Raw genomic sequence first — 230686 nt, forward strand, 5'->3', positions numbered from 1 at the left:
TCGAAAGCATTATTAGCACGTTATCTTCATCAACGGATTTTGTTTTACATTACCCGGGATTCAAAACACCAGGCTGAGGTCAATTATCAAGACTAATTAACTAGAAAATACCCTGTGGGCCGAGTTGCTGATGCCCGTGAGCCAACACTGTGATTCGATCTTCGCCCTGGTTGTTTCGGGCCTGAATGATGTTTTGAACTCTGCCGGCTACACGCAGCCTCGAGGTAGGATTATTCAAGTTAAACCATTGAATTTATACAAGCTAGAAAGCCGATTGCTCCCCGCACAGCCCCCCTCAGGTCATGCTAAACAGTAAAAAGAGCGCCATCAGGCGCCCTAAGTTTGGCTATTTTGTTGCTATGCTCACTCTTTCAGGCGGACAACTGCACCATTCACTGTTTTTTCAACATCAATGTGCTCAAGTGAACTGAGGACTAAATCGACTTGATCCAGTTTAGGTGTGTCCGCTGGTGCATTTACAGCAATGACCTGACAACCCGCAGCCAGCCCTGACAGAATCCCCGCAGGAGCATCTTCCACCACGATACAATCCGCTGGTGCCAGCCCCAAACGTTCGGCACCAAGCAAGTACGCGTCAGGCATAGGTTTGCCATGTTTCACTTGTTCTGCCGTCACAAAGACTTCTGGCTCCGGCAAGTGGCCCGCAGCACGGCGAGCAGAAGCAACCGGCACCGAGCCGGAAGTGACGATAGCCCACGGAATCGATAGGCTATTAAGCCGCTCCAGCAGCGACACCGCTCCCGGTAGCGCGGTCACACCATCGGTGTCCTGGGCTTCAACCTGTTCTAATGCCAGAAACTCGGCTTTAAGTTCAGCATCACTTGCACCTGGCATAAAATGACGAAGAGAGGTAATTGCTTGTTTACCATGGATAAAACCTAGCACTTCCACAGGGTCAATACCGCGACTTTGCGCCCAGCCAATCCAGGCTCTTTCAACAGCAGGCAATGAATCAACCAGAGTCCCGTCTAAATCAAAAAGAAAACCTTTACACTCCACAAGCACATCCTCGGCAGTAAACCTATGTCGCGATCATTGCGCGCTATCAGTCATTAATAATTTTAGGCATTAATAATTTGCGAAATCTCAACGGCACTCAAATGATATTGGCGCGGGCATGATTGCCAAATAGCCAGCATACGTTGGTATTTGTCCCACATTGGCGTTTGGGAATTAAAACCATGTGTTCCTGAATCAAAATGGGTATAGCGGCCTTCGGTATTAACCATAAAGCGCACATAACTCAGGTAACGGGATTCGGTAGCAGCATCAAAACCAAGGAACGCAATGCGGCGTTCATCTAAATCTTGTTGGCCTTTCAGGTTACCCCAAGAGACTTGCAGGGCGTGATGCATCTCCATGATATTAATGATAGTACGGCAAGTCTCTTCGCTCATCTCACCAAAGTCGCGGTCCAGTTCACGCATCTGCAAACCAAAGCCACGTTCGACAATCGTTTGCTGACGGCGATAGCGTTCAGCGTTTTCTGGGTCCAGCATGGTCATCATTTTGTACTGATTCGACAGAATCAGCCGTTGGGCATTTGTCATATCCATCACTAAACTCCTAAGACATAAATAATGAGGAAATCATCGCATACAGAGTTAGGTCATACTTTGATTTGACAAGGGATTTTGCGTTGCTGTTGATCCGAGGCATAAAAAAAAACCCGGCAGCCAATAAAGCCCCAGTCTCTATTTTTCCTGATAATGTCAGTTCCCTGACAATGCCGCGCGACACATCATAAAAGACAATAACCCGTCATTCGTTTTACAAATCATCAAGAAACGTTTTATCCAACTGCTTAAAAGCGCGTTTAAGCACGTCCGCCAGAGATTGATAAGTCGGCGTTTGTTCAATCGGCGCAACGGCTTGCCCAGCTTCAGCCAGCTTGTTCCGCACTTCGTGGAACCACTGCAATAATGTTGGCGGTAACGGCGTAATAGCACGTTTACCTAACCACCATAATCCTTGCAGAGGCAAACCGCAGGCGAATAATGCCGTGGCGATGGCTGGCCCTAATTGCCCGCCCAGCGCTATCTGCCAGGTTAGCGTAAAAATAGCCAGCGGCGGCATAAAACGGATACCAAAACGGGTCGCCGTCGACACGCGATTCTCCGGAAATACCGGTGCCAGACGTTTGTCAGCCGGCCAGGTCTTCATATAGTGCTGACCGCGTTGGAGTACCTGAAACCAACTTACGGAATCAGAAGGTTTTGTTGTCATGGCTCACCTCAACTTCACAAGCAAAGATTAAAATTTTTTTGTAATCCACAAACTAAAAATTAGTCTGTTAAATATATTTTGTTTTTAGGCGGCGCTATCGGTATCCTAGCTCGGCCTTTTGGCCGCTAGAAGATGACGCAAAATATGTCAACCTTTTACAGCGTTTAAATCAATTTTGTTAAACCGCGCAAGTTTTTACCACCAGGCGTTAACATTTAAAGCGCGATTTTTCCATCATCATGCCTTTTTCACTATCGCATGATGTTAATCATTAATGTCGACGCCAATATGCGCTACGCTTTTGGACAGATTGACGTTTTATTAACCATGTGTTTTTCGCTGTTTTTGTACTCTTGATACAATATTTGTATCGGTCATGTAAAAACAAGCGCCGGACACGACTATAAATAGGTACTTCCATGTCGAGTAAGCTAGTACTGGTTCTTAACTGCGGTAGCTCTTCCCTGAAGTTTGCTATCATCGACGCGACCAACGGTGAAGAACACCTCTCTGGTTTAGCCGAATGCTTCCATCTGCCGGAAGCCCGCATCAAATGGAAACTTGATGGTGGCAAACAGGAAGCAGCATTGGGTGCTGGTGCAGCACACAGCGAAGCACTGAATTTCATTGTTAATACTATTCTGGCACAAAAACCAGAGCTTTCTGCTCAGTTGACTGCTATCGGTCACCGAATTGTACATGGTGGCGAGAAATTCACTGCATCAGCTATCGTTACCGAAGAAGTTATTCAGGGTATCAAAGATTCCATCCCGTTTGCACCTCTGCATAACCCAGCGCACCTGATCGGTATTGCTGAAGCATTGAAATCCTTCCCAAATCTGGCTGATAAAAATGTTGCAGTCTTTGACACTGCCTTCCACCAGACTATGCCGGAAGAGTCTTATCTCTACGCCCTGCCGTACAGCTTATACAAAGAAAACGGTATCCGTCGCTATGGCGCACACGGCACTAGCCACTTCTACGTGAGCCAGGAAGCAGCAAAAACCCTGAACAAACCACTGGAAGAACTGAACGTCATCACTTGCCATTTGGGCAACGGCGGCTCCGTCACTGCGGTTCGTAACGGTAAATGTGTTGATACTTCTATGGGCCTGACGCCACTAGAAGGTCTGGTCATGGGTACCCGCAGTGGTGATATCGATCCAGCAATCATTTTCCATCTATATGATGCCATGGGCATGAGCATGGAACAGATCAGCAAATTGTTGACCAAAGAATCTGGCCTGTTGGGTCTGACTGAAGTCACCAGTGACTGCCGTTATGTTGAAGACAACTATGACACCAAAGCAGATGCCAAACGTGCAATGGATGTATTCTGCCACCGCCTGGCAAAATATATCGGTGCTTACACTGCGCTGATGGATGGTCGTTTGGATGCCGTTGTATTCACTGGCGGTATCGGTGAAAACGCAGCTATGGTGCGCGAATTGACTTTGGACAAACTGGGCCTGCTGGGCTTTGAAATTGACCACGAACGCAACCTGGCAGCACGCTTTGGCAAGTCCGGCACCATCACCAAAGATGGCAGCCGCCTGGCTCTGGTTATCCCGACCAACGAAGAGCTGGTCATCGCACAAGACGCTGCCCGTCTGACCGCATAAGAATTTTTGACATATACCCAAAGTCATTGGAGTTGCAGGTAGGCGGCAAGCGAATAAATCCCGATGAGCTAATTCAGGTCAGTGATTCGGGTGCATGAGTGTAGCCAACAACCCTGCGGCTTCAAGGACGAAGGATGTCCCCAAAGTCATTGGAGTTGCAGGTAGGCGGCAAGCGAATAAATCCCGATGAGCTGACTCAGGTCAGTGATTCGGGTGCATGAGCGTAGCCAACAACCCTGCGGCTTCAAGGACGAAGGGCATAACCGTAAAGAGGTTTAGCCGTGTCCCGTACAATAATGTTGATCCCTACCGGCACCAGCGTTGGTTTAACCAGCGTCAGCTTGGGCGTCATCCGCTCCATGGAGCAAAAAGGTGTGCGCCTGAGCGTATTCAAGCCAATCGCGCAGCCACGTGCTGGTAACGATGCACCTGACCAAACCACCACTATTATTCGTGCGAACTCCAGCATTACTGCTGCTGAGCCGCTGAATATGAACCATGTGGAAACCTTGCTGAGTTCTAACCAGCAAGACGTGTTGATGGAAGAGATTGTTGCCCGTTACCACGAAAACACTAAAGATGCCGAAGTGGTTCTGGTGGAAGGTTTAGTACCAACGCGTAAACATCAGTTTGCTAATGCGCTAAACTATGAAATCGCCAAAACGCTGAACGCGGAAATCGTGTTTGTGATTGCGCTGGGTAATGATTCACCAGACCAATTGAAAGAGCGTATCGAACTGGCTCGCTCCAGTTTTGGTGGCAGCAAAAACAAAAACATCACCGGCGTTATCATCAACAAACTGAATGCGCCAGTTGATGAGCAAGGCCGTACCCGCCCTGATCTGTCAGAAATTTTTGATGACTCTACCAAGGCCAGTGTCGCCAATATCGATCCAAAACAGCTGTTTGCCAACAGCCCACTGCCGGTTCTGGGTTGCGTGCCATGGAGCTTCGAGCTGATTGCGACCCGTGCAATTGATATGTGTAAACACTTGAATGCACGTATTATTAACGAAGGTGACATCAGAACTCGCCGCGTTAAATCGGTGACATTCTGTGCCCGTAGCATCCCGCACATGCTGGAACATTTCCGTCCAGGCTCTCTGTTGGTGACTTCCGCAGATCGCCCAGATGTGTTGGTTTCTGCTTGTCTGGCTGCCATGAATGGCGTTGAAATCGGTGCCATCCTGTTGACCGGTGGTTATGCTATTGATGAGCGCATCAATAGCCTGTGTGAACGTGCCTTCCAAACTGGCTTGCCAGTATTTATGGTTGATACCAACACCTGGCAGACTTCCCTGAGCTTGCAAAGCTTCAATCTGGAAGTTCCGGCAGATGACCATGAGCGTGTTGAGAAACTGCAAAACTACGTCGCCAGCCATATCAGCAGCGAGTGGATTGATTCTCTGAGCGCCACGTCTGAGCGTTCACGTCGCCTGTCTCCACCAGCATTCCGTTATGAACTGACCGAGTTGGCTCGTAAAGCGGGCAAACGTATCGTGCTGCCAGAAGGTGATGAGCCACGCACGGTGAAAGCCGCATCTATTTGTGCTGAACGCGGTATCGCAACTTGTGTGCTGCTGGGTAATCCAGAAGAGATTCAACGCGTTGCGGCGGCTCAAGGTGTTGAGCTGGGTAAAGGCGTTGAAATCATCGATCCGGTTGCTGTACGTGAGCAGTATGTTCCCCGCCTGGTGGAACTGCGTAAGAGCAAGGGCATGACCGAAGTGGTCGCTCGCGAACAACTGGAAGACAATGTGGTTCTCGGCACCTTGATGCTGGAGAAAGGCGAAGTTGATGGTCTGGTGTCTGGTGCTGTTCATACCACTGCGAACACTATCCGCCCACCATTACAGTTGATCAAAACCGCACCGGGCAGCTCATTAGTGTCTTCTGTGTTCTTCATGCTGCTGCCTGACCAGGTTCTGGTTTACGGTGACTGCGCGATTAACCCAGATCCAACAGCTGAGCAATTGTCAGAAATTGCTATCCAGTCTGCTGATTCCGCAGCAGCATTCGGTATCGAACCGCGTGTGGCGATGATCTCTTACTCCACCGGTAACTCTGGTGCAGGTAGCGATGTAGAAAAAGTTCGCGAAGCAACCCGTCTGGCACAGGAAAAACGCCCAGATCTGATCATCGATGGCCCGTTGCAGTATGACGCGGCAATCATGGCTGATGTGGCTAAATCCAAAGCGCCGAACTCACCAGTTGCAGGTAAAGCGACAGTGTTCATCTTCCCAGACCTGAACACCGGTAACACCACCTATAAAGCGGTACAACGTTCTGCCGACCTGATTTCTATCGGGCCGATGCTGCAAGGCATGCGTAAGCCAGTTAACGACTTGTCTCGTGGTGCGCTGGTAGACGATATTGTCTATACCGTGGCTCTGACGGCTATTCAATCAGCTCAGGCTGACGCGAGCGCGTCTTAATCTTCGGGTTAAGTTGCTCAAAGTAAACGCCAGCCTTGTGCTGGCGTTTTTGTTGGGTGCTAAAATGTTAGGTTAGCTTTTTAGGTACTTTGCCGCGGTTCAAATTTATAGCTAAAACTTTGACTTACAGGCTCTTGTGCCTCACCATTTTCGTCATTATCCAGCATATCAATCAACATCTTACCGGCATCTTTCCCCATTTTCTTGTAATCAATACGCATTGAAGTCAGAGTCGGATAAGTTTGATCACAGCTGTCAGAGCCATCCAAACACGCCACCGCAATACCACTTGGTATTTTCAAAAGCCGCCGCTGGCATTCAAATAATACGCCGAGCGCAATATCTTCATGGCTGCATATCACCGCATCCAGTTCTGGCTGACGTTGGAGTATTTCGGTCAAAGCATAGCGGCCAAACTGCAAACTGGCCGTTTCTGGCGTAGTGACCGTCTGATCTGCATTTTTATAATGCTCCAACATCGCCCTGTGCCAACCATTCAATTGCTGGCGTTGCAGACGGTTATCCATATGAGCGCCGATAAAACCAATATTATGGTAGCCACGCCCCAATAAATGCTGGCTTAATTCATAGGCCGACTCAAAAAAAGCCGCTTCAAGAGTAATTTTGGCCCCTTTAAAATAGGAACCAACGACGTTAACGGTGGGGATATGTGCGCGCTCAAGTAATTGATAGGTTTTATCTGCCAGCTGTGAGCCAAATATCACCACCGCCGCTGGGTTACTTTGCAGCAAGGTCATCAGAATTTCAGCTTCTTTGCGCTGGTTATATTCGTGACAACCCAACAATAGTTGGAACTCATTTTTATTCAGAATCTGTTGCAGCGCCTGCATAAATCGGGAACTGGCTTTGTCCGTTAATGACGGAATTAAAACGGCGACAGTATCACTGTGACCGGATGCCAATGCCCCAGCAGTACGGTTAGGGATATAGCCAAGAGTTTCAACCGCTTGTTCTATTTTTTCACGTAATTTATCTGAAACCTGCTCCGGCGTTCGCAGCGCTCTGGAAACAGTCATCGACCCTACCCCGGCGTAATTCGCCACATCCGATAGAGTGACCCGCCCGGTATTACGGCGCTTGCGCGTTTTTTCCATGCTGATTTCCTGCCTGATTAAAATTCTTGCCTGAGTAAAACCGTCCCACACTGGCCCTCGACAATACATTGCATTGTATATGGCTTATTTGGAGATAGCCAAAGCCCTTGGTGTGACAAATGATAGCGCTATCACAAATTTTGATAGCGCTATCAGGTAGCGCTATCAAATGAGATATTCATCACATTAATGACGATGATAAATATCTACTCTCACGTTAACAGTCATCGGGAGTCATAAATATCATGTTAAAAACACTGTTAACGCCAGACGTCATTCAGGTGATCAGCCAGGCAAAAGATTGGCGCGATGCCATCGCAATTTCATGCCAACCTTTGATTGATAATGGATCCATTGAAGCCCGTTATGTCGAGGCAATTTATCGCTCCCATGAGGCCATTGGCCCTTATTACGTGGTCGGGCCAGGAATTGCCATGCCACATGCCCGCCCAGAGGAAGGTGTGAATAAACTTTCTTTGGCCTTAACCGTCATCACCGAGGGCGTCACTTTCAATGCTGAAGGTAACGATCCGGTAAAACTGCTCATAGTGTTAGCGGCGACAGACAGCACTAGCCACATTGAGGCTATTTCTCAACTCGCTCAGTTGTTCGATAACGATAACGATGTACAAGCCTTACTTAATGCCAAAACGCAGCAGGATATTTTGTCCGTTATTGCACGTTATTAATTTCAGCATTGAGTTCGGATAATAATTTTAAGGGGAAATAAAATGAAAATTACAGTGGTTTGCGGTAACGGTTTAGGCACTAGCCTGATGATGGAAATCAGCATCAAAAATATTCTGAAAGAATTGGCGGTCACGGCAGAAGTTGATCATGTCGATTTGGGTTCCGCCAAAGGGACACCCAGTGACATTTTCATCGGTACCAAAGATATTGCCGAACAATTAGTGGCTCAAGCCGTGGGCGGCAAAATCGTAGCGCTGGATAATATGATCGACAAAAAAGCCATGAAAGAGCGTTTGTCTGTGGCATTAACCGAATTAGGCGCTTTGTAAGCGGGGGCTGGCATGGATTTCTTTCGTTTCTTAATGAGTGATGTGCTTTCCGAACCGGCCATATTGGTCGGTTTGATTGCCTTAATCGGCCTAATTGCACAGAAAAAACCGGTAACGGAGTGCATTAAAGGCACCGTAAAAACCATTATGGGTTTTGTGATTTTAGGTGCGGGTGCGGGCTTGGTGGTTTCATCTCTGGGTGATTTCGCCAACATATTCCAACATGCATTCGGTATTCAGGGCGTGGTGCCGAATAATGAAGCCATTGTGTCTGTGGCGCAAAAGAGTTTCGGTAAAGAAATGGCGATGATTATGTTCTTCGCTATGGTTATCAATATTCTGATTGCCCGCTTTACGCCGTGGAAATTTATCTTCCTGACCGGTCACCACACGTTGTTTATGTCGATGATGGTGGCAGTGATTCTGGCGACTGCTGGCATTAGTGGTGTGACTCTGATTGTGATCGGCTCCCTGGTCGTTGGGGTTGCGATGGTGTTCTTCCCAGCTATTGCCCACCCTTACATGAAAAAAGTCACCGGTTCAGATGATGTGGCAATTGGCCACTTCTCTACCCTGTCTTATGTATTAGCGGGTTTTATCGGCAGTAAGTTTGGTAATAAAGAACATTCGACTGAAGACATGAATGTGCCGAAAAGTCTGCTGTTCTTGCGCGATACTCCGGTCGCTATCTCCTTTACCATGTGTATCATTTTCATCGTAACCTGTCTGTTCGCTGGGCCGGAAGTGGTGAAAAGCCTGAGTGGCGGTAAAAACTGGTTCATGTTCTCACTGATGCAATCCATTACTTTCGCCGCAGGTGTATATATCATCTTGCAAGGTGTGCGTATGGTTATTGCTGAAATCGTACCGGCCTTCAAAGGGATTTCCGACAAATTAGTGCCTAATGCTAAACCAGCACTGGATTGCCCGGTAGTGTTCCCTTACGCGCCAAATGCGGTATTGGTTGGCTTCCTGAGCAGCTTTGCCGCTGGCCTTATCGGTATGTTCGCCCTGTATTTGATGAACATGACCGTGATTATTCCCGGTGTTGTACCTCACTTCTTCGTCGGCGCTGCCGCAGGGGTGTTTGGTAATGCTACAGGCGGGCGTCGTGGTGCTATTCTCGGTGCCTTTGCTCAAGGCTTGTTAATTACCTTCCTGCCAGTATTCCTGCTGCCAGTATTAGGTGATATCGGGTTCGCCAACACCACGTTCAGTGATGCAGACTTTGGTGCGCTGGGTATCTTGTTGGGTATTATTGTTCGCTAATAGTTGCTCGATAATCAGTGAGATAAACGTAAAAAGCCCCTGAAAAGGGGCTTTTTTATGGCTGATAGGAATTAATCTTCGCGCGGTGTTATTTTACCGTAATCTTGTTCATTATTACGGGTTAGCCACAGAGATAAGGCTTTCAGAGAGTCCGGTGTGAATTCGTCGCAGCGTGCAGTGATTTCTTCTGGCTGCATCCAACGGACTTCATCTATTTCTTCAGCCTGCAATGCAAATGGGCCATGAGAAACACAGCTAAACAAGGCCCCCCATACGCGGCAGTGCTCTTCTTCAAAGTAGAACTGGCCATGCTCAGCGAAAGGCACTCCTGCAATACCTAACTCTTCTTCCGCCTCGCGCCGAGCAGATTCAAGGTAGTTTTCACCACTTTGCACCACGCCACCGGCCGTCGCGTCCAGTTTTCCGGGATAAAAATCTTTGCTCTCAGTACGGCGTTGTACCAGTATTTTTCCCATTCCGTCGTGCACCACAATATAGGTAGCACGATGGCGTAGTCGTTGAGCTCTCATTTGTTGACGACTGGATTGAGCAATAACTTCATTTTGCTCATCAACAATATCAACCCACTCGATGACTGCTGCTGGATTTTGCTCCACCATCCTCTGAAACCTTCTATCTGGGCGCGATTATACGCGCGCAATTGTTAACAAAGAGTTTTCAACTCATTATATTATATGGTTTTTAGTGCCAACTGGATGACTGGCTCATCATTTTGTAGGGTCAGAACCTGTAAAACCCCCTCATCAAGCATGCCATAACTCGCCGGATATCCCCCTTTCGGGATACTAACTGAGCCGGGATTAAAGCATATGACGTCATCTTGCCATTCCGCCTGTGGTAGATGAGTATGACCATAGACTAAGACATCCCCTTTACGCAACGGAGGAAGCGCGCCCGGATGATAAAGGTGGCCATGAGTCAAAAATAAACGTGTTTCTGGCATTATAATCTGCTGCCAGCTGGCCATAATAGGGAATTGCAATAACATTTGATCGACTTCACTGTCGCAATTACCGCGTACAGCAATAATCTTGTTTTTATAGGGATTAAGACATTCTGCGACCGCAGCGGGTTGATAACCCGTCGGTAACGCATTCCGTGGCCCATGGTTGAGTAAATCACCCAATAACACCAGCCATTGCGCGCCACTGCGGTCAAATATCTCCAGAACTTTTTCAGTGGCCGATAGCGACCCATGCAGATCAGAAGCAAACATTAACTTCATGATATCGTCTTCTCTTAGGTCTACTCTCAGTAAATCAAGTGGCACCGGCCACCGAGATACATAATGAGAACTCAATAAGACTTCATTCTATCATCCAATCAGTCAGATTAATCCGAGAAAAGCCACTATCCACCATAAGAAAATTTTATCGTAAAAAACTTTTATCGTAAAAAGCAGTTATTGTAAAAAACAATGCCGACATGAAAAAATACTGTCAGCGTTGTACGGGATTAAATGGGGGGAAATCGTTATAGAGAAGGCTGCGATACCAACTCATCCAGCGTCAACTGATTGAATAAGTACCCTTGCATTGCATCAATATTACTGCCTTTGAGTTGCTCCGACTCATCCTCATTTTCTACGCCAACCACAATCACCCCGAGACAATATTTCTTAATATTATTGATCAATATCGGGAAAGTGTGCTTATTGTGCTGCCAGAAGAAATGCTTATCAATTTTCACATATTCGAAAATATTAGCAGTCACTGCATTTAAGGTACACCCTCCGCTACCTAGGTCATCTAGCCATAGTGGATATCGCTCAGCCAAATCGCGTAACAGTGGGTTATTCATTCCATCGGATAAATTGGAGAATGTCTCCATAATTTCCAGTCGTAGGAAAGGCAGTTCATCAAGCATTCGGCGAGTTGGCTCATCAGTAACAATAACACTCGCTAAGTCAAAATCGATATTAATTGAAAGCAGGACATTATGCGTGATAAACCACTCGCTATAGGCTCTCACAGCACATAATTGATCCTGGAATAAGTCGGTCTTTCCATTGATATCTAATTTATTAATAAAATTTTCAACATCAATGGGCAAATCTACCGATTTGGCTGAAAATCGGCTTAATAGCTCGACGGCTAATAAGCTACCGTCTTGTTTATATATAGGTTCACATACATAAGAACAATTAACTTCAATGTTTAGCTTCATGCGCACCTGAAAAGTGTAGGGACAATAATAAGGCAGCAGCCTGACCTCAGCCGGAGGATTTATAAGCCACTGTCAATTTTTATGAAATACTCAAATTTTATTTATAAAACTATCCAACATGACAAAACGACAGAGGCTAATGGCCTCTTTTTCATTCCGATGAGTATATTGACTCTAGCAGAAAATCGCGAATTCAGCCTTAAAGTCACCGAAATGCCTTATAACCATTGTTAGCGGTCAGAAACCATAAGGCACATAACGCCGATGGCTCGACAACTAACTGGGTAATAACTATATTAATCGGTTCGATTGGGGAATTTATTTAGTTATTTTTTTATTTTGTTAAAAATTTCACTCAGGGTGTGCTCAGTGTCGTAGGAGAAGAGTGCGAGATAACCTATGCTGAAAAGAAACCAGACTGCCGCTATCCCCAAAGAATTTGGAATTGCAGGTAGGTATCAAGTAAGAAGGGTATAAAACGGAGATTGGCTATGCGTATTTTAATCACTGGAGCTACAGGGCTCATCGGGCGCAGTCTGACCACATTCCTTTTGTCGCAAGCTCATCAAATAACAGCACTAACCCGTGATCCTCAACGAGCAAATAAAGTGCTTGGCTCACAAGCCACCTGTTGGTCAACGTTAAATGACCAACATGACCTTAATGATTTTGATGCCGTCATTAATCTCGCGGGCGAGCCTATTGCTGAAAAACGTTGGACACCACAACAGAAAGAGGTTTTGTGTCAAAGCCGTTGGCAGATAACCGAAAAACTGACGACATTAATTAAGGCTAGCAGTCAGCCGCCAGCCGTGTTTATTTCAGGATCTGCGGTCGGATTTTATGGCGATCAGGGGCAAGCGGTGGTCACCGAAGATGAAACACCGCAGAATGAATTTACCCATATGTTATGTGAACGTTGGGAAAACCTTGCTCGGGCAGCTGAAAGCAGTCACACAAGGGTTTGCCTGCTGCGTACCGGTATTGTGTTGGCCCCCCATGGCGGCGCGTTAGCAAAAATGGTGCCGCTATTACGCCTTGGTCTAGGAGGCCCGATCGGTGATGGTCGTCAATATCTGCCATGGATACATATTGATGACATGGTTCATGGTATTTATTATTTACTGACGACCAATGGACTTAACGGCCCATTCAATATGGTTTCCCCTTATCCGGTACATAATGAACAATTTATTGCCACTTTGGCTGAAGTGCTAGACCGCCCAGCGGTTATTCGCACCCCTGCGGCAGCTATTCGCTTGTTACTAGGAGAATCTGCAGCTTTGGTATTAGGTGGGCAGCGGGCGATACCTAAGCGCTTAGAAGAAGCCGGTTTTGCTTTCCGCTATTTTGAGTTAGAAGAAGCCCTGCGTAATGTCCTGAATAAACCAATCGCCTAATTGAATTAACGCGGGATAGATAAAATAACTATCCCGCCCAACCCTTATTTACTTCAATGCACCAGAAAGGAATTGCTGCAAACGAGGGCTTTTAGGGTTACCAAAAAGCTCGGCTGGCGGGCCTTCTTCTTCAATGACACCTTTGTGCAGGAAGATAACATGGCTGGAAACGTGACGGGCAAACTCCATTTCATGGGTCACCACCACCATGGTTTTCCCCTCTTCTGCCAGTTTTTGCATAATTCGCAAAACCTCACCAACCAATTCAGGATCTAATGCGGAGGTTGGCTCATCAAATAAGAGTACATCAGGCTCCATCGCCAATGCCCGGGCAATGGAAACACGTTGCTGCTGGCCTCCAGAAAGATGTACCGGATATTTAGCACGCGCACGCTCATCAATCCCGACTTTATCCAAATAGCGAATCGCTCGCTCTTTAGCCACTGATTTACTTAACCCTAATACTTGAACAGGGGCTTCCATCACATTTTCCAACACCGTCATATGGCTCCATAAATTGAAATGCTGGAATACCATCGTCAGACGCGTGCGAAGTAATTGTAGCTCTTTCTTATCAAAAACTTTTAGTTGTCCGTCTTTATCGCGCACCAGTCGAATATCTTGATTATTGACACTGATCGACCCTTCGCTGGGTTTTTCCAGGAAGTTGATACAACGTAAAAAGGTACTTTTCCCCGATCCGGACGAACCAATAATAGAAATAACGTCCCCCGCTTTGGCTGAGAGTGAAACGCCTTTTAACACCTCATGTTCCCCATAATGCTTATGCAATTCGGTCACAGACAGTTTAGTTTCAGCTATTTTAGGTTTTAGTGTGTCAGTCATAGTTTTTAATGTGTCAGTCATAAGTTTCTCCGTACTTAATGCGATGCCTGAGGTTTTATATGTGCCAGCCAACGTTTCTCTGCTTGGCGGAACAGGCTAATTAGCGTAAAGGAGATAATCAGATAAAGTACGGCAGCAATACCAAAAGCATAAAACGGCTGATATGTCGCAGCGTTAATATCACGCGCTATTTTCAGTATATCTGGCACCGTGGCGGTAAAAGCCAACGCGGTAGAATGCAGCATTAAAATAACTTCATTACTGTAGGCTGGTAAAGCAATACGCAGTGCGGAAGGTAAAATAATACAGCGATACATTTTAAAGCGTGAGAAACCATAGGCTCTGGCAGCCTCTATTTCGCCATGTGGCACCGAACGAATCGCGCCCGCGAAGATCTCCGTGGTATAAGCACAGGTATTGAGTGTTAGTGCCAAAATAGTGCAATTCAGCCCGCTGCGAAAAAAGGCATTAAGTAGATCGTTACCTCGGACTATCTCTAAGCTGTACATTCCAGAATAAAATATCAGTAATTGCACATATAATGGCGTACCACGAAAAATATAAGTAAAGATCCATACCGGTAAGCGAATCCAGCGCCGCTCGGCTACCCGAGCTACTGCCAACGGAATTGCCAGTAACCCACCCATCACGACAGAGCTAATTAATAGCCACAGGGTAACGGCCATGCCGGTAAATCGATAGCCATCACTCCAAAGCAGGGCTTGCCAATATTGATGTAGGATTTCTATCATAGTTCGGCCCTCTTCACTCCGTGGGAATAGCGCCGTTCCAACCACAGTAAAACACCATTCGAGATGGTGGTAAAAATCAGATAAACCACACCAGCCACCAATGCGAAGAAGAACGGCTGATAAGTACCTTTTCCTGCTAACTGTGTAGCTTTGACCACATCATTCAGCCCTAAAATAGAGACCAATGCCGTCGCCTTAAGGATCACTTGCCAGTTATTACCGATACCTGGTAGTGCGTAGCGCATCATGGCAGGGAACATAATTCTGCGGAAAATCTGGCTAGAGGATAAACCAAATGCTCTTGCTGCTTCAATTTGACCAGCCGGAACCGCCATATAAGCGCCACGGAAAGTTTCAGTGAAATAAGCTCCGTAGATAAAACCAAGGGTGATAATCCCAGCTGAAAGAGGGTCAATATTAATTTGTTCGAAACCGAGAGATTCAGTAATGCTATTTAGGAGTATCTGCAATCCGTAGAAAATCAGCAGCATTAAAACTAAATCAGGTACACCGCGGATCAGCGTGGTGTAACACTCAAATAAGCCTGATAAAAGGCGATTTGACGATAATTTCCCACCGGCACCTATTAAGCCGATAATCACTGACAGCAGCACTGAACACAGTGCCAACTCCAGCGTCACCAGCGCACCTTCAAATATCAGTTTGGAATATCCATCCAGCATCTGGGTTATCCTATTTTACTGAGTAAGGAGTCTGGTTAATGACTTTGAGTTCATAGCCCAATAACAACCCCTGCCCAAATTAGGGCAAGGGTTATTTCATCCAGCGGAATTAACCACCGTAAACATCAAAATCGAAATATTTTTTCGCGAGTTTATCGTAGGTGCCATCTTTGCGCATTTCTGCAAAGGCTTTATCCAATGCCGCTTTCAGTTCCACATCATCTTTACGCAATCCCATACCGGTACCGATGCCAAAGAATTGATCATTTTTGACTGACGGGCCAGCGAAAGCATAATCTTTACCTGCTTCTTGTTTGAGGAAACCTTCATTACCTGCGACTTCATCCTGGAAAGCGGCATCAATGCGGCCAGAACTCAAGTCTGAATAGATTAGATCCTGATTTTGATAGGCAACAACATCAATACCTTTTGGCTGCCACTCAGCATTGGCAAATGCTTCTTGAGTAGAACCTTGTAATACCCCAACACGCTTACCTTTCAAAGCAACCAAAGTGGGTTCAACTTTACTGCCTTTCGGGGCGATTAAACGGGCATTAGCCGCGAAAAGTTTGTCGGTGAAGGCAATCTCTTTTTGGCGTTTTTCAGTAATAGAGAGTGAAGAAATAATCGCATCAATTTTTTTAGCTTTCAGCGAGGGAATCAGTGCATCAAAATCACTTTCAACAAAAGTACATTTGGTATCAATACGGTTGCATAGCTCTTTTGCTATATCAATATCAAAACCTACCAATTCACCACTGGCATTTTTCGATTCAAAAGGAGCATACGTTGGGTCTGTACCAATTTTGATATCTTTAGGAATAGCAGCAAAAGCACTGCTGGCAGCAGCCAATGCTAATATTAAAGGCAGAACCAAAATCTTCTTATTCATACATAATCCTCAAATTGATTTTTGATGCCCAAAGTACGTTAGTTTTATCTACAACCCTTAGCGTCCCTAACAATAAGTTTCCATAAATCGATGTGCAGTAATCGTGCCAGTAATTATCAGGAGAGAAAGCTGATTCCATCACTGCTTTATTGGCATAAAAACCACTCAGTATGGGCATAGGGTCGTAGACAAAAACTGAATACGCAATCTATGCAACTGTGCACATTCTGAAACAGCATTATTGTGGTGCATAATGCGCCCCATTTCAGTGCGATGTTGCACAAATGTATCAATTTAGGGAGAAATGTTAATTGGCACCTTGCCAGCGAATGAATAGATCTTTAGGTAGCTCGATATCAAATTGATCAATAACCCGGTTAACGGTCTGATCAATAATATCTTCGATGGTTTCCGGACGGTGATAAAACGCAGGCATCGGCGGCATAATGACCGCGCCCAATTCAGCAGCCTGTACCATCAGCCGCAGATGGCCTAAATGCAGGGGGGTTTCACGCACACACAACACCAGTGGGCGGCGCTCTTTCAATATAACATCAGCTGCGCGAGTCAATAAGCCATCGGTATAACTATGGGCAATACCAGATAACGTTTTGATTGAACAAGGTAAAATAACCATGCCACTGGTCTTGAATGACCCCGATGAGATACATGCGGCGATATCACGAGAATCGTGTACTACATCCGCAAACGCCTGCACATCCTTAACACTAAGCTCCGTTTCAAGCGCTAGCGTCTGGCGCGCCGCATTGCTGAGAATCAAGTGAGTTTCCACGCCCTCGACCTGTTGCAACACCTGTAACAGGCGAACACCATAAATGGCGCCGCTGGCACCACTGATGCCAATAATAAGTCGTTTCATGGAAAACCACCTCACACTAAAGCCGCTTAATAATTATGTGCAGCATAACCGAATAAGGCCAAACTTTGCCGCATCAGGTACTGATTAGCAAGTTATGGCACTAAGCTATCTTACATAAAAAAAGGTGCACCGCGCTTGAACGCTGGTTGCACCTTTTTGATTCACACTCTGTTTTTCAGCTACGGCAACATATTCTCTGCCATAAACTGGCGTAACTTAGGGTGTTAACCCTCGTTATGCATTTCCAGGTTTTCCGCTTCGTTATGATTACGCAATGCTTGCGCATCATCGTTGCGTAACGACTCCAGATATTCCAGATAGCTTTGATCCACATCTTTAGTGACGTAAACGCCATTAAAGACTGAGCACTCAAACTGAGTGATATCTGGGTTATCTTCGCGTACAGCCTCGATAAGGTCAGTAAGATCTTGGAAAATCAGTGCATCTGCGCCAATTAGCTGGCGAATCTCGTCGACTTCACGACCATGTGCGATTAACTCATTGGCACTTGGCATATCGATACCATACACATTCGGGAAACGAATCTCCGGGGCGGCAGAGGCGAAATACACTTTATTTGCCCCAGCTTCACGCGCCATTTCGACAATTTGTTCCGATGTGGTACCGCGCACAATCGAGTCATCCACCAATAATACATTCTTACCACGAAATTCTGCGCGGTTAGCATTCAGTTTACGGCGCACTGATTTACGGCGTTCCTGTTGGCCCGGCATGATAAAGGTACGGCCAACATAACGGTTTTTCACAAACCCCTGGCGGTACGGTTTATCCAGAATTCGGGCGATTTCCAGCGCGATATCACAGGAAGTTTCCGGGATAGGAATGACAACATCGATATCCAGGTCTTCCCACTGTTTGGCAATTTTTGCACCTAATTTCTGACCCATGCGCACGCGCGCACTGTAAACAGAAATTTTATCCATAAAGGAGTCTGGGCGGGCAAAATAAACATACTCAAACAAGCACGGATTGTATTTTGGATTTTCCGCACACTGGCGGGTGAACAACTGGCCTTTTTCGGTGATATACACTGCTTCGCCCGGTGCCACATCACGCAAAAACTCGAAACCAAGGGTATCCAGCGCCACACTTTCAGAAGCGACCATATATTCATTACGGCCATCAGCAAGAGTCCGTCTGCCAATAACCAGTGGACGAATACCGTTAGGATCACGGAAAGCAACCATGCCGTGGCCGATAATCATCGCGACACAAGCATAGGCACCACGAATCAACTGATGCGTAGCAGCAACAGCGGCAAAAATGTTGTCAGACTCCAACGGATAGTGCTGGAAACGGTCCAATTCACTGGCAAAAATATTCAGCAGAATTTCTGAGTCAGAAGTGGTATTCACATGACGGCGAGAAACTTCGAATAATTTTTTTCTCAACTGGTGAGCGTTAGTCAGATTACCGTTATGAGCCAAAGTGATGCCAAACGGTGAGTTAACATAGAAAGGCTGAGCCTCGGAAGCACTGGAACTGCCTGCCGTTGGGTAACGAACATGACCAATCCCCATGTTCCCCTGTAAGCGCAGCATATGCCGGGTTTCAAATACATCCTTCACCAAGCCGTTCGCTTTACGCAGCCGGAACCCATTATGGGCATCAATGGTAACGATGCCCGCAGCATCCTGGCCTCGGTGCTGAAGCACCGTCAGCGCATCATAAATCGACTGGTTTACCGGTGCAAAACCGGCGATACCGACAATACCGCACATGTTGTCTTTTCCTCATAAGCCGCTCCGAATCGGTAATTGATTCGGTAAGAAACTCGACGTGCTCTGCAGATAGTCAAAAAACCACCTGATGATATAACTGAACTGCGGGATTAATTGCGACTGCTTCCAGTCAACACTCTGTGAGAAACCGGTAAACGTATCCAGAAAGAACAACATGGCAGAGACAATCAGAACGCCTCTCAGCGCCCCAAAACAGATCCCCAGCACTCTGTCAGTTCCTGATAATCCCGTACGTTCAACCAGCGAACTAATCACATAGTTAACAATAGCCCCGACGATCAATGTCGCGATGAACAAAATGCCGATAGCAATTCCGTTGCGAACCACTTCGTCCTCAAAACGAGTGAAGTAGACAGCAAGGTAAGTGTAAAAATGACTGGCAACAAAAAACGCACATCCCCATGTAACAAGTGACAATGCTTCACGGACAAAACCCCGGATTAAGCTGACTAAAGCAGAAAATCCGATAATCCCTATAATGACGTAATCAATCCAGACCATGACTATTCCAATGACGAAATCGCCGCTGCATCCTGTTCGCGGCGAATTCTAACAGAAAAAGAAAACGTTTGCGTAGAGGAATTATGACCGGCGACAAATTAAAGTGCGGCGATTTTAAAAACAACAATCACCGCACAAACTTAGCGTTAAAAACCCTGAACACCCTGATGTTTTTAACCTTTATTCAAACTTTAGCGCCCCGTGCCATAAGGCTTAACCTGCCCATTCAGACCACTTAATGAATTAAGTTCTGGCAAGGCCGATTGTAGCTTTTGCTTTGACGCATCCGGCCCCACGAAGACGCGGGTAATCTGGCCCTGAACCGGCGTTGCTGGCACTGTAAATGCCCGATGGCCTGACAAGCGCAGTGTCGCAACAATTTCATTCACTTTGGCCGCATTTTTCAATGCCCCCAGTTGGACAACATAAGCCTGCCCTACGGGTGCTTTTTCTTCCGTGACCGGTTTGCTTTCCGGCTGAGTTTCCGGTTTAACCTCAGATTTTGGCTTAACTTCCTGCGGTTTTTTCTCGACTGGAACTGGCTTAACCTCAACTGGCTTACTTTCTACTGGTTTAACCTCAGCCGGTTTTTTCTCGACCGGTTTCACTTCAACCGGCTTACTTTGTAGCGGTGGCGGTGCCACGATAGTCGGTTCAGATGGCAAATTACCGGCATCATTAGCGGCCTGAGAGGCGAAATCATCTTTAGGGACTTCCACAGCTTGCGCTGCGCCTTCCGGCGGCGCAATAGGTAGAGGCTGATTGATCGGCGGAACCGCATCAATCTCCTGGCTATCACCGGGTTTTGGCACTAATGGAATGGCAGCAAACTCATCCTCATAATGCTTCTTTTTACCATCCAGCAACCCCGGCAGCACAATCACGCCCAAAGCCACCAAAATTATGGTCCCAACTAAACGGTTCTGGAACTTACTTGCCACTCACTCGCCCCTCAATGCTTTATCAATTCAAGCTGTTACAAATTCAACGCTGCCATGACGTGAGCAACTGTATGGAAAGAGCCACAGACAATGACCACATCCTGTGGTTCTGCATCCTGCACAGCTTGTCGCCAGGCAGTTTCGACATCACTAAACTGGCGTGATTGTGCCAAATACTCGGCTAATTGCTCCGCACTGGCTCCACGCGGCCCTTCCAGCGGCGCGCAGTACCATTCATCAACTTGCTCAGATAAGCATGCCAACGTACCACCAATATCTTTATCCGATAACATCCCGACTACCGCGCGCACTTTGCCCTGTTTGGGCAATTTAGCCAGTTTATCAGTCAAATAACGTGCTGCGTGCGGATTATGAGCCACATCCAAAATCAACAGTGGCTGCTCACTGACTATCTGAAAACGCCCAGGTAAACTGGCGGCCTGCAACCCCTGGCGAATCACCTCTTCGCTCAATGACAATCCGGAATAATGCAATACTGCCAACGCAGTCGCAGCATTGGCTAGCGGCACATTCGGCAACGGTAACTCGCTCCATTGGTGACCATCGCAGTGCCATTTCCAGCTTTTTTCTTGCTGACTGAATTGCCAGGCGATATCCCGCTGATACAAGTGCGCACCGAGTTTTGCAGCAACATCTGCAATAGACTGTGGCATATCAGGTTCGCCTACCACCGCGGGTTTACCCGCACGGAATACACCGGCTTTTTCCCGGCCAATGCTGTCACGATCAAACCCCAGCCAGTCAGTATGGTCTATTGCAATGCTGGTGATGGCGGCAACATCCGAATCAACAATATTAGTTGCATCCAAACGCCCACCTAAGCCCACTTCGAGAATGACCACATCAAGCTTAGCCTGCTTAAACAGTTGCAATGCAGATAAGGTACCGAACTCGAAGTAAGTCAATGATATATCTTGGCGTCCGGCTTCAATTTTGGCAAAAGAATGGCTATGTTCGGCCTCAGATAGCTCTTGCCCCTGAATACGAACGCGCTCGGTATAACGCAGAAGATGGGGTGAGCTATATACCCCGACCCGCAGGCCCGCTGCCAGTAAAATGGATTCCAAGGTACAGCAGGTGGTGCCTTTGCCATTAGTACCGGCAACGGTAAATACTTTAGGGGCAGGTTTAAGCAAATCCAGACGCTCAGCAACCTGTTTAACACGCTCCAGCCCCAGCTCGATTGGCTGAGAATGCAAACGTTCAAGATAGTAAAGCCACGCGACCAAAGGCGACGTGGCTTGGGGAATTTGATTGTTGTCCATGAGTCCCACCACTGACCTTTATAGCCATCCTACTTCAAGCTGCATGTGCGTTGGCTGCTTTCATTCACCCGAATCATTGACTGGTGTCAATTCATCGAGATTCTGAGCCTCTCATGAGACTCACCCTGCGAGCCGGCGTAAGCGATATTCAGCATGGTTTACAACCAAGTTATCACTCAATTGCCGCCATCCTGCAACTCGAATTATTTTGGGTAAATATTTTCTTTTTTAAAGCGATAAAGCTCAAGCAACGATAATGCACAATAATCGGGCACCACCTTATCAGGGTGATGCCCGTTCAGTTAATCAGGCATCAGCCTGATTATTAGTCACCGCTGCATCAGCCTTGGCTTCAACCACGCTTGGCTGCGGCTGATGAGTCAATTTCGACAAGATGCTGGCTAGCGTCTGACGCATAACCGGACGGCGAACTATCATGTCGATAGCGCCTTTTTCAATTAAGAATTCACTGCGTTGGAAACCCGGTGGCAGTTTTTCACGAACAGTTTGTTCGATAACCCGAGGGCCAGCAAAACCGATCAATGCTTTCGGTTCAGCAATATTGATATCACCCAACATCGCCAGACTAGCGGAAACACCGCCCATGGTCGGGTCAGTCAGCACTGATATATATGGCAAACCGCGCTCTTGCATTTTCGCCAGAGCAGCACTGGTTTTTGCCATCTGCATCAGAGACATCAATGCTTCCTGCATACGGGCACCGCCACTGGAAGAGAAACACACCAGTGGACAATTATCTTCCAGCGCTTTTTCTACTGCGCGAACAAAGCGAGCACCTACCACTGACGCCATTGAACCGCCCATGAAGGCAAATTCAAATGAAACCGCCACAATAGGCATCCCTTGCAAGGTTCCTTTCATAGCAACCAAAGCATCTTTCTCGCCTGTCTCTTTTTGTGCAGCAGAGAGGCGATCTTTATACTTTTTGGAATCCCTGAATTTCAGGATATCCTTCGGCTCCAGTTCGCTACCCAATTCGACTTCACTGCCAGCATCCAACAGCATATGTAACCGCGCGCGGGCGGACATTCGCATGTGGTGATCACACTTAGGACACACTTCCAGATTGCGCTCTAACTCGGCACGATAAAGTACCTGACCGCAACTGTCGCATTTTGTCCACACCCCTTCAGGAATACTCGCTTTACGGGTTTGTGTGATATTGCTTTTGTTAAGAATTCGTTCAATCCAGCTCATCGATGACCTTTCTGTTTGAACCTGGCTATTGCCAGTCCGCTGTGCGTGCTTTAACCATCTTCCTGAAAAAAACCAATAAAAATACCCATGTTATAGGCCGGTACAATGTAGCTGTAACCAAGGCACTAAACTGGCACTAAACTCGGATTATCTACAGGAACAGACCATAAATGTTACTCATTAAACCATATTGGCTCGACAGTGTAGATAAAAAACTGGTCGAACCCACGGCTCAGGTAACGTTTTTACTGATTTTTCTGCCGAGAACTCGCACGCCGATGGCGCCAGACCTCAAATACGCCGGGTAAAATTGACACCACAATAATGGCGACAATCAGTAATTTCAGATTTTCCTGAACAAACGGCATGTTACCAAACCAATAGCCAGCATAGGTGAATAACAGCACCCATACTAATGCCCCAATCACGTTATAAGCGGCAAAGTGACGATAGGACATTTTCCCCATACCCGCGACAAACGGCGCAAAAGTACGAATAATCGGGACAAATCGCGCCAGAATAATCGCTTTGCCACCATGTTTTTCATAAAACTGATGCGTTTTATCCAGATAACTGCGACGGAAAATTTTGGAGTCCGGGTTACTGAATAGTTTTTCACCGAATACCCGGCCAATGGCGTAGTTGACGGCATCGCCCAGAATGGCAGCCGTGACCATCAAAGCAACCATAACATGGACATTGATATCATTGGAGGGCAAGGAAGCCAAAGCTCCGGCCACAAATAACAGAGAGTCACCCGGTAAAAATGGCGTCACTACCAGGCCAGTTTCACAGAATAAAATCAGGAATAAAATGGCATAAACCCAGATTCCATACTGCGCCACCAGCTCCGCTAGATGAACATCAATATGCAAAATAAAATCAATAACGAAACGTATAAATTCCATAAATATTCTCGAGAGGTAAACGAGCTTAATCTTTGATTGAGCGAGTTTAGCTGAACTTCCTTAGGGATTCCTTAAGCCCCGCTCACCAGACAGTCAAACTCGCCTTATTATCTAAAATAAAGTGACATAAAATAAGGCTACGATTCAGTCATCAGCTAAAAAAAGTGGCCCCATCGGCGCTTTCGGTAATGCAAAGTGTTCAGGATAGTCGACGGCGACTAAATATAATCCTTCCGCTTTGGCGGTTGCCGCTGCACGTGCTCGGTCTTTCAGTGCGAGCAACTCTGCTATCCAAGTGACATCTTGATTGCCGCAACCCACCTCTATCAAGCTGCCGACAATATTACGCACCATATGATGAACAAAGGCGTTGGCTTTGATATCTACCACGATATACGCACCATGTCGGGTAACTTTGACATGTTTTACATTTCGCCACGGGCTACGGGACTGGCATTGTACGGCACGGAACGAGGTAAAATCGTGCTCGCCGAGCAAACTTTGCGCAGCCTGTTGCATTTTTTCGGCATCGAGCGGCAGATAACAATGGGTTACCCCTTGCGCCAATACCGCAGGGCGGTAGCGATGATTAAAAATAATGTAACGGTAGCGACGAGCCGTAGCACTGAAGCGGGCGTGAAAATCATCATCAACCGTTTTTACCCAACGAACTGCAATATCGGGGGGTAAATGACTGTTGACACCCATCGTCCAGGCGGCTTCTTTGCGCTCAGCCGTGGTAACAAAATGGACCACCTGCCCGGTCGCGTGCACACCAGCATCCGTTCGCCCAGCACAAAGTACGCCAATAGGCTCATTGGCGACTTTCGAGAGCGCGGCCTCCAGGCAAGCTTGGACGCTGGTCACTTCTTGCTGGCGTTGCCAACCAAAATAGCGGCTACCGTTGTATTCAATACCCAGCGCAATTTTAATGCCCGCAGCTTTAGCCTCGGCACTTTCTGGCTGGGTCAACTCAAGTTCGGACATCAGTATAGTTGCTCCTGCAACAGGCGCTCCGCCGTTTCAATCGCCATCAATGCACCACCAAAACGAATGTTGTCGGCCACCGACCAGAACTGCAACACTTCGGGAATACCATAGTCATTGCGGATACAACCAATACTTAAGACATCACTGCCAGAAGCGTCACTGACTTGAGTCGGATAATCATCTTCTTCAGATAATTGAATATCTTCGCAACTTTCCAGTTCACTGCGAGCTTCATCTGAGGAGATCGGACGTAACGCTTCCAGATGAACCACCTGTGCCTGGCCATAAAATACCGGCGACTGGATGCAAGTCACGGAGATAGGCAAGCCGTCATCTTGTAAGACTTTACGCACCTGATCCACCAAGCGGCGCTCTTCGCGCACACTGCCCTCTTCATCCGCCAGTAGCGGTAAAACGTTAAATGCCAATTGCTTGGCGAAAATGCCCGGCTCGGCGGGGATACCATTGAGTAATTTAGCACTTTGCCCTGCAAGGTCATCCACTGCAGCTTTGCCATGGGCAGAAGCCGAAAGCAGCGCGGTAACATGCAGGCGGGATAAACCGGCCTGTTCAGTCAGCGGTTTAATCGCGGTCAACAGTTGGCTGGTCAGGCTATCGGCGACCGCCACAATATTGCGATTACGATAATCGGCCAAAACTTGAGGATTCACACTCGGCACCACCAACGGCACATCCGGCTCCATTGCGAATAAGCCGCTGCTGTCGATGACCAGACAGCCAGCATTCCCCGCTTCTTCCGCATATTGTGCAGAAGCTTCACGGCCAGCGACAAAGAAAGCCAACTGCGCCTGCGACCAGTCAAATTCTGCAACATTTTCCACTAGTACACTTTTACCATTAAAGCGCACTGTCGCACCGGCACTGCGCTCGCTGGCCAGCGGATACAATTCACCAACCGGGAACTGGCGCTCACTTAACAGCTCCAGCAAAGCTTCACCTACTGCGCCCGTTGCTCCTAACAGAGCAATATTCCAGCCGTCAGACATGTTGGTTTTCTCCACTAACGTTCATTAAATTACAAAGAGTTATGCAAATAACAGAATGGTCATTTACTGATGAATTAATTCGACATCTCCAAAGTCATTGGAGTTGCAGGTAGGCAGCAAACGAACGAATCCCGATGAGCTTACATAAGTAAGTGATTCGGGTTCGTGAGCGTAGCTAACATCCCTGTGGCTTCAAGGACGAAGGGTATTGGTGCTAAACCCTAACTTCTGTAGCAACTCGGCACTGGCAGCGTCATCGCACTGCACGCAAAGTGATGACCATTCGCGCCGCTCCTGATAATGCTTGCGCAAGCGGTCAAACTCGCCCGGCAGACCAGCGACACGGCGCAGCGGCGCATCATCGCGGCGCACATCATACACCAAGTGCATCAATCGTTTTAATTTGCCTTCGTCCAGCTCACCATTTAATCGTAACTGGCTGAACTCTGGTGGCGGCAGCAAGCTGGCAAGTTCGACAGATTGCGGCTGACCCAGATATTGGCTAAATGCTTCAAACACTTGGGTGGTACCGCGCGCTTTGCCTTCTAAGGTGTATCCGGCAATATGCGGGGTGCCAATATCAACGCGGGCCAATAGCGGCAAAGATAACTCTGGCTCCGGCTCCCACACATCCAACACCACACTGAGCTTTTTACCTTTCTCCAGCGCACGGAGCAATGCGGCATTATCGACCACCGCGCCACGGCAAGCATTAATCAGAATGCGGCCGTCCGGTAACGCCGCCAACAGCTCATCATCCGCCATGTGCAAGCTTTGATAAGGGCCAGTTTTATTCAGCGGCGTATGGAAAGTGAGAACGTCAGCTTCGCGCACCAGTTTTTCCAGTGGCCAGAACGCCTCTTTATCGCCTCGATCCGCGCGTGGAGGATCACACAGCAGCGTTTTTACGCCAAGAGCTTGCAGGCGAGCATTCAGTCGCGATCCCACATTACCGACACCAATGATACCGACAGTTTTATCACGCAACTGGAAGCCATCGCGTTCAGCCATCATCATCAGCGCAGAAAAAACATATTCAACCACGGCGATAGCATTACAACCAGGCGCTGCGGAGAAGCCAATGCCCTGTTGCTGTAGCCAGTTTTCATCAACATGGTCAGTACCGGCGGTCGCCGTGCCGACAAAGCGAATGGACGTGCCTTGCAATAGCGCCTCATTTACTTTGGTGACCGAGCGCACCATCAGCGCATCTGCACCAGCGAGTGCATCAAGGGGAATTGGCCGCCCCGGCACCGCCTGTACATCACCTAATCGCTGGAAGAGCGCATCGGCATACGGCATATTCTCATCAACCAGAATTTTCACTTTGTTCTCCGGCAGCTTACTGCCCTAAAAACAGGAAGGGGGGACATTATAGGCCACTATTGTCTCTGCGGAAACGCTCCGGTGTGGTCCCTGATATTTGTTGGAACATGGCAATAAACGCAGAGGATGAGCTATAGCCAACATCCAGTGCCACACTTTGCACTGTTCGCCCTTGTTCCAGTAGCGAAATGGCATGTAAAAAGCGTAATCGTTGCCGCCACTCGCTAAACGCCATGCCCAACTCCTGCTGGCAACGGCGCGATAAAGTGCGTTCAGTGGTATAGACCCGTTTAGCCCAGAGTGCTAGCGAGGTATTGTCAGATGGGCAGCGCTCCAGTGCTGTTAGAATGGGCGACAACAACTTATCTTGTGAGGTTGGCAAATAAGTACACTGCACCGGCGAGACTTTGAGCTGGTCAATCAGCACCGATCCTAAGCGCATATCGGGTTCACTTTCCGGCATTAACAAACCCCGCGAGAAGCAATTTTCCACGATAGCATTAAAGATCGGGCTGATATTGATAAGGCAAGCTGACGTGGGTAGTCCATCACAGAGTTCCAGCGCGATATCAATAGCACGAAAATGCATCGGTTTGCGGTTATAGCTGGAATGCTCGACCCCGGCGGGAACCCAAACACTGAATTCAGGCGGGGCCAGAAAACGCTGGCCGCCAATACTCATTGCCAGCACACCCGACTTAACACATATCAATTGCCCGTAAGTATGGGTATGTGGCAGGAATTCAGTATCAGCATTGTATATTTCACAGCGAAAAGACAGATTCTGCGGCGCGATAGCCGCCACCACTGGGAAATTGGCTTTTGTCATTGTTATTTATCCCCTGCGGCTTGAAGTATGGCGGGTAAATTGTCCTAATCACAGCAACGATTGTCTGATTATCAGTATATAGAATAAATCAGACAAGGATACACTACACTTAATATGAGTTAGATGAGAATTATAAGTATGAATGTGCTATTTCCCCTCTTCGCGGTGATTATCTGGTCAATCAATGCCGTGGTCAGCAAGATGTCCGCCACCGCTATCGATCCAGCCGCCATTTCCTTCTATCGCTGGGTACTGGCATTGCTGACTCTCACGCCATTTTTGTTGCTGGGTGTTATCCGCAACTGGCAGGCCATCCGCGTCTATTGGTGGAAACTGATGATTTTGGGGCTGCTGGGTATGGTGCTATACCAAAGCCTGGCTTATTACGCCGCCCATAGTGTCAGCGCCCTGTTTATGGGCATTCTTAGCTCGCTTATCCCCTTACTCACCGTGCTTATTAGTATTGTGGTGCTGCGAGTCGCGCCTACCATCGGGATTGCACTGGGTAGCGTATTGTCATTAGGGGGATTGGTGTGGTTAGTCAGCGCGGGTAACCCGGCGCAATTACTGCAACAAGGTATTGGCAAAGGCGAGTTGATGATGTTCGCCGCATCGGCTTCCTATGCTCTCTACGGAGTATTAACCAAGCGCTGGGCGATTCAGTTACCCAACTGGCAATCACTTTATATGCAAATTGTCTTTGGCGTGGTGCTGTTAATACCCAATTTCCTGCTAGCACCGGATGTTCAATTAACCACACAAAATATCCCGTTGGTATTATTTGCGGGTATCCCGGCCTCTATTATTGCGCCTTATTTATGGATCCACGGCGTCATGCGGCTGGGCGCAAACACCGCGTCAATATTTATGAACCTGACACCGGTGTTTACCGCCATTATCGCCGTGACTTTCTTGCATGAGCAACTGCACAGTTACCACCTGATTGGCGGCGGTATTACTCTCGCAGGGGTGATATTGGCTCAACGTCTGCGCACACCATTACGCCGAAAAACGGCGCAATAAATTATCAAGGTGAGATAGCGGCATTATTCTGCGCCACTATCTCATTAGTCACATTCTCTTTTCTGTGTAGCATTAATACGCCCAATAAGACCAATGTGCTGCCGAGTAATTGCGCCGCCGATAAGGTTTCCCCCAACAGAAAATAAGCAATCACCGCAGTGAAAATTAACTCCAAAGTTAATATCAAACTGGCAACCGCCAGTGGCAGCGTTTTCAAACTCAAATTAAACAGGCCAAAGCCCAGTAAGGTCGGCCCTGCCGCCAAAATCAATAATAGCCACCAGCCAGACCATTGAATACCCTCCGCCCCTCTGGACAAGAAAAACAGATTGCCAACCATCTGCTGTAACCCCTGTATCGGAAACCATAAAAGCAGTTGGTTAAATATCAATTGATAGATAGCTGAGAAACCAAATACATACAAAATGGTATTCCACACCGGATAACGGCGATCAGTGGCAATTCGTCCGGCCAGAGTATAAAAGCTGTAACCAACTCCCGACGCCAGCCCAATGAATAAACCAATAAAATTAAAATTTGCCGCCGTGATATTCAGCCCATCACTGACCAGAAAACAACCCACCAGGCTGATCACGATAACTATTAACTCACGCCACCCCATATATTCGTTATAAAAAATCCAACCAAGAAAAACAGTAAAACCCACCGAGCAATACACCAGAATAGTGGATATCGATGCCCCATTTAACGCGACGGATTCTGTCCATAAGCCATTAAATACCGCGAGCAACAGACCATAAGCCAAATAGAATTTGGCCTGATCGTGGCGTAATTTAGCCCATTCAGGCCTGACCACCAATAAAATAGGTAACAGCACTGCCGCGACCAATCCTGCCCGCCAGAAAGCTAAAACTGAAGTCGGCAAATGATAATGTACGGTGAGAATGCGGATAATAATCCCAGTAAAACCCAATAACATGGCACTGATAATAGCCAGCACATACCCTTGCCGCTTACCGGTAAAAAAACCGCTTCTCACCGTCGAGGAACGGGCCACTGATGGGGATAATCCCGCCGGCATTGCCATAACAGCCTCATTAGATTGACAACATTGCTTGATGTAAGGTGATTTTACTCCGCCGTTTTTTTGCCACCAGAGCCACTTTCCTGCTGATTGATACAGGCCACTTTTTCTTGCTTGAAGCCTTGCAGGCATTGAGTATAGTGAAAGTATTATTTCTCACGCGAGCCACTTTTGGCGCTATCACATGCATATTCCTTTAGATCGCCAACATGACATTCCGCTGTATCTGCAAATTGAAGAAGCGCTACGCCGAGCTATCCTCAGTGGGGTCTTTGCTGATGGAGATAAATTGCCGTCAACCCGTGCTTTGGCAGCAGAATTATCCGTCAGCCGCCTGACGGCGGATAATGCTTACGCCGAGTTGGCAGCGAAAGGCTTTTTGCAGCAACGACGCGGCAGTGGTGCTTATGTTCGCTATCTACCGCCACCGCCGAGCCAGCCGCTACCGCTGTTACAAGGGGAATTCCCACTCGACCGTTTTACTACCGTCACCTCGCGGCTAGACGGTTATGCCGATATTCCCCTGCCCCCAGACACCATCAATTTCGCAGCGGGTATTGGCAGCCCGAAGATTTTTCCACTGGATGAATTCCGCCAGATTCTGCAATCCATATTGCGGCGTCATGCTGAAGAAGCATTCAGTTATGGCGATTACTGCGGCTATTACCTCTTGCGCGATACCCTCAGCCGCATTCTTTCTGCTCAAGGCATCCCGACGCGGCCAGAACAATTACTGATAACTAATGGTTCACAACACGCCATTAGTCTGGTGAGCCAATCACTATTAGCCCCTGGTGATACCGTGTTGGTGGAGGAACCCACCTATGCCGAAGCGCTGGCCCTGTTTCGCCTGCATAAAGTCAATGTTGTTGCTCTGCCCAGTGACCAACAGGGCATGCAGTTGGATACCCTGCCCGCGCTGTTAGCTCGACATCAACCCAAACTTATCTATTGCATCCCTAATTTTAATAACCCCACAGGCCGCTGTATGAGTGAAGACCGTCGCCATCAGCTATTGCGCATAGCCCGTGCCGCCAGAGTCACCATCCTTGAGGATGATTATGTCGGTGACTTGCGTTACAGCGGCAAAAAACTGCCTTCACTGCGCTCACTGGCGGCACCGGGCGAGGTTATCTATGTCAGTACATTTTCCAAAATGCTGCTGCCCAGCATGCGCATTGGTTATTTGGTTGCCGACCAACCCCACTACACGCAGTTAGCGTGCTTAAAGCATGTTGATAGTTTTACCAGTTCGAATCTCATCCAGCGGGCGCTGGATGCTTTTGTGACTGTCGGGCGCTATGACAAACAGTTGCGCCGCGCCTGCCGTTTATACCGCCAGCATCGCGATGCCATGGCCGAGGCACTGACACAAACATTGCCGCTGGGTTGCCAGTTTGAAATACCGGATGGCGGGTTATTTATCTGGCTGCAACTTCCTGAAAATGCGCCTATTTCACAATTAATGCCATTGGCCTGGCAAGCGGGCGTGACTTTCGCAAAAGGCGGAGGATTTTATACCCAAGAAGCAAGCGGAGAATTTAGCCTACGTTTGAATTTTGCCGCCAACTCCCCGGAGCTGATCATCCAAGGAATCACCCGACTGAGTGCGGCCATTCGGCAGTGTCAGACAGAAAAAAGCCCGGCATAATCACACCGGGCGAGTCGAGTAATGAGGAAAATATTATATTAGAAAGAGGCCAACCATAGGCGCAGTTTCATTCCCCAATAGCTGGTCCAGCCGCTCGTGTGTTGCACCATTTTCCCTTGATAGAGGATAACCACTGTCGGCGTGACATTAATTTGCCACTGGGCTGATAATTGGCCTTGTGGGTCATTTATCACCGGCAGTTGATAGCCTTTTTTGCGTAACCAAGTCTCAACTTGCGCGGGATCTCCTGACCTTAGCGCCACCGTCAGGACATTTTCACCCTCTTGCACCAACTGATTGACGCTGGGTGTGGTGAATTTGCATACACCGCACCATGTCGCCCAGAAATAGATAAGCAGCGGTTTTTCCTGACTCATCTCCTGCAAGGACACCGGCTTTCCCGCCAGAGTTTGCCATCGCGTATCCGGCCAGCCAGCCGGTGCTTGTGGGCTACGCAGCCAATCCATGGCGAATGAAACCACCGCCGCCAGCAGCAATAAAACCAGCAGCTCTTTGCCCCAGCGCTTTAAGCGTTTCATTTACCCGCCTGCGCCAATTGTTGTTTCACTATCTCCTCCAGTTCTTGATAAGAAATAGCTCCCGGAATCATTTGATCGCCAATCAAGGTGGCCGGTGTGCCCTGAATACCCAGTTGCTCAGCCAGCTTCAGGTTGGAACGCAGCACATTTAAGCTTTGCTCACTCACCTCCACGGCCATCACCCCGGTTTTTTTCTGAGCGGCGGCAATACTACTGGCATCATGAAAGCCCTTTTTCGCCATCAAACGCTGATGAAAAGCCATCCATTGGTCAGGATGTTGTTGCCACAGAGTTAATGCCAATCGCGCACTGGTCACTGAGCTTTCCCCTTTGAATGGCAATAGTTTTATCACCACCGCCACCTGTGGGTAGTCTTTGACTAGCTTCTCCAGCAAGGGGTCAAATGTCTTGCAGAATGGGCAATTATAGTCGGTGAAAGAAACCAAAGTCAGTTGCGGTGTGGTCGCGCCAAAACGCGGGCTACCGGGGTCTTGATACAGGGCTTGTTTATTCGCGGCGATAAACTGGCTCAGTTGTTGCCCCTGTGCTTCATTGGCTTGCTGCTGCCAGGCGTTGACCGATTGCTCCAGGATATCTGGATTAGATATTAATGTTTCGCGGATCAGCTCTTTAACGCGGACTTCCTGTTCTGGGGTGAAGGGGGTCGCCGCCCAGAGAGGCGTCGAAAACAGCACCAACAGTAATACAGTCAATTTTCTCATTACAATCAACAGACTCATTTTTCATTTCCTTTAGCATCGGCCAACACTTTCAATAGAACGTCACGATCCAGCAGTGGAGAAAGCACGACTCCCTGCGGCTGTTGTGGCCCATAAATTTGATTGAACGGGATGGCAACACTGCCGCGTTCGCGTAAAAATGCGGTGATATCCGCAGAAGGACGAGTCCAGTCTCCGCGTAACGCCACCACGTCCGGCGCTTGCAAAGCTTGCTGCACATCATCGCGCATCAGCACGTGTATTTTGTTGACTTTGCAAGTCACACACCAATCTGCGGTGACATCAACAAACACGCTTTTATCTTCGGCAAGTGCCTTTTTAATGGCGGATTCGGTTAACGGCTGCCACGGAATATTGTCATGCAGCGGCTTGCGCCATAAATCAGCGGTTAGCGACCCAACCAGTAGCAATCCTCCGACAATCAGCACCGCGATTAAACTGACTATCGCGGCGATGCGGGTGCCGTAACGCCAGCCAATCGCCAGCAGCAGCGCCAACAAGACTATTCCGGCGATGATAATGACGGCTTGGAGGCCAATATGGCTGACCATCAAGTTCAGTAGCCATAAACTGGACACCAGCATCAGCACTCCCATGGCGATGCGCAAGTGGCTCATCCAACGGCCGGGGCGCGGTAAGCACAATGCCAGTTTGGGCCACGCGGCCACCGCCAACCACGGCAAGCTCATCCCGACACCGAGCGCAGTAAATATCCCCCATAGCGCGGGTAACGGGGCCGCCAGTGCAAAAGCCACTGCGGTGCCGAGGAAGGGAGCAGAGCACGGTGTTGCCAGTAAAGTCGCCAAAGCGCCTTGCCCAAAGTGGCCCACCATGCCGCGTACGCCCGGCTTCTCGACGCGCGGGGCGGCGATGCGGGAATTCAACGAGGAAGAGAGCTGAATCTCGAATAACCCGAACAGATTGGCGGTAAAAAGTGCGGTGACTAAAACCATAAAACCGATAAACCACGGATTTTGGAACTGAATCCCCCAGCCAAGCGCATGGTTGCCCAGACGCAAAGCAGTCATCAGCAAAGCCAGTAACCAAAATGAGGTGATTATTCCGGCAGATGAGGCCAAAAACTGCCACCGCACCTGACGGCGAGTTTGATGCTCGGTTTGCAGAATCGAACTGAGCTTCATTGCCAATACCGGCAGTACACATGGCATCAGGTTAAGGATTAATCCCCCCGCCAGCGCCATCAGAACCCAAGACCAAAATGAGGCGTTGGATTGCGGTAACGTCAGCGCTTGCCCGATAGTCACCGTGGCCTCTTGCGCCAGCCCGCCATCGGTTATCACCAAGGTCAATAGCTTACCGCGCAAATCGCCGGTTCCCTCCCCCCAGCCGTCGGTGGCGGGCACCCGCACCGACAATTGATGGCCCTGCACAGTGACCACGGGCTTGCCGAGATCCACATCGTCAAGGGTATCGAAGAACAATTCCGGCTTCTGCCAACCCTCATCACGCTGAGTAAGGATTTGCACTTCTCCTTGACTAAAGCCCGCTTGAATTTGCTGAGTCAATGCATTGGCAATCGGCACTTGCCCCATCGCTTGGGCAAAATCATGTTCAAATTGCTGCTGATTTTCGGCACTGACGGCAGAGGATAAATCGAGGCTAAAGGAATAGTCCGTCAAAATGCAGACATTACTGCATGTCGATAGCGTCAGTATTCCGCTTAACCTGTCGGGAACCTTGCCGGAAATCACCATCGGCAGAGTGACCTGCTCATGATATCCCTGAGTAGAAATCCCAGAGACATCAAATCGTTGTGGTACCGGCCAGTACCATTTCACCGCGTTGAGAGGTGGCGACCAGGCAATAGTGGGTGCTATGCCCCCTTCCCCCGGCGAACGCCAATAGGTTTTCCAACCTTTTTCCAACTGGACGCTAAGTAACATGCGAGTTTCATTGCCAGCAGAAGGCTCGGCACGAATGCGAACCTTGGCATGGTCATTTTGTGCACTGACCAGCCAGCCGCTATCTGCCGCCCAAAGGGTTGGCATCCATAGCAGCAACAGACAGAACAAAGCTGTCTTGCTTAAATTGAGCATTGTTTTTCTCCAAAAATAGATTAATTACAACAACATAGAAAGTTGCTGTTCTATTCCCGGAAAATGCATAGTTGCAAATGCACTCTCAAACCACTGGGTGATATGACTCTGGGCGGAGGGAACCGCATACTGGCGGGTATGATGGGGATCAACAGCAGGAGCAATAAGCCCAGAGAGAAAATGGCTAACTCGAACAGAACCGGGGGGGATGCTAGCAAGGATTTGGCACTTAACTCACAAGAGGTTGGGCCGTCATTTGCATCGGCAACAACTTGTGATGATGACGTCAAAAGAAGACTTTTTTCCAGCGCGTGCAAGCTGGCGATGCGTTGCGTCATACAAACCAGTATGACCAGGCAAGCCAGAGAGAGAAACCATTTTGCGGCGCGTTGTCTTTTAAACATTATCTGTATTTAAACATTATCCATATTTGACCATTATCCATGCTTAACTATTATCAGCCACGAGCTGAATGAGTTACCCCTTGAATAGTTAAATCAATTCCATTTAAGGTTGAGCGCCCATCTTAGCCACATAATTAAGATTATCAATCTTTGAACCTAAACAATCAGTCAAAGTGACATTTAATTACAAAAGCATTTAGCCAAAAACATAATCTGGAGGTATGGGTCGCCCACATTTACAGGTATTATATCTGTAACCTGCATCAACCCGCGGGTCACTGATAAATCTTCCACACTGTCGCCCCACTGCGAAGGACGGGTTATATGCAACCTTTGAACGGCCCAAGTGTTCCTATTGCGAGTGGCAGCAATGTCGCGCCGACTAAATTACCCTCTCCGAGCCAAGTGGAAGATAGGGCACTCACCCCGGCACAGCGCACCACGCTGGAAAAACTGATTGTGCGGATCATCGCGCTCAGCCCAATAAAATCTGCTGAGATTTGGGCGGGCTTGCGCCACGATTTATCTCTTAGCAGCACCAGCGATTTACTGGCTCGCCACTTCCAACCGGCAGAGCAATTGCTGCAAACCCGCTTGTCGCAAGCTCAGGAAAACCATGCCAATCACCAACTACGCCAGCAACTTACCGAGTTACTCCCCCAAGGTAATAACCGCCAGGCTGTGAGTGACTTTATCCGTCAGCAATTTGGTCACACGGTATTGAGTCAGTTAAGTCATGCAGAGCTGCAACAGGTATTGGTATTGCTGCAATCCGGCACGCTGAATATTCCACAACCCCAGTTAACAACCATAACTGGCAGACCATTGTTACCTGCGGAACATCAACATATTCAATCGTTGGTGGCGAAACTCAGTGCGGCAACGGGCGAGCAACCCGCTAAAATTTGGCAAGCACTGTTTGATATGGTGGGAGTGAAAAGTCATGACCCGCTGCCTGTTCGTCATTTTCAGATACTCAGCCAGTTTTTACAGGCCAAAGTGGCCCTCAGCCAGCAAACGGCCCCGACATTAATTAATCTGCAAACTGCACTCAAACAGCCCGCCGATGCGCAGGAACAGCAACTATTGATTGATTATAGTCTGAATCGCTTCCAGGCCAGCCCAACCACACCGCTGACACAGGCGCAGTTAAACGACATTATTAATGTCCTGTTTGCCGCCCGATTAGACCGCGCGAATGCAGCGCAGCGCTTGGCTGAAGATCAAAAAACCCTTCAACCGTTGATTAACCCGCTGATTGCCGCACTGCCGCAGTCATTACAACCTTTGTTGCAAAAGCCATCACTGGCTTTTGTCGCGCTCATTATTGTCATGGCCATTTTATTGGCTATTTTTCTTTAAGCACGTTGAGTCACGACTTATTGGCTTAGGTTGTTTATCCCTGAGCCAATAAAGTGACCACCATCCTCTCAGAGCACTAATAATAGCCAGCCGACCAACCCACTCCAGAATAAGAATGGCAGCGAATAAGCATGGAACTTTAGCCAAATAGCCGGTTCACCCGCCATTCTAAGTGCAATCAAGTTGGCCATAGAACCTAAAGCGAAGCCAAAGCCACCAGTATTAACCGCGTAGGCCACCAGCGCACTGGAGGGCAGGTAATTAAGTAATAAAATGGTCGCGGGAACATTACTGATAACTTGGGATAAACCGATGCCTAATATATAAGCTGCATCCGCAGATAATGTTTTGATTTCACCGAAGAGTGATTGTAAGCCGGGTAATTCAGTCAGCAGGCGCACATCAATAAACATCGCCATAAAGACCAGGATCAAGCTCCAGTCGATGGCCAGTAAAACGCGCCGTGCCAATAATAATAACCCTGCAAAAACAACCAATAGCCCGTAACCTGCCCAACCAAAATCCACACAGATAATAAAAATCACATATAGCGCCAAACAACTCAATAACAGACGAGATTGGTAAGGGTAAACCGGGCTGGAAGCTTGTTTGTTAATTTTTCGCGCAGGGAAACGCCACCAAGTTACTGCCAGCAACGTTGACAAAATAATTGCTGCCAGCGGGGCCATCTGAAGTGTAAAGCCAATAAACGACAGCTCGGAACGGCTCCATAACAGAATATTTTGTGGGTTTCCAATCGGAGTTAACAACGAACCCGCATTCACAGCCAATGCAGAAAAAATAATCAGGCGGGAAACCGGTAAAGAAGATATCTTTTTTAGCGTTAAAATCAGTGGGACAATGATAAACAGTGCCACATCATTTGTCAGAAATGAGGACAACACAGCCGCTGATAAGACTAAAAACAGCGCCAGATGCCGCTCCGTCTGTAATGTATTAATAATCTTCCGACCGATAAAATCGAAGTAACCACTGACTTCGACCCCTTTCGTCAGCAGCATTAATCCCAATAAAGTGACAATAGTTGTCCAGTCGATAAACTGTGGAAAAGCCGAAATTTTTGTTGGCATCAATGCAGTCAGGCCGATACCTAAAATCAATAGAATATGCAGCAGGCGGTCTTTCAAAAAAGGCCTAAAAACAGTTTTTACTGCATAATGAGCGGTCGTGAATAGTGTCATCAGAAAATCTACAAATAGCAGGGGCTGACAAAGAAGGCCACGTTAGCGCAGCCTGCCATTTAATGCCAGCCCCTATTTCCTACTGCTGACCAAACTTATCAGCGGTGGACTCAAGCTAGATTTGGGTATTTTGTTTTATCGCTTTTCTAAAGTCATCCATTGAACAGAATCCTTTAGCATCAATCGGGCAACCTTCAATTTCCAATGTGACTCGTTTGGGCGGAGCTTGAAGTGACAACGGTGTTTTATTACGGATTTGTTCGGTCGACAAATATATATACTCAATCTTCATCAATTCTTTGTTTTGTTTAATGTCATTCCAGCGTTCAAATACCACCTTGCCGCTGATGGGGGTTTTCTCATACTGATCTGGCAGTTGATATTCTTTGGTCTTGAGCGCGGCCAATAATGACGCAATATTGGAGTCATGCCCAACCAATACCGCCAGTTTGGCTTTTTGTGCCGCTAATTCATTCGGCGTTTTCTCACCAATGGGATCAAGGGCTGAACTGATAAAACCAACCAACTTCTCGGCAGCATTATCTGCTATAGCGGGTGAGCCGAATAAAGTTTCATGGTAGAGGTTTTTAATATCGATTAATTTGCGCCACTCTTCAGAAGACTGAATGCGCCCCCAAGCGACATCTTTGGCCGGGAAACCCTCATAATATTGCAGCATGAAAGCATCCGATGCCCCGGTACCCAATCGCAGTGGGCCGGTAATGCCCGGTTCTTTATTTTGCACTAATACAATATCTGTCGGCTGTGTGCTCCAATCACATTTTTTATCTACTAAGCACGCAGGTGAGTTTTTATAATCCAAAACTTGGGACAACAAATCATAGTTAGGTTGTAAGCGCTTATTTAAGCCCTCAACTCCGCCTGGCCCGGCATGTTGATTAATAGAAGCCAGCGCTTTTTGTTTAAACTCTGGGGTAATGTCCAAAGTAATAATTGGATTAAATACCGGGTCCATTTTACCGATTTCTTTTTGGTGAGTAACAGGAACATTACAACCGGGGAAAGCACCAAATAAGAAATGTTGCGCAGTGCCAATCGTTCTTGGCAAACTGTTGGCGTAGGTAAATACCGTGGTGGGTGCTGGGCATCCGCTTGATTTTAATAACTTGGTATCTGCCAGCCACTCGCGGAAATACCCGCCCATCATCGCCTCAAGTTCTGCGCCTTTTGGCGTCAGGTAGCCGCCGGGTGTTGTCCATTGCGGCCATTTATCCGGTGTTGCACTGGAAAGCATATCACCATAATTCACTAGAGGTGCGCGTATACCATGACGGCTCATGACCAAAATCTGTTCAAGCTTATAATTATCGCTTTTATCTTGAGCCATAATAGGGGTTGAAGCAGGTAGGAGTATTGCCAATAAGGTCAAGGTATACGCAGTCTTTACTTTTATCATCTCAAGCTCCGTCATCCAGTTGATGTATATCCCCTTTTCGCTTGGCATTGCGGGGGGAATTGCAAAACCAAGCGAAAAGGGGATATAAGAATCTGTAGACTTTCAATTGCTACAGATTTGTTACAACAGACATGATAGACACAGAGGAGGGGTAAAAGCGGAGCCTCATCACAGTTCCACTCATTTTTTATCCCTGCTTAGCGCTGAGATTGACACAGCGCTGTTTTAAACAGAAATCATTTCCTGGCGGGCATATCTGGAATAATTAAATCCCCACGTAATGCATAGGAACCCAGCACACTTTTGGTTTTCTCATTAAGCCATGCCACTATTTTCGCCGCCATTGCGTCCATAGAATATTCAATTGCAGGAATGGTTGGAACCCCCGGATAATGTAACGACCCGGCCAAGCTAAATACCATGATGTCATCAGGAACGGATTTATTAAACGCCTGAAGCTGTGGAATAACACTTTGTGCTTCTCGCTCATCAGCAACCAACAAAGCATTAAAATTGAGTGTCGCACTGCTATTAAGCAGCACTTGCAACGCAACCGATGAAGAGGACGAATCCATAAAAATCAGGTCACGATTGAAAGGCAAAAAGTTATTTTCCAGTGCTCGTTTATAACCTAATAACACCTCATCTACATACCCGCAGGTATCAGGATTTATTAAGGCAATTTTTCTTCTGCCCTGTTTTATTAAATAATTACAGGCGGTTTCTGCGGCAAAAGCATGATCGAAATGGATACTATTAGTAGCATCGACATCCATACAATCGACCAGAATAATACTTTCATCCGCGAGATTAAGTGGGAAACGGGCACCAATGATCAACACGTCATCACACAAACCGCAGGTCAACTCATCCAGTGCCTGCATAACTTCAGCTTTGTTATTGGCAAAACGCAGCAGCAAATGCTTTTGATGTTGGCTCAGATGTTTTTCAAGCGCATACAGATAACCAGTTGTTTGGTTTATGTTTTCCTGCGCGCAGATAACACCAATACAGCCTGTTGACTGACTTAATAATGATTGCGCGATAACATTTGGTCGATAATTGAGTTCATCGACCGCTTTTAATACGGCCAGGCGGCTAGCTTCCTTAACGCCACGTGAACCACTCAACACTCGTGACACTGTGGCTTTAGAAACCCCAGCTAAACGTGATACATCGTTGATTGTAGACATGATTCTCTCCTCGGCAGGCTTTAGTCCTTGCCTGTCATTCCTAAATACAGCTCCGGCCCAACAATTGCAGTTTCCTGAGTATAATCGTTTCCATTTGCCATGGAAACCGAATTTCCATCACTATCCAAAATAGTTATCAAAACCTAAAACCTGTGATGTTCATCAAATAAATAATTCCTTTATATACTGGACTTTGATGGCTATCACAGTTCTATTCTCTTTGGATGGAAAACGGTTTCCGTATGATATCCAATCATTGCCGAAACAACCGCATTACCCAATTGGAAAACGGTTTCCGCATTGTGTCAGAAACGTTTTCCACACTGTTTTTTATATTTTGAGGATGGTTGTAGATGTTCAAGATTATGTTGTGTTGTTCCGCCGGTATGTCCACCAGCATGCTGGTGAGGAAGATGCGGACAGTTGCCGAGGAGAGAGGAATAGCTGTCGATATTGATGCTTTTGGCGTATCTGAATTTGATACTCAGTTTCCACGCTATCAGGTCGTTCTGCTCGGGCCGCAAGTGAAATACATGTTAGGTATGCTCTCAGAAAAGGCTGCTGTTCACGGTATTCCCGTCCAGTCCATCGATATGATGGATTACGGAATGCAGCGTGGCGATAAAGTCCTGGACTATGCACTGTCGCTCATTAACGCGACCCACTAAGAAGGTGTTCAAATGAGTTCTCTCTATCAATCGATGGTTGCTGTTATTGAACAATCTATTACTCCGTTAGCCGGACGTCTCGGACAGCAAAAATATGTTATTGCTATCCGTGATGGCTTTACCGCAGCACTGCCTTTCATGATCATCGGCTCATTTATGCTGGTGTTTATTTTCCCTCCATTTTCGGCTGATACCACCATAGGATTCGCCCGGTCGTGGCTGGATTTTTCTCAGACCTATCGTGAACAGCTCATGCTGCCATTCAATCTGAGCATGGGGGTCATGACATTTTTCATTTCTGTGGGGGTAGGTGCAAGTCTGGGGCGACAGTTTAATCTCGACCCGGTAATGACTGGCTTGCTGGCATTTATGGCATTTTTGCTTGTTGCAGCCCCCTTTGCCGACGGCAAAATCTCGACTCAGTATCTTTCTGGTCAAGGGATCTTCACGGCATTGATTACGGCTATTTATTCCACCCGTGTTTATGCCGCATTGAAGCAACACAATATTACTATTCGCTTACCGAAAGAGGTGCCAACAGGTGTCGCGCGCTCTTTTGAAATATTGATCCCGGTATTGGTTATTATTGCCACACTGCACCCACTCAATTTATTCATTGAATCGCAGACCGGTATGATCATTCCAGAAGCTATCATGCATTTACTGGCTCCATTGGTTTCTGCATCAGACTCTTTACCGGCGATGTTACTGTCAGTCTTGTTGTGCCAAATTTTCTGGTTCTCCGGCATTCACGGCTCACTGATTGTCACGGGCATCATGAGTCCATTCTGGATGACCAATCTGGCGGCAAACCAGGCCGCACTGGCCGTCGGCGCAACCTTACCGCACATCTATCTGCAAGGTTTTTGGGATCACTATTTACTGATTGGTGGCGTCGGCTCCACATTACCACTGGCTTTCTTACTGTTGCGTAGCAAAGTCACTCATTTACGCACCATTGGTAAGTTAGGTGTGGTACCAAGCTTCTTCAATATTAATGAACCTATCTTGTTCGGTGCTCCAATTATTATGAACCCGATAATGTTCATACCTTTTATCTGCGTACCAATGATCAATGCCATTCTGGCTTATTCCGCAACCAAACTGGGATGGTTGGCTCAAGTGGTCTCTCTGACTCCGTGGACAACTCCGGCGCCGATTGGTGCATCCTGGGCGGCGAACTGGGCCTTTAGTCCTGTAGTGATGTGCTTGATATGTATGATGGTTTCCGCCCTGATCTATCTGCCATTCCTGCGTGCTTATGAACGTTCATTGCTGAAAACCGAAGTGGAGAAATCTCTGAACAACGCCCCATCACTGTCAGATACCGTCCGTAGCAACTGATAACCATGCATAAAGAGACCAGATTAATGAAATACCAATTTCCGGATAACTTCTGGTGGGGCAGTGCCAGCTCAGCACTGCAAACTGAAGGAGAAAGTCTTCACGCTGGCAAAAGCCCAACAACTTGGGATGCCTGGTACGCTAGCCAACCGTCGCGCTTTCACCAGCAGATTGGCCCGAATGATACCTCAACATTCTATCGCAACTGGCGGCAAGACATTGCGTTGCTTAAGCAATTGAATCACAACAGCTTTCGGACATCATTAAGTTGGGCGCGCCTGATTCCAAATGGCGTTGGTGAAGTCAATCCCGAAGCTGTCGCCTTTTATAACAATGTGATAGACGAACTTCTGGCCCAAGATATTACGCCCTTTATTACTCTGTTCCACTTTGACATGCCGATGGCGATGCAAGAGATAGGCGGCTGGGAAAACCGTGAAGTGATTGATGCCTGGAAGCACTATGCTGAAGTGTGTTTTGAGCTGTTCGGCGACCGGGTTAAGCATTGGTTTACTTTCAATGAGCCGATTGTTCCTGTTGAAGGTGGCTATCTGTATGACTTCCACTATCCCAATGTGGTGGATTTTAGACGAGCAGCGACGGTGGCATATCACACGGTGTTGGCACATGCGACGGCGGTTAAAGTTTATCGCACTGGTCAGTATGAGGGGGAAATCGGTATCGTGCTGAACCTAACACCTTCATACCCACGATCGCAAAACCCTGCTGACCTGAAAGCGGCCGAATATGCAGACCTATTGTTTAACCGCAGTTTTCTTGACCCGGCATTACGCGGTGAATATCCACAGGAACTGATTGATTTACTGTGTGATTACGACCAGATGCCGGTACGGCTGCAAGGAGATAAAGCCCTCATTGCTGAAGGCAGAATCGATCTACTGGGCATTAATTACTATCAGCCACGGCGTGTAAAATGCCGTGACAGTGCAGTAAATCCACAAGCTCCTTTTATGCCGGAATGGCTGTTTGATGCCTATGAAATGCCTGGCCGTAAAATGAATCCTTATCGGGGATGGGAAATTTATGAGCCTGGAATTTACGATATCTTGACCAATTTACGACTTAATTACGGTAACCCTCGCTGCTTTATTTCCGAAAATGGCATGGGTGTTGAAAATGAAGAGCGTTTTTTACAAGATGGAAAAATAAACGATCAATATCGAATAGATTTTGTATCCGACCACCTTAAATGGCTGCATAAAGGAATAAGTGAAGGCTGTAATTGTCTTGGTTACCACATGTGGACATTTATTGATAACTGGTCTTGGTGCAATGGTTATAAAAATCGTTATGGCTTTATTCAATTAGATTTATCTAGCCAAAAACGTACTGTCAAAAAAAGCGGGGAATGGTTTGCCACTACCGCGGTTAATAATGGTTTTGATTAAAGTAGGAATAAATAATGGTCGAATTAGAAGAAGCAGTAATGGAAATTATTGTTAATGCCGGGCAATCACGTAGCTTGTGCTTTGAAGCACTACAAGCCGCGCGAAAAGGCGACATTGATAAAGCCAAAAGTTTGCTACAAGAAGCTGATGGCTTTGCCCGCCAGGCACACCATATGCAAACCAAGCTGATTGAACAGGATGCGGGAGAGGCCAGACAACCAATGACGCTTATTATGGTTCATGCTCAGGACCATTTAATGACCTCATTGCTGGCCCGAGAGTTATCAGAAGAAATCATTCATCTTTATCAGCGTTAATTTTTTAAATATAAACATTATTATATTATCCATCTTAAACGGAGAGATTATTACGCCTAAAATTTAAATAACCCTTATTATAATGACATTATTAAAAACAACCTTACCTTGGTGATAGCACTATTATCCTGTCAAATTCAGGCGGGATAGTATCGTCTAATATAATAAATTATTAAATGAGACAGTGATGAAAATATATAAACAACTTCCTTTAGCAATAGCGGTTATCGCCGCGCTTTGCCCTATTTCTGTACTGGCACAAGAAACAGTGACAACCATTACAACCGAACAACTTAATAAAATAGTTGCCGATGCGGTAGAAAAAGCACTAGCGGAACGTAAGGAAAAAATAGAAGCCGCTACTATTCAAAAACCCAGTGTAGATGTGGTTGAGAAATCATCTACCCCACCAACTCCAGATATGGCCATCCCCTATGGTCTAAAATTTAATGCATATGCGCGTTATGGCGCACACTTCCAGGCGGGTGACCAAAAATACGTGGGTGTTGATGGTTCTTATAATGGTTCCTCAGCTATTGGCCGCTTGGGAAATGAGGGCAACGGCGGGGAGTTCCAGCTTTCTAAAGCCTTCAAAGGCGATAATGGCGCTATTTGGGATGTGGTGGTCATGCTCGACCACTGGGGTGACGAAGTTAACCTGAAAAAAGCTTATGCCGGGGTGACTAACTTATTTGAATCTCAACCCAATGCCTATTTATGGGCCGGTCGCGATTTCCATCAGCGCCCACAACAAGGTATTAACGACTATTTCTGGATGACCCATGATGGACAAGGCACTGGGATAAAAAACTTGGATCTCGGTGGTGTTCAACTTGATGCCGCCGCTGTCGGCTCGGTGCAATCCTGTAATCCAGAAGTTGTCGCAAACCCATCAAATCCATCACGCATCACCTGTACCGGAGGGTCGGGAACCGGTGATAACGGCCATTATGCTCTGACATCCAAAATACATGGCGTGCAGTTGGGGCCGATCGACTTTGAGCTATTTACCAACTATGGTTTTGATTCTAAAGCTATTGAGAGTGAAGAGAAGCTGAAAGCCTGGCAAACTGCGGTGGTACTCAGTCATAAGGGCGACAATATTGAGAACAAGTGGGTTACCCGCTATTCCGATAATTCAGATAACAGTGTTTATAACAAAACTGACGATCTTCGCACTGTTTATACCAGCCTTGAGGGCACCTATAAGTTCACACAGCAAACCTCTGTAACTTACCTCGCAGCATTCCATGATTACGACAGAAGTCACCATAATGAGGACAATCGCCGCAACTATGGTGTCATTATTCGCCCAATGCATTTCTGGAACGATATCCATTCAACCTGGCTTGAAGCGGGTTATCAGCGCGTAGATTATGATACCGGCGGTGATAACAAAGGCTGGAAGCTGACACTTTCTCAGAATGTCTCTATAGCGATGGGTGCAGACTTCAGACCAATGCTGCGCTTCTATGTCACCGGGGGTGAAGTCGATAACAAGCATACTGCGACCACCACTGACACCGAAGATACACGCCTTGACTCTTTCAACATCGGGGCAATGTGGGAAGCCTGGTTCTAGTCCATATTCAGGATAGCCGCTCCGGCGGTTATCCTGAGTAATATAGCGTTAATAAAATTCTCATCTGATCATCATTACCTCATATTGTCTTACAGCATATCTGGCTGTTATCTTGGTGTTTATATGACGTCATACTTTCGCCTGCCACCGACAAAAGATAGGAATAATAATGATGAAAATTTTGGGACTTATTGGCGGTATGAGTTGGGAATCGACTATTCCCTATTACCGGCTAATCAACCAGCAAGTTAAAGAACAATTAGGCGGATTGCACAGCGCCAAGATTATTCTCTACAGTGTTGATTTTCATGATATTGAGCAGTTGCAGGCCAAGGGGGATTGGCAAACTGCGGGCCAGGTGCTGTCTGATGCTGCGGTTTCATTAAAACGTGCTGGGGCAGATGTTATTGTTGTGTGTACCAATACCATGCACAAAGTGGCAGATGAAATTGAAGCCGTCAGTGGATTACCTTTATTACATATTACCGACGCCACTGCCGCACAAATCAAACAGCAAGGGATCAGTAAAATCGGTTTACTCGGCACCCGTTATACTATGGAGCAAGATTTCTATCGTGGTCGTTTAACCCAAAAGCACAATATTGAGGTCATTACGCCGGATAGTGAAGACCGCGAAATTATTAACCGTATTATTTATGAAGAACTTTGTCTGGGTATTATCAATGAAACATCGCGTCAGGAATATCGCCGTATCATCGGCCATTTAGAAGCACTAGGTGCGCAAGGGATTATCTTTGGTTGCACTGAGATTACCCTGTTGGTTAATGCGCAAGATGCCAGTGTGCCCGTGTTTGATACCACGGCAATACACGCCAAAGCAGCGGCACATTATGCGCTCCAGCTCTAGCAATACCTGCAGATATTAATATCGCGGGCCAAGGACATCAGCCACTGATCCTATTCTTGCCCGCAGCTTTTGAGTTATAGAGCATTTTATCCGCCCGAATTAATAACTGTTCCTGCGATTCTTTTTGTTCCAACTCAACCACGCCTAAACTCATTGTGATATGAATATCGCCATCTACGGGCATTATCTCAATCAGATGCCTAATTTTCTCCGCGATGCATTTAGCCTCATTTAATTGGGTATTAGGTAAAACAATCATAAATTCATCACCTCCCCAACGACCTAACAGGTCAACTTCCCTAATATTGTTGCTAATAACATCAACAATATGTGTCAATGTTAAATCTCCAACCGAATGGCCATATTTGTCATTAATTGGTTTAAAATTATCTAAATCCAGCGAAAGTAATGATAGCGGCTGGCAAAAACGCTTAGCACGGTTATATTCATGCTTCAGTACTTTTTCCAGCAAATAACGATTCGCAGTGGACGTTAATACATCCGTTTCCGAAAGTATCTTTTCGATATCTAATTGCTGCTGAAGCTGAAAATTACTTTCACGTAACTCGGCGGTTCGTTCTTCAACTAAAGCTTCCAATGCTTTATTTTTTAGTTCCAATTTTTCAAGGCGCTGTTTTCTATCATGAATATTCCGGTGTGCGCCTATCATTCTTGACACTGTACCGTCAATGTTACGTTCAATCACCTTACCGCGATCTTCAATCCAGATATAGTCACCGTCATGAGTTAGGCAACGATATTCTATCTGGTATTTTTCGGCCTGCTGGTTAATATACGCATCAAACTGAAACATAACTCTTTCAAAATCTTCTGGGTGAATAATTTTTTCCCAAGTATGCACTATATTTTCAAAAGCATGGGCAGGATACCCCAGCATTTCATACCAACCGGTATTACGGTAAACGAACCCATTGTTTGCATTCCAATCCCAGATACCATCACTTATCACTTCGAGAATTTCATGAACAACTCGCTCGTTTAAATCAGCAATCTTAAGATTATGAGCACTTTGATTATAGTTCATTAAACTACCCTGCTGTGTTGATAAATTAAAAGACACAAATAAGCTTGTTTAATTATTGTTCTAACATTGTGAATTAACGGTTTTGGGCAGGCAAGGATTTTTTAACTCTAAATTTGACCTTAAAAGAATATAAACTTATTAAGAACCAGTAAGATTTGTCTTAATACGTTACTATTCAATCACCTACTTTATGTAGTGTTATACATATGGGATATTTAGTATAAGATATTTTTATGAATAACTTGTGATCGGCCCACTTTCTTTTGCACAAAAAGATAAAGTTAACAAAAAATAGGTTTATCTGATAATGAGAATTATTTTCTAGAGGTACTTTTATTTTATAGCAAATAAAAAAGCCTGCGATCTCTCGCAGGCTTTTTTATAAAGAATAAACTAGCAGAAATATCTGCGTTTAGTCTTATTTCTGGTATTTACGCATAACCAATGTGGCGTTAGTTCCGCCGAAACCGAAGCTGTTAGACATCACAGTGGTCAATCCGCGTTGAGTTGGCTCAGTGATGATATTCATCCCTACGGCTTTCTCATCCAGATTTTCAATATTAATACTTGGTGCAATAAAGCCGTGTTCAACCATTAACAGGCTGAAGATTGCTTCATGTACACCGGCCGCACCCAGAGAGTGACCGGTCATCGCTTTGGTTGAGGAGATAGCCGGGGTGTTATCACCAAAGACTTCACGGATCGCGCCCAGCTCTTTCACATCACCTACCGGTGTAGAAGTGCCGTGTACGTTCATGTAATCAATTGGTGTATCAACACCTTCCATTGCCATCTTCATACAACGCACAGCGCCTTCACCTGATGGTGCAACCATATCTGCGCCATCTGAAGTTGCACCGTAGCCAACAATCTCAGCATAGATATGTGCGCCACGGGCCAGAGCATGCTCCAACTCTTCAACGACAACCATGCCACCGCCACCTGCAATAACAAAACCATCGCGGTCTTGATCATAAGTACGGGAAGCTTTGGCCGGAGTTTCATTGTATTTGGTAGACAATGCACCCATTGCGTCGAACTCGCAGGACATCTCCCAGCACAGTTCTTCACCGCCACCGGCAAACACCACATCCTGTTTGCCCAACTGGATCAATTCCAGCGCATGGCCAATACAGTGAGCGGAGGTCGCACAAGCGGAACTGATAGAGTAATTTACGCCTTTGATTTTAAAAGGTGTTGCCAGACACGCGGACACGCCGGATGCCATAGCTTTCGTCACCATATAAGGGCCTACGCCACGCAGACCTTTTGCGCGCATGCCATCAGAACCAGCAACCTGGTTGCGAGGTGAACCGCCACCTGAGCCGACCACTAGCCCACTACGGAAATTAGAAACTTGTTCTTCCGTCAGCCCAGAATCTTCAATGGCCTGTTTCATAGACAGATAAGCATAAACAGAGGCGTCGCTCATAAAGCGCAGCACTTTACGGTCGATATTTTCTGTAATAGTCTCAGGTGCGAGCTTTACATCGCCCCATACATGGCTGCGCATACTTGCGTCTTTAAATTCCTGAGAGAAAGTAATGCCAGAGCGGCCTTCCTGTAAAGATGCCAGAACTTCCTGCTGGTTATTACCAATGCTGGATACAATACCCAAGCCAGTAATGACTGCACGCTTCATTCAATACCTCTTCCACTTATTTTACATTCGGGATTTTGCAACGCACTTTAGCGTACAGTTGTACGCCGAACAAGTCCGATCAGCGTAATATACCCAGATAATTTTACGATTTGCACGCGGCGGGTCACATAGTTAGAATCGCCCTACCCCTTGAGATACGAGTCTTTAAACGTGAGCCACTCCCCAATCCAAACGGCAACATTAAGCTGGAATGAACAGGGTACACCTGTATCGGAACAGTTTGGTGACATCTATTTTTCCAATGAAGATGGACTGGAGGAAACTCACCACGTTTTTCTTAAGGGAAATGGCTTCCCCGAGCGCTTTGTACAGCACCCGCGAAATAACTGTATTTTTGCTGAGACAGGTTTTGGTACCGGGTTAAATTTCCTAACATTATGGCGCGATTTCGCCCAATTTCGCCAGCTTCACCCCTCGGCTAAACTCCAGCGTTTGCACTACATTAGCGTCGAGAAATACCCGCTTCAGATCGCCGATTTAGCCGCAGCCCATGACCATTGGCCGGAGCTAAGCTCTTTTGCCGAGCAACTGCGCGCCCAATGGCCATTGCCCCTTGCCGGGTGTCACCGCATTTTGCTGGCAGACGGAACTATCACGCTGGATCTATGGTTTGGTGATGTGAATACTTTGCTGCCACAGTTGGATTCCAGCTTGAATAATCAGGTAGATGCATGGTTCCTTGATGGGTTTGCGCCGGCTAAAAACCCTGATATGTGGAATGATACGCTGTTTAGTGCCATGGCTCGCATGGCAAGGCCGGGGGGCACATTTGCCACATTTACTGCTGCCGGATTTGTGCGCCGCGGGTTGCAACAAGCAGGATTCGACGTCGCGAAAGTCAAAGGTTTTGGCCAGAAACGCGAAATGCTGACCGGCACGTTGCCACACAACCTGCTTACTGACCAATACGCACCTTGGTATCATCGGCCCTCTGCTACCCATTGTGATGATATCGCGATTATCGGCGGAGGAATTGTCAGCGCATTAACCGCATTGGCCTTGCTGCGCCGTGGTGCCAAAGTCACACTTTACTGTGCTGATACGCAATCCGCCCAAGGTGCCTCAGGTAACCGGCAAGGTGCACTCTACCCACTGCTGAATGGCAAAAGTGATGCGCTGGAAACCTTCTTCACCCGCGCTTTTACCTTTGCCCGTCGTCAATATGACCAATTGCTTGAGCAAGGTATTCACTTTGACCATCAATGGTGTGGTGTCAGCCAATTGGCCTTTGACGAAAAAAGTCGTGGCAAGATTGATAAAATGCTGCAAACCGACTGGCCGGTATTACTTGCCGAAGCGATGAGCCGTGAACAACTGAGTGCGTTGGCCGGGTTAGATTGCGCTCACGACGGTATCCACTACCCCGCCGGTGGTTGGCTTTGCCCATCAGACCTCACTACAGCGCTCATGACGCTAGCGCAACAAAAGGGTATGACCTGCCACTATGGGCATGAACTGCATCAACTAGACCGGGTTGACGGGTTATGGCAACTCACATTCAAGCAATCGCTAGCAAACAAACAACCGCAGGCAAGCAGACAACATGCCACTGTGGTGCTGGCCACAGGTCACCGCTTACCTGAATGGGAACAAACTCGGCACCTGCCGCTGTCGGCTGTGCGCGGGCAAGTTTCGCACATTCCTACCACGCCGATACTCAGCCAATTGCGGCAAGTGCTGTGCTACGACGGGTATCTGACGCCGGTAAACCCGGCGAATGAGCATCACTGTATTGGTGCCAGTTACCAGCGCGGTGATGTGGCGACTGATTTTCGTGCCGACGAACAGCAAGAAAACCGGGATCGCCTGTTACGTTGCCTGCCAAATGTCAGTTGGCCGCAGCAAGTGGATGTCAGTGATAATCAGGCGCGCTGCGGTGTGCGCTGTGCTATTCGTGATCATTTACCGATGGTGGGCGCAGTGCCTGATTACGCCGCAACACTGGCGCAATATCAGGATTTACAGCGAAAAGTCCAACGTGGTGAGGAAATTCCTCTCGCGCCGGTGTGGCCGGAGTTATTTATGGTGGGAGCTTTGGGATCACGCGGTTTGTGCAGTGCGCCATTGGTGGCAGAAATCCTAGCCGCACAAATGTTTGGCGAACCACAGCCATTAGATGCAACCACGCTAGCGGCACTGAATCCTAACCGATTTTGGATTCGAAAATTACTGAAAGGCCGGCCGGTGCAACCTCGCGATCCGATATTATCTTAGCCGGAGAATCGCGTAGTTAACTCCTGCGACTTCAAGGGCATATGAATCCCCAAAGTCATTGACGTCGCAGGTAGGCAGCAAGTGAACAAACCCCGATGAGCTTACACCGGTAAGTGATTCGGGTGCATGAGCGTAGCTAACACCCCTGCGACTTCAAGGGCATATGAATCCCCAAAGTCATTGACGTCGCAGGTAGGCAGCAAGTGAACAAACCCCGATGAGCTTACACCGGTAAGTGATTCGGGTGCATGAGCGTAGCTAACACCCCTGCGGCTTCAAGGACGTATGAATCCACAAAGTCATTGACGTCGCAGGTAGGCAGCAAGTGAACAAACCCCGATGAGCTTACACCGGTAAGTGATTCGGGTGCGTGAGCGTAGCTAACACCCCTGCGGCTTCAAGGACGAAGGGGATTTTGGGCTTGTTCCAACAAACGATCCCACAACCCCAAAACCAAAGCCTGATCCGGTGGAGAAAGCTCACCGGCTTTGATGGCCTTATCCAGACTGGTCTGCACCCGTGCATGTAGCTGCTCGGCAGTGTGCTCACCAAACTCTTCAGATTCAGCAACGGCCAATGTTAGATGCCCGCGCAGGTAGCCGCCCGCAAATAAATCATCATCGCTGGCGTACTCTACCATGTCATCTATCTGCGCCAAGATGCGCGTTTCGAACTCTGCGATCATCACTTCCCCTAAATTTTTCTTTTATATCAATGCAATATATAACGCTATACGAAATCTTCCGGGTAAGGGAAAAGCGCTGGCACCAACGGTGGCGTATTGTAAAACGATTGTAGCGCCTGAATAAAGCCCGCTGGTCGTGGGGATATGCCATTTTCCAAGTGCCATAGCACCTGTTCGCGTACTTTGCGCTGAAATGTAATGCGGTCTGGCTCGCAATCACCTTCCAGATTATCGCAACTGACATTGAACGGGAAACCCGCGGCCACACAAAACATCCACTCCAGCGCCTGCGGCTTGATTTCTACTGCTTCAAACTGGCTTTGCGTTAATGCATCACGCCCATCGGGACAGTACCAATAGCCAAAATCCACCAATTTACGGCGTTCTTCCCCGGCAATACACCAATGGGAGATTTCATGCATCCCGCTGGCATAATAGCCATGGGCGAAAATCACTCGATGATAAGAAAACTGCTCATCGGCGGGCAGATAGATAGGTTCATCATCGCCTTTCACCAACCGCGTATTATATTTCTCGCTAAAACAGGCATTAAAAATATCAATTAATTGCTGATAATCATGAGTCATGCTTGGGTCCGTAAGAGCACTATACTCGTCATACTTCAAGCTGCATGTGCGTTGGCTGCTCTCGTTACTCGGCCCGTCCATGGGCCTCACCTCTACGAGGCCGCTGCAAGCAGCGTTCAAATCGGCTCCCTGCAGATTTGTCACCCGAATCACTTACCTGAATAAGCTCATCGGGATTTACTCAATTGCCGCCTTCCTGCAACTCGAATGATTTAGAGTATAAAATATGAATTAAATTAGGCGAAAACGTGTAATCCTAGCCATGTGGAGATCTCGGCACCGTGGCTGTCGTACAGCAGCTTGCAGCTCATAACTAATGACACCACGACAATCATTGGGCGAATCAATTTCTGCCCCTTGGTCAAGACCATGTGAGCGCCAAGACGTGCGCCAAGAACTTGCCCCACCAGTATCACCAACCCAATACTCCACACCACTTTGCCGCCGACAATAAAGAAAATCAGGCTACCCAAATTGGAGGTGAAATTGAGCACTTTGGCATGTGCCGTGGATTTTGCCAGATTAAAACCGCACAGGGTCACAAAAGCCAAGGCATAGAAAGAACCGGCACCGGGGCCAAAGAAACCATCATAAAAACCCACACCACCACCGGCAATCAGAGCAAATGGCACCGCCGACAAACGGCGTTGCTGGTCAACCTCGCCAAGCTTGGGGGTCACCAGAAAATAGACACCAATGCCAATCACCAATAGCGGCAAGATTTGCCGCAGAATATCGGCCCGCATATGCTGGACTAAAATAGCCCCCAGCATTGACCCCACCACAGTGAGAGCAATGGTAAGCTTTTGCTCTTTCAGATTAACCGCCCCGCGGCGGATAAAATAAAGGCTGGCAGAAAATGACCCGCCGACCGATTGCAGCTTGTTGGTCGCCAAAACCTGTGCCGGAGGTAACCCCACCGCCAGCAGTGCTGGGACGGTCAGTAGCCCGCCGCCGCCAGCAATGGAATCAATAAATCCGGCCAATATAGCGACTAAAAACAATATCCCCAAAACCGCAGGACCCAGGGTAAACCAATCCATGATTTATTCCGCAGCGAAATGGTTGTTAATTATAGTAACCAATTGATTTTAAATAATTTAAGTTTAAACACAATTTGGTTTTATCCTGTTGGTTATCCGGTTAATCTTTTGCTAGCAAGGCCGAAGTATACCGCTATGCACTACTATAACCCAATGGCCCGCCACCTTTAATTCTTTTGCAGGATGCTCCGCGCATAATCTTGCAAATACCTTAGTTTTGCCTGGTCGCTGATAATACCGGATCTGATATCGAGAATGTTTCGTCCAGCAGCTTGAGAGAGTTCGATGGTGGTACCATCGCCCACGCCGCCGGTGGTTGAGTCTCCGCTTTTTGTGAGCTGACAGGTTGCAAGATTGGCGGTTGCAATGCGCACCCGGCGAGTACCGGCAATGACATCATCACGCATACGATTGTTTTCGGCTTGAGCATTAGCCAGATCCTCCGAGTGTTGTTTATCCAGTTCAGCCAGGCGTTTTTGAAATGCTTTCATTGTAGTGATATGAGTTTCAGTATCCGCTAGCGCCTTGTCGCTAACGGCTTTCAGTGCTTCACCCTGCCTGAGTTTCAAATCTGCTACATCAGTATCCCAGCGCATGTCCTGAACCCACCACGCAGCGCCCGCCCCGACAGATAAAGATATTAATGCCGCAATGAGTGTCTTATTCATCCAGCCCCCAGCAGGTTAATTCGCTTTCTTGATCCCGCCGTTCTATCTGCCCGTAGCAGTTATTAGAACGAATGCGGCAATCTTTGCCGCCGTCGTGAATCCAGCGTTTGATCTCAGCACATGCGCCCTTGCGGTCACCGGAATTGAGTTTGTAATAAAACGTAGATGGGAGGCATTTAGCGGGGCCAATGTTGTACGGGCAGAATGATGCTATACCGGCTTTCTGCGGCTCAGTGAGCGGAACATGAACATTACGTTCTACCCATGCAATAGCGGCGGCAGCTTCTTTCTGGTTGAGTTTGTCGCATTGAGCGGCGGTAAGTCTCATCCCCATCAGCACGGGTTTACCGTCGATGTAAGTAATACCACGGCAAATAGTCGGCTTGCCCTGTCCATCCCGATAAGCAGAAAGGCGATTCCCCTCTTTTTCATCCAGAAAACCGCCAAGAATTACCGTACCGCTGGCCCCCGCAATTATCAAAGCCAGCACGGTCTTACTCAGTTTGCTTTTATTCAACGGCATGAGCAGCCGCCTTTTTAGTTGCTTCAACTACCACACCGACAGCCGCTGAACGATCTTTGATTGGCTTCTTATCCGCGTTACTAAGAAAAGTTTCGATAATATTGGTACGCCGCGTTTCCTCAAGTAAACGGGCTTTCTCTTCCTGCCGCTTGGCGTAATAGGTTTTGATGGTAAAGAACGCAGAAATGACCGCCCCGAGAATAAAAACATAATCTTGCAGCGATAGCAGGGAGAAAACACCGAGTAAAGCGGACCACCAGTATGTCAGGGAATTAGAGGTATCCATTTTCATAAGCACCCCCAGACGGGGCCAGTTGCTAAAGGTGCTTATAGTTTAATTAGAGGGGGTGGTCGGAATCCCGACTTTAAGGGGGAGGGGGTTGTCATTAACCTGACGCAATGAGATGATCCATATATCTTATTAAGGATGAAATATGAACAATAAACTTGGATCAGTAGAAGGGATTCGCGGAATAGCGTGCCTCATGGTTTTTCTATCACACCTTTCGTCTACTTTTTCCCCATCAATGCATACGGGTAACATATCAAATGCACGTACACCAATCGATATTTGGTTGCATAGCTCCCCTTTTGCATTCATCTATTCGGGGGCTGCTGCTGTTGGTATTTTCTTTGTCTTAAGCGGCTTTATTTTAAGCCACGTCATTCTAGAAAAAAATAATATCGCACAGAATTCCACAGGAATGGTTATTAAACGATATTTCCGATTAATGCCTCCAGCTCTTTTGTCCTGTATTTTAGCCTTTATGATTTTCAAGTTTATTCCTGTAGACAATTCTGCACTAGGGGATTGGGCGAGGAATTATGGAATTAAAACCCCATCAATTATTGATGCAATATATAGCGGTACGATAGGGGCTTTTTTCTCTGGGAGAGCTGGATATAATTGGTCATTATGGACAATGAAAATAGAGTTTTTCGGTTCTATGGTAGTATTTTTATTATGTTTTATTTTGCCCAATGTGAAATACAAAAAATCCCTAGTAATTATAACCATGGCAATTCCTTTTTTTATGGAAATAAAAAAAGTGATGATATATATTACGCCTCATTTTTATCTGGGGTTATCATTTACCTTTTGAATATAAAACTAGATAGAAAAACAGCACTAACCTTACTATTTATTGGATTATTCCTGTGCGGTTACCATTCAAATGGCCTTTTTTACCAATGGATTGACAGAAATGTTAGTCTATCGGTTTATAATCGCCCCATAGATAATTATATTTTATTTAACAATATTGGTGGTTTCATTTTTGTTTTCTCCATACTTAAATCTGATATTTTATCTAAAATATTCGCCAATAAAAAACTTAACACAATGGGCGCGTTATCTTTTTCTGTTTACATTCTTCACCAGCCAATCATGTATGTTACATGCCCTTACATATTTAATTTTAGCTACTCTACGGGAGCTTCCTATTCGGTTTCCGCACTTATTGCTTCACTGTTTACGCTATTAATCGTTTACGCCTTATCAATCCCTTACTATAAATATGTAGATAATTCTAGTGTTAAAATATCTAATCGAATGAAAACTATGATGCTAAATCATAAAATAGAAAAATAAGTCTTTAATATTTGGTAAGACTAAGCACAGTTTTAATTAGATGTGTGTAGCCATTATATATTATGGCTACACACATGCTTGCTAAACATCTACCCTCTCAAAAAACATGGCCCCTAACCGACATAAGAGTTTCTAACTCTAATAATTGGCATACCATAGGCTGTCAACTGCGATGTGTAAAATGTAGTCCCCACCCGCAATGCTGCAGTCGCAATATCATACGAATAAATGGCCGGTCGGTATTGAATGTAATTTCCCTCGATTCCTAGATCTGTAGTTAATCTGTGAATATCCACGATGTCATATCCAGCAGGTGCGGAGAAGTCCGCATATTGACCATTAGTTCCTGATATAGTCATAGGTACTGATACATTATTTCTGGCAACCCATCTATTTTTTGACTGCCATTTATAAACTGTACTTGGACTAATATAAACCTCTGCGCCGCGACACCCTTGAATATCGGCTTTAGAATAATCAATAACGTTCAAAGAAAATGCAGTCGGTGCTGCTCCGCTTTCTTGAGTGATATTTAAACACCCACCAATAAGAACGATATTTGAAGATAAACTCCCCCCTCCATTAAAGAAGTATCGAGTTACAGTGACATCAGTTCTGACATTACCCATGTAGTAACCGGCATTTTTTATAACCAAAGTTGATGCTTTATCGCTATACATGTTATGAATAGCTCGACCTAACTTCAAGCACTTAAAGTTAGCGATTGTGTTTGATCCGCCCCAGTTAGTATAAAAACTATCAAGGCTAGTGCTTTCACCTGTGCTGGCCGGATATTGCGCGTCGCTAAACGGCATTATTTCTAATGTGACCTCATTATCTAAATATAAGCATGTGTCTACTCCATTCCATAGTTCTCGCCCCATTCTAAGCGTAACCGTGTGAGCAGATATGGATGTAATCCCACAGGCTGTTTCATTTGCGGCATCATAAATAGGATCGGTTAGACTTATCCCTTCATAATAGCCAAGATACTGGCTATAAGCATCACCGAATAGCGTTATAGGAAATGGACACATATCCGACTCTATACGAAAATCATTGGAAGTATGCCCACCCAACCCAGCATAAACCCCTGCCGCTATTTTGGGTGGCTGGAAATATCCCTTGTGACACGTATCCCAAGCTAACCTGCCCGTATTACTCCACCCTGCGGGGTCATAAACTGCGTATTCCGCTCCCCAAACTGATACGTTAAACTTACTTTTAATAGCAGTTCCAATATGTAACCCAACAGTTCCCTTCCCCTTTGTTGCTGCTCTACGCGCCACTGGATATCTTAATTGAAATCCATCAAAAACTATCCCGCGCTGGAAGATGTCAGGGCCACTACTAACGGCAACACAAACTATAGAGCAAGCGTCTATACCCTGTGATGTTAGCGGTAAGTTTTTAGTAAACCTTGCGCCCGGCTTATCATTCTGAGGGTCTGCATAACCAATCCACCAAGACTGCTCGCTTAGTGTTAGCTGTTCATCCCCTAAGTGATAATTAACCACTCTTTTAACCCATACACAGGCTATCCCCCTCGTATAGTTTTCAGCAGCTTGGCACGCCGCCCAGTCGATAGTCTGGCCCAGTGAAGTAACATGTGGATACACTGCTTGCGCCGCTGCAAGAGTTGCGTAGCGCTCAGATAACGGGTGTACCGTGCCGTCACCGATTGCCCCAAACTGCTCTGGTGTTACCCAGTTAATCGCCTGGCTTAAATTACCTTGCGGCTGAACGCCGACTAAAGAGGCCCCAGTAGGCTTTGCTAGTTCAATCATTACATCAGAAGCGCTCCCACTCTGAGGGAGTACAGCGATCGGTTGCCCCGCATCGTTAAAAGCAGAGAGCTTATTACGACGATGGCTAATATCAGGCAGAGGTGGAATGTAACCGTCAGGCACGCGTACCGCACTACCCAAATTTGCACTAACAGAGTCGTCTACATATTTCTTAGTCGTAGCGTCCTGTGGCGCTGTCGGGTCGGCGATATTAGCAATTCGGTACCCTTGCCCCTCAAAATAATTATAATTAAACCAAGGCCGACGAAGTGCCAGTAAACCATTTAACGCCTGTCCCTGTAATACCATCCAGATCCGGTCAAAGTCCTGGTTAACGGTTGATGCAAGTAAATCCCCGTTATTCTGATATTCAGTGTTGCGAACAAGCGGCATATCGCGAGCGATCATTACCTTAACGCCGTTCGCGGGAGGAGTAAGGAAAGTGACAGCACCACCGTTAACGGCACCCGCACCGGAAACTGTAAAGCCACTGGTTAGCACTGTTCCATTGAAAGAAATGGCTAAATCTGAGGCGCTGAATACCATGAAAGTAAAAGGAAACACAGTGGTAATGCCGTTTGCGGTGTATGTCGTGTAAGGAGTTTGGTTTGGTAATGCCATGGCGCGACCTCGGCTTAATAATCAACAGCGACCTCGTGATCGCCTCCGTATGGTTGCCAATGGTCACGCGTTTGTTCATTCGGTTTCCCGACTAATTTACCAATCCGCACCGGTGTTTGACCGATAGCCCCAGAACCCGAATCGATAAAGTCGTCGTCTTGATTTTTTAATTTTGGATTGAAATCGCGCATTTGGTCATAAACAGGGCCGTCAAGCACATCAACATGCGCCCAAAGAAAACGGGAAGAGAGAGGCGCTTCAAGTGCGTCAAGGATACGTTTTTGTTTGTTAACAACGGAGAATTCTTCGGCTACCCCACAGCCAGTGCCTTTTAGTGCCTGACGTAGTAATTTAGGTGCAAAACCACCGGGGCCGTTGACCTCTACTACTACGTGGGGGATTTGATACTGAATAACGAAATCGCGGATTTGTACTACCTGCCCGCCGACTATCTTGTCGTTATCATCAAAGTCGGCCAGCTCACCGGTTAGGCCCGTACATATTTGCCAGTACAGATGGCCGCGAGCATCGGTAAGCATCAATGTAAAGGCACTAGCATCTGACTTAACTTTGCCTAGTGCCACATCCCAATAAGCCACAGCACCCACTATCTGGATGCTACCGAGCCACATTGTGCAACCGCCGTTGGCGTAACGAATAACAGGGTGTACGTCGTAAGCCCGCATACGGTCGGGGTTAAGGCGGATATCACCCACAGGTTTACTGTGTAGCTGATACTGACTATCCCAGGCATTTACGGTTCGGGTTTTCTTGCGCCGCTTTTTCATCTCTTCGCGGGTAAATCGTTCTTCCCATGCGCAATCGGCATAACAGTCGATTAGCACGTTAGGCGCTTCGGCAAACTCAATACCGGTACCAGTCAACCGATAGTCTTTACCCTCAACCAGTAGCCGAGCACCTTTATAGATACCGGTAAAAACATACTCAGGGCGAAAGGGTATCGGGTAATGTTTCTCGGTGGCTGACTTTTCTTCTATGCGGTGTTCTTGATTAAACAGCTTAATGGTCAGGCAATCCGCCCCCATTTGTTCCATTTCATCATATAGGCTGTCGTGGGTGTGCGGGGTACCGATATACAGAGTACGGCCGCCGGGTACCAGAATGTGGGTTTGCTCTTCCAGCCGGTAGCGCAACTTCTCCCGCGCCTCGGGGGTGGTGATATTCTTCGGCACTTCGACATCATCGTTTTGGCATTCATCAGCACGCGCCGAAGTAACGTTGGAAAGAATACCTTTGGCGTACATGCTAGCGTTGCGTGAGTCGGTCGAGCCATTCACCCACCATTGTTCTACCGTACCTTGACCGTCGGGTAACATACCCTTTGTCAGCGGGTGATTGCGTAGGACGTTAAGCGTATCGCGAGAGGTTTTATAAGCCGTGCCGTCGGATTCAGATTGGTGCAAAATGCGATAGGTATTATCGCGGTAATAACGCCAGGCATTGTAAACCGCCAGAATAGTAGACTTACCGAAACCACGGAAACAACGCAGAACGGCGAGATCTCCACGATGTTCCAGCCAGTGAACCGCACGCCAATGGCAATCGGGAACGTCCCAGCGCATTCTCTTGGCCCACATGACATAGAATGCGGCAAAGGAAATCACGGAATACACTTCGCTTTTTTAAGCGCCCTTTCAACCACACGTTTTGCGTCACGTTCGGCGGTGGCCACTTCTTTTGCCATCTCTTCTTCGGCGTCAGCGGAGGGGCTATTATCGGGGGTTTTACCGCCACGGTTGTGCATACCAATCAGCGAATGGACTTTGATCAACAGCGTCAGCGAAGCCGCTGCATTCTTCTTATCCCAATAGCGATCGCCACGCTCGTCTTTGCTCAACTCGTTAATCGCTTTATCCGCACCGGGCCAGTTATCCGGATCAGATTCAGCCAGGACAACATCGGTCAGTTTGTCGCATAACGTAGTTAATCGCGTCTTATAATCTTCGTGCATAAAAAAGCCCCATCAGTATGATGAGGCTATGGTCTACCGCTATGGCGTTCGGTTTCCTGACTAATCGCCGAAAGCTGCACCTAAATCTGGCGCACGACCTGGTGCAGTTTCACCCGGTGCCCACCAGAACTGTTGGTCGTATTCTTTTTGTGCTCGTTGACGCATACGGCTTAAATACCCAGGTGAAAACTGTTCCTGAATATCGTGGAAAATCATATGGTCTAACGCCGCTTTTGCATACCATAAATTAGCCCCCGGCGTATGACCCTTGATAAAGCGCACTACATTGGCCGCTGTATGCGGGTCTTTACCGTCAATCGCCTTAAATGCCGCGCCTTGCGTCATTTTCACCACTGATTCAATATCACCGGCCAGTGGCCCGCCGATGGAAGCAATAAAGCTATTGCCGCCTTGCGTCTGGTTGGTTAGCAAGAAATCACCATATAAGCCCAACGCGCCCCCTTTCAGAAACGCACCGCCCCAAAACTCCGGTTTGCTCATGTCGCGTGGATCTCTGCCGCTGGCGATCTCGTTAAGCTGGATAGCCATGCCGCCCAATAATGTTGATGCCGCAATGATGGCCGCTGCGTAGGTGCCTTTACCCGCTCCATCTTGTGCCAGCGCACGGTGGGCATGGCGCATCACCATCGCTATAGGGAAACTTTTAAACTGGGTTGCTGACCGCCAGATCTCCCCGCTCCAGGTACCGCGCGTGGTTCCCCGATGCAAGGTCACACGTTCACGCGCTCCCGGTTCGACCACCGCCATTTGTGCTTCGTCCTGCACTACACCTAACAATTTAGTGGCCGCCGTATTCCGTAGTTTCGCGGCGGTGGTAGCAAACTGTTTCGCCAGCGGTGTAAGGGCCGAATCGCTTAACGCCAATATTTCATTGTGGGTAAGCACAGTATCCCCCATGCCGCTAAGGTCGCTGACATCTGCCTTACGCCACACCGCCCAATCCGCCTCGGTCACGCCCATCCCTTGCAGGCGGGTACGGTCTTTAGCATTCAGTTGTGCGAGGCTGGCATGTTTGCGCGTCATACCGCCGATGGTATCCAGCATCACCATGCCGAACGCCTGATTACCGGCGGCGGTCATGGCGTTCAGCCCTGAGGCTCGCAGCACAAAACCGGCGATCTTCTGCGCACTACTGGATAGTGCACCCGAAGTGTCACCCGCTGATCCAAGGGTTTCAGCGCCAAAGCGTTGTAACCCATTAAGATAATAGTTAATGCCTAAGCCCGCGCGGCGAGCGGCTTCTCGTGAAGCTGAATCCGCAGGATTAAGCAGTTTCATTTCTTGGGCGAAAACCTGCATCACCGGTAGGTTATTGACCTTGGCAGTCACCATTAAGTTACCCTGATCGGTAATGGCGGTAATAGCGGCGGAACCGAGTTTAGACGCTACATTAATGCTGCGATAAGTGTCGAATGCCTCTTTAAGCCACGGCGTTTCAGGAATATCGTTTTGTCCGGCCACATCTTTGTATAGCCGCTCAACCCGTAGTATTTCACTTTCTATCTTTTTGGCTTTAGCGGGGTCTGCGTTAACCATAGATTGCTGTGCCATATCCATTTGGGTACGGAATTGCAGATCACTATTTGGCCCCAGCGTTTCGGTTAAGGCGATATCCCGCGCCAATCGGTCAATATGTCCAGTAAGCAGTGCTAGCAGGTCTTTGTCGCCATATTTTTGTTGGGCGAGAATAAAGCTATCAGCATCTTTATAGTGAATAGAGCGGGATTCGCTGCCGTGATTGGCGCGTAAACTACCGCCAGCGAAACGCCCCGGTTCGACTTTATTAATTCCGCCAGTGGCGATGGTTTGGGCGGCATGGGTGAAGAACTCCCTCAACTGAATATCAGACATTCTGCTGCCGTCCTCATTGACATACGAGCGGCGATCGGCCCATTTTACATGGTCGTCGATCCACGCCTCTCTGTTCTTGGCAACTTTAAGCTGTGAATGACTGCGCGGCATGGCCCAAGACTCAAGGCGGCCAATCGCCCCGCCTGCATTGTTAAAGCGCTGGCGTAAAGTTTCGGCAACATCTTTAAACTCTTTGGCGGATTGTTTGGCGGCCGCTATGCCGGATGGCTCGCCGTGGAGTTCTTTGATAACCGCCTTGCTGCTTTCGGGGTCAGACAACAGACTAAGGAATTTGCCTTTAGTGGTATCAATTAACGTTAACATTTGGGAGTAGGCAATATCCCGAATGGCTTTAGCCTGAGATTCAACCGACAACACGCCGCTTTTTTGGTCTGAATCAAAAGCAATCAGCCTGCCAAGCGCATTCACTGGGGTATCGGTAGAACTATCAACATAGTTTTTTACCCGGTCATGGGCCAAAATGGTGAGCGCCGTGCGCCATTTTTTCAACTTGGCTTCGCGGGTTATCTCGTCCGCCGCTGACTTTGCCGCTTCGCGCAGGCGATCGGCTTTGGACATTGCCATCCAGCCGGGGGTATCTTGTGCCAGTCGTTTGTGGTGTTGATTGATTCTATTCTCAATGCCCTTAACTTCCGCCTGAGTAATAGACCGACCTATCGCGTTAACCACTGCTTGAATACATTCTGCTCTCATTGGTTGCCGTGCCTCAGTTCACATTCAATAGCGGCCATAAAACCTTTAGCCTCGTTATTTGCATGGCTGATTGCCTGCTCATCTTCGAGTAACATCTCTTTTGCTGAACGCTGCTGGGTATTACCGCTTTCGTCTTCCACCCTGACCGCAATATCACCCAGTTTTGCCAATACCTGATCGGCGTTATTGATATCGCGCAGAACAGGATCGGCCTCTTGTGTCGCCGTCTCCGCTGTGGTTTTTTCTGGTTGGAAAGTGGCTTCGCTTTCAACTATCGGACGAGAGGCTATTTCTGCGGGCTGCTCGGCAAAGTTGCTGCCGTCGCGGGCAATAAAATGCGCGTCGAATACGCCGTCGATATTCGCCACATCGACAGGTTCACCTCGGTTGAGTTGATCGGTAGCCGCTTCCAACGCCCGTTGGTGAGCAACGTTTGACGGTATGTCAGTGGGTATCCCCGGCGCGGTATGCGGGGCTTTTCACCCCCCTGCAGGAGTATCGCCAATGCTAACCACCACCCCCTTTAACCAAAATCTGGTGCATCTGAATAAAGGCACCTTAAACGATGAGTTGACGGAACACCTTGCCGAACTCGTCAAAGCCGTACGCGAAACAGGTAAAGCCGGTTCCCTTACGCTGACCTTGAAAATCAGCATGTTCAACAAGGCAAACGAGGATGTCGTGAAGATCTCCCCGGTGGTGGCCTGCAAGTTGCCAGAGGGTGAACGTGCCGAAACCATTATGTGGACTACCGCCGATGGCGATTTGTTGCGTAACGACCCGGCGCAGAACTTCACCGAGTTGAAGCAAGTGGAAGGCATCGACAGCCAGCGCCGAACACTACCAGAGCAGGAAGCCGCACCGCTGCGCAAGGTTCAGTAGTACCCAATCCTCCCGGCAAATGCTGGGGTTCTTTTTATCAGGTAGAAGGAAAGAACAATGACCGAAGTTAATTCGTTACTGGCACTCACCACCGCGCAGACTGTGTTGGAGGTGGCGGGAAATCCGCTGGTGCAGGTGCCAGACGGCTATCACGTGCAGGATCTGGAAGATTACTTACCCGCGCCTCGCCGTATGCGCCAGCGAGTTGTTTTGTTGTCTGCCGCCAGCTTTATCGCTTATTGCGTTCGTTTCGCTAACACAGGCACTACTATTCTAGCAAACAGCGAAAGCAACAGTTTACAAGCAGTTATTGACCATGCGGTGACCTCGGCGGCACCAACGTGGAACGACCACCGCGCGAGCTATAGCTGCGAATTGTCGAAAGCGTGGAAGATTTGGCAGAAGTACGACGGCCAGACGCTTAGCCAGGAACAGTTTGCCGAACTGCTGGAAGACCGCGCCGCCGACGTTGTTAACCCAACCGGTGCGGAATTACTGGAAATCGCTACCAAGTTCCAAGTTATCCGTAAAGCGGTCTTCGGTTCCGCTATGCGTCTGGCTACTGGCGAATTCCAGTTCAACTACAGCGATGAGAATGAGAAAGGCACCATCGAGGTACCGGAGCTTATCACCCTCGGTCTGGCTCCGTTCCACAACGGCGAAAGCTACGAAGTACAAGCCCGTCTGCGCTATCGCCTGCGTGAGGGCAAATTAACCTTTACTTTCAAACTTGTTAACCCTGAGCGTGTGGTTGAAGACGCCTTTAACTCTATCGTCGAGAAAGTTAAAGAAGGCGTATCAGTGGCCCACGTTTTAGACGGCTATCCCCTTGATTAGTTTCGTAAGTTAACCCATCCCCGCTCTGTGCGGGGGTGTTTTGACGAGCGGGCGTTGTGCCTGCTGTTCAAAGCACATCAATAGAAGGCGACTTTTATGCCCCAGATACTCTGGCTAGACCTCGAAACCTACAGCGAAACACCCATCCGAAACGGTACCCATGCCTACGCCGCTGATGCAGAGATAATGCTTATCGCATGGGCCATCGACGACGGCCCAGTCAGTGCGCACGAATTTACAGAACCCAAGAATTTACCTATGCCACTGTACACCGCGCTACGTGATAGCGAGACGCTTGTCTACGCCCACAACAGCCAATTCGACCGCACAGTATTGCGTAAACACCTAACGAGTTACAAGTGGCCTCGACTTGTTACGGGCGATGTTACCCGCTGGCGCGATACCATGGTTAAAGCGTTGGCCCACGGCCTGCCGGGTTCGCTGTCTGATTTGTGCGATATTCTCGGGGTAGAACAGGACAAAGCCAAGGACAAAGCAGGTAAGGCGCTGATCCAGTTGTTCTGTAAACCACGCGCTAAAAACTCAGCTATTCGTCGCGCAACTAAGCAAACCCACCCTGAAGAATGGAAACGGTTTGTCGACTATGCGGGCCTTGATATTGAAGCGATGCGCGAAATTGATAAGAAACTGCCCGTCTGGAATTACCAGGGTAATGAGTTGGCACTCTGGCATTTTGATCAGCGCATCAATGACCGTGGCGTACAGATGGACACCGTACTAGCGGAAGCCGCTGTATCCGCGGTTGAGATAGAACAAAAGCGGTTGGCCGTGCGTACGCAAGATTTAACCGATAACGAGGTACAAGCGGCAACACAGCGCGACGTATTGCTTAAACATATCGTTGAAGCCTTTGGCGTAACGCTGCCAGATATGCAGGCCAGCACGATACAAAGGCGGATTAGTGACCCTGATTTGCCGATTGAACTGCGCGAACTGCTGGCAATCCGTTTACAGGCCAGCACCACCAGTACCAGCAAATACAAAACATTACTCAAAGGTGTGAGCAAAGACGGACGCTTACGCGGTACTTTGCAATTCTGCGGAGCCAGCCGCACCGGACGTTGGGCAGGCCGCTTATTTCAACCGCAAAACCTCCCCCGCCCTGTTCTGGATCAGGAAACCATAGACACCGGTATCGAAGCGTTAAAAGCGGGTTGTGCTGACCTGCTATTCGATAACGTAATGGAATTAATCAGTTCAGCTCTGCGCGGTTGCATTGTAGCCCCCAAGGGTAAAAAGCTGGTTGTCTCTGACCTTTCCAATATCGAGGGCCGTGTTTTGGCATGGCTGGCGGGCGAAGAGTGGAAGTTACAGGCTTTCCGCGATTACGACACCATCATTGGCTATGACGAGGAAGGCGAAGCACTGCGCGAAGGGCCAGACCTCTACAAGCTGGCCTATGCCCGAGCATTTAATATATCGCCGGATGATGTCGATAAACTCCAGCGCCAAATCGGTAAGGTGATGGAGTTGGGGCTAGGTTTCGGTGGTGGCGTCGCGGCGTTCCTGACCTTCGCCCTTGTCTACGGGCTTGATCTGGACGAGCTAGCGAAAGCGGCATTACCAAACGTCCCCGCATCAATACAGCGTGAGGCACAAAGTTGGTATCAAGCCTCTGTAAAACAAAAACGCACCTACGGCCTTTCGGAACAGGTATTTATCGCCTGTGATTCATTAAAACGGATGTGGCGAAATGCGCATACAGAAACGGTTTCTTTCTGGAGTGAAATTGAAAATACCGTACGTCGCGCAATCATTAACCCCAAAAAAACGTTTGTTTGTCGCAAGTTGAAGATCCGCCGTGATGGTAGTTGGCTACGAATTCAACTCCCCTCTGGCCGTTCCGTTTGTTATCCCGGTATCCGTATCGAGGGGGATAAAATCAGCTACATGGGCGTCAATACCTACAGCCGTAAATGGCAGCGCCTAAAAACCTACGGCGGTAAGTTAGCAGAAAACGTTACTCAGGCAGCGGCCCGCGATGTGATGGCAAACAACATGCCTTTAATCGAGGCCAGTGGCTACGAAATCACACTAACCGTCCACGATGAAGTATTAACCGAAGCGCCGGACACTGACGCATTCACCTCCGATAAATTAAGCGAACTTCTCGCTACCTGTCCCGAATGGGCTTTAGACCTGCCGCTCTCCGCTGGCGGGTTCGAGGCTTATCACTACCGTAAGGAATAGCGATGCAAATGGAGAGAAACATTCTCGATATGTGCTGCGGCAGCCGCATGTTCTGGTTCGACCGCACCAACCCTAATGTTGTGTTCGGCGATATCCGTAGTGAGTCACACATCCTTTGTGACGGGCGCAGCCTCGAAGTTAAGCCGGATGTATTGCTCGATTTCCGCAATCTGCCATTTAGTGATGAATCATTCAACATGGTTGTATTCGACCCGCCCCACCTGTCCCGCGCGGGTCAAAATGGCTGGCAGCGCAAGAAATACGGCGTACTGAACAGGGATACATGGCGCGATGATTTAGCCGCTGGTTTCCGTGAAGGCTTTCGAGTGCTGCGTCAGCATGGAACGCTGATATTCAAATGGAATGAAACACAGATACCGACCCGCGAGATATTGGCGCTCACTGACCATAAACCGGCGTTTGGCCACCCATCCGGCGCTAGAGCAAAAACTCACTGGATATGCTTTCAGAAGGACTAACCCTATGTCATTTAAAAATCATGACAGCCCGCTCTACTATCGGGCTGCGCGCGAGGCTGCGCAAATTGAACGCGAGGGTGATTACCGGAGGGCCGCCAAGGTCTGGACAAAAGCCGCTCGCACTTCACGTAATCCTCTTAATCAGGAGTGGAGCGAAAACCGTTCAGATTTCTGCATCATGCAGATCGCTCGCGAGAAATTCAAAGAAGGTGCAGCCAATGGCCTACATCCGTGAAGACTCGATAGAAGACAATCTCGTCAAAGAAGTGAAGAAATCCGGAGGGATAGCCTACAAATTCGTTTCCCCCGGCCGCCGTTCAGTACCGGATCGGCTGGTGCTTCTGCCTGATGGCAAGGTGATTTTTGTTGAGTGCAAAGCGCCAGGCGAAAAACCTACTTCGGCCCAACTTAGGGAGCATGAAAAATTACGCGCATTGGGTTTCATCGTGCACGTATTGAATTCTAAAGACCTAGAGGGGATATTGTGAAAAAGTTCATCCCCCACAAATACCAAAACCAAATAATCCTCCACGAAATAGACGCCCCCCGCTCAAATGTTTGGGCAGGTATGGGCATGGGTAAAACCGTGGCGACGCTGACCAGTCTTGAAGATCTGTTTATGTCTGGCAGCGAAACAAAACCGGCGTTAGTTCTCGCGCCGTTGCGGGTTGCCCGCTCCACGTGGCCGGATGAAGTGGATAAGTGGGATCACCTGCGCAATATCGAAATGCAACCGGTGGTCGGTACCGCGCAGGAACGTTTAGCTGCGCTGCGTAACCCTAACGCCAGCGTGTTCACCACAAATTACGACAACCTCGTTTGGCTGATAGAGACGCTCGACGGCGAATGGCCGTTCGGTACGGTTATCGCCGATGAAAGTACCCGCCTTAAATCCTTTCGCCTGCGTAAAGGCGGTAAGCGTGCGGCGGCACTGGCAAAAGTTGCACACAGATCAGGCCGTTGGGTGAACCTCTCAGGTACCCCCGCGCCAAATGGCTTACAGGATTTATGGGGGCAAGCGTGGTTTTTGGATAAAGGCCAGCGGCTAGGCCGGACATTCAGCGCTTTCACTGACCGCTGGTTTAACCGCATCCCGATCGGCACTACCGGTTTTAATAAGATTGAACCGCGAGAGTGTGCGCAGCAGCAAATGCAAGATGCCCTGCGTGATGTGACTATCTCCCTTGATGCTACCGACTGGTTTGATATCGATGAACCTATTCATAGCGTGGTGCGCGTTGGCCTTAGTCCTAAAGCCCGCAGCCAGTATAAAGAAATGGAAAAGGAGATGTTTTTGCAAATTGGCGACCACGATATCGAAGCAATGAACGCAGCGTCTAAAACGATGAAGTGTTTACAGCTTGCCAGCGGCGCTATCTATACCGACGAGGCGGGCAACTGGACGGAGATACACGACGCCAAGCTACAAGCGCTGGAAAGTATCGTTGCGGAGGCCAGTGGTATGCCGGTTCTCGTCGCTTACCATTTCAAAAGCGACCTAGCCCGTTTGTTAAAAGCCTTTCCCAAAGGTCGCCACCTGGACGCAGACCCACAAACCCAGCGCGATTGGAACGCAGGATTAATACCGGTGCTATTCGCCCACCCTGCCAGCGCAGGCCACGGCCTTAATTTGCAAGACGGCGGCAATATTTTGGCGTTCTTCTCCCACTGGTGGGATCTGGAACAGTATCAGCAAATCATTGAGCGTATCGGCCCCACACGGCAAGCACAGGCAGGCCACAAACGCCCGGTATGGATTTACCACATTATCGCCAAAGATACGGTAGACGAGCTGGTAAAAGAACGGCGGGATTCAAAACGTGAAGTACAAGACATCTTACTTGAGGCCATGAAAAAGAGAGGCTTACGATGATTACATGTGAACTGTTAACAATCGCGCGAGTAGAGAGGGTTGTCGGTTATGACCGTACAACCATCTACCTGAGAATCAAAGAAGGGACATTCCCAAAACCCGTTAAAGACGGACGCAACTCTCGTTGGACATCAACGGAGATTCAAGAGTGGATCGATAACCTTATTGCGGAACATAAGAAACAAGCAGGCCAGTAACCCACCTCCCCCAATCCTCCATTAATTCCTTTCTTTCCGGCATATATTCGGCGTGATTGTACGCAGCAGAAACACGGTTCTTTTCAACGTGGGCTAGCTGTCGTTCGATCACGTCATGCCGATACCCCATTTCGTGCAGCCTCGTAGAGGCCGTCGCGCGGAAATCGTGGGTTGTTATCACCGTACGAGCATACCCCAACTGCACAATAGCCCTATTTAAAGTGGATGCCCCCATGTAAGTATTTAGCCTGGTATTAGGGAACAACCAACGCCTATTACCCGTAATTTTCTTCAATTCATTTAACAGGGATATTACTGGAGCCGACAACGGTACTCTATGCATACGCCCCATTTTCATTAATTCCGGGGGGATAACCCATTCCGCATTATCAAAATCAATATGTGACCATTCAGCCGAGCGTAATTCAGCTTGCCTAACAAATACTAGCGGCAAGATTCTTAGTGCTATAATAGTCGTTTGGTTACCGGTGGAGCTATCAAGGCGCAAATAATAATCACGCAACTCATCACCAGTGAGCGGTCTAGAATGTTCGGTTTTAGGAACTATAATAGCCCCCCTTAATGCCGCAGCCGGATCAGAGTCTGCGCGTAATGTCGCCACGCCATAGCAAAAAACAGCAGAGCACCACTGCCGTACTTTAACCGCTACGGATTTAGCACCCCGACTCTCAAGGTCTCTAATTATTTTTAATATATGCGAGGCGTTAATTTCCCTCATGGGCATAGCGCCAATGGCGGGGAAAATATCGTTATACATAAAACCAGTGATCTGATTTTTTGAATTTTTGGCCCAATGCTCCCCTTTTTTATCCAGCCATTCTTTTGCCACTATTTCGAATGTATTGGCGTTCTCAGCTTTTGCGATATCTCGCTCAACTGCTTTGGCTTCCTTGGGGGCTATGCCGTTTTTTACCTGCTCTCTAGCCCACTCACGCTCTCGGCGAGCTTCGGCCAAAGATACTGCAGGATAGCTACCGATAGTGTAGCGACCGTCCTTTGTTGGCGTGATCCAGTAGCGATAACGCCACGTCTTTACACCTGAGGGGCGCACATCCAAATACAGTCCATTACCGTCCTGCAATTGATAGGCTTTTTCTTGAGGTTTCGCATTACGAACTTTGGTATCAGTTAACTTCATGGGGCCACCGGATAACCATTATTTTATCCGGTAGATTGTCCGGTAAATCATTCACTGTCAACCAATGTTGTTAGATGCTAATAAACAAAAAGCCCCGCTATTGTGGGGCTTTATGGAATTTATTCGATGTTAACGGATGTTGTTAAACATTAAAGTTTATTCCGCAGCGAAATGGTTATCCAACAAAGCCTGACAGGAAGGCGGCAATGGCGGTGGTAAGGTTTTACCCGGTTTAGCACTTGGCTGATGGGGCTGGAACCAACTTTCCAATTCTGCGCCACACCCATCACCCGGCGGTGGCGTGTCTTGATCCAGACATTCCAGACTATCTGCCGGGCAACGCAAGCGCACATGCATATGGGCACGATGACCAAACCATGGGCGCACTTTATGCAACCAGGTACGGTCCACTCCGGCATCTAAACAAAGCTGCTTTTTAATCGCCGGATTGACGAAAATACGCGTGACTTCATCATCATTGGCGGCCAGTTTAATCAGGCTTTCAACTTGCGATTGCCATAATGCTGGCACCACTCGTTTACCATCAACAGCTACCAAATCAATAGGTTGCGGTTTTAATAATTGCTGCTGACTCCAGCGCTGTTTCGGCAATTGTAGCCAAATATCCACATCCAGCCCCGACTGATGGCTAGCATGTCCGCTGCTAAAACGCCCACCTGCTGGCATCGCCATATCACCAATCAACACCGTACCAAGCTGATTTTTCTGGGCTTTATCACTCAGCCGATGGATAAAATTCAGCAAATCAGGATGTCCAAAATAACGGCGTTGATCCGGGCGCATCACCTGATAGTCTGCCGATTCTAGCGGCAAAGGCATCGCGCCGATAACACAACCATTGGCAAAACCACCAATTGACTGCGGAGACCCCGCCACCGGGTGGGTAATCTGTTGCCATGGCGTCGCCGCCATAACCGGGCTGATGGCAACCAGTGCCAATAAGCCTGCTATCCATTTTTTCATGGTACTTACCAGCGCGGGACGTCTGAAACCACATCACCGCACTGTGCACGCTGGCGCAGCAGGTGATCCATTAACACAATTGCCATCATCGCTTCTGCAATCGGAACAGCACGAATGCCGACGCAAGGGTCATGGCGGCCACGGGTAATCATCTCAACCGCTTCGCCCTGCCGGTTAATCGTCTGCCCCGGAACCGTGATGCTGGAGGTCGGCTTCAACGCGATATGTGCTACAACTGGCTGTCCGCTGCTGATCCCACCTAGAATGCCGCCCGCATGGTTGCTTTGGAAACCTTGCGGAGTAATTTCATCGCGGTTTTCGCTACCACGTTTAGTGACCACCGCGAAACCATCACCAATTTCCACCCCTTTCACCGCATTGATGCTCATCAGCGCATGAGCTAAATCAGCATCTAAACGGTCAAAAACTGGCTCGCCTAAACCGACCGGGACATGTTCAGCCACCACAGTAATTTTGGCACCAATAGAGTCACCGGCCTTTTTCAGCTCGCGCATCAGGGCATCCAGTGACTCCAATTTGCTCACATCCGGACAGAAGAATGGGTTTTGCTCAACTTGATCCCAGTCAACCACATCACAGCTGATATCACCGATTTGTGCCAAATAGCCGCGTACCTGCACACCAAACTTCTGCGCCAGATATTTTTTCGCAATAGCACCGGCGGCAACGCGCATCGCCGTTTCACGGGCAGAAGAGCGGCCACCACCGCGATAATCGCGTACGCCGTATTTTTGCTCATAAGTGTAATCGGCGTGGCCTGGGCGAAATACATCTTTAATCGCACTGTAATCTTGTGAGCGCTGATCAGTATTTTCAATCATCAAGCCGATACTGGTACCGGTGGTGACACCCTCGAATACACCAGACAAAATGCGCACTTGATCCGGCTCGCGACGTTGAGTGGTATAGCGCGAGGTGCCAGGGCGACGTCGGTCGAGATCCAACTGGATATCAGCCTCGGTGATAGGAATTCCCGGTGGAACACCATCGATAATACATCCCAAGGCGATGCCGTGAGATTCACCAAAAGTGGTGACGCGGAAAAACTGCCCAATACTGTTCCCAGCCATCACGGCTCCTTGAATTCTAATAAGCACTTTGTCAGGCCGGTATTCGCCACCCTGACAGATTTAAAGTGAATAATTAATCACGATATATACTGAAATGTGGTGCGCAATCAATCAGTTGTTGTTTAGTCAACATAAAGACGCCGTCACCGCCATTGTCAAACTCCAGCCAAGTGAAAGGTACATCCGGATATTGATCCATTAAATGCACCATGCTATTGCCCACTTCGCAAATCAGCACACCATCATCTTGTAAAAAGTCTGGCGCACAGGCCAGAATGCGGCGGGCCAGTTTCAGACCATCACTACCCGCAGCTAAGCCCAGCTCAGGTTCAAAGCGGAACTCATCCGGTAAATCGGCCATATCTTCGGCATCAACATACGGCGGGTTGGTGACAATCAGGTCATATTTGATAGGCGGTAAATCACGGAATAGATCGGAGCGAATTGGCGTGACCTGATGCTCCATACCATGCTGCTGAATATTGTGCTCAGTGACTGCCAGCACATCGTTGGAGATATCAACAGCATCCACTTCCGCTTCCGGGAAGGCATAGGCACAAGCAATGGCAATACAGCCGCTGCCAGTACACATATCCAGAATATGTTTAGGTTGATGGCGAATCAGCCCATCAAAATTGTTATTAATCAGCTCGCCAATGGGTGAGCGTGGCACCAATACACGCTCATCAACATAATATTCCATGCCACAGAACCAGGCTTTATTAGTTAGGTAAGCAACTGGAATGCGTTCATTGACCCGGCGAATAACTCGCTCGACAATACGATGGCGCTCACTGGATGTCAGGCGCGCATTGCGCATATCTTCTGGAATATCTATCGGTAAAAATAGGCTTGGAAAAACCAATTGCACCGCTTCGTCCCACGGATTATCAGTACCGTGACCATAAAAAATATTGGCCGCATTAAAACGGCTGACTGCCCAACGCAGCATATCCTGAATGGTGTGCAGCTCATTTACTGCTTCGTCGACGAAAATCTTGTCCAAGGTATTCTCCAGCTAGGGCATAAAATCATTATCTATGCCCCTAGTTTGCCATGAAGCCCGCCACAAATCAGCAGCAATACATCAGTTGAATGATAACCAAATAATGAAATACACATTAAAGCCACCAATCTTAAGATTACATTTATTTAGACAGATGCATCTCAACAGGTAAACTGGGGAAATTGCACAAGTACGATGAACAGATAATGAAAAATAAATATCACCTGACAACAGATGAATTAGCACTATTTAAAGAGTCGATAGCCGGAGCCAAGAAGCTGAAACAAGACACAATTGTCCATCGTGTGCCGCCCAAACTCGGCAAAAAAATTGCGCCGGAACGATTGCTGCAAGAGCAGGTTGATGCCAGTCATTATTTTTCTGATGAATTCCAACCGCTATTAGATACCGACGGCCCGACGCGTTATGTGCGGCCTGGTGTTGATCATTTTGAAGTAAAAAAACTTCGACGGGGTGATTACTCACCCGATATGTTTTTAGATTTACACGGGTTAACCCAAAAACAAGCTAAGCAAGAGTTGGGAGCCTTGATTGCGGCCTGCAAACGCGAGCACGTGCATTGCGCCTGTGTTATGCATGGGCATGGCAAGCATGTTTTGAAGCAGCAAACCCCGCTGTGGTTGGCGCAGCATCCCGATGTGCTGGCATTCCATCAAGCCCCGAAAGAATGGGGTGGCACAGCGGCATTATTGGTGTTAATTGAGTTAGAGCAGTAGCCGGGTTGGCTGGTAGGATGCATTTTGCTGCCACACACATGCAGTTTGAAATATGGCGAGTAGAGGCGCGACAGTGATGCCGCACCTTATTGAACATTAGCTTATTGAACAATGGCTCAGATGATATTTAGCCGTGACAAGCTTTAGCTAAAAGTTGTGTCGGGCTAACCTGCCAGTCAAAAGTCCCCTTGCCAGTTTCGCCATCCAAATCAACACAAGCAATTGCTGAAGTCGCAAACATTGGCGGGCATTGCCCCGGACAAAGTTCAGCCACCAAATACCCGACCAGCGGCAAGTGCGAAATAACCAACACCGCAGCACAATCTTCTTTTGCCAGTGCTTGTAAATAGCAACAAACAAAAGCGGCATCCCCACCCGGGGTTAATTCTGGCATCACTTCCTGCTCTGCCGGAAGCGTCATCACCTCGCGCACCACTTCTAATGTTTGCCCCGCGCGTAAGTATGGGCTAACAAAAATCCTTTCAATATCGACTGACTGGTCGTTTAACCAGCTTGCCATCTGGCGTGATTCATCCTGACCACACAGAGTAAGAGGCCTTTGCGCATCACTGGGTGCGTTAAGGGCCGCGTCACCGTGACGCATAATGAAAACTTGCATATTGCACCGTTTTTGTTAACAAAATAACGCTATACAGAAACGCTTTGCGTGCTGTACCGCCGAAACCTTTGCTTGAAAGCAAAGAAACTTCATAACGATAACGCGCCGTCTCTCTATGGCGGCCGGGCATTTTGCCTGAAACTTAAGGTAAAGAAAATGGCTGTTTTTACACCAGCAACACCAACAGCCAACCTTGATTGGTTACAGAGTAACCATATCAACAGCTTAATCTAAACTCTATCACCTACACAATAAATGGCTATTCATTCATTTTGGCACAAATGGTCACTTTGCGTGGTTCTGATTTAAAGTAGCGCGGGTTGCTCTCAGTGTACAGCCACCTGAATGGTTAGAATTGCAGGTGGTGATCCCGTTCACACTCTTAATTATCGGGATTGACTGCCCGCTCATTCATACTATTTTCCGGCGGATAAAACCTTTGTTGCTGCTCAGCCATCGTGACCAATAATGAGCAAGGTTCAAAGCGCTCACCATACTGTTGCGCGAGCAAACTCAGTGTTTTTACCATTGTTTCTGCGCCCAGGTTATCCATATAGCGGAAAGGCCCGCCTAAAAACGGTGGGAAACCAATCCCAAACACCGCACCAATATCCCCATCGCGCGGGTTACGGATAATAGATTCATCCAGACAACGTGCGGCTTCATTCAGCATCATCATGACGCAACGCTGTGCTATCACGGCAGATTCTAGATGGGCCTTAGGTGTGACACCGAGTAAGGTATAAACGCTGGTGTCCACTTGCTTACCGGAACTTTTCTTCCACTTGAAACCGCTACTTTTAGCTGGATAAAGATAGAAACCGCGGCCATTTTTACGCCCTTTCCGCCCATCTTTCAAAATGACATCAAATGAAGGCGGCGCAGCAAAACGTGCCCCTAATTTCTCTACCAGAATGGGCATTATCTTGGTGCCCACATCAATCCCAACTTCATCCAACAAGGTTATCGGGCCTACCGGAAAGCCGAAATCGACCAGAGCCTTATCAATTAAATCGATAGGTTCACCATCTAATATACAGCGAGCTGCTTCATTAATGTATGGAGCCAAAATACGGTTTACATAGAACCCGGCACAATCTGCCACCACAATCGCTGTTTTTCCCTGTTTACGTGCTAAAGCAACAGTGGTTGCAATGGTTGCTTCGCTAGTCTTTGCATGCGGAATAACTTCCACCAATGGCATTTTATCCACCGGGCTAAAGTAATGCAGACCGATAACCTGCTCTGGCCGCTGTGCCTGTGCCGCGATATCACTTATCGGCAGTGACGAAGTGTTGGAAGCGAAAATGGTATGAGGTGCAGCGAAATGCTCAATATCTGCCACCATCTGCTGCTTCAACGACAAATCTTCAAATACCGCCTCAACCACAATATCCACATTACCAAAGCCACAATAATCAGTGCTGCCGGAAATCAGCATCATCTGGCGTTGCCGCTCTGCCGGGCGCATCCGCTTGCTACGCACCCGCTCGCCCAAGGTATCCCAGGTATATTTCAGCGCCTGGTTAATGCCTGTTGGATTGATATCTTTAATCCGAACCGGTAAACCCGCACGTGTTGCAGTCACATTGGCTATACCTCCGCCCATCAGCCCCCCACCTAATACCCCGACTCGATGGATAGCCCGAGGCTGTTCTTTGCCACCAGTCTCTTTTTTCAGCGCGGTGGTCGCAAAAAACAAGCTGCGTAATGCTGCTGACTCAGGAGACATTGCCAGCTCACCAAAGGCTTTTGCTTCGGCTTCATAACCCGCAGGGCCGCCGTGGTCTAACCCCTTACGCACCACATCAATAATACGCTCGGCTGCTGGATAATGACCTTTTGTCTTTGCCCGTGTTTTCTTACGAACAATATTAAATAACAATGATTTACCTAATGGGCCGCTAAGCAAACGCTCCTGCCACGGCAAGATGGGCTTATCAAGCCAACCGGCTTTAGCCCGCTGGATAGCCACATCAAGCAAAATATCGTGCGGCACCACGTCGTCCACCAGCCCCATTTTAAGTGCCTGACGGCCGCGAACCTGCCGGCCAGTCAATATCATATCCAGTGCCTTACTCACCCCCACCAGACGCGGCAAACGCTGGGTGCCACCGGACCCCGGCAACAGCCCAAGCTGTACCTCAGGCAAACCGAGCACAGTTTTATCATCCTGCGAGCAAATGCGGCTATGACACGCCAGCGCCAGTTCCAGACCACCGCCGAGGCAAGCCCCGTGGATAGCAGCGACTACCGGCACTGGAAATGCCGCAATTTGTGCCAGAATGGATTGCCCTTTCTGGGCCAGAACACGCGCATCTTGTGCGGTGCGACAAGCAGCAATCATGCTGATATCTGCACCGGCGATAAAAGAGTCCGGTTTGCCAGAAATAATAACTAAACCCTGTAATTGACTCAAAGCCTGCGCTTGTTGCAGTATTTCAGCAATTTGCTCTGCAAATTCAGCCTTTAAGGTATTAACTTTATCACCGACAACATCAATGGTGATGATACCAATATTATCGGGCCGAACATCGAGGGTGAAAACCGAATGGGCCGGAACGGCAGAGCCAACTATGGCTATTTCATCCCCGCGATTAAGAATATTTTCCTGGCTCATTACTCCACCTCCAAAATCATTGCGGCACCCAAACCACCCGCAGCACAGGCGGTTGTTAATCCTAACCCACCACCGCGGCGACGCAATTCATACAATGTTTGAGTGATCATGCGCGCACCGGTCGCGGCGAAAGGATGACCATAAGCAATTGATCCACCCAATACGTTGAATTTACTCATATCAACTTCACCAATTGCCTGACTGCGGCCCAGCTTTTCGCGTGCGAAGCTATCACTGGCGAACATTTTCAAGTTCGCTAATGTTTGTGCCGCAAATGCTTCATGCATATCAATGAGGGTTAAATCTGCCAGTGTTATTCCGGCGCGATCAAGTGCTAAGGGGGTTGCGTAGGAGGGGCCTAACAGCATGTCTTGCCAGACATCAATGGCCGAAAACGCAAAACTGCGCAGATAGCCTAATGGCTGTAAACCCAGCGCCTTAGCCTTTGACTCACTCATCATCATGACTGCCGCCGCACCGTCGGTCAGTGGCGTGCTGTTCGCCGCCGTGACACTGCCGTGCTTACGATCAAATGCCGGACGTAATTTGGCATATTGCTCCATAGTGGAATCTTTGCGGATATTATTATCTTCAGTGATAGCATCACGATAAGGCGGAATATAAGCTGTCATCACTTCGTCTTGTAATAATCCCTGCTGCCAGGCCTGTGCCGCCATTTGGTGAGAGCGCAGCGCTAAAGCGTCCTGATCCTCGCGGCTAATACCATAGGTTTTTGCCATCTGCTCGGCCGTATCCCCCATACGCAAGCCCGTTGAATACTCGGCAACCGCAGGTGCTACCGGCAGTAAATCGCGCAGTTTTAAGCGGCTAAACAATTTCAATCGTTGGGATAACGTTCGGGCTTTATTGACGTCAACCAAGGTCCGTGCCAGTGCTTTGCTGACACCAATGGGCAAAACAGAGGAAGAATCCGCGCCACCGGCGATCGCCACAGTCACTGAGCCAGCCATGATACTTTCCGCCACATTGGCCACCGCCTGAAAGCTAGTTGCACAGGCACGGGAGACACTATAAGCATCGGTATGTACACTCATGCCCGTTCCCAGCACAATTTCCCGCGCGATGTTTGGTGCTTCCGGCATTTGGACGACTTGACCAAACACCAGTTGATCAATGAATTCAGGAGCAACACCGCTTCTGGCCAAAAGTTCACTGACCACAATTTTGCCTAAATCTACAGCTGGCACGCCGTGATAAGCAGTTGCCTGCTTGGCAAAAGGCGTTCGCAGGCCACTGACTATGGCAATGCGATCGCCCTGGCGTGTCACTAGCGGTAATGGCTTACTCATACATGCTCCTGATAAGTCAAAGTGGCTTTTATTAAAGCATAACAAAATAACAGGTCTGACCTGATCCAATTATTGTTAACCAAACATTTACATTTGGTAAACCTATAGAGCAGGAAAGTGAGAGCAGGAGCAACTTTTCGCCATAAAAAGGAAGGAAAGGTAGGAACTGGCGGGTGGATAAGACATATAAAGTTGATATTTCTGATGCAATAAATTCAGCGCGAGCTGTAGGAAGGTATCAATACAAACGCGAAGCAAAAAGCTCCGCGTTTTAGGGGTATTCAACTTATCTGAATCAACTTACAACAAAGTGCAACTTAACGCAGACCTAACTGGAAGATCATGGTTTCTGCCTGGCAGGAGAAAGTGAAATCAATGGCTAAGCGCACACCATCTTCAGTTTCTTCCAGCTTATGTTCGATCAGGCAAGGTTCAGATTCAACGGCACGCGCTTTTTCAGTCAGCGTTTTCAGCATGGCTTCAGCATCAGCACGGTTGTCGAATACACAGCTATAGGACGCGGTACAATCAGTATTGTCCATGATAGTGCCTACATCTATACAGCAGCAAGCTGCGGTTTCTTCCGCACTACAGCGATTGATTGCATCTGACATCTTCAATTCTCCTCAACGGATATTTCAAAATAAACGCACATCAGCTATCAATTAACGCAGATAAGGCAGAGTGCAAAAAAATATTTTCTCTACTGTCATTTTACTCCCCTAGGTCACAAGGCACTAGGACTTACTGTTTATAGGCCTATTAAGTGACGGAAATCACGCTAAAATTGTTCACTCCCTCATCAATAATGTATGAATTGCTACCAAATTGTGATTTTTTTGTTAACTGCGTCTATTTTTTGCAATCAAATTTGACCAAATCCTAAAACATACTTGCAACACGCACACAGGTCGGACCTATACTTCAGCCACTGGTCTGCTTTGTCTGACCGATAACGGACCCTACAATCCCGCATTCTCTTGTTACGGTATGTAACATAGTTTAAATAAAACAATGAGGTTTTGGTCATGAACCAGAAAAACCTGTTTACCCGATCAGCTCTGGCAGCTGCAGTAGCACTGATTTCTTCGAACGTTTCTGCAGCTGGTTTTCAGCTGAATGAATATTCAGCAGCTGCATTGGGCCGCTCTTTCTCTGGTGAAGGCGCCGTTGCTGACAATGCTTCTGTTGGTAGCCGCAACCCCGCCGCAATGACTTTGTTCGACCGCCCTTCATTCTCCGGCGGCTTCGTGTATGTCGACCCAAACGTTGATATCAGTGGCACATCCCCCCTATCGGGCAGAAGTACCAGTGCCAAAAACATCGCGCCATCGGCGTGGATCCCCAATATCCACTTTATTATGCCGCTGAATGAGCAATGGGCGATTGGGGCTTCCGGTACTTCAAACTACGGTTTGGCCACTGAATTTAATGATGACTATATTGCCGGTTCTCTGGGGGGGCAAACTGACCTGAAAACCGCCAACCTGAACTTGAGCACAGCTTATCGCCTGAATGAAAACTTCAGCTTTGGTTTGGGCTTTAATGCGGTTTATGCCGATGCCAAGATTGTGCGCCATATTGGTGAAGCTGGTCGCGGAGTTATCCCGGCGAATACTGAAGTCACCCGGATGGAAGGGACCAAATGGGGCTATGGTTGGAATGCCGGCGTGCTGTATGAAGTGGATAAAGAAAACCGTTACAGCTTTACCTATCGTTCAAAAGTGAAAATCGACTTTGATGGTGATTTCAGCAGCCAGTTACCACCACCAGGTGGTACAGGTGGCGCAGTGATTCCAGGTGCATTGACCCTGAATCTGCCAGAAGTGTGGGAAGTGTCCGGCTACAATAAAGTCGCCCCTCAATGGGCTATTCACTACAGCCTGGCCTACACCAGTTGGAGCCAGTTCAAAGAGTTGAAAGCCACCGGAACCAACGGTAACACTCTGTTTGAAAAGCAAGAAGGCTTCCACGATGCTTACCGTATCGCGCTGGGTACCACCTATTATTACGATGATAACTGGACTTTCCGTACCGGTATTGCCTTTGATGACAGCCCGGTTCCAGCTGATAACCGCACTATCTCGATTCCAGACCAAGACCGTTTCTGGATAAGTGCCGGTACCACCTACGCCTTCAACAAAGATGCATCAGTTGACGTTGGTGTTTCCTATATGCATGGCCAGAACGTGCATATCACGGAAAAAACACCGGCTGCATTGGGCGGAACAACCTATCAGTTTGATTCTAAAGGTACCGCATTGCTGTATGGCGTGAACTTCAACTACGCCTTCTAATCGGCATGATTTAATCAATCATTGCCCACAAAAAAAAGCGCCTTACGGCGCTTTTTTATTTTCAGGCTAACATCTCTATCAGTTAGCTGAATCGATACTTTCCAAATCGCCCTGAATGGCTTGAGCATTGGAATTAACTTCCGGTTTTAGTTGCCCGCCATTCGCCAGGAAATCATAGCGCTGGAAGTAGGCTTCACGCACCATTAGATATGGGTCGGAGGAATTACGCAGCAAACCATCGGAATCCAATAGCTGCGCACGGGTTTCTACCCCTTCCAGCACCCATTTGCCCGCCGACATCCAGAAGGTCAGATAACTCAGCACTGGATAGACGTAATCAACCGCATCACCCCCATCTTCACGAATGGTGAAACTACCATAGGCCGGTAATACCACATAGGGGCCATAACCGACATTGTAATGCCCCAAAGTGCTACCAAAACGGTGCGGAACTTCTTTCGCCAGTTTCGGGTTTGCCATACCGGCGACGTCAATTAACCCGCCCATCCCCAAAAGAGTGTTCAGGAAGAAGCGGTTAAAGTGCTTCATGGCATTGTACGGATCACCGACCAGGAAGCTATTGACCATGCTGGCCGGCTCTTCAAGGTTCCCCAAGAAGTTACTCATCCCATTACGGGCCGGTTGTGGCACATAATCACGCCAAACCACAGCCACCGGTCGCACGATATAAGGGTCAAGAACCTCATAGTTAAAATTGAACATTGCCCGGTTAAAACCTTCCAGCGGATCTGAGCGGCCCTGCTCCAAATTATCCGGCGAACGACTGGCACACCCCACTAAAAGCACGGTTGCAAAAGCCAGCCCAATCAGGCGGTAGTTCATATTGTTCTCCATGAAATTCTTACCAACCCCTTATATTTAAGGGATTTGTCTATTTATTTGAACATTAATAGTCTGGGGTTGCCCCTTCGCGACGAAATTCTGCACACCGCTTTCACCAAACCAGTCACCTGGCTGCGAATTCACAGTGCCGTCCAGTGAAATACGGACACGCACCTTCACCTGTTGCAACGAAGATAACAACCGCTCCGGCATCATTGCATTACTATCATCGAGTGTTACTGATAGCGGAAAGCGGCTCAAAGGCAGCTGTTTTACCGCAACCGGGACTGGGTTTGAGCCATCCGTTACCGAGATAATCAGCGCGCCCTGCTGGGGTAATTTCTGCGCCGCCTCTGGTGACAGTGAGACCGCTATTTCCAGTGTAGCTGTTTCCTGCCCGGCCTGTGATTTAGCTTGCGCAATACTGCGTTTTATCACTTCTGTACGAGAATCACCAGCAGGCAGCAATTTTAGCATAACTTCCCACGCGCCAATGGCTTGTTTAAAATCGCCCTGCTCAAAAGCATTAAAAGCTAATAAACTCATAGCGCGTAAATTAGTGTGATCCTGCCCAACCATAGTGCGCAGCATCTTGGTTGCCAGTTGATTATCCTGCGGATCATTGGAACGGGTCAGCACTTCAGCATAGCCGAACCTGACATCATCATTATCGGGCGCAAGTTGATAAGCTTTAGCGAAAGCTTGCGTGGCGGTCGTGGCGTTATTCAGTGCCATGCCCACTCTGCCAAGCATCATCCAATCATTAACGTTACGGGTATCTTGTTGCAGCGAGGTGCGTAATCCCAGCCCCAATCGTGCGATTTCCTCCATCGTCAGAGGCTCAGCCCGCTCATTGGCCACTCTGGCCCGTAATTCAGGCATTTGCGCTTCAACCTGATGCCACGCTTGTACTTGCGGCAAGCCACCTGTTTTCAGATATAGCCCGACCGAAACCACCACCAAAATCACCACACCCGGCAGTAAAACCCAGCGATTAATGGGGCTGGCATTTTCAGTGGATTCTTGTGGAATATCTGTCAGCAGATTTTGCTGTAATTCCTGAATCAATTCAGGCCGCTGATCCACCACGCCTTGGGCTTCATCCTCAGCCAGCTCAGATAACCGGTCTTGGTAAATCGCCTTGTTCAGCTCATCTCGGGTGGTCACCGCTGAATTTGTCTCTGATCGCAGTGCTGGAATGACCAACAAGGCCCCCGCGACCGCCAGCAAAATAATCACTATCAGCCAAAAAGCCATTATGGTTTTTTCCTGTTCGTCTTTTTGTGTTGAGCCGAGATCTGTTTTTTAACAGTAGCCTGTTGTTCAGCCAGCAAAGTCTGTAACCGCTGCTGCTCCTGCGGCGAAAGCGCGGTTTCTTTCTCCACCCGCCGCCGGGCGCGCAGCACCACAATGATTGCGCCTATCAGGACAAACATTGCCGGGCCAATCCACAAAATCAAGGTTGCAGGGGTTACAGGTGGCTCATAGGTAACAAAGTTGCCATATCGAGCCACCATATAGTCAATGATTTGCGGTTTGGAATTGCCCTGTTGCATCAGTTCATACACCTTGCCGCGCATATCAGCGGCTATGGTGGCATTGGAATCAGCAATGCTGTTATTTTGGCATTTAGGACAGCGCAATTGCTCAGTTAACTCGCGATACTGCTGTTCCTGCTCCACCGAGCTAAAAGTGTAAGTATCAATGGCCGCAAAAGCATTGGTCGCAAAAATACCCCAGCTCAATATCAGGCCCAGCGCCAGGCTGAATAATCTCATGCGCCCCCCTGATACTTTTTATACAATGGCAAAATTTCCTGCTGCCAGATGCGATCATTGAGGTCGCCAGCATGGCGATAACGAATGATGCCCTGGCCGTCGATCAAGAAAGTTTCTGGTGCGCCATAAACCCCTAAATCCAGCCCCAGCATGCCATCGCCATCATACAAACTCAGCGCATAAGGATTACCCAACGAATTGAGCCACTGGACAGCTTTAGCCCGGTCATCTTTATAGTTCAAACCCACCACCCGGATACCCTGCGCGGCCAGTTTATTCAGATATTCATGCTCAGCACGGCAAGTCGGGCACCAGGTCGCCCACACATTGAGTAGCATCGGCTTGCCATCATGCAATACCGACTGATCAAAAGTTTTCCCCGGTTGCTCAAGGGACTCCAGTTTAAAAGTCGGCACCGGTTTGCCAATCAGCGCCGACTCCAACATGGTGGGATCATCGCCATTGGCATTTCGAGTCAGTTGCACCAAAAAAGCGACCACCAGCAGTAAAAACAGCACCAGCGGGATGAACATGAGCTTATTAAACGAAAATTGAGATTTCATTATTTAGCCTCCGTTGCAGCGCCGCGTTTTAACTTTTTACTCATCCGATAACGGGGATCAAACATACAGAAAATACCGCCGATGGCCATAAACACCCCGCCATACCAAATCCAGCGCACAAATGGCTTGTAATACAAGCGCACCGCCCATGAACCGTCATCCAGTTCTTCACCTAAAGCAGCATACAAGTCGCGCGTTAGGCCGCCGTCAATGGCCGCTTCCGTCATCATTGAGCGGGCCACACTGTAATAGCGTTTTTCTGCATGCAAGGTGGCTTCGGGCTTGCCGTTTCGGGTGACATCAATAATGCCGACGCCGCCGGTATAGTTTGCTCCTTTAATGTCGTGAACATCGCGGAATACAAAGTGATAATCGTGAATATCGATGCTATCACCGGCTTTCATGCGCACATCGCGCTCAACACTGTAATTCTGACTGAAGGCAATCCCAATCACAGTCACCGCCACCCCAAGGTGCCCCAGCACCATCCCCCAATGGCTGCGAGAAAGGTGGCTCAGGCCACGCCAGAAACCATGACGATGAGTGGCGCGCTCATGCAACTCCATCACGGTGAGGATAATCACCCAGATAGCCATCATCAGCCCGACCACGGTCATACCGGCGATAGTGTCTTGCAGCAACCACGGCACCAATATTGACAGCAGCAAAGTGACCACCAGCGCCACACCCAAGCGCTTATAAAGCTTACTCGGCTCATCGCGACGCCAGCGAACTAATGGGCCAATCCCCATTAATAGCGCCATCGGTGCCATCAGCCAGGTAAACATGGTATTAAAGAAAGGCTCGCCAATGGAGATACTGCCCAACCCAAGCTGTTTATGGACTAATGGCAGCAAAGTGCCGAGCAATACCACCAACATCGCCGCAATAAGCAGCACGTTATTGCCTAACAGGAAAGTCTCGCGCGAGAAGACTTCATGCTGAGTTCGGCTGCGCACTTGCGCGCCTTTAACCGCATACAGTAGCAAGGAGCCGCCGATGACAATCACCAAATACGCTAAAATAAACATGCCGCGCGCCGGGTCAGAAGCAAAAGAATGCACCGAAACCAACACGCCGGAGCGCACCAAGAATGTCCCCATCAAGCACAAGGAAAACGCGGTAATCGCCAACAAAACTGTCCAGGCTTTGAATGTTCCGCGCTTTTCGGTGACGGCCAATGAATGAATCAGCGCCGTGCCAGCCAACCATGGCATAAAGGAAGCATTTTCTACCGGATCCCAGAACCACCAACCGCCCCAGCCAAGCTCATAATAAGCCCAAGCTGAACCCAGCACGATCCCCATGGTCAGGAATACCCATGCGGCCTGAGTCCACGGACGTGACCAGCGAGCCCAAGCGCTATCCAGCCGCCCCGCCATTAAAGAAGCAATAGCAAAAGCAAATGCCACCGAGAAACCGACATAGCCCATATAGAGCAATGGTGGATGGAAAATCAGCCCGACATCTTGCAACAGCGGGTTTAAATCATTGCCATCAATCGGGAAGTCCGGCAAGGTGCGGTTAAAGGGGTTCGAAGTCAGAATAATAAACAGCAAGAAGCCGCCCGTAATCATCCCCAACACCGACAATACGCGGGCAACTGCATCATCCGGCATGGAGCGGCTAAACAGCGCCACCGCCAGTGACCAACAACTGAGCAGCAAGACCCACAGCAGCAGAGACCCTTCATGCGCCCCCCAAGTTGCCGCAATGCGGTAATAGACCGGCAGATGTGAATTCGAGTTCGCCGCCACATAAGAGACGGTGAAATCATTCACCACAAATGCATATACCAAGCATATAAATGAAAGCGCAATGGTGGCAAACATACCGTAGGTCAATGGCCTACCGGTTGCCATCATGCGTGCATCTTGACGCGCCGCCCCCCATTGCGGATACAAACTCAGCAATAGCGAGAGAGCCAGCGCCAGACATAATAAGAAACCGCCAATTTCAGGAATCATGAAGCATTGCCCTCACCCACGGCGCTGTTATAGGCCTCCGCTGGGCGGATATGATTTTCTTTCATCGCCTCTTTCACTTCCGGTGGGGTATATTTTTCATCATGTTTTGCTAAGACTTCTTTGGCATTGATGGTGTTGTTTTCAGCAAAGACCCCTTGCGCCACCACCCCCTGCCCCTCACGGAACAGATCGGGCAGAATGCCGGTATAAGTGACGGTGACAACACCGCGAGCATCATAAACTTTGAAACTCATTTCCAACGTTTTTTCGTCGCGCTTCACCGACCCCGGCATCACCATACCGCCAATGCGCAAGCGCTGACCGATTTCCGGCTTCTCATGGCGCTCGCCCTTGCCCTGCAAAATTTCACCGGGGGTATAAAACAAATCAATATTAGCCCGCAGCGCATACAGCACCAGAGTGGTGGTCAAACCGATGCCAATCAGCACCACAATCGCCAGATAGAGTCGACTTTTCCTACGTGGGTTCACTGTGTTTTCTCCTGCGAATGGGCCACATTTTTGGCTTGCTGAGTCGGGGCCTGATTTGCCTGACGAATACGTTGCTCTCTCGCCTCACGGCGCTGAATATCCGCTAATAACTGTTTGTGTTGCCATAGGGTATGTGCCCACAAGCTCAACAGTGACAGTAAAGTGGCGGCCACCGCCAGCCAGACATAAAAGGCGTAGCCGCCCATGGCAAAAAATGCCGCCCAAGAATGAAAGGCCGGATTCATACGCGAGGCTCCTTACGCAAGAGAGCGGCAACCCAAGGGCGATGCCGCTCTTGTTGCAAAATCAGATTGCGCAAACGCATTAATGTCAGAGTGATAAAGAAGAATAAATAGCCAAAAATGGCCCAGCGCAGTGGTGAACGCATGCTCGGATCAATGCTTTGCTGCATGTTAGTGGAACCCTGATGCAAGGTGTTCCACCACACGACAGAGAAATGAATGATGGGAATATTGACCACGCCGACCAATACCAAAATACCGGCAGCTCGCCCCGCCAATTTGCGGTCTTCGAAGGCGTTATACAGGGCGATCACCCCCAGATAAAGGAACAATAGCACTAACTCAGAAGTCAGCCGCGCGTCCCAGATCCACCAAGTTCCCCACATCGGTTTACCCCAAGCCGAACCGGTGACCAAAGCAATAAAGGTGAACACCGCGCCCACCGGGGCCATAGCCGCGACCAGGTTATCAGACATTTTTATTTGCCAGATTAAACCAACAAACGCCGCGATAGCCATCGACATATAAATGCCCATCGACCAAATTGCTGCCGGAACATGCAAGTACATGATACGGAAGCTATTACCTTGTTGGTAATCCGATGGAGCAAAACCAAGCCCCCACACCCAGCCCACAATCAAGCAGACAGCAGCCCCAATCGCCAGCCATGGAATAAATCGGCCACACAGCTGATAGAGCCGCTCGGGTTTAGCGAATTGATGAAACCATTTCCACATTTTTCATTGCTCACATTAAAATTGGACGGGCATCACCGTCTTGGCAATACCGGTGCAGGGTACGGCGCACAATCTGCTCTGACTGGCGTGGGCTACCGCGCTTAAGCTTCTGAAAATCGGTACTCTTTTCTTTTTACAAATCTTTTCTGACAAACAACCTGCTTGCAGCCAGCCCTAAACAGCTAGTGCACACTTACTCTCAATGCAGCGGCGGTAGCAAAAGGCGTCAGTGTCGCACTCCCTGCCAACATGGCTCCCAAAATCGCCAGATAGCCGTCGATGGGGAGTGACATAGACGCGGCATCAATGGCCGCCGTGGCAAATATCAACACCGGGATATACAGCGGCAACACCAATAAACTCAGCAGAACCCCACCTTTGCGTAATCCCACCGTCAGCGCGACGCCAATAGCGCCGATAAAACTTAAGGTCGGCGTCCCCAAAAGCAACGTTAGCGCCATCGCAATGGCGGTATTACTGTCGAGGGAAAGCAACAACGCGACCAGCGGTGATAAAATCAGTAAAGGTAGCCCGGTAACAACCCAGTGAGCACACACTTTGCCTAGCACCGTGAGTGCCAGCGGGCTAGGTAATAACAGCAACTGCTCAAGAGAGCCATCGTAGAAATCATCACGGAAGAGCCGCTCCAGTGATAATAATGATGCTAATAATGCTGCGACCCAGACAATACCGGGGGCAATGCGCGCCAATAATTGTGGTTCGGGGCCAATACCCAGTGGAAACAAGGTGATAACAATCAGAAAAAACCAGAGTGGATTAACAATTTCTGCACCTTTTCTGAAGGCAATTTTCAATTCACGGCGCAACACGCTAATAAACATTAATTCACCTGCGTGTTGGTTAAACGGATTTTACGCACCTGCTGCCCAACACCATCCAAATCCTGATGGGTGGTAAGCAGCACCATGCCCCCTTTGGCGGCATGCTCCACAAACAGAGGCAACAACGTGCTAACGCCCTGCTTATCAATCGCGGTCAATGGTTCATCCAAAATCCATAATGGCGCTTGACTCAACCACAAACGGGCCAAAGCCACCCGTCGCTGCTGGCCGGCAGACAACTGCGATACCGGTAAATCTTCATATCCCACCAGCCCGACTTGAGACAAGGCCTGCCAGATTGCAGCACTATCAACCTGTTGAAAAACCGACTGATAAAATGCCAGATTTTCAAAAGGAGTCAGGACAGACTTGATTCCCGGCTGATGGCCTAAAAATAATAAATCCTGATGATAGCGGGCGCGATCGCGGCGGATGTTTTCTCCCCGCCAATGCACCTGTCCTTCGTCGGCATCAGCCAACCCCGCCAGAATGCGCAATAAGCTGGTTTTACCCGCCCCATTTTGCCCCTCTACCTGCACAATCTCTCCCGCAGCCACACAAAAACTGAGCTGTTGGAATAAGCGTCTTTCATCTCGGATGCAGGTCAGGTTTTTAGCTTCCAGCATGAAGGATTGTCTTCCACCGTAGGATTGTGAGTTCAGGAAAACCGAATGATAACATAAGGCTTAATCCTTACGTAGCGTAGGTCTAACCCTACCCCTACCCTTATAGAGGTATTATTCGGCATTAAGATCAAGTTTCTGTAGAAAAAACCTACAACATTAAAACCGGGTAACTTTTTATTTCAGTGCTCATCACCAAAAGAATCGCGAACCCCCATTTGCAACTATGCTTATTGCTCAGCTCGTTATTTTCTTCACTAACCGGGAATCCCCTATGAGTAATGAAAAACAACCTCAGGATAAGGGTGATTTGAAAGCGGAAAGTGATGAGCAGCATGAAGTACAGGAAATTGAAGTGAATGAAAAAAACCTCCCCTCCAAAGCCGCGGCTATTCATGAAATTATCCGCGTCGACGGTGAAAAAGAGTTAGAGCGCGACAGTTTTGCACTGCTCTGGTCGGCGGTCGCTGCCGGGCTTTCAATGGGAGCATCCTTGATTGCCAAAGGTATTTTTCACGCAAAATTGCCGGATACCCCGGCCAGCTTTCTTGTTGGAGAATATCGGCTATACCTTTGGTTTTATTATTGTCATTATGGCCCGTCAACAACTCTTTACTGAAAATACCGTCACGCCGGTGCTGCCAATAATGCAAAAACCCAGCCGTCAAAACTTCATCCTGCTATTTCGGCTCTGGGGTCTGGTTTTATTGGGCAATCTGATTGGTACAGGGATAGCGGCTTATTCCTTTATTCATATGCCGATATTTGACGATACCACGCGCAGGGCATTTGTCAGTATTGCTCAAGGGGTAATGGAGAGTTCTCCGGGAGAGATGTTCGCTAAAGGAATATTTTCTGGTTGGATCATTGCCACTCTGGTGTGGATGATGCCCTCCGCAGGGGCCGCCAAAATATGGGTGATTTTCCTGATGACCTATTTAGTCGCTTTATGTGACCTAACCCACATTGTGGTCGGCTCGGTGGAGATCTTCTATTTGGTATTTAACGACTCAATACCCTGGCAGAAATTTATTTACCCTTTCGCCCTCCCGACACTGGCGGGTAATATTATCGGTGGCACCTTTATTTTTGCCCTGATCAGTCATGCGCAGATCCGCAGTGATATGACCCATCGACCTAAAAAAAGTGACAAAGTGGACAAAAGCACATCATCTTCCCGTAAGTAACAGCACCGATTCAGACTCTCTGAGCTATTGGTTTTAGGTTATCAATACCATTTATTCACTATAAATTGGCGATAGAGTAACCAAACAGACAGCTAACTGCTTATTATCTGGGTCAAAATGCGTATAATGCTCCGGCAGTACACTTCATCGGCAGCCACCCTGCCGCTGATCGGGTCCCCGTAGTTAAACGGATATAACAAGCCCCTCCTAAGGGCTAGTTACTGGTTCGATTCCAGTCGGGGACACCATTAGCACTTCTCAGCACATCCCACTAAGTCCATAAAACCCTGTTAAAACAACGATATATAGACATTTAGTGTCTAAAGATATCCCATAATGTTTAGTGGGATCTAAGCACATATATGTATAAGATTGCGTATTGTGTCACTCTGGCCAGCGCTTCGGACGTGTTATCAATGCTGACTTTCTTGGCCTGTTTAGATAGCAGCTTTTCTTTTCCAGCAATCCGATACTTCAACCGCCAGTAACGTGAACTATTTGTGTTTACTAATAAAAATAATCCGCCACCGTCGGAGAGCTTGTAAGGTTTCTCTTTTCGTTTTGCGGTATCCACTTGCCGGGCGTTTAGTTTCATGTGGGGGTATCTCATTCCATTGAACCTAGACTTACCCCCATTTATACCCCCAACTATCTATAGAACTCAGTAGATGCGGATAAACGTAGGGATACCAGGAAGTTCCAGAGATACTGATTATATAAGGGATTTATGGACTTAGATAGACTTCGCCCTACAGGATTCGAATACATCAAGTATTGACATGTTTTATATGAATAAAATCGTGTTCGATAAAATTTATACCAACATTTATACCAACAGATAAATTTGTTAGAAAATACAGCCTATTATCGCTGGACTAGCATGCCCGGATAATGCTTGGCAATGATATCATTCATTCTCTCAGTCAGCTCAGGTCGCTTGAATGTCAGATGAGCGGTTCCTTTCTGAAAGTAACGAATGCTGAAAAATGCATCTTCGTAAACATCCTTCGAAGGGTTATCACGAATATGCTCCATCAACCGAGTAGTAACATCACCACGGTTGTCAGGGATGGGTTTTCCATCCAACAGAAACAGCATTCGCTCCAGGTCCGCCAGTTGATCCCGCCGCCAGCCCCAGTTCAAACTAAATCCCCAGCGGTTATGCGTCACCAGATTGTTGACGATGATCTTTTTACCAAAGCTGCAGGGACTATTGGTTTTGTAATCCCACGACAGCCCTTTGAAGACATTGATAATGCCACGCTCAAAGACATCCATTTTGTTCAGATGTAGCTGCTCAAAAGTACTGAGGATATTCGCCTCGCTGATGGCAGGTAGATCCCCCTCCTCCAGGTTCTTATACCACTGGTCGCGAGCCTGTGCATCCATCAAGGCCATCATGCCAGACTTCAACATCAAATCGCGCCAGATACTGCGATCAAGATTACGGGTTATCGTAGTCATTGCGGTTTTCACGTTTTCCATGAGCCAGCAGCCACAACGGAAGTCCTGACGCATCGCCCAGTCGCGGGCGGTTTTACCGCCGATACTGCAGGTCAGCGTCGAGATGTCGGCAAGTTGCTGGATGAGTTGTTCGATTTGTTTCAGTGCGGTATCGCGGCCAGTGACAACACGCTCGATACTGGTCGAAAGGATAAGTTCATTGTGTTCCGTCAACACGTCGGGTTCTGTTTGCATCGTCAATCGTCCGTAAAAGCAAACACGCCTGCCGGAAGTGGCAGGCGCATTATGCGATGAGTAAAAAGAGTGGGAAGTACAGAAGTAAAAATCAGGAATGATGCTCGAAGAATTTACGTATTCATTAATCCGGTAGCTCGCTTTGCTCTGAGAATATCGGTAGCCGTCAGGAACGGTGTCTGCTCCTGCCATGTAAACCCTTTGCGGTCAGTGCGTATCAGTTCATAACGTTCCACCAGGAAATTCACCGCATCAGCCAATGTTATTCCCGCTTCGATATGCTCCTGAATGGCCGTGTCATCATGGAATGGCGTGTCGTTAAGTGTCAGACCGTAATGGTGATCCAGCAGATACGTTAAAAGTTGCTGCCAGACCTGTACGGGCGACAAGCGTGACGCAACCGGCACCGTGGCCGGTACAGATGAAATGTGCATGAGTTGAGTCCTAATAAAAGAAGAAGTGAGGAGGTGTCACTGGGTTGGATAAATAGAAATGTAAACGTAGCCGCAGCTACCACGGGTATTCGAAAAATTGGACTTCATCCGTTACTGCTGCAGAAGCTTGAACGCAACATTGAGTTTTCAGCATCTACCCATAAACGTGCCCGTTATCTGTGGAGCTTAATTCTCGAACACCATAAAGACCCCCGTAATCGTCGCTATGATGTCGATTGGTACGACTTGAAGGCTCGAATTAAAACCCAAGGCTGGACAGCCGGTGTTCTGCGAGAATTTCGTAGGGTTATGGCACCACGGCTAGAGATGAAATCGCCATATGGCTTGGGAGAGGTCAAACCGCCTAGTGACTCTTGGGAGGAGATCCATTTTAGCAAATTAGGTCAATTTGAAGTTGTGTTCACCAATAGGCATGACGACGATTTAGATGTGCCTGACAATGTATTGCTACAGGTCTTTAGTGCTCTGGAAGAGCAACTAATCATTGCCGCTGGAATACTGGAGGATATCGATACTTCCTACTTCCCAATCCCAAGCTGTTATCCGGAACGTGATGTGGACGGAGAAGAAAACTTCTCGAAAGGGGCCGATGTATTAATATGGTTTGTCCAACTTTTTGACCGAGTAGCTGAGAAGTGGCCAGAATTGGCTAATGCTCATGTAACCACCTGGCCAGTAACAGAACCATTTTTCTTCCGAAAACTGAGACTTTATGCCTTCAGTAAAACAGCCGTTTTTGGGGCTGACCGAATTGCCGAAGAAGTTTTGTCTATAGAGCAAAATAGCTTCTGGGACACAAATATTACCCGAGAACTTCTTTTTTTACTGGTAGACCGATGGGCAGAATTCCCACGAGAGAACCAAAATCGAATCATCGAACGTATTCTGACTGGCCCCTATCAAATACCTTATTTGTCTGAGGAAGAACTTCCGAAAGGAAGAGAGGTGTTGGCTGCTAAATACACTCGTTATCTCGAACTGCATGGTTGTGAACTGGGCACTATTTATCGTGATCGGCTCATTACGATGATAAAAAGAATTCCTGACTGGAATGATCGCTGGGCCACATCTGTAGTCATCAGTTGGGGCTCTCGCTCTGGCTGGGTTAGTACAGACGAAAAACCAGATGTAATATCAGATCTTCCTGTAAACGAGATAATCCCAAAAGTAAAAGAGGTGCTTAAACGAGATGATGACAGCTTTACTCGTAGGCGGCCCTTTGTTGGTTTGATAAAAGAAAATCCGCGTAAGGCATTGTCTGCGCTTACTATTGCAGGGAAAATCGGTGATTATCCTAAGGAATTATGGTCGCCAATGATAAGTGAGCTACCTGCAGATCTTAAACCAAGGTTGAAACGAATATTCCTGAGCCGAATTGCGAGATTACCGATTACAACTTTAGTCGAACTACGACATACATTAAGTAGTTGGCTTGAACAAAATTTAGTTGCGACTCTTAAATTTGATGATGGTCTCGGCTGGAAAGTTTACGATCATATCATAGAAGGCATACTGAGTGGTGGGGCTAATGCTACTCAAAGCGGTTTTGGAGAAGTCATCCGAAATGGAGAGGTTGTTATACAGTCCCGGCGCACATTCAACCATGCAATTAATGGTCCTGTCGGTAAGTGCATTCAAGCACTTTTTCAAGCAATACCAAGAGAAGAAGTGGAGGCTGGTTCGCTTGTTCCGTGTTCTATTAAGTCTCGTATTGAACGTCTCTTTACAGCTCCTGGGGAAGGGGCAGACCACGCTATAGCTATAACGGCTCGCAATCTAAATTGGCTAATGTTTGTTGATCCTGTATGGGCAAAGGAATGGCTTATACCGATTTTGGATTTAAAGCATCCAGCTGCAGAACCGGCATGGAATGGTTATCTTCATAGTGAAGGTATGCCTTCAATTGCAGTAGCTGAGCTTATCAAGCCTAGTTTTCTTAACCTTTTCACTTGGCTCGAGCATCTTTTTTGGGAAAAAGACCTTTCAGTTCGAGCCTCGCAATGGCTTGGTTTAATGAGAATGTTCCATCCTGATGAACCATCTAGTCCTTCAGGAAATGAAATGCGCTCTGTTTTGCGCTCAATATCGGATGAGACGAGAAATCGCTTTATTTCTTGGTTGGGGCTGGTTGGGCAGAAAAATGAGAGCGGCTGGGCTAAACACGTGATTCCATTAATTAGAGAAGACTGGCCCAAGGAACGCCGATATAGGACAACGACTTCGGTGAAGGCGTGGGTTGGTCTACTTGACGATACTGACGATAACTTTCCGGTGGTCTATGATGCAGTAAAAACACTCTTGGTGCCAATAGAGACATTTGATCACCAGTTCTACCGTTTCACTCGAGAGTTTGGTGGTAAAAAGCCAATTACCATGCTTTTTCCATCAGCGACTCTTGATCTAATGGATAGAATAACCCCACAGAGGCTCACCCGACCTCCAGATGAGTTACAGAAGATACTTGGCCTAATTGAAGAGACAGAACCAAGCCTAATCAAGGATTCGCGGTACTTACGGCTTATTGAGCTTGTTGAGAAAAATTAGCACTTTGAATATGGTTATCATCTAAGTACTACTCAACCCTGAGTCAGCTAAGAGCGAGGAGTGGACGAGAGTGTTGGATAACTTTTCAACATAAAGTTCTTACTCACAATGGTTCATCTCTGGGTATTTGCTCTGCTACATTCAGTTCATTTTGAGACGTCATAAGAACTAAAGTGCCAGACGGCATGCGATATAACAGAGAGAGGACATGAAACCTATCCATCCCTTGGTCAAAGCGGCACGAGACAGGAAATTGCCTCACCCCGCGCAACTAAACCAATTCAATCAAAAACACTGGATTGAGTTCATGAACCAAATAGGCCCGCTAAGTGCAGAAGCTTTAGCATACATTTCTGGAGCTACGTGGCTTAATAATAACTTCCATAGTGTGGAAAACACTCGAAAGCATATCTGTTTTTTTAAAGGCTGCAGACCTGAATATCAGGAAATGATCAGGGCACATATCGCCAGCACCAATTATGCATTCTGGCAGGTGTGCGACGAACAGGAAGAAATATTTGGAGATATAAGTAATACAGCCATAGAACAGATGATTAGCAGCAAAACCTCAAAGGTAGGGAAAAGCGATCCGGTCAGTGTAAACAGTGTAAATATGCATAGGCTTGACAGTCTAAGAGGTCCGTTATTCGAGCTATTTAAATATAAAGATCGTATGCATCTGCTCTTCCCTGATGATCGCCCGGTCAAGTTATCCAAGCTCGACCTTTTTCAAGCAGAAATGAGGATGTCTCAGCACTTCCATAGTTTTGCTTCCTTGTGGCAAGACTTACTCTATGGTCGTGCATTATTCGCTTTCCAGCCGAAACGAGTCTTTTTCATTCAATGTCATTCTGACTATCACCGCATGAAAACAATTGCAGAATTTCGGCGTGATCACTTTTTAGTCACTTCGATGACTGAAGCAAGCTCTGTGATCGATAATTTTCAGGGTAGTGATTTTTGGTCAAACTATCTTCGTTATGAACCAGGTAAGCCGCTGAGCCTAACTCCATGGCAATCATTATCTCAACGGTCGCAAATAATTGCTAAATTTCAGCCTGTATCGGCTTTAATTCAGCTTGACGATCACCTCAAATCGTTACTAAAACGCAAATCTATTCCTTGTATTGAACGTAAACTACAAACCGTTTTAGACGTATGGGTTCATTTATCTGTGCTGGCTGTTCAGATTGATGAGCATCTGCGTACAGATAAGGAAATCAATAACTGGTCGACGTTAGTTCAGCTTGCGCCTCAATTTGAACGTTCCAATCTTATCTTCACACTTATCCAGTGCTGTGAATATAGCGAAACTGAGATCAACGATGCTGTCGATTTATTGACCTGGAGGGGGACATCTCCACAGGAAGATTTATGGGTGCAGCCTCTGGTGTCCATTGAGGATAAATATATTTTCCCGATTAGTGCATTTCTGACTGCTAGTCTCACCCGCAATATAGATTGCTGGATGGCCAAAATCGATCCCAAAGATACTCGCCGTGGAAAGCTGTTTGAGAAAGATTTGGTTCGAGTATTAGAAGAGTGCCAAAATGGAAATCCGGTAATGAAGGAGTATTTGCGTTATACCGCTGCAATTGAACCAAACTATCACGGGCATGGGGAGGAAATAGATCTAACTTTCTCTTTCGGAAATTTACTAATGGTGGTGGAAGCTCGCAGCCGCAAAACATCCATCACTCCACTCGATTATGACAATGAGCTTTTCGATTCTAACGGACTGATGCATAAAACGAAACAGGCCACTAGGAAAGCGGCCTTTGTAAGTAATCATCTTGAGCAATTTTGTCAGGATTATTATCCCCATTTGTCGGGAATAAAGGATATAGAAGTAGTCCCACTCGTTATCATAAATGGTCAATTTCATGCCGGTTTTCCGTTGAACGATGTGCCCATTATCGATCCGGCGCTTCTGTTGCATTTTCTTCGGGATCGTGAAGTGCGTTTTATGGCCGCCGCGCCTTATGACAAACATCAATATGGCATTCCGCTTTGGCAAAACCTCGAAGAAGCACAGACACGCTTTAGGGATTATCTTTCATGTCCTGCTTTGATAAAAATTTATAACGCTATCTGCAGCGAATCTGAAAATCGCTCCAACAATCTCGGGCCAGGGTTTGAAGAGATTGTCTCACTTGTATTTGAAATGGGCTTCATGGGGTGGGAAGAGCATATGGCTCATGTTGAACGTGTCTTTCCGAATCAACTTGTTAAATATTACTAACAGTTAGCGCATCACTTTGCGTATATCTTAAGGCTATCTCTTGCTCGATCACCTCAGATGTAATAGGTCGGATCTAATCCCACCCGATTGTACATTGACGCTCATCTTTTAGACAGATATTGTGATGTCATATTAAAAATATGAGGTTTTGTAATGAATGAGCTCCTTTTACCAGAGCAAGTTAAAGCTGCAAGAGCTCTTCTCGCTTGGTCTCAACAAGAACTGGCCTCCAAAGCAAATGTGGCAACATCTACGCTTGCGGATTTTGAGCGTGGCTTTCGTACTCCAGTAGCAAATAATGCCCAAGCTATCCGTGATGCCTTAGAAGCTGAAGGTTTGCAGTTTATAGCTGGTGGGGTAGTTGAAAGGGGTATGTTGCAGCCACCTGAAAATGTAAAACCTGGTTCTTTGATGCGCTGGATTAATGCAACTCACCTTTCACAGTGGGGTGAACGGAGAGATGGTCAGAGTGGTATTCCTGAATTATTACGACGTTTAATTTTTGCAACGGTAGGTCCTGCCGCAAAAGTTCATTTCCCATCAGATGAGAGTGTGCAATATCCTGGTTGGGATGGTGAGTGTAAAACGAATTTGGGTTTGGGCTTTGTTCCTGAGGGTGATTCTGTTTGGGAAATTGGTGCTCAACGTACCTCTATCCGCACTAAGGCAGAAGAAGATTTTAATAAAAGATCTGGGAATCCACTCGGGTATAGTCCAGACAAAACAACGTATGTATTCGTTACTCCACAACGCTTTCCTGGTAAAAATAAGTGGGTAGAGGAGAAAAAAGCTCTCAATATTTGGCTGAATATCTGTGCCATTGACGCTGATGATCTTGTCCATTGGTTAGAAATTTATCCTGCGGTCGCTCAGTGGTTGTCAGTAAAAATAGGTCATCGGCCACAGGGGTTACGTAATATTGAAGAGTCATGGAGCGAGTGGATTCACGCAACGAGAACACCTCTCACTCCTGATGTTATCTTGGCCGGACGTGATGAAGAACAAACAAAAGTCCTTAGATGGTTAAGAGATTCACCGCAACAACTATCGGTGCAAGCCGAAGCTCCCGATGAAGCACTAGCTTTTCTTTATGCATCTATAAGTCCTCTGCCTGAAGAGTATAAGCTGTTCTATTGGAGCAAATGTGTCGTAGTTGACAACGCAACAACAGCCCGGCAATTAGCTGGTTTAGGCACGCCATTAATCATTGTTCTCACTATTTCAGAACCGGGGATTGCACAATCTCTTGTTAATAATGGTCACCATGTCTACGCTATCTATGGCTCAGATGTGTCTCATCTATCCGGTCATTCAATACGCCTCCCCCGCCCCTGGAGATTTGAGCTAAAAATAGCATTAACTCATGCTGGATTAAATGAGGAGGATGCTCATCGTTATGCCCACGCATCAGGCCGCAGTATTACGGTATTAAGACGTTTAATGCCCATAGCCCCAAACTATAAACCACAATGGGCTGAACATGTTTCATCTGAGCTTATTGCCGCAATGTTCGCGGGGGGTTGGGATGAAACCTCATATCAAGATCAAAAAATTATTAGTGATTTAGCTGGTTGCTCTTATGAGCAGGTAGAAGAAATCTTGGCACCGTTAGCATCCACTTTTGGTGGTCCATTAATTCGCTCTGGTAATCTTTGGAAAGTAGTTTCATTACGAGATCTTTGGACTCAAGTAGGTAACCAGCTAACTTCCAACCAACTAAAGCGCTTTGAGAATACGTTCCATTCGGTGGTGAGCGCCATTGATCCCCATTTTGAGACTCAACCTAATGCCAATACCTTCTATGAAGATAATAGCGTAGGAAAACCATCAGCTAGTATCCGACGTGGCTTAACAGAATCGATGATTGCCTTGGCTGTTTTCCCAGAGGTAGCAACACTTATTACGGATGTATCTTCTCATGTGAATAGTGCAGTGTATAAGTTGCTTAATAATGCAACTGAGCCACTTTGGTGGTCTTTGTCTCAGGACTTCCATAATCTTGCAGAAGCAGCCCCAACGGTATTTCTAGACGCTGTAGAAGCTGGGTTGGAAGGTGATTCACCTCAGATTTTGTCATTATTCCGAAGTGATGAAGGGATAATGCAACCCACAGAGTATCTTTCAAATTTGTTATGGGCATTAGAGATGTTAGCGCGTAGCCCGCTTTATCTAATGCAATCTGCACTTTTACTGGCTTGGTTAGATGATGTTGATCCTGGAGGTCGATGGGGAAACCGTCCAGCAGTTTCTTTAAGGCGGATTTTTGTTAGTTGGTCACCACAAACTTATGCTAATTCATCACAACGTATTAAGGTCATTAATCGGATCATCTCGCTGCATCCAATTGCTGGTTGGAAGTTATTGCTCGCATTAGCACCTCGTTCACACGATACTTCAGAACCTTCTTCTATGCCAAATTGGCGTGATTTCACTCCTAATGAGCCGGAGTCGATTACCTGGTCCTCTGTTGCAACAGCAGCATGTGAGATCGGTGACAGATTATTAATGTATATAAATGGGAGGTGTGAACGGTGGTTTGAACTTTTTCACCTTTGGGGGAATTTTGATTCAAACTGGAAATTTTCAGCAGCTAAGCAATTAGCTGATTACTCCCTTAACCTCACATCTTCTGATGAAAAAGAAAGGTTGTGGAATGAGTTACGGCGTTTTTTACAGAGAAACCGTGGCTTCAAAGATGCTCCATGGGCTATGTCTGAAGAAGAATTAGCACCGTTGGATGCAATATTTCTTTCACTAACACCAGAAAATGTCGAGGAGCGTTTTCGCTGGCTATTTTGTGCAGGAGCCAATGAGTTAGGCGAAAATTATGATTGGCAAACACAACGAAATAGGCTCGAAGAGAGACAATCGGAAGCAGTAGAATTCTTACTTGCAGAACTTGAATTTGAACAAATATTTCATTTCTCTTCAACAATTACGCTGCACTACGATTTTGGTCTTGCTTTAGCACGATCCTCAACAAAGTGTGGGCATAAACATATTCTAATGAAAAAAGCCCTAATGTCTGGTGATTCAGATATAGCAAATATTGGTTTGGGAATTCTTTATGGACTCAAAGCAACGAAAGGTTCAGAAAGTGAAGCTTGGGTTCAAGCATTATGGGAACAAGCTATAACTGAGAATTGGGGGGAGTTAGCGGAAGTACGCATTACCCAAGTTTTGCCAACTGTAATGTCGCTTTGGCTTAAAATTGAGTCAAGACCAGGCAATATTAGTAAAATATATTGGGAAACGCTCCCTGTATTTAGGGTCTCCGGAAATGTAGAGGCTAAATATGTCATTGACTATTTACTTTTGGCAAATCGAAGTCACGATGCCCTTGCGTGGCTTTCTAATAATATAAAAATGAAACCAGATGGTTCGCTTATTATTAGAGCAATGCATGCTGCTGTAAGCGCCAAAGAAAAATTCAATAATGATAATACGATGTCGAGCTATTATATCGGTATTCTCCTGGATTATTTGGAGAGTGATGTAAATACTTCAAAAGAAGAAATTGTGAGGCTCGAATGGATCTACTTCCAAGTCTTACGCCATTCACGACATCCAGCCAGGAACCTACATCAGGCTCTAGCCCAAGATCCTGTATTTTTTACTTCCCTAATGAAATTACTCTACCTGCCTAAAGAAGATAGTGATGTGGTTGAACCTGAACCAACAAATCCTAAGCAAGCCCGTGATATGGCAAGCCAGGCATATCAAGTTTTGCATGATTGGAGCATCGTACCTGGAACAAATCAACACGGGACTATTGACTCTTCTGCGTTGATGTCGTGGGTCAAAAAAGCTCGTCAATTATTGAAGGCTGCAGGTCGTGGTGAAATTGGTGATGACAAGATAGGCATGATTATCTCTGCCGCAAAGCGAACAAAAAATGAAGCATGGCCGCCAGAACCTGTTCGAGAAGTTCTTGAGTATGCACGGAGCAGAGCAATGGACGATGGTTTTAAAGTTGGGGTTTACAACCGTCGTGGCGTAACTATACGTATGCCACATGATGGAGGGGAGCAAGAACGAATACTGGTAGAGCGCTATAAACAAGATGCTGATGATCTTCGATTTGAATGGCCTCGTACGGCAGCTTGCCTAGACCGTATTGCTGCAAGCTATCAACAAGATGCAATTCGGGAAGATCTCAGTGCGGACCAAGGCGATTGGTTATAAGCCTTCTCAGCTTACTTAGATTTATTGAATTTTTTAAATCTGCAAAGGATATTACATGCATAGAAATTTATTAAAATACTTAAAATTATCCTCTGGTAAAATTAGAACCTGTCAAGAAGCAGCTGTTAAAGAGTTTTTTAAATTTAAGAAAAAAAACATTCGTGATAAGGCATGCTTAATTAACTTGCCAACGGGAGCAGGTAAAACAGGTGTCATAAGTTTAATATCACATCTAAGTAAAGAGCGAAATATTTTAATTATCTGTCATAGGAGAGCAGTTAAGGAACAGCTCTATAAAGAAGTATCAAGTAGATTTTTTAGAGTAACGTTAAACGATCCGGATATAAAATTAAAGAATACATTTAAAAACATTAATAATTTAAATGAAGAAGGTATATATATCTCAACATTTCAAAAACTATCAATGTTATCACCAGAAGACCTATATAAGACACAAAGTTTCTTTGATCTGATTATTATTGATGAAGGTCATTCTGAACCATCTCCTGTATGGCGAGAAATCGTACGACAATCAGATGCAATAAAAGTTGTAATAACGGCAACACCGTATAGGAATGATCTTTTCGAATTAAATGTTGACTTAGATGATTATTTTATCTTTACATTTAAACAGGCTATTTTTGATAAAATAATAACTGAACCAAAATTCATTCAAGTGAATTCAATGGAGATAATGCTTCAAGAAGTAAAGGATTTTCTAGAGAAAAATGAAAACATAAAATGTATAATAAAATGTAAAGATGCTAATGATATATCTCTATACCACGAATCAATTTCTAAAAAATTCAAAACAGCAAGTATACATGAGACATTTAGAAATGATGAAGCTAGCGGTAAATTTAAATCAGTAAATTCCGCATTAAAATCTGACAACATAAGAGTTCTAATTCATCAACATAAACTTGATGAAGGTGTAGATTTGCCTGAAGCAAAATTATTAGTTTTAACCTATCAAGTTGGAAGTGGTAGAGAATTAGTTCAAACTATTGGGAGAGTTGTTAGGAATTACAATTCAATAGAACCGATGATAATAGATCTAGCTAGTTCATCCAATGAAAGAATGTGGCAAAGTTACCGCGTATTTGATGACTACATATCCACACCTAGCGGTTCAAAAGGATTTATAAAATCACTAAGCACAACTAACTTAATAAAAGGATTTCTTGATAACTTCCCTGAATACAGCTACTTCTCCAGTCGTTTCAGAGAACGATTGGACTTGCAATCCATAAATGCCAATGATATTTCAATACCATTGGCATCCGTTTGTTTTATAGAAAAAGGACCTAATTACTCAACACCTCTTCTCTTGGATAAGATATATTGGGAACTGCATACACAAGGTTCACTCGTTAAAAAAATAAACAATGACCATGATGTATCCATATATCTATACATATCATTCAATAGCTCTAGATATCTTTCTGATAAACTATTTTTTGAACCTAAATTAGAAATAATAATAATTAAAGAGCTATCTAATAGCATAGCTATATTTGACAGTTCTGGTGGCAAGTATGCTAATAGAATAGACTTAAATCTTGCAAATCCTATAAATATTAACAGATTAACAGCATTAGCAGCAGTTACTAAGGCCCATGAAATAAAAGAGGCTCACTCAAGGGCCATAGGTACTGCAAAGAATAGACCGGAAGCGATATCCTTAAAAGGTAAAAACCTAGAAAATATAAATAGTACTCAGCGTAACGCAATGTATACATTAACAACATTGAAAGTAGTTAATAAGGATGAACAAGGGAAAAGTGATAGTAGTTTCTATTTAGGAGCCAGGTCTGGTCGAGTTTCTGACCAAATGGAAAGGAACTTTAGTATAGAAGAACTATCTGAATGGATTGAAAAAATAGATTTAGGAACAGCCAAGGAAGCAACTAATAATGGCAGATTGATAAAATCCTTCTCACAACCTATAGATGAAAAACCTAATTCCAATATAGTTTCAATTATTCTAGACCTATCAGATTTCGACACTGAATTAATTTCCGAAAAGAATTTCCTACCAGACTATTATTATCTTCAATATTCAGAGAATGAAGGTGCGGAGTTTTTTATTGGTTCAACGTCATTTAAAATATACACTCATTATGCAGAAGAGAAACATAGATACTTTTTGACAACCACTAACAACAATGATGATTTCAATAAAATAATATCTTATTTAAATAATGACTCTTTTAGGATTCTTTTCTTAGACGGAACAACATACAGTGCGTCGAAATTTTATAAATTCTCACTTCCTTGTGAAAAAGGTGTTACGGCTGAGGAAAGTTGGGCAGGACGCTCACTTATAAGCATTCCAGCACTGCTTTCTAAGGAGCTTAAAGAAAAGGGAAAATATGATGAAAAAGATATGTATATTAATACCACAAGCACAAAATTTGATAAAGACTCTATTTTTTATTTGATTGATCAATTAAGTAACTATTCTAATGATAATCCTACCATTATCGAACTAGGCCCTTTTTATTCGTTTATCCCCAATTGCGACCTTGTTATTTGCACAGACATGAATACTGAGCCGTGTGATTTCATAGTTTCGTCTGCTGAAAAATTATGTTTCATTCATGTAAAATGTGGGGATTCACACAGTTCGCCTAAGTCATCTGCTGGAGCAATTGCAGAAGTCGGTAGTCAGGCAATAAAAAATTTATCATACCTAATTTCACATTCAACTAACAATATACCTGGGAACTTTTCCATCTGGGATAAGCCATGGCCTTCACCAACAGCAAAACATCAACTTAACTCTCGTTTTCGGCTTGCTTTCAATAAAAAGGGAATAATTCCAGATGCGAAAAACAAGCTTAAGGATAAAGCTTGGGAATTGATTTCAGAAAGAAGAAAATCACCGCTATGCAGTAAAGAAATATGGATAGTAATGGGTAATTCTTTCTCTAAACAGCATTTTATTGAAGAGATGTCTAAGGAAACCAACCAGCAATCTGAAACGATCCAAGCATTCCAATTAATTGAAGATTGGCTAAGTACGGCTGATGAAATGGGTATAGATATTAAAATATTCACATCATAATAAACTAACTTCCCCGACACATTTCAGTGTATCGGGGAAGTCATGCATAATCAATTCAACTGATTAACTTTATCAAATGACTAATAAATATAATTCTCTATCTAAAGCATATTCATAATGAAGTGTTCTTAGTTATACACTTGAATATTTTCTTCCCAAGAATCACAATCTTCCATCCCATCCACATAATCCCCATACCACTGCAACATCTCCCTACGCTGCTCCAAATACTGCGCATGGTTATACGTGCCACGAATGGTGTTTTTATCCACATGAGCAAGTTGTAGCTCAATCCACGCTGTGTTATAGCCTTGTTCGTGCAGGATAGTACTCATCGTGTGCCTAAAACCGTGCCCCGTAGCCTTCCCGTGATACCCCACCCTTTTCAGAACCTGATTGATACTCGCCTCACTCATTGGCTTAGTGATATCGTTACGCCCAGGAAATACCAGATTGTAGCGACCTGTCACTGCCTGGATTTCACGTAGTGCTGCCACAACCTGATCGGACAATGGCACCAGATGTGGGCGGCGCATCTTCATCCTTTCGACTGGTACTTCCCAAACCCGCTTGTCGAAATCGAACTCTTTCCATTCAGCCATGCGGAGCTCAATGGTACGAACGCCAGTTAGCATCAGAATCTTTGTTGCTAGCCGAGTTATAGGGCTACCGGAATAAGCGGCGAGAGCCTCTAAAAAAGCAGGAAGTTCATCCGCTAACAGGTGAGGATAGTGCACAGATTTTGGCGGAGTTAGTGCGCTTGCCAGTTCTGAGGCTGGGTTAGATTCAGCGCGCCCCGTGACAATGGCGTAACGAAACACTTGGTTGCAGGCCTGGCGGATTTTGCGCAGCTTGTCGAGGACACCACGTTTTTCGAGTTTACGAAATGAACTGAGGATCTCCAGAGGCTTGATCTCTGCAATTGGGCGCTTACCGATATCCGGAAAGATATCGTTTTCAAACGCTTCCATAATGTCTTCGGCATAACCCTTCGACCAGTTAGGACGTTTGTACTCATGCCATTCAAGCGCGATAGCTTTGAAGGTGTTTTCTACCGTCGCTTTGCGAGCTTGTTTATCAACCTTTTTCTGTTCACTAGGATCGATAGCGTTAGCGACTTGCCGCTTAGCGTCATCTCTCCGCTGCCTGGCTTCAGATAAAGAAATTTCGGGATAGATACCCAACGCCAGCATCTTTTGTTTGCCGTCAAATCGGTACTGCAAGCGCCAATACTTAGATCCATTAGGATGCACCATCAAATGCATCCCTTCGCCATCAGTAAGCTTGTAAGGCTTCTCTGTTGGCTTTGCACTTCTTACCTTCACATCGGTTAAGGCCATTTGTGGCTCTCCGTTGCTGGCTGTTGGTATAAGATTTCATTGAACGGGGATGTACCATCACATATACCAACAAATAGTACTTGATGTGGGTTGATGTCGATAGAGCTAGGTAGACTGAAGACACACTAAAATCAGCTAATACACTGAATTTTAGGCATAAAAAAAGACGTCAGTTGACGTCTATTTACTTCGAGATGGTACGCCCTACAGGGCTCGAACCTGTGACCTACGGCTTAGAAGGCCGTTGCTCTATCCAACTGAGCTAAGGGCGCATTTGATATTTACCGCAGCATAGAACGCTGCTGGCAGTCAGTTGCGGGTTGGATTATACGGGCAGTCGCCTTTGAGTCAATGGCTTTTCGCCTTACGGTTTATCAACTGGCTATTTAATCGTTAATTAATCGTTATTATACGCCTGACAGCACGCCCCGCTTCTGACAAAATAGGCAGATTCCCGCTTTTTTAATTGATGGACCCTTCCACTGATGTCAGCGAAAATTATAGATGGTAAAACGATTGCGCAGCAGGTACGAAACGAAGTAGCTGCGTTGGTACAGAAACGTTTAGCTGCGGGTAAACGTGCCCCTGGCCTTGCTGTTGTGCTAGTAGGTGAAAATCCAGCCTCACAAATTTATGTCGCCAGTAAACGTAAAGCCTGTGAAGAAGTGGGTTTCGTTTCCCGCTCTTATGACCTGCCGATGACCACCACGGAAGCCGAGCTGTTAGCATTGATTGATTCACTGAATGACGATAGTGAAATAGATGGGATTCTAGTACAACTGCCACTGCCCGCGGGTATTGATAATGTCAAAGTCCTGGAACGTATTCACCCGGATAAAGACGTGGATGGCTTCCATCCCTACAATGTTGGCCGCTTGTGTCAGCGGGCGCCTAAACTCCGCCCTTGTACTCCACGCGGCATCGTGACACTGCTAGAGCGTTATGATATCCCGACTTATGGTCTGAATGCTGTCGTGGTAGGGGCATCCAATATTGTCGGCCGCCCGATGAGCCTTGAGCTATTACTGGCGGGTTGCACCACTACCGTCACTCATCGGTTTACCAAAAATTTGCGCCAACATGTCGAAAATGCAGATTTATTAGTCGTTGCTGTCGGTAAACCCGGTTTTATTCCCGGTGAGTGGATAAAACCCGGTGCTATCGTGATTGATGTCGGCATTAACCGCTTGGAAAGTGGTAAAGTAGTCGGTGATGTAGAATTTGATGCCGCCGTTGAGCGTGCGGGTTGGATTACACCGGTTCCCGGTGGCGTCGGGCCGATGACCGTTGCAACACTGATACAAAATACCTTGCAAGCCTGCGAGGAATATCATGACATCAACGAAAATAGAGTGAAAGGACAGTAATGGACATTTTTCATTTGGAAAAACACCCGCACGTCGAACTGTGTGACTTATTAAAGTTGCAAGGTTGGAACGATAGCGGTGCCTCAGCAAAAGCCGCCATCGCTGATGGGCTGGTAAAAGTCGACGGGAATGTGGAAACGCGCAAGCGCTGCAAGATCCTGGCTGACCAGATTGTTGAGTTTCAAGGTATGAAAGTACAGGTTAAAGCCTAATAACCTCAGCAACGGCGAGTTTTAGCTGGTTATTGCGAAAAACTGCCGTTGTAGCAGTTATAATATATGGGCAAAAAAATGCGGTTACTGGTCAACACCAGAACCGCAATTTTTTTAATCTTATACCCGTTATACTTCAAGCTGCATGTGCATTGGCTGCCTTCCTGCAACTCAAATTATTTAGGGTACCGTTAACCAGTTCCGTATTATTTACGACGCCAGGTTGTCCCTTGCGGGCCATCTTCCAACACAATCCCCAGCTCATTCAATTGATCACGGGCAGAATCTGCCAGCGCCCAATCTTTACTACTGCGGGCATCGTTGCGCTGTTTAATAAGAGCTTCGATTTTTGCCACTTCGTCGTCGTCGTCAGTCTGCGCCCCACTTTGCAAAAACAGTTCTGGATCTTGTTCCAATAATCCCAGCACATGCGCCAGTTTACGCAATTCAGCCGCTAACGCATTTGCCGCGGTCATATCTTCAGCTTTGAGGCGGTTTACTTCACGGGCGAGATCAAACAGCACCGAGTAGGCCTCTGGAGTATTGAAATCATCATCCATTGCCGCACGGAAACGCGCTTCAAACTCAGCACCACCAGCCGGCGCTGCATTCACGTCAGTCCCGCGCAGCGCGGTGTATAAGCGCTCTAAAGAAGCACGTGCTTGCTTGAGATTTTCTTCGCTGTAATTAAGCTGGCTACGATAATGGCCGGACATCAGGAAATAACGCACGGTTTCAGCATCGTAATAGGCCAGCACATCGCGGATAGTGAAAAAGTTATTCAGAGATTTCGACATTTTTTCTTTGTCGATCATCACCATACCGGAGTGCATCCAGTAATTCACATAAGGGCCATCATGCGCACAGGTGGATTGTGCAATTTCATTTTCGTGGTGCGGGAACATCAAATCAGAGCCGCCGCCGTGAATATCAAAATGCGCGCCTAACTGCTTGCCGTTCATTGCCGAACATTCAATATGCCAACCAGGGCGGCCCGGCCCCCAAGGTGATTCCCAGCTAGGTTCGCCGGGTTTGGACATTTTCCACAAGACAAAATCCATCGGATTGCGTTTAACATCAGCCACTTCAACTCGCGCGCCCGCTTGCAACTGGTCCAGATCTTGACGAGATAACAAACCATAATCCGGATCACTTTCAACAGAGAACATAACATCTCCATTTGAAGCCACATAAGCATGCTTGCGGGCAATCAAGCGCTCGGTCAGCTCAATAATTTCTGGGATGTGATGGGTAGCGCGCGGTTCTAAATCTGGGCGTTTGAGATTCAATGCATCAAAATCTTTGTGCATTTCAGCCAACATCCGCGTAGTCAGTTGCTCGCAGGTTTCATTGTTCTCAATGGCACGTTTAATAATTTTATCGTCAACGTCGGTGACATTGCGGACATACGTCAAAGAGTAACCTAAATAACGCAAATAACGCGACACAACGTCGAAAGCGACAAAAGTCCGCCCATGCCCAATGTGACACAGGTCATAGATGGTGATCCCGCATACATACATACCTATTTTACCGGCATGAATAGGCTTGAATTCCTCTTTTTGGCGACTCAGTGTATTAAAAATCTTTAGCATTGGGACATTCCGTGGTTTTTGTTTTTGCGAAACGCATGGTTTAAAAAGATATCATCAGATTATGCGGTAAATCAGCTCCCGATACAGCACTTTTTCGCACATCTTGGCGGCGTTTCGAGTGCTGACTCAATCTCGCAGATATGATATAAGAGCCATCTAAAGAGTTACGACTCATTTGTGAATACACTTATTACACTAGCAGGAACATTATTATGGTCACTTTTCATACTAATCACGGCGATATCGTCATCAACACCTTCGCAGATAAAGCGCCGGCTACTGTTGAAAACTTCCTGAACTACTGCCGTAAAGGTTTCTATGATAACACTATTTTCCACCGTGTTATTGATGGTTTCATGATTCAGGGCGGTGGTTTTGAGCCGGGCATGAACCAGAAAACAACTGATGCCCCTATCAAGAACGAAGCCAACAACGGTCTGAAAAATACCCGTGGCACTTTGGCAATGGCGCGTACCAACGATCCACACTCTGCCACTGCTCAGTTCTTTATTAACGTTGCAGACAATGACTTCCTAAACTTCCGTTCAGAGCGCCCAGATGGTTGGGGTTACTGCGTGTTTGCTGAAGTGACTGAAGGTCTGGACGTGGTTGATAAAATCAAAAACGTCGCGACTGGCCGCAGCGGTATGCATCAAGATGTGCCAAAAGAAGATGTGATCATTCAAAGCGTTACTGTTAGCGAGTAATAACGGCTTAATGAGCACGCTTTTTATTGCAGATTTGCATCTTAGCGTTCAGGAACCGGCAATCACTGCCGGTTTCCTGCATTTTATACAGCGTGATGCTATTCATGCTGATGCATTATATATCCTGGGCGATTTATTCGAATCCTGGATTGGCGACGATGACCCCGAGCCTCTGTATCGGCAAGTTGCTGCCGCGTTGAAATCACTCCAACAACAGGGCGTGCCCTGCTACTTTATCCACGGTAACCGCGATTTTCTGCTGGGTAAACGCTTTGCACTTGAAAGTGGCATGACCTTGCTGCCGGAAGAGAAAGTTGTTGAGTTGTATGGCCGTAAAATCGTTATTTTACATGGCGATACCCTGTGCACTGATGATGCCGACTATCAGCATTTTCGCCGCCGAGTACACAATCCCCTGATCCAGAAGCTCTTTCTGTGGCTACCGCTGCGCTTTCGGTTACGCATTGCGGCTTATATGCGCAATCAAAGCCAACAAAATAATAGCGGTAAATCGCAGCTGATTATGGATGTCAATCCACAGGCGGTGGTTGAAACTTTCGAGCGAAATAATGTCAGTTGGATGATTCATGGGCATACCCACCGCCCTGCGGTTCATACCGTCGAATTAGCGGCGGCAACGGTACACCGTGTGGTTTTAGGTGCCTGGCATGTTGAAGGTTCAATGGTTAAAGTCACGGCTGATAGTGTTGAATTGATTAAATTCCCGTTTTAACCTTCAGGTTTTACCTCATCAACTACGATCAAAAAACTAATAAAACCCACTAAAAGCCGCTACGCAACCGTTTTCCTCGCCTTTGGCTCATGATATGCTCTACGCCCTCTTCACCAGTCATGATTTAAAATAAGATCATTCTGGCCGACGCTTGCGCAATCACAGGAGCTTTACACTCATGGGAGCTAACCTCGATTCGGCTTACCCAGCCGGGGTTAAAATCGCTATCGTAATGGGGTCCAAGAGTGACTGGGCCACCATGCAGTTCGCCGCCGACGCGCTCACCACGCTCAATGTCCCCTTTCATGTCGAAGTTGTTTCTGCCCATCGCACCCCCGACAAACTGTTCAGTTTTGCTGAGCAAGCCGATGCTAATGGCTTACATGTCATTATTGCAGGCGCGGGCGGTGCTGCTCACCTGCCGGGTATGCTAGCGGCCAAAACATTGGTGCCGGTCTTAGGTGTGCCGGTACAAAGTGCGGCATTAAGCGGTGTCGATAGCTTGTATTCCATCGTGCAGATGCCACGTGGCATTCCGGTGGGAACACTGGCCATTGGTAAAGCCGGGGCGGCGAATGCAGCATTGCTGGCGGCTCAAATACTGGCGCTGCATGATGTTGAATTAGCAGCACGTTTAGCAGATTGGCGTAAAAATCAAACTGACGAAGTGTTGGACAATCCCGATCCGAGGGATGAAGCATGAAACCCGTTTGCGTATTAGGTAATGGTCAATTGGGGCGCATGCTGCGTCAAGCCGGTGAGCCGCTAGGCATTGCTGTTTATCCAGTAGGTTTAGATGCCGAGCCAGAAGCCGTGCCTTATCAGCACAGTGTGATTACTGCCGAGATTGAGCGCTGGCCGGAAACCGCGTTAACCCGCGAACTCGCCACCCACACCGCTTTCGTTAACCGCGATATTTTCCCTCGTCTGGCTGACCGTCTGACTCAAAAACAGTTGCTCGACAGCTTGAATTTGGCGACCGCACCATGGCAATTATTGGCCAGCAATAGTGAGTGGCCGCAGGTCTTTGCCACACTGGGTGAATTAGCCATCGTGAAACGTCGGGTCGGCGGTTATGACGGACGGGGTCAATGGCGTTTACGCGCCGGTGAACAAGAAAGTTTGCCCGCCGATGCTTACGGCGAATGTATTGTCGAGCAAGGTATTAACTTTTCCGGCGAAGTTTCATTGGTCGGTGCGCGCAGTCATCAAGGTCAATCAGTCTTTTATCCACTGACCCATAATCTTCATGAAGAAGGTATTTTGCGCATGAGCGTGGCATTACCACAGCCCAATAGCAAACTACAGCAGCAAGCAGAGAAAATGCTGTCCGCAATTATGGATGAGCTGAATTATGTTGGTGTAATGGCGATGGAGTGCTTTATCGTCGACGACAGTTTACTAATTAATGAGCTGGCACCGCGAGTACATAACAGTGGTCACTGGACACAAAATGGTGCTTCTATCAGCCAATTCGAGCTGCACCTGCGCGCTATTTTGGACTTACCGCTGCCCAAACCGGTGGTGAATACTCCCTCCGCGATGGTCAATCTGATTGGCACGCCAGTGAATATAGAGTGGCTATCACTGCCCTTGGTGCATCTGCATTGGTATGAAAAAGAAGTGCGCGAAGGCCGTAAAGTGGGCCATTTGAATTTAAATGACCCCGATGGCGCGCAATTAAGTGCGGCCCTGGCGGCATTAGCACCTTTGCTACCTGCGGAATACCAAAACGCCCTGCGCTGGGCGCAAGCTAAGTTATAACTGAAGCGCGGGCAGTTTATGCCGCCCGCGTTATTTCACTAATCCGTGTAATGACGGAATAACGCCCGCCCCTGCAACAATCTGGCCCCTAACCAACCGCCACAGAGTGACAGCAACAGCGCCGCCGCCAATGGCAATAACCACCACATGATCCAGTTAGGTTGCCACGGGAAATCAAACACTAAGCGCTGTAATGCCCAAAGTGCCGCTTCTGCTCCGATAGCTGCCGCCATACCGGCCACTAGCCCCAGCAACGCAAATTCCCACCACAATGTACCTCGCAGTAAGCGTTTACTTGCGCCGAGTGTCCGGTAAACCACCAATTCCTGACGGCGCTGGCGCATGCCAACCTGTACCTGTGCTAATAGCAGCAAAGTGCCACAAATAATCACCAATACCACCATCACTTCCAGTGCGCGGCTGACCTGTTGCAGCACCTGCCCAACCTGTTTCAGCATCGCGCCAATATCCAGTAAACTGAGAGTCGGGAACTGGCGATTCAATTGCGTCAGAACCTCGCCGTCACCGTGATAGCGGAAGCTGGTCAGCCAGGTTTGGGGTTGCCCATCCAGTACAGCCGGTGGGAAAATAAAGTAAAAATTAGGGCGCAGGCTTTCCCAATCCACCTGACGAATACTGCTCACAGTCGCACCAAATGACTGCGTATCGCCACTGAATGTCAGTTTATCGCCGATTTTAATTCCCACTCGATCAGCAATGCCTTTCTCAATCGACACTTCATCCGCCTTAGGCGGCCACTGCCCGGCGGTCAAAATATTGTGCTCGGGCAAATCCTGCTGCCAGGTCAGATTCAGCTCGCGATTAACGGCCTCCCCGCCAGGCGCATCTTCCGCAACCCGTTCGGTCGCCAATTGTTGATTAATTTCAGTCAGCCGTGCGCGAATAATCGGATAAAAAGTCGACGGCGTTATCTGATGCTGCGTGAGGAATTCCGTGACTTGCGGTACCTGCTGCGGCGTAATATTCAGTAGGAAATAATTCGGGCTATCCGGCGGCAATTGCTGTTGCCAGCGGTCCAATAAATCGCCGCGTAATACCAATAATAAAGCCAACAACATAAATGATAGTGAGAATGCCGCCAGTTGAGTCAACGTCATCCATGGCTGGCGTAATAAGCGGTTAATCGCCAGCCGCAATGACAGGCGAGTGACCGTCAGGCGGCGCAACAGCAATAAGCCGCCCCAGCCGATGATGCCCAGCAATAACGCTAACACCACCATGCCGCCCAAAATGGCCCACAGCAGGGAATTCCCCCCCATCAATAAGGCCAGCAAGCCCACCACCACCGCTATCATCACCGGGATAAAGTAGCGCAATGGCCAGACATTGGCTGAAACATCACGGCGCAATACTCGCAGCGGTTGAGTTGCCAACAGTTGCCGATAAGGGCGAATACCCACCAGCAATGAAATCAATATCAGCGATCCCATTGACCATATCCATGGCCAAGCACCTGCGGCCGGTAATGTAGCCGGCAATACTGGGGACAATAAACGGATTAACACTTTCTCGAACAATAAGCCAATGACACTGCCGCACAAACCCGCCAGCACCAACACCGAGACCCACTGGCCGATAATTAGCCGCCGTAGCGCACTGCGCCCGGCCCCTAATGTTTTCAATACCGCCACCAAATCATAGCGGCTGCGGCAATAATGCCCCATTGCCACGGCCACTGCGGCAATGGACAGTAATAACGTCAATAACGCCGATAACAGTAAGAATTGCTGGGCGCGTTGCAAGGATTTCCCCAGCGCACCGCCAGATTCTTGCAAACCATACCAGCGCTGTTCCGGCTTCAATTGTGGAGTCAGCCAGTCACTGAATTTAGCAATTGCCTCCGGTGGCCCGGCAAACATATAGAGATAATTCAATCGGCTACCCGGTTGTATTGCGCCGGTTTTCTCTACATCCGCCAAATTAATTAAAATCCGCGGCGCAGTTTGGAAGGGGTTAAAACCTGAATCCGGCTCCTGAAGCACTTCGCCAATAATCTTTAGCGAAGTATCACCGACATCCAGTGTATCGCCGACTTTAACCCCGAGCAGCGCCAGCAATCGCGGGGCCGCCAGCGCGGTTCCCGGTTCAAGTTTGACATCCGCCGGTAAGGTTTCTAGCTTGCCATACAGCGGATAAGCTAAGTCCGTGGCTTTCACATCCGCCAGTTGCGGGCGATCACCGGCAAACGTCATGGTCATGAATGAAAGCTGGCGACTGATAGACAGCCCCTGCTGTTTTGCTTCCAGCAACCAGCTCTCCGGCACCGGATGAGCCGTTTTTAACACGCGGTCGCCAGCCAAAAAATCACGGCTCTGTTGGCTAAGCCCTTGCTCCATCCGGTCACTAATACTGCCCAGCGCCAGCACACAAGCTACCGCCAGTGTTAATGCCAGCCAGACAATTAATAGTGAGGGTGAGCGCCACTCACGCCAAAACCAGCGCCAAATCATGCTTCCTCCCACAATTTACCGTCTTGGAGCCGCAGCCGCCGCTGGCAACGGCCAGCCAATTGCACATCATGAGTAACCAAAATTAATGTGGTGCCGTAGTCCCGGTTAAGGGAAAACAACAAATCGGCTATCTTGTCGCCCGTGTGCCGATCAAGATTACCCGTTGGTTCATCGGCAAATAACACTTTTGGCCGCCCGCTAAAAGCCCGCGCGAGCGCCACCCGCTGCTGCTCGCCGCCCGAAAGCTGGGCCGGCAGGTGGTGCAACCGCTTCTCCAGCCCGACCAATTTTAATAACTCAATGGCATGGGTTTTACTTTCGCGCTCGCTTTCCCCGCGCAATAACGCCGGAAGCTGGACGTTTTCCAATGTATTGAGAGTCGGTACCAACATAAATGATTGAAAAACAAAACCAATATTTTTTGCCCGCAGTTGCGCACGCCCCTCTTCATCCATGGCAGTCAAAGACTGCCCGAGTAAACTGACTTCGCCGCTGCTGCCATCATCAAGCCCGGCCAAAATGCCCAGTAAAGTTGATTTACCTGAACCCGACTCACCAATCAGCGCAATTGTCTGCGCGGGTTTGACAACCAGCTCAACTCCGGTAAGGATGGAGAGCTGTTGCTCACCCTGACCGACGTGTTTATTAAGATGATGAACTTCAAGAACGTTTTCCGCTGGCATCTTCCCTTCCTATTACTGTTGGGATTATTCAGTTTGCGTGCCGCCGCAACCGATACACTTTTGATTCTCGGCGACAGTTTAAGCGCCGGTTACCGCCTACCGATTGCCGAAGCCTGGCCTTCGCGGTTGGATAAAACATGGCAAGCTACACCGTCATTACCGAAGGTGGTTAACGCCAGTATCAGTGGTGATACTGCTGCACAGGGGTTAGCCCGCCTACCTGCCCTACTGAAACAACATCAGCCCCGTTGGGTGCTGATTGAATTGGGTGCTAATGACGGCCTACGCGGTTTCCCACCACAAGATATTCAACGGGATTTAACACAAGTTATCAATCAGATAAAGGAGGCCAAGGCCCAGCCATTATTGATGCAAATCCGTATTCCGCCTAACTATGGCCGCCGTTATACTGATGCTTTCGCCGCTATGTACCCACAGCTGGCGCAGCAATTCGGCATTCCATTGGTGCCTTTCTTTATGGAACAAGTTGCCGTAAAGCCCGAGTGGATGCAGGATGATGGTTTACACCCTAACGCCGAGGCGCAACCTTTCATAGCAGATTGGATGGCGCAACAACTCAAACCGTTAGTAACCAATAAGAAGTTATAAGCTTTAGTTAACCACTTGTTTAGATAAATAGAACCATTCACTAGGTAAAGTTATGCAAAAAGCAGTATTAATTACCGGTTGTTCCAGCGGTATTGGCCTGATTGCGGCACAAGACTTGAAAAACCGAGGTTATCGCGTGCTGGCGGCCTGCCGTAAACCCGATGATGTCACCAGGATGACTCAGTTGGGTCTGGAAGGTATTGAACTGGATTTGGATGACAGCGCCAGTGTCGAACGCGCCGCCGCGCAGGTTATCGCGCTGACCGCTGGGCGTTTATATGCTTTGTTTAACAACGGCGGTTTTGGGTTATATGGCCCATTGCAGACGATTTCACGCCAGCAGTTGGAAAAACAATTTTCCACCAACCTGTTTGGTACCCACCAACTGACGCAACTTTTGCTACCCGCCATGCTGCCTCACGGCGAAGGGCGCATTATTCAAACCAGCTCAGTGATGGGGTTGGTTTCAACTGCCGGACGCGGTGCCTATGCCGCCAGTAAATATGCGCTGGAAGCTTGGTCAGATGCACTGCGCATGGAGCTGCATGACAGCGGAATTCATGTCAGTTTGATTGAGCCGGGGCCAATAAGCACCCATTTCACGCAAAATGTAAATCAGGCTCAGGTTGATAAGCCGGTGAATAATCCTGGTATTGCCAAGCGCTTTACACTGCCGCCAGAAGCTATTTTACCGAAATTGCGCCATGCATTGGAAAGCCCGCGCCCGCAATTGCGCTATCCGGTCACTTTAGTCGCCCATGCGCTGACGATATTGCACCGCATCTTGCCGGGCCGCCTGTTAGACAAGGTCCTGCGTGGCAATTCCTAAGCTTGAGGTTGAAGCGACATAATCTGCCCCCATCTACTGTTAAAACGGATGAGAGAAATAATTCATGCTAGCACCTACTACGATTGATATTACTGAAGCGAACCTACATCAGGTTTTAGAACAATCCATGGCTGTGCCTGTGCTGTTCTATTTTTGGTCTGAACGCAGCCAGCACTGTCTGCAACTGACCCCAGTGCTGGATAAACTGGCCGCAGAATATGCGGGCCAATTCATTCTGGCGCGTGTTGATTGCGATGCACAACAGATGGTGGCGTCACAGTTTGGTTTGCGCTCCATTCCGGCTGTTTATCTCTTTAAGGACGGTCAGCCAGTTGATGGATTCCAAGGGCCACAGCCAGAGGAAGTTATCCGCGAACTACTGCAACGAGTGTTACCGAAACCTGAAGAGTTGAAAGCTGCCGAAGCTGCACAGTTGATGAGTGAGGGTAAAGTGCAGGAAGCATTGCCATTGCTGAAAGACGCCTGGCAGTTGATGCAACAAAGCAATAACCCGCAAACCAGTGACATTGCGCTGCAACTGGCGGAAGCACAAATTCAGTTAAACCGCAGTGAAGATGCTGAAAGCGTATTGGCAACCATCCCACTGCAAGACCGTGATAGCCGATATCAGGGGCTGATTGCACAAATTGAGTTACTTAAACAAGCCGCTGACACCCCCGAAATCCAGTTGTTACAACAACAAGTGGCTGAGCAGCCGGATAATGCTGAACTGGCGGTACAATTAGCCCTGCAACTGCATCAGGTCGGCCGTAACGAAGAAGCACTTGAGCTACTGCTAGGCCACTTGAAGAAAGACTTAGCTGCGGCAAATGGCACCGCGCGTAAGACATTAATGGATATTTTGGCCGCACTAGGTACTGGCGATGCGCTGGCCGCCAAATATCGCCGTCAACTTTACTCCTTACTCTACTGACCGGCACGTTTAGCGGCTATTCGCCGTGATAAGGTTGCCATTATTTGCTACGGCGCGGGGCCATCCCGCGCTGTTTTATTCTGCTCCGGCCCCACATTCTCTCATTTACACGCTTTTACCTGCCTTTCATTAGGCGTTTAGCGCCCTGTCACGTAATATTAAGAAACAAAAATCATTGCTGACAGGAAGTTAAATATGTTTACAGTTATCCCTGTACTTATCGTCGTCGCCCTGATTGTGGTCTTTTCCTCAATCAAAATCGTCCCGCAAGGTTTTCAATGGACTGTTGAGCGTTTTGGTCGTTATACCAAAACATTGATGCCAGGCCTGAATATCGTTGTGCCATTTATGGATCGTGTTGGTCGCAAAATCAATATGATGGAACAAGTTCTGGATATCCCATCCCAAGAAATTATTTCCCGTGATAATGCCAACGTGGCGATTGATGCCGTTTGCTTTATCCAAGTTATTGATCCCGTGAAAGCAGCTTATGAAGTCAGCAATTTGGAATCGGCCATTATCAATTTGACCATGACCAACTTCCGTACTGTTTTGGGTTCTATGGAGCTGGATGAAATGTTGTCCCAACGTGACAACATCAACGGCCGCCTGCTGCACATTGTTGATGAAGCAACCAACCCGTGGGGCATCAAAGTGACCCGAATTGAAGTCCGCGACGTGCGCCCACCAGCTGAACTGATTTCTGCGATGAATGCTCAGATGAAAGCTGAACGTACCAAACGTGCGGATATTCTGGAAGCTGAAGGGGTTCGTCAGGCGGCTATTTTGCGTGCCGAAGGTGAGAAACAATCACAAATTCTGAAAGCTGAAGGTGAGCGTCAATCCGCATTCTTGCAAGCGGAAGCTCGTGAACGTGGCGCTGAAGCTGAAGCCCAAGCGACCAGAATGGTTTCTGAAGCTATTGCTGCTGGTGATATTCAAGCCATTAACTATTTTGTGGCACAGAAATATACCGATGCCCTGCAACACATTGGTTCGGCCAATAACAGTAAAGTCATTATGATGCCGCTAGAAGCCAGTAGCTTAATGGGCGCTATCGGTGGTATTGCAGAACTGATTGGTGAGAGTAAAAACAGCCGAGGTAAATAACCATGCTGGAAGCAATTGCAGCAAATCCAAGTTGGTTTTGGCTATCACTCGGTGGGCTACTACTGGCCGCTGAGATGCTGGGTGCCAGTGGTTATATGCTGTGGAGCGGCGTTGCTGCCGTGGTTGTCGGTGCTCTGGTCTGGCTATTTCCCTTTAGCTGGGAGATGCAAGGCGTGTTGTTCGCCGTTCTGACGGTGGTTTCTGCATTTCTATGGTGGTATTGGCTGAGTAAACGCACCAAACCACAGCCTGCTATGCTGAACCAGCGCAGCCATCAATTGTTGGGAACGCGGGCAACACTGACGGAACCGACAGTTGACGGTTTTGGCCGTATGAGGGTCGGCGACAGCAGTTGGCGCATTTATAGCGCGAATGAGCTAGCTGCTGGTACCGAAGTTGAAGTGATATTAGTGGAAGGCAACACCTTGCACGTCAGGGCTGTTCATCGCTAATGCATTGATATGATGGCGTATTTATCTAAATGCGCCATTAACAATATCTCAACTGAATACCTCAACTCAATACCTCATCACCCAACTTCTTGCTTTTGGCCTCTTGCTTCTCACTTGCATGACAACACCCCGTCAGGTTATTGATAATCGGGCATTCTGCGCCGTCATCCCCTGGGCATTCGTCCGCTAAAGCCAATAAACGCAATCGCATCTGTTTAAGATCATGAATATGGTGTTCAATTTCTGCGACTTTTTGTAAGGTCGCGGCTTTTACATCCGCACTGTGGCGAGCGGGATTATGAAACAATGCCAGTAACTCGCGGCATTCATCTAGGGTAAAACCCACCTGCCGCGCCTGGCGCAACAAAGTTAACTCTTCAATATGTTTGGCGCTGTAGCTGCGATAGCCATTGTCCGTGCGGATAGGCGGTGTCACCAGTTTCTTCTCTTCGTAAAAACGGATGGCTTTGCTGGTTAAGCCGGTTTTTTTTGCCACATCACTAATATTCATTCGCCCCCCTTGACCTTACCCTTGCTGGAAGGTTTAACCTCTATAATTAGTGAAAGGACGGATGTCAGTCAAGCGGAATAAAATCTGTGCATATTAAGGTTTATCATTGCCCTGAATAAAGGCTATGACTGAGAATACCGACTAAACTTATCCCTACAAAATTTATGGATAGGGTGCTACTCGATAAGGAGTCAACTATGTTGCAAACCACGGTGCTGGCCTTACACGGCCTTTCCTGTATGAATTGTGCCAAACGTGTAAAAACGGCATTAGAAAGCCGGGAAGATATTCATCATGCGGAAGTAAATGTTCACTATGCCAAGGTGACGGGCGAAGCCGAAATCACAACCTTGATTGATACCGTCAAGCAAGCCGGCTATCAGGCCGAAGAAGCGCACCGCCCTGATATTGAGTTACAACTTTCCGGTCTGAGTTGCGGACATTGTACCGAATCTACCCGTAAAGCACTGGAAGCCGTTCCCGGCGTTATTGCGGCGGACGTGGCACTTGAGAGCGCCAAAGTGTATGGCAAAGTCGATGCACAAACTCTGATTGATGCCGTAGAGCAAGCGGGCTATCACGCCACATTAACAGGCGCGCACTCCCCAAAAACTGAGCCGCTGACTCACTCAGCCCCATCTTCGCCGGAATATCTGGCAGCGGCCTCTTCCTCTATTCCGGTAGCAACAAATAATGTTAAAAAAAGCGAAACCAACCAAGCAGCAGAGCCAACCACCCGTGATAGTGACAGTGTTCAGTTATTGCTGACCGGCATGAGCTGCGCCAGTTGCGTATCCAAAGTACAGAATGCACTGGAAAATGTTGATGGTGTCGAGGTTGCGCGCGTCAATTTAGCGGAGCGCAGTGCATTAGTGACCGGCCACCCAAGCAATGAGGCATTGATCGCGGCAGTCAAGAATGCCGGTTATGGTGCTGAAATTATTGAAGATGAAGGCGAGCGACGCGAACGTCAGCAACAAATGTCGCACGCCAGTATGAAGCGCTTCCAGTGGCAAGCGGCCCTCGGCCTGTTATTGGGTATCCCATTAATGGGATGGGGATTATTTGGCGGCAGCATGACGCTCACCCCCGAAACTCAAACGCCCTGGTTGATTATCGGGATAATCACCTTACTGGTAATGATATTTGCTGGTGGGCATTTTTATCGTAATGCTTGGGTCAGTCTGAAGAATGGCAGCGCGACCATGGATACTTTGGTCGCACTGGGGACTGGCGCGGCCTGGATTTACTCCATCACAGTGAATATCTGGCCGGATGTGTTCCCGATGGAAGCTCGCCATCTCTATTACGAAGCCAGTGCCATGATTATCGGGTTAATTAATCTTGGTCATGCTATGGAACAACGCGCCAGACAGCGCTCCTCTAATGCATTGGAGCGCTTGTTGGATTTAGCGCCGCCGACGGCGCGGGTAGTGACGGACGACGGCGAGAAACTCATCCCGCTGGCGGAGGTGCAACTGGGCATGACTTTGCGCCTCACCACGGGTGACCGTGTGCCGGTTGATGGGGAAATTGTGCAGGGCGAAGTATGGATGGACGAAGCCATGTTGACTGGCGAGCCTATCCCACAACAAAAGTCAGCCGGTGATGTCGTTCATGCCGGGACACAAGTGCAGGATGGGTCGGTGTTGTTCCGCGCCAATGCTATCGGCAGCCAGACAACATTAGCGCGAATCATCAAGCTGGTGCGTCAGGCCCAAAGCAGTAAACCAGAAATTGGTAAGCTGGCCGATAGAATCTCCGCAGTCTTTGTGCCGACCGTGGTCGCGATTGCCGTTATTGCCGGGCTAATTTGGTATTTCTTCGGCCCACAACCGCAGTTGGTTTATACCCTGGTGGTCGCCACCACGGTGCTGATTATTGCTTGCCCTTGTGCGCTTGGGCTGGCAACGCCGATGTCGATTATCTCCGGTGTGGGGCGGGCAGCTGAATTCGGAGTATTAGTGCGAGATGCCGATGCCTTGCAGCAGGCCAGTAACCTCGACACATTGGTGTTCGACAAAACCGGCACCCTGACCGAAGGGCACCCGCAAGTGGTGGCAATTCATACCTTTAATGGGGTCAGTGAGCAGCAAGCGCTGGAGTGGGCAGCCGCGCTGGAAACCGGCTCTAATCACCCGCTGGCGCGCGCTATTTTACAACGAGCGGAGGGGCTGACACTGGCGACGGTCAACCAATTCCGCACCCTGCGCGGTTTGGGGGTCAGTGGCGAGGTCGACGGCATTCCACTGTTACTGGGCAATAATCGCCTGTTGGAAGAGCAACAGATTGATACCCGCGAGTTGCAATCATTAATGCAGCAAGAAGCTGAAAGTGGTGCGACGCCAGTGATTCTGACGGCGCAAGGGAAACCGGCAGCACTGCTGTCCATCCGCGACCCACTGCGCAGTGACAGTATCAGCGCGCTGCAACGTTTGCATCAGCGGGGATACAACTTGGTGATGTTAACCGGCGATAATCCTATAACTGCGAATGCTATTGCCAAAGAAGCCGGGATTGGAAGGGTAATCGCCGGTGTCTTGCCGGATGGTAAAGCCGAAGCAATCAAACAACTGCAAGCCGCGGGGTATAAAGTGGCGATGATTGGCGACGGCATCAATGATGCGCCCGCACTGGCACAAGCCGATGTCGGGATTGCCATGGGCGGAGGCAGTGATATTGCGATTGAAACGGCGGCTATTACCCTGATGCGCCATAGCCTACACGGGGTTGCAGACGCGGTTGAGCTTTCCAAAGCAACATTGCGCAATATGAAGCAAAACCTGTTGGGAGCCTTTTTCTACAATGCACTGGGTATTCCGATTGCGGCGGGTATTTTATTCCCTTTCACCGGCACATTACTCAGCCCGGTCGTCGCGGGAGCAGCAATGGCACTGTCATCCATTACCGTGGTCAGCAACGCCAACCGCTTATTGCGCTTTAAACCTAAACAGTAACCGCCCTGTGTGCTCAAAGTCATTGGAGATGCAGGTACGCGGTAAGCCAGCTTGGCCCATGGACGGGCCGAGTGACGAAGGAAGCCAACGCACATGCAACTTGAAGCTAGACGGATATAACCTAATGGTGCACAACACTTTCTTGTGCGCCATTTAGCGTTTAGGATACAGAAAACGCTAAAAAGGGAATCAACCGGCATGGGCCCATTATTTCATCGCATCGCAAAATTTTTAGGAATTGCCACAGCAACGACCTATTCCTATCCCGCGTTGGATGTCACCTTACCCGGTGAGCGCCACCTTCATTTGGTCGGCAGCATCCATATGGGAACCGAAGGTATGTTTCCCCTCCCCCACGAATTGCTGAATAAATTGAATCAAGCGGATGCACTTATTGTGGAAGCTGATATCACTGAAGCGGCCTCACCATTTAGTAACGAAAATCTGGCCGAGCCGCTAATTGACAGATTATCTGAAGAACACTATCAACAGTTGCTACAGCGCTGCGAAGAACTGAACAATGACCCACTGTCCATGGCCTTTTTGCCCGCGTGGCAAGTCGCCTTGATGCTTCAGGCGCGCCAGGCGCAACGTCTAGGATTACGCGGTGAATACGGTATCGACTATCAATTACTGAAAGCGGCCGCAGCACAGAAGAAAACCGTCATTGAGCTGGAGGGCGCACAAATGCAGCTTGATTTGCTGGAGACATTACCCGATAACGGCATGTCTTTACTGCTCGATACCTTGGCCCATTGGCACACTAATGCCCGCCTGTTGCAAACCATGATGAGCTGGTGGCTGGAGCATCACCCGATAAATGACCTGTCCACATTGGCCCCGACCTTTAGCCAAGGTCTGTATGACGTGCTGATGATTCAACGCAACAAACGCTGGCAGCAGCAGCTTGAACAGCTACCTGCCGGGCGCTATGTGGTGGCGGTTGGCGCATTGCATTTATATGGCGAGGGTAATCTTCCCGAACTATTGAAACCTAACTTACAGTAAAAAACACAAAAAAATGGCCAATATTGCTATCGGCCAGTCAAAGAGGAACTTTCATTATTTTAGTTATTCAGCTCTCATATTCCTTGCGGATAATATAAGCAGCAAGTACAGGGTAACAACCAGACGATTAGATTAGCAACAGACATTCGCCCTGTATCATTCCAAAATGGATCATTATGCTGATTTTGCTAGATTAATTTTTAAACCTACAACAATGATTGCGTGTAGGATATTCCACTTGAATAAATTTTCATTTTAATTGGACGTTTATTATGACACCTGCAGTCGTTTTGTTGGAAAAACAAAAAGTTCCTTTCACATTGCACCCTTACCATCATGATGCAGCAGACACTAACTTCGGTGATGAAGCGGTTAAAAAACTGGGACTTAATGCGGACCAAGTTTATAAAACTCTACTGGTTGCGTTAAATGGCGATGCCAAAAATCTGGCAGTGGCAGTCACGCCTGTCGCTACCCAGCTTGACCTAAAAAAAGTCGCGCGCGCATTGGGGGCCAAAAAAGCTGAGATGGCCGACCCACAATTGGCACAGCGCAGCACCGGCTATTTAGTCGGCGGTATCAGCCCACTGGGGCAGAAAAAGCGCTTACCCACGGTGATTGATAGCCCAGCTCAAGAATATGCCACTATATTTGTTTCCGGCGGCAAACGCGGTTTAGATATTGAATTAGCTGCAACAGATTTATGCCGTTTACTGCAAGGCACATTCGCGGATATCGCCAAGCGAGATTGATACTAAAAGTTGTGACCAGAAGCCTCCAATCTCTGTCTGAAGGCTTCTGTATTTACAGGTTACTTATAAACAATTTCACCTTTCGGCTGATACTGATTAGCATCTAGCGGAGAGTGCTTTTCAATATACTGCTTCAGTAGGCACTGAGTCACATTGTAATATATTGATATTTAAAATAATTGCTGGATTTTTCACACCTAAAATCAACTAAATCAGTCGTGTTATAACCTACTGAATAGAAACAAATAAAAAATAGTTTTGCAGAAGGCTTTTTACTCGTAACCAAGCCCTCAAGCAAGAATAGACCGGGCCATTAAGCCCGGTTTTGTATTTATGCTTCAGTTAGTGGCGGTTCTATTTCTTCAACTCCAGGCATCTGAACGCGCAGATCAACAAAGCGGCCAGCTGGAATGTCAATCGGCTGGCCATCTTCGTAATCTTCGATATTGTTCTGTGCAAACTCAGGGGAAGCCGGATGTGTGCGATGATATGTCTTAATGATTAAGTCACCGCCCTCATCGATCTCATAATCAACCCAGATTAACGGTTGCTTGTTCTTGTCGATCGGGATTTCTATGCCCCCATCTGCCCCACCCCAGCTATCATCAGCGTTAAAACCTAGTACGCCAGATATTTTATAAACGCCCTCACTAATGCGTTCTGTTGTTACCGCCGCCGACTCTTCATTTGTTTCAGAGCTACCATCGCCGTATAACTTCACTACAGGCGAGGCTTTTTTAAGGAAGCCATTAGAGTCCACTGTTGTGTTAGCTGAATGCCATACTTCACGCCATGTATTCCATACCCCATCTGACGTGGCTCTAAAAAACATTTTTCCCTGTGCGCTATATGATAATGCAATTTGAGATCTCCAAGCATCACCTGCTGGATGCACTGCAATATTGATAATTCCAGATTGCTGCCCAGATATGCCGCCGGGCGTACCGATCCACTGAGTCAAACTGTTATAAAATCCATTTTTTAGCGTTGTAGCATTGGCTGTATTATCTTGAGCCAAACTAATCCCAGCAGTCGACCCAATACCAAACCCCCCAACACCCATCAATTTACTTGCATCTGCATCTGTAGTGTTTGCCTGTGCATTCTTGCTAGCGGCAGACCCTAACCCTAGGGTTTGCACGGCGTTAGTTGTATTAAGATTTCCATTAGTCCAAACATATTGACCTTGAGCCAGATTAAGCGCAGTAATTCCGCCGGGGCTGTAATCTCTAATAATTAACGGCCCATTATTTTCCATGCGACCCATTCTAATCCCAGGGGAGCCGTCCAATTGCGTCCAGTGAATCCAGTTGTAGGCCGTTTCGTCTATGGGTGTCAGCGTAATAGCCGAAGCAGTACGCAAGGTTAAAGGGCCAGTAATTGTCCCTCCAGTAAGCGGCAACTTACTATTTATATTGATGTTCATCTGATTAAAGGACGGCATAACTAAACTGGTTTGATCGGGTAGAATTAAAGTTACATTGCCCGTACCAGTCATTATTTTCTGCCACCCCTCCATTTGACTTTGAAAGTAAGCCAACTGGGCGGCTAAACGACGTGCAAAATCTGGAACTGAGTCTGTATAAAATGAAACTATTGCATATGCGCCAGATATTGCAGGTGATGGTGTCGCGACAAGTCTTAATCGAGTATCAGTATCAACCGCTAATATTTCATACATCTTAATTGTGCCGTCGCCTGGAACTAATAATATCTGTCCAGCACCGATACCCATTTTATTATCTAGCCATTTAGTTCCAACTCCAGTAATTACATTGCTGGAACTCGTAATTGTGCCTGCTCTATACCAAGCCATATTTATATTTCCTTAAAAATAAGTGTCTGCATTTAATACCGGTAGGGCTAGAGGGCTTATCCCGCTAGGGTAATCTAGCGTGTTAGAGCTATTCTCATACGCACCTACGCCAGCGGTTATATTTGAGTCGTACATTCTCATCGCTGACATATACCAGCCGCGATAATCCCCGTTCATTACAGGGCCTGATGGGAAACCGCCGAGACTGGGCAATGGAATCATTGGCTTTTCTATCCCGGTATTTATCCAAGCATTCGGTGTTGAGCTTATTTGCACTGTTTTACCCAGAATTAATGGCGCATATCGAGACGAATAAGTGCATTGCCCAGATGTGTTAAATATTGCTAATCCAGCGGTGCCCGGACTTGGTGGCTCCGGATAAAAACCAGTGGTAAATACGCAAATATTTGCAGTTACAGACCCATTCCCGGTAGTCCCATTTGGATTTATTTTAAAACAATGTATATTTTTGCTATCAGCATCATAAATTAATGACACATCTGGGTTATTCCAGTTTGCAAAAACAATTGCATTATCTCTGTTTTGAATTCCACTTGGCACTTGCCAGTCTGATGATATAGTGACTGTTCCGCGCCATGTGCAAAAACCTAGAAGAGAACCATCAGTCACGGACATGAAATTCGCAGAATTCTGCAAAAACAAACCATAGCTACCAAATGACGGTGAGTTTGGTATCTCAAATGCTGAGAATATAGCCCATCCAGGCCCCCCATCTGACGTTGAGAATGTTATTTGGTTTCCGCTCAATGAATACCCATTAATATATCTGCCAAAAGATGTTCCTCCCGATGAAATAACACTACCAAACCTAGTTGGTACTAAATGCAGGCCACCACCAGTAAAACCGGTCAATGTTGCCCTTGCTGGCGAGCCATACACATCATAATCACCCAAGAATTTTAGCAAACGTGTTCCTGACGTCATATTGATGCCTTTCCCCCCATCAGCTGGGGATACATATAGAATTGGCTCTGCCATTAGAAATACCCTAATTTAACTGCAACCTGGCCATTGCTGTGGTACGTCGTTATTCCTAAATTATTTATAACTGTCCGGATGCCATTAATAGTGTTATCCATAGTTATATTTCCTCTGAGATTTACATTATTAAACTCAGCATTTCCGTTTTTAAAATCAAGATGCAGACCAGATACACCTTGGACGTAATTATCAGAATCCAGAGTATCTGTTATTTTCCCACGGCCGATAGAGGATTTTGCAATAAATGCGTCATTAATGAATACCTGACCGTTGACAATTGCAAACGGAATGTATTTAGCGCCATTCAATCCAGAAGTCAGAATAAAGGTGTCTGCATTAAAGCCAATTTGTGATTTTGCTACGCCGTCTTTTATTTCTAAGCCAATAACCATTCCGGCATCATAGTAATTACCATCGTAATTAATACCTGCCTTGACAGACCATATAGCTTGGCCTCCAGTTTTATCAAATACTGTCGTAGCTTTAGTCTGAATTATCGCGTCTTGCTCTCCGAACTTAACTCCTGTTTGAGTTTTAAATTCAGCCAATGCATCATTTGTTGTTGCCTGAGCTGTCCTGACGTCAGTTATATTAGCGTTAACACCCTTGAACGTTGCTGTTACTGCTTGCTGATATTCTGCAAATGATTTATCTGCATCAGCCTGAACTCGGCGAACCTCTATTATTCCTGCTCTGTTCTCGCCATAGTGTGCCCATTTTGAGATGGCATCTTCGCTATTGGCTAATGAGTTTTCGATAATTGCATCTGTATTATTCTCAATCTTACTTGTTAGTTCTTTTCCGGTTTCGCTAGAAAGAAACTCATCGCCAATAAATTCAAGAATTGGACCTGCATCATCGCTTGACATGCCCTGAACCCAACTAGTCCATGGCGACTGATTACCAGACTTATCTACTATCCGGGCGCGGAAATAGAATACCTGCCCCGCTCTCAAGCCCTGCATTGTGTAATTGCGCTGCGGGTGCGGCACATCACTCAGCAACATGGCATCGGTGCCATTGGCAGACAAACTATATTGAATCTCCGTCTTTAACGCATCTTCAGCGCCCGCTGGGTAGCCCCAGTTCAGCTTTATACCGAATATGATACTAGTAGCCGCGAAACCCACGGGCATTGGAGGATTCCCATCTTTGCCTTTTAGCGTGGTTTCCTGCGCGTTAGCCCAGATACTTGATATTTCAGAGGGGCTAATAGCACGAACGCGAGCCTGATATTGTCCTGCATAAATACCCTCAACTTGAACCCCTTGAGCTGATGTACGCGGTGCTGATATCCAATTGCCGTTATCGCGCCTCCATTCGACCTCATATGCGATAGCACCAACTGCTGGCTCATAAGTGACGCGCAAAGTAGTGACTGCAAGCCCTTGTGAAAGTGCTGAGAAGCTATCAATAACAACATTTTTCGGTGGTGGCTGAACACCAGGCGGAATTACGCTGATTGGGCGATCTTCAATTCTGGCTCCCGTATCGATACGGGCAAATTTATTCGGGTCATACTCAATAGCAATGATATCGTAAGAAACCCCATCACTCCCCTCGGCAATGCCCGTCACTCGGAAAAGCTGCAAAGCTAAATCACTGGCATCAATGGCCCACACAGACTGAGCAACAGGCGTTATGCTAAAGGCTGTAGTGACAGTGACTATTTTACCGGCAACAGATTGAATCGTTCTCCCCTCGGCCTTGCCGTTGGGTAAGTTCACGATTAATCGCTCACCTACAGATGCAGAAGAAACTCTATCGAGTGTAATGTTGCGACCGTTAACCTTGCTTATCCGCCCCCCAAGAGGACGACCGGCAACCATTTCATCAGCAATTCCGACGATATAGCCGGGTAGCGGGATTTTGCCATCAAGCCCGATAGTGAACGAGACAGATCGATCGGCGTCATTAGTATGCAAAACCCACTTTCCGCGCCGAATAGCCTCGGTTTGTCGGGTGCAGCCAATTGCAGTTACATCTGCCTGTTTCACATCATACCGGCGAACTAGCGCAATTTCAGAAACTGGCTCGATAGCATCCTGATATCCATTTGCTGGATCAGACCACGACACGAAAGCATGGCTGTAATGTGTCTTTTCGCTGGCACTGCTGTAGATGAATTTCCCATTTTTCACGCTGGCGCGGGTAATTGCGTAATCCATCTCGCGAGGGATATCAGCCAGCACGTTCATCTGATTGTTCGCCCAGAATGTCATTCCGCGGAATATTGCCCCCACATCATTAATAAGCGTCCATGCCTCTGCTTGAGCCTGAATATAAATATTACAAAGGAACCGAGGCTCAGTGCCATTACCGCCGCGACCGTCTGGAACGAGCTGATCGCAATATTGCGCAATCTGATATAAATCTAATTTTGTGTAATAGAGATTGGCGGCTTTAATCCGCTGGCCTAAACCAAACCGCTCACTAATCAAAATATCGTAGTAAATCCAGGCGGGGTTATCAGTCCAGGCCCATTTAAACGAGCCATCCCAAATACCCGAGTAACTTCGATTTACCGGGTCATAGTTTGATGGAATGCGGACAATCCGCATCTTAGGCTCAGATGAAACCACAGGGATATTTTGGAACTGGCTCGCGTCAAACTGAATGAATAACAAAGCGGTTTCTGGATAACGCAGCTTTGCGTCAATAACCTCGGTAATGGCCTCAATCACCATCGTATCAGCAATCATATTACTGGTTGAATTGGGTGTAATTCGACGAATACGGATCTGCCAGCCCGTAGTGGCATCAGGTAAATCGATGCGGTGGCTGCGCTCATATTTTGTTGTTGTTTTACCATCAACCGCCGAGGTCATAACCTGTTTATAAGCGCCGCCATCCGTTGCCACATCGACAGCATATTCAATGCGATAACCAACTACGTCCCCGTTATCTTGCTGGCGCTGTAGTGCAGACCATGAAAATCTAAACCGAACTGCTGATAACTGAGTATTGGTCACTGACCGGACAAATGGCGTTTGACTGGTCAGCGCAAGGCCGATCGCTGTTTCATTTTCAATGTCTGGAATGCCTGGAATATGAGTTTGATCGGGGGTGCCAGAACGGAACTCATATTGAACGCCGGGAAAGTTAATTGAGCCATCTGCATTTTTGATGGGGGTGCCATCAAGGAAAATATTCGTGCCATCTAGCCCACCCTCCCACTCACCCTCGCCGAGCGCAAAAAGTAATTTTGCGTAGGATGTTGATTGCAGTGAATCGGGAGACTCTACCGGAGTCCGGGTATTAGACGAGCCGCCTTTAGACATTATCGTTTCTCCAGGCATAAAAAAGCCCACTAAATGTGGGCATTGGCGTGTTTATTGATCAATCCAATGGAGATTACCGGCTGATCTTCTATTGTGTAAGGTCAGCCCACCCAAGCCATGCACGGCTTGAGTGTTATCTATCGGAGAAATGGCTGATTTACTCTGGGAAAAGGGAGTTAAAAATGAGTAATCTTGAACTTGAAAAATTAGGTGCCAGACTTAAGGCTGTGGAAGTCGCATTAGCGTATTCTTTGACTAATTTATCCGCCAGCAACTCAGATATAAAGCCTGCTGTCATTTCAGCTTTACAGCGCGATGCTAAAGGGAATAAAGGGGAGCATGAGCATCTTGCTGTAGCGCTTGATAATTTGGCTGAACTTATTCAACGCTTTAAGGTGCAATAGCACTCACTGTCCCTCCAAAATACTCAGGAGCAAGCAGTGAACCAGTGATATTCTCACTATATAGCTCACCATCACAGCTCACCGATTGCTTAATTTCGGTGAGCTGTTTTTCCATCTCTGATACCTGCTGCTCTAGCGCTTCAATTCGCTGTTCTTGCGTCATAACTCACTCCTGCCTTTCGGCGTTAATTAAAATTGTTACTGCTGGTCTTCAGCGTGGATTCCGGCAGATATTAACGCTCCACCAATTCGTCGCTTGCCATATCCGAGCGGTACGGGGTTGCCCTGAGCGATGGAGTTAACCGGGCCGCCGAATGCATAACTGGGTTTATTGTCCGGTGATTCTCGCATTGCAAGTCCACCCTGCTGGGGTGATAGCATCTGAACCATTCCGCCGAGTGCCAAGGAAGCCCCCATCATCGCGGTCATGCCAACCATTCCCTTCGCTGCAAACGCAGCTCCAATCCCCCCCGGCCCAGCAAATACAGCAGCGGCTATCAAAACAGCACCTAATATAGTTTGAAATAACCCTGCTTTTTTACTGCCTATAATTATTGGTGCTATCTTTATTTCTTCATCACCAATATTAAACTCCAGTTCATCTTTAGATATATTGCGTTTACCTTTAAAAACAGCAAATGTAAGTCCTTTGTCTTTAGCGTCATTAAGAAATCGCTCAAACCCCGGCAATAATACACAACAGGCCTTAATAGCTTCTTGTGTTGAACTGGCAGCAAAGCGAAAAAATCCATCTTTATTTTCTGTGAATTGTTTTAACTGACCATATAAGCGAATTGTTTTTACTTCTGACATATTACCCCCAATAAAAAACCCGCCGAAGCGCTGAGGGATCCCCACTAATTCAGCGCTAATAAACCAACACCATACTTCGGTAGGTTTTGGCGAGGTGATTAAGAACTGCATCCAGTGCTGTTCGCGTTAAAATTAGCGGAGAGTGTCGCAAGATATTCTCCGCTAATGTCAGATAAGATATAACCCGTCGTGACTTAAGGCTGTTAGCCTGATACCTCAGATGTAACCCTTTATTTTCAGCATGATAGCCAAGTAACCATAATACTGCCGTGCTTAACGTTGCCAGAAGACTTAACACCAGTATACGCCCCGCTGTGCGGCTGTGACTGGCGCGAAGCCCAAAGCCAAAACGTTCACTTTTCTCATCGCGAAAATTCTGCTCTATCTGCATCCTGCGACTGTATAACTTCATGACTTCACGTGGTTTAAACTCCTCTGTACTGCTAAAGATAAGCCACGGTTCTTTTGCTGCGGCGCGTCCGTCCCGCTCTTGCGAATAGCGAGATATCCGGCAACGGGCACGTTTATTCTGCCGCCCTTTGGGTTCCTTTTTATGCAGGTAAAAGTGACCATCACAGCGGGCATATTCTGCACGTGCGAGTGTCCCCGGCCCCAGATATTCAGGTTTGCCACTGGCCGATAATTCCTGCCGCCTGAACCAGTGCTCACCTTTTTTATCCAGCCGGAGCTGGATATTGCCTCTGACTCGCCCGATAAAATCCCAACCCAATGATTTAATATGGTGAAACCAGGCATTTTGAAAACCGGCGTCAGTGACGATGAGCACCTTTTTATCAGGCGCAATAGCGGTGGCGATAGAATTCAGGAACTCTTTTTGTATCAATGCATTCTGTTGGTTATGCGAGGGAACAATTTGGCTCATTAACGGGATGGAACGACCATCACAAATCAGGCTGGCGCGTAAGACGTGGAATGCCTGTGAGGGATAACCGCTCCAGTCAACAGCAATAACACACCAGGGAAGTCGGCGCGTAAGTAACGAAGTAATATTACGAAATATCAGAGGGATGTCATGGTGAAGAGCCGTATTACCTAACAGCCGGTCAACCCGTTTTATCTTGTGTTTTACCTGAGCGGTTCCCGGCAGATGGCGTCCGATACTGGTCAGGGTCAGAGAAGCGCCACGCGTCAATGCGACGGTTGCATCAATCAGGGCATTTTGACGATATTGATGAAACGGGGCTAAAGCGCCCCGGAAAAAGTTCTGGCATACTTTACGGGCAGGCATAGAGTTGATCTCGCTGAATTGGTTGCACAATCAGTAGATCATATTTTCTCTATGCCTGTCCTTTTTTCTGGGGATTCACCAGCGCCGAAGCGGGTTTTCATATATCGATTAGATTATAGACAACTTTTTATGTCACTAATGACTTCATTAGTTCTGGACTGTGAGCGCCATGCTGTCGGTTTATTAAATATTGCTGAATATAAAGTAATTTTAGTAATTGAGTCACTATTTATGACATCAACAAACTCGTAATTATCTACTATAGATATAGTCAGTCCATTTGTTAAAGGCTTCACAGACGTAACAACTGGAGCGCCCGCGTAAGTTTTCTCTTCAAAATTTCTAATAAAGCATGGAGCTAATATATCAGCATGCTTGCTTGATTCGAATGTTGCAGCAGGCTTGCTACCCCTTAATTGCTGTGGGGTCGTCTCACAACCTGACAGTAATACTGATATTGCTACCAATAGGAATAACCTTTTCATCCGTTTATCTCCATGCAGAAAACAGAATGATAGCATTTACGCTGGTATTTGGTACCGTAGCACCTTGATAGTGCGATCAAGCCAATAACCACCATAAGGGACAATTTCGCTTAAACTACCGTATCGATGGTGGATCATCTTGCCATCACCCAAGTAAATTCCGGCATGATTCGGCTCACTCGCTTTGTACTGCATCAAAATAACGTCACCGACTTCTGGCTGCCCGGTGTGGGCATAAAAACCGGCATCAGCATAATGCTTTATGTACAGATTTTCGCCGCGCTCCCACCAGCCATCATCCCGCTCAAAATTAGGTAGGGTAATATCACGTTCAAGCCGGTACCAGTCCCGCACGATGGCGTAACAATCCCATATGCCATGCACAAAAGGCCTACCCTTGAGGGGCTTTATTCCCTCACTCGGCATAATCTGGCGAATATCGCCCTCTGGCCAACTGGCAATTAGCCAGGGCATTTGTGACACGTCACACTGTGCAATATCCAGTTGGGAGGGTTGAGTTGTGGCATCAGGGTGACTATGGGCAATAGCTATAATAGACCCCTTATCCTCCGCTGCCGCATATTCAACCGGATCAATGCGGAATTGCTCACCCGGTTCTGGCGCGGTATTGGTGCAACGCACGTAAACCTGTTTACGGTCGATTTGCACCACCAGCCCGCAACATTCAGCAGGGTAAGCATCTTTGGCGTGAGCCAGCAACGCAGTAATAATATGTTTACGCATGGCTACCTCTTTATCAATGCAGATCCGGGAAAGCCACCGAACGGGAGCGGCTTACCTTTCCCGAATCGTGTTTCACAGCCCGTCGAAAGCAGTCCGGAGCATTTATCTTTGCTCGGGTCGTCCGTTGGGTTGCCGTCCTCATCAAAATAAGCGGTACCGGTATACCCACATGACGCTCCGCGATATTGATTGCGCATGCACCAGGTGCAAAGGGAATGGATCTGGCGAGTGGGTAACATAATGCCCTGCAGGTCGGCCGGACTGGATAACGCAAACTGGATTTGCTCATCATCCTCGTAGGTCTTGCTGTCGATATACCAGACATCGATCTTCTCTTCGTCCGGGTTAGCTTCAGGGTTTCCCTCTGGAAAATTCCGCGCATCAAGATAATGTGCAAACGTGGTGTGCATCTTCACTTGTGCCAGAGCTAGATTTTGATAAGCCAGGCATAATGCTGTGATGGTTCCATCCAAATTACCCACGGACAGAGTTGGTGTTGACGCGTTACCGTCACTAGTCACCTCCACTCCCTCTATCGCTGTCGGCCATGGCTTGTATTCGCGGCCTTGCCACCAAATAGATTTCACTGGCAATAAATCTGGGTCGCCGCCTGCGGCTTCCAACTCAGCTTCAGTGTAAGGAATGGGATGGTCATGAAAATAAAGTTGTGGGCCGTCAAACTCGGTGCAGTCCACTTCGAACAGCTTTACCTTGCTGCCCGGCTCCAGCATCTGTAAGTCAGTATTTAACACGATGAGTTCCTATGGATGGTAAGCAATAATGAATGTTGCGGACAGTTCAAACATCGGCTTGCCGGCCGCATTTTTCCCCGAGGCTTTCACTTGCTGTTTCTGGCAACAGTACAGACCTAGCTCGCCCATGGGGTTTCGCCATTGAAACGCCTTATAGCCTTTATGCTCTCGTAGAAATTGTCGGATCTGCATGATGTAGTCGAGTTCACCCACGAACGAAAGCGGCCAGCTTTGGGCTTCTTCATTGAGTCCGTCGCCAGAACGCTGCGTATAACCATCACCCAGCTGCAATTCACGTGTGCGGGTCGTAATGTCCCCGACCGGATTTATGCGTGGGCAATATTCAAATTCCTTTATCATCTACGCCCCTGAATTCTTTTAGTTAAAGCGCCACCTTGCCCCAAGTCTTTAGCCATCAACGCCTTATAGCGGCTATCAACAAATGCGCCAATCTCCGCGCCAAATTGCTCCATGCCCTGGCTGCTTTGAGCGGAGGTATTACCGTTGCCGTCGATAGTGATATAGACCTGCGGCGCGGCTGAACCACTTCCTCCACCTGAGCTGGTCGGCATATTGCTACTCACCGCCCGAACGCCCAGTGAACCGTCAGCGGAGCGGGTTAGTGGCATAATTGCCTCTGGCCCCGCCTCCCCCATCACACCAGCACCTTTAGCAAACGCAAAAAAGGTAGGTGAGCTGACAACTTGGCCGCTGTAAGCGCTTAGGCTTGGCGAATCATAAACGCCGCCCTTGGCATTAAATGACAATCCGCTATAAGCTCCACCGGAGAATGCGTTGCTTGCCGAACCCGCCGCACTTCCGCCGCCCATAACCCCCCCCAGCAGCCCGCCAGAGACACCGGTTATTGTCTGCATAATGGAGCTGGTGATAAGGGCTTGCGCCCCCATATCGACGAGGTTTTTGATAATCGATTGAGACAATGAAGCGAACAAATTCGACATAGCCTCTGTAGCCGTTTGGGTTTTATTCGCCAGACCCGTCAGCATATTAGTGAATCTGTCTTTGGAATCCTGATACAAATCCACGGCCATTCGCTGCAGATCACCTTGCGATGCGAATAATTGCAGGGATGCCTGGTATTGTTGTTCGCGGGTTTCGGTTTCAGAGGCAAGAATAAGCTGATTTTTTCGCTGTTCGGTGATAACACCTGCCGCCGCATAAGTCTCAATAAGCGCCTGACGCTTTGCCAGTTGGTTACTGAGGTTCTGCACCGGATCGACATTACCGGCCAGCTCATCATTCGCGCTGACGGCGGAGCGTTGGTTAGCCTCTGCCAGCGCCGTTAGATAGTCAGAGTGTATTTTCTCTTTGCGCCGATAGAGTTCCTCGGTGCTTTGTATTTCACCCCCCGTAATCTGCCGTTGAAGCTGTTCCTGTGCCTGCCGCTGAGATTCTGCTGCGGCGCGATAAGGATCTGACGCAATAGCCGCATTGTGATCTTCCCAACGCTGTTTTGACTCTGCCAGGGTTTTATTCAACCGTTCCAGTTCTACGCGCTGGCCATCGGTATATTTCGCCCCGGTTTCAATTGATGCAGCAAATAATGACGCGGCAGCTTCACCCTGCGCCAGGCGAACAGACTCAACCTGAATTTCTTTATTCAGATTAGCAATGGCTTGTTCATAAGCTTTCGTTGCACTTTCAGCCGTTTTGGTTGCACTGGCCGCTTTGTTTTTGGCCTGCTCATTCGCCTTATTCTGCTCTGTCTGATCATAATTACGCAGTTCGCCACTGACGAATTTTAACACTTCAGCAGGATCGGTGATTTTAAGGCGTTCAGCTTCCTGCTTGGCAATTTCTGTCGCCTGTGCTTTTCCCGATAGCTTTAATATCGCCAGCTTATCGTCCTGCACTTTTTGCGCATTTTTCAGTTCTTCGCTAACGGGAATAATCAGACTAGTCGAGTTAAAAGCGGCTTTGGCTTGGGTAGCAATATTCAGCGAGTTGGTAAAATTAGCCATCATTCCGGCTGCAATTCCCACTTCAACTTGTTCCAGCTTGAGGATGCCTACACCCTCTTTAAGCGTTCCATTTAGCTGAGCGCTCAGGACATTAGCACCGTTTACCGCCCTGCTTTTATTCTCTTCCGCATCCGTTAACTCTTTGAGTGCAATGGCTTGATTATTAATCGAGGTTTTCAGTTCTTCAGCTGCTTGCTTCCCAATTACAGAGCCTTTCCCCCATAAATAAATCTGGCGACTGTTGCGCTCAACGGCTTCAGTGGCTTTGTCGTAATTCTTTTGCGCATCAGCAACAACGGAAGAAAGTGCCGGTAATGAGTTATTCAGCTTGCCGATTTCTGCGGCTAACTGAACATTCCCCATCTCCCGCATTTTATCAATCAGACCACCGATTCCACCCGCCAGCTCTGTCGCTGACCGTTTGGCCTGTTCTGATTTTTCGTAGAAATAATAGATTGCACCGGCTGCCAGCATTGCGGCCCCGACCGGGCCACCCACCAAGCCCAGCGCCTTACTTGCCAGCCCGGAAGCGATATTTAAGCGCCCCTGCGCCGCCGCAAGAGCATCGGTTGCAGCGACTTCGGCGCGTGATGCCGCCGCAACAGCAGCGGAGTTGGTTGCCAACTGTGCACGAATAACAGCGCGAGCCTTTTCTGTTTGCGCCAGCTGTAGTTGAGCAACTAACGATTTCTGGACTGCTACCGCTGATTCTCGCTCAGCCCTGATTTGAAGCAGTGATGCCTGAACACCCTCAACTTGCGCCGCAGCCAGGGCAAGTTGTGAGCGGGTTGCGGTAATCAGATTGCCAGTCGCGCTGCTAACGCTGCTGGCCAACCCGCCGAAGTATCGTGCCAGTCCAAGGCCAACCAGCCCGGTACCGGCAGCAACTAATACATCAATGTTATTCGCCGCAGTGGAAATGACACCAGAGATTGCCGCCGTCACCCCCATCGCGGTGTTCGCGTCTCCGATATAAGCTTTCCAGTGGTTTGACAGCTTAGTGATGGCATCACCGACCGTGGTCGGCATGGCTTCGGCCAGTTCTGCGTTACGGTCTTTTGCGGCAATAGTGGCTTTTGCAAAAGTATCCATCGATAACTTGCCACTGGCGGCCAGTTTTTTAACCGCCGTCTCTGTCAGCCCCAGATACCGGGCAATATCACCAACAATCGTCGGCATAACTTCCATAACGGTATTCCACTGATCTCCGGCAACTTTGCCGGAAACCATGGATTTAGACAGGGCATTAATGGCGCTCTCGCCCTTTTCAGCGCTGGCCGCATTGGTGGTCAATGAACTGGAAATTGAATCAATAAAATCAATGGTGCTGGCGGTGGAGAAGCCAAGTTCCTTCATTGAGTTGGCACTACGAATATATAACTCGGATTGCTCCTCAATGCTTTTATAGGTGCGGTCGCTGATCTCCATCAGGCGTTGCTGAACGCTGTTATATTCCTCCTGTGAGCCAGTCGCCATTTTAATGCGTGATGAAATTTGCCCGTATTGGTCAGCCGTGTTGATGAGACTACTCACCGCGAACGAACCGGCAAGCACACCCACCATGGCGCGTGCTGATTCTCTTATGGTGGCCAACTCATTGTTAAGTTCGGATAATGCGCGTTTGCTCTGACGCGTAGCCGCTTCTACCTTGCGAGAGCCGCCCTCCATTGTTTTGTAATATTCAGCACCCAGACGAGAAGCTCTTGCAATCTCGGTTTGAAATGAACTTGAGTTAGCCGACAGGTTGACGATCAGATCACCCAGAACTGTCATAGTTCCTCCCAGAAACCCGCCGAAGCGGGTGAATTACTCAGCCAACTGACCTAAAAACGCTTCAAGTTCTGATCCGTCGTCGTCAATTTTATTTTCCGACTTACCCCAGCCCAATAACACATCTTCAATACTGAGCTGATTTCTCCCCCCTTGTGCGTTATAGGCCGCTGCCGTGATTTGTGCTGCTTGAAAGTCTCCCCGCTCATCACCGATCGGGCTGATACGGTCATATGCAGCCCACAAGCGAAGTTCACTCATCCCGATCGTTTGTTGGAGTTCACCCAATGTCCTACCCAGACGAAGTGCGAGTTTCATCATGAATTGGGTGCCGGGTTCTATGACTTTTTTTCAGCATCCTCTGAAGATGTTGCCAACCCCATCGCGATCCTCAAAAGACGGGCATGCACTGGGCCGTAAAATGAAATCACGGTTTCCAATTCGCTCACTGCAAAAACTGGCTGCAGGTCTTCGTCCAATAACGCATCAATAAACATCACAGCATCAGCACGAATATTGCGCTGGGTTTCTTCTGAGATAGAAAGCTGGACTCCCCCCTCCTTTATTTCCGGTGATGCCATAATCTCGCGCCACCGGCCCCATCCCTCTAAAGAGGGTTCTCGTAGTACGACACTCACCCCATCCCACTCGCTGACTGATACCGTTTTAGTACGAAATCCAGCATGTGCTGCAGACACCAGTGATTTGAGATCAAACTTCTTTTTGACTGACATGTTTTAGTGCCCTCCTGTTAAGCGGTGACGTTAGCTGTGTAAGTCGCGGTTTTGTTGCCATCGGAAGTCGTAACCGTAATGCTGGCTGATCCTGCAGTTGCCCCGGTAGGGGCTGTTACTGTCACCGTCATACCGCTGGCCATGGCTGTCGCTCGGGCCGGAACGGATGAGAGTAAAGTGAAGCCTTTGTTTGTCGCATTTGACGGGGTAATATTGACGTTAAATGTCGCTGTCCCACCCGCAGCCACGCTGCCACTAGTCGGCGTCAGGGTTACGCCAGTGACGGGAACGACATCAGAAGCCATAATGCGGACAGGCTTACCAATAATGCGCAGAGTATAAGAAGCGGAAACCACACCTGACGTCCCGGCACTCCAGCTGTTTTGCCGAACCTCAGCAAGATAGGCAAATCCGTTACCCGATGGGAATACAACCCTGATAGCGCGGCGCTCATCCGTTTCATAGGCTTCCATTAAAGACTCTTGCGCCAACTCGCCAGCACTCCAGTTTCGATTGATGCTCATTTCGGCTGGTGATGAAAGTCCATTCGTCATTTCTTTTTCGGTCGAACAAAGTGTCGTCACTTCAATGTCATCTTTCTGCCCTCCGGTGAAACTCAGCTCTTTTGTTGAACACGATGCTGACAGCCAAGTAGCATTTGCCGGGTTTGCTTCGGTCGCTACCGCAGCAGAAATGCTAAATACTGTGCCCTGCGTTTTTTCATAAATACTGGTCATATATTGACTCCAGGCATAAAAAAACCCGCTCAGTGGCGGGTGCAATAAAGGGAAAACGTTATTTAAAATACGTTACGGAATAATTGATATCTGATGATCCCCAGGTCAGTGCCTCATCATCGCGTCGATAGTCATAGCCGAGCGGCGAAAGGCTTTCGACCAACTGAGATAATGGCGGGATATCTGCCATCACGGGATAAATCTTTGTTTCCATCCACTCATCAAGCGCTGAGTCAGGGCTTTGTGCTTTTAAAAAAACCTCCACGTGCAAGACTGCCCGCCAGTGGTCACCATCGATATATTCTCCCGTGGACTCAGAATCAGTCAGATAAACGGCCACTGCAGGTAAATCTTTTACATCAAGAAAGCCCGGCCTGCCGTCAAAAAAAGTGACATTGGGATCATTAATGGATTTTTTCAGTGCATCCAGCACCGCCATGCGTATCGCGGTATGTCTATTCATCGTTTAATTACCAGGCGTAATTGATTATTCAGCGCAGCAGACAACTCTTTGGGTAAGTCACTATTCAGAAGGGATTTTGTTTCATCATGAAATGCCTGAGTCAGCGGCGCGGCCATCGGTATCTTGATAACCTCGATCGGGTAGCGGGCTTTTGTCGTTCGACGCATCACTTGCCATCGCCCATTACTGAGTTGCTGTAAGAATGCCCCTGAAAATGAGAGGCGCCCTACTTTTAACACGCTACCTGCACTGCCCTGATCCCCGCCACGACGAGATAACTGCATCCGCACCGAACCAAGGTTAATGACGGGTAAATCACCTCGTTTCACGCGAATTGTGGCTATCGGACGTCCGGGGCTGGCCTTTTTCAGTTTAGCCCGCCCACGTACCAGTTTTAACGGTACTTTCGTACCCTTTGAAACTTTAGAGCTACTGCGGCTAATTGCCCGCGCAGCAACCCGGTTAACCGCTTGCGAGGTGGCTCGAGGCACTGCCGTTTTACTGAGTTCGGTAAGATTACTGATTAACTGATCCAAACCTTGAACTGTCATGGCGTCTCCCGTTATTCCAACCAGACCTGCGGTTTGCCATTAAAAGACTGGTAGCGGGTGACAATATAGGATTGTCCATCCCAGACAGTCTGGTCGTTACGACGTGGTTTATAGTCAGAAGAGAAAATGACTAGTGATATGCCGTCTCCAGTCAAGGGACCCATTTCAGGAATAAGATGACTTTCAACGGCAACAAACCCCACGTCATTAATCAGGACCGGTTTTCCCATCCTGTCCAGCGTTGCCCGATCCATTTTTTCCACCAGCCGTTCAAAGGCGTTAGCCATTAATTTTTACCGCAATCACAGTCTCACTCGCTGCTGCTGAGGCCCAGGCACAACCCGCAGCAACTGCGTCAGTGGACGCAAGTTGAATCTTGCCCGCTTTCAGGAAAACCTTTTTTCCTGCTGGAATGATATCAGCAGCCAATTTAGGCAATAGGAAAACCCCCTCGGCCAAGCCATCGCCGGTGACTGCAGGGCCAATATCAACCAGCGCCACGGCAACAATATCGCCAATAACAACAGGATCTCCGCTGGTGATAACCTCCGCACCAGAGTTGGTGATTGGAATAGTCATGCCTTCCTGAACATAATTTTTAGCCATTTGAATTATCCCTACGACCCCGAGGGGCCGAATTTTAGGTATAAAAAAAGCCCAACAGGGCCGGATTAATAAAATGTCGCGATCATTCGCCGCTGGACTTCACCAAGCCACGATGATCAACAGGTGCAACACCCGCATCAATGCGGACCTTGGTCGTTACACCGTCTGATGTAAAGCCTTCTTGCTGATCAATGTATGGCGTGTCCATACCGGATAAATACGCAACTTCAATCGTATCGGTTCCCTGTGCCGCCGCGAGATACCAAGCTTTGGTGCTGGCATCATCAAGACGAGGTTCGGCAATGACGGTGGCAAAATCTTTAACCGGGTTGATGATGCCCGCGTTAATATCCGCCCCCTTGACACTGGATGAGCGAATGACCTGGTTAGTCGTAGACTCCAAACTGGTTGGAACAAGAATAAATGCCGGACGAATGTTCAGGTGACGCTCACCCTCTTTCTGTGTGCGCATCATTTGACGGGCTTTATCAAGATTAGCCACGTCAATCCCGCCGCTCGTAAGATTGCCATGCTTACTATCAAACAGAGGGGTGCTGTCGGTTGTCATCTTGGGGTTAGTCGTCAGAATGAGATAAACCAGATCCGCAATGGTGGCTTTCGCCGCCCGCCCCAACTTCATTGGAATATCTGTCAGCATGTTCAGGTCATCATTAATAATAGCCTGACGGGTGATAGAGAATAACTCACCGTAAGTTGCCAACGCGATGGTGGCCTGCTTGTCGCCAGTCGTCACATACTTATATTCTGCCCCCTCACGGACCTTGCGCAGCGATTGAAAACCGCCCATCCCAACACGGTGTGCCGTTTTAAAATCAGAAAGTTGACCTTTGCGGGTCCATTCTTCGAACGTTTCCGGTGCTTCCTCCCAGCCCTGCAGGATGGATTTATTACTCACATCGATCAGGATATTGCCAAAATCAGAAGTGCTGTGAGTAAAGGCCATGCCCACCATCTGCATTGGGTTGTAAGATGCAACACCAACGCCCCGCTCAGTCAGGGACATCCGGGCCAATTCACGCAACGTCATACTGTTATATGCGTTGTCTTTTTGGCGCTCTTCATATCCCGCACGCACCATCAACGCCTGACGAATACCATCCCCAGTAAAGTTACCATTACCGGCATAGATATGTTGGCCGGCAGGAGGGGTTTTATTCGATGGCGTGGCATCTCTGCCCATCAATGCCAGCAACTTTTCTCGGGATTGTTCAAGAGTGCAATCAATATCTTCGACGCACGCGGACTGCAGTTCCTGATAGCGTCCACCGAACATAGAAAACAGATCTTTAATCCCGTTGATGCGTTGTTTTTGTGACTCGCGCTCCTGTGCACGAATAGCATTGTCATCCAGCGTTGCTGCGGGTGCTATCGGATTAGTGGGTGCGACAGGCTGCGTAACGGTCGCTTTGGGTGTGATAATCATATTCTTCAGAGAGGCTGGCATAGAATCGAATTCCTCAATACGTTTTGAATTGATGCGGGCCATAGCCTGCATCGACGGAAGTAGTTGATCGGCAAAACCGTGCTCAACACATTCTTGTGCTGTTAACCAGGTTTCTTCACCGAGCATGACGGCCAGTTCTTCCGGGGTTTTACCGGTTTTTTTGGCATAAGAGGGAATGAGCACACCCTCCACTTTATCGAGCAGGTCGGCATAGTCGCGCATATCATTAGCGTCGCCACCGGTAATGCCCCAGGGTTTGTGGATCATCATCATCGCGTTTTCCGGCATGATGACAGGGTTGCCGACCATCGCAATCACCGAGGCCATAGACGCGGCCAGTCCATCGATATAGACCGTTTTACTGGCGGGGTGACTATTTAACAGGTTGTAGATAGCAATGCCTTCAAATACATCACCGCCCGGAGAATGAATGCGCAGGTTAATATGGTCGATATCACCCAACGCTTTCAGGCTGCTGGCGAACTGGCGAGCGGTAACCCCCCAGTAACCGATCTCCTCGTAAATATAAATATCCGCGCTCTTTTCACCACTCGCCTTCATGCGGAACCAGCTTTTATCTCCGCCAGACGCCTGCGGTGCCTCAATCAGTTTCTTTCTGCTGCTCTTGCCCACGGGCATCTCCTTTATCATTAGCCGGATCAGTATCAAACCTGAGATCCAATTCATTATTTTCGTCTATCTCCGCCTTGCGACGGCGTTTCACATCCCCCGGATTAGCGCCGCGAGCTCTGATCCAGTCAGCTTCTGTTGCCGCTCCACCGCGAATCAGCACGCGCCATGAGTTAGCCTCTTTCAACGGGTCAATCCATGGCATAACTGGCCCGCTGTATACCGCATTCAGCAATGTAGCCGGGTCAACATCAGGCGGAACATTAATAACGCCAGCGGCAATGGCCTGTTTCAGCCAATTGCGGTACATGGGACGGGTGACTGCTGCAATAAAGGCATCCTGCAATATGCTGTAGCCCTCAAAAGATTCCACCAGTTCCTGTCGCTGGGCACTGTATGTGCCGTCATAGTTGCGGGAGATGCTGGAATAACTGCCTCGGCTCCCAGCAGCAACAGCTCTTAGTTGGCCGTTACGGAAATTTTCAAGGTTGGGATTGGGTCGGTCTGACTTGATCATGCCGATTTCTTCACCGGGTTGAAGTTCGTCAAACAACATACCAGGAACAATGTTTAACTCTCTGCCACTGCTGGTATTCGTGTCGTCAAAAGTTTGACCATCCCCTTTTTTGATATACATACCTAATGCAGCAGCAATGCGTGCGGCGGTTAGCTCAGAATCCTCGTACTCTTTGAGCGCACTCAACCGGATCAGGATGCCAGACAATAAGCTGTTGCCACGGACCTGATGCAGGCGACGCATAAATTTCAGGTGCATCATGTCATCAGCCACTATTTCTTTCGTGTTACCCAACGCAATGCCTGTCGTGACGAGGGATTTATACACAACATATTTAGTGGGTCGCCCCCAGCCATTTAGATAAATACCCTGACAAACATTGTTTCCAGTATCGTTCATTTCCAGCGGTACAAAGTCAGGTTCCAGCGCCTCAATCCAAAAAGGAATACTGGCTGTTGCCGTTAACCCCTGAGCAGTTCCACTGACAAATTGCCCAAACACTTCACCATCACGGAGCCAGGTGCGGGCCATGAGGCGCTCCAGTACGGGGCGGGTAAATTGCCCGGTCACATCAGGTGAGACAGACCACTCCGCCCATGCAGCCCTGATTTTCTTTGCCAGATCATCAGCTACTAACCCGGTACGGAGAATAGGCTGGGGATCGACAATAATTCCCTTGGCACCAATGATGCGCTCTTCCAGTTTATCCAGCAGTCCGATCACAAGGTCATGATTGTTATCCAGCCACCGCGCCTGCTCCCTCAGCGAACGTCCCCCGATCTGGCTGAGTTGGTTAGCATTACGGTTTTCACGCCTGGCGCGGTGTGTGCGAGTGGGTAATACCGCTTCATAAGCACGTATAGCCACGCGAGACTTTAAACGGGCGGCTTTCCAGCCCGGAGAAAACAGGCCAATAGCATCATCAAAAATACCCATTATGGAAACCTCGCCACTTTATACATAGGGCGTCCACGCTGAGTTGCCAGAAGATTAGCGAGACGGCGTTCCCATGCTTCTCTGCCCTTGCGAATCTCACTCAAATTTTCCATCGTCATTGACTGGCCATTAAAGGTGATGGATTTACCCTCCAATACCGTTTTTTCAGCGGTTAGATATTGCTGGAGCATGTTTTCAATCTCTGCCTGATTCATAACCAGCCTCCGGATGTAGATGACGCCCATGCAGAGGTACTGCCCTCTTGCTGGGCTGGTGATTTTTTAGGTTTTGTTGTCTTAGTTCGGGATGTTTGGGATGGCGGTCTTTCAGTCACAGATAACGGAGGTTTGGATTCAACAGGCTGCGCCCATGGCGGCGGTTTTTCCCAGTTGATTTTCTCGTAACCTCGCAGTATTACCAGGGCATGGGCATACACCATTAAATCGAATGCCTCATTTGCGCCCTTGCCGGGTTTGCTCCATTTGCCATCCTGCCCCCGCTCTTCATATGTGAGTTCGTCGTAAAACCACTCCCCCAGCCAGTCAGGAAAGTGAACATAGTTAGGCCCCGGCGTCTCACGCGATAACGCGTTACTAATCCGGTCTTTCAATAGGTTTGTTTGCAAGAGATACAGAGGAACGTCACCCCGCGCCTCCGCTCGTCGATTGGGACGATCAGTATTGTCGGGGAAGCTTTTAGTGATCAACTTACCGCGAGACTGGCTATCCCCTTTGAAAAGGTACACACGCTTGTGGACACCATCGCGGCGGCATTGCCGCCAGAACTCATAAGCATTACCGGTAACGCCATCTTCACCACCGGAATCCACAGCCATTGCCAAGACCGGCAGGGTGATGGATGGATTGGCATCCATCGGCCAGCATTTATCCAGAACATCGGTACGCAGCAGATCCCAATCCTCCAGATAAGCTGCGGGGTTAATGGGCAGACTTTCACCGTTAGTCCCCATTCGCATCGACTGACGGATGTTATAGCGGTCAACTATCCAGCGTTCGCCATGCGCACCATAGCCCACTATCTGGACCACAAAGCGGCGATTTTTCCCCCCTTGAACATCCACAGTAGCCACAAGGAATAGCACCCCATCCGGCACAGTTCGCTTCGTCACCTTACTGGCGCGGGCCATTAAGGTTTCAGACTTGCGTTGCTCGGTGCTGGATCGGGGAAGATATGGAATACCACAGTCAGTATTGGTGACGGCTTTCAGGGTTTCTTCGCTACCGGTAGCCTCAAACTCCTGCTCTGCCGTCAGTAACCGGAATATCATTTGTGCCCAGGTTTGATAACCTGCGGCGGGGCCTTCCATCCAAAATGAAGCAATGCGCGATTGTCGCGGGGTTCCGGTAATCACTCCATCAGAATCGGAGTGTTCCCCCTCGCGCAACCAAATACCCTTTTTATTTAGCTCATCTTTTAAGTTTGATGTGATAACTCCCTGGCAAGATGGGCAAGCCAAGTGCGCTTCTCTGCTGGCTTTTACAGGGTCAGGTGTGTCACGAAACCCATTCATCGCTTGCATACTAGGCTGAAAGTATTCGCCGCAATGAGGGCAGGGCCAGTACCAACGCCGCCTGTCCCCACGGTTATACAACGAAAGAATACCGGTTGCCGGGGGAGCCTCATGAGGAGATGTTCGCCGCCATTTAGTATCACGAATGTCCCTGCCTGGCGAACTTTCCACCAGCGTCATACCGGAACTCATAAATGTGGTAGTACGCTTTGAGGCCAGTGTAAAACCATCACCTTCCCCACCAATATCTTCTACCCAACGGTCATAATCAGTCAGCGCAACAAACCGGTAATCTGACGATGACAGGATATTAATTGAGGGCCAGCCTATCTTCAGATAATTACCTGCACGAAAAATAATATCGTGGACGTTATTATCATTGGGATTCGTACTGAGGCGCTTTGCAACTTCCGGACTAACCCGAAAGGTTCGGGAAAGGCGTTTCTTTGAGTGCTCTCTCGCCTTTTCCTCTGTCATTTGCACCAACAGAAAATCAGCGGGATCGCAGACAATAGAATAGACACACCAACCATCAATTAGCCCAATGGTTTTACCCGTTCGCGCAGGGCCGACAAAAATAACTGCGTCATACTCACGCGAAGCCAGGCAGTTCATGGGCTCAATGATATAAGGAGTCATGGATGGGTCCCAAGGCACTGAATTACCCCCGCCCTTTGGAACACGCATATACTTTTGCACGGCCTCGGCAACCGGAATGCGCCGGGGGGCTTTTAGTAGGGCAGAAACATCACGCCGTATAGCTGCCGCTGATGCATAACTCATTAATGCTCATCCTCAGTTTCTGCCAATGAAACTGATGAGGCCATTAAGTCCCTTAGCTCATCAGCCAGCGATTGCGCCTCATTCACCAGTTCGGGTGACCAGCTCTTTTTACGCTCAAGCACATCCGGCCAGGTATCCAGAAGTTGGGCGACAGACTTCACTAACAAAGCCATTTCAGTATGAACTTCACTAACAGGGATAAGTTGACGCAAGCTTGCTTCCAACTTCACTCGCTCATTTTCCGACTGATACCAATCCTTACGATCTTTAGGTCCCATTTTCTGAGGATTTTGAAAACCGTCAGGATCGACAGGTTCAATCTCGCCAAACAAAATAGGGCCGACATCTTTCAGTGCATAAACGGGGTTGCCTCTCACTGTGTCAGCGATTGGCGTATTGGCATCGAGAAGCCGCTTTCTCACCGTTCCGCGATTCAGCCCAAAAGCCTCAGCAATCTTCGCTACGCTCCAGTTGTAAGCGTCCCCCAGATTGCTGATATTGGACATTGACACCTCATCCTGTCAGGTGAAACTGGTATTTATTTAATAAATTCAAATGATTACAATCTGGCCAGATGACAGTGTGCTTTTGATTTTGTCACCTGAAAGTTGAGTTTTATTTTAATTTTCATGAAGATAGGACACCTGCTGCTGTCACCATGAAAACTGAAAAACTAGCCGTTTTCCGCGAGTCCCACTCCCCGTGGTAGGGCCCCCCTCCGGGAGTACCTTTCGATAATGGTTCTCATTTGTATTTTTATGCACCATTTCGGGGCTCACATTGACTTATTTGATAATCGTTATCATTTAATGTGTTTGGGTTACCTGATGAATGAGTCACGGTGGCTGAGCATGGTGATACTTTCCTCTACTGCCCGCACAGCTTTTGATAACTGCTTTTGCAATTCAACAGCTCGCTCAAGTTTTACAATCAAAGCATCGATCTGAATGGTATCTGTATTAATACCAATCTGCATTGAAGACGTGTAAATCGAATCAGTTTGCTTACATTTCATTGTGTAGCTCCAATAGAAAAGCCACCGGCTTATAAGGCCAGTGGCTTAGATAAAAAATCCCATAAGCGGCTTGATTCTATTCGTATTTTTAACTTTCCAGTAGAGCCAGATAATTCAATGGGAATGAAATTCCCGGCTCTTTCTTTAGAACTTCAATCTTGTTAATTATTGCCTCACGTTGAGAGTTGCTCCCCGTGGAATAATACTTTTTGGCTATCTCTATTACTTTATTTCCAAGAGCAGAACTTCCCAGACCACCATATGCCTCAGCATTTCTTGTCACGTTATAAACTTCATTGCTGAAATCAGTCATCACGTTGCCTTTTGGTTGAGAATAACTGTTGAAGTATACAGTGATTGAGAGCCGTTGTGAAAGTGGCTCTCAATTTGTCTTTAAAATCAACCAACTCAATTTCGAGGAGGCAAATCTGTATTAAATGGTAACCCAGGGATCGTTATTTGCCCTCGCTGCTCAATGCGCTCAATTTGAGCAAGCAATGATGGCTTCTTGACTCGCCCCCATCGGTTAAGTAATCGACCTGACATGCTGGCAACATCTTTCTCTTTCATATACTCCAGCATTACTGCGTTTCGCTCGGCTTCAAGGTTATGCATCCCTTGGGCGATCATGTCAGCCATCCAATCAAAAGCTGCAATGTATGCCTCTTTAAATGCAAAGGCTGCTGTTCCTGTGAAACTGAAAACAAGCATTGTCCAGCCGTTACGAGTCATTCGATAAAAAGGCTGGGGTTTACCATTCTGTAACTCATTGTTTTCATGGCAAAGCGTAAAATTGCGCCCTGCGAACTCAGCGGAGCAGGCCTTAATGACATTGCGAGTTTTCCGCATTACATCTTTGTGTCCTTTGCCGAATACCTTCGCAACTTTGAAAGTATCAGTTGATGACTCAGTGCCAGAAAGAAATACCAATTCACGGAAATCAAATCCATTTACGACAGTTGGATAGTTCATATCGAATTTACCTTTTAAGATGAACCTTGTTCGCACAGGAATACGGCCCTCAGAAGGCTCCGACAGCCAGCCGGTTCCTCAAGGGTCATCCTGAAAGGTTCTGAGTGATTTGCGCTGCGATGCGCTTGAATTTGCTGCATAAAAAAAGCCCCGCAATTGCGAGGCTCCATTCGAATTTGTCTTACTGTTTCCGCATGGTTTTCTGCCGCCAGATAATGATTTCATCGAGCCGCCCCTTACATATCCGCAGCTCACGTTTCAAAGCCAGCGCATACAGCCCACTATCGCCCCAAGTAGTACCGACAAACTCCGGTACCTCACATTGAGTTAATGCTGACTCAGGGGGCCACAACTGGATTAATTCGACTGATCGTGGTGCTGGTGGGCTACTCTTGCAGGATGCTAATGTTGCTATCAGGCATCCGGCTATCAATGCACGAATCCCCAAACCCCGCAGACTTGAAGCGCCTGACACGATCTTCACTTTCATTGCGTAGCTTCCTTTCGTTCTCTAGCTGTCGGGTTGTGGCTGCTCGGTTGGCGGCTTCATTCACCTGGTATACATCGATGATGTTGCCTAGAGCCGTGTTTGTGGCCTGCTCATCACTCAGCGCTTTTTCCGCTTTTTGGATATCATTTGAGAGGCGATAATTGTTAAAGAACAGAGCCCACACAATAACCACCAGCACAGCAATAACTAATCCGATGGCTTTATTCATCCAGCCCCCAGCATGTCAGCTCGCTTTCTTGCGCGCGGCGTTCTATCTGCCCGTAACAGTTATTGGATCGAATATTGCAATCCTTACCACCATCGCGAACCCAACGTTTGATTTCAGCGCATGCACCTCTACGGTCGCCAGCATTGAGTTTTCGATAGAACGTAGAAGTGAAACATTTACTCGGGCCGATGTTATAGGGGCAAAACGAAGCGATACCGGCAATCTGTGGTTCAGTCAGCGGTACCCGGACATTTTTCTTCACCCAGCTTATGGCCTTGTCAGCCTCCAGCTGATTCACCGCAACACACTTATCAGCTGACAGCTTCATCCCTTTCACTACCGGTTTGCCATCAACTTGAGTAGCACCACGGCAAATAGTCCAAATCCCCTTTCCATCTGGATAAGCTACAAGCCGGTTGCCCTCTTTCTCATCCAAAAGCTGATCAATAATTATGGTGGCCGGTGCTGCGGCCATAATCAGAGCCAGGACAGCCGCGCTTAATTTGCTTTTTGTCGAGGCCATCACTCACCATCCGGTTTATAACCATGCCGCCTATCCCAAATCTTGATGCCAGCATTAAGCATGAATGTCAGGGCCATAAAGAATAACGAACCAAGCACACCAATTACCGTCCACTCATCAGGTGTGAATCCAGCAATCAGCTCTTTAACCCAAAAAATAAAACTACCACCTGACACTAGGTAGGAAGCATTAGAAGCGATATTGCTCATTTTCATGGTCTCCCCCTCCCGGTCAGCGGGTTGGGCGCGTAGTTAAGGAATTTAGCCCACCAGTGCAACCACTCATGCGGAGTAATGTGTGTGGAGTTGATTGGGTGACTGGCGGGCTAAAACGGATATCCCTCAACTACATGAGCGAGGGTTTAAGTGAATAACTCTTTTATTTCTTCAACAGTCTGATTAAATCGCTCTTCTTCAAGCTCTACCCCGATCCCTACTCTGCCCAGCTTTATAGCGGCCCTTATCGTCGTACCTGATCCCATAAAGAAATCAGCAACTACATCACCGGGTCTACTGCTAGATCTGATTATGTGTTCCATCATTTCAGCGGGCTTTTCACAAGGGTGCTTGCCTGGGTAGTACGGAACGGAAGCGTAGGACCAAACATCGGTATATGGCACATCAGCAGTGACTGAAAACGGTCGCCGCAATGATTCATACTCGAGGCTCAACTCCGAATATTTCCGATTTAATGTCTGATATTCCTCAACCAGATCATGATGGGGTCTACTCAATACCCCCTGCAGGTACTTTTCAGCAGCAATCTGATCAAAGAGTTTTTGTAGTGCTGCGTATTGTTCGGCGTTCGGCAACTGCCATTGGCTTTCACTAAACCAATGACTAGACATCTGCCGACCGGTAGCTGCGTTAATTGCTTTAGCTGACACGCCGAGCGATGCCCTAGCCAGCCGAAAATAGTCGATTAGAGGCCGGAATACATTTTGTTTTAAGATTGAGCATTTAGCAGCGTAGGTGCTGCCTTTGGGCATCAATGGCCCAGAATAATGATCAGCAAAAATAATCCGCTCAGTTGCAGGGAAGTAAGAGCGTAAATCCTCTTTATGCATTCGCCGCCATGGGCCTGATGGCTTGGCCCAGATTATGTGGTTAAGAACATTGAAGCGACCACGAACCAGTATTTCAGTATCAGCCGCTAAGCGACTTCCACAGAACATATACAGGCTACCGGCTGGTTTTAAGACTCGCCAAAACTCCGCTAATACTTCATCAAGCCACGATAAATATGCTGATTCGCTTCCCCACTGGTTATCCCATTTGCAGGCTTTAACCCTAAAGTAAGGGGGGTCCGTTGCAATCAGGTCAATAGAGTTATCAGGTAATGTTTTGATATAACGAAGGGAATCAGCATTAATTAATTTATTACTGTTTAAATAAACAGTGTTTTTCATAGATCAGTCTACCGTTTTTTGGTAGGCTCAGATCGCTTTGTGCACACAAGCGGTGGGCCTTGGTTCGCCCGTGACTTTCCAAACGGGTGAATGGCAGAGGTAGTGTTATCAGCACTCTTCTGCCGCCCATTCCACAAACAAAAAAGCCCTGACTTATGTCGGGGCTTGTCATTTTGAAGCCGGTTACGGTTCCGGCGTCAACACCTACCAATGTGCTGACCGCATACCTTTCAGTGCACTTCTGTGGTGGCGGGGAATTCGCCGACGTCGTTTCACTGGTGTTTCACTTGTATCCCCACACATCGGTGCCTGCTTTCACCACATTCGGCTGAGCACCAACCGTTGCTGCAACAATGTCCTGAATAGATTGGGATATGAACCCGTTATTCAGTGATGCTCAGGCGAATGTAGGCATAAAAAAACCCCGCCGAAGCGCTGGTGAATCCCCAGAAAAAAGGACAGGCATAGAGAAAATATGATCTACTGATTGTGCAACCAATTCAGCGAGATCAACTCTATGCCTGCCCGTAAAGTATGCCAGAACTTTTTCCGGGGCGCTTTAGCCCCGTTTCATCAATATCGTCAAAATGCCCTGATTGATGCAACCGTCGCATTGACGCGTGGCGCTTCTCTGACCCTGACCAGTATCGGACGCCATCTGCCGGGAACCGCTCAGGTAAAACACAAGATAAAACGGGTTGACCGGCTGTTAGGTAATACGGCCCTTCACCATGACATCCCTCTGATATTTCGTAATATTACTTCGTTACTTACGCGCCGACTTCCCTGGTGTGTTATTGCTGTTGACTGGAGCGGTTATCCCTCACAGGCATTCCACGTCTTACGCGCCAGCCTGATTTGTGATGGTCGTTCCATCCCGTTAATGAGCCAAATTGTTCCCTCGCATAACCAACAGAATGCATTGATACAAAAAGAGTTCCTGAATTCTATCGCCACCGCTATTGCGCCTGATAAAAAGGTGCTCATCGTCACTGACGCCGGTTTTCAAAATGCCTGGTTTCACCATATTAAATCATTGGGTTGGGATTTTATCGGGCGAGTCAGAGGCAATATCCAGCTCCGGCTGGATAAAAAAGGTGAGCACTGGTTCAGACGGCAGGAATTATCGGCCAGTGGCCAACCTGAATATCTGGGGCCGGGGACACTCGCACGTGCAGAATATGCCCGCTGTGATGGTCACTTTTACCTGCATAAAAAGGAACCCAAAGGGCGGCAGAATAAACGTGCCCGTTGCCGGATATCTCGCTATTCGCAAGAGCGGGACGGACGCGCCGCAGCAAAAGAACCGTGGCTTATTTTTAGCAGTACAGAGGAGTTTAAACCACGTGAAGTCATGAAGTTATACAGTCGCAGGATGCAGATAGAGCAGAATTTTCGCGATGAGAAAAGTGAACGTTTTGGCTTTGGGCTTCGCGCCAGTCACAGCCGCACAGCGGGGCGTATACTGGTGTTAAGTCTTCTGGCAACGTTAAGCACGGCAGTATTATGGTTACTTGGCTATCATGCTGAAAATAAAGGGTTACATCTGAGGTATCAGGCTAACAGCCTTAAGTCACGACGGGTTATATCTTATCTGACATTAGCGGAGAATATCTTGCGACACTCTCCGCTAATTTTAACGCGAACAGCACTGGATGCAGTTCTTAATCACCTCGCCAAAACCTACCGAAGTATGGTGTTGGTTTATTAGCGCTGAATTAGTGGGGATCCCTCAGCGCCGAAGCGAGGTTATAAATTAAATTAGTAGCAACATATCAAATATGCTTTAAATATGGCCTACTTTGTTCACTTTTGCAAGTATCATGTCGCTAAATGTTTCTATCTTCCTGTTTTATGAATGCAACACAGTTAAGGGAATCACTATCTAAACTTTCGACCAGCCTCAATAGCGACTCCCAATGAAGCGCATAGTGCATCGTCCAATTATTGCGCTGAACCCCCACTAACCCCGCCAACTCTGAATATGAATACTCTTCCCTATGTAACAAGTGACCTATACCGGCTGTTTGCTGCACGGCTAACCACACGAGGCTTTCCACTCTGCGCCGTACTTTCGCTGTTATTGGCTTCTTCTCTAATTGCGATTGATACTTATTCCATATAAAGCGACATATTTCTACTTGATAATCGAATGTCAGATCGAACGAGTAGCAATAACGAATCCATGCGGCCTGATGTGGCTCTAGCTTGAATATCGCTCTACGCCATGCACTTGTGCAGTACGTAAGTGGATCTAACGGGATAATCTGACTTTTACGTGATCGGGTTTCTGGGCAGTGCATCGGCTCAGTTTCTTGGCAAACTCTACGCCCTCCAACCTCAACATTTCTAACCCTCTGGCGCTTAAGTCGTGTTGTTCTGGCTAGTGCCGCACCATCAAACGCCGCCAACTGTCCCTTGCTGTTTCCGCATATATCAGCAAGAGCTATCGACAATGCACCTCTAACATACTGAAGATATTGCTGGTTCATTGTTTTACTCCACACATTATGACCATCAGGCCATTGCCCCGTTCGAGATAGACCGGTCCATAAAATGAAACCACAACACAACCTGGCTACCGTGTTCCGCTTCCCACGTATGCATATCAGCATGCAGTGCATCATGACAGGCACGGCATAGAGGAATGGTAAATAGGTCGTGGGCCTTGGTACCCATACCACCCTGACCGTGTCCGATGATGTGATGGGGATCGTCAGCAGAACTACCACATCCACAGCATTGCTGGGATTTAACCCACTTGAGCCACTTCTTGTTCTCCCAACGCTGCCTTTTGGGGATACGCATAAAACTGGCTGGTGGCTCATCATCAATTTTCAGCGCCAGCACCTTCTTAACCTGTTCCACTTTGGTTTCAATGATTTGTGTCGGGTTTGGCGTCCAAGTGATATCACTCTCCCTCGTTGCCCCTGATTTCGTCACTACTGGTAGCATCCGCAAACTTGCTCGAGCAATTGAGTCGGGGAGCAAGTCGGAAACCTCATTAACGACAGCCCACCAACATAATTCCGGCATAGTGAGCTGGTGGCCCTCCGGAAGCCGAAAATGACTGCATACAGTTGATATTATCCAAGTGATGAGATTACTGGTCGCCAGCTGGTTCAATCGGGGAAGTGTGTGCTCTCTCAGCTTATTATCATGATGCCAACACAAACGAATTGACCGTTGGCCATAACGTAACGTTGTGAGATTGTGGACATGAGTATCATCCGGATCATGCCATTGGCACTCCTTCAGCTGCTTAACCCATGCTTCCAGTACTCGAGGCCCACCAGCGGCATTAATAACCCGCTCATGCTCAAAAAATGGCAGCAAGCGCGGATCATTAGCCAGTTGTTGATCGGTTGATGGTAGCCGACCGGATGGAAGTGATTTAAATTCCTCCGGTTCAGTTGCCACCAGCAAGCGCCCAGATAAATATGGCAGCAGTTCAGCACCTGGCTTCAATATCACAACACCAAGTTCCTGTTGGATAAATGGGGTTAATAATGCCCTCATGCGGCACCTTTCTTTGCAAGATACTCAGCCCATAAGCCACCAACCCATTTAACACCCTTGGGAGTAAAACGAGACTGGGCGAATGCATGATTATTGATGGTATTAGTCCCCGTCTTAACCTCAAATCGCCCTAAATCACTATGCTGGTGACGAGGAGTTAATGCGCCGTTCAAGCGGTACATGATGTGCTGATCTAGTAGAAAGCAGTTGAATTCATGCTCCTTGGCATTCAATAGCTTTGCAACCTGCCGAAAGGTCATGGAGCCATTGGCCTTAACGTAACGATCGACAAACTCAACTTTTGGCGCAGCAATAGAAAGCTGGTTTTCAAGTTGCTGCTTTTCCTCTGCCAAATTAGCCGCAAGCCGCAATGCCTCTGGCAAAGTTTGAGGGATCAGGTTCTGTTCCAGCTCTTGCCAGCGGTCAACCACTGCCGCTGTAAATTCAGGTGAGAGTCGGGCAACCAATACCAGAGAATCGCGCTTATTGAACCGATACTCAAAATACTTATTACCATTATGCTCAAAATCGAACTGCGCCAACGGCGCGGTTAAAATACCGCCAGCACATAGGCGTTCTGCAGAACGTTTTACATCGCTGTGCTTACTGTTCACCAGCACAGCGATTTCACGACTGCTCATAGTCACAACAGAATTTGATAGTTTCATGCTGCCACCTCGCTGATCTGTATTTCTACCTTCCCGCCCTTAGTCATAGGCATCCACTCCAATAACATCCGCTTTATCTGGCTGTCGTCTGCCCACACTCCGGCATGCGTCAAAGCATCAAGAAGCGCTTTCAGGTAGTTGTCCATGTCCCTTATGCGCCGATCTGGTGGGTAAAAATTAATAGTTACGGCTACATGGCCAGTAATGGCTTTCGGTACCCGCCGTAATTGCTCGAGCACACAAGCCAACGCTTCACTGCGGTATTTGCGACCGTCGACACTGATTAGGTGACGACCAGCTAGCGGTCCTTTGTTTGGGGCGCGCCAGTAGCCATTAACTGATGGTGGAAATGGCAGGGTTAGTTTCAAGCGGTTACCCCGCTATCCGGTACCGGAATAATTTCAGGAATATTTTGTAGCTGGTTTTGTGGTGCAGTCAGAATAGTGGCAGGAGTTAATTCCAGACTATTGATGCACTCATTACCCCAGCTATCCCAGCCATCGGCCTGTGTTCTGGCAAACAGTTCAATGCGGGGAACATCACCCAGCAAAGAAACAAGCAGATCACGGAAAATATCAGGTTTGGCGCTGTGCTCACCACGGGGCGCGGTCTGGTGTTGGCAGATGGACGCATTCAAACGCTCAGGCAATCGCCCTTTTACTGCAAATAGCATGTCTTCACTGTTGGCACGGGTCATATGGCCCATTCCGATAGCGCTGTTTCCTTTTAATTTGTTAGTCTTGTGCCAGGTGAAGCCTTTCATAGTCATCAACCTGAAACCCCAAGCCTCAACAACCTTTAAAGCCTCAAGTGGTTGGGTCGGTACCCACCACATAGCCAACAAACAACTATCCCCCGCCAGCTCCCACACAGGCAAACGGCAGATATCAGCAAGATCCATGGTCTGATATTTGAAATCTACACCACGCTTACCGCTGTTAGCTTTGTCACGGTAAGTCCACGGCGGATCTGCATAAATAATTTGATAGGTCATGCTGTGGCCTCCCCATTTACGCGCTGGCTGCATTCTTTCCAGATGGAATTCCACTTATTGACGCCAAAACCATCGCGCATACCACGCACTCCTTGCTTGCTGGCCTCATTGCTGACCATTGCTTCAAGTGAACTTGGATTGCGGAGAGGTAAGCCCTGACCAAGAAAACGCTTGAATGCTTTATCGCGTAGAGTGGTATCGCCAGTCAGTAACTCGCCATTGGCCTTAATCCACTTACCATCCTTGCGTGCTGGGCACCCTGCTTCATGCCAACGGTTTGCTCCCTCCAGATAGCCGGGGAACTTGGTCGGTTGGAAAAGTGTTGTCGGGCGCAGGTATTCAGCCATATTCAGATCTGCGGCCCACTTAGCGTGGAGATAATCAACAGTGAGTTTCAGCTCAGCAACAGTGAATTGCTCTTTCAGCCGGGCGCGGATGTTCTCCAGCGACGATTTGCTAGTCTGGTACCGAGATCCGGTAATCAGATTTAAGTGTTTTAAAACTTCTTTGGCCTGATCAGTAATTTCAACTTCAGGGTCGGTCGCCATCGGCGGCTGACAAGTAGGTTTTATACTTGATGGATCTGGTGTTGAATTTACTGACGGATCGCCCCCAGATTCTGGCGGGTCAAAAGTGCCATTATTGCCAGATTCTGACCCGTCAAATTTTGAGCCATCAGATTTTGACCCGTCAGGTTTTGAGGTGTCAGATTCTGACGCATGAGCAGCCGCTTTAAGTTTGGCAACATTCAGTTGATAAATATTACTGGCGTTTCGGTTACCAGCTCGGCGGGCTTTCTTGCTTAACCAACCATCTGTTTCCATTTCAGCCAAGGCAGTACGAACAGTGCTTTCGCCCGCACCAATCTGCCGGGCAATCGTCGTCACTGACGGCCAGCACACGCCCTCATCATTAGAGAAGTCAGCAAGACGGGCCATGATTGCCACTTTCGATATTTTCATACCCGCAGCCGCACAGCCGTCCCATACATAACTGGATAGCTTTACGCTCATACAACCGCCTTATATTCTTTCCTGAAACGCCGGATGGGTATTGAACAGTCATGCTCATAGTCATCGCGACGAAAAATAACCTGCCCAGTTGCGCTGTCGTAGCCAATAACGTGAACGCGAATACCGCGCTTATCGTTGTAATACCGATCAAGCAATTGGATGGGGTTAGTAGTAGTTGAACCGGGATTAGTCATACGCGGCCCCACTTACGGCAGACCACACCCACAATCCCACTCGCCCTGCTGTGGTTGCACGGTTTCCACTGGCCCCTTATCATTCGTTCATACCGGAACGGGCTGACACAAACGCAACGCAGTTGCGGAATAGAACGTTTAGCCGCTACAATGTTCATGCGTTAATTACTCCACACGTTTAGTTAATGCACCCGACGCCTCAGTGCCGCACACTGGGGCGTCACCCTCACCTAAGAGCATGTCTGTTACTACCCATATCTCTGCTATCAATGACTGTGCTCTATAACCCTTAGCTTTCAATCGCTTACTTTCATCGCGATCCAAAATACCATCGGCGGTAAACTCATTATGGGCACGGCTGAAATCACCTAAAGCTCCCATTAGGTCATTAAACATAACAAGCAGTTCTTCGTTTCCGACTTCGTCCATAACAGGAAATTTCACGAAAGCACCACCAGCACGCTTGCACATTGCTCTTGTGATGTCGTCACGACCTGAAATGGCCTCCATCTCTATAGCCATACCCAGCGGCACAAACTGCCCACTTAACTGACGAACACGGTTACGCAATGCGTTTTCAGTACCGGACACCGGATCAAGCTGCTTTGCCATCGCTTCGTATTTACCCGGCATCTTAGTTATTAACTGGTGTATTGCGTCACTGATATCCGGCTGAGTTGGAAAGTCTTTGTTATCCACAATGTTTCTCTCTCTTTGGTGGTTTAACTTAAGCTGCGGGTGCCGTAGTCTTTTTGTAGAGTTCTGGGTTGTATTTCAAAGCGCCATGCGTGCCATGATCCGCTTCAATTGCCCTCCCTTTTGGAATTAAGCGGCCTTTTCTCTTTCCCCACATAGAAATGGCCTCAGGTGTTACGCCATAAAAATCAGCGGCTTTTTTGTTTGAACCAAAAAAATCAGTTAACTCATCAACAGTCATAAGACCTCCTTTTTTATAAGTTAACTTAGATATTAATGGATAATTTTATTTACATCAATAAAAACTAAAATAAGTTAGCTATATCAACCAAAGGGAAATACCGTGGATACGCTTGGGCAGCGCATTAAGAAATTAAGAAAAGAACAAAATTACACCCAAGTAGTGCTCGGCAAGGCTATTGGTGTCTCCGGTGTAACCGTCGGTTATTGGGAGAAAGACTTAAATCAACCTGGGGGAATGGCTTTAAGTAAATTGGCCAGGGCTCTTCGTACAACAGAAAACTACTTACTATATGGTCAAACGGCGGGGGCAGTTGCGCCAACACAAAATGCCATGCAATTCATACCTTTACTCTCGTGGGAAGAAGCAAAAGCTTTTACCACAAGTGGAGCAAATGAAATGCCAGCTAGCGCAAAGAAAACTACCACGTTCCTCAATGTATCCCCGCTATCATTCGGTTTCATCATTGACGATGACACGATGGTTAACCCGCATGGAAACCCTAGTATCCCACGTGGGTCGACAGTGGTTGTTGACCCTTTAGTAGAGCCAGAAAACGGGAAAATCGTTGTTGCCGTTATATCTGATAACTCAGGTTCAAAACCTAAAAATGTGATGACAGTTAAAAAATTAGTTATCGATGGCCCGAATCGCTACTTAACCCCTCTAAATTCAAGGTATGACAGTATCGCGATCACTGAATCCTGCGAAATCATTGGTGTCGTAAAAGGCGTTCAGTTCGAATTGTAAAAACCCCTCCTCATATCTAAGTAACTCTCATGGGTTGCTTTATCAAACAAAAACTAAGTTTATTTATATTTTAAACTTGCCTTTTAAAATAAGTTATTTTATATTTATCTCATCAACAGCGAACAGGCAGGACGCCCACGTAGTAGCTGCCGGTGGCATACGAAACATCGGATGATTCGCTTAGTAGGGTTAACAGTGTGGAGTAATCAGAATGGAAATCAGCAAAAAAGATAGCGATAAACTTGAAGGCAGGACATTTAACCTACCTTCCGGGCTTAAATACCAGGCTATTAATGAATGTGAAATTGCATTGATTCGTTTGTTGCTCGAGGACTCCAAAGAACTCCAGAAACTTAAACCTAATGCAAAAACCAACCAAAACATACGCCTCGCTGAGTCGATGCTGAGTAATCAAGCAGCCGTGAAGCGTGGTTATTACACCAGTAAAAGCCTTTGTGAAACGGATAATTAAAACAGGTCGCCTGGTTTTGGTGATAGCGGATCAAGCAGCGCCAGTGTTTGTTTGAAAATTAGTTCTTGTTGAGGTTCTAAATCACCACGACCAAGACGCTCTCGAAAATAAAGAATGTGTCCTTCTAGATCTGTAGATGATGGCCCGCCATTTTCAGTAATTGAAGTTGCAAGACGCGTAATGGCAAGTTCCATAGCTTTAAGACGAATGTTTATATCTTCATTGTTCACAGAAAAATCCTCCTTGTTGTAGGGACTTTGAGGATACCACCGCCGCCTGAGGTGGAGAAGTAACCAGGCACAGATTTAATCCATTGCTGTGCTGTGTCTTTAGCGGCTGCGCCTGCCAACACCAGATTAGGCCAGCCGCCCTTTTTACACACAGAGAAGCACACCGGTCGGGATATCCCTTTTAACCCGTACAGTATAAAGCCCCCGGCTCGGTGTTCTTCTCTGTGTGTGGAGTAAACGAACGCGGCAGGTGCCGCTTTAATGAGAGGTTACCAAAATGAGTGAACGTCAAACTGATGTAGCAGCTTTTATTAGTGATTTAGATGGCGGTGTATTCGAACAGAAATACGGTGCAATTTTAAGTGATGTCGCCCTTAGTGTTAATAACACCAGTAAAAAAGGCAAAGTCACCATTGAAATGGAATTTTCCGCCCTCGATGAAAATCGAGTCACCATTTCTCATAAACTGAAATTTACCGCCCCAACAATGCGGGGTAATCGATCAGAAGATAATACGACGACTACGCCTATGTATGTAAATAAGGGTGGCCGACTTTCTTTATTTAAAGAAGACCAAGGTCAATTATTCACGGTTAAAGGTGAAACAGACGGTAAATTAAAAACCGTTAATTAATTCTTCACTTTCCCAGAAATCTATTTTTATATTTCAACGGAGTTAATATGTCCCAATTAGATGGCTCAGCAATCGCGCAAATTAAAGACTTAACACTATCGGGTTCATTTCTTAAAGGCTTGGAGTTAACTGACTGTCCGGTATCTGTTTTACCAAATAGTGTAGGCGTGGAGAGTCTGGAATGTTTCTATGAAAACCGCTATCGCTTTCGCGGCAAAATGGAAACCACCAGTATCGACGATTTTGTAAAATATTCATCTGAATATTCTGGCCCCGGCGTTCGCTGCTTCATTGATGCCGATAGCATGCAAGCGGTAAGTATTTTCAACCTTGGCACCCTTGTTTCCCCCGGTCACGCTGACAACACTGGCGTTATTGTTTTAAAGAAAACCGCCCCATTCACTGGGCTGTTAAACATCAATGAACGCAAACAGAGCCAGAAAGAACTTGCCGAATGGTTGGAAGATAACCGTGAGTTCCTGACTGCATTTAACGCAGACGGGGAAGTAATGAACGCTGTGCAGGCAGTAAATGGCGTTCGCCGCATCACTATTGAATCGCTATCTTCTTCTGATCATGAAGAAAATGATTTCAGCGGCAAGCGTTCACTGATGGAAAGTGTGGAGGCTAAGAGTAAAGACGTTATGCCAGCAGCATTTGAATTTAAATGCGTACCTTATGAAGGGTTGGGGGAGCGCCGATTCAAATTACGTTACAGTATTATTACCAGCGACAAACCGATATTAGTATTGCGTATCATCCAGTTGGAAGCTGTAGAGGAAGAAATTGCAACTGAATTCCGCGACTTGCTTACCGCTAAATTTAAAGACGTCGAAGTTGAAACCTTTATTGGTAAATTTAAAGCGTAATTAAACCTTAATTAAATAGTATCACTTCAAATATCCCAGCAATGGGGTATTTGGCGGGGTATTACCTAAAAACCGTGTGGAGTATATTTATGTCCTATATTACGACTTATTCAGGGCTGGAATTTAATTATCTAAAACCAGTCGTCAGCAGTATTTGCATTAAAGATATCGCTCAGGCGTTATCACATGAATGCCGCTTTGCCGGTCACCTGCCTAATTTCTACTCTGTAGCCCAGCACTGCTGGTTAATAAGCCAGATTGTACCTAAAGAGTTCGCCCTTGAAGCCCTGCTGCACGATGCAACCGAGGCTTATTGCAAAGATATCCCCTCACCTCTTAAGCGGCTACTACCTGATTACCAAGCAATTGAGTTGCGGGTTGATATCGTCGTTCGTGAAGCATTTGGCTTACCCGCTGAAATGTCAGAAGTTGTTCACTACTGCGATCTTGTCATGTTGGCTACTGAACGGCAGGAGCTGGAAATCAATGATGATAAAGAGTGGCCAATGTTGGCCGGTATTCCCCCTGCAGAAATGGCAATAGTGCCAATGTCTTCACGGGATGCGCGGATCGCTTTCTTGGCGCGTTTCAATGAACTAACCGGGGCCATAGCATCATGATGTACGGCCTGTTTCTACTCGTCTGTTACACATTCCAACCGTGCCAGTACGAGCCGCAAGGCTACGTCTATCCGGATGATAAGAACTGTATAGCCGACATCCAGCAGCAAGGTCTACCACCCGAATATGAATGCTTACCTGTAGATAGCGTTCTCTATGCGAGGAAACAGTGATGATCAAGACAATTACAGCGGTACCGGTTGAACGTGATGCTAATGGTTTCTGGACTCACCCTGATTATTTTGTACCTGCAAACGGGAATGAGTTTGGTGTCGACGGTGAGTTTTATGCGTGGAAAATGCGTAACCGTGTTACTGGCGCGATGAGCTGGATGGAAAACGAAGAAAATGCAGAAGAGCTGCAGGCGGCATTCGACTCCGCTGGCTGTGATGTCAGTTTGTGGCAACCCAAACCACCGGCGGGAGATGGTTGGTTTTTGGCTTCAATTCATGACACAGAAGATGGTCCGGTTTGCTACTGGTTGCGTCCTATTGAATGCGATCCGGAGGCGTTAGCTACCCATTTCAACAATTGCTATGCGGAAGCATTCAAGACTGAACACCTGGTAGCTGAGCGCGATACTGCACTCAATACTTGCTCACTGATTGCCGGGGCTTTGGGTATTACCGGCGCGGTAGCAGGTGAAACTATTGCCAGGGTGCAACAGTTGGTTGGCGAGAATGCGGCGCTTACCGATAAAGCCGCCAGTGAGTTATCAAATGCATGGTTGCTGCATCGCGCTGTTATGACCATTCAAGCAGCCCTACATTGTATTCACGGCACTAATATCTATGAGGCTCAGTGCTGGCTAGAGAGCATCGCTGATGATGCTGAGTTAGTTATCCCGCCAGAAATGATGCTTAGTGATTTACAACGCTGGTTTGATGAAAACATGACCGGACTAATTACCCACGCCAAGGCCGTAGAAATAATCAAAGCTGAAATGAGTGCCACAACTCAGGCGCTTAATGAATATATAGCCAGGAGTATTGTGGCTCCGGACGGGTACCAGCTTTGCTTTGTACCACTCGAACAAACTACCGCATTTAGAGACGCATGCACCACTGCGTATGAGGAATCGCTGAATGGAACTGGTCCGTGCGGGGTATTCATGGCTGGGTACCGCTCTATGCTCTCCGCCGCGCCGAAGTTCGCCGCCAGCCTGAGGGGTGAGTGATATGGCTACCAAGATTGAAAAGCTCCATCGCAAACTTAATGACTCATTTTCCGACAAATTAAACGCAGCGTTCTTGGATAAATTTTCTCGCGAGCTCACGACATCATTCAACATTTTAAGTATGCGTCTCGTTTCATTTCCATCGGATGGTATGGATTTCACGCCAGAGCAATTGAACTGGGTTTGCGCATATTCAGATGGGTATTCCGCAGCAAAAAATCAGGTTTGGGAGTCATGATGAATAACTTCGAAGAGTTGATTTGCCAGTCACGAATTAAAGAAATCTACCGTGGTTCCTCTCCGCTAATTGGTGAGAAAGAACGGCTAGCACTAACGGCTATGTACTGGCATCAAGAGCACCAAGAAGCAGTAGAAGCATTTCAAGAAACTGGCCGCAATTTATTGTTGGCCCAAGAGCAAGTTACTGGACTGATAGCCCAACTGGAAGCGGCACAGAAAGAAAACGGCGTTGTGCGTAATAAATATGAATCCATGTCTACTGCATATTCGTCAGTTACAGCAGAGCTAGCAAAAGCAGAAGCAGCGTTATCAGCGGCAAACGAGAAGCTGAGTAAAGCGGTTGTGTTGCCGGATTATCGTTACCCTCCCGATATGCACACTAAGCAATATTACGAGACTATTGGCTTCAATCTTGGGCTGGACGCCTGCAAAGACGCCATCAAAGCAGCCGGTTTCACTGTTGAGGGGGAGTGATGCTTAAATTACATGATGGTGACGCTAGTTTTGCTGATACTTTTACGTTTCAGGGGCAAGGAGGTGCCGCGAGATTTAAGCCACCAAAAGGTAAAAAGTTTGTCGTATTGCTGCTTGGCGTGACGGATAAAGAAGCCATCGAATTTAACGCTGAAAAAGCTCTAAATAAGCTGGGATTCTATCGTATAGAGGGGAATGCAGATGCTGAGTAAAGACAGAATTAACAGTTTTATCCGGAAGCCCTTAGATGCGGGACTTACCCGCAGCGAACAAATGGAAATGGCTACTGAACTGCTATCACTGCGTGAGCAACTTGCAGAGTTGAAAGCGTTGCAGTCAGTTAATGTGGGCACTATTCAGGATGAGCTAATTGAAAAGGTCGGCGTGATGTGTGACCAGGCTACAAATATTGAAGAAAAAAATGTATATGGGCATGCATATTGTGTTTTGAAATACGGAATACTCCCTTATCTGCGTAAACAAGGATAATAAATGAATAACTTAATGGTCGATCTGGAAACTATGGGCAACAAACCGAATGCGCCTATCGTCGCTATTGGAGCTGTATTCTTTGATCCTGCATCTGGTGAGATTGGCCCATCATTTTACACTGCGGTAAGCCTTGAGAGTGAGGTTGCACTCGGAGCTGTACCTGATGCCAGTACCATTTTGTGGTGGCTAACTCAGAGTAGTGAAGCGCGAGCAGCAATAACCAGTGACCCAACATCTATTAATAAAGCCCTGCATGACTTGAATGTTTTTGTTGCCACGGTAACGGCAGGTTCCGCAAGAATATCTGTCTGGGGTAATGGTGCTTCATTCGATAACGTTATTCTTCGTGCAGCTTATGAGCGTTGTCAAATGCCACCATGCTGGAGTTGGTTTAACGATCTGGACGTCAGAACAATGGTTAAGTTGGGACGAGCCTTAGGTTTTGATCCTAAACGAGATATGCCATTTGATGGCGAACGACATAATGCTTTAGCGGATGCCATTCACCAAGCTAAATACGTCTCAGCCATTTATCAGCGGCTGATCCCAGCCACCAGCACCGATATTGAATAAATTTGTCACGGCCTGCGTGCGGCGGGCCTTTAAATAAACAGTGTGGAGAATGACCATGGCGAGAACACAGACATTAACAGTGTGGGCAAAAGAGGAATTTGACGAACCAGTTCCTAGCTATCCCACTCTAATAAAATATGCCAAAAGCGGCATGATCTCGCCTCCACCAATGAAGGCGGGTAAATGCTGGCGGGTCGATAAAAATGCAAGGTTCATCGGGATGGCAATTAAGCCAATTGTTAAACAAAACGATGATCCGCGCCTGAAAAGGATAATGGAAGATGGGCAGACCACGTAAGTACAATGTCGATGTACCAGGTCTATCGTGCTACACGGACGCCAGAACAAAGAAAGTGTACTGGCGTTATAAGCATCCGGTGTCAGGCAAATTCCACGGATTGGGTGATAGCGAAACTGAAGCAAAAGCTATAGCGGTAGAAGCTAATACTCGATTCGCTCAGCAGCAAATGAGCCAGCTAATGACCGCAAGAGATAAAATTAGCAGGGATCTAGGTAAAGGTTTATCTGTGTCAGCATGGCTAGATAGCTATTGGAAAATTCAGGAAGAACGCCAACGCCTGGGTGAACTGAAAGCCTCGAGTGTTAATCAGAAAAAGACTCCAGTTAAAGTGATGAGATCTATACTCGGCAATAAACTATTGCCTGAAATCACAGTAAGGGATATTGCAGATATTCTTGGTGTGTATAAAGAACGTGGGCAGCAAGCAATGGCTCAAGTCGTGCGTAGAATTATCATTGATGTATTTAAGGAAGCTCAACATGCCGGTGAAGTGCCCCCTGGCTACAACCCTGCCCTTGCAACGAAACAACCAAAATCAAAAGTTCAGCGGCAGCGCCTCAGTTTAGAAGAGTGGCAAACTATATATAAGGAAGCTGGAGCAATGCAGCCATACTTGCAAAGAGCAATGCTACTTGCAGTCGTCACTGGCCAGCGCCTAGGCGATATAGCGGCCATGAAATTTTCAGACATTTGGGACGATCATCTTCATGTTGTTCAGAGTAAAACAGGGGCTAAATTGGCTATCCCTTTATCGCTTCGTTGTGATTCGCTGAATATTACATTGAGAGAAGTTATAGCCCAGTGTCGGGATCGGATAGTAAGCCCTCACTTATTACATCATCATCATGCAGTAGCTACGGCAAAGCGCGGTGGAAATATTCGAGACCAAACTATCACAATGAATTTCACTGCAGCGCGTGAAGCTAGCGGGATTAAATGGAAAGATGGCACTCCACCAACATTCCATGAACAGCGTTCACTTTCCGAAAGGTTATACCGAGAACAAGGCATCGACACAAAATCATTACTCGGTCACAAGAACCAAGCAATGACAGATAAATATAATGATGATCGCGGGAAAGAGTGGATCACAATTGCAGTTTAATTTGCATCCAGTTTTGCAGTGAAGTTTTGCAGGGGTTTTGCAGAAGCATTTTTCTGAGTTTTATGTCGGGATGAAATACACCGCTTAAAATGTACTTCATCCCGATTAATTACAGTTACTTATAAACAATCTCGCCTTTCGGCTGATACTGATTAGCATCTAGCGGAGAGTGCTTTTCAATATACTGCTTCAGAACTTCTGCATCGATAAAGCCGGTATTCACATAGCCCGGTAAGGTATCAATCTTCGGATAGCCATCACCGCCTAACGCGTTGAAATTCAAGGTCGCCAGACGATAAGTTTTATTCGGGTCTAACGGCTTGCCCTGTATTTTCACGTCGCTGACACCCTTGCCATCAGCCACTAAGCTAACATTGGCAAATTGCGCATAAGCTCCTGAATCTACTTTTTTATTGGCCACGACCGCCAGATATTTCTCGACTTCGCTGCCTTTCATATCGGCATAAACCAAGGTATTACCGAATGGCTGAACTTTGAGAACATCTTTATAAGTGATATCGCCGGCATCGATAGAGTCACGAACCCCACCGCCACTCATTACTGCAAAGTCAGCACCCGCACGTTCCATTTGTGCCGCCAATAACATACGTGCCAGATTAGTTTGCTCGAAACGGACTTTACTGCGATCCCCCTCCAGCTTGCCATTCACACTGCCGACTTTAACATCCAGTTGCGCCTTACCTTGCTCTTCAAATGGCGTCAGCAGCTTCAGCATTGCTGGGTCTTGGGCAATTTCTTGGGTATAAAACACGCGCTCACTGGTGCCATCAGCTTTCTCAACTTTTTTCTTTAAATTGATCGGAATTAACTGATAGCTCACTAACTTCAACTCGCCATTACGGAATTTGAAGTCTGCCCGACCCACATATTTACCCCATTCATGCGCCTGCACGATCCAAGTGCCATTCTGCCGATCAGGAGCACAAGGGGTGCCTGGCACATAATCAGCCTGCTTATGGTTTTCACTGGCCATACAGACCGGATCTTGCGAATGCCCGCCCACAATCATATCCAGGTAACCCGCCGGTAGGCTGCGCGCCATCTCGACATCACCCGGAGCATTAGATCCATGCTGGCCATCATCGTAATGCCCCATATGAGTCGCCGCGATAATAATGTCAGGCTTTTCTGTTTTTCTCAGTTGCTCGACAACTTGCTTGGCTTCTGCTGCGGGTGCATGGAATTCGATATCAGTGAAATACTCGGGATTCCCGATCTTAGCGGTGTCATCGGTGGTTAAACCAATCACCGCAATTTTCACACCTTGCTTATCAAACAGTGCATAAGGTTTGAATAATCGCTGCTGAGTGCTTTTCTGATAAATATTGGCGGATAATAATGGGAAAGTCGCCCATTTCTCCTGCTGACGCAACACACTCAGAGGGTTATCAAACTCATGGTTACCAATGGCCATAGCATCATAACCGACCAAATTCATACCACGGAAATCCGGTTCGGCATCTTGCAAATCAGATTCCGGTACGCCGGTATTAATATCGCCGCCAGAAAGCAGCAATAGGCTTCCTCCCTCTGCGGCGACTTGTTTGCGGATATCATCAACTAAGGTTTTCTGTGCAGCCAACCCATACTCACCGTGATCATTTTGCCAGAAGTGCCCATGGTGGTCGTTGGTGTGCAATATGGTGATATCGTAAGTTTTATCTTTTTCCCAGGCAGCTGCCCATCCCGGTGCAAACGCCAGCGACACAGCCAAAGCACATGCTGTGGTCGATAATGAAAAACGCATGGCAAATCTCCATGTTGTCGTTAAAACCGGCCTATTCAGTGCCAGTTTAATCAGTGAAAATGGGGTGACGCATATCAATATCATGAAAAATCAAGGTGATACTGTGATAAAGCCAGCATTGTAATGTAATAATGCATGCTGAATTTCAGGATATTGGAATATATATCAAGTTTTATCTGCTGTAGTAAAAATCATTCGATCTGAATAATATGTATTAATTACCAAGATACTATTAACAGTGAAAATTATTAGGCGAATACTCACTATGACCGATCGTTCTGAGACTGGCCCCCAGCCCTCCATCAATACCCAGACCATCGATAAGACCAAGGTAAAACGCACGTCTTTCTCTATTTTGGGTGCTATCAGCGTATCTCACTTGCTCAACGATATGATCCAATCGCTGATTCTGGCAATTTATCCTCTATTACAAGCCGAATTTTCACTGAGTTTTGCACAAATTGGATTAATTACCCTCACCTACCAATTGACTGCCTCACTATTACAGCCGCTTATTGGCCTCTATACCGATAAGCATCCAAAACCCTATTCACTGCCAATTGGTATGGGTTTTACTCTGTCGGGCATCTTGCTGCTTGCAGTCGCTACCACCTTCCCCGTGGTTTTATTGGCGGCGGCATTGGTCGGTACCGGTTCTTCGGTCTTCCATCCAGAATCCTCGCGGGTAGCCCGCATGGCCTCTGGTGGTCGTCATGGTATGGCTCAGTCCATTTTTCAAGTGGGGGGCAACTTCGGTAGTGCCCTTGGCCCGTTATTAGCCGCAATCCTTATTGCACCTTATGGCAAAGGCAATGTGGGCTGGTTTTCCCTCGCGGCATTGCTGGCAATTGTGGTGCTATTACAGGTCAGTAAATGGTATCAGCAACAACAAAGAGCCACACATGGCAAAATACTAAAAGCCTCATCAGTAGAAATGCTGCCTAAAAAGACTGTTATTAGGGCGTTAGCAATCCTGATGGTGTTGATATTCTCTAAATACTTCTACTTGACAAGTATTAGCAGCTATTACACCTTTTATCTGATGCATAGGTTTGGTGTTTCGATACAAAATGCCCAAATACATTTATTTGTATTCTTATTCGCAGTTGCCGCTGGCACCATCATTGGCGGGCCTCTTGGTGATCGGATAGGTCGTAAATATGTTATTTGGGGGTCAATACTGGGTGTAGCACCGTTTACCCTTGTTTTACCCCACGCATCTTTGTACTGGACAGGGGTTTTAACCGTGATCATTGGGGTTATCCTCGCCTCGGCCTTCTCGGCAATACTGGTATATGCGCAGGAGCTTATTCCAGGAAAAGTCGGGATGGTATCCGGTCTATTCTTCGGTTTTGCTTTCGGTATGGGGGGTTTAGGTGCGGCTGTACTAGGGTATGTTGCTGATTTGAGCAGTATTGAACTGGTTTATCAAATCTGTGCATTCTTACCATTACTGGGGATAATAACGGTCTTCCTGCCTAATATAGAAGATAAGTAATAGTAATAACCTTATAATCCCGATTGAAATATGTGTTTCAGTCGGGATGATTCCCTGTGTAATAGAGATAGAAATAGCAAATCCACCATAAACAACCACTTCAAACAATTTCCATGCCAAAGCAGACTTTTATCGATAAAAAATGAATTTTTATCGCGCATTGATCGCATAAATGCAATAAACTGATGTTATTGCTGTGAAATGCTTGCCGCCCTGCCGAACTAGAAGGAGTCTGGATGCACCACTCAACACCCTTAATTACCACGATCGTCGGAGGCCTTGTTCTCGCCTTCCTCTTGGGCACCTTGGCTCACCGCCTGCGCATCTCACCACTGGTGGGGTATCTTGCAGCAGGGGTGCTAGCCGGGCCATTCACGCCAGGTTTTGTTGCTGATACCTCATTAGCACCAGAATTGGCTGAAATTGGTGTTATTTTGTTGATGTTTGGTGTTGGACTTCACTTCTCGCTTAAAGACCTCCTCGCAGTAAAAGCTATCGCCATACCCGGTGCCGTTGCACAAATTGCTGTCGCCACCTTACTCGGGATGGGATTATCTCATTTATTAGGCTGGGATTTGATGACTGGGTTTGTCTTCGGTCTTTGCCTATCAACAGCGAGTACAGTGGTATTACTGCGGGCATTAGAAGAACGGCAACTCATTGATAGCCAACGAGGGCAAATTGCCATTGGCTGGTTAATTGTTGAAGATTTGGCGATGGTGCTCACATTGGTGCTATTACCGGCCTTTGCTGGCGTGATGGGGAACGAAACCACCAGTCTGAGCCAATTATTCACGGAATTGGCGATTACCATCGGTAAGGTAATTGCATTCATTACTCTGATGATTGTTGTTGGCCGCCGCCTGGTCCCTTGGATACTGGCTAAAACCGCCAGTACCGGCTCCCGTGAGCTATTTACCCTGGCGGTGCTGGTATTAGCACTCGGGATTGCATACGGTGCTGTAGGGCTGTTCGATGTATCCTTTGCTCTCGGTGCATTCTTCGCCGGAATGGTATTGAATGAATCTGAGCTCAGCCATCGTGCCGCGCAAGATACTCTGCCATTACGTGATGCATTCGCCGTCCTGTTTTTCGTTTCGGTCGGGATGTTGTTCGACCCCATGATTTTGCTACATGAGCCTTTAGCCGTGCTGGCCTCACTGGCTATCATCATCTTCGGCAAATCAGCTATCGCATTCATATTAGTGCGGATGTTTGGCCACTCAAAACGCACCGCACTCACTATTTCGGTCAGCTTGGCACAAATCGGTGAATTCGCCTTTATTCTGGCAGGGCTTGGGATTTCTCTCGGTTTAATGTCAGAACACGGCCGCAATCTGGTCCTGGCAGGGGCGATTCTGTCCATCATGCTTAATCCGTTACTTTTCACACTGTTAGATCGCTATTTAGCCAAGAACGAGACCATGGAAGATCTGATTCTGGAAGAAGCCGTAGAAGAAGAAAAGCAGATCCCTGTCGATTTATGCAATCATGCATTATTAGTGGGTTATGGTCGGGTTGGCAGCTTATTAGGTGCCAAACTGCATGCGGAAGGTATTCCATTAGTAGTTATCGAGAACTCTCGGCCAAGAGTGGAAGCACTGCGTGAACAAGGTATTAATGCGGTATTAGGCAATGCTGCCAGCGCAGATATTATGTCGCTGGCTCGTTTAGATTGCGCACGTTGGTTATTACTGACAATTCCGAATGGCTACGAAGCCGGGGAGATTGTCGCTTCAGCCAGAATTAAACGACCAGATCTTGAGATTATTGCGCGCGCACATTATGACGATGAAGTCGTTTATATCTCGGATCGTGGTGCGAATCAGGTTGTTATGGGCGAACGTGAAATTGCCAACAGTATGCTTAATATGCTGAAGATCGAAACGCTGACGGAAGAAGATAAGCGCCCACTTTGCCCGATTTAAAAGTATTACTGTGTTAGCACATCAACTATAAATAGGGCCAGCATATGCTGGCCCTATTTATAGTTGATGTGCTCTATCCAATAGATTTCAAGGTGCAGGAAGGCGGCGAGTAAGAGACAAATTGGTTGTAAACCATTTTGAACAGCGCTTGCGCTGGCCCTTAGGGTGAGCCTCTAATGAGGCTCATAATCCCGATGAGCTTACACCGCTAAGTTATTCGGGTGACAAATCTGCCGGGAGCAGATTTGAACGCTGCTCTCAGCGGCCTCGTAGAGGCGAGGCCTATGGATGGGCCAAGTAACGAGAGCAGCCAACACACCTGCAATTTGAAAGATGACGGATATCTTATCTTTCCCAGTACGACTCTTCCAAACTGTCTTCTCGCTCAGGCAAACCACGAGTTAAACGTGGTGAATGTTGATTCAACACCTGATAACTGACCCGATTGGCATATTTACATACTTGTGCCAATGAAGAATAACTAAGGCAACTACGAACATGTTTACTTGAGTTAGGAACATTATTACGATGAAAGCCATTAGCAGCTATATCATGCAGCACGGCGGATAATGCGCCATCCCCTGCCCCATTAGTATTCATTATTTTCTCTGGCCCCCCCATATAAGGGGCAATATGAGAATAAATACGCAATGGATTTTCGCAATGCTCTTTGCGCATAACTCGGCTAAATTCATACAGATTAAATTCCGCAATAGCGCCAGGCAATAATGGATGCTGAGTTTGGCGCTTATTAGCCTCTTCTGTATATCCCGCCATATAAAGCCCATTAGGGCCTGCGGTACACAGCACTAAATCAACCCAGCTCAACGCCATATCTGAAGCCATTAATGGGTCATTCAGGCCAGTCAGCTCATAAGCTTCATCTTCATTCATTGCAACGATAGAAACATGCTCTTTAAGAAAGTCACGCCACCACTGCGGATTATCTGCAATGACATATTTGGTTCCAAGTGTCATCACCACAGGAACATTATATTTCTTCGCATAATTGATTGCCTGCATGGTCGCCTCAGGCATTGGCTCACCCGGTTTGCAACGCACCAGATAAGCTGTAAGAACCAATGCTGAAGCGCCAGCGATAATATCTTCAGGAATACTTTCCGGCCGCAGTTGATTCATTTGGCCTGGGCTGATCGCAAATGTCCGCTCACCATTATCTGTAATTAAAGTGAAACAGCGGCCAATGGCACCATCAACAGCCTGTAGATAGTTTAAATCCGTACGGCTCGAGGTATTGCATAAGTAACGATAGGCATAACTGCCGATTTTGATATTGCTACACATCGTCCCTAGCAAAATAGAACGGTCATCGGCCAGCACAGAATAATTATGCAATGTATTACCAATGGTACCACCGGCAAACTCATGAGTTATCAACCCATTAGTCGTTAATTCCTGATAAAGCTGCTCAGCGACATCATCCTCGATAACCAAAGAATGCCCTTGGCTAAGACCATAACGCGTAATAAAGTCCTCATCGACCTTCGCTTCAATATCAACCAGCGTCTGATCAATGCCGACGATATAAGATGTACTCACCTCATTTTCTGTTTGCGCCGGTTGCAGTAAAGGATCTCGGGCATTAACAGGAAAATAGTGTTTAGATTTGCGTTTACCAGGAAATTTCATTGTTGTTTGTTACAAATTGAGGAATGAAGAGATAAAGAATTTTAGCACAAATACCCAATACTCAGCGAACATAGCCATTAGGATTAGATTGCTGCCAGTTCCAAGCGTCTTTTAACATATCTGTTAAAGTTCTTTTGGCTTTCCATTCTAATTCTTTCAAGGCAAGTTCTGCACTCGCCCAACATTCTGCAATATCTCCAGAACGACGAGCAACAATTTCATAAGGAATTTTTTTACCTGATATACGTTCAAATTCCGCGATCATCTGTAACACTGAATACCCAACACCCGAACCAAGATTATAAACCTTAAATCCTGGAGTTAGCTTATTAAGCGCACAAATATGCCCTTCAGCGAGATCCATGACATGAATATAATCTCGTACACCGGAACCATCTGCCGTGGGATAATCATTACCATAAACAGCTAATTTAGGGAGTTTACCAATCGCAACCTGAGTAATAAAAGGCAACAAGTTATTAGGTTTACCATTTGGATCCTCACCTATTAGGCCTGAAATATGGGCACCAACAGGATTAAAGTACCGCAGCGTTCTTATAGAAAAATCAGGATGAGCCAAAGAGAAGTCTTTCAATATTTGCTCAACCATGACCTTTGATGAGCCATAAGGGTTGGTGGTACCTCCAACACGAGCATCTTCAGTCAGAGGAACAAATTCAGGATCACCATACACAGTAGCAGAAGAGCTAAATATTAATTTTTTGACACCAGCAATCACCATTTCTTCAAGTAAGACAATCGAACCGGTAACATTATTTTGGTAATATTCAATTGGCTTAACGACAGACTCACTGACTGATTTCAAACCCGCAAAATGAATAACTGCATCAATTTTATGCTCAGAAAATATCTGTTTAAGACAATCGCTATCTAATACATCACCTTGATAAAACGTCGCCATACGGCCTGTGATTTGAGATACACGCAACAATGACTCAGCAGAAGCGTTAGATAAATTATCTAATACAACAACATCCTTGCCATTTTCTAAGAGTGTTAACAGGGTGTGTGAACCAATATACCCTGCACCACCAGTCACTAAAATAGTCATAGCTTACCTATTGAATTTAAGGAATCGAAATAGACTTCATCGCCCAAGAATAATTTCCCTATATTTATCTTTAACATTGTTCATATCAAATTTATTTTTCTGTTTTTGCGCGGCTTTATAGAATGAAGTATAATTTGAAAATACTCTATTAAGAGCAGAATCTAATTCTTCCGTTGTATTTCCAATTAAAATACCATTCTGGTCAACAACTTCACTACAACCGCCTACATTACTCAAAATAACGGGTAAACTGGCACTAGTCGCTTCAATTGCTGCCATTGGTAAACCTTCGCTTTCTGATGTTAATACAAATACATCATACTCATTAAATTTATCGAACCCTTTAATCTCACCATAGAAATGAATATTGTCATAACTACCATATTCATTTTTAAGATCTTGGTAATATTCACCATCACCAACAATATCGAGATCAAATTTAGGATTAGCAGCAACAACTTTTAAGATCAAGTCAGGGCGTTTTGGATAAGCTAACCGGCAAACATAAATAATTTTATTTTCACACGGGCGGTCTGGGCGCTCAGCTAAGGGTGTTATAGCATTAAGCTGTGTCACTATCTTCTCAGGCTTAATACCAATAATTTTAATTGCTTTATCTGCATCACTTTGGGACACACACCATATAACATCAGTAATATGGGACAATAGTTTTTCAATATAGCAAAATATAAACTTCAGTACATTACCATTGTAAATACATGACCATCCATGAGAAACATATACACCGCGGAAACGTAGGAATAAGCGGGCTAATCGACTATAAAACCCCGCGTTGGCGGAGCTGGATACAACAATATCAACTTTATTTTCTTTAAGTGCTTTATATAAACTGTAAATAGCCTTAATGCTGGCCATTTTTCTGATCTCTGGAATAATAACGATTTTATCACAGACAATCGTTTCGGTTAACCAACCAGGCTCAGAGGTTATCAAAATAATATTACAATCATCTTTAAGTAGCTTAACTTGCTCTAAAACCCAACCTTGGGCACCACCAATGATTGATTTAGTAATTACGAATGCAACAGTCTTCATATAATTTCCGTAAAAAATAAAATGAAAATATGATTAGAGAGCGTTCTCAAAACCATCAATGAGCAATAGTATTTTTTGCATTTTCATTGTGATTTTTTTGCCAAACGATATCACAGATACCGTCTGTTGGTTGAAATCCGGCGGGCGCTTCTACTAATAAAGAACGAATACATTCATAATCAAAGTCATTACAAGCAGTTTCAATTTTGTTTAGTAAAGTATTCAAATTATCCCATTCAAGCATGACTTCAGTTGCGGTCATAATTCTAGGATGATGGGTATTCTGTACAGATTCACCAATTAATAACTCTTCATATAACTTTTCACCTGGCCGCAAACCCAAAATCTCTATCGCGATATCACCATCGGGGTTTTCTTCGCTCTTAATTGAAAGACCTGAAAGATTAATCATCCTTTTGGCCAAATCAATGATCTTAACAGGATCGCCCATATCTAATACGAAGACATCGCCACCCTGCCCCATAGCACTGGCTTGAATAACAAGTTGAGCAGCTTCAGGAATAGTCATAAAGTAACGAATAATATCTTTATGCGTGAGAGTTACTGGGCCTCCCTCTGCGATTTGTTTCTTAAAGAGAGGGACAACAGAACCGGAAGACCCCAAAACATTACCAAAACGAACCATGCAAAACTTTGTATTATTTTGTTCTTTCGATAATGCTTGCAACACAAGCTCAGCCATTCTCTTGGTTGCTCCCATGGTATTGGTTGGCCTTACGGCTTTATCTGTAGAAATTAAAACAAATTTCTCCACACCTGATTTTATTGCCGCTTTTGCACAATAAAGCGTACCAAATATATTGTTCTTCACCCCCTCAATCACGTTATTTTCAACAAGGGGTACATGCTTATAGGCTGCAGCATGATAAACAGTATTAACCTGAAAACTAGACATTATCTGAACTAGCCTGGTTTCACTTTGTACCGAGCCAAGTAATGCAACAAACTCTGTATCAATTTTATTATTTTTACATATTGCAGCTATTTCATTCTCAATGGAATAAAGTGAAAACTCAGATATATCGAAAAGAATTAATAACTTTGGTTTTTCCACAATAATTTGGCGACATAGCTCAGAGCCGATTGAACCGCCCGCCCCTGTCACCATCACAACTTTCCCTGTAATATTTTTAGCTAATAATTTCTTATCTGGCTCTACAGGATCTCTTCCAAGTAATTCCTCGATTGAGACTTTCTTTAAGCTACTAATTTGTGCCCTACCTTCAACTAAGTCGGACATACCTGGAATAGATAAAACTTCACAAGAAAGATTCTCAAGTTTAGCGACAACAGCTCTACGCTGACTTTGGCTAACACTTGGCATCGCCAGTAACACTTTTTTAATGCCATAGCGTTCGATTAAATATTCAAGTTTCTCTGAAGGGTAAACTGTAACGCCATGTATAACAGCTTTATTTAACTTTGGATTATCATCAATAAATGCAATTGGAAAATATTCGCTAGCTTGCATAAGTGCAGGTAATAATTGTCGACCAGAAGCGCCCGCACCATATATAACCACCGGGGTTTTCCCTCTAACACCATAGTTTAATAGCATTCTAAAGAACAATCGAGAACCACAAATAAACACTAATGAAAAAACAAAGAACATAACAGCGACTGTTCTTGGTAAATATATTCCCAGGAAGTAGGAACCCAGCACCAGCAATCCAGAGGATAATACAACACCAATCATTACAGTAGTGACAATCTTAGCACTAACATAGCGTAATACTGTCCGATACAAACCCAGACGAATATAAACTAAAAGGGTCGGAGGTATAATGACAGCCAAAGCAACCCATTGTTCAATACTGGTAAAAGGACTATCTACATCCAGCCGTACCCAGAACGCGCCCCAGTATGCTAAAACAATTAGAATTGTGTCTAACCATAGCATAATGATTCGTTTAATAGGTCTTGGTAGAGACAACAGAAACACGAGAAACATGATACCAACCCCAAGATGGAAAACGCCATTTTACGTGACGCGAATTAAATTCATTAATTTACTATAAATTTAAATAGGTTAATTATTATCAATTCCAGCATTAACTTTATAGTCAATATATAAAAGAGGGACATAGGCGATAACGAGAGCGATTATTGGATTAACAATATCAAGCCCTACAAATAATGCTATAGGGAATAGCCAAATAATATTTATAGCAATAGCAGATAAAGTCACAGGCAAATGACGTTTAAATCTTCTGGATAAAATTTGATAACCATGACTTCGATGGGCCTCATAAACTTTAAAACCACCCAGAACCCTACGCGCCAGAGTCCATGTCGCATCAACAATAAATAAACCCAATAAAATCAGCCAACAGAAGAAGAATTTTGTTTCTATCCAGCCCGCACTAATTGCTAAAGAGCCGATAATCAGCCCCAGAAACCCACTCCCTGCATCACCCATGAATATTTTAGCTGGTGGGAAATTCCACACTAGAAATCCTAAAACAGTACTTGCGAGTAACCAAAGAACCAGATAACTGTCTAATTCGATATGATCGCCACTGATAAAATAAATCGCAATCGCGCCAATGCTGGTTGTAATCGCCTGTGCGCTGGCTAAACCATCTATGCCATCCATAAAATTATAGAGATTTAACATCCACACTAAAAATAGCAAGCCAAATAAGCTTCCTAAGATTCCGAGATTGATAACAACCCCAGAAATAGTTAATACCGGAAAACCACCTAAGCAAAATAATAAAAATGCTGCTGCAGAAAAATGAGCTAAAAGACGCCAACGGGCAGCAATATGCCCATGATCATCCCAGAAACCAACCAATGCGATTATTCCACCAGATACCACTAACCCAATAACAGTTAAAGGCGGTAGATAGCCTTGAAAGTAGAATAAGGCTATCCCACAGAGGAAACTAAAAACTATAGCTACACCGCCCCCCCGTGGGGTTGGGACGACATGTGAGCTACGTGAATTAGGTTTATCTATAATATTATTCTTAATAGAATATTGACGTAATAAATACGTTAACCCTACTGAAATCAGAAAGAATACTAATAGTGATAATATTAAAATTGGCATTTTAACCCCAAGTTTATTTCATAGCTATGATAACTATAAAAACATCAAATTTTATAATAAGCACAAGTTAAGATGGAATATAATTAATAATATTGAGTATAAATAGACATCCAGCGCTCGATTATTTTCTCGATAGAATTCGTCTGTTTAATTCTCTCTCTCACCTTATTACCTAGTATTTCTTTTTGTTCATCCGATAAATTTATCATTTTATTTATTTCTTGGGATAAACGAGCAGGATCTTTTACTGGGACAACAGAGCCACAATCGCCTAGCGCTTCAGTTATACCGCCAGCATCTGTAGCTACAATCAATTTCTTACATGCCATGGCTTCAGTAATGACTAGTGGAAAACCTTCCCATTCGGATGACAGGATAAAAATATCAGCCGCGCACATTAATTGTCGTATATCATTTCGTTGTCCAAGGAATGTCACATAGTTTTCAATTCCAAACTCTTTAGACATACTTTTGAGCTGACCTTCAAGATGACCTGTTCCGACAATAAATAGTCGAGGAAAACTTTGAAATTTATTGTTTTTAATAAGTAAAGAATAGGCAGTCAGCAAATTAGGATAATCTTTTGCTTCTGTTAATCTTCCTACACTGAGAAGCATAGGCGTATCATCAAAAATACCTAACTCTGATCTCTTTTTTTTTCTATCGTCCATTGAAAAATCGAACTGAGAGGTATCAATACCATTTGAAACAACAATCATTCTGGCCGCAGTTGAAGCTCCTTTTTGAATAAAGGAATCAACTGCATCTTGGCTCACATTGGTTGAAAGAGAAGCAAGTTTATCTGTATATTTATACGCTAACATCCGTAGAGAACTGCCTTCATTAGTATTATGTGCTGTACATATTAAAACAGGTATCTTCGTGAAGGTTCGCAGAAGTCTGGCAAATAAATTGGCATGAAACATATGACTATGAACAATGTCTGGTTTGAATTTTTTTATTATTTTTCTAACTTTAAATAATCCTTTAAATAAACTAAATGGTGTTTTTTCTAATTTTAGTTCATTCAACTGAACACCATCAGTCGGTTTAACCAATGTATCGCCAGTTAGGGAAATAATCATAACATTATGACCAGCCTCATGCATCTTATTGGCGATCAAGACAGTTTGTTTTTCGGCCCCCCCCATCCCAAGCCCGGTAATAATATACAATAAATTCACTGTTCCCCTCTTATTATTTCTATTGCTATAAAGTAAAGATTAAATTAATAATATTTACGTTAAGTTTAACTATTGGCTTTATATTTTATCTATCTTAATTAGATGTGTAAGCTATAAAGTAAATATCAAATACAATCTCATTTTATTAAAATATTCTGTATCAGATTCTTCCATTTATTGCCTATAGTGACATCTATTTTATATTTCTCTGCATTTTCTAGTGACTTTAATGACATAGCTTCCCTTAAGTCTTCATCATTCATTAGAAAAAGCAATTTTTCAATAAATGCATTGCTATCAGCAAAGGGTACAAGGTAGCCATCTTCATTATCCATGATCAACTCTGAAGGGCCAGTATCACAATCATATGCGATGATAGGCAATCCACTGGCCTTTGCTTCAAGCAACACCATGGGAAAACCTTCAAATCGAGATGTCATTGCATAAAGGCTAGACTGATTATATAAATCGCTCACATGGGGGGTAGAGGGAAGTAATTCTACATTTTTTAGACTTAATTTTTTGATCTTATCCAATAATAATATTTTATCTTCACCATCACCAGCAATAATAAGCACCCAGCTATTGTTAGCCTCTTCAATCTTTGCCCAAATATCTAATAAAAGATCAAAACCTTTTTGATAAGTAAGTCGACCTAAAGCTAAAACCTTTTTTGCGTGTTTTTTAGTTAATTTACTTTGTGGTTCAAAAGGTAATGGATTGGGTATTGCTATTATCTTTTCAGGGTATTTGTTTTCTTCCAGCCAATACTCACGATCTTTTTCTGTTAGAGTGACGACTGCATCAGCATATTTAGCAGCTACTCTTCTGGCAAGTTTTCGTGATTTTATTGTTAAGTTACTTTTATAATTAAAGTGCTCCCACGATATATGCTTTATCTTGGTACCTAATAAAGCAGTAGAGCTAAATAGTGCTAACATCGTATCAACATCAATCAGGACATCAATTGATTCATCTATTAGGATACGACGTAATCTAAAAACAACAGAAAAGTAGGCAAGCGAAAAGCGTCTTTTTTCATCAAAGAGTGAGACTAATTTTATACTCTCATCGACAGGAAATTTAGGTGGTGCATTACCACTTAAACTGATAATAATAACCTGATAGCCATGTTTAACAAGATAGTTAGCAAGCGCTATACTGACTCTTTCAGTCCCACCTGTATGGCTTATATCACCACCAAAGAAAGCAATTTTTTTCATAAAATCCCTTATTGTTTTTTAATTTTATGAATAATTAAACCCGGTAAAATAACAATTCTCACTAAAATAGAGGTTTTATTATGATCAATATATTTATCATCCATCATAGCTAAAGCTTGGTTAATCCGCAGGATGGATTTTATAAAATCTAATGGGCGATATAACCATAACTTTAGCGGCACATTTTCTAATAGCGCTTTACGAGAGATATAATGGCCTACAGCATGTTTTTTTATAGATGACTTACTTAACCGATTAATTGATTCGGAATTAAAAAAAATACGAACAGGTATTGAGCTATAGTAAAAATAATACTCTTTGGCTACAGTACTATAAAACCAAATTTCAGGAATGAAGTTTATACCTGATGCCACTGGATAAAGATATTTTTTTAGTAATTCAGTTTTGAAAAAATCAATTCTTTCACCACGAATTCCTGAACGAAACTCATCAAACCATGAGCTCTTTTTATCTTCGTTAGATAAATAATAGTTATTAGGTTTTAACGTTTCTGAACTCACTGAAGTTGCTCTAATTCCGATAATTTCTTTATCGTCAAAAACAGAATTCATTGAAAGTAACTTATTGATAGAACCGGCAATGAATGCATCATCAGAATCTAAGCCGATAAAATACTCTCCACTCGCATTCTCAACAGCTTCATTCCATGCTGCTTGTTTCCCACTATTATTTTGATATATATATTTTATATTTAATTTATTTTCTATTTTAAATGAGTCTACGACCTCTGCTGTATTATCCGTAGAACCATCATCAATTATTAACCATTCAATATCATCTCTATCTTGTTCTAGAATAGAAAGATAGCAGCGTTTTAATACATGTGCTCTATTGAATGTGGGTGTAAACACAGTGACTGATATCATTTTACTTCCTCACTTCTTTCTCAACTGATGATACCAGTCTATAAAATAATTTATATTTAACTATATAATATAAAATAGGTTTTAACTTCCTCGAATGGAGCATAGGTTTCAATGAAACGATAGTATAAGATTTATTGTAACTGTCTAATGCCCTAGCTTTATTAAAATGATAAGTCCTGGCGCATTTTGAAACATGAGAAAGAAAAACGCTTGCTAAGACTACAGCCCAATATCTACTTTTATGTTTTGAGTATTGGTGTCTAAATCTTACAAGTCCGAATTCACTGTCATCGAGGTCTGATACATTCAAATTCTTAGTAATGCTACTCGATATCTGTCTATATTTAACAATTAGATCTTTGCATTCAAATATTGTTTTACATTTATCAATCAGTATAGGTAATAATAATTGATCTTCAAATCGCCGGCCAATATCAAAAGCCATACCATTAAAAATACGTCTTTTAAAAATACAGCGCCAGACATAAAACATCTCACTTTCAACTATTTTTAATTTAACGGCGTCAATATCATCGATAGTGAATTTATTTTCTTTTATTAACTCAAATATATTTTCTTTATTATCGATGATTTCAGAATAATTAAAAATAATGCCATCGGGTAAATTATCTAAAATAATTTTATTAATAGTTAGATAAATACCATCAAACCACAGATCATCGGAATCTAAGAAAGTGATATATTCCCCTGTGGAAACAGAAATTCCCGTATTCCTAACGACAGAGATACCTGTATTTTCTTGTGTTATATAAACAAAATCATATTTCTTACTGTATCTTTTTATTATATCGGCAGATTGATCCGTTGAACCATCATTAATAATTATGACTTCTAATGTATTATCCCATTGGGTAAATACAGAGTTTAGACATGAATCAAGATATTGTTCTGCATTAAACACCGGTATAATCAATGAGAGTAGTTTTTTATTATCCATTTTTATTTCTCGAAAGAATTTCAAACAATAGGCTCTTTCTCTTAAGAATGACAATCAAGCATATAAATGATAAAGTCTCAATAGCAATAATTGAAAACACTCCGCCCCATGCGCCATACTTTGATGCCAGATATGCGCAGAGAGGAATATGAATTATTGCCGAAATCATGGGTAAAATGGTGTAGGATTTCTTATGCCCATGAGGTAACAAAATATAATTACCCAGTACAGTTGACTGTATGACTAATAAATAGACGGGAGAGAATAAGATCAGTAAGGTAGATACTTCTGAGTATTCATGCCCAAACATAATTCTAGTAATTAGTTTAGAAAAGATAATAACAAATAGAGTGATGACTATGCATAATGCACCTTGCCAATAAAAAATCTTTCTAATTAAAGCATAGGCTTCTTCTTTTTTATTGACTAATAATGAATTTATTCTCGGATAAAATGCATTTCCTAAGACCAGAAAAACACCAAGGATAGCACCTTTTACTCTATCTGCTGCCGTGAATATACTAACTTCATAGACATTACTGAATATGCCAATGATAATTGTAGTACTCATAGTATAAAGGCTGATCGAAAGTGTCGCACAAAATATTGGAAATGAGTCTTTTAGCGTATGTGCAATTTTTAGACTGGAAAAATTAACTTTCCTGACTAATTTTTTTCGATATATATATACTATCGCTATAATACCAGCTAGTAAATTCATCGATGATTGAATCATTACGGCATACTTAACATCCGCATCACTATGTACAAATATAAAGAACAGCGGCAACATTGATAACTTTGCAACTATCATTAAATTTGTCACAACAGACAGCTTTTCTATTCCTTGGAAAAACCACACTGGCATCAGTGTCGTCCCAATCAACATAAGTCCTGTATAAATTAACTCTCGTTGGATCACTGCATGCGGATTTGTAGCAAGAAGTAAAACCACAATAACAATTGAAACTAAACATAATAGTGATTTTGAAAATAGTGTTTCAAAGAAAACCTTAGAGATATAGCTTGAATCATCTTGGCGTTCAGCTATTTTTTTTGATGCTGATAAATTAAATCCAAAATCAATTAAAATAACAAAATACTGAGCTAATGAAAGTGTAAGACTATAGACCCCAAATCCCTCTACCCCTAATACACGAGTCAGATAAGGTAATGTTAAAAGAGGAATAATATAATTACTCCCTTGCAGCAAAAGTAAAGAAAAAATATTTCTTCGTAAGACTGACATTTAAATTTCCAGCTATTGGATTAAATTATTTCTTCATGATTCTTGAGTATATTAATTAGCTCATATCCTCATAACATAAAATCTATTTTGGGCAGAAATTTGTAAATAGTTAGTCTAAAATCAGGACACGCTACCGCCCTTGGCTTACAGCTACCAATGCACTATTCTCAAACTCATTATGCCGTTAAACTTAAAAAACAATAATAACAAACGGTTACATAATATGCTGACATGCCTTTTTTATAAATACTTAATTCTTATACATCTAAACAGGCATTACAAGCAAAAGGGTTGGGGGAAAACAGGTGATGATGTGCTAATCAATGCATAAAAAATCATGAATGCCAAGGTAGTTAACCCATCTCTTGTTTTACCAACTGCTCTAACAGATCAATATGCTTTTCATCATCGTTCAGCGCGGGAATATATTCAAACTTCTCACCACCAGCATGTAAGAAAATTTCTCGGTTCTGCTCTTTAATCTCTTCCAGAGTTTCCAGACAGTCTGCAGAAAAACCGGGGCAAATGAGCTGAATATGCTTAATACCTTGGGAAGGTAGGCTTTTTAATGTCTCGTCAGTATAAGGCGTGAGCCAAGGCTCGCGGCCAAATCGAGACTGATAAGTCATCATAATTTGCTCCGCAGGTAATTCTAGCTCAGCCCGTAATGCACGGCTGGTATCTTCACAACGTTGCGGATAGTCATCCCCTAATTGTGCATAGCGTTTAGGAATCCCATGAAAAGACAGCACTAACCTGTCTGGTTTACCATGTTGAACAAAAGCGTGCTCAACACTTTGTTTCAAAGCGGAGATATAAGCGGGATGCTCGGCATAATCCCGGATAAAAGAAACCGATGGTAAACGGCGATAGCCTTTCAAAATTCGCGCCACTGCATCCCATACTGCCGCACTTGTCGAACAAGAATATTGTGGATAAAGCGGTAATACCACCAGCTTAGTGACACCTTGCGCGAGTAATTTATCAATGGCATCCGGTAGATTTGGCGAACCATAGCTCATACCTAATTCAACAGGGACATCAGGCATACGCGCCGCTAATGCTTTTTGCTGCCGACGGCTATAGACCAATAAAGGCGAGCCTTCATCCATCCAGACAGATTGATATAATTTGGCCACACGCGGTGATCGAATGGGCAAGATAATACCGCGCAACAATGGCCACCAAAGTAATCGCGATGTATCTACCACCCGGCGGTCACTCAGGAACTCGGCCAGATAACGTTTGACCGCTTGTGGTGTAGGGGCATCCGGTGTTCCCAGATTAACCATCAGTACGCCAAGCTTACTTTCCATCATGCAGGAGTCCTTTTGTGTTTTACGCCGTTTATTCGAACAGAAAAATATCTGACAACGTTATTTGGAGCCGGTCATGTAAAATAATAAAGGCGACCCTAGGCCGCCTTAGCTATCTTACCATTCAGAATTAACCGAGAATAGTCGCCAGTTCTGCACTGACTTCTGCTACTTTGCGGGTTCCGTCCAGTTTAAAATATTGCGTATTACCTGCATCAGCTTCTTTACGATAGTAAGACACCAATGGTGCAGTTTGCTGATGATATTCGATCAAACGTTTACGAACAGTGGCTTCTTGATCATCTTTACGGATGGTCAGTTCTTCGCCGGTTACATCATCTTTATCTTCAACTTTAGGCGGGTTGAATTTAATGTGGTAAACACGACCTGAAGCAGCATGTACCCGACGCCCGACAATGCGATCAACAATCAGATCGTCCGGAACGTCAAATTCCAGCACATAATCAACCTTGATACCGGCTTCTTTCATGGCATCAGCTTGAGGAATAGTACGTGGGAACCCATCTAGCAGGAAACCGTCACGGCAATCGTCCTGTGTAATGCGCTCTTTAACCAATGCAATGACCAGCTCATCAGTGACCAGCTTGCCGGCATCCATAATTTCTTTCGCTTTCAGACCTAACTCAGAACCTGCTTTTACAGCGGCGCGCAACATATCACCAGTAGAGATTTGCGGAATACCGTATTTCTCCATGATGAATTGAGCCTGAGTACCCTTACCAGCGCCCGGAGCGCCCAGCAGAATGATACGCATTGCGTAAATCCCCTTGCTATGTAGTTTTTCTATGTGTTTTTACTTAAATAAATCGAAAATGCGGAAAACAAGCAACCTTACCATTTTCAGGGGGGTTGGCTCAAGGCGCGCGAGCCGAAGCCGTGGGATTGGATCAGGAAAAGCCTAGCGAAATATAACTATAATAGTTTGAAATTAAATAAAAAAAACGCCCCGAGCACATTATCTGCTCGAGGCGTTCTAATACTAAATTAAGCAGTTAGTAGCTGGTTCATACGGCGAATGAACTGGTTAGGATCCTCTAAGGTCCCTCGTTCAGCCAAGAGCGCTTGATCCAGTAATAACTCAACCCATTCAGCAAATTGAGTGTCATCCGCAACATCAGCGGCGCGTTTGACTAAACCGTGCTCTGGGTTCAATTCAAAGATGTATTTCACTTCCGGTGCTTGTTGGCCAGCAGCTGCGAACAATTTCGCCATCTGCGTGCTCATTTCATCCGCATCCGTGGTGACAATCGCCGGTGTATCCGTTAGGCGGTGTGTTAGGCGGACATCTTTAACTCGCTCACCCAGCAGGGTTTTCACACGCTCAACAAAAGGCTCCAGCGCTTTATCTGCTTCTTGCTGCTCTGGGCGCTCTTCATCAGCCAGTTTGTTCAGTGAATCATCCGCTTTACTGACTGACTGGAAGACTTTACCATCGAACTCAGTCAGGTAACTCATCATCCACTCGTCAATGCGATCGGATAACAGTAAGACTTCAATACCTTTTTTACGGAACAGTTCCAGATGTGGGCTGTTCTTAGCCGCAGCATAGCTATCAGCCGTGATGTAATAAATCTTCTCCTGCCCTTCGGCCATACGGCTGACATAATCTTCTAATGACACAGTCTGCGCGGAGCTGTCTGTATGGGTTGAAGCAAAGCGCAGCAACTTGGCAATAATCTCTTTGTTGCTACTATCTTCAGCTGGCCCCTCTTTTAGTGCCATACCGAACTGTTGCCAGAACTGCTGATATTTCTCAGCATCATCTTTAGCCAGTTTTTCCAACATTTGCAGCACACGTTTGGTCAGCGCGCTGCGCAGGTTCTGAGTCACGCGGCTGTCTTGCAAGATCTCACGCGAAACGTTCAGCGGCAGGTCATTGGAATCAATCAGGCCACGGACAAACCGCAGATAATTTGGCATAAACTGCTCTGCGTCATCCATGATAAACACGCGCTGGACGTACAGTTTCAAGCCGTGTTTGTGGTCACGATTCCACATATCCCAAGGCGCTTGCGCCGGGATGTACAGCAGGCTGGTGTACTCTTGCTTACCTTCTACGCGGTTATGACTCCAAATCAGTGGGTCAGTGAAGTCATGGGCAATATGCTTGTAGAATGCGTTGTATTCGTCGTCAGTTATTTCCGCTTTACCGCGCGTCCACAATGCCTGGGCTTTGTTAATTTTCTCCCAGGTTACCGTGCCATCTTCTTCATTTTTACTTTGGATTTCGACTGGCAGTGCAATATGGTCTGAATATTTGCTGATAACAGAGCGCAAACGCCAGTCATCAAGATATTCATCTTCACCTTCGCGCAGGTGCAATGTGATTTCTGTACCGCGATCTTCTTTGGTGATATCCGCGATGGTGTAATCGCCCTCACCTGCTGATTCCCAGAACACGCCAGCATCTACTGGTGCGCCAGCTGCGCGGGTACGAACAGTCACTTTATCTGCCACGATGAAAGCAGAATAGAAGCCCACACCAAACTGGCCGATTAATTGACTATCTTTAGCTTGATCTGAACCAATAGATTCAAGGAATGCTTTAGTCCCTGACTTCGCGATAGTACCAAGATTATCAATGACTTCTTCACGGCTCATGCCAATGCCGTTATCACTTAGGGTCAAAGTACGCTTTTCTTTATCAAAAGATAAACGCACACGCAACTCACCATCACCTTCAAATAACTCTGGCTGAGATAGCGCGCGGAAACGGAGTTTATCTGCCGCATCAGAGGCGTTGGAGATAAGCTCGCGCAAGAAAATTTCTTTATTGGAATAAAGCGAGTGAATCATCAAATGGAGAAGCTGTTTAACTTCTGACTGAAATCCACGGGTTTCTTGACCTTTCATACTCATTAATTACCTCAATCCAAATTACCGACAGATTTACCCTATAGATCTCAAAAATACAGGACGGCGACAAACCCGTAAGCCCGATGAGCTGATTCCAGTCAGTCATTCGGGTGAACGAGTGCAGCCAACACACCTGCAATTTGAAAGACGATGGGTATAGATAAAACCGAACAATGAGGATCAGATGGGGTCAATCGCGGGGGCTTTCAAGTCTACATACTGAAAAAACAGAGAATCGGGGGCGATTTACTGAACATCACGAATGAGATTATTCATATGATAATCAATAACAAAACAATCGCCCACCAGATTTAAGGGGATCGTGACTCAATGAAATTAAAACTTAATCGGATTTCGCCCGGCTAACGAGTGGGATAAGGTGGTGCCATCAACCATTTCCAACTCGCCCCCCACCGGCACGCCATGCGCAATACGGCTGGCTAATACCCCATATTGGCCGCACATTTGGCCGATATAGTTGGCGGTAGCATCCCCTTCAACTGTCGGGTTAGTCGCCAAAATGACTTCGGTGATAGTTTCAGTTTCAAGCCGTTTTTCCAGCAAATCTAACCCAATATCACCGGGGCCAATACCATCCATGGGGGATAAATGCCCCATCAGCACAAAATAACGCCCACCAAACTGGCCGGTTTGCTCGATAGCATGGATATCTGCCGGGCTTTCGACCACACAGATTTGGCCATTTTGCTGCCGTCGTGGGTTAGAACATATCGTGCAATGGTCTTGCTCGGTAAATGTACGGCAATCAGCACAGTGGCCGATTTCGGACATTGCCCGAGTCAAAGACTGCGCCAGACGCATTCCGCCACTACGGTCACGTTGTAGCAATTGGAATGCCATCCGCTGCGCTGATTTCGGGCCTACACCCGGCAAGCAGCGCAACGCCTCCATTAATGACTCAAGGAGTGGACTGGTTTGCATCAGAACGGCATCTTAAAGCCTGGTGGTAATTGCATACCACTGGATACAGAAGCCATTTTCTCTTTTTGCGTTTCATCGATACGGCGAGCAGCGTCGTTCAATGCAGCAGCAATCAAATCTTCCAGCATTTCTTTATCTTCTTCAACCAACAAGCTTGGGTCGATTTCAACCCGGCGGCAGTTATGCGCCCCATTGATGGTTACTTTTACCAAGCCCGCGCCAGATTCACCGGTCACTTCCAATTTGGCGACTTCTTCCTGCATCTGCTGCATTTTTTCCTGCATCTGCTGGGCTTGCTTCATTAAATTGCCAATACCGCCTTTACCAAACATAGTCATCTCTCATAGCAAGGGGCCGCGTCAGTGCACCATGCACTTATCGCAGCGGTTAAACCGGTCGGATACTGTCTTCATCCAGTTCGGCGTCGAAGAAACGACGCAGTGTCTGAATATTATTATCCGCAATAATTGACTGGCGTGCTTGTGCCAGCTTTTCTTCATATATGGCCTGCCGCCATTCCAACGGAGTACGCTGCGCCAGATTATCATCTTCGATAACGCTAAGTGTGACAGCATTCCCGTGTAATTCGCTCAATGCCTCTGCCAGTGCCTTTTGCGCCGAAGGCGAGTTCAAATGGCGCTGGGCAGAACGCAAGTGAAGGCAAATATTACCCGGTTCTATTTCTTCTTTAAATGCATTCAGCGCAAGTTGCTGCACTAATTTAGGCATTTGTAGCTTACCTATCTCTGCTGCCCATGGATCTCGCGCCATCGCCTCTTGAGCCAATTTAGCAGAAAGTTCGGGCGTTTTTTCATGCTCCAACGCAGAGCGCAATGCTTTTGGTGTAGCAACAGGCTCAGCCGATACCTCCGGTTGATTCTGCGCCGTCCAACGATAAGCTTCTTTCTTCGCTGGCTTTTTTTCTTCCGTAGATTTAGCCGCCAGGCGCTGCTGGCTACGCTCAGTCACCGAAGCTAAGCGCTCCAATGCTGAGTTTGCCGGCCGCGCTTTTCCTGGCGCCGCCGGCTCATTCTTTTTTGGTGTGGTCGTCCCCGATTGCCGCAATAACTGCGTGCGCGCTTGAAGTAATTGCGCCGTGGAATCTGGGAGCACGGTATTGACCGGTACAACGGCACCTAATGGCGGAGCCTCATGCTGCGGCACCTGTTGAGCATAGTTCGGCGCTTCTATAGGGCGCGGCTGCGTATTATCGGCCTGGGCCGCAGGAGCACTGACTGGCACCATTTGCCGCTCGGTAATCTGCGGCTCGGCAATTATCGCTTTAGGGTGAAACGCCAATGCGCGCAATAGGGTCATTTCAACCCCCATGCGGCGATCCGGGGCATATGCCAACTCTTTTCGCCCCACCAGCAATGTCTGGTAGTACAGCTGAATATCAGTCGGCGGCAGTGTTCGCGCCAACTCGCGTAGTCGAGGTTCAATGGTGGCGTAGTGATTATCCAGCATGGATGGCAATAACTGCACCATCGCAATGCGGTGCAGTAAACTCAAGGTTTCGACTAATAGGTTTTCCCAGTCAACACCCCGTGACGCCGCTTGCTCCAACTGAGCCATCACTCGCGCGCCATCCGCAGTCACCAGCGCTTCAATAATGGCCAATGGCTGTTCATCATCCAATGTTCCCAGCATTTGGCTGACGGTAGCGGTCGTGACATGACCATCTCCCATCGCAATAGCTTGATCGGCCAAACTGAGTGCATCTCGCATACTGCCATCAGCGGCTCGTGCTAGTAATTGCAATGCGCGAGCATCACTACTGATTTGCTCGGCTAACAGTATTTTTTCGAGCTGGACACGAATCACCTCAACATCAATGACCTTAAGGTGAAACTGCAAACAACGAGACAGTATGGTGACGGGCAGCTTCTGTGGATCTGTCGTCGCCAGCAGGAATTTCACATGGGCTGGCGGCTCTTCGAGAGTCTTCAGTAATGCATTGAAACTGTGCCGTGACAGCATATGAACTTCGTCGATCAAATAGACCTTGAAGCGGCCACGGGCTGGCGCATATTGAACATTATCCAGCAGTTCTCGGGTATCTTCGACTTTAGTCCGAGAGGCTGCATCAATTTCGATCAAGTCAACAAAACGGCCTTGCTCGATTTCCTGGCAGTTCGCACAGGTGCCACAAGGGGTAGCAGTAATACCCGTTTCGCAATTAAGCCCTTTGGCCAACAGCCGGGCTATAGAAGTCTTACCTACCCCGCGGGTGCCAGAGAACAAATAGGCGTGATGAATTCGCCCTAATGAAAGGCCATTAGCCAACGCCGTCAGGACATGTTCCTGACCAACGACGTCTGCAAACGTTTTGGGGCGCCACTTACGGGCAAGGACCTGATAGCTCATTAATACCGGAGAAGTTGAATAATATAGAGGGTCATGCTAACACAGCCTCACTATTGACAGCGAGGCTGATATTTTCAGTACAATCAATGGCCGTCGAATTCAACCAGACTGTAGCAAGTAATGCCTTGGTCATTCAGGCGATTTTCACCACCCAGATCGTGTAAATTAATCACAAACGCAGCATCAGTCACTTCACCACCCAGTCGACGAATGAGCTTAGCCGTCGCTTCAATCGTCCCGCCAGTAGCCAGTAAATCATCAATAACCAGGACTTTGTCGCCCGGTTGAATGCTGTCAGTATGAATTTCAAGCTTGTCAGTACCGTATTCTAACTCATAGCTTTCGCTGATGGTTGCACGTGGTAATTTGCCGGGCTTACGAACTGGCACAAAACCAACCCCAAGAGACAAAGCTACTGGCGCACCAAACAAAAAACCACGGGCTTCAGTACCCACGACTTTAGTCACGCCCTTATCCAGATAGCGTTCAGTCAGCAGCTCAATGCTGGCGGCGTAGGCTAATGGATCTTCCAGCAAGCTGGTCACATCACGGAACAGTATTCCCGTTTTTGGATAATCGGGGATAGTTTTGATACTGTTTTTAATATATTCAAGCTGTTGTGCTGTATTAGGTGCAGTAGCGGTCATAATTTGTGCCTGGTAAAACTGCTGTACATACTAAAGCGCGGTCAATCGATGTTAAAATGGCATCAATTGAGTAACTCATTTTATCTACTCGCCGCACGTCGACAGAGTAAATGCCTGCCCCCTTAACGCTAAGGGCGCAGCGAGGGAAGATCCCGCGCACGAAAACGCTCAAATCTATGCAAACTGGCATAAAAATGCAACTGATGTGAACGACTCAGTGCCTTTTTTGTTGCGATAGGTCAATAACTGGCATCCGCAACATAAATATCAATAATAGCGTTAATATCACCAACAATAAGCTTCTGACCCACCAAATGTTCACCAGCCAAAGTGAAACGGCAAAAGTAAGGATGGTGACCGATATTGCTTTCCATTTAACGCCGGGGGGCAAAGCTCGATGTTGTTGCCAAGTGCGAATATAACCACCAAACCATGAACGATGAAGCAGCCAATGATGAAAGCGGGGAGAGGAACGTGCAAAACACCACGCGGCCAGTAGTAAAAATGGCGTAGTGGGTAAAAGAGGAAGCACGACACCTAAGGTGGCCAAAACCACGGCGAGCCAACCTAAAGCTATCAACAACCAACGAGACATAAACGCCCTTTATCATAGCATTCATTAATGTGCCTTTATCATTAACGCATGCGCTCATTAGCATCAATGGGTATTCTTAGCATTATTGGTTCAAAATACCGCTTTATCCATCACCTTGCTTGTAACCACTGGCATTCAAAGGCAAGCTGGCGGAAAAATTTCCAGGAGAAGCGCCATGAGTACAGAAAAACTATTGCAGGTGCTTGAAAGCCAAATTGAGGCATTGTCGGCACAAGTTGGCCCACAAGCCAATACTCCGTCTCAGCAAGCGCGTTTTGACCTGAATTTATTTGGTAATCATGGTAACCGTTTTCGCGATTATCTACTGGAAATTCATAAAAATATGGCACAGTTGAAACAGGTTGTTGCAGACAATCGCACGCAGCAGGTCGCTTTCTTGGCTGAGAAATTGGTTGCACAAATCTCAGCCTTACAAAGAGAGTTAGCGACACAGAAGCTAAGAAAATCCAATCCTGAGCCCAAGTATAATAAGCTAGATCCTTACCATAAGCTGGCTGAACATCAAGATTATGAGCGGCGAATACTGTCCATGATTCAGGACAGAGAGAACCAACTGGGTAAGCAAAATTTATTAACTGAGCAGCAAAAAATACAGAAAGAACTTGCCGCACTAGAGGGACGTTTAATGCGTTGCCGGCAGGCGCTGATAAAAATAGAGCGCAGTATTGAGAAGAAAGAGAACGGTTTTTGAATATTTATCACATTTTTTGAATCATTAGGGTTTCGATAGCGAATACTTTTCTATAATGTTTTATATCTACCGACTATCAAGTTGCAGGTGTGCTGACTGGACTCAATCTCCCAAGTCCCTTGCTTATATGAGCTTATCGGGTTCTTTCACTTGCCGCCGTTGTACTGCTTAAAATCTATTAGGTAGATGGATTGAAATCAAGTCAGGTGAATACCGGCAGCAAGGTATCCTCACCCGACTTTTCTAACTCACTGAAAATCAAATATTGGCCAGATTATGTCAGTTGAAAAAGCATCACCAGAACTGCAACTGGCAGTAGATCTTATCTACTTGCTGGAATGCAATGAGATAGCGCCGGAAACGGCATTGGCAGCATTGGCTATCGTGCAACTTGATTATCAGCGCAAGCTGCATAATAAAGTGCCTGATTAACCAGCTTGTTTTGATGTGCAGCCAAGGCGATACGAGCACATATCGCCTTGCTGTGAATCATTGCAAGGTGAGTTATTGAGTTTATCAATCTCACCCCGTGAGATAACCTTAAGCAAGTGGCTTATTGATATCCGGCAAATCAGGTTTGGTATCCCCCATCGCAGACTTTTCAGATGGTACGGAAGGTAAACCTTGGGCATCAAACGGTCGACTTACTTCCTGAATTTCAGTGCCGTCGGGCTTGTGTAAATACACATCTAACTGATTGAATGCAATATTAATATTATTCTCACGACATAACTTATCAATCGTGCTATTCAATTCATCCACTGTATAACTACGGTCCCGTAATTCATGTACATACACACGCAACTCATGATCAAGAGTGCTAGCACCAAAATTAAGGAAGAACACATGAGGTTCAGGGTCCGTCATGACCCGAGGATTTTCATGGGCTGCTTTTAGCAATATTTCTTTTACTTTTGCTAAATCAGAGCCGTACGCAACCCCGACTTTAATAATAATTCGGGTAACGGTATCGGATAGAGACCAGTTGATCAGCCGCTCGGTTACAAAGGCCTTATTCGGAATAATGACTTCTTTACGGTCAAAATCAGTGATCGTCGTGGCACGGATGCGTATTTTGTTAACATTACCCGAGAAAGTACCGATAGTAATGGTATCGCCGATACGCACAGGCCGTTCGAACAAAATGATCAAACCCGATACAAAGTTGGCAAAAATCTCTTGTAAGCCGAACCCCAAACCAACCGATAGAGCCGCAACCAACCACTGTAGTTTATCCCACGAAACCCCAAGTGAGCTAAGCGCCGTTATCCCACCAATGGCGGTGATCAGATAAGTCAAAATGGTGGTAATGGCGTAAGAAGTCCCCTGGCGCAGTTGTAACCGCGATAAAATCACCACTTCAAGCAAACCTGGCAGGTTGCGCGTCAGAATATAAGCCACCACCAATGCCATCAAAGCCACTAACATATTCCCCAAGGTGACAGACTGCACGACACTCGCCCCCGCCACGGTGGTGGTGTAATGCCACAAAGAGATACTGTCCAGATAGGAGATAACTGTTATCAAATCAGCCCAGATTGCATAGAAACAGGTGGCAAAAATCAGGAACAAGACCATAGTCGTCAAACGTAATGATTGCTGGTTAATTTGTTCTAATGCCAATGGGGGTTCTTCTACCGGCTCCCCTCCCTCTGCGCCCTCTTTCACCAGATTTTGTCGCCGGGCGATGGCACGCCGGTAAGCCAAACGCCGCGCTGCAACCCCTAATCCACGAATGGCTGTCAGATAAACGATATTCCACAAAAATAATAAATAGAGACTATCAATCCAGCGGCCAGCCAGTTGCAGTGTGGTGTAGAAATATCCGGCAATCATTAGCCCAATCAATATGATCGGTGTTCCCGCTATTGCCGTCACTATCACTAGTCGTACCGCATGGGAATCTTTCTCACGCCAGCTATCACGGCAGAATGGATAGACGAACAAGGCCAATAGTGCCAATGCAATGACAATAACAACTTGCCCGAGAACATCATCTACCAATCGAAGTGGGCTTTTTTCTCCCAGAGCAGACCAGAAGATAACGGGCAGCAATGCAACGCCCAAACGCACCATTTGACGCCGATAATGCGCACATCGGTCAGCCGCTATCATAAAGTGCCGCTCAGTGATACCACCTGGTGAGAGCATACGATATGTCAGGTCAAACACCAGCCAGAACAGGGCCAAGCGTTGGGAGAAGATCCAGAATAAATCGCTGAGATTGAAGTCTGAACGTAAACACCAATAGCCTACCCCCAAAATAACCAAAGCACCGGGCAGCACTTTCAGCAAAGTGAGTAAAATGGCTTTAGGTGTGTGCATTTGGCTATCATGCTTTAATTGCCCGACGTCAGAGGCCAATCTATCTAAATATTTATTAATCATGTTGTAGCGTGAGCGGATTACACCCACCACAATCAGCATGGGTATCAGGAATACCAACGACTTAGTTAAACCGGCTAATACGTCATCCCATGATAGGGTAAAGTTAAAACTGCTCAGTTCAGTTTTTAATGCACTCGGCAATGCTTTCAGCCAAGACCAATCCATGGGTTTATTGCTGCTGACCCAAAATATTTGCTGTGTCAGCGTGTGTTGCAGTGACTCATTGACACTCAATAATTGCTGCTGATTAATTTGCAGATTAATCGCCAGTGTCAGTTGGTTACCCAGTTGTTTATTTAACTGGTCCAGTAGTTCACGTCGGATATCGACTATCTGCCCCAACGCGTCTTCTACATCAGGGCTGACTTTCTCTTTACTGTCAGTCATTAGGGCTTGAATATAGTCATCCCCTTGAAATAGCTGGTCACGCTGCTGATTAATTTCAAATTGTTCGAGGCGCAAATCGGCAATACGCGGCCCCATATTGGTAATCAAACCGGACGTCGGCAAATTGAGCTGCTGCTGGTAGAGAATACGAGAAAGCAGCAAACTGCCGCGTAAAACGGTAATTTGTTCCTTTAAATTGCGTTCAGATTGCAGAGCACGATCCAGCCAGTTTTTAACTCTGATATTCTGTTGTACCAGTGTGTTGCCTTCTTTAGTGGCATTAATCAACTGCTGGCTCAACTCTTTATTAATCGCCAATTCACGGCTGACTAATGGGTCATTTTGAATATCAGTAGCATCATCGGGGACTTGCGCTTCTTTGGCTGTTTTCTCTGAAATAATTAACCGTTTTCCGCTTACTACCTCTTGCAGTATTTGGACATTACGCTCCAGTTGGTTAATGTGCGCAGTCGTGTAATCTCGTTGTTTTTGCAGCAAATCTTGTAACGTCGTATTAGCTTCCAGATTTTTACGCTGCAAATCTAGCTGCGCGTTTAGCATGACTTGCTCAGTCAATAGCGCTTGTTGTTGGGTCGGCCGCAAAACTTCTTGCTTCGGAGCCAATCCATTGAGTTGATTGCGAATCTGCATTAAACGCATCGATGCGTTATACATCGCACTTTGCACGCGTTCTGGCTGAGTTTGCAGGGAAATTAGCTGGCTGTTATAAGCTGAGAGGTCTTCTTGGGCAGATTGTAAATCATCCAGTGTTTCATTTAGACGTGATTCCAACTGGCGCAATGAATAGTTTGCCAGGGACTCTAGAGTCAGAGTATCCGCTGAATTATTTTTAAGCGCATCCAGTCCGTCAGTCGCTTGCCGTAGTTTCGCCGGGGCCTGTGCTAATTGTTGTCTAAGTTGACTGGCTTCCTGCTTGGTACGCTCAATAGTATCAAGGTATTCCAGCGTTTTTGTCAGATCCTGTTGCGATAACTTTTCAGCTGGCGACAGTATTTTTTGCTTTGATAATGCATCCAGTTGGCTCAGCACTTCATTGCGCGTCGGCACATCTATATTCATTCCAGCAGCGAAAAGTGACGGCGAAAATAGCAATGCAATTATAAGCAAGATAATCATTGTCCGCAGACGTAGTAAAAACGCGCCTGTTGGCAAAGAAACCGACAAAGAAAATGGTAAAAAATATGGATTGTGAAATCTGCTGCTCATATTTGAACTTCATTTCAACAGAGAGGCTGAAATCCTATCACGTTCAGTCTCGAGTCATAATAAGAAAAGTCTTTCAGAGCGTGAATAGCTGTAATAATGCGGGCAGTTACGCACTTACGACGGAATCAAATGTAACAGCCCGAAATAATGGTTTATTAGAGCATTCAATAGGCATTTTTCTTTTACTGCTCAAAACGTCAGAACTTTCTCGGCCGCCAGTGTCCATTGAGCCAGTTCAACCAAAGTCCCAATCTCTACACCATCAACCAAGACTAATTCACTAATACCACGGGCATCCGCACAGGTTTTACATAGTTTAACCGGGACATTTTGTGCCGTAAGGATTTCCAACATCTGTTGTAAGTTATAACCCTCTCGGGGCTGCTGCCCATTAAGACCGGCAATAACGGCATCAGACATTAAAAATAGGCGCAAATCGAGGTTTGTCTGCTGTTCTTTCAATGCAATAGATAAACGCAGCGCGTTAAATAGCGACTCCTGGCCATATGCAGCACCATTGGCAATAACAACCAGTGAACTCGTTTTATCGCTCATATAAACATCTCCAGTTAATCCTATGTCTTTCTTAGCAATGAAACCCCGTGGGTTAGCATCTCCAGATAAGCATCAATTAATATCGGTGCCTCTTGTTTTATATCAAAACTTTCTGGCATAAAAAGCCAGTTCTCCATCAAACCTGTAATATAGGCTCTCATGATAATCGCAGCACGGTGAGTATCAAGATTGACGGAGAGTTGATGAGCATCAATACAGCCTTGCAAAACAGACTCAATTCGCTCATAACTAGCTAAATCAAGAACTTTGCGTGCATCATGGAAAGAGGTCATCTCCCCGACAAATTCACATTTATGGAATATAATTTCCATTAACGCGCGGCGGCGACAATCCTCACTCGTAGAAACAAGCACATGAATGAGTATTTCACGCAGAATACGGAGTGGATTATCAGGATATTTTGCCTGATACTCTAATTCGAGCTGATCGACATTAGACTCTGATAACTCCCAAACTTCGTTAAACAGGTCTACCTTATTCTTGAAGTGCCAGTAAATTGCGCCACGGGTAACTCCCGCAGCGACAGCAATATCAGCAAGTGAAGTACCGGAAACACCGTGCGCAGAAAATTCCCGCACTGCGGCATCTAGAATGTGTTGCCGGGTCTCTTCGGCTTGCTGTTTGGTTTTTCGTGCCATAGTGTTGTTTTTTCGGGGGGGTGTGATTTACATACATTCACGAATGTATGTACCATAGCACGCACATATAATTTACGCAGCAATGGGTTTTAAAGCTTGTGATCCATTGAATGAAATTAAAAATCGGACACTTGAGGTTTATCTATGAGCAAAAACAGAGGGGTAATGCCTCTGGCTGCAATTCTGGTACTTTCAGGCAGCTTAGTACTTATAGGATGTAATGATAAAGATGCGGTGCAAGCCCATGCTCAACAGGCACCTGAAGTCGGCATTGTGACATTGAAAGCAGCGCCACTGAATATCACAACTGAATTGCCTGGCCGTACGTCCGCATTCCGTGTTGCAGAAGTTCGCCCGCAAGTTAGCGGTATTATTCTTAAACGTAACTATGTTGAAGGCAGTGATGTCACCGCCGGAACATCACTTTATCAAATTGATCCAGCAACTTATCAGGCCGCTTATGACAGCGCAAAAGGTGACTTGGCTAAAGCACAAGCTGCCGCTGAAATCGCTCGTCTGACCGTTAATCGTTACAAACCATTGCTCGGCACCAACTACATCAGTAAGCAAGAGTATGACCAAGCGGTGTCTAACTCTATGCAAGCCAATGCTTCCGTTCTGGCAGCAAAAGCAGCGGTAGAAAGTGCCCGTATTAACCTGGCTTATACTCATGTGACCTCGCCAATCAGTGGTCGTACCGGTAAATCTTCAGTGACTGAAGGTGCATTGGTGACCAGTGGCCAGGCAACCGCGTTGACAACAGTCCAACAACTTGACCCGATGTACGTTGATGTTACTCAGTCAAGTGATGAGTTCCTGCGTCTGAAAAAAGAGCTGGCTGATGGCACGCTCAAACAAGAAAACGGTAAAGCTAAAGTTCGCTTGTTACTGGAAAACGGCGCTGAATATGCAGAAACCGGTACGTTGGAATTCTCTGGTGTGACTGTGGATGAAACCACCGGTTCTATCACTATCCGCGCTATCTTCCCTAACCCGAATGAAACGCTGTTACCAGGGATGTTTGTCCGTGCCCGTCTGGATGAAGGTGTCCGCCCTGATGCACTATTAGTGCCTCAACAAGGTGTAACACGTAACCCTCGCGGCGAAGCAACGGCGATGGTCGTTGGAGCTGATGACAAAGTTGAATTGCGTACACTGGTTGCTAATCAAGCCATTGGTAATAAATGGTTGGTGACTGACGGATTGAAAGCAGGCGATCGTCTTATTGTTTCCGGCTTGCAAAAAATCAGACCGGGTGTGCAGGTAAGAGTGCAGGAAGTTACTGACCCGGCGCAAAAAGCAGCCCCGGCTGATACAGAGAAGAAGTCTTAAAAGGAGCCGGTAATTCATGGCTAAGTTCTTTATAGATCGCCCTATTTTCGCTTGGGTTATCGCTATCATAATCATGTTAGCCGGTACCCTTGCGATAATGAAATTACCTGTTGCGCAATATCCGACCATTGCGCCGCCGGCAATTACAATCTCCGCCAACTATCCTGGCGCCGATGCGACGACTGTGCAGAATACAGTTACGCAGGTTATCGAACAGAACATGAACGGTATCGATAACCTGTTGTACATGTCTTCCAGCAGTGACTCCTCCGGTAACGTTCAGTTGACGTTGACCTTTAACTCCGGCACTGATCCCGATATCGCGCAGGTTCAGGTCCAGAACAAACTGCAATTAGCCATGCCATTACTGCCGCAAGAAGTGCAGCAGCAAGGTGTGAGCGTTGAAAAGTCCAGTAGTAGCTTCCTGATGGTTGCCGGCTTTATTTCAGAAGACGGCACCATGCTGCAAGAAGATATTGCTGACTATGTCGGTTCTAACGTTAAAGACCCGATCAGCCGTACCACGGGGGTAGGTGATGTTCAGTTATTCGGTTCCCAATACGCGATGCGTATCTGGATGGACCCGCATAAACTGAATAACTACGGTTTGACGCCGGTTGATGTTATCAACGCGATCAAAGTACAGAATAACCAGGTTGCCGCAGGGCAATTAGGTGGTACGCCACCAGTGCCGGGTCAAGAACTGAACTCCTCTATTATTGCTCAGACCCGTCTGACCAATGCGGAAGAATTCAGCCAGATCATGCTGAAAGTCAATACTGATGGCTCACAGGTTCGCCTGAAAGATGTGGCTATCGTTCAATTGGGTGCTGAAAGCTATAACATTATTGCTCGTTATAATGGTAAGCCAGCGGCAGGTATCGGTATTAAGCTGGCGACAGGGGCTAACGCCCTGAACACCTCTGCTGCGGTAAAAGCTGAACTGGCAAAATTACAGCCGTTCTTCCCCGCAGGGCTGAAAGTGGTTTACCCGTACGACACCACACCGTTCGTTAAAATCTCCATTAACGAAGTGGTTAAGACGCTGGTCGAAGCTATCATCCTGGTGTTCTTGGTGATGTATCTGTTCTTGCAAAACTTCCGCGCAACGTTGATTCCAACCATTGCGGTACCGGTCGTATTGCTGGGGACGTTCGCCATTCTTTCCGCCTTTGGCTATTCGATAAACACTCTTACGATGTTCGGGATGGTGTTGGCGATAGGGCTATTGGTGGATGATGCCATCGTCGTCGTCGAGAACGTCGAACGTGTGATGCAAGAGGAAGGGCTACCGCCGAAAGAAGCCACTAAGAAATCCATGGAGCAAATCCAGGGTGCATTGGTGGGGATCGCGTTGGTGCTTTCTGCCGTATTTGTTCCGATGGCCTTCTTCGGCGGCGCAACCGGGGCGATTTATCGTCAGTTCTCTATTACCATCGTTTCGGCCATGGTGCTCTCGGTTCTGGTAGCATTAATTCTGACCCCAGCACTGTGCGCCACCATGTTGAAACCTATCGCTAAAGGCGAACATGGCCCGAAAACCGGCTTCTTTGGTTGGTTTAACCGCATGTTTGAGAGCAGTACCCACCACTATACCGACAGTGTTGCCAATATCCTGCGCAGCACCGGCCGTTATTTGGTTATCTATCTGGCTATTGTGATTGGTATGGGCGTGTTGTTCCTGCGCTTACCCTCTTCATTCTTACCGGAAGAAGATCAGGGCGTGTTCCTGACCATGGTACAAATGCCTGCGGGTGCGACCCAAGAACGAACTCAGAAAGTGCTGAATCAGGTTACTGACTATTATCTCGACAAAGAAAAAGACGTGGTTAACTCTGTATTTACGGTTAACGGCTTCGGTTTCAGCGGTCAAGGTCAGAATACCGGTCTGGCATTCGTGAGTTTGAAAAATTGGGATGAACGCCCTGGCGAGCAAAACAAAGTTCCGGCCATTGTGAGTCGTGCTTCTGCTGCTTTCTCGCAAATTAAAGACGGTTTGGTCTTCGCCTTTAACTTGCCGGCGATTGTGGAATTGGGTACCGCTACCGGCTTCGACTTCCAGTTAATTGACCAAGGTAACGTGGGGCATCAGAAGTTAACGGAAGCCCGTAACCAACTGCTTGGTATGGCGGCACAACACCCGGATATGCTGGTGGGTATGCGGCCAAACGGCCTGGAAGATACGCCTCAGTTCAAAGTCGAAGTAGATCAGGAAAAAGCACAAGCGCTGGGCGTGGCAATTTCTGATATCAATACTACCTTGGGTACCGCCATGGGCGGCAGCTATGTAAACGACTTTATCGACCGCGGTCGTGTGAAGAAAGTTTATGTGCAGGCGGATGCGCCATTCCGTATGTTACCGAGTGATATTGATAAGTGGTATGTCCGTAATAATGCAGGTCAGATGGTGTCATTTGCCACCTTCTCCACTGCCAAATGGGAATACGGCTCACCACGACTGGAACGTTATAACGGCTTACCATCCATGGAAATTCTGGGTCAGGCCGCTCCGGGTAAAAGTACCGGTGAAGCTATGGACCTGATGCAAGAATTGGCCGCTAAATTACCAAGCGGCGTGGGTTATGACTGGACGGGCATGTCCTATCAGGAACGTTTGTCAGGTAACCAAGCGCCAGCGCTGTATGCCATCTCACTGATTGTGGTCTTCTTGTGTCTGGCGGCGTTGTATGAAAGCTGGTCAATTCCATTCTCTGTGATGTTGGTGGTACCACTGGGTGTGGTCGGTGCGTTAATTGCCGCCTCTCTGCGTGGGCTGGAAAATGACGTTTACTTCCAGGTGGGCTTATTGACCACCATTGGGCTATCGGCCAAGAACGCCATCTTGATTGTTGAGTTCGCTAAGGACTTGATGGATAAAGAAGGCAAAGGTTTGGTGGAATCAACCTTAGAAGCAGTGCGTATGCGTCTGCGTCCAATCTTGATGACCTCACTGGCCTTTATTCTTGGGGTTATGCCGCTGGTTATTAGTAGCGGTGCAGGTTCTGGTGCACAGAATGCGGTCGGTACCGGTGTAATGGGCGGTATGATAACCGCGACAGTACTGGCTATCTTCTTTGTTCCGGTATTCTTCGTGGTGGTTCGCCGCCGCTTTAGCCGGAAAAGTGAAGATGTAGAACATGCACATGCGGTTGACCATAAGGTGAAATAAACCTTATTCGCAATAAATAATGTCGTACTAAAAAGGCCGCCCAGTCTAAACTCAGCGGCCTTTTTCTTTGTCATTGGTCTGATCCTCACATTGGGCCAGTAGAAAACAGGGTATAAATACCCCCTTAAAGCAGCCAATTCCGTCAGAGTGTTTATATTGTGATCAATATATCAAATAGTAAGTTGAGCATTTGCCGCCAGACAATTAATTACCATGATATAAATATTCATAAAAATGAAGATAATGAAACAATGGAAACAATGGAAACAAGATTGAAAATTTTATATGACGCGCAGGTTATTGATTCTGCGGTCTACTGTGGCATGCTCAATGTTCTCACTCGTTTGGAACAACACTGGCAATTATCAATTCGTCATCCCCAAGGAGAAATGCTGATTACTCACATGGCCAATGCGCTGATGCGAGCGAGTCAGGGACAGGTTATTCCGGCTATCGACGATGAAATATTAAAAGAGATCGAAACCACAGCAATTTTTGCCAATATCAGAGATATTAATAACGATCTACTCTCACTGTTTGTCTTTGAAGTACCCGATCACGAATTGGGATATTTATTAGCAAACTTATATGGCTTGCATCTGGCCCAACAGATTGAGAGCTAATAATTTAGACATAGATTAAATATTCAAAAAAATGAACAATTAAAATATCATTTTACTCTCAATAATTCGAATTACATGAAAGCGGTCAACGCACATGCAGCTTGAATTATGACGAGTATATTTAGGGATCAAATATGCTACTAAAAGCATTACAAAAACAAAACCCAGCGCTCATAGAAGCGGCGATTTCATTTTGGAAACAAGGAGTTATAAAACCTGACAGTTATGTTATTGATGTTGATCAGGTCAAACAAAATGCGCATTTACTGCTGGAAACAGCAACACGCCATGGCATCACTCTTTATCTGATGAGCAAACAATTTGGCCGAAATCCCCTGCTGTGTAAGCTCCTGCTGGAATGTGGCTATCAAGGTATCGTCGCGGTGGATTTCAAAGAGGCGCGCCAACTCTATCAACATAATTTGCCAGTGGCCCACATCGGCCATTTAGTCCAAATCCCCAGCGGGATGGTAGATGAAGTGGTGTCTCATCAACCCGAAGTCATTACCGTTTACAGTGTCGCCAAAGCACGAGAAATTGCTGCTGCCGCAGTCCGTCAGAATAAAGAGCAAGCGCTGTTATTAAAAGTTTGCCATCACGATGACCTGATTTACCCAGGGCAAGAGGCAGGGTTCTCACTGGATGAATTACCCAATGTTATCAAAGAAATAAAGACAATTTCTGGTATCCGTTTGGTGGGTGTTACCCATTTCCCTTGCATGCTTTTTGATAGTGAAAAAGGCAAGACATTGCCCAGCCCGAATCTTAATACCCTGATTGAAGCAAAAAGTATTCTTGAGCAGCACGGCATCCAGGTAGAACAGGTCAACGGCCCTTCAGCAACTAGCATTGAAAGCTTGCCGCAACTGGCTAAATGGGGTGTCACACACGCCGAACCGGGCCACTCATTGACCGGAACTATGCCCTCTAACCAACAGGGTAACCAGCCCGAACATATTGCCATGCTGTATCTGACAGAGATTTCCCATTGCCATCAAGGTAAAAGTCATTGCTATGGTGGCGGTTACTATCGGCGCGGTCATTTGAATAATGCCCTGGTATATGACCAACAATGGCATGTCAGTAAGGTACTGAATCCAGACAATGCCAGTATCGATTATACAATAGGTCTTACCGGGCCATTCGCCGTCGGCAGCCCAGTGGTGATGTGCTTTCGTACACAGATTTTCGTCACCCGCAGTGACGTGGTTCTGGTCGGCGGGATCCAGTCTGGTCAGCCCACATTACTCGGGATTTATGATAGCCAGGGGAATACTATTCCCACGCCACCGGGCAGGAGGGGTTATGAGTAAGTTTATCGTGCTGGTCATTGACAGCTTTGGCGTAGGGGCCATGCCCGATGTCGCTGAAGTTCGTCCACAGGATATAGAGGCGAATACCTGTGCCCATATTTTGCAGACCTACCCCGAATTGCGTTTACCCAATTTGGAAAAAATAGGGCTAATCAATGCGCTACATATTGGTTCGCCAGATTTTCACGGCAGCGTGATGCAAGATAACCCCGAGGCCAGTTTTGGTGTCGCGCTGTTGCAACATGAGGGTGGAGACACCTTTATGGGCCACCAGGAGATCATGGGCACCCTACCCCGCTCACCTTTAAGCATGCCATTCTCCAGTGTAAAAACGCGTGTGGCTGATGCATTACGCCAGCAGGGTTATCAAGTTGAAGAGCGCAGTGCACCTGATGATAGCAGCAATTTGCAATTTCTATGGGTCAATAACTGCGTCGCAATTGGCGATAATCTTGAAGCAGATTTAGGCCAAGTATTTAATATTTGTGCTAATTTAGATGCCATTAATTTTGAGCAGGTCGAAAAGATAGGTCGGATAGTGCGGGGTTGTGTGGCAGTGAACCGCGTCATCGCCTATGGAGGGGTGCTGATGAATAGCCACGCAATCATCAGCGCAGCTGAAGTTAAGCAACAACATTATATTGGTATTAACAGCCCAAAATCAGGTGTTTACGATAATGGTTTTCAGGTTATTCACCTCGGTTATGGGGTTGACGCCGATGTTCAGGTGCCCCATCAGCTTGAGAAAGTGAATATTCCCACAGTGCTGGTGGGTAAAGTCGCTGATATTGTTGCCAACCCAGCTGGGCGAAGCTATCAGCAATTGGTTGATTCACAAACCATTTTGGATATTGCATTGGAAGAAGTGCAACGTGCAGGCAGTGCCTTCATCTGCACTAATATTCAGGAAACTGACCTGGCGGGCCATGGGCAGGATGTTGCGCGCTATGCAGAACGCCTGCAATTGGTCGATAACATGCTAGGCAAAATAACTGCAGCTATGTTGCGAGGTGATTGTCTGGTTGTGATGGCAGATCACGGCAACGACCCGACAATTGGCCATAGTAAACACACCCGGGAACAGGTGCCGCTGCTGGTCTATCATGCGGGAATGGCGCAAGCGCCGCAAAAGGCCATTCGCCTGGGAAGCCGAGAAACAATGTCAGATGTTGGTGCGACAGTCTGTGAGTTTTTTGCGACAACTGCACCACAAAACGGCCACTCTTTCTGGCGGCAACTCACTGGCGCTAGCAAATAATGGGATATATTCAGGGTACTTAAGAGGAAGTAAGAATGCTTAAAATCGCTATTGGTGGGCAACTGAATAAAAACGAAATACGAGATTGTTTAGCTAAATATGGCGCAGATAAAATTTCCTGTGAAATATTTACTGACATGGATGCCGCCATGAAAGTCAAAAATGGCAGTTTCAACTATTACGTGGGCGCTTGCCAAAGTGGTGCCGGCGGCGCTCTTGCTATGGCTTATGCCCTGATTGGCCGGGATAAGTGCGCCACAATAGCGAATGCTCTGACCCAGCCCTCTGAGGCCAATATCAGCCAATTGATAGATCAAGGTAAAAAAGCATTTGGCTTTACCAATGATCGCGTTGAAAACTCTGTTAAAGCCTTATGCGCCGTTTTATTGGTGGACAAATAACGCTGTAAATATATACAGTAAGCCACTTTAACTAAAAAAGACTGACGCAATTGACAACAATAATAAACAAATTAGCCGGGGGCCTATTGGCCTCGATGGGGTCGTGATATGGAATCGTTTAATTTAGTTAAGATTATTCTTTTCGCTCTAATGGGAGGATATGCCACTTTTCTTGCCAACAAGTCTATCGCGGTTTATCACGATGGATTGCGGCCTATTATGCCGGAGTTTATGAACGGCAATATGAGCCGAAAAGAGCTGGCGGGTATCTCCTTTGCTATCAGTATTGGGTTCATCACCGGTTTCGCCATGCCCATTACGTTGGCAACGGGGATTATTGTTATTCATATTGTTTTGCTGACAGCCGATATTATTGGCGTATCACTGAATAATACTAAGTTAGCCGTATTAATTGGTACTGTTTATGGTGCGTTAATCACTATTGCGCTGGATGGGCTGATTAAGGGTTTCAGTTATTTACCCGTCAATTTCCTTGATGCCCTCGCGTCAGTAGGTGACCCAATAATTTATGCGTTTGTCGCCTTCCCTGCTATTGCCGTCGGTTATCAATTCGGCAAAAAAGCGGGGTTAATTACCATTATTATCGCCTTCCTGGCCCGTGTTGTGATTGAGCGAATTAACCCGGTCACTATTGCGGGTAATGAAGTGGCACTCAGTCCTGAAGGCATTGCGATGCTGTTTGGCATGATTTGCTTACTGTTCTTTGCTTCCCGTGATAAACGCCACGGCGAAGAAATAGAACATAGCTTGTTTGACGACAATATTAAGCGCATTCGGAAAAACGCGATTTATCTACTCCCAATGGCGGCATTAATCACCATCACTGCCCACTACCATTGGATTGCCGGTGAGCCAATTGCAGCAGCATTGCTTGGAAAAGGGCAAATTACCTCAGCAGCTATCGTCGCCATTGTTCAAGCTCTGGCTTTCATGCCACTAATTATCACCACCGCAATGATAAGTGGCGTATATGGCACCAACGGCTGGTGTGACTGGTTCCTCGGCTTAGGCTACCTTGCGCCTAACCCAGTGGTTGCAGGCATACTTGGGGCTGGTGCTATGGGCGTTGAAATTACCAGTCTGAGCCGAATTGGCAAGGCGATGAACCGTTTCCCATCGTTAAAAATGTCCGGTGATAATATTCGTACCGCCATGACGCAAATTCTTGAAATTGCACTTTTGGTGGGCGGGGTTAATGCCGCAAATCAAATCTGGCCCGGCACCGGCATTTTTGTAGTCGTCAGCTTGTATATCCTCAACGAGATTTGTGGCCGCCCGGTCATGAAACTAGCGGCAGGCCCTATCGCGGCTATTATCGTAGGTATTTTGGCGAACATTTTTGCTGTTTTGGGGTTGCACGTGGTCGCTTAATCGCAAGCAAGCACCTCACCCACTTTAAAAAAGTCCGCAAACTTCGGTTTGCGGTTTTTTTTATTTATTCGGACTTGAAACTCGGACTTGAAAGTGAAAAACGAATGGAGCATAATTATTGTTATAGTATAACATAACAATTGGAGTTTTTATGAAACCTGGCATCCACCCTAATTATCGGACTGTGGTTTTTCACGATACCAGTGCGGACACTTATTTCACTGTCGGGTCAACCATCGCCACATCGCGAACCATTGAACGCGATGGGCAGACCTATCCATATGTCACACTGGATATCTCCTCGGCATCGCATCCGTATTACACCGGTAAACAAAAAGAGTTTTCAAAAGAAGGCAGCACTGCGCGTTTCCATAAGCGGTTCGGCAGCTTCCTGACGCCAAAAAACAGCTAATTCTGAGAGTTAATTATGCAAGTATTGAGTTCATTGAAATCGGCAAAAAACCGTCATCCCGATTGTAAAATCGTCCGTCGCCGTGGTCGGGTGTATGTTATTTGCAAAAGTAATCCACGTTTTAAAGCCGTTCAGGGAGGTACTCATAAAAAACGGTGATGTTGAATATGTTGCAGTCAAAAGCCCCGTTGCTGCCCAACGGGGCTTTTCTATTTGTCATAAAGGATTGATAACTCAGCCCCTTAGTTTCCCTTGAGGCTGAGAAATTTTCTTCCGATAACTACTTCATGCTACCCACAATAGTGTCCACATTGTGTTTAAAGGCTTGTGTGTAAGTCGCTGCTGGGCCGTCGGCTACAGATAATGCCTCGGGATAAAGCTCTCCGCCAGCTTGTGCGCCACTGGCTTCAGCAATTTGTTTTACTAGCCGAGGATCAGTTTGGTTTTCAATGAAATAGGTTTTTATTTTCTCTTTTTTGATTTGATTAATCAGCGCAGCAACTCCACTGGCACTGGCTTCAGATTCTGTAGAGAAACCAACAGGTGATAAGAAATTAACCCCATATTCCTGACTAAAATAACCAAATGCATCATGGCTGGTTAGAACCTTGCGCTGCCCAGCGGGGATCGCGGCAAACTGCGCCTTGGCATAAGCATCCAATTTCTCCAGTTGTTGAATATATTCCCCCCCGCGCTTACGGAAATAATCTGCATCTTCAGGATCGGCGATAATCAATGCATTCATTACATTGTTAGCATATTTAATACCATTCGCCATACTGTTCCAGGCATGAGGGTCGGTCACCATTTTGCCCTCTTCATCCATCTTGCGGGTATCAACCCCGGTTGACGCGATGACGACCTGCCCTTTATAACCGGAGGCTATGATCAGCCGTTCTAACCAGCCTTCCAGCCCTAACCCACTGACAAACACCACATCGGCTTTGGACAATTGCTTACTATTTTTCGGCGTGGGTTCAAAACCATGGGGGTCCCCATTTGGGCCAACTAAGGTCACCACATTGACATGTGAGCCTCCAACCTGTTTGACGATATCACCTAAAATAGAAAAACTGGCGACAGCCTCGACCGTTTTCGCCATTGCCAGCGGACTTGACAGTAGAGCAGCTACCGCCAAACTAATAGGTAAATACTTCATTTAACTCTCCTTTAATGACACGGGGGTTCTTAATAAGAAATAGTTCTCAACGGCGCGCAGTAGCTAAAACTCCACCGCGCCTTCCAAATAAAATAGATAAAAAGAAAATCAGACTGGCACTCAGGACAATAGCTGGCCCGGCCGGCAATGAGGCGTAATACGACCACAGCAGCCCGACGAGACTGGCAATCATGCCAATCGCCATGGCAATGCCCAAGGTTTGAGGTAAGTTTTTGGCCCAAAAACGCGCACTGGCGGCGGGGAGCATCATTAGCCCGACTGACATCAGCGTGCCCAGAATTTGAAATCCAGCCACTAAATTAAGCACGACTAATGACAGAAACAGCGCATGAACCACCATCAACCAATGCCCCATACTGACCCGCAGGAAAACAGGATCAAATGACTCCACCACTAGCGCGCGATAAATAGCCGCTAAAGCCAACATAGAGAAAGTGGTTATTACCCCAACCATGGTCATGGCGTTGGCATCAACAGCGAGAATAGAACCGAATAACACATGGAGCAGATCCATACTGGAGCCGCGCAAAGAGACTAGCGTGACCCCTAAAGCCAAAGAACCCAGATAGAAACCGGCAAAACTGGCATCTTCTTTTAACAGTGTTCGGCGGCTCACCCATCCCGACATCATGGCAACCGCCAGCCCGGCAATAAATCCCCCGACGCCCATGGCCACCAGTGACATACCCGAAATCAGGTATCCGATAGCCGCCCCAGGTAATACTGCGTGCGACAGAGCATCACCGACTAAACTCATTCGTCGTAATAATAAGAAAACCCCCAATGGCGCAGAACTGAGTGACAGAGCTAAACACGCGATCAATGCCCGGCGCATAAAGCCAAAATCCAAAAAAGGATCAACAAGTAAATGAAGCAATATCATGGATTGATCGCCCTCAGAGAGTTGGGCGGTGCGGAAAACGGGCAAGATGAACCCTGAGAGTGGTGCCACTGGGCTAAAACCTGATCAGAGGATTGCCAGCAATAGCCTTGAGATGTTAGCCACAATGCATGAGGGAAATGGTCGGCCACCATCGACATATCATGCAGGACAGCAATTATGGTTCTCCCCTCATTATGTAGCTGATGAATAACCTCAAGTAACAACCCGACAGTTTGGCTATCAATACCGGTGAAAGGCTCATCCAACAAAATCAGTTGCGCTTGTTGTACTAAAAGACGAGCAAATAGCACCCGCTGCAATTGTCCACCCGAAAGCTCACCAACCGGCTGGCGAGCCATATCCTGCATTCCGACCGCACTTAATGCCTGTTTGATTCGTTGCCGTGATTGGTGATTAATTCCACCCAATAATCCACTTTGTGGCCAACACCCCATCGCCACTACATCTTGGACAACAATAGGAAACTGCCTGTCTAACTCAGCTTGTTGAGGAAGGTAGGCTATTTGCGGGGATCTCCCGCCAGTAAATGTCACTTTCCCCGCAACAGCTGGTTGTAAGCCCGCCAAAGTTTTAAGTAAAGTGGATTTACCCGCCCCATTGGCTCCAATAATTGCAGTAAGCGAACCTGCGGAAAAACAACCATTAATTGATGGTGTTAGGGCACGGTTTTCATATCCAATCTCAATATTTCTCAAATTTATCATGGCAATACATTCGCCCAATAAATGGCACACCACAACAACACACAAAGTAAGGCAACACCGACAATGCGCTGTAAGGAAGAAAGTGAAAATAACGTCCAGTGCGGTAGCGGGGTAAATCGAGCAGAGAATTTATTCATGTCAGAGAAGAATAAGCGATTAATGATATATTATAACATCACATTACTTAGTCAAATTCAAGTGTGCATCTCTACCATAAATATTTCAAAGGTAACAATTCATGACGGGGTATCGATACAACATCAACAGAGGTGGATAAAAATCCGGTGCTGTTGATAAAATAAGCAGTGCGAACATGCTTAGTTACAGCAAATTAAAGTATTTTTACTAATATCTTACTGGTGAGGGTGGGCATGATTTTGGTACTCTAGCAGCAGAACTCTTCGTTAACGCTCGCAAAACGGTAATTTACACAATAGAAAACCAGCCTTACGGGAGTCCCTCCTCTTGATAAAACCGGCATAGCATTCTAAATTAATAGAAGTAGACTGAGTTAAGCGTGAGTAATAACCTTAAATATGCAAAACTCTATTTAAGTTTTTTAATTTTATTGTCGAACAGTGTTATTGAATACGACCTTAATAACGTCACTCAATGCTAACTAAGCGGTTTAGTAGATAAATCTCATTAAATTTGAAATTTTTACTTCAAATCATGCGAATAGTTACTGAAAACAGATATCATCGCATTTTTTGTAACAATGGCAGTGTGTTAATGAATTAATCTTGTCACCATGAGCGGACAATTAATGAACAATGAAATAGCTGGGGACTTTTTCTCAGGGCGTTACCCGATTTCATTACTGAGGAATGTTATCAAGAATAACATAGGTGAAATTGAAGAAAGCTTGGTTTCTGGGTTAATGTATTATTCGGAGAATGCCCAGTACACCACTGGTTCATTAGAAATTCTTGATATTATAAATTTTAAAAATAACCATTATTCAATGACTTACTCTTATCAGTGGTATATTTTCAACTCCTGCTTAGATATCAATACTGAAGAGTTGTTAACAAATACTGTAACATTTATTGTACACCCAGAAAAAATCACTTTTGATATAATTAACAATGACAGACCTTCAACCGCTGATGAATTGTAAGATTAAGTAATAAAGTTGCGCGATGAGCGGAGAAATGATTTATATTTATAGCAAGAAACATTTATTTACTTTACCGATAAGCTTTTGCATTTATATGATTACCGATCTACTCACATTGTGTTATCAACACCGAATTAAGCGTTTACGGAGGGGATGATATGGATGAGTACTCACCGAAGCGGCATGACATTGCCCAATTGAAGTTTTTATGTGAGAGTTTGTATGATGAAGGCATTGCCACCCTTGGTGACAGCCACCATGGTTGGGTAAATGACCCGACTTCTGCCGTAAATCTACAATTGAATGATTTGATCGAGCATATAGCTTCATTTGTGATGAGTTTTAAAATAAAATACCCTGATGGCGCAGACCTTTCAGAGTTAGTGGAAGAATATTTAGACGATACATATACTCTGTTTAGTAGTTATGGGATCAATGACCCTGAATTGCGTCGCTGGCAAAAAACCAAAGAGCGTTTATTCAGACTTTTCTCAGGGGAATACATCTGTACCCTGATGAAAACTTAAAGAATAGTTTCACTATATTATTTTTATATCGAGAAGAAGATTCACCATGACAAAAACTGACTACCTGATGCGTTTAAGAAAATGTACAACTATTGATACATTAGAACGTGTAATTGAAAAGAATAAGTACGAACTTTCAGATGATGAGCTGGAATTATTTTATTCAGCTGCAGACCATCGCTTAGCTGAGCTCACAATGAATAAACTTTATGATAAAATTCCACCTACTGTGTGGCAACATGTGAAATAGTCTGCTTAACGCTGGTTAAGACACACAACGTTGAGCCGATAATTGTTATCGGCTTCAATGCAGTCAGCGGGTTGTAAGTGTTCAATTTGAGATAAAACACCCAGGTATTGAAGGTTAACTTTAATCCCGCGTTATTGCGCATCTGTGTTTAAATGAAGCGTGTCTAGATGAAGTCATGGGGGTTTATCAGAACATTGAAGTGATGCTGTATTGTTGTGCTATTTAATTTATCAAATCCTCCTGGCCACTAATAATTTAAAAACATTATTAGTTATAGACCAAATCTAAGATGCAAATTAAAAATCTAACTTGCAAATAAATAAGAAAATTCTTGTATTAACTTTCAATAAACGGTCGGTTAGCACTATAGACATGGGGGGCAAAAAGATTTATCGCTGATAATGATTAGTTGATAACTACTGGTTGATAACTACTGGTTGATATTGTGCTGGCGAAGAGAGTTGATAAGCCGAATGATTTTGATAATGAATGACTCGCCAAAATTGGTGGAGGCCCTGCCAGCTACATCCCGGCACACACCTCGCCTGCTACGGCTGCTTCCTTCCGGATCTGACCGAGTTCACAAGTTAGTGTTGCGGGAGAACCAACAGGACCTCCATTGACGTTAACGGCTCCTTGTACTCTGGAGCGGTGGGCATTATCGACTATGGACCTCGAAATAGCAAGACAACACGCGCTAACTGATTATTTCTTGCCCAGCATACTTAATCTTCGGGCGAAATCTATTTTCTTGTGGCAAAAAAATCTCTGATGATGTTATTTATTCTCCTCATTCTATTTATATCACTCTCATTTTCTCTATCGCGCCACACTATTTGCTAACACAGATAACCAATAAGAAAGAGGACGCAGTGACATCACCAAGAACTGAGCTATCAAGCCCGGATGACGCTGAAACGCTAAATGACGCAGCAGAGCAAAATCACCCGCCAATAATCGACAGCTTCCGTCAGCGAGTATTTCAGGTTGTGGCGGCGATTCCATTTGGGCAAGTGACCACTTATGGCGATATTGCCCGGTTGATAGGCTCACCCAGAGCTGCGCGGCAAGTTGGCGGCGTTCTGAAACGCTTACCTGAAGGCTCTACATTACCTTGGTATCGGGTGATTAATCGTCACGGGGAGATATCGTTAATCGGAGAAGATTATCTTAGACAGAAAAATGCATTGCTGGCTGAAGGTATTGAAATAAGTCCCGCTGGGCGTATTGATTTACAGCAATATCGCTGGCGCTACAGTGAGCTTTAGCGCCACAGTTCAAGACACTGCAGCGCATAAAGCGGCATGAGAATTACTGTATCGTCCCAGTACCGGTCGTTGTGGCTGTAGGTGCAGTTTCAATTGCAACAGAGGTCACTGGAACCAGTAGCAGATTCGCCTGAGTGCCAGTGCCGTTGTTAATCACTTCTTGAATGGTATCAGTGATAAACAGAAGCTGACCATTACGTGTAATAGCCGCACTTACGATGATACGGGCATTTGGCTGGATCTCAGTTGGGTTAAACGGCAAGGTAAAACTAAACGGAGCCTGTTTACCCTCAGTACGAATTGCTTTCTGAGAAATAACCCGAGTTGGCGCATCAGCCAGTGAAGCATCCGACAGCGTTACCGTGACGATAGCATCAGGTGGCAAAGCAATACGCTCGCGGATATTCACTGTCCCCTGCACAGCAGGTTGAGCAATAGGTGCCGCAGTGGCTCCTGCGGATGCCGGAACGGGAACATCAGCCCCTTTGTGGGCGCACCCCGCTAAACTAACGACCAATGCTGCCCCACCCACTATCTGCCAGAATTTCATTAATTGCCAAGGTTTCATAGGTCGCACTCCTTCTTATTATTAAGATGCCAGCTATTCATATAAGAGTTGGCGTTTAATAAGTGGCTTCAACCACCTAGCAAGCTAATTATAGCACAATCATCTACTCCCTGCCGATTCTCTCCCAATTGAGCCATTTATCAGACTATTCCTTATCAAGCTATCTTCAATCGTACAGCTGTTTCACAGCAATATATTGACGACCGCCCAATGGATTCCGCACACTGTGTATGAACTCAATCATCAGGGACTACAACATGAGCCAGGCATTAGAAAAACTGCTCGATCTGCTCGATTTGGAGAAAATTGAAGAAGGGATCTTCCGGGGCCAAAGTGAAGATCTGGGCTTGCGCCAGGTATTTGGTGGTCAGGTTGTCGGTCAGGCTATTTATGCGGCAAAACAAACCGTCCCTATTGATCGGCTCGTCCATTCATTTCACAGCTATTTTCTGCGCCCAGGGGACAGCAGCAAACCCATCATTTATGACGTAGAAACATTACGCGATGGCAATAGTTTCAGCGCCCGTCGGATCAGCGCGATTCAGAATGGTAAACCTATCTTCTATATGACGGCGTCGTTCCAGAGTCAGGAAAATGGTTTTGAACACCAAAATACTATGCCAGATGTCCCACCGCCGGAGGGATTGATGTCGGAAACCGAGATTGCCCGCCAATTTGCTCATCTGATCCCCGAAAAAGTGCGGGAGAAGTTTATTGGCAATCAGCCGATTGAAATGCGCCCGGTGAAATTCCATAACCCACTGCAAGGTTCAAAAGCAGAACCTAACCGCTACGTCTGGTTCCGCGCCAATGGCCAAATGCCGGATGACTTGCGCGTTCACCAGTATTTGCTGGGTTATGCTTCTGATTTCAATTTCTTGCCAACGGCCTTACAGCCTCACGGCATTGGCTTCCTTGAACCAGGCGTGCAAATTGCCACCATTGATCATTCCATGTGGTTCCACCGCCCATTCCGGCTTGATGATTGGCTGCTATATGCAGTAGAAAGCACTTCAGCCTCTGGGGCTCGTGGTTTTGTTCGCGGGCAAATCTATAATCGGGAAGGAGTCTTGGTCGCCTCTACCGTGCAGGAAGGTGTAATTCGTTTACATCGGTAATCGCCATCAATAATAAGGGGCGATGTCGCCATCGCCCCTGTTGCTACCATCATTATTATTTATTCTGCTGCCATTCTTAGTTTACTGATTATAGGCATTTTCGCCGTGGCTATTAACATCCAGACCTTCGCGTTCTTGCTCTTCGGGTACCCGCAGGCCAACCACCAGGTCAGCAATTTTGTAGGCGACGAAAGCAACGACACCAGACCAGACCAAACACACACCCACGCTAAATAATTGCACACCGACTTGATGCCCCATGGTGACGCCAGCCGCGTAACCGGTACCGCCTAATGAAGCAGAGGTGAAGACGCCGGTCAGGATACAACCGACAATCCCGCATACACCGTGGACACCAAACACATCACAGGTATCATCCACCCGCAGCCATTTCTTCAGCAGAACCACACCCCATAGACCGGCAACACCACCCACCAGGCCGATAATCAGTGCGCCGCCAACACCGACAGTCCCTGCCGCCGGTGTAATCGCCACCAAACCGGCGATACAACCTGAACAAGCACCTAACAGTGATGGTTTACCACGTAAAATCCACTCAGCAAATACCCAAGAAAGAATGGCACCCGCTGTCGCGACAACTGTATTCAAGAAAGCTAATGCAGCAATTTCGTTAGCGGCGCTAGCTGAACCGGCGTTGAAACCAAACCAGCCGATATACAGAATTGCAGTCCCGGTGAACACCATCGGTAAGTTGTGTGGTTTGAAAGCTTCTTTACCAAAACCGGCACGTTTACCCAGTAAGTAAGCCCCTACCAACCCGGCAATCGCGGCATTAATATGCACCACTGTGCCGCCCGCGAAGTCCAGAGCGCCGTCCAGTGCCAGGAAACCGCCGCCCCAGACCATGTGCGCCATTGGCAGGTATGAGAAAGTGAACCACAACACGGCAAAAATAAGCACCGCAGAGAAGCGGATTCGCTCAGCAAATGAACCGACCACCAATGCAACTGTGATACAGGCGAATGAAGCCTGGAACACCACATGGATATATTGGTAGAAAGTGCCACTCAAGCTAGTCAGGCCAATACCTTTGAGCATCGCCATATCAAAGTTACCGAAGAATGGGTTGCCGGTACTGAACGCCAGACTGTAGCCATACAAAATCCACAAAACACAAATCAGCGCAAAGGTCACCATGACCTGAGTCATCATCGACAATACGTTTTTGGAACGCAGCAGGCCGCCGTAGAACAGGGCAATACCGGGGACCGTCATAAACAGCACCAACGCGGTGCAAATCATCATAAAGGCATTATCTGCTTTGTCAGCTACCGCTGGTGCAGCAGCCATTGCCAAAGAGGGCAGCATGGCTACCGAACTCAGGCCCAACACGGATAAAAGTTTTTTCATCATCAACCCATCCCTATTCACTAAATTTGAGCCTGCAAATTACAGTGCTGCTTCGTCTGTTTCGCCGGTACGGATGCGAATAACACGTTGCAATTCAGCAACGAAAATTTTGCCGTCACCAATTTTGCCGGTATAAGCGGCCTTACTGATAACATCAATAACTTCATCCAATTGATCATCAGCAATCGCGATATCAATCTTTACTTTGGGTAAAAAATTGACGCTGTATTCCGCTCCCCGATAGAGTTCTGCATGTCCTTTCTGGCGACCAAATCCTTTCACTTCGGTTACGGTCAACCCTTGAATACCTACAGAGGACAAGGCTTCACGCACATCTTCTAGCTTAAATGGTTTGATAACCACGGTAACCAGCTTCATATTTGCCCCTTCTCGAATTAAATTGAATTCATGTCTGCCACAAAAGAAGTAAAGCAAAGGCTATGCCATAAATAATATTGACGAGAATTTAATGCAAAAATGGCGGGTTGATGGGGGTTGAGATGTACAGCACGACAGCGGTGTCACTAGATAGAGAGGATTGAACAGTTTTTACGCACCAAATTAGTGCGACGCGCGTCGCAAAAGTGCACCACGATATCTTCGCGCGCTTGTGTTGTCTGATCGATCGCGTTGTCTGATTATGGTGCGGCAATGCTTCTTGATAGGTATTCGCTGGGCTATTGGCTGAAAGAAAAATAACAGAAATGAAATGGAAAATAGCGGGAAGCTGCGAGGACATCGCCCCCGCAGCTTATTCTTTAACTTATCGTAGTTTCGATTTGGTCAATGGCCGCCAAATCTTCACTGACTAATTGCAATTGATACATTTGATAATAGCGCCCATGTGCCGCCAGCAACTCTTGATGCTTACCCTGCTCAACGGCTACACCACGGTGCAATACCAAAATAGTATCCGCCTCGACAATGGTCGAAAGGCGGTGAGCTATCACCACCAAAGTGGTGTTTTTGCGGATCAATTGCAAAGCTCGCTGAATGGCTTGCTCTGTGCCAGAGTCAATATTAGCCGTCGCTTCATCCAAAATAAGAATCTGTGGTGCCTGCACCAATACTCGTGCCATCGCCAAAAGCTGCTTTTGCCCGACTGACAAGGTGTTGCCCTGCTCTCCAAGCAAACTGTGCAACCCATCTGGCAATTCACGGACCAGCGGAGCCAATTGCACAGTTTCCAGCGCATCCCACACTTGCTGCTCACTAATATCACGGCCTAATGTCACATTAGCAAAAAATGAATCGGCTAATACCACTGGATCTTGTTGCACCATAGCCACACCCTGGCGCAATGTTTGATGTGATAATTCAGATAGTGGCCGACCATCAAGTAAAATTTCACCTTGCTGCACCGGATAATAGCCCATCAACAAATTTGCCAGGGTGCTCTTGCCACTGCCAGTATGCCCAACCAGCGCGATAAACCCATGCGAAGGCACATCCAGGGAAATATTTTGCAGCACCATTTTATCGTGGCGATAAGCAAAGCTGACATTATTAACCTGAATACGGCCGCTCGTCAGTGGACGGTCATCAGTGCCATAGCCTTGTTGGGCGCTGTCCATCAGCTCGAAAATACGCTCCCCTGCAACCACTGCTTGCTGCATGACCGACTGCTGTGATGTCAATTCAATCAATGGTTCATTGAGACGACCAAGGTAGTTGATAAACGCATACAGCACCCCGACCCCCACAGAACCCTCTGGACTGAAGCCGAAAAGCAGCAATAAACCACACAACACCATGGCTGAAAATAGACTCAGCAATGGGCGCAATAAAAAACCTTCCAGACGCAACGTTTGCATCCGCGCCTTATAATGAGCGAGATTGGTAGACGCCATGCGCTCACCAAAACGTACTTGCTGGCGAAACTGTTGGATAACGCCCATTCCGTTAATGACTTCATTAAAACCGTCATTAATATCCGCTAAATAGGCTCGAACCCGGCGGACGACCGGTGTGCTATAACGTTGATAAATCGCCATAACCACCAGCACTGCGGGAAAAATACAGATCGAAATCAGCGCCATGCGCCAATCCAGACTGAACATTGCCACCAGCATCGCGCCAATTAGTGCCGCACTTTTCAATACCGTCGACACCACCATCACATACAAATCTTTTATGACTTCGGTGTCGTTCGTTACGCGGGAAATCAATTGCCCGACAGGTTGGGTATCAAAAGCACTGAGAGGCTGGCGCAAAGCTGCATCCATCACTTCAATCCTGAGCCGTTGAACCACACCGACTGCCGCGCGATTAAACAATAATGCTTGAAAATAGTGCAATGTGGCTGCCAGTAATTGCAGTAGCAAATAAGCCAAAGCCAACCCACTGACCAACCCCAGCGGCAAAGTGCCTTTCGCCACCACGTGGTCAATGAAATAACTGATCAACAGTGGGCCACTGACCTCAGCAGCCGCAGCAATCCACAGCATCAGAACCGCCAACCCTAATGGCTTGCGATAAGGGGAACCATAGGAAAGCAGGCGTTTTAGTGTCGGCCAAAGTTGCTTAACTTTACTCATCGGTTTTGGCCTCCGACTCACCGTCATCCAATGCCGCCTCCAATTGCTGATAGCGATACATTTCCCGATACCACCCAGACTGATTCACCAAAACATTATGAGTACCGCGTTGCATCACCCCGCCGTGCTGCATCACCAGAATTTCGCTGGCTTCAGTTAAGGCAGAAAGGCGGTGTGCGCTGATAATCACGGTACGATGTTCGCCCCACTCGCGCAGATTCTTTAAGATTTCATGTTCGGTTTGACCATCAACCGCAGAGAGCGCGTCATCGAGGATCAGAATTTCAGTCTCCAATAGCAGCGCTCGGGCGATAGAAATCCGCTGTTTTTGTCCACCGGACAACATCACACCGCGCTCGCCCACTTCCGTGTCATACCCCTGAGGAAGACGTAAAATATCTTCATGCACACTGGCTAAGCGGGCAGCCCGTTCGATTTGATCTTGGGTCGCATCAGGTTTACCCAGTGCAATGTTGCCCGCGACGGTATCAGAGAATAAAAATGGCGTCTGGCTGACCACGGATAAGCGCCCACGCCAGTCATGCAAACGGATATCAGACAGCGGATGCCCTTGATAGCAAATCGCGCCGTCATCAATATCAAATTGCCGCTGAATAAGTGCCAGCAAGGTGCTTTTGCCAGACCCCGTTGGCCCACATAACCCAAGTATCTGTCCTGGGGCTAGTTTCAGTGCGACATCATGCAGAGCGGGCTGTTTGGCTTCTGGATAATAGAAATGACGAATATTCACCGCCAAAGTACCGCGCTCGCTCGACAGTTCGATGTCACCATCTTTCACCACTGGCGCTTCTTCCAGCAAACTACGAATACGGCTATAAGCAGCACTGCCGCGTTCAACAATATTGAACATCCACGCCAGCGCCAACATCGGCCAAATCATTAAGCCTAAATACATAACAAAGCTGGTCAACTGCCCCAAGGTGATGCTGTGGTTAACCACCATCCAGCTACCACCGCCAATAGCCAATAAATTTGCGATACCGATAGCAATATAAATTGTCGGATCAAAACGAGCATCAATGCGGGCGACATACATATTTTTAGCACCCGCTTCTTCAGCAACCCGCGCAAATTGTTGTGATTGGTTCTCTTCCAGGCCAAAAGCTTTAATCATGCGAATGCTGGTGAGGCTTTCCTGCGCCTGATTATTAAGCGCAGAAAATGCCCCCTGAGCTGATTTGAAACGCTGATGCAGTTGGTCGCCGTAATATTTGATGACCACCGCCATGACCGGCATGGGGAGCAATGACAGCAAAGTTAATTGCCAGCTGATTTGGGTGCTCATGACAATCAATACCGCACACCCCATCACCAGCGAATCCACCAGTGTTAATACCCCCTCACCTGCGGCAAAGACCACGCGATCGACATCATTGGTAGCGCGCGCCATTAAATCACCGGTGCGGTGACGTAAATAAAAACCTGGGGCTTGTCGGCTAAGTTGGCGATAAAAATTGCCGCGTAATTCCACAGCCAATTGATAGGAAGCACCAAAAAGTAAAACGCGCCAAACATAACGCAGCAGATAGACCACGATAGCCGTCACTAGCATCACGCAAACCCAGACCAATAACATATTGGTCGACATCTGTTTTGTGCTGATGCCATCAACAATTACCCCTACCAACTTAGGTGGTAATAATTGCAGGATAGCAATAATGATCAGCAATAGTACCGCTCCCACATAGCGGCGCCACTCACGGCGGAAATACCAGCCTAATTGTGCAAACAATCTCACTCAGTTTTATTCCATGGTCTGACACCGAATAACATCGGTATTTGCTCGCTAAATGCGACAGGGCAGTAGAATACCATCGTTAAAATGGTTTTTTATACCCAATAGATGCCAAGCAACCCACACTCCGCAGTTTGAACAATGACAGGAATCACTCAGGTACAGGCAACGCAGTGGTGTATTTAATTTTTTCCATTGCAAAGCTGGATGTTACATCAATCAACCCCGGCACACCGTTCACCATGCGTTTGTAAAAGTTGTCATAACTCTTCATATCAGCGACTTCAACCTGCATCAAATAGTCGTACTCCCCCGCCATTCGATAAAATGCCAGCACCTCTGGCATTTGCTTGGTGAACTCGACGAACTCCTGATACCAATCGCTATTATGCTGCTGTGTTTTGATCAGCACAAATGCCGTGAGTCCTAATCCTAACTTTTCGCTATCTAACAATGCCACTCGCCTGCGGATAAACCCATCATCCTCAAGGCGCTTCAAACGTTTCCAGCAAGGTGTAGAAGTCAAATTGACAGCTTCGGCCAGCACTTGCAGTGATTGCGTGCAATCTTCTTGCAACATACACAGGAGCTTACGGTCAGTTTTATCTAACATAGCGAATAACCATAGAATAAATTTCTACCATTTGGCGATAAAGAAGTAAAAATGGCAACGTTTTTTTCTTTGATAACCGTTAACCTAGTCATCATTAGTTTACTACCTACATCGCAGGCCATAAAATGACCAACACTTGGGTAAAAAATGCTATCAGTGAAATAGAAGCTGATTTTCAACGCTCCGCTGATACCCACCTAATCCGCTTAAATCTGCCCGAATTTCCCGGCATTTATCTCTATTTAAAAGATGAAAGTACACATCCAACCGGTAGCTTAAAGCACCGTTTGGCCCGCTCTTTGTTTCTCTATGGCCTATGTAATGGCTGGATCAAAGAAGACACCACAATAATAGAAGCCTCATCAGGGAGCACCGCGGTGTCAGAGGCCTATTTTGCCCGCCTGATTGGTTTGCCATTTATTGCAGTAATGCCAAGTTGTACTGCTCGACGTAAAGTGGAGCAAATCACTTTCTATGGTGGGCGCTGCCATTTTGTCGACCATGCCGGGCAAATTTATGCTGCATCCGAGCAATTGGCACGTGAGCTTAACGGCCATTATATGGACCAATTCACTTATGCTGAGCGGGCAACTGATTGGCGTGGGAATAATAACATTGCCGATAGTATCTTCCGCCAAATGGCCCGCGAACCACACCCAACTCCTAACTATATTGTCATGAGCGCCGGCACTGGCGGCACCTCCGCCACTTTGGGGCGCTACATTCGCTATCAAGGGCATGACACCCAACTGATGGTGGTCGATCCGGAAAACTCAGTTTTTTATGATTGTTTCTGTCACCGTGACCGTACAGTTACAGGCAGTTGTGGTAGCCGGATTGAGGGGATTGGTCGGCCACGTGCTGAGCCTTCATTCATCCCAGAAGTGATCGACAGCATGTTACGGGTTCCTGATGCCGCCAGTGTTGCCACCATCCATTGGTTGGAGGGTATATTGGGCCGCAAAGTGGGTGCATCCACCGGCACTAACGTTTGGGGAGCATTACAATTAGCTAAACAAATGCGCGAGCAGGGCCAAACAGGTGCTATCGTGACGCTACTCTGTGACAGCGGCGAGCGTTATCTCGATACTTATTACGATCCTCAGTGGGTAAGCAACAATATCGGCGATTTAGCATCTTATCGCAATGAATTAAACAACCTTTAACTCATTGATAAAAGGGCCTTAATATAGGCCCTTTGAGGAAGAAAAAAAACCGGATGGTTATCCGGCTGGCTAATAGCTACACCCAAGGTTCAGTTTGAAGAACCAAGGGCATATGACCTCAGAATTCGGGGGAATAGGTGAGGTGTGGTGAACTTAGCCAATGTTGCAAATAGTGAGCTACGCCTTGTTCCTCGCAGCGACCAATAATCTGTAATTGAGGTAACTCTTGCTTCAATTGCGGTAATGCATTTCCCATCACTAGCCCACGGCCGACTCGCGACAACATTTCTTTATCATTCATCGCATCGCCAAACGCCATGCAATCAGCCAAGGTTAAATCAAGATGATGGCTTAATCGCTCTAAAGCCGCCCCTTTATTACAACCACGAGGCAACATTTCGAGGCACTCCTCGGCCGAGAAACAAAAATCAGCTTTGTCGCCCATTTGCTGCTCAAGCTGAATCTTAAGTTCAGCTAGCTCTTGATGTGACGCAATAAAGCAAACTTTGTGATTACCCGTCATCGGTAATGCATCCAGCGTGGTCAGTTGGAACTGAAAACTACTGGTTTTATGGGCCGCCAGTAATGCTGGATCATTGTAATTAGTGAACCAACCATCATCACGGAAGATATGAACACTGGCATTTGTCTGCCATGGGGTACGCAGCACAAACTCCACCAGCTCTGCCGGTAAATCCATACCATCTAAATGCACTCCATCCATGTCACACACTCGAGTGCCATTGCCAGTAATTAAATAACCGTTAATGCCTGAATGAGACAGAATACCTTTCATATCAAGGTAATGCCGACCAGTGGCAAATGTCAGGATCACTCCGCTCTCCACTAACTGGTGTAACGCATTCAATGTCGCGCCGCCAATCTTATGGTCGCGCATTAGCAAGGTTCCATCCATATCAAAAGCGGCTAAACGGTACATTTAAAACCTCATAAAGAGTGAAACTGGTGATATGTATAAAATTATGGCGTAGTATTTACGGAACTAATAGTGAACAAATAATTTAAACTATTCCGGATTTAATTATGCGCATTATACATCGGCTCACCCAATATCAGCGCCTATACCAAAAGTTCGGAGATAACTTAGCGGCGACTACCGTCGGTGAGGTTGCTGGTCTGCTGTTTTGCAGCGAACGTCATGCTCGTACCTTAATACAACAGCTACAGGCTAATGAGTGGCTCAGTTGGCATTCACAGGTGGGTCGGGGAAAACGGGCACAACTGCAATGTCTGAAAAACCCCGATGCACTTCGGGCAGCCTATCTACAGGTGTTTCTCGAACAAGGTGATAGCCAGGCTGCACTCGAATTGGCTCAACTGGCACCCGACCGCCTACAAGCCTTGCTGAACCCTCATATGGGCGGGCAATGGCAAGCAGACAGCCCTGTATTGCGTATTCCTTATTACCGTACACTTGAACCCTTAAACCCACTCACCACCATAGGGAGGGCCGAACAACACCTGATTTATACCTTACACGCGGGCCTGACCCGTTTTAACACCGGTGACCCTCAGCCCAAACCGGATCTGGCTCACCACTGGCAAGTCAGTGATGATGGTTTAACCTGGCGCTTCTTTTTGCGCAGTCAGTTGCGTTGGCATAATGGGGAACGCCTTCACGGCCAGCAATTATTGCAGACGCTGATGTTACTGCGGGAAAATACGCGCAGCCAACCCAGTTTTGCCAATATCCTGACCATCACCCTCCCCCACGCTTTATGTTTGCAATTTACACTTTCTCAGCCGGATTACTGGTTAGCTCATCGATTGGCTGATTTACCCTGCCGCTTATTTCATCCAGACCACCCCCTGCTAGGCGCAGGTCCTTTTAAGTTGGCGACTTTCGAGCAGCATCTGGTACGGCTAGAACAACATGAATTCTACCATTTGCAGCACCCTTATCTGGAGATTATCGAGTATTGGATAACCCCGAGTCTGATGGAGCACTCAGCCGACGGGGGTTGCCAACATCCGGTGCGTATTACCATCGGCCAAGAAGAGGACTTCCCTTTAGCACGCCCCGTACAGCGCAGTATGAGCCTGGGATTTTGTTATCTGGCAATTAATCAGCACCGCTGTGATATGACTTCGCATCAAATAGCCAAGTTGCTGATGTTAGTGCAAACCTCCGGCATATTGGAGGAGCTATCAATCCGACGCGGAATCATAACGCCAAGCCATGAAATGCTGCCGGGCTGGCCAATCCCGAAGTTTAAGGCTGATGAAGACCCCCAGTTGCCAGCCCATCTGATACTGATATATCAGCCACCAATGGAGCTAAAAAGTGTCGCTGAGCAACTAAAAACAGTATTGGCAGCACAAGGTTGTACATTAGAAATCCGTGCTAGCGACGATAAACAGTGGAAAGATACCCGCCAAATTGAAAAGGCAGATTTATTATTAGCAGACCATTTAGTCGGTGAATCACCTGAAGCCGCAATGGAAAGCTGGCTCCGGCTTGATCCACTGTGGCGTGGCATACTCTCACCACAGCAACAGGAACAGCAGCAAGACACGTTAGCTCACATTCAGCAAATCGAACTGGCTCCAGAACGTTTTCGCCAATTACGGGAACACTATAATAACCTGATGTTGTCCGGGCTGATTCTGCCGCTGTTCAACTATCAATATCAGGTCAATGCCCCACCACGAATTAATGGTGTAATATTAACAGCTTACGGTTGGTTCGACTTCAGCCAAGCATGGTTACCCCCACAACAACCTGATAACCAAACTCAGGCAGCTACCTTTTCTAGCACTATCTGAGTACCATACTGCCAGTTTTTAATTTTGCTGTGAGATTAGCTAGTTAAAGCTCACAGCCGTACGAGGTAACAGTATGAAACGTGCCGTAGTTGTTTTTAGTGGTGGGCAAGATTCCACAACCTGCTTAATTCAAGCATTACAGCAGTATGATGAAGTCCACTGCATAACGTTCGATTACGGGCAGCGACACCGTACAGAAATCGATGTTGCTCGCGATTTGGCAATTCAACTGGGTGCTAAAGCGCACAAAGTGTTGGATGTGACGATGCTCAATGAGCTAGCGGTCAGCAGCCTGACTCGAGACAGTATTCCCGTCCCAATCCACAATGAAGAGGCTGGAGATTCACTTCCCAGCACATTTGTTCCTGGCCGTAATATTCTTTTTCTGACCTTGGCGGCCATTTATGCTTATCAGGTACAAGCCCAAGCGGTTATTACTGGCGTCTGCGAAACAGATTTCTCCGGTTACCCAGATTGTCGGGATGAATTCGTTAAGGCTCTTAACCATGCAATAGATTTAGGTATAGGTCGAGATATAGCATTCATCACCCCGCTGATGTGGCTTGATAAAGCCGAGACATGGGCATTGGCAGATTATTATCAGCAACTTGATCGCGTCCGTCATGACACCCTAACCTGCTACAATGGGATTCAGGGTGATGGCTGCGGTCAATGTGCTGCCTGCCACTTACGCGCCAAAGGGCTAGAGTTCTATCTGGCTAATAAATCTAAAGTTTTATTGAGCTTAAAACAAAAAACCGGGCTGGTTTGATCTTGTACTCCAGTGTGACTACCTGAGCGAAATCACTGCCCTGCGCTCACGACCTCGCTCAATCAGAGCGAGGTAGGTCTAGATTAATCACAGTTTCCTTTTAGCGCCCTCGATTAACAAATTCCTGAAGCTTTTCGTGCAATTCCCCATCAATGGGTAATGCCTTTTGGCTATGCAGGTCGATACAAACAAAAGTCAACTCTGCATCAGCTATCGGAATTAACTCAGGTTCCAGCGTGACAATTTGTTTCATCACACCACTTTTCCCATTCAACTTTAACAGTTGGCTATCTATCCGCAATAGGTCACCCAAGACTGCGGGTTTACGATAGTTAATATTGATATTAACTACGATAAAAGCGATTTGATTTTCAGCCATCCATTGCGCGGCTGGCTCCCCTTCAAGCCATTTCCAACGCGCTTCTTCGAGAAACTCTAAGTAGCGGGCATTATTAACATGTTGAAAAACATCAATATGGAAACCCCTGACTTTGATATGAGTATGCATGGCAACGAGTTTCTCCAAACAGTTAATCGTAATAATAAAGTGACAACCACAACTGGTATGACCTCGAAAGAAAGACTAGCAGAGGAAAGTCACTTCATAGAATGCTTACTATATAATTAGGATTAACATCACAATAATTCAGATTAACGTCACAGTTTTACCGGACAGTTGCGCCTTACATTATGGAATACTGGGCATTGTTTGTGATGAAAGAGCCAGACAAATACTCACTAATACCCGTCTGACTCTTTTATAACTGACGTCTACATTCTCAGCTTGCCGCGATTTCTCTCTAAGAAAGAGGGGCCAATACCCGGAACTTCAAGTAATTGTTCTGCATCAGTGAAAAAACCGAACTGCTCGCGATAGTTCACAATGGCTTCGGCTTTCTTCCTGCCTATCCCGTTGAGGGACTGTGCCAACTGTTCCGCATCAGCGCTATTAATATTGATTTGGCTCTGTGTGTTATCCAACGGATTGCCCACCGTAGCAGTTACAATCATTTTATCATGTGTGGTTTTTACCGGGGTTTTGGGTGCAA

The 230686-nt window shown here is 46.7% G+C and carries 225 protein-coding genes, 2 tRNA genes, 1 other RNA gene, 4 pseudogenes and 1 other annotated feature (1 of these 233 running past the window's edge); of the genes and pseudogenes, 84 read left to right on the top strand and 148 right to left on the bottom strand.

Annotated features, from left to right (window positions below):
- Positions 1–363 precede the first annotated feature (363 nt).
- The 3 genes from DXZ79_RS13625 to yfbV all read right to left on the bottom strand — a co-directional run bounded on the left by DXZ79_RS13625 (position 364) and on the right by yfbV (position 2247).
- On the bottom strand, positions 364–1020 hold the full coding sequence (locus DXZ79_RS13625) for a sugar phosphatase (RefSeq protein WP_038631807.1): 657 nt from the start codon (positions 1018–1020) through the stop codon (positions 364–366).
- Positions 1021–1082: 62 nt separating this feature from the next.
- Positions 1083–1577, bottom strand: coding sequence for a YfbU family protein (locus DXZ79_RS13630; protein ID WP_038631805.1), 495 nt, complete (start codon positions 1575–1577; stop codon positions 1083–1085).
- 214 nt (positions 1578–1791) lie between these two features.
- The gene (gene yfbV / locus DXZ79_RS13635) at positions 1792–2247 is read right to left on the bottom strand and encodes a terminus macrodomain insulation protein YfbV (RefSeq protein WP_038631803.1); all 456 of its coding nucleotides are present in this window, start codon (positions 2245–2247) and stop codon (positions 1792–1794) included.
- 419 nt (positions 2248–2666) lie between these two features.
- Here yfbV and ackA point away from each other — a divergent pair, with 419 nt between their 5' ends.
- Both ackA and pta read left to right on the top strand, forming a co-directional pair.
- A complete protein-coding gene (ackA, locus tag DXZ79_RS13640; protein WP_038631801.1) occupies positions 2667–3869 on the top strand; it encodes an acetate kinase in 1203 nt (400 codons plus the stop codon).
- Positions 3870–4165: 296 nt separating this feature from the next.
- Positions 4166–6304: a phosphate acetyltransferase gene (pta, locus tag DXZ79_RS13645; RefSeq protein ID WP_038631798.1), complete on the top strand. Its 2139-nt coding sequence runs from the start codon at positions 4166–4168 to the stop codon at positions 6302–6304.
- 80 nt (positions 6305–6384) lie between these two features.
- On the opposite strand, the gene DXZ79_RS13650 is transcribed toward pta, so the two are convergent.
- Entirely contained in the window at positions 6385–7419 is a 1035-nt protein-coding gene (locus tag DXZ79_RS13650; RefSeq protein ID WP_038631796.1) for a LacI family DNA-binding transcriptional regulator, read from the bottom strand.
- Positions 7420–7664: 245 nt separating this feature from the next.
- Here DXZ79_RS13650 and DXZ79_RS13655 point away from each other — a divergent pair, with 245 nt between their 5' ends.
- Genes DXZ79_RS13655 through DXZ79_RS13665 form a run of 3 tightly spaced genes read left to right on the top strand, consistent with a single transcriptional unit; the run spans position 7665 to position 9707 of the window.
- Complete coding sequence (locus DXZ79_RS13655; RefSeq protein WP_038631793.1) at positions 7665–8108, top strand: PTS sugar transporter subunit IIA; 444 nt, start codon at positions 7665–7667, stop codon at positions 8106–8108.
- Between the two features lie 42 nt (positions 8109–8150).
- Positions 8151–8438 carry a PTS sugar transporter subunit IIB gene (locus DXZ79_RS13660; protein WP_004391630.1) on the top strand — a complete coding sequence of 96 codons (288 nt, stop codon included), beginning with the start codon at positions 8151–8153 and terminating at the stop codon, positions 8436–8438.
- A gap of 12 nt (positions 8439–8450) precedes the next feature.
- Entirely contained in the window at positions 8451–9707 is a 1257-nt protein-coding gene (locus tag DXZ79_RS13665) for a PTS ascorbate transporter subunit IIC (protein WP_038631791.1), read from the top strand.
- 71 nt (positions 9708–9778) lie between these two features.
- On the opposite strand, the gene yfcD is transcribed toward DXZ79_RS13665, so the two are convergent.
- The 3 genes from yfcD to DXZ79_RS13680 all read right to left on the bottom strand — a co-directional run bounded on the left by yfcD (position 9779) and on the right by DXZ79_RS13680 (position 11894).
- Positions 9779–10327 (bottom strand): NUDIX hydrolase YfcD, encoded by a 549-nt coding sequence (gene yfcD, locus DXZ79_RS13670; RefSeq protein WP_038631788.1) that lies wholly within the window; start codon positions 10325–10327, stop codon positions 9779–9781.
- 71 nt (positions 10328–10398) lie between these two features.
- Positions 10399–10953: a phosphodiesterase gene (gene yfcE / locus DXZ79_RS13675; protein ID WP_038631786.1), complete on the bottom strand. Its 555-nt coding sequence runs from the start codon at positions 10951–10953 to the stop codon at positions 10399–10401.
- Between the two features lie 248 nt (positions 10954–11201).
- Entirely contained in the window at positions 11202–11894 is a 693-nt protein-coding gene (locus tag DXZ79_RS13680; RefSeq protein ID WP_038631783.1) for an EAL domain-containing protein, read from the bottom strand.
- A gap of 491 nt (positions 11895–12385) precedes the next feature.
- On the opposite strand from DXZ79_RS13680, the gene DXZ79_RS13685 reads away from it, so the two are divergent.
- A complete protein-coding gene (locus DXZ79_RS13685) occupies positions 12386–13294 on the top strand; it encodes a TIGR01777 family oxidoreductase (protein ID WP_120011335.1) in 909 nt (302 codons plus the stop codon).
- A gap of 48 nt (positions 13295–13342) precedes the next feature.
- Here the strand turns inward: DXZ79_RS13685 and hisP are convergent, their stop codons facing one another.
- The 15 genes from hisP to DXZ79_RS13765 all read right to left on the bottom strand — a co-directional run bounded on the left by hisP (position 13343) and on the right by DXZ79_RS13765 (position 28116).
- Positions 13343–14140, bottom strand: a complete 798-nt coding sequence (hisP, locus tag DXZ79_RS13690) for a histidine ABC transporter ATP-binding protein HisP (RefSeq protein WP_120011634.1) — start codon at positions 14138–14140, stop codon at positions 13343–13345.
- 35 nt (positions 14141–14175) lie between these two features.
- Positions 14176–14892 carry an ABC transporter permease gene (locus DXZ79_RS13695; protein WP_032820323.1) on the bottom strand — a complete coding sequence of 239 codons (717 nt, stop codon included), beginning with the start codon at positions 14890–14892 and terminating at the stop codon, positions 14176–14178.
- Complete coding sequence (locus DXZ79_RS13700; protein WP_038631778.1) at positions 14889–15575, bottom strand: histidine ABC transporter permease HisQ; 687 nt, start codon at positions 15573–15575, stop codon at positions 14889–14891. The genes DXZ79_RS13695 and DXZ79_RS13700 overlap by 4 nt, the downstream gene beginning before the upstream one ends.
- A 109-nt stretch (positions 15576–15684) precedes the next feature.
- A complete protein-coding gene (argT, locus tag DXZ79_RS13705; RefSeq protein WP_038631776.1) occupies positions 15685–16467 on the bottom strand; it encodes a lysine/arginine/ornithine ABC transporter substrate-binding protein ArgT in 783 nt (260 codons plus the stop codon).
- A gap of 307 nt (positions 16468–16774) precedes the next feature.
- Positions 16775–17347, bottom strand: a complete 573-nt coding sequence (locus DXZ79_RS13710; protein ID WP_038631773.1) for a UbiX family flavin prenyltransferase — start codon at positions 17345–17347, stop codon at positions 16775–16777.
- A gap of 224 nt (positions 17348–17571) precedes the next feature.
- A complete protein-coding gene (purF, locus tag DXZ79_RS13715) occupies positions 17572–19089 on the bottom strand; it encodes an amidophosphoribosyltransferase (RefSeq protein WP_038631770.1) in 1518 nt (505 codons plus the stop codon).
- A gap of 12 nt (positions 19090–19101) precedes the next feature.
- A complete protein-coding gene (gene cvpA / locus DXZ79_RS13720) occupies positions 19102–19611 on the bottom strand; it encodes a colicin V production protein (RefSeq protein ID WP_004391612.1) in 510 nt (169 codons plus the stop codon).
- Between the two features lie 191 nt (positions 19612–19802).
- Complete coding sequence (gene dedD, locus DXZ79_RS13725) at positions 19803–20552, bottom strand: cell division protein DedD (protein WP_038631767.1); 750 nt, start codon at positions 20550–20552, stop codon at positions 19803–19805.
- Between the two features lie 35 nt (positions 20553–20587).
- On the bottom strand, positions 20588–21838 hold the full coding sequence (gene folC / locus DXZ79_RS13730) for a bifunctional tetrahydrofolate synthase/dihydrofolate synthase (RefSeq protein ID WP_120011336.1): 1251 nt from the start codon (positions 21836–21838) through the stop codon (positions 20588–20590).
- Positions 21839–22144: 306 nt separating this feature from the next.
- Entirely contained in the window at positions 22145–23056 is a 912-nt protein-coding gene (gene accD / locus DXZ79_RS13740) for an acetyl-CoA carboxylase, carboxyltransferase subunit beta (RefSeq protein ID WP_038631762.1), read from the bottom strand.
- Between the two features lie 245 nt (positions 23057–23301).
- Positions 23302–23964, bottom strand: a complete 663-nt coding sequence (locus tag DXZ79_RS13745; protein WP_038631759.1) for a DedA family protein — start codon at positions 23962–23964, stop codon at positions 23302–23304.
- 144 nt (positions 23965–24108) lie between these two features.
- A complete protein-coding gene (gene truA / locus DXZ79_RS13750; protein ID WP_042562393.1) occupies positions 24109–24951 on the bottom strand; it encodes a tRNA pseudouridine(38-40) synthase TruA in 843 nt (280 codons plus the stop codon).
- A complete protein-coding gene (locus DXZ79_RS13755; RefSeq protein ID WP_032820321.1) occupies positions 24951–25961 on the bottom strand; it encodes an aspartate-semialdehyde dehydrogenase in 1011 nt (336 codons plus the stop codon). Before DXZ79_RS13755 ends, truA begins: the two co-directional genes overlap by 1 nt.
- A 192-nt stretch (positions 25962–26153) precedes the next feature.
- Positions 26154–27287 (bottom strand): 4-phosphoerythronate dehydrogenase PdxB, encoded by a 1134-nt coding sequence (gene pdxB, locus DXZ79_RS13760; protein WP_120011337.1) that lies wholly within the window; start codon positions 27285–27287, stop codon positions 26154–26156.
- Positions 27288–27333: 46 nt separating this feature from the next.
- Positions 27334–28116, bottom strand: a complete 783-nt coding sequence (locus DXZ79_RS13765; protein WP_038631754.1) for an AraC family transcriptional regulator — start codon at positions 28114–28116, stop codon at positions 27334–27336.
- A 138-nt stretch (positions 28117–28254) separates the two neighbouring features.
- Here DXZ79_RS13765 and DXZ79_RS13770 point away from each other — a divergent pair, with 138 nt between their 5' ends.
- A complete protein-coding gene (locus DXZ79_RS13770; protein ID WP_038631752.1) occupies positions 28255–29139 on the top strand; it encodes a DMT family transporter in 885 nt (294 codons plus the stop codon).
- Positions 29140–29143: 4 nt separating this feature from the next.
- On the opposite strand, the gene DXZ79_RS13775 is transcribed toward DXZ79_RS13770, so the two are convergent.
- Positions 29144–30187, bottom strand: coding sequence for a DMT family transporter (locus DXZ79_RS13775; protein ID WP_050291333.1), 1044 nt, complete (start codon positions 30185–30187; stop codon positions 29144–29146).
- A 181-nt stretch (positions 30188–30368) separates the two neighbouring features.
- Here DXZ79_RS13775 and pdxR point away from each other — a divergent pair, with 181 nt between their 5' ends.
- A complete protein-coding gene (pdxR, locus tag DXZ79_RS13780) occupies positions 30369–31835 on the top strand; it encodes a MocR-like pyridoxine biosynthesis transcription factor PdxR (protein WP_038631748.1) in 1467 nt (488 codons plus the stop codon).
- Between the two features lie 38 nt (positions 31836–31873).
- Here pdxR and DXZ79_RS13785 read toward each other — a convergent pair whose 3' ends face one another.
- From DXZ79_RS13785 to DXZ79_RS20985, 4 genes are read right to left on the bottom strand one after another with little or no spacing between them, the layout of a single operon-like run.
- Positions 31874–32374, bottom strand: coding sequence for a protein disulfide oxidoreductase (locus tag DXZ79_RS13785; RefSeq protein WP_038631746.1), 501 nt, complete (start codon positions 32372–32374; stop codon positions 31874–31876).
- Positions 32371–33096, bottom strand: a complete 726-nt coding sequence (locus DXZ79_RS13790) for a DsbA family protein (protein WP_038639406.1) — start codon at positions 33094–33096, stop codon at positions 32371–32373. The genes DXZ79_RS13785 and DXZ79_RS13790 overlap by 4 nt, the downstream gene beginning before the upstream one ends.
- Before the next feature lie 14 nt (positions 33097–33110).
- Positions 33111–35171, bottom strand: coding sequence for a protein-disulfide reductase DsbD family protein (locus DXZ79_RS13795; RefSeq protein ID WP_120011338.1), 2061 nt, complete (start codon positions 35169–35171; stop codon positions 33111–33113).
- 50 nt (positions 35172–35221) lie between these two features.
- Positions 35222–35575, bottom strand: a complete 354-nt coding sequence (locus DXZ79_RS20985; RefSeq protein WP_038631742.1) for a hypothetical protein — start codon at positions 35573–35575, stop codon at positions 35222–35224.
- A gap of 324 nt (positions 35576–35899) precedes the next feature.
- Here DXZ79_RS20985 and flk point away from each other — a divergent pair, with 324 nt between their 5' ends.
- Positions 35900–36937 (top strand): flagella biosynthesis regulator Flk, encoded by a 1038-nt coding sequence (gene flk / locus DXZ79_RS13805; protein WP_038631740.1) that lies wholly within the window; start codon positions 35900–35902, stop codon positions 36935–36937.
- Positions 36938–37005: 68 nt separating this feature from the next.
- On the opposite strand, the gene DXZ79_RS13810 is transcribed toward flk, so the two are convergent.
- From DXZ79_RS13810 to DXZ79_RS13820, 3 genes are all read right to left on the bottom strand, one after another.
- Positions 37006–38139, bottom strand: a complete 1134-nt coding sequence (locus DXZ79_RS13810; RefSeq protein WP_050291336.1) for an SLC13 family permease — start codon at positions 38137–38139, stop codon at positions 37006–37008.
- 115 nt (positions 38140–38254) lie between these two features.
- Positions 38255–39556 carry a bifunctional glucose-1-phosphatase/inositol phosphatase gene (gene agp / locus DXZ79_RS13815; RefSeq protein WP_120011339.1) on the bottom strand — a complete coding sequence of 434 codons (1302 nt, stop codon included), beginning with the start codon at positions 39554–39556 and terminating at the stop codon, positions 38255–38257.
- A gap of 236 nt (positions 39557–39792) precedes the next feature.
- Positions 39793–40749: a LacI family DNA-binding transcriptional regulator gene (locus DXZ79_RS13820; RefSeq protein ID WP_038631732.1), complete on the bottom strand. Its 957-nt coding sequence runs from the start codon at positions 40747–40749 to the stop codon at positions 39793–39795.
- A 353-nt stretch (positions 40750–41102) separates the two neighbouring features.
- On the opposite strand from DXZ79_RS13820, the gene DXZ79_RS13825 reads away from it, so the two are divergent.
- From DXZ79_RS13825 to DXZ79_RS13850, 6 genes are all read left to right on the top strand, one after another.
- On the top strand, positions 41103–41417 hold the full coding sequence (locus DXZ79_RS13825; protein ID WP_038631729.1) for a PTS sugar transporter subunit IIB: 315 nt from the start codon (positions 41103–41105) through the stop codon (positions 41415–41417).
- Positions 41418–41429: 12 nt separating this feature from the next.
- The gene (locus DXZ79_RS13830) at positions 41430–42761 is read left to right on the top strand and encodes a PTS sugar transporter subunit IIC (protein ID WP_038631727.1); all 1332 of its coding nucleotides are present in this window, start codon (positions 41430–41432) and stop codon (positions 42759–42761) included.
- 26 nt (positions 42762–42787) lie between these two features.
- Positions 42788–44170, top strand: coding sequence for a glycoside hydrolase family 1 protein (locus DXZ79_RS13835; protein ID WP_038631725.1), 1383 nt, complete (start codon positions 42788–42790; stop codon positions 44168–44170).
- Positions 44171–44184: 14 nt separating this feature from the next.
- On the top strand, positions 44185–44487 hold the full coding sequence (locus tag DXZ79_RS13840; RefSeq protein WP_004391580.1) for a PTS lactose/cellobiose transporter subunit IIA: 303 nt from the start codon (positions 44185–44187) through the stop codon (positions 44485–44487).
- A 187-nt stretch (positions 44488–44674) separates the two neighbouring features.
- Entirely contained in the window at positions 44675–46069 is a 1395-nt protein-coding gene (locus DXZ79_RS13845) for a carbohydrate porin (protein WP_038631722.1), read from the top strand.
- Between the two features lie 172 nt (positions 46070–46241).
- The gene (locus DXZ79_RS13850) at positions 46242–46937 is read left to right on the top strand and encodes an aspartate/glutamate racemase family protein (RefSeq protein WP_162928781.1); all 696 of its coding nucleotides are present in this window, start codon (positions 46242–46244) and stop codon (positions 46935–46937) included.
- Positions 46938–46974: 37 nt separating this feature from the next.
- Here DXZ79_RS13850 and DXZ79_RS13855 read toward each other — a convergent pair whose 3' ends face one another.
- Positions 46975–47982, bottom strand: a complete 1008-nt coding sequence (locus DXZ79_RS13855; RefSeq protein WP_120011341.1) for a sensor domain-containing diguanylate cyclase — start codon at positions 47980–47982, stop codon at positions 46975–46977.
- A gap of 418 nt (positions 47983–48400) precedes the next feature.
- Positions 48401–49624: a beta-ketoacyl-ACP synthase I gene (gene fabB, locus DXZ79_RS13860; protein ID WP_038631715.1), complete on the bottom strand. Its 1224-nt coding sequence runs from the start codon at positions 49622–49624 to the stop codon at positions 48401–48403.
- A 171-nt stretch (positions 49625–49795) separates the two neighbouring features.
- On the opposite strand from fabB, the gene mnmC reads away from it, so the two are divergent.
- Entirely contained in the window at positions 49796–51859 is a 2064-nt protein-coding gene (gene mnmC / locus DXZ79_RS13865) for a bifunctional tRNA (5-methylaminomethyl-2-thiouridine)(34)-methyltransferase MnmC2/FAD-dependent 5-carboxymethylaminomethyl-2-thiouridine(34) oxidoreductase MnmC1 (protein WP_038631712.1), read from the top strand.
- A 397-nt stretch (positions 51860–52256) separates the two neighbouring features.
- On the opposite strand, the gene DXZ79_RS13870 is transcribed toward mnmC, so the two are convergent.
- The 6 genes from DXZ79_RS13870 to DXZ79_RS13900 all read right to left on the bottom strand — a co-directional run bounded on the left by DXZ79_RS13870 (position 52257) and on the right by DXZ79_RS13900 (position 55651).
- Positions 52257–52544, bottom strand: coding sequence for a YfcL family protein (locus tag DXZ79_RS13870; protein ID WP_038631710.1), 288 nt, complete (start codon positions 52542–52544; stop codon positions 52257–52259).
- 44 nt (positions 52545–52588) lie between these two features.
- Entirely contained in the window at positions 52589–53131 is a 543-nt protein-coding gene (locus tag DXZ79_RS13875) for an elongation factor P hydroxylase (RefSeq protein ID WP_038631707.1), read from the bottom strand.
- 236 nt (positions 53132–53367) lie between these two features.
- Complete coding sequence (locus DXZ79_RS13885) at positions 53368–54174, bottom strand: sulfite exporter TauE/SafE family protein (protein WP_120011342.1); 807 nt, start codon at positions 54172–54174, stop codon at positions 53368–53370.
- A gap of 167 nt (positions 54175–54341) precedes the next feature.
- Complete coding sequence (locus DXZ79_RS13890; protein ID WP_053012540.1) at positions 54342–54842, bottom strand: lysis system i-spanin subunit Rz; 501 nt, start codon at positions 54840–54842, stop codon at positions 54342–54344.
- Entirely contained in the window at positions 54835–55365 is a 531-nt protein-coding gene (locus tag DXZ79_RS13895) for a lysozyme (protein ID WP_053012541.1), read from the bottom strand. The genes DXZ79_RS13890 and DXZ79_RS13895 overlap by 8 nt, the downstream gene beginning before the upstream one ends.
- Complete coding sequence (locus DXZ79_RS13900) at positions 55352–55651, bottom strand: hypothetical protein (RefSeq protein WP_072103537.1); 300 nt, start codon at positions 55649–55651, stop codon at positions 55352–55354. The genes DXZ79_RS13895 and DXZ79_RS13900 overlap by 14 nt, the downstream gene beginning before the upstream one ends.
- A gap of 148 nt (positions 55652–55799) precedes the next feature.
- Between DXZ79_RS13900 and DXZ79_RS13905 the strand changes: the two genes are divergently transcribed.
- The gene (locus DXZ79_RS13905; RefSeq protein WP_120011343.1) at positions 55800–56468 is read left to right on the top strand and encodes an acyltransferase family protein; all 669 of its coding nucleotides are present in this window, start codon (positions 55800–55802) and stop codon (positions 56466–56468) included.
- Positions 56469–57069: 601 nt separating this feature from the next.
- Here DXZ79_RS13905 and DXZ79_RS13910 read toward each other — a convergent pair.
- The 5 genes from DXZ79_RS13910 to DXZ79_RS13930 are packed head-to-tail and all read right to left on the bottom strand — an operon-like array spanning position 57070 to position 64290.
- Positions 57070–59364, bottom strand: coding sequence for a hypothetical protein (locus DXZ79_RS13910; RefSeq protein ID WP_162928748.1), 2295 nt, complete (start codon positions 59362–59364; stop codon positions 57070–57072).
- Between the two features lie 14 nt (positions 59365–59378).
- Complete coding sequence (gene terL, locus DXZ79_RS13915; RefSeq protein WP_120011345.1) at positions 59379–60989, bottom strand: phage terminase large subunit; 1611 nt, start codon at positions 60987–60989, stop codon at positions 59379–59381.
- The gene (locus tag DXZ79_RS13920; RefSeq protein ID WP_053012546.1) at positions 60986–61336 is read right to left on the bottom strand and encodes a hypothetical protein; all 351 of its coding nucleotides are present in this window, start codon (positions 61334–61336) and stop codon (positions 60986–60988) included. Before DXZ79_RS13920 ends, terL begins: the two co-directional genes overlap by 4 nt.
- Positions 61337–61396: 60 nt before the next feature.
- Positions 61397–63922, bottom strand: a complete 2526-nt coding sequence (locus DXZ79_RS13925) for a hypothetical protein (protein ID WP_120011346.1) — start codon at positions 63920–63922, stop codon at positions 61397–61399.
- Positions 63919–64290 (bottom strand): hypothetical protein, encoded by a 372-nt coding sequence (locus DXZ79_RS13930; protein WP_162928749.1) that lies wholly within the window; start codon positions 64288–64290, stop codon positions 63919–63921. Before DXZ79_RS13930 ends, DXZ79_RS13925 begins: the two co-directional genes overlap by 4 nt.
- A 136-nt stretch (positions 64291–64426) precedes the next feature.
- On the opposite strand from DXZ79_RS13930, the gene DXZ79_RS13935 reads away from it, so the two are divergent.
- The 8 genes from DXZ79_RS13935 (at position 64427) to DXZ79_RS13970 (ending at position 70401) form a co-directional block, all read left to right on the top strand.
- The gene (locus DXZ79_RS13935) at positions 64427–64804 is read left to right on the top strand and encodes a hypothetical protein (RefSeq protein WP_120011348.1); all 378 of its coding nucleotides are present in this window, start codon (positions 64427–64429) and stop codon (positions 64802–64804) included.
- Between the two features lie 57 nt (positions 64805–64861).
- A complete protein-coding gene (locus DXZ79_RS13940; protein WP_120011349.1) occupies positions 64862–65641 on the top strand; it encodes a DUF2303 family protein in 780 nt (259 codons plus the stop codon).
- A gap of 96 nt (positions 65642–65737) precedes the next feature.
- A complete protein-coding gene (locus DXZ79_RS13945; protein ID WP_120011350.1) occupies positions 65738–67852 on the top strand; it encodes a DNA polymerase in 2115 nt (704 codons plus the stop codon).
- 8 nt (positions 67853–67860) lie between these two features.
- Entirely contained in the window at positions 67861–68331 is a 471-nt protein-coding gene (locus DXZ79_RS13950) for a class I SAM-dependent methyltransferase (RefSeq protein WP_120011635.1), read from the top strand.
- Positions 68332–68335: 4 nt separating this feature from the next.
- Positions 68336–68566 (top strand): ANR family transcriptional regulator, encoded by a 231-nt coding sequence (locus tag DXZ79_RS13955; protein WP_099529450.1) that lies wholly within the window; start codon positions 68336–68338, stop codon positions 68564–68566.
- Entirely contained in the window at positions 68550–68819 is a 270-nt protein-coding gene (locus DXZ79_RS13960; RefSeq protein ID WP_120011351.1) for a PDDEXK family nuclease, read from the top strand. The genes DXZ79_RS13955 and DXZ79_RS13960 overlap by 17 nt, the downstream gene beginning before the upstream one ends.
- On the top strand, positions 68813–70204 hold the full coding sequence (locus tag DXZ79_RS13965) for a DEAD/DEAH box helicase (protein WP_120011352.1): 1392 nt from the start codon (positions 68813–68815) through the stop codon (positions 70202–70204). The genes DXZ79_RS13960 and DXZ79_RS13965 overlap by 7 nt, the downstream gene beginning before the upstream one ends.
- Positions 70201–70401: a helix-turn-helix transcriptional regulator gene (locus tag DXZ79_RS13970; RefSeq protein WP_072089565.1), complete on the top strand. Its 201-nt coding sequence runs from the start codon at positions 70201–70203 to the stop codon at positions 70399–70401. The genes DXZ79_RS13965 and DXZ79_RS13970 overlap by 4 nt, the downstream gene beginning before the upstream one ends.
- On the opposite strand, the gene DXZ79_RS13975 is transcribed toward DXZ79_RS13970, so the two are convergent.
- The 4 genes from DXZ79_RS13975 to prmB all read right to left on the bottom strand — a co-directional run bounded on the left by DXZ79_RS13975 (position 70367) and on the right by prmB (position 74641).
- The gene (locus tag DXZ79_RS13975; protein WP_120011353.1) at positions 70367–71560 is read right to left on the bottom strand and encodes a tyrosine-type recombinase/integrase; all 1194 of its coding nucleotides are present in this window, start codon (positions 71558–71560) and stop codon (positions 70367–70369) included. The two genes, DXZ79_RS13970 and DXZ79_RS13975, sit on opposite strands and share 35 nt — an antisense overlap.
- Positions 71561–71716: 156 nt before the next feature.
- A complete protein-coding gene (gene mepA, locus DXZ79_RS13980; RefSeq protein ID WP_038631704.1) occupies positions 71717–72544 on the bottom strand; it encodes a penicillin-insensitive murein endopeptidase in 828 nt (275 codons plus the stop codon).
- A 5-nt stretch (positions 72545–72549) separates the two neighbouring features.
- Positions 72550–73635, bottom strand: coding sequence for a chorismate synthase (gene aroC, locus DXZ79_RS13985; protein ID WP_038631702.1), 1086 nt, complete (start codon positions 73633–73635; stop codon positions 72550–72552).
- Positions 73636–73708: 73 nt separating this feature from the next.
- Entirely contained in the window at positions 73709–74641 is a 933-nt protein-coding gene (gene prmB, locus DXZ79_RS13990; RefSeq protein ID WP_038631700.1) for a 50S ribosomal protein L3 N(5)-glutamine methyltransferase, read from the bottom strand.
- A 206-nt stretch (positions 74642–74847) separates the two neighbouring features.
- On the opposite strand from prmB, the gene smrB reads away from it, so the two are divergent.
- On the top strand, positions 74848–75378 hold the full coding sequence (gene smrB, locus DXZ79_RS13995) for an endonuclease SmrB (protein ID WP_038631698.1): 531 nt from the start codon (positions 74848–74850) through the stop codon (positions 75376–75378).
- 127 nt (positions 75379–75505) lie between these two features.
- Here the strand turns inward: smrB and sixA are convergent, their stop codons facing one another.
- The 4 genes from sixA to DXZ79_RS14020 all read right to left on the bottom strand — a co-directional run bounded on the left by sixA (position 75506) and on the right by DXZ79_RS14020 (position 80541).
- Positions 75506–75997 (bottom strand): phosphohistidine phosphatase SixA, encoded by a 492-nt coding sequence (gene sixA, locus DXZ79_RS14000; protein ID WP_038631694.1) that lies wholly within the window; start codon positions 75995–75997, stop codon positions 75506–75508.
- 382 nt (positions 75998–76379) lie between these two features.
- Positions 76380–78617, bottom strand: a complete 2238-nt coding sequence (gene fadJ / locus DXZ79_RS14010) for a fatty acid oxidation complex subunit alpha FadJ (RefSeq protein ID WP_038631691.1) — start codon at positions 78615–78617, stop codon at positions 76380–76382.
- On the bottom strand, positions 78617–79927 hold the full coding sequence (fadI, locus tag DXZ79_RS14015; RefSeq protein ID WP_050291339.1) for an acetyl-CoA C-acyltransferase FadI: 1311 nt from the start codon (positions 79925–79927) through the stop codon (positions 78617–78619). Before fadI ends, fadJ begins: the two co-directional genes overlap by 1 nt.
- 317 nt (positions 79928–80244) lie before the next feature.
- Positions 80245–80541, bottom strand: a complete 297-nt coding sequence (locus DXZ79_RS14020) for a YfcZ/YiiS family protein (protein WP_072088984.1) — start codon at positions 80539–80541, stop codon at positions 80245–80247.
- Positions 80542–80955: 414 nt separating this feature from the next.
- Between DXZ79_RS14020 and fadL the strand changes: the two genes are divergently transcribed.
- Positions 80956–82224, top strand: coding sequence for a long-chain fatty acid transporter FadL (gene fadL, locus DXZ79_RS14025; protein ID WP_050094471.1), 1269 nt, complete (start codon positions 80956–80958; stop codon positions 82222–82224).
- A 78-nt stretch (positions 82225–82302) separates the two neighbouring features.
- Here fadL and mlaA read toward each other — a convergent pair whose 3' ends face one another.
- From mlaA to ccmA, 10 genes are all read right to left on the bottom strand, one after another.
- A complete protein-coding gene (gene mlaA, locus DXZ79_RS14030) occupies positions 82303–83067 on the bottom strand; it encodes a phospholipid-binding lipoprotein MlaA (protein ID WP_072088986.1) in 765 nt (254 codons plus the stop codon).
- A gap of 36 nt (positions 83068–83103) precedes the next feature.
- The gene (ccmI, locus tag DXZ79_RS14035) at positions 83104–84324 is read right to left on the bottom strand and encodes a c-type cytochrome biogenesis protein CcmI (RefSeq protein ID WP_050291341.1); all 1221 of its coding nucleotides are present in this window, start codon (positions 84322–84324) and stop codon (positions 83104–83106) included.
- Positions 84324–84845: a cytochrome c-type biogenesis protein gene (locus DXZ79_RS14040; RefSeq protein ID WP_120011354.1), complete on the bottom strand. Its 522-nt coding sequence runs from the start codon at positions 84843–84845 to the stop codon at positions 84324–84326. The genes ccmI and DXZ79_RS14040 overlap by 1 nt, the downstream gene beginning before the upstream one ends.
- The gene (locus DXZ79_RS14045; RefSeq protein ID WP_120011355.1) at positions 84842–85408 is read right to left on the bottom strand and encodes a DsbE family thiol:disulfide interchange protein; all 567 of its coding nucleotides are present in this window, start codon (positions 85406–85408) and stop codon (positions 84842–84844) included. Before DXZ79_RS14045 ends, DXZ79_RS14040 begins: the two co-directional genes overlap by 4 nt.
- Complete coding sequence (locus tag DXZ79_RS14050) at positions 85408–87375, bottom strand: heme lyase CcmF/NrfE family subunit (RefSeq protein ID WP_038631676.1); 1968 nt, start codon at positions 87373–87375, stop codon at positions 85408–85410. The genes DXZ79_RS14045 and DXZ79_RS14050 overlap by 1 nt, the downstream gene beginning before the upstream one ends.
- Entirely contained in the window at positions 87372–87866 is a 495-nt protein-coding gene (ccmE, locus tag DXZ79_RS14055) for a cytochrome c maturation protein CcmE (RefSeq protein WP_038631673.1), read from the bottom strand. The genes DXZ79_RS14050 and ccmE overlap by 4 nt, the downstream gene beginning before the upstream one ends.
- Positions 87863–88111, bottom strand: a complete 249-nt coding sequence (ccmD, locus tag DXZ79_RS14060) for a heme exporter protein CcmD (protein ID WP_038631671.1) — start codon at positions 88109–88111, stop codon at positions 87863–87865. Before ccmD ends, ccmE begins: the two co-directional genes overlap by 4 nt.
- Positions 88108–88845, bottom strand: a complete 738-nt coding sequence (locus tag DXZ79_RS14065; protein WP_038631668.1) for a heme ABC transporter permease — start codon at positions 88843–88845, stop codon at positions 88108–88110. The genes ccmD and DXZ79_RS14065 overlap by 4 nt, the downstream gene beginning before the upstream one ends.
- Before the next feature lie 182 nt (positions 88846–89027).
- Positions 89028–89687, bottom strand: coding sequence for a heme exporter protein CcmB (gene ccmB, locus DXZ79_RS14070; protein ID WP_038631665.1), 660 nt, complete (start codon positions 89685–89687; stop codon positions 89028–89030).
- On the bottom strand, positions 89687–90313 hold the full coding sequence (gene ccmA / locus DXZ79_RS14075) for a cytochrome c biogenesis heme-transporting ATPase CcmA (RefSeq protein ID WP_038631661.1): 627 nt from the start codon (positions 90311–90313) through the stop codon (positions 89687–89689). The genes ccmB and ccmA overlap by 1 nt, the downstream gene beginning before the upstream one ends.
- Positions 90314–90584: 271 nt before the next feature.
- On the opposite strand from ccmA, the pseudogene DXZ79_RS14080 reads away from it, so the two are divergent.
- Both DXZ79_RS14080 and DXZ79_RS14085 read left to right on the top strand, forming a co-directional pair.
- A pseudogene (locus tag DXZ79_RS14080) lies at positions 90585–91497 on the top strand (formate/nitrite transporter family protein).
- Between the two features lie 173 nt (positions 91498–91670).
- A tRNA-Arg gene (locus tag DXZ79_RS14085) sits at positions 91671–91745 on the top strand.
- Positions 91746–91936: 191 nt separating this feature from the next.
- On the opposite strand, the pseudogene DXZ79_RS14090 reads toward DXZ79_RS14085, so the two are convergent.
- The 3 genes and pseudogenes from DXZ79_RS14090 to DXZ79_RS14100 form a co-directional block, all read right to left on the bottom strand.
- Positions 91937–92092: pseudogene (locus DXZ79_RS14090) on the bottom strand (Arm DNA-binding domain-containing protein); the annotation flags it as partial.
- 269 nt (positions 92093–92361) lie between these two features.
- Positions 92362–93195, bottom strand: a complete 834-nt coding sequence (locus DXZ79_RS14095; RefSeq protein WP_120011356.1) for a DUF4942 domain-containing protein — start codon at positions 93193–93195, stop codon at positions 92362–92364.
- Between the two features lie 113 nt (positions 93196–93308).
- Positions 93309–93629, bottom strand: a complete 321-nt coding sequence (locus DXZ79_RS14100) for a TA system toxin CbtA family protein (protein WP_120011357.1) — start codon at positions 93627–93629, stop codon at positions 93309–93311.
- Between the two features lie 33 nt (positions 93630–93662).
- Between DXZ79_RS14100 and DXZ79_RS14105 the strand changes: the two genes are divergently transcribed.
- The 4 genes from DXZ79_RS14105 to DXZ79_RS14120 all read left to right on the top strand — a co-directional run bounded on the left by DXZ79_RS14105 (position 93663) and on the right by DXZ79_RS14120 (position 105691).
- The gene (locus tag DXZ79_RS14105; protein ID WP_244942283.1) at positions 93663–96194 is read left to right on the top strand and encodes a hypothetical protein; all 2532 of its coding nucleotides are present in this window, start codon (positions 93663–93665) and stop codon (positions 96192–96194) included.
- A gap of 208 nt (positions 96195–96402) precedes the next feature.
- Positions 96403–98436 (top strand): hypothetical protein, encoded by a 2034-nt coding sequence (locus DXZ79_RS14110; protein WP_120011358.1) that lies wholly within the window; start codon positions 96403–96405, stop codon positions 98434–98436.
- 153 nt (positions 98437–98589) lie between these two features.
- Positions 98590–102621: a helix-turn-helix domain-containing protein gene (locus DXZ79_RS14115; RefSeq protein ID WP_120011359.1), complete on the top strand. Its 4032-nt coding sequence runs from the start codon at positions 98590–98592 to the stop codon at positions 102619–102621.
- Between the two features lie 55 nt (positions 102622–102676).
- The gene (locus DXZ79_RS14120) at positions 102677–105691 is read left to right on the top strand and encodes a DEAD/DEAH box helicase (protein WP_120011360.1); all 3015 of its coding nucleotides are present in this window, start codon (positions 102677–102679) and stop codon (positions 105689–105691) included.
- A gap of 128 nt (positions 105692–105819) precedes the next feature.
- Here DXZ79_RS14120 and DXZ79_RS14125 read toward each other — a convergent pair whose 3' ends face one another.
- Positions 105820–107031, bottom strand: a complete 1212-nt coding sequence (locus DXZ79_RS14125) for a tyrosine-type recombinase/integrase (protein WP_120011361.1) — start codon at positions 107029–107031, stop codon at positions 105820–105822.
- A 195-nt stretch (positions 107032–107226) separates the two neighbouring features.
- Positions 107227–107303 (bottom strand) — tRNA-Arg (locus DXZ79_RS14130).
- A gap of 213 nt (positions 107304–107516) precedes the next feature.
- Here DXZ79_RS14130 and folD point away from each other — a divergent pair.
- On the top strand, positions 107517–108398 hold the full coding sequence (gene folD / locus DXZ79_RS14135) for a bifunctional methylenetetrahydrofolate dehydrogenase/methenyltetrahydrofolate cyclohydrolase FolD (RefSeq protein WP_038631653.1): 882 nt from the start codon (positions 107517–107519) through the stop codon (positions 108396–108398).
- Positions 108398–108610: a ribosome-associated protein YbcJ gene (ybcJ, locus tag DXZ79_RS14140; RefSeq protein WP_038631651.1), complete on the top strand. Its 213-nt coding sequence runs from the start codon at positions 108398–108400 to the stop codon at positions 108608–108610. The genes folD and ybcJ overlap by 1 nt, the downstream gene beginning before the upstream one ends.
- A 206-nt stretch (positions 108611–108816) precedes the next feature.
- On the opposite strand, the gene cysS is transcribed toward ybcJ, so the two are convergent.
- The gene (gene cysS / locus DXZ79_RS14145) at positions 108817–110205 is read right to left on the bottom strand and encodes a cysteine--tRNA ligase (protein ID WP_038631649.1); all 1389 of its coding nucleotides are present in this window, start codon (positions 110203–110205) and stop codon (positions 108817–108819) included.
- 212 nt (positions 110206–110417) lie between these two features.
- Here cysS and ppiB point away from each other — a divergent pair, with 212 nt between their 5' ends.
- From ppiB to purK, 4 genes are all read left to right on the top strand, one after another.
- Positions 110418–110912, top strand: coding sequence for a peptidylprolyl isomerase B (ppiB, locus tag DXZ79_RS14150; protein ID WP_038631646.1), 495 nt, complete (start codon positions 110418–110420; stop codon positions 110910–110912).
- A gap of 10 nt (positions 110913–110922) precedes the next feature.
- Positions 110923–111645: a UDP-2,3-diacylglucosamine diphosphatase gene (locus DXZ79_RS14155; RefSeq protein WP_120011362.1), complete on the top strand. Its 723-nt coding sequence runs from the start codon at positions 110923–110925 to the stop codon at positions 111643–111645.
- Between the two features lie 178 nt (positions 111646–111823).
- Positions 111824–112348, top strand: a complete 525-nt coding sequence (purE, locus tag DXZ79_RS14160) for a 5-(carboxyamino)imidazole ribonucleotide mutase (RefSeq protein ID WP_038631642.1) — start codon at positions 111824–111826, stop codon at positions 112346–112348.
- Positions 112345–113409 (top strand): 5-(carboxyamino)imidazole ribonucleotide synthase, encoded by a 1065-nt coding sequence (gene purK / locus DXZ79_RS14165; protein WP_038631640.1) that lies wholly within the window; start codon positions 112345–112347, stop codon positions 113407–113409. Before purE ends, purK begins: the two co-directional genes overlap by 4 nt.
- A gap of 38 nt (positions 113410–113447) precedes the next feature.
- Here the strand turns inward: purK and ybbP are convergent, their stop codons facing one another.
- Both ybbP and ybbA read right to left on the bottom strand, forming a co-directional pair.
- Positions 113448–115880 (bottom strand): putative ABC transporter permease subunit YbbP, encoded by a 2433-nt coding sequence (gene ybbP / locus DXZ79_RS14170; protein WP_038631637.1) that lies wholly within the window; start codon positions 115878–115880, stop codon positions 113448–113450.
- The gene (gene ybbA, locus DXZ79_RS14175) at positions 115877–116563 is read right to left on the bottom strand and encodes a putative ABC transporter ATP-binding protein YbbA (RefSeq protein ID WP_004390643.1); all 687 of its coding nucleotides are present in this window, start codon (positions 116561–116563) and stop codon (positions 115877–115879) included. The genes ybbP and ybbA overlap by 4 nt, the downstream gene beginning before the upstream one ends.
- On the opposite strand from ybbA, the gene tesA reads away from it, so the two are divergent.
- The 5 genes from tesA to DXZ79_RS14200 all read left to right on the top strand — a co-directional run bounded on the left by tesA (position 116534) and on the right by DXZ79_RS14200 (position 120497).
- On the top strand, positions 116534–117172 hold the full coding sequence (gene tesA / locus DXZ79_RS14180) for a multifunctional acyl-CoA thioesterase I/protease I/lysophospholipase L1 (protein ID WP_038631634.1): 639 nt from the start codon (positions 116534–116536) through the stop codon (positions 117170–117172). The genes ybbA and tesA overlap by 30 nt on opposite strands.
- A 52-nt stretch (positions 117173–117224) precedes the next feature.
- A complete protein-coding gene (locus DXZ79_RS14185) occupies positions 117225–118001 on the top strand; it encodes an SDR family oxidoreductase (RefSeq protein ID WP_120011363.1) in 777 nt (258 codons plus the stop codon).
- Positions 118002–118065: 64 nt separating this feature from the next.
- The gene (locus DXZ79_RS14190) at positions 118066–118935 is read left to right on the top strand and encodes a thioredoxin family protein (protein ID WP_050291367.1); all 870 of its coding nucleotides are present in this window, start codon (positions 118066–118068) and stop codon (positions 118933–118935) included.
- 195 nt (positions 118936–119130) lie between these two features.
- Positions 119131–120045, top strand: a complete 915-nt coding sequence (locus tag DXZ79_RS14195; RefSeq protein WP_004704953.1) for an SPFH domain-containing protein — start codon at positions 119131–119133, stop codon at positions 120043–120045.
- Between the two features lie 2 nt (positions 120046–120047).
- Complete coding sequence (locus DXZ79_RS14200) at positions 120048–120497, top strand: NfeD family protein (RefSeq protein ID WP_050291368.1); 450 nt, start codon at positions 120048–120050, stop codon at positions 120495–120497.
- 61 nt (positions 120498–120558) lie between these two features.
- Here the strand turns inward: DXZ79_RS14200 and cueR are convergent, their stop codons facing one another.
- A complete protein-coding gene (gene cueR / locus DXZ79_RS14205; RefSeq protein WP_038631621.1) occupies positions 120559–121008 on the bottom strand; it encodes a Cu(I)-responsive transcriptional regulator in 450 nt (149 codons plus the stop codon).
- A gap of 197 nt (positions 121009–121205) precedes the next feature.
- On the opposite strand from cueR, the gene copA reads away from it, so the two are divergent.
- The 3 genes from copA to ybaK all read left to right on the top strand — a co-directional run bounded on the left by copA (position 121206) and on the right by ybaK (position 125725).
- Positions 121206–123965: a copper-exporting P-type ATPase CopA gene (copA, locus tag DXZ79_RS14210; protein WP_038631618.1), complete on the top strand. Its 2760-nt coding sequence runs from the start codon at positions 121206–121208 to the stop codon at positions 123963–123965.
- A 198-nt stretch (positions 123966–124163) separates the two neighbouring features.
- Entirely contained in the window at positions 124164–124973 is an 810-nt protein-coding gene (locus tag DXZ79_RS14215) for a TraB/GumN family protein (RefSeq protein WP_042562457.1), read from the top strand.
- 272 nt (positions 124974–125245) lie between these two features.
- On the top strand, positions 125246–125725 hold the full coding sequence (gene ybaK / locus DXZ79_RS14220) for a Cys-tRNA(Pro)/Cys-tRNA(Cys) deacylase YbaK (protein WP_042562458.1): 480 nt from the start codon (positions 125246–125248) through the stop codon (positions 125723–125725).
- Positions 125726–125784: 59 nt separating this feature from the next.
- Here ybaK and DXZ79_RS21330 read toward each other — a convergent pair.
- The 4 genes and pseudogenes from DXZ79_RS21330 to DXZ79_RS14240 form a co-directional block, all read right to left on the bottom strand.
- Positions 125785–125865 (bottom strand): annotated as a pseudogene (locus DXZ79_RS21330) (5'-nucleotidase C-terminal domain-containing protein); the annotation flags it as partial.
- A gap of 191 nt (positions 125866–126056) precedes the next feature.
- Positions 126057–127541 carry a pyocin knob domain-containing protein gene (locus tag DXZ79_RS14230; protein WP_120011364.1) on the bottom strand — a complete coding sequence of 495 codons (1485 nt, stop codon included), beginning with the start codon at positions 127539–127541 and terminating at the stop codon, positions 126057–126059.
- Positions 127542–127553: 12 nt separating this feature from the next.
- On the bottom strand, positions 127554–128540 hold the full coding sequence (locus DXZ79_RS14235; RefSeq protein WP_120011365.1) for a DUF6453 family protein: 987 nt from the start codon (positions 128538–128540) through the stop codon (positions 127554–127556).
- The gene (locus tag DXZ79_RS14240) at positions 128540–131824 is read right to left on the bottom strand and encodes a TipJ family phage tail tip protein (protein WP_244942284.1); all 3285 of its coding nucleotides are present in this window, start codon (positions 131822–131824) and stop codon (positions 128540–128542) included. The genes DXZ79_RS14235 and DXZ79_RS14240 overlap by 1 nt, the downstream gene beginning before the upstream one ends.
- 182 nt (positions 131825–132006) lie before the next feature.
- Here DXZ79_RS14240 and DXZ79_RS20700 point away from each other — a divergent pair, with 182 nt between their 5' ends.
- Complete coding sequence (locus DXZ79_RS20700) at positions 132007–132228, top strand: hypothetical protein (protein ID WP_050296423.1); 222 nt, start codon at positions 132007–132009, stop codon at positions 132226–132228.
- On the opposite strand, the gene DXZ79_RS20705 is transcribed toward DXZ79_RS20700, so the two are convergent.
- The 29 genes and pseudogenes from DXZ79_RS20705 to DXZ79_RS14375 all read right to left on the bottom strand — a co-directional run bounded on the left by DXZ79_RS20705 (position 132215) and on the right by DXZ79_RS14375 (position 153613).
- Positions 132215–132391, bottom strand: a complete 177-nt coding sequence (locus tag DXZ79_RS20705) for a hypothetical protein (RefSeq protein WP_162928706.1) — start codon at positions 132389–132391, stop codon at positions 132215–132217. The two genes, DXZ79_RS20700 and DXZ79_RS20705, sit on opposite strands and share 14 nt — an antisense overlap.
- A gap of 35 nt (positions 132392–132426) precedes the next feature.
- Positions 132427–133041, bottom strand: coding sequence for a tail assembly protein (locus DXZ79_RS14250; RefSeq protein WP_120011368.1), 615 nt, complete (start codon positions 133039–133041; stop codon positions 132427–132429).
- 55 nt (positions 133042–133096) lie between these two features.
- On the bottom strand, positions 133097–134290 hold the full coding sequence (locus DXZ79_RS14255) for an IS4 family transposase (protein ID WP_050292482.1): 1194 nt from the start codon (positions 134288–134290) through the stop codon (positions 133097–133099).
- 113 nt (positions 134291–134403) lie between these two features.
- Complete coding sequence (locus DXZ79_RS14260) at positions 134404–134775, bottom strand: hypothetical protein (protein ID WP_120011369.1); 372 nt, start codon at positions 134773–134775, stop codon at positions 134404–134406.
- A gap of 36 nt (positions 134776–134811) precedes the next feature.
- Entirely contained in the window at positions 134812–135519 is a 708-nt protein-coding gene (locus DXZ79_RS14265) for a C40 family peptidase (RefSeq protein ID WP_120011370.1), read from the bottom strand.
- A gap of 2 nt (positions 135520–135521) precedes the next feature.
- Complete coding sequence (locus DXZ79_RS14270; protein ID WP_120011371.1) at positions 135522–136274, bottom strand: phage minor tail protein L; 753 nt, start codon at positions 136272–136274, stop codon at positions 135522–135524.
- A 6-nt stretch (positions 136275–136280) separates the two neighbouring features.
- Positions 136281–136631, bottom strand: a complete 351-nt coding sequence (locus tag DXZ79_RS14275) for a phage tail protein (protein ID WP_120011372.1) — start codon at positions 136629–136631, stop codon at positions 136281–136283.
- Positions 136628–140026: a tape measure protein gene (locus DXZ79_RS14280; RefSeq protein ID WP_120011373.1), complete on the bottom strand. Its 3399-nt coding sequence runs from the start codon at positions 140024–140026 to the stop codon at positions 136628–136630. Before DXZ79_RS14280 ends, DXZ79_RS14275 begins: the two co-directional genes overlap by 4 nt.
- Before the next feature lie 33 nt (positions 140027–140059).
- Positions 140060–140344 (bottom strand): phage tail assembly protein T, encoded by a 285-nt coding sequence (locus DXZ79_RS14285; protein WP_408642837.1) that lies wholly within the window; start codon positions 140342–140344, stop codon positions 140060–140062.
- 17 nt (positions 140345–140361) lie between these two features.
- The gene (locus DXZ79_RS14290; RefSeq protein WP_032819810.1) at positions 140362–140757 is read right to left on the bottom strand and encodes a phage tail assembly chaperone; all 396 of its coding nucleotides are present in this window, start codon (positions 140755–140757) and stop codon (positions 140362–140364) included.
- Between the two features lie 17 nt (positions 140758–140774).
- Positions 140775–141062 carry an Ig-like domain-containing protein gene (locus DXZ79_RS21200; protein WP_321572391.1) on the bottom strand — a complete coding sequence of 96 codons (288 nt, stop codon included), beginning with the start codon at positions 141060–141062 and terminating at the stop codon, positions 140775–140777.
- Positions 141060–141494 (bottom strand): annotated as a pseudogene (locus DXZ79_RS21205) (phage tail tube protein); the annotation flags it as partial. The gene DXZ79_RS21200 and the pseudogene DXZ79_RS21205, both read right to left, overlap by 3 nt.
- Positions 141495–141552: 58 nt before the next feature.
- A complete protein-coding gene (locus DXZ79_RS14300; RefSeq protein ID WP_032819809.1) occupies positions 141553–141957 on the bottom strand; it encodes a phage minor tail U family protein in 405 nt (134 codons plus the stop codon).
- Positions 141954–142508 carry a phage tail protein gene (locus DXZ79_RS14305; protein ID WP_120011374.1) on the bottom strand — a complete coding sequence of 185 codons (555 nt, stop codon included), beginning with the start codon at positions 142506–142508 and terminating at the stop codon, positions 141954–141956. Before DXZ79_RS14305 ends, DXZ79_RS14300 begins: the two co-directional genes overlap by 4 nt.
- 11 nt (positions 142509–142519) lie before the next feature.
- Positions 142520–142795, bottom strand: a complete 276-nt coding sequence (locus tag DXZ79_RS14310; RefSeq protein WP_120011375.1) for a DNA breaking-rejoining protein — start codon at positions 142793–142795, stop codon at positions 142520–142522.
- Positions 142788–143114, bottom strand: a complete 327-nt coding sequence (locus tag DXZ79_RS14315) for a DUF2190 family protein (protein WP_098080972.1) — start codon at positions 143112–143114, stop codon at positions 142788–142790. The genes DXZ79_RS14310 and DXZ79_RS14315 overlap by 8 nt, the downstream gene beginning before the upstream one ends.
- Before the next feature lie 82 nt (positions 143115–143196).
- A complete protein-coding gene (locus DXZ79_RS14320; protein WP_120011636.1) occupies positions 143197–145140 on the bottom strand; it encodes a ClpP-like prohead protease/major capsid protein fusion protein in 1944 nt (647 codons plus the stop codon).
- A gap of 40 nt (positions 145141–145180) precedes the next feature.
- A complete protein-coding gene (locus tag DXZ79_RS14325; protein WP_120011376.1) occupies positions 145181–146662 on the bottom strand; it encodes a phage portal protein in 1482 nt (493 codons plus the stop codon).
- A complete protein-coding gene (locus DXZ79_RS14330; protein ID WP_032819806.1) occupies positions 146662–146877 on the bottom strand; it encodes a hypothetical protein in 216 nt (71 codons plus the stop codon). The genes DXZ79_RS14325 and DXZ79_RS14330 overlap by 1 nt, the downstream gene beginning before the upstream one ends.
- Complete coding sequence (locus DXZ79_RS14335; protein WP_120011377.1) at positions 146874–148976, bottom strand: phage terminase large subunit family protein; 2103 nt, start codon at positions 148974–148976, stop codon at positions 146874–146876. The genes DXZ79_RS14330 and DXZ79_RS14335 overlap by 4 nt, the downstream gene beginning before the upstream one ends.
- Positions 148976–149482 carry a DUF1441 family protein gene (locus tag DXZ79_RS14340; RefSeq protein ID WP_032819805.1) on the bottom strand — a complete coding sequence of 169 codons (507 nt, stop codon included), beginning with the start codon at positions 149480–149482 and terminating at the stop codon, positions 148976–148978. Before DXZ79_RS14340 ends, DXZ79_RS14335 begins: the two co-directional genes overlap by 1 nt.
- 314 nt (positions 149483–149796) lie before the next feature.
- Positions 149797–149991, bottom strand: coding sequence for a hypothetical protein (locus tag DXZ79_RS14345; RefSeq protein WP_120011378.1), 195 nt, complete (start codon positions 149989–149991; stop codon positions 149797–149799).
- An 88-nt stretch (positions 149992–150079) separates the two neighbouring features.
- Entirely contained in the window at positions 150080–150304 is a 225-nt protein-coding gene (locus DXZ79_RS14350; protein WP_100285907.1) for a hypothetical protein, read from the bottom strand.
- A 95-nt stretch (positions 150305–150399) separates the two neighbouring features.
- Positions 150400–150963: a Rha family transcriptional regulator gene (locus tag DXZ79_RS14355; protein WP_120011379.1), complete on the bottom strand. Its 564-nt coding sequence runs from the start codon at positions 150961–150963 to the stop codon at positions 150400–150402.
- Positions 150964–151144: 181 nt separating this feature from the next.
- Positions 151145–151453: an Rz1-like lysis system protein LysC gene (gene lysC, locus DXZ79_RS21335; RefSeq protein ID WP_425330475.1), complete on the bottom strand. Its 309-nt coding sequence runs from the start codon at positions 151451–151453 to the stop codon at positions 151145–151147.
- Entirely contained in the window at positions 151350–151682 is a 333-nt protein-coding gene (locus DXZ79_RS14360) for a DUF2570 domain-containing protein (RefSeq protein WP_120011380.1), read from the bottom strand. Before DXZ79_RS14360 ends, lysC begins: the two co-directional genes overlap by 104 nt.
- Entirely contained in the window at positions 151675–152205 is a 531-nt protein-coding gene (locus DXZ79_RS14365; RefSeq protein WP_120011381.1) for a lysozyme, read from the bottom strand. The genes DXZ79_RS14360 and DXZ79_RS14365 overlap by 8 nt, the downstream gene beginning before the upstream one ends.
- Positions 152205–152420 carry a phage holin gene (locus tag DXZ79_RS14370; RefSeq protein WP_050096147.1) on the bottom strand — a complete coding sequence of 72 codons (216 nt, stop codon included), beginning with the start codon at positions 152418–152420 and terminating at the stop codon, positions 152205–152207. The genes DXZ79_RS14365 and DXZ79_RS14370 overlap by 1 nt, the downstream gene beginning before the upstream one ends.
- Before the next feature lie 146 nt (positions 152421–152566).
- Positions 152567–153613 carry a DNA-methyltransferase gene (locus tag DXZ79_RS14375; protein WP_120011382.1) on the bottom strand — a complete coding sequence of 349 codons (1047 nt, stop codon included), beginning with the start codon at positions 153611–153613 and terminating at the stop codon, positions 152567–152569.
- Positions 153614–154130: 517 nt separating this feature from the next.
- Between DXZ79_RS14375 and DXZ79_RS14380 the strand changes: the two genes are divergently transcribed.
- Positions 154131–155324, top strand: coding sequence for an IS4 family transposase (locus DXZ79_RS14380; protein WP_120011132.1), 1194 nt, complete (start codon positions 154131–154133; stop codon positions 155322–155324).
- Between the two features lie 118 nt (positions 155325–155442).
- Here DXZ79_RS14380 and DXZ79_RS14385 read toward each other — a convergent pair whose 3' ends face one another.
- The 9 genes from DXZ79_RS14385 to DXZ79_RS14425 all read right to left on the bottom strand — a co-directional run bounded on the left by DXZ79_RS14385 (position 155443) and on the right by DXZ79_RS14425 (position 160938).
- Positions 155443–156105 carry a bacteriophage antitermination protein Q gene (locus DXZ79_RS14385; protein WP_162928750.1) on the bottom strand — a complete coding sequence of 221 codons (663 nt, stop codon included), beginning with the start codon at positions 156103–156105 and terminating at the stop codon, positions 155443–155445.
- A gap of 25 nt (positions 156106–156130) precedes the next feature.
- On the bottom strand, positions 156131–157132 hold the full coding sequence (locus DXZ79_RS14390) for a DUF968 domain-containing protein (RefSeq protein WP_120011384.1): 1002 nt from the start codon (positions 157130–157132) through the stop codon (positions 156131–156133).
- The gene (locus DXZ79_RS14395; protein ID WP_244942286.1) at positions 157129–157800 is read right to left on the bottom strand and encodes a phage antirepressor KilAC domain-containing protein; all 672 of its coding nucleotides are present in this window, start codon (positions 157798–157800) and stop codon (positions 157129–157131) included. Before DXZ79_RS14395 ends, DXZ79_RS14390 begins: the two co-directional genes overlap by 4 nt.
- Complete coding sequence (locus DXZ79_RS14400; RefSeq protein WP_120011385.1) at positions 157797–158168, bottom strand: RusA family crossover junction endodeoxyribonuclease; 372 nt, start codon at positions 158166–158168, stop codon at positions 157797–157799. Before DXZ79_RS14400 ends, DXZ79_RS14395 begins: the two co-directional genes overlap by 4 nt.
- A complete protein-coding gene (locus tag DXZ79_RS14405) occupies positions 158165–158794 on the bottom strand; it encodes an MT-A70 family methyltransferase (RefSeq protein WP_120011386.1) in 630 nt (209 codons plus the stop codon). The genes DXZ79_RS14400 and DXZ79_RS14405 overlap by 4 nt, the downstream gene beginning before the upstream one ends.
- The gene (locus DXZ79_RS14410; RefSeq protein ID WP_120011387.1) at positions 158791–159807 is read right to left on the bottom strand and encodes a conserved phage C-terminal domain-containing protein; all 1017 of its coding nucleotides are present in this window, start codon (positions 159805–159807) and stop codon (positions 158791–158793) included. The genes DXZ79_RS14405 and DXZ79_RS14410 overlap by 4 nt, the downstream gene beginning before the upstream one ends.
- The gene (locus DXZ79_RS14415; protein WP_074014048.1) at positions 159804–160001 is read right to left on the bottom strand and encodes a DUF4222 domain-containing protein; all 198 of its coding nucleotides are present in this window, start codon (positions 159999–160001) and stop codon (positions 159804–159806) included. The genes DXZ79_RS14410 and DXZ79_RS14415 overlap by 4 nt, the downstream gene beginning before the upstream one ends.
- A gap of 165 nt (positions 160002–160166) precedes the next feature.
- Positions 160167–160700 carry a YmfL family putative regulatory protein gene (locus DXZ79_RS14420; RefSeq protein ID WP_120011388.1) on the bottom strand — a complete coding sequence of 178 codons (534 nt, stop codon included), beginning with the start codon at positions 160698–160700 and terminating at the stop codon, positions 160167–160169.
- Positions 160701–160728: 28 nt separating this feature from the next.
- Positions 160729–160938: a Cro/CI family transcriptional regulator gene (locus DXZ79_RS14425; protein ID WP_050297024.1), complete on the bottom strand. Its 210-nt coding sequence runs from the start codon at positions 160936–160938 to the stop codon at positions 160729–160731.
- A gap of 102 nt (positions 160939–161040) precedes the next feature.
- Here DXZ79_RS14425 and DXZ79_RS14430 point away from each other — a divergent pair, with 102 nt between their 5' ends.
- Together DXZ79_RS14430 and DXZ79_RS14435 are read left to right on the top strand one after the other, a co-directional pair.
- Positions 161041–161688 carry a LexA family protein gene (locus DXZ79_RS14430; RefSeq protein ID WP_050297023.1) on the top strand — a complete coding sequence of 216 codons (648 nt, stop codon included), beginning with the start codon at positions 161041–161043 and terminating at the stop codon, positions 161686–161688.
- Between the two features lie 211 nt (positions 161689–161899).
- Entirely contained in the window at positions 161900–162160 is a 261-nt protein-coding gene (locus tag DXZ79_RS14435) for a hypothetical protein (RefSeq protein ID WP_005174523.1), read from the top strand.
- Here DXZ79_RS14435 and DXZ79_RS14440 read toward each other — a convergent pair.
- On the bottom strand, positions 162157–162390 hold the full coding sequence (locus tag DXZ79_RS14440; protein ID WP_005174526.1) for a hypothetical protein: 234 nt from the start codon (positions 162388–162390) through the stop codon (positions 162157–162159). The genes DXZ79_RS14435 and DXZ79_RS14440 overlap by 4 nt on opposite strands.
- Positions 162391–162667: 277 nt before the next feature.
- Here DXZ79_RS14440 and DXZ79_RS14445 point away from each other — a divergent pair, with 277 nt between their 5' ends.
- The 11 genes from DXZ79_RS14445 (at position 162668) to DXZ79_RS14495 (ending at position 168875) form a co-directional block, all read left to right on the top strand.
- Entirely contained in the window at positions 162668–163024 is a 357-nt protein-coding gene (locus DXZ79_RS14445; protein WP_120011389.1) for a hypothetical protein, read from the top strand.
- A gap of 47 nt (positions 163025–163071) precedes the next feature.
- Positions 163072–163893: a YfdQ family protein gene (locus tag DXZ79_RS14450; protein WP_120011390.1), complete on the top strand. Its 822-nt coding sequence runs from the start codon at positions 163072–163074 to the stop codon at positions 163891–163893.
- 89 nt (positions 163894–163982) lie between these two features.
- Positions 163983–164513 carry an HD family hydrolase gene (locus tag DXZ79_RS14455; RefSeq protein WP_120011391.1) on the top strand — a complete coding sequence of 177 codons (531 nt, stop codon included), beginning with the start codon at positions 163983–163985 and terminating at the stop codon, positions 164511–164513.
- Between the two features lie 172 nt (positions 164514–164685).
- Complete coding sequence (locus tag DXZ79_RS20990; protein WP_244942287.1) at positions 164686–165690, top strand: hypothetical protein; 1005 nt, start codon at positions 164686–164688, stop codon at positions 165688–165690.
- A 1-nt stretch (position 165691) separates the two neighbouring features.
- Positions 165692–165928, top strand: a complete 237-nt coding sequence (locus tag DXZ79_RS14465) for a hypothetical protein (RefSeq protein WP_120011392.1) — start codon at positions 165692–165694, stop codon at positions 165926–165928.
- Positions 165925–166404: a hypothetical protein gene (locus DXZ79_RS14470; RefSeq protein ID WP_120011393.1), complete on the top strand. Its 480-nt coding sequence runs from the start codon at positions 165925–165927 to the stop codon at positions 166402–166404. The genes DXZ79_RS14465 and DXZ79_RS14470 overlap by 4 nt, the downstream gene beginning before the upstream one ends.
- Entirely contained in the window at positions 166404–166616 is a 213-nt protein-coding gene (locus tag DXZ79_RS14475; protein WP_120011394.1) for a hypothetical protein, read from the top strand. The genes DXZ79_RS14470 and DXZ79_RS14475 overlap by 1 nt, the downstream gene beginning before the upstream one ends.
- Positions 166606–166893, top strand: coding sequence for a hypothetical protein (locus DXZ79_RS14480; RefSeq protein ID WP_120011395.1), 288 nt, complete (start codon positions 166606–166608; stop codon positions 166891–166893). Before DXZ79_RS14475 ends, DXZ79_RS14480 begins: the two co-directional genes overlap by 11 nt.
- A 3-nt stretch (positions 166894–166896) precedes the next feature.
- Positions 166897–167469 carry a 3'-5' exonuclease gene (locus tag DXZ79_RS14485; protein ID WP_050126552.1) on the top strand — a complete coding sequence of 191 codons (573 nt, stop codon included), beginning with the start codon at positions 166897–166899 and terminating at the stop codon, positions 167467–167469.
- Between the two features lie 55 nt (positions 167470–167524).
- Positions 167525–167767: an excisionase gene (locus DXZ79_RS14490; protein ID WP_050126553.1), complete on the top strand. Its 243-nt coding sequence runs from the start codon at positions 167525–167527 to the stop codon at positions 167765–167767.
- Positions 167751–168875, top strand: coding sequence for a site-specific integrase (locus DXZ79_RS14495; protein ID WP_120011396.1), 1125 nt, complete (start codon positions 167751–167753; stop codon positions 168873–168875). The genes DXZ79_RS14490 and DXZ79_RS14495 overlap by 17 nt, the downstream gene beginning before the upstream one ends.
- 115 nt (positions 168876–168990) lie before the next feature.
- On the opposite strand, the gene ushA is transcribed toward DXZ79_RS14495, so the two are convergent.
- Positions 168991–170643 (bottom strand): bifunctional UDP-sugar hydrolase/5'-nucleotidase UshA, encoded by a 1653-nt coding sequence (gene ushA, locus DXZ79_RS14500; protein ID WP_038639400.1) that lies wholly within the window; start codon positions 170641–170643, stop codon positions 168991–168993.
- Here ushA and DXZ79_RS21135 point away from each other — a divergent pair.
- From DXZ79_RS21135 to ybaL, 3 genes are all read left to right on the top strand, one after another.
- The gene (locus tag DXZ79_RS21135) at positions 170642–170767 is read left to right on the top strand and encodes a hypothetical protein (protein WP_261369823.1); all 126 of its coding nucleotides are present in this window, start codon (positions 170642–170644) and stop codon (positions 170765–170767) included. The two genes, ushA and DXZ79_RS21135, sit on opposite strands and share 2 nt — an antisense overlap.
- A 141-nt stretch (positions 170768–170908) precedes the next feature.
- Positions 170909–172141, top strand: coding sequence for an MFS transporter RosA (rosA, locus tag DXZ79_RS14505; RefSeq protein WP_050291369.1), 1233 nt, complete (start codon positions 170909–170911; stop codon positions 172139–172141).
- A 236-nt stretch (positions 172142–172377) separates the two neighbouring features.
- Positions 172378–174069, top strand: coding sequence for a YbaL family putative K(+) efflux transporter (gene ybaL, locus DXZ79_RS14510; RefSeq protein ID WP_038631607.1), 1692 nt, complete (start codon positions 172378–172380; stop codon positions 174067–174069).
- A gap of 345 nt (positions 174070–174414) precedes the next feature.
- Here ybaL and DXZ79_RS14520 read toward each other — a convergent pair whose 3' ends face one another.
- From DXZ79_RS14520 to DXZ79_RS14605, 18 genes are all read right to left on the bottom strand, one after another.
- Complete coding sequence (locus tag DXZ79_RS14520; RefSeq protein WP_038631605.1) at positions 174415–175719, bottom strand: inosine/guanosine kinase; 1305 nt, start codon at positions 175717–175719, stop codon at positions 174415–174417.
- A gap of 61 nt (positions 175720–175780) precedes the next feature.
- On the bottom strand, positions 175781–176791 hold the full coding sequence (gene galE / locus DXZ79_RS14525) for a UDP-glucose 4-epimerase GalE (protein WP_038631603.1): 1011 nt from the start codon (positions 176789–176791) through the stop codon (positions 175781–175783).
- Between the two features lie 36 nt (positions 176792–176827).
- The gene (locus DXZ79_RS14530) at positions 176828–177847 is read right to left on the bottom strand and encodes a glycosyltransferase (protein ID WP_120011397.1); all 1020 of its coding nucleotides are present in this window, start codon (positions 177845–177847) and stop codon (positions 176828–176830) included.
- 55 nt (positions 177848–177902) lie between these two features.
- On the bottom strand, positions 177903–179768 hold the full coding sequence (locus tag DXZ79_RS14535) for a polysaccharide biosynthesis protein (RefSeq protein ID WP_280524501.1): 1866 nt from the start codon (positions 179766–179768) through the stop codon (positions 177903–177905).
- Between the two features lie 129 nt (positions 179769–179897).
- Positions 179898–180923: an MraY family glycosyltransferase gene (locus tag DXZ79_RS14540; RefSeq protein ID WP_050291370.1), complete on the bottom strand. Its 1026-nt coding sequence runs from the start codon at positions 180921–180923 to the stop codon at positions 179898–179900.
- An 83-nt stretch (positions 180924–181006) separates the two neighbouring features.
- A complete protein-coding gene (locus DXZ79_RS14545; RefSeq protein WP_038631597.1) occupies positions 181007–182107 on the bottom strand; it encodes a glycosyltransferase in 1101 nt (366 codons plus the stop codon).
- A 137-nt stretch (positions 182108–182244) separates the two neighbouring features.
- Complete coding sequence (locus tag DXZ79_RS14550; RefSeq protein ID WP_038631595.1) at positions 182245–183330, bottom strand: glycosyltransferase family 4 protein; 1086 nt, start codon at positions 183328–183330, stop codon at positions 182245–182247.
- An 8-nt stretch (positions 183331–183338) separates the two neighbouring features.
- Positions 183339–184217 (bottom strand): glycosyltransferase family A protein, encoded by an 879-nt coding sequence (locus DXZ79_RS14555; protein ID WP_038631593.1) that lies wholly within the window; start codon positions 184215–184217, stop codon positions 183339–183341.
- 1 nt (position 184218) lies between these two features.
- A complete protein-coding gene (locus tag DXZ79_RS14560; protein ID WP_120011399.1) occupies positions 184219–185175 on the bottom strand; it encodes a glycosyltransferase in 957 nt (318 codons plus the stop codon).
- A complete protein-coding gene (locus DXZ79_RS14565) occupies positions 185168–186424 on the bottom strand; it encodes a flippase (RefSeq protein WP_120011400.1) in 1257 nt (418 codons plus the stop codon). The genes DXZ79_RS14560 and DXZ79_RS14565 overlap by 8 nt, the downstream gene beginning before the upstream one ends.
- Positions 186425–186777: 353 nt before the next feature.
- Positions 186778–187743, bottom strand: a complete 966-nt coding sequence (gene hemH / locus DXZ79_RS14570; protein WP_038631587.1) for a ferrochelatase — start codon at positions 187741–187743, stop codon at positions 186778–186780.
- Between the two features lie 127 nt (positions 187744–187870).
- A complete protein-coding gene (adk, locus tag DXZ79_RS14575) occupies positions 187871–188515 on the bottom strand; it encodes an adenylate kinase (protein WP_038631585.1) in 645 nt (214 codons plus the stop codon).
- Positions 188516–188745: 230 nt separating this feature from the next.
- Entirely contained in the window at positions 188746–190614 is a 1869-nt protein-coding gene (htpG, locus tag DXZ79_RS14580) for a molecular chaperone HtpG (RefSeq protein ID WP_038639395.1), read from the bottom strand.
- A 339-nt stretch (positions 190615–190953) separates the two neighbouring features.
- Positions 190954–191559 carry a recombination mediator RecR gene (recR, locus tag DXZ79_RS14585; RefSeq protein WP_004390671.1) on the bottom strand — a complete coding sequence of 202 codons (606 nt, stop codon included), beginning with the start codon at positions 191557–191559 and terminating at the stop codon, positions 190954–190956.
- Positions 191559–191891, bottom strand: coding sequence for a YbaB/EbfC family nucleoid-associated protein (locus DXZ79_RS14590; RefSeq protein ID WP_019081276.1), 333 nt, complete (start codon positions 191889–191891; stop codon positions 191559–191561). Before DXZ79_RS14590 ends, recR begins: the two co-directional genes overlap by 1 nt.
- A gap of 55 nt (positions 191892–191946) precedes the next feature.
- On the bottom strand, positions 191947–193926 hold the full coding sequence (dnaX, locus tag DXZ79_RS14595; protein ID WP_038631579.1) for a DNA polymerase III subunit gamma/tau: 1980 nt from the start codon (positions 193924–193926) through the stop codon (positions 191947–191949).
- Positions 192553–192616, bottom strand: a sequence feature (DnaX frameshifting element). (Overlaps the previous gene by 64 nt.)
- Before the next feature lie 83 nt (positions 193927–194009).
- Complete coding sequence (gene apt, locus DXZ79_RS14600) at positions 194010–194573, bottom strand: adenine phosphoribosyltransferase (protein WP_038631577.1); 564 nt, start codon at positions 194571–194573, stop codon at positions 194010–194012.
- A gap of 214 nt (positions 194574–194787) precedes the next feature.
- Positions 194788–195168: a DUF454 family protein gene (locus DXZ79_RS14605; RefSeq protein ID WP_038631574.1), complete on the bottom strand. Its 381-nt coding sequence runs from the start codon at positions 195166–195168 to the stop codon at positions 194788–194790.
- A 175-nt stretch (positions 195169–195343) separates the two neighbouring features.
- On the opposite strand from DXZ79_RS14605, the gene priC reads away from it, so the two are divergent.
- Positions 195344–195880 carry a primosomal replication protein PriC gene (gene priC / locus DXZ79_RS14610; RefSeq protein WP_038631572.1) on the top strand — a complete coding sequence of 179 codons (537 nt, stop codon included), beginning with the start codon at positions 195344–195346 and terminating at the stop codon, positions 195878–195880.
- A 276-nt stretch (positions 195881–196156) separates the two neighbouring features.
- Positions 196157–196312 carry a pleiotropic regulatory protein RsmS gene (rsmS, locus tag DXZ79_RS14615; protein ID WP_038631570.1) on the top strand — a complete coding sequence of 52 codons (156 nt, stop codon included), beginning with the start codon at positions 196157–196159 and terminating at the stop codon, positions 196310–196312.
- Positions 196313–196420: 108 nt separating this feature from the next.
- Here the strand turns inward: rsmS and mscK are convergent, their stop codons facing one another.
- The 3 genes from mscK to acrR all read right to left on the bottom strand — a co-directional run bounded on the left by mscK (position 196421) and on the right by acrR (position 201096).
- On the bottom strand, positions 196421–199882 hold the full coding sequence (gene mscK / locus DXZ79_RS14620; RefSeq protein ID WP_162928751.1) for a mechanosensitive channel MscK: 3462 nt from the start codon (positions 199880–199882) through the stop codon (positions 196421–196423).
- Positions 199883–200071: 189 nt separating this feature from the next.
- A complete protein-coding gene (locus DXZ79_RS14625) occupies positions 200072–200437 on the bottom strand; it encodes a DsrE/DsrF/TusD sulfur relay family protein (protein WP_038631566.1) in 366 nt (121 codons plus the stop codon).
- A 20-nt stretch (positions 200438–200457) separates the two neighbouring features.
- On the bottom strand, positions 200458–201096 hold the full coding sequence (gene acrR / locus DXZ79_RS14630; RefSeq protein ID WP_038631563.1) for a multidrug efflux transporter transcriptional repressor AcrR: 639 nt from the start codon (positions 201094–201096) through the stop codon (positions 200458–200460).
- Between the two features lie 144 nt (positions 201097–201240).
- On the opposite strand from acrR, the gene acrA reads away from it, so the two are divergent.
- From acrA to ykgO, 9 genes are all read left to right on the top strand, one after another.
- Complete coding sequence (acrA, locus tag DXZ79_RS14635) at positions 201241–202428, top strand: efflux RND transporter adaptor subunit AcrA (protein ID WP_038631561.1); 1188 nt, start codon at positions 201241–201243, stop codon at positions 202426–202428.
- Between the two features lie 16 nt (positions 202429–202444).
- Positions 202445–205597: an efflux RND transporter permease AcrB gene (gene acrB, locus DXZ79_RS14640; protein WP_038631559.1), complete on the top strand. Its 3153-nt coding sequence runs from the start codon at positions 202445–202447 to the stop codon at positions 205595–205597.
- A 260-nt stretch (positions 205598–205857) separates the two neighbouring features.
- Complete coding sequence (locus tag DXZ79_RS14645) at positions 205858–206220, top strand: PRD domain-containing protein (protein ID WP_050291418.1); 363 nt, start codon at positions 205858–205860, stop codon at positions 206218–206220.
- A 134-nt stretch (positions 206221–206354) separates the two neighbouring features.
- A complete protein-coding gene (locus DXZ79_RS14650) occupies positions 206355–207533 on the top strand; it encodes a YhfX family PLP-dependent enzyme (RefSeq protein ID WP_050291372.1) in 1179 nt (392 codons plus the stop codon).
- Positions 207526–208791 (top strand): phosphopentomutase, encoded by a 1266-nt coding sequence (locus tag DXZ79_RS14655; RefSeq protein WP_120011402.1) that lies wholly within the window; start codon positions 207526–207528, stop codon positions 208789–208791. Before DXZ79_RS14650 ends, DXZ79_RS14655 begins: the two co-directional genes overlap by 8 nt.
- A 35-nt stretch (positions 208792–208826) precedes the next feature.
- On the top strand, positions 208827–209192 hold the full coding sequence (locus DXZ79_RS14660; RefSeq protein ID WP_038631552.1) for a DUF2620 domain-containing protein: 366 nt from the start codon (positions 208827–208829) through the stop codon (positions 209190–209192).
- A gap of 108 nt (positions 209193–209300) precedes the next feature.
- Positions 209301–210584 carry a YhfT family protein gene (locus DXZ79_RS14665; RefSeq protein WP_038631550.1) on the top strand — a complete coding sequence of 428 codons (1284 nt, stop codon included), beginning with the start codon at positions 209301–209303 and terminating at the stop codon, positions 210582–210584.
- Positions 210585–210735: 151 nt separating this feature from the next.
- The gene (locus DXZ79_RS14670) at positions 210736–210996 is read left to right on the top strand and encodes a type B 50S ribosomal protein L31 (protein ID WP_038631547.1); all 261 of its coding nucleotides are present in this window, start codon (positions 210736–210738) and stop codon (positions 210994–210996) included.
- Between the two features lie 15 nt (positions 210997–211011).
- Positions 211012–211155 carry a type B 50S ribosomal protein L36 gene (ykgO, locus tag DXZ79_RS14675; RefSeq protein ID WP_050113290.1) on the top strand — a complete coding sequence of 48 codons (144 nt, stop codon included), beginning with the start codon at positions 211012–211014 and terminating at the stop codon, positions 211153–211155.
- A gap of 121 nt (positions 211156–211276) precedes the next feature.
- On the opposite strand, the gene DXZ79_RS14680 is transcribed toward ykgO, so the two are convergent.
- Genes DXZ79_RS14680 through DXZ79_RS14690 form a run of 3 tightly spaced genes read right to left on the bottom strand, consistent with a single transcriptional unit; the run spans position 211277 to position 213784 of the window.
- A complete protein-coding gene (locus DXZ79_RS14680) occupies positions 211277–212155 on the bottom strand; it encodes a metal ABC transporter substrate-binding protein (protein WP_038631545.1) in 879 nt (292 codons plus the stop codon).
- Between the two features lie 46 nt (positions 212156–212201).
- The gene (locus tag DXZ79_RS14685; RefSeq protein ID WP_038631544.1) at positions 212202–213059 is read right to left on the bottom strand and encodes a metal ABC transporter permease; all 858 of its coding nucleotides are present in this window, start codon (positions 213057–213059) and stop codon (positions 212202–212204) included.
- Positions 213056–213784, bottom strand: coding sequence for a metal ABC transporter ATP-binding protein (locus DXZ79_RS14690; protein WP_038631543.1), 729 nt, complete (start codon positions 213782–213784; stop codon positions 213056–213058). Before DXZ79_RS14690 ends, DXZ79_RS14685 begins: the two co-directional genes overlap by 4 nt.
- A 766-nt stretch (positions 213785–214550) precedes the next feature.
- Here DXZ79_RS14690 and DXZ79_RS14695 point away from each other — a divergent pair.
- The 3 genes from DXZ79_RS14695 to ymoA all read left to right on the top strand — a co-directional run bounded on the left by DXZ79_RS14695 (position 214551) and on the right by ymoA (position 215681).
- The gene (locus DXZ79_RS14695) at positions 214551–214904 is read left to right on the top strand and encodes a hypothetical protein (protein WP_120011403.1); all 354 of its coding nucleotides are present in this window, start codon (positions 214551–214553) and stop codon (positions 214902–214904) included.
- 158 nt (positions 214905–215062) lie between these two features.
- Positions 215063–215431, top strand: coding sequence for an Hha toxicity modulator TomB (tomB, locus tag DXZ79_RS14700; protein WP_038631539.1), 369 nt, complete (start codon positions 215063–215065; stop codon positions 215429–215431).
- 46 nt (positions 215432–215477) lie between these two features.
- Positions 215478–215681, top strand: a complete 204-nt coding sequence (ymoA, locus tag DXZ79_RS14705) for an expression modulating protein YmoA (protein ID WP_002208622.1) — start codon at positions 215478–215480, stop codon at positions 215679–215681.
- Positions 215682–216194: 513 nt separating this feature from the next.
- Here ymoA and ffs read toward each other — a convergent pair.
- Positions 216195–216291: signal recognition particle sRNA small type (ffs, locus tag DXZ79_RS14710), an RNA gene on the bottom strand.
- 262 nt (positions 216292–216553) lie between these two features.
- Between ffs and DXZ79_RS14715 the strand changes: the two genes are divergently transcribed.
- Positions 216554–216949, top strand: coding sequence for an MGMT family protein (locus DXZ79_RS14715; RefSeq protein ID WP_050291374.1), 396 nt, complete (start codon positions 216554–216556; stop codon positions 216947–216949).
- 43 nt (positions 216950–216992) lie between these two features.
- Here DXZ79_RS14715 and DXZ79_RS14720 read toward each other — a convergent pair whose 3' ends face one another.
- Positions 216993–217517, bottom strand: coding sequence for a YbaY family lipoprotein (locus DXZ79_RS14720; protein WP_038631533.1), 525 nt, complete (start codon positions 217515–217517; stop codon positions 216993–216995).
- Positions 217518–217774: 257 nt separating this feature from the next.
- Between DXZ79_RS14720 and tesB the strand changes: the two genes are divergently transcribed.
- Positions 217775–218635, top strand: a complete 861-nt coding sequence (gene tesB / locus DXZ79_RS14725; RefSeq protein WP_038631531.1) for an acyl-CoA thioesterase II — start codon at positions 217775–217777, stop codon at positions 218633–218635.
- A gap of 81 nt (positions 218636–218716) precedes the next feature.
- On the opposite strand, the gene amtB is transcribed toward tesB, so the two are convergent.
- From amtB to DXZ79_RS14750, 5 genes are all read right to left on the bottom strand, one after another.
- Entirely contained in the window at positions 218717–220006 is a 1290-nt protein-coding gene (gene amtB, locus DXZ79_RS14730) for an ammonium transporter AmtB (RefSeq protein WP_162928782.1), read from the bottom strand.
- Positions 220007–220045: 39 nt separating this feature from the next.
- Positions 220046–220384, bottom strand: coding sequence for a P-II family nitrogen regulator (gene glnK, locus DXZ79_RS14735; RefSeq protein WP_002208627.1), 339 nt, complete (start codon positions 220382–220384; stop codon positions 220046–220048).
- Positions 220385–220764: 380 nt separating this feature from the next.
- On the bottom strand, positions 220765–222543 hold the full coding sequence (locus tag DXZ79_RS14740; RefSeq protein WP_042562459.1) for a SmdB family multidrug efflux ABC transporter permease/ATP-binding protein: 1779 nt from the start codon (positions 222541–222543) through the stop codon (positions 220765–220767).
- The gene (locus tag DXZ79_RS14745) at positions 222536–224302 is read right to left on the bottom strand and encodes a SmdA family multidrug ABC transporter permease/ATP-binding protein (RefSeq protein WP_038631526.1); all 1767 of its coding nucleotides are present in this window, start codon (positions 224300–224302) and stop codon (positions 222536–222538) included. The genes DXZ79_RS14740 and DXZ79_RS14745 overlap by 8 nt, the downstream gene beginning before the upstream one ends.
- A gap of 148 nt (positions 224303–224450) precedes the next feature.
- Positions 224451–224912, bottom strand: a complete 462-nt coding sequence (locus tag DXZ79_RS14750; RefSeq protein ID WP_038631524.1) for an Lrp/AsnC family transcriptional regulator — start codon at positions 224910–224912, stop codon at positions 224451–224453.
- 125 nt (positions 224913–225037) lie between these two features.
- On the opposite strand from DXZ79_RS14750, the gene DXZ79_RS14755 reads away from it, so the two are divergent.
- Positions 225038–226078 carry a PLP-dependent cysteine synthase family protein gene (locus tag DXZ79_RS14755; RefSeq protein ID WP_038631521.1) on the top strand — a complete coding sequence of 347 codons (1041 nt, stop codon included), beginning with the start codon at positions 225038–225040 and terminating at the stop codon, positions 226076–226078.
- 118 nt (positions 226079–226196) lie between these two features.
- On the opposite strand, the gene cof is transcribed toward DXZ79_RS14755, so the two are convergent.
- On the bottom strand, positions 226197–227018 hold the full coding sequence (gene cof, locus DXZ79_RS14760) for an HMP-PP phosphatase (protein ID WP_038631518.1): 822 nt from the start codon (positions 227016–227018) through the stop codon (positions 226197–226199).
- Positions 227019–227122: 104 nt separating this feature from the next.
- Between cof and DXZ79_RS14765 the strand changes: the two genes are divergently transcribed.
- Both DXZ79_RS14765 and queC read left to right on the top strand, forming a co-directional pair.
- A complete protein-coding gene (locus DXZ79_RS14765; RefSeq protein ID WP_050291375.1) occupies positions 227123–228865 on the top strand; it encodes an SgrR family transcriptional regulator in 1743 nt (580 codons plus the stop codon).
- Between the two features lie 73 nt (positions 228866–228938).
- Positions 228939–229637, top strand: a complete 699-nt coding sequence (gene queC / locus DXZ79_RS14770; RefSeq protein ID WP_038631516.1) for a 7-cyano-7-deazaguanine synthase QueC — start codon at positions 228939–228941, stop codon at positions 229635–229637.
- Positions 229638–229737: 100 nt separating this feature from the next.
- Here the strand turns inward: queC and DXZ79_RS14775 are convergent, their stop codons facing one another.
- Together DXZ79_RS14775 and DXZ79_RS14780 are read right to left on the bottom strand one after the other, a co-directional pair.
- Entirely contained in the window at positions 229738–230145 is a 408-nt protein-coding gene (locus DXZ79_RS14775) for an acyl-CoA thioesterase (protein ID WP_038631514.1), read from the bottom strand.
- A 263-nt stretch (positions 230146–230408) separates the two neighbouring features.
- On the bottom strand, positions 230409–230686 hold the 3' portion of the coding sequence (locus DXZ79_RS14780) for a ComEA family DNA-binding protein (protein ID WP_050291376.1). The gene runs 139 nt beyond the window's last position; 278 of the gene's 417 nt are visible here — the last part of the coding sequence; its start codon lies beyond the right edge, outside the window; its stop codon occupies positions 230409–230411.

The sequence above is a fragment of the Yersinia rochesterensis genome (genome assembly GCF_003600645.1).
Classification (GTDB): Bacteria; Pseudomonadota; Gammaproteobacteria; order Enterobacterales; family Enterobacteriaceae; genus Yersinia; species Yersinia rochesterensis.

What these genes read in the sequence shown, in the direction of transcription:
- DXZ79_RS13630 (WP_038631805.1), bottom strand. Translation starts at nt 1,577, where the DNA reads ATGGATATGACAAATGCCCAACGGCTGATTCTGTCGAATCAGTACAAA.
- yfbV (WP_038631803.1), bottom strand. Translation starts at nt 2,247, where the DNA reads ATGACAACAAAACCTTCTGATTCCGTAAGTTGGTTTCAGGTACTCCAA.
- ackA (WP_038631801.1), top strand. Translation starts at nt 2,667, where the DNA reads ATGTCGAGTAAGCTAGTACTGGTTCTTAACTGCGGTAGCTCTTCCCTG.
- pta (WP_038631798.1), top strand. Translation starts at nt 4,166, where the DNA reads ATGTTGATCCCTACCGGCACCAGCGTTGGTTTAACCAGCGTCAGCTTG.
- DXZ79_RS13650 (WP_038631796.1), bottom strand. Translation starts at nt 7,419, where the DNA reads ATGGAAAAAACGCGCAAGCGCCGTAATACCGGGCGGGTCACTCTATCG.
- DXZ79_RS13655 (WP_038631793.1), top strand. Translation starts at nt 7,665, where the DNA reads ATGTTAAAAACACTGTTAACGCCAGACGTCATTCAGGTGATCAGCCAG.
- DXZ79_RS13660 (WP_004391630.1), top strand. Translation starts at nt 8,151, where the DNA reads ATGAAAATTACAGTGGTTTGCGGTAACGGTTTAGGCACTAGCCTGATG.
- DXZ79_RS13665 (WP_038631791.1), top strand. Translation starts at nt 8,451, where the DNA reads ATGGATTTCTTTCGTTTCTTAATGAGTGATGTGCTTTCCGAACCGGCC.
- yfcD (WP_038631788.1), bottom strand. Translation starts at nt 10,327, where the DNA reads ATGGTGGAGCAAAATCCAGCAGCAGTCATCGAGTGGGTTGATATTGTT.
- yfcE (WP_038631786.1), bottom strand. Translation starts at nt 10,953, where the DNA reads ATGAAGTTAATGTTTGCTTCTGATCTGCATGGGTCGCTATCGGCCACT.
- DXZ79_RS13680 (WP_038631783.1), bottom strand. Translation starts at nt 11,894, where the DNA reads ATGAAGCTAAACATTGAAGTTAATTGTTCTTATGTATGTGAACCTATA.
- DXZ79_RS13685 (WP_120011335.1), top strand. Translation starts at nt 12,386, where the DNA reads ATGCGTATTTTAATCACTGGAGCTACAGGGCTCATCGGGCGCAGTCTG.
- hisP (WP_120011634.1), bottom strand. Translation starts at nt 14,140, where the DNA reads ATGACTGACACACTAAAACCTAAAATAGCTGAAACTAAACTGTCTGTG.
- DXZ79_RS13695 (WP_032820323.1), bottom strand. Translation starts at nt 14,892, where the DNA reads ATGATAGAAATCCTACATCAATATTGGCAAGCCCTGCTTTGGAGTGAT.
- DXZ79_RS13700 (WP_038631778.1), bottom strand. Translation starts at nt 15,575, where the DNA reads ATGCTGGATGGATATTCCAAACTGATATTTGAAGGTGCGCTGGTGACG.
- argT (WP_038631776.1), bottom strand. Translation starts at nt 16,467, where the DNA reads ATGAATAAGAAGATTTTGGTTCTGCCTTTAATATTAGCATTGGCTGCT.
- DXZ79_RS13710 (WP_038631773.1), bottom strand. Translation starts at nt 17,347, where the DNA reads ATGAAACGACTTATTATTGGCATCAGTGGTGCCAGCGGCGCCATTTAT.
- purF (WP_038631770.1), bottom strand. Translation starts at nt 19,089, where the DNA reads ATGTGCGGTATTGTCGGTATCGCCGGTTTTGCACCGGTAAACCAGTCG.
- cvpA (WP_004391612.1), bottom strand. Translation starts at nt 19,611, where the DNA reads ATGGTCTGGATTGATTACGTCATTATAGGGATTATCGGATTTTCTGCT.
- folC (WP_120011336.1), bottom strand. Translation starts at nt 21,838, where the DNA reads ATGGACAACAATCAAATTCCCCAAGCCACGTCGCCTTTGGTCGCGTGG.
- accD (WP_038631762.1), bottom strand. Translation starts at nt 23,056, where the DNA reads ATGAGCTGGATTGAACGAATTCTTAACAAAAGCAATATCACACAAACC.
- DXZ79_RS13745 (WP_038631759.1), bottom strand. Translation starts at nt 23,964, where the DNA reads ATGGAATTTATACGTTTCGTTATTGATTTTATTTTGCATATTGATGTT.
- truA (WP_042562393.1), bottom strand. Translation starts at nt 24,951, where the DNA reads ATGTCCGAACTTGAGTTGACCCAGCCAGAAAGTGCCGAGGCTAAAGCT.
- DXZ79_RS13755 (WP_032820321.1), bottom strand. Translation starts at nt 25,961, where the DNA reads ATGTCTGACGGCTGGAATATTGCTCTGTTAGGAGCAACGGGCGCAGTA.
- DXZ79_RS13765 (WP_038631754.1), bottom strand. Translation starts at nt 28,116, where the DNA reads ATGACAAAAGCCAATTTCCCAGTGGTGGCGGCTATCGCGCCGCAGAAT.
- DXZ79_RS13770 (WP_038631752.1), top strand. Translation starts at nt 28,255, where the DNA reads ATGAATGTGCTATTTCCCCTCTTCGCGGTGATTATCTGGTCAATCAAT.
- DXZ79_RS13775 (WP_050291333.1), bottom strand. Translation starts at nt 30,187, where the DNA reads ATGGCAATGCCGGCGGGATTATCCCCATCAGTGGCCCGTTCCTCGACG.
- pdxR (WP_038631748.1), top strand. Translation starts at nt 30,369, where the DNA reads ATGCATATTCCTTTAGATCGCCAACATGACATTCCGCTGTATCTGCAA.
- DXZ79_RS13785 (WP_038631746.1), bottom strand. Translation starts at nt 32,374, where the DNA reads ATGAAACGCTTAAAGCGCTGGGGCAAAGAGCTGCTGGTTTTATTGCTG.
- DXZ79_RS13790 (WP_038639406.1), bottom strand. Translation starts at nt 33,096, where the DNA reads ATGAGAAAATTGACTGTATTACTGTTGGTGCTGTTTTCGACGCCTCTC.
- DXZ79_RS13795 (WP_120011338.1), bottom strand. Translation starts at nt 35,171, where the DNA reads ATGCTCAATTTAAGCAAGACAGCTTTGTTCTGTCTGTTGCTGCTATGG.
- DXZ79_RS20985 (WP_038631742.1), bottom strand. Translation starts at nt 35,575, where the DNA reads ATGTTTAAAAGACAACGCGCCGCAAAATGGTTTCTCTCTCTGGCTTGC.
- flk (WP_038631740.1), top strand. Translation starts at nt 35,900, where the DNA reads ATGCAACCTTTGAACGGCCCAAGTGTTCCTATTGCGAGTGGCAGCAAT.
- DXZ79_RS13810 (WP_050291336.1), bottom strand. Translation starts at nt 38,139, where the DNA reads ATGACACTATTCACGACCGCTCATTATGCAGTAAAAACTGTTTTTAGG.
- agp (WP_120011339.1), bottom strand. Translation starts at nt 39,556, where the DNA reads ATGATAAAAGTAAAGACTGCGTATACCTTGACCTTATTGGCAATACTC.
- DXZ79_RS13820 (WP_038631732.1), bottom strand. Translation starts at nt 40,749, where the DNA reads ATGTCTACAATCAACGATGTATCACGTTTAGCTGGGGTTTCTAAAGCC.
- DXZ79_RS13825 (WP_038631729.1), top strand. Translation starts at nt 41,103, where the DNA reads ATGTTCAAGATTATGTTGTGTTGTTCCGCCGGTATGTCCACCAGCATG.
- DXZ79_RS13830 (WP_038631727.1), top strand. Translation starts at nt 41,430, where the DNA reads ATGAGTTCTCTCTATCAATCGATGGTTGCTGTTATTGAACAATCTATT.
- DXZ79_RS13835 (WP_038631725.1), top strand. Translation starts at nt 42,788, where the DNA reads ATGAAATACCAATTTCCGGATAACTTCTGGTGGGGCAGTGCCAGCTCA.
- DXZ79_RS13840 (WP_004391580.1), top strand. Translation starts at nt 44,185, where the DNA reads ATGGTCGAATTAGAAGAAGCAGTAATGGAAATTATTGTTAATGCCGGG.
- DXZ79_RS13845 (WP_038631722.1), top strand. Translation starts at nt 44,675, where the DNA reads ATGAAAATATATAAACAACTTCCTTTAGCAATAGCGGTTATCGCCGCG.
- DXZ79_RS13850 (WP_162928781.1), top strand. Translation starts at nt 46,242, where the DNA reads ATGAAAATTTTGGGACTTATTGGCGGTATGAGTTGGGAATCGACTATT.
- DXZ79_RS13855 (WP_120011341.1), bottom strand. Translation starts at nt 47,982, where the DNA reads ATGAACTATAATCAAAGTGCTCATAATCTTAAGATTGCTGATTTAAAC.
- fabB (WP_038631715.1), bottom strand. Translation starts at nt 49,624, where the DNA reads ATGAAGCGTGCAGTCATTACTGGCTTGGGTATTGTATCCAGCATTGGT.
- DXZ79_RS13870 (WP_038631710.1), bottom strand. Translation starts at nt 52,544, where the DNA reads ATGATCGCAGAGTTCGAAACGCGCATCTTGGCGCAGATAGATGACATG.
- DXZ79_RS13875 (WP_038631707.1), bottom strand. Translation starts at nt 53,131, where the DNA reads ATGACTCATGATTATCAGCAATTAATTGATATTTTTAATGCCTGTTTT.
- DXZ79_RS13885 (WP_120011342.1), bottom strand. Translation starts at nt 54,174, where the DNA reads ATGGATTGGTTTACCCTGGGTCCTGCGGTTTTGGGGATATTGTTTTTA.
- DXZ79_RS13890 (WP_053012540.1), bottom strand. Translation starts at nt 54,842, where the DNA reads ATGAATAAGACACTCATTGCGGCATTAATATCTTTATCTGTCGGGGCG.
- DXZ79_RS13895 (WP_053012541.1), bottom strand. Translation starts at nt 55,365, where the DNA reads ATGCCGTTGAATAAAAGCAAACTGAGTAAGACCGTGCTGGCTTTGATA.
- DXZ79_RS13900 (WP_072103537.1), bottom strand. Translation starts at nt 55,651, where the DNA reads ATGGATACCTCTAATTCCCTGACATACTGGTGGTCCGCTTTACTCGGT.
- DXZ79_RS13905 (WP_120011343.1), top strand. Translation starts at nt 55,800, where the DNA reads ATGAACAATAAACTTGGATCAGTAGAAGGGATTCGCGGAATAGCGTGC.
- DXZ79_RS13910 (WP_162928748.1), bottom strand. Translation starts at nt 59,364, where the DNA reads ATGGCATTACCAAACCAAACTCCTTACACGACATACACCGCAAACGGC.
- DXZ79_RS13920 (WP_053012546.1), bottom strand. Translation starts at nt 61,336, where the DNA reads ATGCACGAAGATTATAAGACGCGATTAACTACGTTATGCGACAAACTG.
- DXZ79_RS13925 (WP_120011346.1), bottom strand. Translation starts at nt 63,922, where the DNA reads ATGAGAGCAGAATGTATTCAAGCAGTGGTTAACGCGATAGGTCGGTCT.
- DXZ79_RS13935 (WP_120011348.1), top strand. Translation starts at nt 64,427, where the DNA reads ATGCTAACCACCACCCCCTTTAACCAAAATCTGGTGCATCTGAATAAA.
- DXZ79_RS13940 (WP_120011349.1), top strand. Translation starts at nt 64,862, where the DNA reads ATGACCGAAGTTAATTCGTTACTGGCACTCACCACCGCGCAGACTGTG.
- DXZ79_RS13945 (WP_120011350.1), top strand. Translation starts at nt 65,738, where the DNA reads ATGCCCCAGATACTCTGGCTAGACCTCGAAACCTACAGCGAAACACCC.
- DXZ79_RS13950 (WP_120011635.1), top strand. Translation starts at nt 67,861, where the DNA reads ATGGAGAGAAACATTCTCGATATGTGCTGCGGCAGCCGCATGTTCTGG.
- DXZ79_RS13955 (WP_099529450.1), top strand. Translation starts at nt 68,336, where the DNA reads ATGTCATTTAAAAATCATGACAGCCCGCTCTACTATCGGGCTGCGCGC.
- DXZ79_RS13960 (WP_120011351.1), top strand. Translation starts at nt 68,550, where the DNA reads ATGGCCTACATCCGTGAAGACTCGATAGAAGACAATCTCGTCAAAGAA.
- DXZ79_RS13970 (WP_072089565.1), top strand. Translation starts at nt 70,201, where the DNA reads ATGATTACATGTGAACTGTTAACAATCGCGCGAGTAGAGAGGGTTGTC.
- DXZ79_RS13975 (WP_120011353.1), bottom strand. Translation starts at nt 71,560, where the DNA reads ATGAAGTTAACTGATACCAAAGTTCGTAATGCGAAACCTCAAGAAAAA.
- mepA (WP_038631704.1), bottom strand. Translation starts at nt 72,544, where the DNA reads ATGAAAAAATGGATAGCAGGCTTATTGGCACTGGTTGCCATCAGCCCG.
- aroC (WP_038631702.1), bottom strand. Translation starts at nt 73,635, where the DNA reads ATGGCTGGGAACAGTATTGGGCAGTTTTTCCGCGTCACCACTTTTGGT.
- smrB (WP_038631698.1), top strand. Translation starts at nt 74,848, where the DNA reads ATGAAAAATAAATATCACCTGACAACAGATGAATTAGCACTATTTAAA.
- sixA (WP_038631694.1), bottom strand. Translation starts at nt 75,997, where the DNA reads ATGCAAGTTTTCATTATGCGTCACGGTGACGCGGCCCTTAACGCACCC.
- fadJ (WP_038631691.1), bottom strand. Translation starts at nt 78,617, where the DNA reads ATGAGCCAGGAAAATATTCTTAATCGCGGGGATGAAATAGCCATAGTT.
- fadI (WP_050291339.1), bottom strand. Translation starts at nt 79,927, where the DNA reads ATGAGTAAGCCATTACCGCTAGTGACACGCCAGGGCGATCGCATTGCC.
- DXZ79_RS14020 (WP_072088984.1), bottom strand. Translation starts at nt 80,541, where the DNA reads ATGTCAGATGCAATCAATCGCTGTAGTGCGGAAGAAACCGCAGCTTGC.
- fadL (WP_050094471.1), top strand. Translation starts at nt 80,956, where the DNA reads ATGAACCAGAAAAACCTGTTTACCCGATCAGCTCTGGCAGCTGCAGTA.
- mlaA (WP_072088986.1), bottom strand. Translation starts at nt 83,067, where the DNA reads ATGAACTACCGCCTGATTGGGCTGGCTTTTGCAACCGTGCTTTTAGTG.
- ccmI (WP_050291341.1), bottom strand. Translation starts at nt 84,324, where the DNA reads ATGGCTTTTTGGCTGATAGTGATTATTTTGCTGGCGGTCGCGGGGGCC.
- DXZ79_RS14040 (WP_120011354.1), bottom strand. Translation starts at nt 84,845, where the DNA reads ATGAGATTATTCAGCCTGGCGCTGGGCCTGATATTGAGCTGGGGTATT.
- DXZ79_RS14045 (WP_120011355.1), bottom strand. Translation starts at nt 85,408, where the DNA reads ATGAAATCTCAATTTTCGTTTAATAAGCTCATGTTCATCCCGCTGGTG.
- DXZ79_RS14050 (WP_038631676.1), bottom strand. Translation starts at nt 87,375, where the DNA reads ATGATTCCTGAAATTGGCGGTTTCTTATTATGTCTGGCGCTGGCTCTC.
- ccmD (WP_038631671.1), bottom strand. Translation starts at nt 88,111, where the DNA reads ATGAATCCGGCCTTTCATTCTTGGGCGGCATTTTTTGCCATGGGCGGC.
- DXZ79_RS14065 (WP_038631668.1), bottom strand. Translation starts at nt 88,845, where the DNA reads ATGTGGAAATGGTTTCATCAATTCGCTAAACCCGAGCGGCTCTATCAG.
- ccmB (WP_038631665.1), bottom strand. Translation starts at nt 89,687, where the DNA reads ATGTTTATTAGCGTGTTGCGCCGTGAATTGAAAATTGCCTTCAGAAAA.
- ccmA (WP_038631661.1), bottom strand. Translation starts at nt 90,313, where the DNA reads ATGCTGGAAGCTAAAAACCTGACCTGCATCCGAGATGAAAGACGCTTA.
- DXZ79_RS14095 (WP_120011356.1), bottom strand. Translation starts at nt 93,195, where the DNA reads ATGCAAACAGAACCCGACGTGTTGACGGAACACAATGAACTTATCCTT.
- DXZ79_RS14100 (WP_120011357.1), bottom strand. Translation starts at nt 93,629, where the DNA reads ATGCACATTTCATCTGTACCGGCCACGGTGCCGGTTGCGTCACGCTTG.
- DXZ79_RS14110 (WP_120011358.1), top strand. Translation starts at nt 96,403, where the DNA reads ATGAAACCTATCCATCCCTTGGTCAAAGCGGCACGAGACAGGAAATTG.
- DXZ79_RS14115 (WP_120011359.1), top strand. Translation starts at nt 98,590, where the DNA reads ATGAATGAGCTCCTTTTACCAGAGCAAGTTAAAGCTGCAAGAGCTCTT.
- DXZ79_RS14120 (WP_120011360.1), top strand. Translation starts at nt 102,677, where the DNA reads ATGCATAGAAATTTATTAAAATACTTAAAATTATCCTCTGGTAAAATT.
- DXZ79_RS14125 (WP_120011361.1), bottom strand. Translation starts at nt 107,031, where the DNA reads ATGGCCTTAACCGATGTGAAGGTAAGAAGTGCAAAGCCAACAGAGAAG.
- folD (WP_038631653.1), top strand. Translation starts at nt 107,517, where the DNA reads ATGTCAGCGAAAATTATAGATGGTAAAACGATTGCGCAGCAGGTACGA.
- ybcJ (WP_038631651.1), top strand. Translation starts at nt 108,398, where the DNA reads ATGGACATTTTTCATTTGGAAAAACACCCGCACGTCGAACTGTGTGAC.
- cysS (WP_038631649.1), bottom strand. Translation starts at nt 110,205, where the DNA reads ATGCTAAAGATTTTTAATACACTGAGTCGCCAAAAAGAGGAATTCAAG.
- ppiB (WP_038631646.1), top strand. Translation starts at nt 110,418, where the DNA reads ATGGTCACTTTTCATACTAATCACGGCGATATCGTCATCAACACCTTC.
- DXZ79_RS14155 (WP_120011362.1), top strand. Translation starts at nt 110,923, where the DNA reads ATGAGCACGCTTTTTATTGCAGATTTGCATCTTAGCGTTCAGGAACCG.
- purE (WP_038631642.1), top strand. Translation starts at nt 111,824, where the DNA reads ATGGGAGCTAACCTCGATTCGGCTTACCCAGCCGGGGTTAAAATCGCT.
- purK (WP_038631640.1), top strand. Translation starts at nt 112,345, where the DNA reads ATGAAACCCGTTTGCGTATTAGGTAATGGTCAATTGGGGCGCATGCTG.
- ybbP (WP_038631637.1), bottom strand. Translation starts at nt 115,880, where the DNA reads ATGATTTGGCGCTGGTTTTGGCGTGAGTGGCGCTCACCCTCACTATTA.
- tesA (WP_038631634.1), top strand. Translation starts at nt 116,534, where the DNA reads ATGAACTTCAAGAACGTTTTCCGCTGGCATCTTCCCTTCCTATTACTG.
- ybbA (WP_004390643.1), bottom strand. Translation starts at nt 116,563, where the DNA reads ATGCCAGCGGAAAACGTTCTTGAAGTTCATCATCTTAATAAACACGTC.
- DXZ79_RS14185 (WP_120011363.1), top strand. Translation starts at nt 117,225, where the DNA reads ATGCAAAAAGCAGTATTAATTACCGGTTGTTCCAGCGGTATTGGCCTG.
- DXZ79_RS14190 (WP_050291367.1), top strand. Translation starts at nt 118,066, where the DNA reads ATGCTAGCACCTACTACGATTGATATTACTGAAGCGAACCTACATCAG.
- DXZ79_RS14195 (WP_004704953.1), top strand. Translation starts at nt 119,131, where the DNA reads ATGTTTACAGTTATCCCTGTACTTATCGTCGTCGCCCTGATTGTGGTC.
- DXZ79_RS14200 (WP_050291368.1), top strand. Translation starts at nt 120,048, where the DNA reads ATGCTGGAAGCAATTGCAGCAAATCCAAGTTGGTTTTGGCTATCACTC.
- cueR (WP_038631621.1), bottom strand. Translation starts at nt 121,008, where the DNA reads ATGAATATTAGTGATGTGGCAAAAAAAACCGGCTTAACCAGCAAAGCC.
- copA (WP_038631618.1), top strand. Translation starts at nt 121,206, where the DNA reads ATGTTGCAAACCACGGTGCTGGCCTTACACGGCCTTTCCTGTATGAAT.
- DXZ79_RS14215 (WP_042562457.1), top strand. Translation starts at nt 124,164, where the DNA reads ATGGGCCCATTATTTCATCGCATCGCAAAATTTTTAGGAATTGCCACA.
- ybaK (WP_042562458.1), top strand. Translation starts at nt 125,246, where the DNA reads ATGACACCTGCAGTCGTTTTGTTGGAAAAACAAAAAGTTCCTTTCACA.
- DXZ79_RS14230 (WP_120011364.1), bottom strand. Translation starts at nt 127,541, where the DNA reads ATGGCTTGGTATAGAGCAGGCACAATTACGAGTTCCAGCAATGTAATT.
- DXZ79_RS14235 (WP_120011365.1), bottom strand. Translation starts at nt 128,540, where the DNA reads ATGGCAGAGCCAATTCTATATGTATCCCCAGCTGATGGGGGGAAAGGC.
- DXZ79_RS14240 (WP_244942284.1), bottom strand. Translation starts at nt 131,824, where the DNA reads ATGTCTAAAGGCGGCTCGTCTAATACCCGGACTCCGGTAGAGTCTCCC.
- DXZ79_RS20700 (WP_050296423.1), top strand. Translation starts at nt 132,007, where the DNA reads ATGAGTAATCTTGAACTTGAAAAATTAGGTGCCAGACTTAAGGCTGTG.
- DXZ79_RS20705 (WP_162928706.1), bottom strand. Translation starts at nt 132,391, where the DNA reads ATGACGCAAGAACAGCGAATTGAAGCGCTAGAGCAGCAGGTATCAGAG.
- DXZ79_RS14250 (WP_120011368.1), bottom strand. Translation starts at nt 133,041, where the DNA reads ATGTCAGAAGTAAAAACAATTCGCTTATATGGTCAGTTAAAACAATTC.
- DXZ79_RS14255 (WP_050292482.1), bottom strand. Translation starts at nt 134,290, where the DNA reads ATGCCTGCCCGTAAAGTATGCCAGAACTTTTTCCGGGGCGCTTTAGCC.
- DXZ79_RS14260 (WP_120011369.1), bottom strand. Translation starts at nt 134,775, where the DNA reads ATGAAAAGGTTATTCCTATTGGTAGCAATATCAGTATTACTGTCAGGT.
- DXZ79_RS14265 (WP_120011370.1), bottom strand. Translation starts at nt 135,519, where the DNA reads ATGCGTAAACATATTATTACTGCGTTGCTGGCTCACGCCAAAGATGCT.
- DXZ79_RS14275 (WP_120011372.1), bottom strand. Translation starts at nt 136,631, where the DNA reads ATGATAAAGGAATTTGAATATTGCCCACGCATAAATCCGGTCGGGGAC.
- DXZ79_RS14280 (WP_120011373.1), bottom strand. Translation starts at nt 140,026, where the DNA reads ATGACAGTTCTGGGTGATCTGATCGTCAACCTGTCGGCTAACTCAAGT.
- DXZ79_RS14285 (WP_408642837.1), bottom strand. Translation starts at nt 140,344, where the DNA reads ATGATGAAACTCGCACTTCGTCTGGGTAGGACATTGGGTGAACTCCAA.
- DXZ79_RS14290 (WP_032819810.1), bottom strand. Translation starts at nt 140,757, where the DNA reads ATGTCAGTCAAAAAGAAGTTTGATCTCAAATCACTGGTGTCTGCAGCA.
- DXZ79_RS21200 (WP_321572391.1), bottom strand. Translation starts at nt 141,062, where the DNA reads ATGGCTTCTGATGTCGTTCCCGTCACTGGCGTAACCCTGACGCCGACT.
- DXZ79_RS14300 (WP_032819809.1), bottom strand. Translation starts at nt 141,957, where the DNA reads ATGAATAGACATACCGCGATACGCATGGCGGTGCTGGATGCACTGAAA.
- DXZ79_RS14305 (WP_120011374.1), bottom strand. Translation starts at nt 142,508, where the DNA reads ATGACAGTTCAAGGTTTGGATCAGTTAATCAGTAATCTTACCGAACTC.
- DXZ79_RS14310 (WP_120011375.1), bottom strand. Translation starts at nt 142,795, where the DNA reads ATGGCTAACGCCTTTGAACGGCTGGTGGAAAAAATGGATCGGGCAACG.
- DXZ79_RS14315 (WP_098080972.1), bottom strand. Translation starts at nt 143,114, where the DNA reads ATGGCTAAAAATTATGTTCAGGAAGGCATGACTATTCCAATCACCAAC.
- DXZ79_RS14320 (WP_120011636.1), bottom strand. Translation starts at nt 145,140, where the DNA reads ATGAAGGCGAGTGGTGAAAAGAGCGCGGATATTTATATTTACGAGGAG.
- DXZ79_RS14325 (WP_120011376.1), bottom strand. Translation starts at nt 146,662, where the DNA reads ATGGGTATTTTTGATGATGCTATTGGCCTGTTTTCTCCGGGCTGGAAA.
- DXZ79_RS14330 (WP_032819806.1), bottom strand. Translation starts at nt 146,877, where the DNA reads ATGAATCAGGCAGAGATTGAAAACATGCTCCAGCAATATCTAACCGCT.
- DXZ79_RS14335 (WP_120011377.1), bottom strand. Translation starts at nt 148,976, where the DNA reads ATGAGTTATGCATCAGCGGCAGCTATACGGCGTGATGTTTCTGCCCTA.
- DXZ79_RS14340 (WP_032819805.1), bottom strand. Translation starts at nt 149,482, where the DNA reads ATGTCCAATATCAGCAATCTGGGGGACGCTTACAACTGGAGCGTAGCG.
- DXZ79_RS14345 (WP_120011378.1), bottom strand. Translation starts at nt 149,991, where the DNA reads ATGAAATGTAAGCAAACTGATTCGATTTACACGTCTTCAATGCAGATT.
- DXZ79_RS14350 (WP_100285907.1), bottom strand. Translation starts at nt 150,304, where the DNA reads ATGACTGATTTCAGCAATGAAGTTTATAACGTGACAAGAAATGCTGAG.
- DXZ79_RS14355 (WP_120011379.1), bottom strand. Translation starts at nt 150,963, where the DNA reads ATGAACTATCCAACTGTCGTAAATGGATTTGATTTCCGTGAATTGGTA.
- lysC (WP_425330475.1), bottom strand. Translation starts at nt 151,453, where the DNA reads ATGAAAGTGAAGATCGTGTCAGGCGCTTCAAGTCTGCGGGGTTTGGGG.
- DXZ79_RS14360 (WP_120011380.1), bottom strand. Translation starts at nt 151,682, where the DNA reads ATGAATAAAGCCATCGGATTAGTTATTGCTGTGCTGGTGGTTATTGTG.
- DXZ79_RS14365 (WP_120011381.1), bottom strand. Translation starts at nt 152,205, where the DNA reads ATGGCCTCGACAAAAAGCAAATTAAGCGCGGCTGTCCTGGCTCTGATT.
- DXZ79_RS14370 (WP_050096147.1), bottom strand. Translation starts at nt 152,420, where the DNA reads ATGAAAATGAGCAATATCGCTTCTAATGCTTCCTACCTAGTGTCAGGT.
- DXZ79_RS14375 (WP_120011382.1), bottom strand. Translation starts at nt 153,613, where the DNA reads ATGAAAAACACTGTTTATTTAAACAGTAATAAATTAATTAATGCTGAT.
- DXZ79_RS14380 (WP_120011132.1), top strand. Translation starts at nt 154,131, where the DNA reads ATGCCTGCCCGTAAAGTATGCCAGAACTTTTTCCGGGGCGCTTTAGCC.
- DXZ79_RS14385 (WP_162928750.1), bottom strand. Translation starts at nt 156,105, where the DNA reads ATGAACCAGCAATATCTTCAGTATGTTAGAGGTGCATTGTCGATAGCT.
- DXZ79_RS14390 (WP_120011384.1), bottom strand. Translation starts at nt 157,132, where the DNA reads ATGAGGGCATTATTAACCCCATTTATCCAACAGGAACTTGGTGTTGTG.
- DXZ79_RS14395 (WP_244942286.1), bottom strand. Translation starts at nt 157,800, where the DNA reads ATGAAACTATCAAATTCTGTTGTGACTATGAGCAGTCGTGAAATCGCT.
- DXZ79_RS14405 (WP_120011386.1), bottom strand. Translation starts at nt 158,794, where the DNA reads ATGACCTATCAAATTATTTATGCAGATCCGCCGTGGACTTACCGTGAC.
- DXZ79_RS14410 (WP_120011387.1), bottom strand. Translation starts at nt 159,807, where the DNA reads ATGAGCGTAAAGCTATCCAGTTATGTATGGGACGGCTGTGCGGCTGCG.
- DXZ79_RS14415 (WP_074014048.1), bottom strand. Translation starts at nt 160,001, where the DNA reads ATGACTAATCCCGGTTCAACTACTACTAACCCCATCCAATTGCTTGAT.
- DXZ79_RS14425 (WP_050297024.1), bottom strand. Translation starts at nt 160,938, where the DNA reads ATGACTGTTGATGAGTTAACTGATTTTTTTGGTTCAAACAAAAAAGCC.
- DXZ79_RS14435 (WP_005174523.1), top strand. Translation starts at nt 161,900, where the DNA reads ATGGAAATCAGCAAAAAAGATAGCGATAAACTTGAAGGCAGGACATTT.
- DXZ79_RS14445 (WP_120011389.1), top strand. Translation starts at nt 162,668, where the DNA reads ATGAGTGAACGTCAAACTGATGTAGCAGCTTTTATTAGTGATTTAGAT.
- DXZ79_RS14450 (WP_120011390.1), top strand. Translation starts at nt 163,072, where the DNA reads ATGTCCCAATTAGATGGCTCAGCAATCGCGCAAATTAAAGACTTAACA.
- DXZ79_RS14455 (WP_120011391.1), top strand. Translation starts at nt 163,983, where the DNA reads ATGTCCTATATTACGACTTATTCAGGGCTGGAATTTAATTATCTAAAA.
- DXZ79_RS20990 (WP_244942287.1), top strand. Translation starts at nt 164,686, where the DNA reads ATGATCAAGACAATTACAGCGGTACCGGTTGAACGTGATGCTAATGGT.
- DXZ79_RS14465 (WP_120011392.1), top strand. Translation starts at nt 165,692, where the DNA reads ATGGCTACCAAGATTGAAAAGCTCCATCGCAAACTTAATGACTCATTT.
- DXZ79_RS14470 (WP_120011393.1), top strand. Translation starts at nt 165,925, where the DNA reads ATGATGAATAACTTCGAAGAGTTGATTTGCCAGTCACGAATTAAAGAA.
- DXZ79_RS14475 (WP_120011394.1), top strand. Translation starts at nt 166,404, where the DNA reads ATGCTTAAATTACATGATGGTGACGCTAGTTTTGCTGATACTTTTACG.
- DXZ79_RS14480 (WP_120011395.1), top strand. Translation starts at nt 166,606, where the DNA reads ATGCTGAGTAAAGACAGAATTAACAGTTTTATCCGGAAGCCCTTAGAT.
- DXZ79_RS14485 (WP_050126552.1), top strand. Translation starts at nt 166,897, where the DNA reads ATGAATAACTTAATGGTCGATCTGGAAACTATGGGCAACAAACCGAAT.
- DXZ79_RS14490 (WP_050126553.1), top strand. Translation starts at nt 167,525, where the DNA reads ATGGCGAGAACACAGACATTAACAGTGTGGGCAAAAGAGGAATTTGAC.
- DXZ79_RS14495 (WP_120011396.1), top strand. Translation starts at nt 167,751, where the DNA reads ATGGGCAGACCACGTAAGTACAATGTCGATGTACCAGGTCTATCGTGC.
- DXZ79_RS21135 (WP_261369823.1), top strand. Translation starts at nt 170,642, where the DNA reads ATGGCAAATCTCCATGTTGTCGTTAAAACCGGCCTATTCAGTGCCAGT.
- ushA (WP_038639400.1), bottom strand. Translation starts at nt 170,643, where the DNA reads ATGCGTTTTTCATTATCGACCACAGCATGTGCTTTGGCTGTGTCGCTG.
- rosA (WP_050291369.1), top strand. Translation starts at nt 170,909, where the DNA reads ATGACCGATCGTTCTGAGACTGGCCCCCAGCCCTCCATCAATACCCAG.
- ybaL (WP_038631607.1), top strand. Translation starts at nt 172,378, where the DNA reads ATGCACCACTCAACACCCTTAATTACCACGATCGTCGGAGGCCTTGTT.
- DXZ79_RS14520 (WP_038631605.1), bottom strand. Translation starts at nt 175,719, where the DNA reads ATGAAATTTCCTGGTAAACGCAAATCTAAACACTATTTTCCTGTTAAT.
- galE (WP_038631603.1), bottom strand. Translation starts at nt 176,791, where the DNA reads ATGACTATTTTAGTGACTGGTGGTGCAGGGTATATTGGTTCACACACC.
- DXZ79_RS14530 (WP_120011397.1), bottom strand. Translation starts at nt 177,847, where the DNA reads ATGAAGACTGTTGCATTCGTAATTACTAAATCAATCATTGGTGGTGCC.
- DXZ79_RS14535 (WP_280524501.1), bottom strand. Translation starts at nt 179,768, where the DNA reads ATGCTATGGTTAGACACAATTCTAATTGTTTTAGCATACTGGGGCGCG.
- DXZ79_RS14540 (WP_050291370.1), bottom strand. Translation starts at nt 180,923, where the DNA reads ATGCCAATTTTAATATTATCACTATTAGTATTCTTTCTGATTTCAGTA.
- DXZ79_RS14550 (WP_038631595.1), bottom strand. Translation starts at nt 183,330, where the DNA reads ATGAAAAAAATTGCTTTCTTTGGTGGTGATATAAGCCATACAGGTGGG.
- DXZ79_RS14555 (WP_038631593.1), bottom strand. Translation starts at nt 184,217, where the DNA reads ATGATATCAGTCACTGTGTTTACACCCACATTCAATAGAGCACATGTA.
- DXZ79_RS14560 (WP_120011399.1), bottom strand. Translation starts at nt 185,175, where the DNA reads ATGGATAATAAAAAACTACTCTCATTGATTATACCGGTGTTTAATGCA.
- DXZ79_RS14565 (WP_120011400.1), bottom strand. Translation starts at nt 186,424, where the DNA reads ATGTCAGTCTTACGAAGAAATATTTTTTCTTTACTTTTGCTGCAAGGG.
- hemH (WP_038631587.1), bottom strand. Translation starts at nt 187,743, where the DNA reads ATGATGGAAAGTAAGCTTGGCGTACTGATGGTTAATCTGGGAACACCG.
- adk (WP_038631585.1), bottom strand. Translation starts at nt 188,515, where the DNA reads ATGCGTATCATTCTGCTGGGCGCTCCGGGCGCTGGTAAGGGTACTCAG.
- htpG (WP_038639395.1), bottom strand. Translation starts at nt 190,614, where the DNA reads ATGAAAGGTCAAGAAACCCGTGGATTTCAGTCAGAAGTTAAACAGCTT.
- recR (WP_004390671.1), bottom strand. Translation starts at nt 191,559, where the DNA reads ATGCAAACCAGTCCACTCCTTGAGTCATTAATGGAGGCGTTGCGCTGC.
- DXZ79_RS14590 (WP_019081276.1), bottom strand. Translation starts at nt 191,891, where the DNA reads ATGTTTGGTAAAGGCGGTATTGGCAATTTAATGAAGCAAGCCCAGCAG.
- dnaX (WP_038631579.1), bottom strand. Translation starts at nt 193,926, where the DNA reads ATGAGCTATCAGGTCCTTGCCCGTAAGTGGCGCCCCAAAACGTTTGCA.
- apt (WP_038631577.1), bottom strand. Translation starts at nt 194,573, where the DNA reads ATGACCGCTACTGCACCTAATACAGCACAACAGCTTGAATATATTAAA.
- DXZ79_RS14605 (WP_038631574.1), bottom strand. Translation starts at nt 195,168, where the DNA reads ATGTCTCGTTGGTTGTTGATAGCTTTAGGTTGGCTCGCCGTGGTTTTG.
- priC (WP_038631572.1), top strand. Translation starts at nt 195,344, where the DNA reads ATGAGTACAGAAAAACTATTGCAGGTGCTTGAAAGCCAAATTGAGGCA.
- rsmS (WP_038631570.1), top strand. Translation starts at nt 196,157, where the DNA reads ATGTCAGTTGAAAAAGCATCACCAGAACTGCAACTGGCAGTAGATCTT.
- mscK (WP_162928751.1), bottom strand. Translation starts at nt 199,882, where the DNA reads ATGAGCAGCAGATTTCACAATCCATATTTTTTACCATTTTCTTTGTCG.
- DXZ79_RS14625 (WP_038631566.1), bottom strand. Translation starts at nt 200,437, where the DNA reads ATGAGCGATAAAACGAGTTCACTGGTTGTTATTGCCAATGGTGCTGCA.
- acrR (WP_038631563.1), bottom strand. Translation starts at nt 201,096, where the DNA reads ATGGCACGAAAAACCAAACAGCAAGCCGAAGAGACCCGGCAACACATT.
- acrA (WP_038631561.1), top strand. Translation starts at nt 201,241, where the DNA reads ATGAGCAAAAACAGAGGGGTAATGCCTCTGGCTGCAATTCTGGTACTT.
- acrB (WP_038631559.1), top strand. Translation starts at nt 202,445, where the DNA reads ATGGCTAAGTTCTTTATAGATCGCCCTATTTTCGCTTGGGTTATCGCT.
- DXZ79_RS14645 (WP_050291418.1), top strand. Translation starts at nt 205,858, where the DNA reads ATGGAAACAAGATTGAAAATTTTATATGACGCGCAGGTTATTGATTCT.
- DXZ79_RS14650 (WP_050291372.1), top strand. Translation starts at nt 206,355, where the DNA reads ATGCTACTAAAAGCATTACAAAAACAAAACCCAGCGCTCATAGAAGCG.
- DXZ79_RS14655 (WP_120011402.1), top strand. Translation starts at nt 207,526, where the DNA reads ATGAGTAAGTTTATCGTGCTGGTCATTGACAGCTTTGGCGTAGGGGCC.
- DXZ79_RS14660 (WP_038631552.1), top strand. Translation starts at nt 208,827, where the DNA reads ATGCTTAAAATCGCTATTGGTGGGCAACTGAATAAAAACGAAATACGA.
- DXZ79_RS14665 (WP_038631550.1), top strand. Translation starts at nt 209,301, where the DNA reads ATGGAATCGTTTAATTTAGTTAAGATTATTCTTTTCGCTCTAATGGGA.
- DXZ79_RS14670 (WP_038631547.1), top strand. Translation starts at nt 210,736, where the DNA reads ATGAAACCTGGCATCCACCCTAATTATCGGACTGTGGTTTTTCACGAT.
- ykgO (WP_050113290.1), top strand. Translation starts at nt 211,012, where the DNA reads ATGCAAGTATTGAGTTCATTGAAATCGGCAAAAAACCGTCATCCCGAT.
- DXZ79_RS14680 (WP_038631545.1), bottom strand. Translation starts at nt 212,155, where the DNA reads ATGAAGTATTTACCTATTAGTTTGGCGGTAGCTGCTCTACTGTCAAGT.
- DXZ79_RS14685 (WP_038631544.1), bottom strand. Translation starts at nt 213,059, where the DNA reads ATGATATTGCTTCATTTACTTGTTGATCCTTTTTTGGATTTTGGCTTT.
- DXZ79_RS14690 (WP_038631543.1), bottom strand. Translation starts at nt 213,784, where the DNA reads ATGATAAATTTGAGAAATATTGAGATTGGATATGAAAACCGTGCCCTA.
- DXZ79_RS14695 (WP_120011403.1), top strand. Translation starts at nt 214,551, where the DNA reads ATGAACAATGAAATAGCTGGGGACTTTTTCTCAGGGCGTTACCCGATT.
- tomB (WP_038631539.1), top strand. Translation starts at nt 215,063, where the DNA reads ATGGATGAGTACTCACCGAAGCGGCATGACATTGCCCAATTGAAGTTT.
- ymoA (WP_002208622.1), top strand. Translation starts at nt 215,478, where the DNA reads ATGACAAAAACTGACTACCTGATGCGTTTAAGAAAATGTACAACTATT.
- DXZ79_RS14720 (WP_038631533.1), bottom strand. Translation starts at nt 217,517, where the DNA reads ATGAAACCTTGGCAATTAATGAAATTCTGGCAGATAGTGGGTGGGGCA.
- tesB (WP_038631531.1), top strand. Translation starts at nt 217,775, where the DNA reads ATGAGCCAGGCATTAGAAAAACTGCTCGATCTGCTCGATTTGGAGAAA.
- amtB (WP_162928782.1), bottom strand. Translation starts at nt 220,006, where the DNA reads ATGAAAAAACTTTTATCCGTGTTGGGCCTGAGTTCGGTAGCCATGCTG.
- glnK (WP_002208627.1), bottom strand. Translation starts at nt 220,384, where the DNA reads ATGAAGCTGGTTACCGTGGTTATCAAACCATTTAAGCTAGAAGATGTG.
- DXZ79_RS14740 (WP_042562459.1), bottom strand. Translation starts at nt 222,543, where the DNA reads ATGAGTAAAGTTAAGCAACTTTGGCCGACACTAAAACGCCTGCTTTCC.
- DXZ79_RS14750 (WP_038631524.1), bottom strand. Translation starts at nt 224,912, where the DNA reads ATGTTAGATAAAACTGACCGTAAGCTCCTGTGTATGTTGCAAGAAGAT.
- DXZ79_RS14755 (WP_038631521.1), top strand. Translation starts at nt 225,038, where the DNA reads ATGACCAACACTTGGGTAAAAAATGCTATCAGTGAAATAGAAGCTGAT.
- cof (WP_038631518.1), bottom strand. Translation starts at nt 227,018, where the DNA reads ATGTACCGTTTAGCCGCTTTTGATATGGATGGAACCTTGCTAATGCGC.
- DXZ79_RS14765 (WP_050291375.1), top strand. Translation starts at nt 227,123, where the DNA reads ATGCGCATTATACATCGGCTCACCCAATATCAGCGCCTATACCAAAAG.
- queC (WP_038631516.1), top strand. Translation starts at nt 228,939, where the DNA reads ATGAAACGTGCCGTAGTTGTTTTTAGTGGTGGGCAAGATTCCACAACC.
- DXZ79_RS14775 (WP_038631514.1), bottom strand. Translation starts at nt 230,145, where the DNA reads ATGCATACTCATATCAAAGTCAGGGGTTTCCATATTGATGTTTTTCAA.